At 66.8% G+C, this 223754-nt stretch carries 221 protein-coding genes, 5 tRNA genes and 1 riboswitch (1 of these 227 only partly in view); of the genes, 113 read left to right on the top strand and 113 right to left on the bottom strand.

What is annotated here, in order from left to right:
• Positions 1-288: 288 nt before the first annotated feature.
• Genes RALTA_RS05240 through RALTA_RS05230 form a run of 3 tightly spaced genes read left to right on the top strand, consistent with a single transcriptional unit; the run spans position 289 to position 3001 of the window.
• Complete coding sequence (locus RALTA_RS05240) at positions 289-1176, top strand: AAA family ATPase (RefSeq protein WP_012352393.1); 888 nt, start codon at positions 289-291, stop codon at positions 1174-1176.
• A 17-nt stretch (positions 1177-1193) separates the two neighbouring features.
• On the top strand, positions 1194-1796 hold the full coding sequence (locus RALTA_RS05235) for a GNAT family N-acetyltransferase (protein ID WP_012352392.1): 603 nt from the start codon (positions 1194-1196) through the stop codon (positions 1794-1796).
• 29 nt (positions 1797-1825) lie between these two features.
• Complete coding sequence (locus tag RALTA_RS05230; RefSeq protein WP_012352391.1) at positions 1826-3001, top strand: vWA domain-containing protein; 1176 nt, start codon at positions 1826-1828, stop codon at positions 2999-3001.
• Positions 3002-3003: 2 nt separating this feature from the next.
• On the opposite strand, the gene RALTA_RS05225 is transcribed toward RALTA_RS05230, so the two are convergent.
• On the bottom strand, positions 3004-3927 hold the full coding sequence (locus RALTA_RS05225; RefSeq protein ID WP_012352390.1) for a LysR substrate-binding domain-containing protein: 924 nt from the start codon (positions 3925-3927) through the stop codon (positions 3004-3006).
• Positions 3928-4057: 130 nt separating this feature from the next.
• Between RALTA_RS05225 and RALTA_RS05220 the strand changes: the two genes are divergently transcribed.
• The 3 genes from RALTA_RS05220 to RALTA_RS05210 all read left to right on the top strand — a co-directional run bounded on the left by RALTA_RS05220 (position 4058) and on the right by RALTA_RS05210 (position 6989).
• Positions 4058-5044, top strand: coding sequence for a tripartite tricarboxylate transporter substrate binding protein BugE (locus RALTA_RS05220; RefSeq protein ID WP_012352389.1), 987 nt, complete (start codon positions 4058-4060; stop codon positions 5042-5044).
• 14 nt (positions 5045-5058) lie between these two features.
• Complete coding sequence (locus RALTA_RS05215; protein ID WP_012352388.1) at positions 5059-5946, top strand: N-formylglutamate amidohydrolase; 888 nt, start codon at positions 5059-5061, stop codon at positions 5944-5946.
• Positions 5947-6191: 245 nt separating this feature from the next.
• Positions 6192-6989: a BspC domain-containing protein gene (locus RALTA_RS05210; RefSeq protein WP_157877121.1), complete on the top strand. Its 798-nt coding sequence runs from the start codon at positions 6192-6194 to the stop codon at positions 6987-6989.
• Positions 6990-7081: 92 nt separating this feature from the next.
• On the opposite strand, the gene RALTA_RS05205 is transcribed toward RALTA_RS05210, so the two are convergent.
• The gene (locus RALTA_RS05205) at positions 7082-8215 is read right to left on the bottom strand and encodes a M14 family metallopeptidase (protein ID WP_012352386.1); all 1134 of its coding nucleotides are present in this window, start codon (positions 8213-8215) and stop codon (positions 7082-7084) included.
• 38 nt (positions 8216-8253) lie between these two features.
• Complete coding sequence (gene yaaA, locus RALTA_RS05200) at positions 8254-9039, bottom strand: peroxide stress protein YaaA (protein ID WP_041232307.1); 786 nt, start codon at positions 9037-9039, stop codon at positions 8254-8256.
• Positions 9040-9088: 49 nt separating this feature from the next.
• Between yaaA and RALTA_RS05195 the strand changes: the two genes are divergently transcribed.
• Both RALTA_RS05195 and RALTA_RS05190 read left to right on the top strand, forming a co-directional pair.
• A complete protein-coding gene (locus tag RALTA_RS05195; RefSeq protein ID WP_012352384.1) occupies positions 9089-9631 on the top strand; it encodes a PIN domain-containing protein in 543 nt (180 codons plus the stop codon).
• 93 nt (positions 9632-9724) lie between these two features.
• A complete protein-coding gene (locus tag RALTA_RS05190; RefSeq protein ID WP_012352383.1) occupies positions 9725-10897 on the top strand; it encodes a pyridoxal phosphate-dependent aminotransferase in 1173 nt (390 codons plus the stop codon).
• Positions 10898-10975: 78 nt separating this feature from the next.
• On the opposite strand, the gene RALTA_RS05185 is transcribed toward RALTA_RS05190, so the two are convergent.
• Positions 10976-11617, bottom strand: a complete 642-nt coding sequence (locus tag RALTA_RS05185; protein WP_012352382.1) for a glutathione S-transferase — start codon at positions 11615-11617, stop codon at positions 10976-10978.
• A 187-nt stretch (positions 11618-11804) separates the two neighbouring features.
• On the opposite strand from RALTA_RS05185, the gene RALTA_RS05180 reads away from it, so the two are divergent.
• The 5 genes from RALTA_RS05180 (at position 11805) to RALTA_RS05160 (ending at position 16967) form a co-directional block, all read left to right on the top strand.
• Entirely contained in the window at positions 11805-13328 is a 1524-nt protein-coding gene (locus tag RALTA_RS05180; RefSeq protein ID WP_041232099.1) for a 3-hydroxyacyl-CoA dehydrogenase, read from the top strand.
• Positions 13329-13365: 37 nt separating this feature from the next.
• Complete coding sequence (locus tag RALTA_RS05175) at positions 13366-14145, top strand: oxepin-CoA hydrolase, alternative type (RefSeq protein ID WP_012352380.1); 780 nt, start codon at positions 13366-13368, stop codon at positions 14143-14145.
• Positions 14146-14239: 94 nt separating this feature from the next.
• Positions 14240-14968: a histidine phosphatase family protein gene (locus tag RALTA_RS05170; protein ID WP_012352379.1), complete on the top strand. Its 729-nt coding sequence runs from the start codon at positions 14240-14242 to the stop codon at positions 14966-14968.
• 54 nt (positions 14969-15022) lie between these two features.
• Positions 15023-16099 carry a phosphotransferase gene (locus tag RALTA_RS05165; RefSeq protein WP_012352378.1) on the top strand — a complete coding sequence of 359 codons (1077 nt, stop codon included), beginning with the start codon at positions 15023-15025 and terminating at the stop codon, positions 16097-16099.
• Positions 16100-16217: 118 nt separating this feature from the next.
• Positions 16218-16967, top strand: a complete 750-nt coding sequence (locus RALTA_RS05160) for a hypothetical protein (RefSeq protein WP_012352377.1) — start codon at positions 16218-16220, stop codon at positions 16965-16967.
• Between the two features lie 91 nt (positions 16968-17058).
• Here the strand turns inward: RALTA_RS05160 and ggt are convergent, their stop codons facing one another.
• Positions 17059-18939, bottom strand: a complete 1881-nt coding sequence (gene ggt / locus RALTA_RS05155) for a gamma-glutamyltransferase (protein WP_025582364.1) — start codon at positions 18937-18939, stop codon at positions 17059-17061.
• A 208-nt stretch (positions 18940-19147) separates the two neighbouring features.
• Between ggt and RALTA_RS05150 the strand changes: the two genes are divergently transcribed.
• From RALTA_RS05150 to RALTA_RS05140, 3 genes are all read left to right on the top strand, one after another.
• Entirely contained in the window at positions 19148-20860 is a 1713-nt protein-coding gene (locus tag RALTA_RS05150) for a vWA domain-containing protein (protein ID WP_012352375.1), read from the top strand.
• Positions 20861-20936: 76 nt separating this feature from the next.
• Positions 20937-21560, top strand: coding sequence for a sigma-70 family RNA polymerase sigma factor (locus RALTA_RS05145; RefSeq protein ID WP_050976439.1), 624 nt, complete (start codon positions 20937-20939; stop codon positions 21558-21560).
• The gene (locus tag RALTA_RS05140) at positions 21557-22747 is read left to right on the top strand and encodes a hypothetical protein (protein WP_012352373.1); all 1191 of its coding nucleotides are present in this window, start codon (positions 21557-21559) and stop codon (positions 22745-22747) included. Before RALTA_RS05145 ends, RALTA_RS05140 begins: the two co-directional genes overlap by 4 nt.
• 19 nt (positions 22748-22766) lie before the next feature.
• Here the strand turns inward: RALTA_RS05140 and RALTA_RS05135 are convergent, their stop codons facing one another.
• The gene (locus RALTA_RS05135) at positions 22767-23948 is read right to left on the bottom strand and encodes a CAP domain-containing protein (RefSeq protein WP_012352372.1); all 1182 of its coding nucleotides are present in this window, start codon (positions 23946-23948) and stop codon (positions 22767-22769) included.
• 290 nt (positions 23949-24238) lie between these two features.
• Positions 24239-25177 (bottom strand): LysR family transcriptional regulator, encoded by a 939-nt coding sequence (locus tag RALTA_RS05130; protein WP_012352371.1) that lies wholly within the window; start codon positions 25175-25177, stop codon positions 24239-24241.
• A 176-nt stretch (positions 25178-25353) separates the two neighbouring features.
• Here RALTA_RS05130 and RALTA_RS05125 point away from each other — a divergent pair, with 176 nt between their 5' ends.
• Both RALTA_RS05125 and RALTA_RS05120 read left to right on the top strand, forming a co-directional pair.
• Positions 25354-26616 (top strand): acyl-CoA dehydrogenase family protein, encoded by a 1263-nt coding sequence (locus tag RALTA_RS05125; protein WP_012352370.1) that lies wholly within the window; start codon positions 25354-25356, stop codon positions 26614-26616.
• A 155-nt stretch (positions 26617-26771) separates the two neighbouring features.
• Positions 26772-27464, top strand: a complete 693-nt coding sequence (locus RALTA_RS05120) for a glutathione binding-like protein (RefSeq protein ID WP_012352369.1) — start codon at positions 26772-26774, stop codon at positions 27462-27464.
• 65 nt (positions 27465-27529) lie between these two features.
• Here the strand turns inward: RALTA_RS05120 and RALTA_RS05115 are convergent, their stop codons facing one another.
• Positions 27530-28363 carry a hypothetical protein gene (locus tag RALTA_RS05115; RefSeq protein WP_041232097.1) on the bottom strand — a complete coding sequence of 278 codons (834 nt, stop codon included), beginning with the start codon at positions 28361-28363 and terminating at the stop codon, positions 27530-27532.
• Positions 28364-28659: 296 nt separating this feature from the next.
• Here RALTA_RS05115 and RALTA_RS05110 point away from each other — a divergent pair, with 296 nt between their 5' ends.
• A complete protein-coding gene (locus tag RALTA_RS05110; RefSeq protein ID WP_242405252.1) occupies positions 28660-29079 on the top strand; it encodes a helix-turn-helix domain-containing protein in 420 nt (139 codons plus the stop codon).
• Here the strand turns inward: RALTA_RS05110 and ureG are convergent.
• From ureG to urtA, 13 genes are all read right to left on the bottom strand, one after another.
• Positions 29076-29705, bottom strand: a complete 630-nt coding sequence (ureG, locus tag RALTA_RS05105; protein WP_012352366.1) for an urease accessory protein UreG — start codon at positions 29703-29705, stop codon at positions 29076-29078. The genes RALTA_RS05110 and ureG overlap by 4 nt on opposite strands.
• A gap of 13 nt (positions 29706-29718) precedes the next feature.
• Positions 29719-30411 carry an urease accessory protein UreF gene (locus tag RALTA_RS05100; RefSeq protein WP_012352365.1) on the bottom strand — a complete coding sequence of 231 codons (693 nt, stop codon included), beginning with the start codon at positions 30409-30411 and terminating at the stop codon, positions 29719-29721.
• A complete protein-coding gene (ureE, locus tag RALTA_RS05095; protein WP_041232096.1) occupies positions 30408-31022 on the bottom strand; it encodes an urease accessory protein UreE in 615 nt (204 codons plus the stop codon). Before ureE ends, RALTA_RS05100 begins: the two co-directional genes overlap by 4 nt.
• Before the next feature lie 32 nt (positions 31023-31054).
• Positions 31055-32770: an urease subunit alpha gene (gene ureC / locus RALTA_RS05090; RefSeq protein WP_041232095.1), complete on the bottom strand. Its 1716-nt coding sequence runs from the start codon at positions 32768-32770 to the stop codon at positions 31055-31057.
• Positions 32770-33075: an urease subunit beta gene (locus RALTA_RS05085; protein ID WP_012352362.1), complete on the bottom strand. Its 306-nt coding sequence runs from the start codon at positions 33073-33075 to the stop codon at positions 32770-32772. The genes ureC and RALTA_RS05085 overlap by 1 nt, the downstream gene beginning before the upstream one ends.
• A gap of 11 nt (positions 33076-33086) precedes the next feature.
• The gene (locus RALTA_RS05080) at positions 33087-33698 is read right to left on the bottom strand and encodes a HupE/UreJ family protein (RefSeq protein WP_012352361.1); all 612 of its coding nucleotides are present in this window, start codon (positions 33696-33698) and stop codon (positions 33087-33089) included.
• Between the two features lie 55 nt (positions 33699-33753).
• On the bottom strand, positions 33754-34056 hold the full coding sequence (locus tag RALTA_RS05075; RefSeq protein ID WP_012352360.1) for an urease subunit gamma: 303 nt from the start codon (positions 34054-34056) through the stop codon (positions 33754-33756).
• A gap of 39 nt (positions 34057-34095) precedes the next feature.
• Complete coding sequence (locus RALTA_RS05070; protein WP_012352359.1) at positions 34096-34965, bottom strand: urease accessory protein UreD; 870 nt, start codon at positions 34963-34965, stop codon at positions 34096-34098.
• Positions 34966-35075: 110 nt separating this feature from the next.
• Positions 35076-35768, bottom strand: coding sequence for an urea ABC transporter ATP-binding subunit UrtE (gene urtE / locus RALTA_RS05065; protein WP_012352358.1), 693 nt, complete (start codon positions 35766-35768; stop codon positions 35076-35078).
• Between the two features lie 2 nt (positions 35769-35770).
• On the bottom strand, positions 35771-36619 hold the full coding sequence (gene urtD / locus RALTA_RS05060; protein WP_012352357.1) for an urea ABC transporter ATP-binding protein UrtD: 849 nt from the start codon (positions 36617-36619) through the stop codon (positions 35771-35773).
• On the bottom strand, positions 36616-37824 hold the full coding sequence (gene urtC / locus RALTA_RS05055; RefSeq protein WP_012352356.1) for an urea ABC transporter permease subunit UrtC: 1209 nt from the start codon (positions 37822-37824) through the stop codon (positions 36616-36618). Before urtC ends, urtD begins: the two co-directional genes overlap by 4 nt.
• Positions 37824-39467, bottom strand: a complete 1644-nt coding sequence (urtB, locus tag RALTA_RS05050; RefSeq protein WP_012352355.1) for an urea ABC transporter permease subunit UrtB — start codon at positions 39465-39467, stop codon at positions 37824-37826. Before urtB ends, urtC begins: the two co-directional genes overlap by 1 nt.
• 97 nt (positions 39468-39564) lie before the next feature.
• Positions 39565-40821: an urea ABC transporter substrate-binding protein gene (urtA, locus tag RALTA_RS05045; RefSeq protein WP_041232093.1), complete on the bottom strand. Its 1257-nt coding sequence runs from the start codon at positions 40819-40821 to the stop codon at positions 39565-39567.
• A 447-nt stretch (positions 40822-41268) separates the two neighbouring features.
• Here urtA and RALTA_RS05040 point away from each other — a divergent pair, with 447 nt between their 5' ends.
• Positions 41269-43320, top strand: a complete 2052-nt coding sequence (locus RALTA_RS05040; RefSeq protein WP_012352353.1) for a gamma-glutamyltransferase family protein — start codon at positions 41269-41271, stop codon at positions 43318-43320.
• Between the two features lie 66 nt (positions 43321-43386).
• Here RALTA_RS05040 and cyoD read toward each other — a convergent pair whose 3' ends face one another.
• The 32 genes from cyoD to RALTA_RS04880 all read right to left on the bottom strand — a co-directional run bounded on the left by cyoD (position 43387) and on the right by RALTA_RS04880 (position 75270).
• Entirely contained in the window at positions 43387-43755 is a 369-nt protein-coding gene (gene cyoD, locus RALTA_RS05035) for a cytochrome o ubiquinol oxidase subunit IV (protein ID WP_012352352.1), read from the bottom strand.
• Positions 43755-44399: a cytochrome o ubiquinol oxidase subunit III gene (cyoC, locus tag RALTA_RS05030; RefSeq protein WP_012352351.1), complete on the bottom strand. Its 645-nt coding sequence runs from the start codon at positions 44397-44399 to the stop codon at positions 43755-43757. The genes cyoD and cyoC overlap by 1 nt, the downstream gene beginning before the upstream one ends.
• A 5-nt stretch (positions 44400-44404) precedes the next feature.
• Complete coding sequence (cyoB, locus tag RALTA_RS05025) at positions 44405-46378, bottom strand: cytochrome o ubiquinol oxidase subunit I (protein ID WP_012352350.1); 1974 nt, start codon at positions 46376-46378, stop codon at positions 44405-44407.
• A 14-nt stretch (positions 46379-46392) separates the two neighbouring features.
• Complete coding sequence (cyoA, locus tag RALTA_RS05020) at positions 46393-47355, bottom strand: ubiquinol oxidase subunit II (protein ID WP_025582408.1); 963 nt, start codon at positions 47353-47355, stop codon at positions 46393-46395.
• 605 nt (positions 47356-47960) lie between these two features.
• Complete coding sequence (locus RALTA_RS05015; RefSeq protein WP_012352348.1) at positions 47961-48437, bottom strand: MaoC family dehydratase; 477 nt, start codon at positions 48435-48437, stop codon at positions 47961-47963.
• Positions 48438-48469: 32 nt separating this feature from the next.
• The gene (locus tag RALTA_RS05010; protein ID WP_012352347.1) at positions 48470-48913 is read right to left on the bottom strand and encodes a MaoC family dehydratase; all 444 of its coding nucleotides are present in this window, start codon (positions 48911-48913) and stop codon (positions 48470-48472) included.
• Positions 48914-49069: 156 nt separating this feature from the next.
• Complete coding sequence (locus RALTA_RS05005) at positions 49070-50188, bottom strand: acyl-CoA dehydrogenase family protein (RefSeq protein WP_012352346.1); 1119 nt, start codon at positions 50186-50188, stop codon at positions 49070-49072.
• A gap of 13 nt (positions 50189-50201) precedes the next feature.
• Complete coding sequence (locus RALTA_RS05000) at positions 50202-51404, bottom strand: acyl-CoA dehydrogenase family protein (protein WP_012352345.1); 1203 nt, start codon at positions 51402-51404, stop codon at positions 50202-50204.
• Positions 51405-51497: 93 nt separating this feature from the next.
• On the bottom strand, positions 51498-51944 hold the full coding sequence (locus tag RALTA_RS04995) for a DUF1178 family protein (RefSeq protein WP_012352344.1): 447 nt from the start codon (positions 51942-51944) through the stop codon (positions 51498-51500).
• Positions 51945-52060: 116 nt separating this feature from the next.
• Positions 52061-52714: an NUDIX domain-containing protein gene (locus RALTA_RS04990; RefSeq protein WP_012352343.1), complete on the bottom strand. Its 654-nt coding sequence runs from the start codon at positions 52712-52714 to the stop codon at positions 52061-52063.
• Between the two features lie 44 nt (positions 52715-52758).
• Complete coding sequence (locus tag RALTA_RS04985; RefSeq protein ID WP_012352342.1) at positions 52759-53067, bottom strand: DUF2818 family protein; 309 nt, start codon at positions 53065-53067, stop codon at positions 52759-52761.
• Positions 53068-53080: 13 nt separating this feature from the next.
• Positions 53081-54556, bottom strand: coding sequence for an NADH-quinone oxidoreductase subunit NuoN (nuoN, locus tag RALTA_RS04980; RefSeq protein WP_012352341.1), 1476 nt, complete (start codon positions 54554-54556; stop codon positions 53081-53083).
• A gap of 18 nt (positions 54557-54574) precedes the next feature.
• On the bottom strand, positions 54575-56041 hold the full coding sequence (locus RALTA_RS04975; RefSeq protein ID WP_012352340.1) for an NADH-quinone oxidoreductase subunit M: 1467 nt from the start codon (positions 56039-56041) through the stop codon (positions 54575-54577).
• A gap of 27 nt (positions 56042-56068) precedes the next feature.
• Positions 56069-58156, bottom strand: a complete 2088-nt coding sequence (gene nuoL / locus RALTA_RS04970; RefSeq protein WP_012352339.1) for an NADH-quinone oxidoreductase subunit L — start codon at positions 58154-58156, stop codon at positions 56069-56071.
• Positions 58157-58214: 58 nt separating this feature from the next.
• Entirely contained in the window at positions 58215-58520 is a 306-nt protein-coding gene (gene nuoK / locus RALTA_RS04965; RefSeq protein WP_012352338.1) for an NADH-quinone oxidoreductase subunit NuoK, read from the bottom strand.
• Positions 58521-58537: 17 nt separating this feature from the next.
• Complete coding sequence (locus RALTA_RS04960; RefSeq protein WP_025582421.1) at positions 58538-59182, bottom strand: NADH-quinone oxidoreductase subunit J; 645 nt, start codon at positions 59180-59182, stop codon at positions 58538-58540.
• A gap of 199 nt (positions 59183-59381) precedes the next feature.
• Positions 59382-59873, bottom strand: a complete 492-nt coding sequence (gene nuoI / locus RALTA_RS04955; protein WP_010809124.1) for an NADH-quinone oxidoreductase subunit NuoI — start codon at positions 59871-59873, stop codon at positions 59382-59384.
• A 64-nt stretch (positions 59874-59937) separates the two neighbouring features.
• The gene (gene nuoH / locus RALTA_RS04950; protein ID WP_012352336.1) at positions 59938-61002 is read right to left on the bottom strand and encodes an NADH-quinone oxidoreductase subunit NuoH; all 1065 of its coding nucleotides are present in this window, start codon (positions 61000-61002) and stop codon (positions 59938-59940) included.
• A 21-nt stretch (positions 61003-61023) separates the two neighbouring features.
• Positions 61024-63387 (bottom strand): NADH-quinone oxidoreductase subunit NuoG, encoded by a 2364-nt coding sequence (gene nuoG / locus RALTA_RS04945; RefSeq protein ID WP_012352335.1) that lies wholly within the window; start codon positions 63385-63387, stop codon positions 61024-61026.
• A gap of 12 nt (positions 63388-63399) precedes the next feature.
• Positions 63400-64695, bottom strand: a complete 1296-nt coding sequence (nuoF, locus tag RALTA_RS04940; RefSeq protein ID WP_012352334.1) for an NADH-quinone oxidoreductase subunit NuoF — start codon at positions 64693-64695, stop codon at positions 63400-63402.
• A 1-nt stretch (position 64696) separates the two neighbouring features.
• A complete protein-coding gene (gene nuoE, locus RALTA_RS04935; RefSeq protein ID WP_025582426.1) occupies positions 64697-65194 on the bottom strand; it encodes an NADH-quinone oxidoreductase subunit NuoE in 498 nt (165 codons plus the stop codon).
• Between the two features lie 184 nt (positions 65195-65378).
• Positions 65379-66632 (bottom strand): NADH-quinone oxidoreductase subunit D, encoded by a 1254-nt coding sequence (locus RALTA_RS04930; protein ID WP_012352332.1) that lies wholly within the window; start codon positions 66630-66632, stop codon positions 65379-65381.
• 9 nt (positions 66633-66641) lie between these two features.
• The gene (locus RALTA_RS04925; RefSeq protein WP_012352331.1) at positions 66642-67241 is read right to left on the bottom strand and encodes an NADH-quinone oxidoreductase subunit C; all 600 of its coding nucleotides are present in this window, start codon (positions 67239-67241) and stop codon (positions 66642-66644) included.
• Position 67242: 1 nt separating this feature from the next.
• Positions 67243-67725 (bottom strand): NuoB/complex I 20 kDa subunit family protein, encoded by a 483-nt coding sequence (locus RALTA_RS04920; RefSeq protein WP_008643342.1) that lies wholly within the window; start codon positions 67723-67725, stop codon positions 67243-67245.
• Positions 67726-67731: 6 nt separating this feature from the next.
• Positions 67732-68091: an NADH-quinone oxidoreductase subunit A gene (locus RALTA_RS04915; protein ID WP_012352330.1), complete on the bottom strand. Its 360-nt coding sequence runs from the start codon at positions 68089-68091 to the stop codon at positions 67732-67734.
• Between the two features lie 166 nt (positions 68092-68257).
• Positions 68258-68342: transfer RNA gene (locus RALTA_RS04910), tRNA-Leu, on the bottom strand.
• A 187-nt stretch (positions 68343-68529) separates the two neighbouring features.
• Positions 68530-68904, bottom strand: a complete 375-nt coding sequence (secG, locus tag RALTA_RS04905; RefSeq protein ID WP_012352329.1) for a preprotein translocase subunit SecG — start codon at positions 68902-68904, stop codon at positions 68530-68532.
• Between the two features lie 51 nt (positions 68905-68955).
• On the bottom strand, positions 68956-69699 hold the full coding sequence (gene tpiA / locus RALTA_RS04900; RefSeq protein WP_012352328.1) for a triose-phosphate isomerase: 744 nt from the start codon (positions 69697-69699) through the stop codon (positions 68956-68958).
• Positions 69700-69813: 114 nt separating this feature from the next.
• Complete coding sequence (locus RALTA_RS04895; RefSeq protein ID WP_012352327.1) at positions 69814-70818, bottom strand: NAD(P)H-quinone oxidoreductase; 1005 nt, start codon at positions 70816-70818, stop codon at positions 69814-69816.
• A 152-nt stretch (positions 70819-70970) separates the two neighbouring features.
• Positions 70971-73142, bottom strand: a complete 2172-nt coding sequence (pnp, locus tag RALTA_RS04890) for a polyribonucleotide nucleotidyltransferase (protein WP_012352326.1) — start codon at positions 73140-73142, stop codon at positions 70971-70973.
• Between the two features lie 441 nt (positions 73143-73583).
• Positions 73584-73853 carry a 30S ribosomal protein S15 gene (gene rpsO / locus RALTA_RS04885; protein ID WP_010809136.1) on the bottom strand — a complete coding sequence of 90 codons (270 nt, stop codon included), beginning with the start codon at positions 73851-73853 and terminating at the stop codon, positions 73584-73586.
• 160 nt (positions 73854-74013) lie between these two features.
• The gene (locus RALTA_RS04880; RefSeq protein WP_012352324.1) at positions 74014-75270 is read right to left on the bottom strand and encodes a branched-chain amino acid ABC transporter substrate-binding protein; all 1257 of its coding nucleotides are present in this window, start codon (positions 75268-75270) and stop codon (positions 74014-74016) included.
• A gap of 203 nt (positions 75271-75473) precedes the next feature.
• Between RALTA_RS04880 and RALTA_RS04875 the strand changes: the two genes are divergently transcribed.
• Positions 75474-76004 carry a hypothetical protein gene (locus RALTA_RS04875; RefSeq protein WP_012352323.1) on the top strand — a complete coding sequence of 177 codons (531 nt, stop codon included), beginning with the start codon at positions 75474-75476 and terminating at the stop codon, positions 76002-76004.
• Between the two features lie 124 nt (positions 76005-76128).
• On the opposite strand, the gene RALTA_RS04870 is transcribed toward RALTA_RS04875, so the two are convergent.
• The 7 genes from RALTA_RS04870 to RALTA_RS04840 form a co-directional block, all read right to left on the bottom strand.
• Complete coding sequence (locus tag RALTA_RS04870; RefSeq protein WP_012352322.1) at positions 76129-77670, bottom strand: 2-isopropylmalate synthase; 1542 nt, start codon at positions 77668-77670, stop codon at positions 76129-76131.
• 327 nt (positions 77671-77997) lie between these two features.
• Complete coding sequence (lysM, locus tag RALTA_RS04865) at positions 77998-78501, bottom strand: peptidoglycan-binding protein LysM (protein WP_012352321.1); 504 nt, start codon at positions 78499-78501, stop codon at positions 77998-78000.
• Between the two features lie 118 nt (positions 78502-78619).
• Positions 78620-79501 carry a CDP-diacylglycerol--serine O-phosphatidyltransferase gene (gene pssA, locus RALTA_RS04860; RefSeq protein WP_012352320.1) on the bottom strand — a complete coding sequence of 294 codons (882 nt, stop codon included), beginning with the start codon at positions 79499-79501 and terminating at the stop codon, positions 78620-78622.
• A gap of 25 nt (positions 79502-79526) precedes the next feature.
• A complete protein-coding gene (locus RALTA_RS04855; RefSeq protein ID WP_012352319.1) occupies positions 79527-80177 on the bottom strand; it encodes a phosphatidylserine decarboxylase in 651 nt (216 codons plus the stop codon).
• A gap of 265 nt (positions 80178-80442) precedes the next feature.
• Positions 80443-81459, bottom strand: coding sequence for a ketol-acid reductoisomerase (gene ilvC / locus RALTA_RS04850; RefSeq protein WP_012352318.1), 1017 nt, complete (start codon positions 81457-81459; stop codon positions 80443-80445).
• A 121-nt stretch (positions 81460-81580) separates the two neighbouring features.
• Positions 81581-82072 carry an acetolactate synthase small subunit gene (ilvN, locus tag RALTA_RS04845; RefSeq protein WP_012352317.1) on the bottom strand — a complete coding sequence of 164 codons (492 nt, stop codon included), beginning with the start codon at positions 82070-82072 and terminating at the stop codon, positions 81581-81583.
• Positions 82073-83836 (bottom strand): acetolactate synthase 3 catalytic subunit, encoded by a 1764-nt coding sequence (locus tag RALTA_RS04840; protein WP_012352316.1) that lies wholly within the window; start codon positions 83834-83836, stop codon positions 82073-82075. It lies immediately after the preceding gene.
• A gap of 378 nt (positions 83837-84214) precedes the next feature.
• Here RALTA_RS04840 and RALTA_RS04835 point away from each other — a divergent pair, with 378 nt between their 5' ends.
• The 10 genes from RALTA_RS04835 to RALTA_RS04790 all read left to right on the top strand — a co-directional run bounded on the left by RALTA_RS04835 (position 84215) and on the right by RALTA_RS04790 (position 91797).
• Positions 84215-84784, top strand: coding sequence for an RNA polymerase sigma factor (locus RALTA_RS04835; protein ID WP_012352315.1), 570 nt, complete (start codon positions 84215-84217; stop codon positions 84782-84784).
• Positions 84781-85212, top strand: a complete 432-nt coding sequence (locus tag RALTA_RS04830; protein ID WP_012352314.1) for a DUF3619 family protein — start codon at positions 84781-84783, stop codon at positions 85210-85212. The genes RALTA_RS04835 and RALTA_RS04830 overlap by 4 nt, the downstream gene beginning before the upstream one ends.
• Position 85213: 1 nt before the next feature.
• Positions 85214-86023, top strand: a complete 810-nt coding sequence (locus RALTA_RS04825; RefSeq protein ID WP_012352313.1) for a DUF3106 domain-containing protein — start codon at positions 85214-85216, stop codon at positions 86021-86023.
• A 119-nt stretch (positions 86024-86142) separates the two neighbouring features.
• Positions 86143-86685, top strand: a complete 543-nt coding sequence (locus tag RALTA_RS04820; RefSeq protein WP_012352312.1) for an RDD family protein — start codon at positions 86143-86145, stop codon at positions 86683-86685.
• Positions 86682-87662, top strand: coding sequence for an esterase/lipase family protein (locus RALTA_RS04815; protein ID WP_012352311.1), 981 nt, complete (start codon positions 86682-86684; stop codon positions 87660-87662). Before RALTA_RS04820 ends, RALTA_RS04815 begins: the two co-directional genes overlap by 4 nt.
• 118 nt (positions 87663-87780) lie before the next feature.
• A complete protein-coding gene (locus RALTA_RS04810; protein WP_012352310.1) occupies positions 87781-88758 on the top strand; it encodes a UDP-2,3-diacylglucosamine diphosphatase in 978 nt (325 codons plus the stop codon).
• An 84-nt stretch (positions 88759-88842) separates the two neighbouring features.
• On the top strand, positions 88843-89982 hold the full coding sequence (locus RALTA_RS04805) for a glycosyltransferase family 4 protein (RefSeq protein WP_012352309.1): 1140 nt from the start codon (positions 88843-88845) through the stop codon (positions 89980-89982).
• Positions 89909-90394, top strand: a complete 486-nt coding sequence (locus RALTA_RS04800) for a diacylglycerol kinase (protein WP_081479467.1) — start codon at positions 89909-89911, stop codon at positions 90392-90394. Before RALTA_RS04805 ends, RALTA_RS04800 begins: the two co-directional genes overlap by 74 nt.
• A 120-nt stretch (positions 90395-90514) precedes the next feature.
• The gene (locus RALTA_RS04795; RefSeq protein ID WP_012352307.1) at positions 90515-91216 is read left to right on the top strand and encodes a TetR/AcrR family transcriptional regulator; all 702 of its coding nucleotides are present in this window, start codon (positions 90515-90517) and stop codon (positions 91214-91216) included.
• Positions 91213-91797, top strand: a complete 585-nt coding sequence (locus RALTA_RS04790; protein WP_012352306.1) for an LOG family protein — start codon at positions 91213-91215, stop codon at positions 91795-91797. Before RALTA_RS04795 ends, RALTA_RS04790 begins: the two co-directional genes overlap by 4 nt.
• A 19-nt stretch (positions 91798-91816) precedes the next feature.
• Here RALTA_RS04790 and RALTA_RS04785 read toward each other — a convergent pair whose 3' ends face one another.
• The 5 genes from RALTA_RS04785 to RALTA_RS04765 form a co-directional block, all read right to left on the bottom strand.
• Positions 91817-92413 (bottom strand): DUF924 family protein, encoded by a 597-nt coding sequence (locus RALTA_RS04785; RefSeq protein WP_012352305.1) that lies wholly within the window; start codon positions 92411-92413, stop codon positions 91817-91819.
• Positions 92414-92456: 43 nt separating this feature from the next.
• Entirely contained in the window at positions 92457-92873 is a 417-nt protein-coding gene (locus RALTA_RS04780; RefSeq protein ID WP_012352304.1) for a group II truncated hemoglobin, read from the bottom strand.
• A 35-nt stretch (positions 92874-92908) separates the two neighbouring features.
• Complete coding sequence (locus tag RALTA_RS04775) at positions 92909-95524, bottom strand: ABC transporter permease (protein ID WP_012352303.1); 2616 nt, start codon at positions 95522-95524, stop codon at positions 92909-92911.
• 82 nt (positions 95525-95606) lie between these two features.
• On the bottom strand, positions 95607-96206 hold the full coding sequence (locus RALTA_RS04770; RefSeq protein WP_012352302.1) for a DUF4126 domain-containing protein: 600 nt from the start codon (positions 96204-96206) through the stop codon (positions 95607-95609).
• A 102-nt stretch (positions 96207-96308) separates the two neighbouring features.
• The gene (locus RALTA_RS04765) at positions 96309-97406 is read right to left on the bottom strand and encodes a substrate-binding domain-containing protein (RefSeq protein WP_012352301.1); all 1098 of its coding nucleotides are present in this window, start codon (positions 97404-97406) and stop codon (positions 96309-96311) included.
• 145 nt (positions 97407-97551) lie between these two features.
• On the opposite strand from RALTA_RS04765, the gene RALTA_RS04760 reads away from it, so the two are divergent.
• Entirely contained in the window at positions 97552-98373 is an 822-nt protein-coding gene (locus tag RALTA_RS04760; RefSeq protein WP_041232092.1) for a substrate-binding domain-containing protein, read from the top strand.
• A gap of 21 nt (positions 98374-98394) precedes the next feature.
• On the opposite strand, the gene RALTA_RS04755 is transcribed toward RALTA_RS04760, so the two are convergent.
• The gene (locus tag RALTA_RS04755) at positions 98395-99342 is read right to left on the bottom strand and encodes a LysR substrate-binding domain-containing protein (protein WP_010809162.1); all 948 of its coding nucleotides are present in this window, start codon (positions 99340-99342) and stop codon (positions 98395-98397) included.
• A 219-nt stretch (positions 99343-99561) separates the two neighbouring features.
• On the opposite strand from RALTA_RS04755, the gene xdhA reads away from it, so the two are divergent.
• The 7 genes from xdhA to RALTA_RS04720 all read left to right on the top strand — a co-directional run bounded on the left by xdhA (position 99562) and on the right by RALTA_RS04720 (position 109340).
• Positions 99562-101064, top strand: coding sequence for a xanthine dehydrogenase small subunit (gene xdhA / locus RALTA_RS04750; RefSeq protein WP_012352299.1), 1503 nt, complete (start codon positions 99562-99564; stop codon positions 101062-101064).
• Between the two features lie 19 nt (positions 101065-101083).
• Positions 101084-103444 (top strand): xanthine dehydrogenase molybdopterin binding subunit, encoded by a 2361-nt coding sequence (gene xdhB, locus RALTA_RS04745; RefSeq protein ID WP_012352298.1) that lies wholly within the window; start codon positions 101084-101086, stop codon positions 103442-103444.
• Positions 103445-103596: 152 nt separating this feature from the next.
• Complete coding sequence (xdhC, locus tag RALTA_RS04740) at positions 103597-104586, top strand: xanthine dehydrogenase accessory protein XdhC (RefSeq protein ID WP_012352297.1); 990 nt, start codon at positions 103597-103599, stop codon at positions 104584-104586.
• 55 nt (positions 104587-104641) lie between these two features.
• On the top strand, positions 104642-105697 hold the full coding sequence (locus RALTA_RS04735) for an adenosine deaminase (RefSeq protein ID WP_012352296.1): 1056 nt from the start codon (positions 104642-104644) through the stop codon (positions 105695-105697).
• Positions 105698-105773: 76 nt separating this feature from the next.
• Entirely contained in the window at positions 105774-107096 is a 1323-nt protein-coding gene (gene guaD, locus RALTA_RS04730) for a guanine deaminase (protein WP_012352295.1), read from the top strand.
• Positions 107097-107286: 190 nt separating this feature from the next.
• A complete protein-coding gene (locus RALTA_RS04725) occupies positions 107287-108450 on the top strand; it encodes a fatty acid desaturase (RefSeq protein ID WP_012352294.1) in 1164 nt (387 codons plus the stop codon).
• Between the two features lie 50 nt (positions 108451-108500).
• Positions 108501-108743: riboswitch (yybP-ykoY riboswitch) on the top strand.
• A 21-nt stretch (positions 108744-108764) separates the two neighbouring features.
• Positions 108765-109340: a TMEM165/GDT1 family protein gene (locus RALTA_RS04720; RefSeq protein WP_012352293.1), complete on the top strand. Its 576-nt coding sequence runs from the start codon at positions 108765-108767 to the stop codon at positions 109338-109340.
• Positions 109341-109506: 166 nt separating this feature from the next.
• Here the strand turns inward: RALTA_RS04720 and RALTA_RS04715 are convergent, their stop codons facing one another.
• Positions 109507-110712 (bottom strand): urate hydroxylase PuuD, encoded by a 1206-nt coding sequence (locus RALTA_RS04715; RefSeq protein WP_012352292.1) that lies wholly within the window; start codon positions 110710-110712, stop codon positions 109507-109509.
• Positions 110713-110743: 31 nt separating this feature from the next.
• Positions 110744-111097 carry a hydroxyisourate hydrolase gene (gene uraH, locus RALTA_RS04710; RefSeq protein ID WP_012352291.1) on the bottom strand — a complete coding sequence of 118 codons (354 nt, stop codon included), beginning with the start codon at positions 111095-111097 and terminating at the stop codon, positions 110744-110746.
• Between the two features lie 298 nt (positions 111098-111395).
• On the opposite strand from uraH, the gene RALTA_RS04705 reads away from it, so the two are divergent.
• The 6 genes from RALTA_RS04705 (at position 111396) to RALTA_RS04680 (ending at position 117094) form a co-directional block, all read left to right on the top strand.
• The gene (locus RALTA_RS04705; protein ID WP_012352290.1) at positions 111396-112163 is read left to right on the top strand and encodes a GntR family transcriptional regulator; all 768 of its coding nucleotides are present in this window, start codon (positions 111396-111398) and stop codon (positions 112161-112163) included.
• 170 nt (positions 112164-112333) lie between these two features.
• Positions 112334-113740 (top strand): nucleobase:cation symporter-2 family protein, encoded by a 1407-nt coding sequence (locus tag RALTA_RS04700; protein ID WP_025582479.1) that lies wholly within the window; start codon positions 112334-112336, stop codon positions 113738-113740.
• Positions 113741-113895: 155 nt separating this feature from the next.
• A complete protein-coding gene (gene puuE / locus RALTA_RS04695) occupies positions 113896-114846 on the top strand; it encodes an allantoinase PuuE (RefSeq protein WP_012352288.1) in 951 nt (316 codons plus the stop codon).
• Positions 114843-115361 (top strand): 2-oxo-4-hydroxy-4-carboxy-5-ureidoimidazoline decarboxylase, encoded by a 519-nt coding sequence (gene uraD, locus RALTA_RS04690; protein WP_012352287.1) that lies wholly within the window; start codon positions 114843-114845, stop codon positions 115359-115361. Before puuE ends, uraD begins: the two co-directional genes overlap by 4 nt.
• 180 nt (positions 115362-115541) lie before the next feature.
• Complete coding sequence (locus tag RALTA_RS04685; RefSeq protein WP_012352286.1) at positions 115542-116609, top strand: porin; 1068 nt, start codon at positions 115542-115544, stop codon at positions 116607-116609.
• Between the two features lie 239 nt (positions 116610-116848).
• Positions 116849-117094, top strand: coding sequence for a hypothetical protein (locus RALTA_RS04680; RefSeq protein WP_012352285.1), 246 nt, complete (start codon positions 116849-116851; stop codon positions 117092-117094).
• 103 nt (positions 117095-117197) lie between these two features.
• Here the strand turns inward: RALTA_RS04680 and RALTA_RS04675 are convergent, their stop codons facing one another.
• Together RALTA_RS04675 and RALTA_RS04670 are read right to left on the bottom strand one after the other, a co-directional pair.
• The gene (locus RALTA_RS04675) at positions 117198-119519 is read right to left on the bottom strand and encodes an NADP-dependent malic enzyme (protein WP_012352284.1); all 2322 of its coding nucleotides are present in this window, start codon (positions 119517-119519) and stop codon (positions 117198-117200) included.
• Positions 119520-119858: 339 nt separating this feature from the next.
• Positions 119859-120497, bottom strand: coding sequence for a DUF4136 domain-containing protein (locus RALTA_RS04670; RefSeq protein WP_041232091.1), 639 nt, complete (start codon positions 120495-120497; stop codon positions 119859-119861).
• Positions 120498-120768: 271 nt separating this feature from the next.
• On the opposite strand from RALTA_RS04670, the gene pepN reads away from it, so the two are divergent.
• From pepN to RALTA_RS04655, 3 genes are all read left to right on the top strand, one after another.
• Positions 120769-123480 (top strand): aminopeptidase N, encoded by a 2712-nt coding sequence (gene pepN / locus RALTA_RS04665; RefSeq protein ID WP_041232090.1) that lies wholly within the window; start codon positions 120769-120771, stop codon positions 123478-123480.
• An 81-nt stretch (positions 123481-123561) separates the two neighbouring features.
• The gene (locus tag RALTA_RS04660) at positions 123562-124578 is read left to right on the top strand and encodes a class 1 fructose-bisphosphatase (RefSeq protein WP_012352281.1); all 1017 of its coding nucleotides are present in this window, start codon (positions 123562-123564) and stop codon (positions 124576-124578) included.
• A 122-nt stretch (positions 124579-124700) separates the two neighbouring features.
• Positions 124701-124776, top strand: a tRNA-Thr gene (locus RALTA_RS04655).
• A 133-nt stretch (positions 124777-124909) separates the two neighbouring features.
• Here RALTA_RS04655 and RALTA_RS04650 read toward each other — a convergent pair.
• From RALTA_RS04650 to RALTA_RS04610, 11 genes are all read right to left on the bottom strand, one after another.
• Entirely contained in the window at positions 124910-125707 is a 798-nt protein-coding gene (locus RALTA_RS04650) for a TorF family putative porin (RefSeq protein WP_012352280.1), read from the bottom strand.
• A 132-nt stretch (positions 125708-125839) separates the two neighbouring features.
• Complete coding sequence (gene kdpE, locus RALTA_RS04645; protein ID WP_012352279.1) at positions 125840-126535, bottom strand: two-component system response regulator KdpE; 696 nt, start codon at positions 126533-126535, stop codon at positions 125840-125842.
• A 32-nt stretch (positions 126536-126567) separates the two neighbouring features.
• Positions 126568-129414, bottom strand: a complete 2847-nt coding sequence (locus RALTA_RS04640) for a sensor histidine kinase (RefSeq protein WP_041232089.1) — start codon at positions 129412-129414, stop codon at positions 126568-126570.
• Between the two features lie 104 nt (positions 129415-129518).
• Positions 129519-130142 (bottom strand): potassium-transporting ATPase subunit KdpC, encoded by a 624-nt coding sequence (gene kdpC, locus RALTA_RS04635; RefSeq protein WP_012352277.1) that lies wholly within the window; start codon positions 130140-130142, stop codon positions 129519-129521.
• A 27-nt stretch (positions 130143-130169) separates the two neighbouring features.
• The gene (gene kdpB / locus RALTA_RS04630) at positions 130170-132245 is read right to left on the bottom strand and encodes a potassium-transporting ATPase subunit KdpB (RefSeq protein ID WP_157877148.1); all 2076 of its coding nucleotides are present in this window, start codon (positions 132243-132245) and stop codon (positions 130170-130172) included.
• 247 nt (positions 132246-132492) lie between these two features.
• Positions 132493-134310, bottom strand: a complete 1818-nt coding sequence (gene kdpA / locus RALTA_RS04625) for a potassium-transporting ATPase subunit KdpA (protein ID WP_012352275.1) — start codon at positions 134308-134310, stop codon at positions 132493-132495.
• Positions 134310-134399 (bottom strand): K(+)-transporting ATPase subunit F, encoded by a 90-nt coding sequence (gene kdpF / locus RALTA_RS04620; RefSeq protein WP_012352274.1) that lies wholly within the window; start codon positions 134397-134399, stop codon positions 134310-134312. Before kdpF ends, kdpA begins: the two co-directional genes overlap by 1 nt.
• Positions 134399-134563 carry a hypothetical protein gene (locus RALTA_RS30230; RefSeq protein ID WP_157877120.1) on the bottom strand — a complete coding sequence of 55 codons (165 nt, stop codon included), beginning with the start codon at positions 134561-134563 and terminating at the stop codon, positions 134399-134401. Before RALTA_RS30230 ends, kdpF begins: the two co-directional genes overlap by 1 nt.
• 204 nt (positions 134564-134767) lie before the next feature.
• Complete coding sequence (locus tag RALTA_RS29015) at positions 134768-135034, bottom strand: hypothetical protein (protein ID WP_012352273.1); 267 nt, start codon at positions 135032-135034, stop codon at positions 134768-134770.
• 67 nt (positions 135035-135101) lie between these two features.
• Positions 135102-136019 (bottom strand): polyphosphate kinase 2, encoded by a 918-nt coding sequence (ppk2, locus tag RALTA_RS04615; protein ID WP_012352272.1) that lies wholly within the window; start codon positions 136017-136019, stop codon positions 135102-135104.
• 114 nt (positions 136020-136133) lie between these two features.
• Complete coding sequence (locus RALTA_RS04610) at positions 136134-137522, bottom strand: FAD-binding oxidoreductase (RefSeq protein ID WP_012352271.1); 1389 nt, start codon at positions 137520-137522, stop codon at positions 136134-136136.
• Between the two features lie 224 nt (positions 137523-137746).
• Here RALTA_RS04610 and RALTA_RS04605 point away from each other — a divergent pair, with 224 nt between their 5' ends.
• Complete coding sequence (locus RALTA_RS04605) at positions 137747-138859, top strand: CapA family protein (RefSeq protein ID WP_041232088.1); 1113 nt, start codon at positions 137747-137749, stop codon at positions 138857-138859.
• 259 nt (positions 138860-139118) lie between these two features.
• On the opposite strand, the gene RALTA_RS04600 is transcribed toward RALTA_RS04605, so the two are convergent.
• Positions 139119-140732, bottom strand: coding sequence for a DUF342 domain-containing protein (locus RALTA_RS04600; RefSeq protein ID WP_012352269.1), 1614 nt, complete (start codon positions 140730-140732; stop codon positions 139119-139121).
• Between the two features lie 189 nt (positions 140733-140921).
• On the opposite strand from RALTA_RS04600, the gene RALTA_RS04595 reads away from it, so the two are divergent.
• Positions 140922-141761, top strand: coding sequence for a class I SAM-dependent methyltransferase (locus tag RALTA_RS04595; protein ID WP_012352268.1), 840 nt, complete (start codon positions 140922-140924; stop codon positions 141759-141761).
• Here the strand turns inward: RALTA_RS04595 and RALTA_RS04590 are convergent, their stop codons facing one another.
• A complete protein-coding gene (locus RALTA_RS04590) occupies positions 141762-142373 on the bottom strand; it encodes a DUF1415 domain-containing protein (protein WP_012352267.1) in 612 nt (203 codons plus the stop codon).
• 90 nt (positions 142374-142463) lie between these two features.
• On the opposite strand from RALTA_RS04590, the gene RALTA_RS04585 reads away from it, so the two are divergent.
• On the top strand, positions 142464-143759 hold the full coding sequence (locus RALTA_RS04585) for a TIGR03862 family flavoprotein (RefSeq protein ID WP_012352266.1): 1296 nt from the start codon (positions 142464-142466) through the stop codon (positions 143757-143759).
• Here RALTA_RS04585 and RALTA_RS04580 read toward each other — a convergent pair.
• Entirely contained in the window at positions 143756-145381 is a 1626-nt protein-coding gene (locus RALTA_RS04580) for an NAD(P)/FAD-dependent oxidoreductase (protein WP_012352265.1), read from the bottom strand. The genes RALTA_RS04585 and RALTA_RS04580 overlap by 4 nt on opposite strands.
• Positions 145382-145448: 67 nt before the next feature.
• On the bottom strand, positions 145449-145820 hold the full coding sequence (locus RALTA_RS04575; protein ID WP_012352264.1) for a hypothetical protein: 372 nt from the start codon (positions 145818-145820) through the stop codon (positions 145449-145451).
• 174 nt (positions 145821-145994) lie between these two features.
• On the opposite strand from RALTA_RS04575, the gene RALTA_RS04570 reads away from it, so the two are divergent.
• The gene (locus tag RALTA_RS04570) at positions 145995-147434 is read left to right on the top strand and encodes an aminotransferase-like domain-containing protein (protein ID WP_012352263.1); all 1440 of its coding nucleotides are present in this window, start codon (positions 145995-145997) and stop codon (positions 147432-147434) included.
• Positions 147435-147612: 178 nt separating this feature from the next.
• Positions 147613-149124: a sensor domain-containing diguanylate cyclase gene (locus RALTA_RS04565; RefSeq protein WP_012352262.1), complete on the top strand. Its 1512-nt coding sequence runs from the start codon at positions 147613-147615 to the stop codon at positions 149122-149124.
• A 23-nt stretch (positions 149125-149147) separates the two neighbouring features.
• Here the strand turns inward: RALTA_RS04565 and RALTA_RS04560 are convergent, their stop codons facing one another.
• The 4 genes from RALTA_RS04560 to RALTA_RS04545 form a co-directional block, all read right to left on the bottom strand.
• On the bottom strand, positions 149148-149405 hold the full coding sequence (locus tag RALTA_RS04560) for a putative hemolysin (RefSeq protein WP_041232087.1): 258 nt from the start codon (positions 149403-149405) through the stop codon (positions 149148-149150).
• A gap of 69 nt (positions 149406-149474) precedes the next feature.
• Positions 149475-150377, bottom strand: coding sequence for a lipid A hydroxylase LpxO (gene lpxO / locus RALTA_RS04555; RefSeq protein ID WP_012352260.1), 903 nt, complete (start codon positions 150375-150377; stop codon positions 149475-149477).
• Between the two features lie 163 nt (positions 150378-150540).
• Positions 150541-150852 carry a hypothetical protein gene (locus RALTA_RS04550; RefSeq protein ID WP_012352259.1) on the bottom strand — a complete coding sequence of 104 codons (312 nt, stop codon included), beginning with the start codon at positions 150850-150852 and terminating at the stop codon, positions 150541-150543.
• 160 nt (positions 150853-151012) lie between these two features.
• Positions 151013-151456 (bottom strand): carboxymuconolactone decarboxylase family protein, encoded by a 444-nt coding sequence (locus tag RALTA_RS04545; protein ID WP_012352258.1) that lies wholly within the window; start codon positions 151454-151456, stop codon positions 151013-151015.
• A 163-nt stretch (positions 151457-151619) separates the two neighbouring features.
• Here RALTA_RS04545 and pdxR point away from each other — a divergent pair, with 163 nt between their 5' ends.
• The 3 genes from pdxR to RALTA_RS04530 all read left to right on the top strand — a co-directional run bounded on the left by pdxR (position 151620) and on the right by RALTA_RS04530 (position 154004).
• Positions 151620-153068: a MocR-like pyridoxine biosynthesis transcription factor PdxR gene (pdxR, locus tag RALTA_RS04540; RefSeq protein ID WP_012352257.1), complete on the top strand. Its 1449-nt coding sequence runs from the start codon at positions 151620-151622 to the stop codon at positions 153066-153068.
• Positions 153069-153223: 155 nt separating this feature from the next.
• A complete protein-coding gene (locus tag RALTA_RS04535; RefSeq protein WP_012352256.1) occupies positions 153224-153532 on the top strand; it encodes a hypothetical protein in 309 nt (102 codons plus the stop codon).
• A gap of 190 nt (positions 153533-153722) precedes the next feature.
• Positions 153723-154004, top strand: a complete 282-nt coding sequence (locus RALTA_RS04530) for a hypothetical protein (RefSeq protein ID WP_012352255.1) — start codon at positions 153723-153725, stop codon at positions 154002-154004.
• A 117-nt stretch (positions 154005-154121) separates the two neighbouring features.
• Here the strand turns inward: RALTA_RS04530 and RALTA_RS04525 are convergent.
• From RALTA_RS04525 to RALTA_RS04515, 3 genes are all read right to left on the bottom strand, one after another.
• A tRNA-Met gene (locus RALTA_RS04525) sits at positions 154122-154197 on the bottom strand.
• Positions 154198-154338: 141 nt separating this feature from the next.
• Positions 154339-154599 (bottom strand): hypothetical protein, encoded by a 261-nt coding sequence (locus tag RALTA_RS04520; RefSeq protein WP_012352254.1) that lies wholly within the window; start codon positions 154597-154599, stop codon positions 154339-154341.
• Positions 154600-154777: 178 nt separating this feature from the next.
• Positions 154778-154854, bottom strand: a tRNA-Arg gene (locus RALTA_RS04515).
• Between the two features lie 156 nt (positions 154855-155010).
• Between RALTA_RS04515 and greB the strand changes: the two genes are divergently transcribed.
• Positions 155011-155574, top strand: a complete 564-nt coding sequence (gene greB / locus RALTA_RS04510; RefSeq protein ID WP_012352253.1) for a transcription elongation factor GreB — start codon at positions 155011-155013, stop codon at positions 155572-155574.
• Between the two features lie 86 nt (positions 155575-155660).
• On the opposite strand, the gene RALTA_RS04505 is transcribed toward greB, so the two are convergent.
• The 4 genes from RALTA_RS04505 to RALTA_RS04490 all read right to left on the bottom strand — a co-directional run bounded on the left by RALTA_RS04505 (position 155661) and on the right by RALTA_RS04490 (position 160219).
• Positions 155661-158198, bottom strand: a complete 2538-nt coding sequence (locus RALTA_RS04505; protein ID WP_012352252.1) for a RelA/SpoT family protein — start codon at positions 158196-158198, stop codon at positions 155661-155663.
• A gap of 82 nt (positions 158199-158280) precedes the next feature.
• The gene (gene rpoZ, locus RALTA_RS04500) at positions 158281-158484 is read right to left on the bottom strand and encodes a DNA-directed RNA polymerase subunit omega (RefSeq protein ID WP_006578656.1); all 204 of its coding nucleotides are present in this window, start codon (positions 158482-158484) and stop codon (positions 158281-158283) included.
• A 105-nt stretch (positions 158485-158589) separates the two neighbouring features.
• Entirely contained in the window at positions 158590-159252 is a 663-nt protein-coding gene (gmk, locus tag RALTA_RS04495; protein WP_012352251.1) for a guanylate kinase, read from the bottom strand.
• A gap of 31 nt (positions 159253-159283) precedes the next feature.
• Positions 159284-160219 (bottom strand): YicC/YloC family endoribonuclease, encoded by a 936-nt coding sequence (locus tag RALTA_RS04490; protein WP_012352250.1) that lies wholly within the window; start codon positions 160217-160219, stop codon positions 159284-159286.
• Positions 160220-160432: 213 nt separating this feature from the next.
• On the opposite strand from RALTA_RS04490, the gene RALTA_RS04485 reads away from it, so the two are divergent.
• The 5 genes from RALTA_RS04485 to hemW all read left to right on the top strand — a co-directional run bounded on the left by RALTA_RS04485 (position 160433) and on the right by hemW (position 165159).
• Positions 160433-161485 carry a serine/threonine protein kinase gene (locus RALTA_RS04485; RefSeq protein ID WP_012352249.1) on the top strand — a complete coding sequence of 351 codons (1053 nt, stop codon included), beginning with the start codon at positions 160433-160435 and terminating at the stop codon, positions 161483-161485.
• A gap of 74 nt (positions 161486-161559) precedes the next feature.
• On the top strand, positions 161560-162474 hold the full coding sequence (locus RALTA_RS04480) for a PP2C family protein-serine/threonine phosphatase (protein WP_012352248.1): 915 nt from the start codon (positions 161560-161562) through the stop codon (positions 162472-162474).
• 103 nt (positions 162475-162577) lie between these two features.
• On the top strand, positions 162578-163297 hold the full coding sequence (gene rph, locus RALTA_RS04475) for a ribonuclease PH (protein ID WP_012352247.1): 720 nt from the start codon (positions 162578-162580) through the stop codon (positions 163295-163297).
• Between the two features lie 15 nt (positions 163298-163312).
• A complete protein-coding gene (gene rdgB, locus RALTA_RS04470) occupies positions 163313-163930 on the top strand; it encodes an RdgB/HAM1 family non-canonical purine NTP pyrophosphatase (RefSeq protein WP_012352246.1) in 618 nt (205 codons plus the stop codon).
• A complete protein-coding gene (gene hemW, locus RALTA_RS04465; protein WP_012352245.1) occupies positions 163927-165159 on the top strand; it encodes a radical SAM family heme chaperone HemW in 1233 nt (410 codons plus the stop codon). Before rdgB ends, hemW begins: the two co-directional genes overlap by 4 nt.
• Before the next feature lie 78 nt (positions 165160-165237).
• Here hemW and RALTA_RS04460 read toward each other — a convergent pair whose 3' ends face one another.
• The gene (locus tag RALTA_RS04460; RefSeq protein ID WP_012352244.1) at positions 165238-165756 is read right to left on the bottom strand and encodes an outer membrane lipoprotein; all 519 of its coding nucleotides are present in this window, start codon (positions 165754-165756) and stop codon (positions 165238-165240) included.
• Positions 165757-166043: 287 nt separating this feature from the next.
• Here RALTA_RS04460 and RALTA_RS04455 point away from each other — a divergent pair.
• The 7 genes from RALTA_RS04455 (at position 166044) to RALTA_RS30225 (ending at position 172572) form a co-directional block, all read left to right on the top strand.
• Positions 166044-166133, top strand: a tRNA-Ser gene (locus RALTA_RS04455).
• Positions 166134-166282: 149 nt separating this feature from the next.
• Complete coding sequence (locus tag RALTA_RS04450; RefSeq protein WP_012352243.1) at positions 166283-167539, top strand: tyrosine-type recombinase/integrase; 1257 nt, start codon at positions 166283-166285, stop codon at positions 167537-167539.
• A gap of 2865 nt (positions 167540-170404) precedes the next feature.
• Positions 170405-170779, top strand: a complete 375-nt coding sequence (locus tag RALTA_RS04440; protein WP_012352239.1) for a helix-turn-helix domain-containing protein — start codon at positions 170405-170407, stop codon at positions 170777-170779.
• Positions 170779-171306 carry an ImmA/IrrE family metallo-endopeptidase gene (locus RALTA_RS04435; RefSeq protein WP_012352238.1) on the top strand — a complete coding sequence of 176 codons (528 nt, stop codon included), beginning with the start codon at positions 170779-170781 and terminating at the stop codon, positions 171304-171306. Before RALTA_RS04440 ends, RALTA_RS04435 begins: the two co-directional genes overlap by 1 nt.
• A gap of 375 nt (positions 171307-171681) precedes the next feature.
• Positions 171682-171915: a DUF2188 domain-containing protein gene (locus RALTA_RS29010; RefSeq protein ID WP_012352237.1), complete on the top strand. Its 234-nt coding sequence runs from the start codon at positions 171682-171684 to the stop codon at positions 171913-171915.
• An 8-nt stretch (positions 171916-171923) separates the two neighbouring features.
• A complete protein-coding gene (locus tag RALTA_RS04430) occupies positions 171924-172169 on the top strand; it encodes a hypothetical protein (RefSeq protein ID WP_157877119.1) in 246 nt (81 codons plus the stop codon).
• A gap of 64 nt (positions 172170-172233) precedes the next feature.
• Positions 172234-172572, top strand: coding sequence for an FxLYD domain-containing protein (locus RALTA_RS30225; protein ID WP_157877118.1), 339 nt, complete (start codon positions 172234-172236; stop codon positions 172570-172572).
• Between the two features lie 45 nt (positions 172573-172617).
• Here RALTA_RS30225 and RALTA_RS04425 read toward each other — a convergent pair whose 3' ends face one another.
• Positions 172618-173658, bottom strand: a complete 1041-nt coding sequence (locus tag RALTA_RS04425; RefSeq protein ID WP_012352234.1) for a phage portal protein — start codon at positions 173656-173658, stop codon at positions 172618-172620.
• Positions 173655-175436: a terminase ATPase subunit family protein gene (locus RALTA_RS04420; protein WP_012352233.1), complete on the bottom strand. Its 1782-nt coding sequence runs from the start codon at positions 175434-175436 to the stop codon at positions 173655-173657. The genes RALTA_RS04425 and RALTA_RS04420 overlap by 4 nt, the downstream gene beginning before the upstream one ends.
• A gap of 150 nt (positions 175437-175586) precedes the next feature.
• Here RALTA_RS04420 and RALTA_RS04415 point away from each other — a divergent pair, with 150 nt between their 5' ends.
• From RALTA_RS04415 to RALTA_RS04295, 24 genes are all read left to right on the top strand, one after another.
• Positions 175587-176420, top strand: a complete 834-nt coding sequence (locus tag RALTA_RS04415; RefSeq protein WP_012352232.1) for a GPO family capsid scaffolding protein — start codon at positions 175587-175589, stop codon at positions 176418-176420.
• A 45-nt stretch (positions 176421-176465) separates the two neighbouring features.
• Positions 176466-177491, top strand: coding sequence for a phage major capsid protein, P2 family (locus tag RALTA_RS04410; RefSeq protein WP_012352231.1), 1026 nt, complete (start codon positions 176466-176468; stop codon positions 177489-177491).
• On the top strand, positions 177488-178210 hold the full coding sequence (locus RALTA_RS04405) for a phage terminase small subunit (protein ID WP_012352230.1): 723 nt from the start codon (positions 177488-177490) through the stop codon (positions 178208-178210). Before RALTA_RS04410 ends, RALTA_RS04405 begins: the two co-directional genes overlap by 4 nt.
• A 114-nt stretch (positions 178211-178324) precedes the next feature.
• Entirely contained in the window at positions 178325-178792 is a 468-nt protein-coding gene (locus tag RALTA_RS04400; protein ID WP_041232084.1) for a head completion/stabilization protein, read from the top strand.
• Positions 178792-178995 (top strand): tail protein X, encoded by a 204-nt coding sequence (locus RALTA_RS04395; protein ID WP_012352228.1) that lies wholly within the window; start codon positions 178792-178794, stop codon positions 178993-178995. The genes RALTA_RS04400 and RALTA_RS04395 overlap by 1 nt, the downstream gene beginning before the upstream one ends.
• A 15-nt stretch (positions 178996-179010) precedes the next feature.
• Positions 179011-179400: a putative holin gene (locus RALTA_RS04390; RefSeq protein WP_012352227.1), complete on the top strand. Its 390-nt coding sequence runs from the start codon at positions 179011-179013 to the stop codon at positions 179398-179400.
• On the top strand, positions 179397-179735 hold the full coding sequence (locus RALTA_RS04385) for a phage holin family protein (RefSeq protein WP_012352226.1): 339 nt from the start codon (positions 179397-179399) through the stop codon (positions 179733-179735). Before RALTA_RS04390 ends, RALTA_RS04385 begins: the two co-directional genes overlap by 4 nt.
• Positions 179713-180519 carry an N-acetylmuramidase domain-containing protein gene (locus tag RALTA_RS04380; RefSeq protein WP_012352225.1) on the top strand — a complete coding sequence of 269 codons (807 nt, stop codon included), beginning with the start codon at positions 179713-179715 and terminating at the stop codon, positions 180517-180519. The genes RALTA_RS04385 and RALTA_RS04380 overlap by 23 nt, the downstream gene beginning before the upstream one ends.
• Positions 180516-181028 carry a hypothetical protein gene (locus RALTA_RS04375; protein ID WP_012352224.1) on the top strand — a complete coding sequence of 171 codons (513 nt, stop codon included), beginning with the start codon at positions 180516-180518 and terminating at the stop codon, positions 181026-181028. Before RALTA_RS04380 ends, RALTA_RS04375 begins: the two co-directional genes overlap by 4 nt.
• Positions 181025-181465, top strand: coding sequence for a phage tail protein (locus RALTA_RS04370; protein WP_012352223.1), 441 nt, complete (start codon positions 181025-181027; stop codon positions 181463-181465). The genes RALTA_RS04375 and RALTA_RS04370 overlap by 4 nt, the downstream gene beginning before the upstream one ends.
• Positions 181462-181908 carry a phage virion morphogenesis protein gene (locus RALTA_RS04365; RefSeq protein ID WP_012352222.1) on the top strand — a complete coding sequence of 149 codons (447 nt, stop codon included), beginning with the start codon at positions 181462-181464 and terminating at the stop codon, positions 181906-181908. Before RALTA_RS04370 ends, RALTA_RS04365 begins: the two co-directional genes overlap by 4 nt.
• A gap of 76 nt (positions 181909-181984) precedes the next feature.
• On the top strand, positions 181985-182611 hold the full coding sequence (locus tag RALTA_RS04360; protein WP_041232301.1) for a phage baseplate assembly protein V: 627 nt from the start codon (positions 181985-181987) through the stop codon (positions 182609-182611).
• 11 nt (positions 182612-182622) lie between these two features.
• Entirely contained in the window at positions 182623-182967 is a 345-nt protein-coding gene (locus tag RALTA_RS04355) for a GPW/gp25 family protein (protein ID WP_041232300.1), read from the top strand.
• Complete coding sequence (locus tag RALTA_RS04350) at positions 182964-183872, top strand: baseplate J/gp47 family protein (RefSeq protein ID WP_012352219.1); 909 nt, start codon at positions 182964-182966, stop codon at positions 183870-183872. Before RALTA_RS04355 ends, RALTA_RS04350 begins: the two co-directional genes overlap by 4 nt.
• On the top strand, positions 183865-184407 hold the full coding sequence (locus RALTA_RS04345; protein WP_012352218.1) for a phage tail protein I: 543 nt from the start codon (positions 183865-183867) through the stop codon (positions 184405-184407). Before RALTA_RS04350 ends, RALTA_RS04345 begins: the two co-directional genes overlap by 8 nt.
• 3 nt (positions 184408-184410) lie before the next feature.
• Positions 184411-187548, top strand: coding sequence for a bacteriophage large tail fiber protein (locus tag RALTA_RS30690; protein WP_012352217.1), 3138 nt, complete (start codon positions 184411-184413; stop codon positions 187546-187548).
• Positions 187549-187561: 13 nt separating this feature from the next.
• The gene (locus tag RALTA_RS04325; protein ID WP_012352216.1) at positions 187562-188437 is read left to right on the top strand and encodes a tail fiber assembly protein; all 876 of its coding nucleotides are present in this window, start codon (positions 187562-187564) and stop codon (positions 188435-188437) included.
• A 151-nt stretch (positions 188438-188588) separates the two neighbouring features.
• Entirely contained in the window at positions 188589-189761 is a 1173-nt protein-coding gene (locus tag RALTA_RS04320; protein ID WP_012352215.1) for a phage tail sheath protein, read from the top strand.
• 28 nt (positions 189762-189789) lie between these two features.
• On the top strand, positions 189790-190299 hold the full coding sequence (locus RALTA_RS04315) for a phage major tail tube protein (RefSeq protein ID WP_012352214.1): 510 nt from the start codon (positions 189790-189792) through the stop codon (positions 190297-190299).
• A gap of 66 nt (positions 190300-190365) precedes the next feature.
• Complete coding sequence (locus tag RALTA_RS04310) at positions 190366-190695, top strand: phage tail assembly protein (protein ID WP_041232082.1); 330 nt, start codon at positions 190366-190368, stop codon at positions 190693-190695.
• Positions 190696-190727: 32 nt separating this feature from the next.
• The gene (locus RALTA_RS31075; RefSeq protein WP_373380265.1) at positions 190728-190793 is read left to right on the top strand and encodes a GpE family phage tail protein; all 66 of its coding nucleotides are present in this window, start codon (positions 190728-190730) and stop codon (positions 190791-190793) included.
• A complete protein-coding gene (locus tag RALTA_RS04305) occupies positions 190790-193687 on the top strand; it encodes a phage tail tape measure protein (protein ID WP_012352213.1) in 2898 nt (965 codons plus the stop codon). Before RALTA_RS31075 ends, RALTA_RS04305 begins: the two co-directional genes overlap by 4 nt.
• 4 nt (positions 193688-193691) lie before the next feature.
• Positions 193692-194114 (top strand): phage tail protein, encoded by a 423-nt coding sequence (locus RALTA_RS04300; protein WP_012352212.1) that lies wholly within the window; start codon positions 193692-193694, stop codon positions 194112-194114.
• The gene (locus RALTA_RS04295; protein WP_012352211.1) at positions 194111-195235 is read left to right on the top strand and encodes a phage late control D family protein; all 1125 of its coding nucleotides are present in this window, start codon (positions 194111-194113) and stop codon (positions 195233-195235) included. The genes RALTA_RS04300 and RALTA_RS04295 overlap by 4 nt, the downstream gene beginning before the upstream one ends.
• 1833 nt (positions 195236-197068) lie before the next feature.
• Here RALTA_RS04295 and RALTA_RS04285 read toward each other — a convergent pair.
• Positions 197069-197371 carry a hypothetical protein gene (locus RALTA_RS04285; protein WP_157877117.1) on the bottom strand — a complete coding sequence of 101 codons (303 nt, stop codon included), beginning with the start codon at positions 197369-197371 and terminating at the stop codon, positions 197069-197071.
• A gap of 62 nt (positions 197372-197433) precedes the next feature.
• On the opposite strand from RALTA_RS04285, the gene RALTA_RS04280 reads away from it, so the two are divergent.
• A complete protein-coding gene (locus tag RALTA_RS04280; RefSeq protein ID WP_012352206.1) occupies positions 197434-197703 on the top strand; it encodes a hypothetical protein in 270 nt (89 codons plus the stop codon).
• A gap of 464 nt (positions 197704-198167) precedes the next feature.
• Here the strand turns inward: RALTA_RS04280 and RALTA_RS30220 are convergent, their stop codons facing one another.
• Positions 198168-198806, bottom strand: coding sequence for a hypothetical protein (locus RALTA_RS30220; protein ID WP_012352205.1), 639 nt, complete (start codon positions 198804-198806; stop codon positions 198168-198170).
• Positions 198807-198946: 140 nt separating this feature from the next.
• Positions 198947-199450: a helix-turn-helix domain-containing protein gene (locus RALTA_RS04270; protein ID WP_157877116.1), complete on the bottom strand. Its 504-nt coding sequence runs from the start codon at positions 199448-199450 to the stop codon at positions 198947-198949.
• A gap of 101 nt (positions 199451-199551) precedes the next feature.
• Here RALTA_RS04270 and RALTA_RS30960 point away from each other — a divergent pair, with 101 nt between their 5' ends.
• The 11 genes from RALTA_RS30960 to RALTA_RS04225 all read left to right on the top strand — a co-directional run bounded on the left by RALTA_RS30960 (position 199552) and on the right by RALTA_RS04225 (position 204976).
• Positions 199552-199680, top strand: coding sequence for a hypothetical protein (locus RALTA_RS30960; protein ID WP_277915533.1), 129 nt, complete (start codon positions 199552-199554; stop codon positions 199678-199680).
• A gap of 26 nt (positions 199681-199706) precedes the next feature.
• The gene (locus RALTA_RS04265; protein ID WP_041232294.1) at positions 199707-199898 is read left to right on the top strand and encodes a hypothetical protein; all 192 of its coding nucleotides are present in this window, start codon (positions 199707-199709) and stop codon (positions 199896-199898) included.
• Positions 199899-199926: 28 nt separating this feature from the next.
• Complete coding sequence (locus RALTA_RS04260) at positions 199927-200121, top strand: hypothetical protein (protein WP_012352201.1); 195 nt, start codon at positions 199927-199929, stop codon at positions 200119-200121.
• Positions 200118-200366 carry an ogr/Delta-like zinc finger family protein gene (locus tag RALTA_RS04255; protein WP_012352200.1) on the top strand — a complete coding sequence of 83 codons (249 nt, stop codon included), beginning with the start codon at positions 200118-200120 and terminating at the stop codon, positions 200364-200366. Before RALTA_RS04260 ends, RALTA_RS04255 begins: the two co-directional genes overlap by 4 nt.
• Before the next feature lie 83 nt (positions 200367-200449).
• Positions 200450-203161 (top strand): toprim domain-containing protein, encoded by a 2712-nt coding sequence (locus RALTA_RS04250; protein WP_012352199.1) that lies wholly within the window; start codon positions 200450-200452, stop codon positions 203159-203161.
• 2 nt (positions 203162-203163) lie between these two features.
• Complete coding sequence (locus tag RALTA_RS30215) at positions 203164-203322, top strand: hypothetical protein (RefSeq protein WP_157877115.1); 159 nt, start codon at positions 203164-203166, stop codon at positions 203320-203322.
• Complete coding sequence (locus RALTA_RS04245; RefSeq protein WP_012352197.1) at positions 203322-203564, top strand: hypothetical protein; 243 nt, start codon at positions 203322-203324, stop codon at positions 203562-203564. The genes RALTA_RS30215 and RALTA_RS04245 overlap by 1 nt, the downstream gene beginning before the upstream one ends.
• Positions 203557-203772 carry a hypothetical protein gene (locus RALTA_RS04240; protein WP_012352196.1) on the top strand — a complete coding sequence of 72 codons (216 nt, stop codon included), beginning with the start codon at positions 203557-203559 and terminating at the stop codon, positions 203770-203772. The genes RALTA_RS04245 and RALTA_RS04240 overlap by 8 nt, the downstream gene beginning before the upstream one ends.
• 18 nt (positions 203773-203790) lie before the next feature.
• Positions 203791-204276: a hypothetical protein gene (locus tag RALTA_RS04235; RefSeq protein ID WP_041232079.1), complete on the top strand. Its 486-nt coding sequence runs from the start codon at positions 203791-203793 to the stop codon at positions 204274-204276.
• On the top strand, positions 204273-204749 hold the full coding sequence (locus RALTA_RS04230) for a hypothetical protein (RefSeq protein ID WP_012352194.1): 477 nt from the start codon (positions 204273-204275) through the stop codon (positions 204747-204749). Before RALTA_RS04235 ends, RALTA_RS04230 begins: the two co-directional genes overlap by 4 nt.
• Positions 204746-204976 (top strand): AlpA family phage regulatory protein, encoded by a 231-nt coding sequence (locus RALTA_RS04225; RefSeq protein WP_012352193.1) that lies wholly within the window; start codon positions 204746-204748, stop codon positions 204974-204976. Before RALTA_RS04230 ends, RALTA_RS04225 begins: the two co-directional genes overlap by 4 nt.
• Positions 204977-205105: 129 nt before the next feature.
• Here the strand turns inward: RALTA_RS04225 and RALTA_RS04220 are convergent, their stop codons facing one another.
• The 5 genes from RALTA_RS04220 to RALTA_RS04200 are packed head-to-tail and all read right to left on the bottom strand — an operon-like array spanning position 205106 to position 209037.
• Positions 205106-205480 (bottom strand): hypothetical protein, encoded by a 375-nt coding sequence (locus tag RALTA_RS04220; RefSeq protein WP_012352192.1) that lies wholly within the window; start codon positions 205478-205480, stop codon positions 205106-205108.
• Between the two features lie 54 nt (positions 205481-205534).
• Positions 205535-206701: an osmoprotectant ABC transporter ATP-binding protein OsmV gene (locus tag RALTA_RS04215; RefSeq protein WP_012352191.1), complete on the bottom strand. Its 1167-nt coding sequence runs from the start codon at positions 206699-206701 to the stop codon at positions 205535-205537.
• On the bottom strand, positions 206698-207348 hold the full coding sequence (locus tag RALTA_RS04210) for an ABC transporter permease (RefSeq protein WP_012352190.1): 651 nt from the start codon (positions 207346-207348) through the stop codon (positions 206698-206700). Before RALTA_RS04210 ends, RALTA_RS04215 begins: the two co-directional genes overlap by 4 nt.
• A gap of 10 nt (positions 207349-207358) precedes the next feature.
• Complete coding sequence (locus RALTA_RS04205; protein ID WP_012352189.1) at positions 207359-208294, bottom strand: glycine betaine ABC transporter substrate-binding protein; 936 nt, start codon at positions 208292-208294, stop codon at positions 207359-207361.
• 26 nt (positions 208295-208320) lie between these two features.
• Positions 208321-209037, bottom strand: coding sequence for an ABC transporter permease (locus RALTA_RS04200; protein WP_012352188.1), 717 nt, complete (start codon positions 209035-209037; stop codon positions 208321-208323).
• A 673-nt stretch (positions 209038-209710) separates the two neighbouring features.
• Here RALTA_RS04200 and RALTA_RS04195 point away from each other — a divergent pair.
• From RALTA_RS04195 to RALTA_RS04170, 6 genes are all read left to right on the top strand, one after another.
• A complete protein-coding gene (locus tag RALTA_RS04195; protein ID WP_012352186.1) occupies positions 209711-210637 on the top strand; it encodes a pirin family protein in 927 nt (308 codons plus the stop codon).
• A gap of 287 nt (positions 210638-210924) precedes the next feature.
• Complete coding sequence (locus RALTA_RS04190) at positions 210925-212481, top strand: ABC transporter ATP-binding protein (protein ID WP_012352185.1); 1557 nt, start codon at positions 210925-210927, stop codon at positions 212479-212481.
• Positions 212474-213583, top strand: a complete 1110-nt coding sequence (locus RALTA_RS04185) for an ABC transporter permease (RefSeq protein WP_012352184.1) — start codon at positions 212474-212476, stop codon at positions 213581-213583. Before RALTA_RS04190 ends, RALTA_RS04185 begins: the two co-directional genes overlap by 8 nt.
• An 18-nt stretch (positions 213584-213601) precedes the next feature.
• Complete coding sequence (locus RALTA_RS04180; RefSeq protein WP_012352183.1) at positions 213602-214522, top strand: ABC transporter permease; 921 nt, start codon at positions 213602-213604, stop codon at positions 214520-214522.
• Positions 214523-214577: 55 nt separating this feature from the next.
• Positions 214578-215723 carry a BMP family ABC transporter substrate-binding protein gene (locus RALTA_RS04175; protein WP_012352182.1) on the top strand — a complete coding sequence of 382 codons (1146 nt, stop codon included), beginning with the start codon at positions 214578-214580 and terminating at the stop codon, positions 215721-215723.
• 100 nt (positions 215724-215823) lie between these two features.
• Positions 215824-216117: a YkvA family protein gene (locus RALTA_RS04170; protein ID WP_012352181.1), complete on the top strand. Its 294-nt coding sequence runs from the start codon at positions 215824-215826 to the stop codon at positions 216115-216117.
• 68 nt (positions 216118-216185) lie between these two features.
• Here RALTA_RS04170 and RALTA_RS04165 read toward each other — a convergent pair whose 3' ends face one another.
• The 4 genes from RALTA_RS04165 to RALTA_RS04150 form a co-directional block, all read right to left on the bottom strand.
• Positions 216186-217163, bottom strand: coding sequence for a quinone oxidoreductase family protein (locus RALTA_RS04165; RefSeq protein ID WP_012352180.1), 978 nt, complete (start codon positions 217161-217163; stop codon positions 216186-216188).
• Positions 217164-217213: 50 nt separating this feature from the next.
• Positions 217214-217615, bottom strand: a complete 402-nt coding sequence (locus tag RALTA_RS04160; RefSeq protein WP_012352179.1) for a methylglyoxal synthase — start codon at positions 217613-217615, stop codon at positions 217214-217216.
• 62 nt (positions 217616-217677) lie between these two features.
• Complete coding sequence (locus RALTA_RS04155) at positions 217678-218466, bottom strand: SDR family oxidoreductase (RefSeq protein ID WP_012352178.1); 789 nt, start codon at positions 218464-218466, stop codon at positions 217678-217680.
• A gap of 54 nt (positions 218467-218520) precedes the next feature.
• Entirely contained in the window at positions 218521-219408 is an 888-nt protein-coding gene (locus RALTA_RS04150; RefSeq protein ID WP_041232293.1) for a DMT family transporter, read from the bottom strand.
• A 215-nt stretch (positions 219409-219623) separates the two neighbouring features.
• Here RALTA_RS04150 and RALTA_RS04145 point away from each other — a divergent pair, with 215 nt between their 5' ends.
• On the top strand, positions 219624-220100 hold the full coding sequence (locus RALTA_RS04145) for a MarR family winged helix-turn-helix transcriptional regulator (RefSeq protein ID WP_012352176.1): 477 nt from the start codon (positions 219624-219626) through the stop codon (positions 220098-220100).
• 52 nt (positions 220101-220152) lie between these two features.
• Here the strand turns inward: RALTA_RS04145 and RALTA_RS04140 are convergent, their stop codons facing one another.
• Positions 220153-222432 carry a xanthine dehydrogenase family protein molybdopterin-binding subunit gene (locus RALTA_RS04140; RefSeq protein WP_012352175.1) on the bottom strand — a complete coding sequence of 760 codons (2280 nt, stop codon included), beginning with the start codon at positions 222430-222432 and terminating at the stop codon, positions 220153-220155.
• Between the two features lie 116 nt (positions 222433-222548).
• On the opposite strand from RALTA_RS04140, the gene RALTA_RS04135 reads away from it, so the two are divergent.
• On the top strand, positions 222549-223304 hold the full coding sequence (locus RALTA_RS04135; protein ID WP_012352174.1) for a TetR/AcrR family transcriptional regulator: 756 nt from the start codon (positions 222549-222551) through the stop codon (positions 223302-223304).
• Between the two features lie 27 nt (positions 223305-223331).
• On the opposite strand, the gene RALTA_RS04130 is transcribed toward RALTA_RS04135, so the two are convergent.
• On the bottom strand, positions 223332-223754 hold the 3' portion of the coding sequence (locus RALTA_RS04130; protein ID WP_012352173.1) for an N-carbamoylsarcosine amidohydrolase. It continues 213 nt past the right edge of the window; 423 of the gene's 636 nt are visible here — the last part of the coding sequence; its start codon lies beyond the right edge, outside the window — the gene reads right to left on this strand; it ends in the stop codon at positions 223332-223334.

Genomic DNA, 223754 nt, shown 5'->3' with positions numbered 1-223754 from the left:
GGCGCGTCAAACCGCCGCATTGTACCGCAGCCGGCACCTGCCAGTCCAGCCAGCGGTCGGCGCCGGCGGAACCCTGTCAGCGGGCCCCAACACGAACCGCAAAGGTCTTTTATACTGGCCCATTCCGGGAATCCGCACGACCGTTCGCGTACGCTGCGCCAGCGGCAAGCGGGCGCCCGTCACGGACCCTGTTTCCATAACGAAAGCGCGCGTCACAGCGCGAAGAGACCGCGCCCAGCACGCCAACCCGGCCCTCGTCCGCGAGCGGCCGCCACCTCAGGTTGCCTCATGTCAAACACCGCCAACGCTTCCGCCCAAGCCTCCTCCCAGCCGGTCCGCTTCGAAGGCAGCGACCAGTATGTTGCCACCGACGACCTCAAGCTGGCCGTCAATGCCGCGCGCACGCTGCAGCGCCCCCTGCTGATCAAGGGTGAGCCCGGCACCGGCAAGACCATGCTGGCCGAGGAAGTCGCCGCCGCGCTGGGCATGCCGCTGCTGCAATGGCATATCAAGTCGACCACCAAGGCACAGCAGGGCCTGTACGAATACGACGCCGTGTCGCGCCTGCGCGATTCGCAGCTGGGCGACGACCGCGTCCACGACATCCGCAACTACATCGTCAAGGGCGTGCTGTGGCAGGCCTTCGAGGCCGACCAGCAGGTGGTGCTGCTGATCGACGAGATCGACAAGGCCGACATCGAATTCCCCAACGACCTGCTGCGCGAACTCGACCGCATGGAGTTCTATGTCTACGAGACCCGCGAGCTGGTCAAGGCGAAGCACCGGCCGCTGGTGATCATCACCTCGAACAACGAGAAGGAGTTGCCCGACGCCTTCCTGCGCCGCTGCTTCTTCCACTACATCAAGTTCCCCGATGCCGAGACGATGCAGCAGATCGTCGACGTGCACTACCCCGGCATCAAGCGCGAGCTGGTTGCCGCCGCGCTGGAATCGTTCTACGAGATGCGCAACCTGCCGGGCCTGAAGAAGAAGCCGTCGACGTCCGAGCTGATCGACTGGCTCAAGCTGCTGATGGCCGAGGACATCCCGCCCGAGGCGCTGAAGAGCCCGGACAAGAAGGCCGCGATCCCGCCGCTGCATGGCGCGCTGCTGAAGAACGAGCAGGACGTGCACCTGTTCGAGCGCCTGGTGTTCATGAACCGCGCCAACCGCTGAGCGCGCGGCCAAGCCCGATGACCGACACGACACCTTTTGCCAAACCCGTGATCCTGGCGGGCCGGCATGCCACGCTGGAACCGCTGCGGCCCGAGCACGCCGACGGCCTGCGCGCCGCCTGTGCCGACGGCGAACTGTGGAAGCTCTGGTACACCAGCGTGCCGGCGCCCGAGCGCATGGAGGCCGAGATCGCGCGGCGCCTGGACCTGCAGCAGCGTGGCTCGATGCTGCCGTTCGCGGTGCGCGACGCAGCCGGCGAGCTGGCGGGCATGACCACCTACATGAACATCGACGCGGCCAACCGGCGCGTGGAGATCGGCTCGACCTGGTATGCGCGCCGGGTCCAGCGCACGCCGCTGAACACCGAGTGCAAGCTGATGCTGCTGGGCCATGCCTTCGACCATCTCGACTGCATCGCGGTGGAATTCCGCACGCACTGGATGAACCAGCAGAGCCGCGCCGCGATCGCCCGCCTGGGCGCCCGGCAGGACGGCGTGCTGCGCAACCACATGCGCATGCCGGACGGCACGCTGCGCGACACCGTGGTGTTCTCGATCATCGCCAGCGAATGGCCGGCGGTGCGGCAACACCTGCAATTCCAGCTCGAGCGGCCGCGCTGATGCGCCGCGCCGACTGAAAGCGAGGCACCATGCTGATCGATTTCTTCTTCTCGCTGCGCCACGCCAAGCTGCCGGTTTCGGTCAAGGAATACCTGACCATGCTGGAAGCGCTCAAGGCGCAGGTCATCACGCCTTCCATCGACGAGTTCTACTACCTGTCGCGGATGACGCTGGTGAAGGACGAGAAGCACTTCGACAAGTTCGACCAGGCCTTCGCCGCCTATTTCAAGGGCGTGGACAGTCTGGTCGACTGGAAGTCCGACATCCCGCTCGACTGGCTGCAGAAGACGCTGGAGCGCGAACTGTCGCCCGAGGAAAAGGCCAAGATCGAGGCCATGGGCGGCCTCGACAAGCTGATGGAGCGCCTCAAGCAGCTGCTCGAGGAGCAGAAGGAAAAGCACGAAGGCGGCAACAAGTGGATTGGCACCGGCGGCACCTCGCCGTTCGGCCACGGCGGCTACAACCCCCAGGGCATCCGCATCGGCGGCCCGTCCAAGGGCAACCGCACCGCGATCAAGGTGTGGGAGGCGCGCACCTACAAGGACTATGACGACCAGGTCGAACTGGGCACGCGCAACATCAAGGTCGCGCTGCGCCGGCTGCGCCGCTTCGCCCGCGAAGGCGCCGACACCGAGCTGGACCTCGACGACACCATCCATTCCACCGCGGCCAACGCCGGCCTGCTCGACATCAAGCTGCGGCCCGAGCGCCACAACAAGGTCAAGGTGCTGATGCTGATGGACGTAGGCGGCTCGATGGACGACCACATCAAGCGCGTCGAGGAACTGTTCTCGGCCACCAAGACCGAGTTCAAGCACCTGGAGTACTACTACTTCCACAACTGCCTGTACGACTACGTGTGGAAGAACAACCGCCGCCGCCACGCCGAAAAGCTGGCGACCTGGGACCTGCTGCACAAGTACACGCCCGACTACAAGATCATCTTCGTCGGCGACGCCACCATGAGCCCGTACGAGATCCTGCAGCCCGGCGGCTCGGTCGAGTACAACAACGCCGAGGCCGGCGCGGTGTGGCTGAACCGCATGACCGAGCAGTTCCCGCACTTCGTCTGGCTCAATCCCGAACCGGAAGGGCTGTGGCAGTACCGGCAGTCGATCACGGTGATCAACCAGCTGATGAAGGGACGGATGTTCCCGGTCACGCTGGCGGGGCTGGAGCAGGCGATGAAGGTGTTGTCGAAGTAAGCCTAGGGGCGCGAAACGGGCGCCGGCCGCGCCAGGTCCGCCCCCTCCATCACCCACGCCCTGAACGTGCGCAGCGCCGGCAGGTGCTGCTTCTGCTCCGGATAGCACAGGTAATAGCCCTTCTTCGCCAGCACCTGCGCGGGGTGCGCCACCACCAGCGCGCCGGTGGCCAGCTCTTCTTCGATCAGGCAGCGCGGAATCAGGGCGATGCCCAGACCGGACAGCGCCGCCTGCGTCAGCAGCGAAAACTGGTCGAAGCGCGCGCCGCTCCAGGCGTCGCGCGTGGGCAATCCCAGCGTGGCGAACCAGTCGGGCCAGGCCTCGGGCACGGTGGTGTGGTGCAGCAGCGGATAGCGCAGCAACGCCGCCGGCGTCGGCGCGACGCCATCGGGCTCGGACGCCAGCAGCCCTGGCCGGCATACCGGCAGGACTTCGCGGCCGGTCATGTAGTCGGCCAGGCTGCCGGGCCAGACGCCGTCGCCGAAGCGGATCGCGGCATCGAGGTCCGGTTCGGAGAAATCGTAGCCCTGCGCATGCGGCACGAACTCCAGCGTCACCTCCGGATGCCGCGCGAAGAACTGCGGCAGGCGCGGGATCAGCCACTTGGCGCCCAGCGTCGGCATGCTGGCGATATGCAGCACGCCGCCCCGTCCCTGCCCCGCCATCAACTCCACCGTCGCCGCCTCCAGCTCGTTCAGGCTGGGCGCGATGCGCTCCAGGTAGCGCTCGCCCGCGGGCGTCAGCACCAGCCGCTGGCGCACCCGCTGGAACAACTCGACCCCGAGGTAGGCCTCGAGGCTGCGTACCTGCTTGCTGACCGCGCCTTGCGTGACATGCAGCTCACGGGCGGCTACGGTAAAGCTGTTATGGCGCGCTGCCGCTTCGAAGGCGTGCAACTCGGTCAGCGACGGACATAGGCGTCGCATAAATCACCTCTACTTCACGACCAAATGGAATGAGCTAGGGATTTTATTTCGTTTGCGGGGGTTCCGCTTGCACGAGCAGAATCGTGAAAACGCCTTTGTCTCTTCCTTGATACCTTTCGCCACAAAGATCATGCAACGTCGCCACCTTCTCCGCGCCCTGGCCGCCGCCTCGGCCGTCCTCGCCACCGGCCTGTCGTTCAGCGCCGCCGCCCAGTCCGGCTACCCGACCAAGCCGATCACGCTGGTGGTCCCCTTCCCGGCCGGCGGCACCACCGACATCGTCGCGCGCATCGTCGCCGACAAGCTCGGCCAGCAACTGGGCCAGGCCGTGGTGGTCGACAACCGCGGCGGCGCCGGCGGCAGCATCGGCACCACCTTCCTGTCCAAGGCCGCGCCGGACGGCTACACGCTGGGCATCGCCACGGCGTCGACCCACGGCATCAACCCGGCGGTCTACCCGCGCCTGTCCTACGATGCCACCAAGGACTTCACCCCCATCACCAACCTGGCCTCGGTGCCGAACGTGATGAGCATCCACCCGTCGGTCAAGGCCACCGACATGAAGGCCTTCATCGCGCTGGCGCAGGCGCAGCCCGGCAAGCTGGCCTATGGCTCGGCCGGCAACGGCAGCGTCTCGCACATGATGGGAGAACTGTTCAAGATGAGCAGCAAGACCGAACTGCTGCACGTGCCGTACAAGGGCGTGGGCCCGGCGCTGAACGACGCGCTGGCCGGCCAGGTGCAGGTGCTGTTCGACAACCTGCCGTCGTCGCTGCCGTTCATCGAGGGCGGCAAGCTGCGCGCGCTCGCGGTGGCCGCGCCCAAGCGCGTGGCGGCGCTGCCCAATGTGCCGACCTTCGCCGAACTCGGCCTGGGCGAAGTCAACGATGCCGCCTGGTTCGGCCTGATCGCCCCGGCCAACCTGCCGGTCGACCTGCAGAACAAGCTGCATGCCGCCGCGGTCAAGGTGCTGGCACTGCCGGAAGTCAAGGCCAAGCTGGAGAAGCTCGGCGCCACCCCGGTGGGCGACACGCCGGCGCACTTTGCCGCGCAGATCAAGAGCGAAGTGGCCAAGAACAAGCGCGTCGCCGCCGCCGCCAGGATCTCGCTCGACTGAACGCACCGCATACCATGACCGACACCGACCGAACCATCGCGGACAGTCCGTTCTGCCTGTACCAGCCCGAGGGCGAGCCTGCGGCGCTGTTCCTGGACTCGCCGCACAGCGCGACCACGTACCCGACGGACTTCCGCCCCGATCCCGCGCTGCCGCTGCCGCTGCTGCGCCAGGCCGAGGACACCTTTGTCGACGAGCTCTACGCCGGCGCCCCGGCGCGCGGCATCCCGCTGCTGTGCGCGGGCTTTCCGCGCAGCTACCTGGATGCCAACCGCGCGCTCGAAGAAATCGACGAGGCCCTGCTCGACGCGCCGTGGCCTGGCGCCAAACAGGAAACTTCCAAGACCCGGCTGGGCAAGGGCCTGGTCTGGCGCGTGCTGGACACCGGCGAAGCCATCTACGACCGCAAGCTGAGCGTGGCCGAGGTGCAGGCCCGCATCGAGCGCTGCTACCTGCCCTATTACGCGCAGTTGCAGAAGCTGGCCGAGCGCGCCGTCGCCAGCCATGGCAGCGCCTGGCATATCAACTGCCATTCGATGCCGAGCCACGCCGCGCCGTTCGCGACCGAATTCCCCGGGCTGGAGCATCCGGATTTCGTCGTCGGCGACCGCGACGGCACCACCTGCGACAAGCGCTTTACCGACCGGGTCGAGGGGCTGCTCAAGGAGATGGGCTACGAGGTGTGGCGCAACCACCCGTACAAGGGCGTCGAGATCGTGCGCGTGGTCGGGCAGCCGCAGGCCGGCCGCCACAGCCTGCAGCTCGAGGTCAACCGCAAGCTCTACATGGACGAAGCCGGCCTGACCCATACTGCCGGCTTTGCCAGGCTGCGGCACGACCTGAACAGCCTGCTCGACGAACTGCTGCGCTTTACGCGCGCGATGCCGTCGCGCGTGGCCTGACACCGGTCAGGACCCCGGGCACGGCTGGCGGCCGGGCCCGGCACAGCGCAGGCCTGCCTGCGCCGGGATCACTTCGCGCGGGCGGCGGCGTGTTGGCCGTGCTTTAGAAGAATGGGTAACAAGATTTAGGAACTTTGGCAGATGGGTTTCCTCTATCATGGCAATCCTTTGCGAACCCATCCTGGCTGCCGGCCCATGGCGCCGGCAGGCAATCCAGGCAAGCACACGCTCACAACGCTAACACCGTGATCCGACGAATCTCCGCAATGCTCGGCAGCCGGCTGCGCATGGTGGCTGCCGCCGTAGCCGGTGCGATCGCGCTGGCAGGCTGCGCCAACCTGCCGGACGATGCCGCCGGCACCGCCGCCGCCCCGGCACCGGCCCCCGCATCCGCCGCCATCGCCGCGGCACCGGCCCGCCCCGCCGCCGCTACCGCCCCGGCAATCTCCGCCCAGCCCCCCATCAAGACCATCAACCTGCCCGACCGCGGCCGCGTCAGTCTGTCCGAGTACCGCGCGCGCATGCGCGAACAGCTGATGAAGACCGAGAACGCTACCAGCGACGTGGCCGACTGCGCCGCCCATGCCAGCTGGGTGGTGCCGCGCTCGGCCACCTACGATGCGCTGAAGATTCCCACCGGCGCGCTCGCCGCGGGACAGGCCACCACCGAGCCCTGGAGCGGGCGCTTCTCGCCGGGCAAGCAGGCCGTGCCGGTCAGTTCGGTGGTCACCTTCGCCGCCACCGCGCACAAGCGCAAGGGCAGCGACGACTGGCAGCCGGTGAAGGTGCGCTGCGGCTATGACGACGGCATGATGCTGGCCTATGAACTGCTGGACAGCAGCGGCGCCACCATCAGCGAGCCCGCCGCGGCGCCGGCGGTGCCTACCGCCACGCGCACGTCGGCCAGCAAGAGCCGCAAAGGGGCCAAGGGCAAGAGCACGGCGTCGAAGTCCGGCAAGGCGTCGGCATCGAAGTCCGTGAAGTCGAGCTCCGCCAAGTCGACGTCGGCCAAGGCGAGCAGCAAGAGCAAGAAAAAGCAGTAGACGCAGCAACGCAGCGCACGCCCATGCGGGCGCTGGTTGTCGCCCCTATCCCATAAATGGGAGAGGGGAGAAGACCGTCAGCAAGCCAACGCTCAGCCCAGAAAATCCAGGATCGCCTGCAGCATCGCCGTTCCCAGCAGCGCGCTGCGCGCCCCGTTCCAGCCCACCGCGGGATCGGGCATATCAGCGTTGTCCTTGAACGGCATCTCCAGCGTCAGCGCCAGGCAGCCGAAGGTGTGGCCGATGTATTTGGACGCCAGCTTGAGCGCATCGGCGTTGTACTTGCTGGCGGCGTAGCCATGCACGTCCTGGAAGTCAGGCGAGGCCCGCTTGAAGGCCTCGATAAAGCGCTGCTGCTCGCGCCGGCGTGCTTCGGTAAAACCCGGCAGCATCTCGCTGCCGGCGACGAAGTTGTACGGCAGGCCCTCGTCGCCGTGGATATCGAAGAACATGTCGCAGCCGGTGGCTTCGATCGCGCGGCGCACGTGATAGACCTCGGGGCTGGTATCGGCACTCGGCGCCATCCACTCGCGGTTCAGGTTGGCGCCCGCGGCGTTGGTGCGCAGGTTGCCGCGCGCCGAGCCGTCGGGGTTCATGTTCGGCACGATATGGAACACCGCGCGCTCGAGCAGCTTGCGCGCGACCGGGTCGCCGGCCCACATGCCGGTGCCGGTCAGCCGCTGCAGCACGCCTTCGACAAACCACTCGGCCATGCTCTCGCCCGGGTGCTGGCGCGCGATCATCCAGATGTTGGACTTGCCCGGACCCGGCTGGCCGACAGTGACGCGCGTCATGTCGCGTCCGTCCACGGTGCTGCCCAGGTGCGACAGCCGCGCCAGCGGCGAACGCTGGCAGCTTGCCAGCAGCGACAGGTGGCGCTCGTCCGGATACGGCTCGAAATACGCGAACCAGATGCTGTCGTGCTCGGGCGTGACCTCGACGGTCATCACCTGGCCGTCGAAACGCGTCGGCACGCGGAACCAGTTGGCGCGGTCGTACGACGCCACCGCGCGGTAGTCGCGCCAGCCGTCCGGATAGGTGCAATCGCCCGCGTTCAGGAAGTGCAGGCGGCAGGCCTGCCCGGCCGCGCCCTGCAGCCGGAAATGGAACCACTGGCGGAAGTCGGCGTGCGAATCGGCACGGATGCGCAGGCGGATATCGTCGGCGCGGTCAAGCGCCTCGACCTCGATGGCGCCGGAATCGAAATGCGAAGAGATATGCAGCATGGCTGGCGGGCTCGTGGCGATGGTTGCGGGACGCGTGGTCAGTCTTCCAGGCGGCGGCGGAATACCCAGCGGATCGCGTCCGAGGCCGCCTTGTCGAAGGCATAGCCGTCCTCGGCGAAGCGCTTGAGCTTCTCTGGGTCGGTCACGCGGTGCGTCACCGCGTAGCGCGCCATGGTGCCGCGCGCGCGCTTGGCATGGAACGAAATGATCTTGTAGCGGCCGCCCTTCCAGTCCTCGAACACCGGCGTGACGATGCGCGCCTGCAGCACCTTGGGCCGCACCACCTTGAAATATTCTTCCGAAGCCAGGTTGACCAGCACCGGCGCGCCTTCCTGCTTGAGCGCGGCCATGTCGGCGTTGAGCATCTGCGTGACGTCGTCGCCCCAGAACGCGTACAGGTCCTTGCCGGCGGCGTTGTCCAGGCGCGTGCCCATTTCGAGCCGGTAGGGCTGCATCCAGTCCAGCGGGCGCAGCACCCCGTACAGGCCGGACAGGATGCGCAGGTGCTTTTGCGCAAAGCCGAGGTCGTCGGCCGACAGCGATTTCGCGTCGAGACCGTCGTAGACATCGCCGTTGAAGGCCAGCACCGCCTGCTTGCTGTTGGCCGCGGTGAACGTCGGCGACCAGTCGGCGTAGCGCGTCACGTTGAGCACTGCCAGCTTGTCCGAGATGTCCATTAGCGCGCCCACGTCCTGCGGCGCCAGCCGGCGCAGGCGCTCGATCAGCGCGGCGGAACGGTCGATGAAGCGCGGCAGCGTGTGAGTCTTGATGCGGGCGGGAGTCTCGTAGTCCAGCGACTTGGCGGGAGACAAAACGATGAGCATGGCAAAATCGCGGCAGTAGCCAAGGACAAACAAGCCCAGATTGTAGCGAATGCGCCTCGACACCACCGCAACCATCCTGCCCGCCGGCACTGCCGGGGACGCCGGCCGCCCCGCCGGCATCACATCTGCGCCGCGCGTGGTGCTGGACTCCAATATCTGGGTGGACCTGCTGGTCTTCCAGGACCCCCACGTCGAGCCGATCCGCGCCGCGCTGGAGGCCGGCACCATCGCCCCGGTGATCCGCGCCGACTGCCGCGAGGAACTGCGTCGGGTGCTGGCCTATCCGCAATTCGCACGCTTCGACGTCGATATCGGCGCGGCGCTGGCCACCGTCGACCGTCTCGCCACCCTGCAAGCCGCGCCGCTGCAGGCCGACTGCGACGCCATCCGCCTGCCGCGCTGCAAGGACACTGACGACCAGAAGTTCGTCGAACTGGCCCATTTCGCCGGCGCCGCCTGTCTGGTGTCGAAGGACAAGGCCGTGCTCAAGCTGCGCAGCCGCCTGCGCCGCAGCAGCGGCGTGGAAGTGATGACACCGCCGGCATTCGGCGCCTGGCTGGCCGCGCTGGGCCCGGCCGGCGATCCGCTTTAAGGCCGATCCGCTTTAGAATGTGGCGGCTCGCGCCGCCGCCGTGCCGCAGGCGCCCGAGCGCCTCCCGTTTCCATCGCATCGACACCCTGCCCTATGTCCGCAGACACCACGCTTGCTCCACTGACGCCGCCGCCATCGCGCCTGCCCGGCGTCGGCACCACCATCTTCACCGTGATGTCGGCGCTCGCCGCCGAAAAGAACGCGGTCAACCTGGGCCAGGGCTTCCCCGACTTCGAATGCGACCCGGGCATCGTCGATGCCGTGGCCGCTGCCATGCGCGCCGGCCATAACCAGTACCCGCCGATGGCCGGCGTGCCGCGCCTGCGCCAGGCCATCGCCGCCAAGATCGCCAGCCTGTATGGCCACCAGTACAGCTGGGACAGCGAGATCACGGTCACCGCGGGCGCCACCCAGGGCATCCTGACCGCGATCCTGTGCGCGGTGCATCCGGGCGACGAGGTCATCGTGCTGGAGCCGTGCTACGACAGCTACCTGCCGGCGATCGAACTGGCCGGTGCTACCGCGGTGCCGGTCGCGCTGGAAGCGCCCGCGTTCCGCGTGCCGTTCGACAAGCTCGCCGCCGCCATCACGCCGCGCACGCGCATGATCCTCATCAACACGCCGCACAACCCTACCGGCACGATCTGGCGCGCGGGGGACATGGACCAGCTGGCGCAGATCCTGGCGGGCACCGACATCCTGCTGCTGTCGGACGAGGTCTACGAGCATATGGTCTACGACGGCCAGCGCCATGAATCGGTGTCGCGCCACCCCGAGCTGGCGCGCCGCAGCTTCGTCATCTCCAGCTTCGGCAAGACCTACCACGTGACCGGCTGGAAGGTCGGCTACGTGGCCGCGCCCGCCGCGCTGATGGCTGAGTTCCGCAAGGTGCACCAGTTCAACGTGTTCACGGTCAACACGCCGGTGCAGCATGGCCTGGCCGACTATATGGCCGATGCCGCGCCCTACCTGCAGCTGTCGGCGTTCTACCAGGCCAAGCGCGATTTTTTCCGCGCCGGGCTGGCGGCCTCGCGCTTCAAGCTGCTGCCTTCGGACGGCACGTATTTCCAGTGCGTTGATTATTCCGCGATCTCGGACCTGAGCGAGGCCGACTTCGCCATGTGGCTGACGCGCGAGATCGGCGTGGCCGCGATTCCGGTCTCGGCCTTCTACTCGCAGCCGCGTGAATCCGGCGTGGTGCGGTTCTGCTTCGCGAAGAAGGAAGAGACGCTGGCGCTGGCGCTGGAGCGGTTGGGAAAGCTGTAAGCAGAAGCGGAAACGCCCGCAAATTGCGGGCGTATCTCCACCACCGACGGAGGACCGCGCAACGCTGGCCCCCTGAGCTTACTTCCTCCGGCTCATCATCAGCTCCGTATTCGCCTTGCGGTCGGCGTTGACCTTCTGCACCGACTCGCGCTGCGACAGCGTCTTCAGGTAGTCCTTGACCGGCAGCTCCGCCAGCATGTCGGTGCCATAGATGATCTTGGTGCACGACGACACCAGCGGCAGGTGCACCGCCGCGGCGCAATCGGCCAGCGTGAAGCGGTCGCCGGCGATGTACGGCGAGAACTTCGCCAGGCTGGCGAAGGCGGGGATATAGCGGGTCAGCAGCTTGTGCTGGCGCTCCTTGACGCCGTCGCTGACCTTGCCGCCGAAGAAGGCCTCGGGGTACAGCTCGCGCGCGGTCAGCTCCAGGTAGAGTTCCAGGAACACGATGATCTCGCGCACCTTGGCCGCCTGGTACGGGTCCGCCGGCAGCAGCGGCGTCTGCGGGTAGGTCGCTTCCACGTATTCGGCGATGGCTTCGGACTCGCACAGCGGGCCGGATTCGGTGATGATGTAGGGCACCTTGCCTGCGGGCGTGGCCGCCGGGTCGGTCTCGCCGATCCAGGCCAGCACCTCTTCGAACGGCACGTTCTTTTCCAGCAGCGCCAGCTTCACTTTGTTGTAGTAGTTGCTGGCGGCAAATCCGCAGAGCTTCAGCATGTCGTCTGTCTCCGTTATGGGATGGGTTCCCGCATCGAATCGCGTGGAACGGGGGATTGTGGACCATCCGGCGTCTGCAGTGAACCGGCTGGCCGATCAGCGCACGCCGCCTGCCCTGCCGGTCTGTCGCGGAAGGTGCAAAAAACGTACGATCGTGCTAATTTAACCACAACTTTTGGGACGAATGATGAGCACTTTCACCATCGATACGCTGGGTATCGTCGGCACCGGCGCCATGGGTCGGGGCATCGCGCAGATCGCAGCCCAGGCCGGCCTGACCGTCAACCTGTACGACGCCAACCCGCAGGCGGTGGAAGCCGCTCGCAAGTACCTGCAGGACACGCTGGCCAAGCTCGCCGACAAGGGCAAGATCAGCGCCGCCGACGCCGAGGCCACGCTGGCCCGCGTCAGGCCGTGCGGCGCGCTGGAAGACCTGGCCGGCTGCGACATGGTGCTCGAAGCCATCGTCGAGAAGCTCGAAGTCAAGCGCGACCTGATCGCCAGGCTGGAAGCGATCCTGCGCGACGACGCCATCATCGCCTCGAACACCTCGTCGCTGTCGATCACGGCGATCGCCGTGGGTTCGAAGCACCCCGGCCGCATCGCCGGCTACCACTTCTTCAACCCGGTGCCGCTGATGAAGGTGGTCGAGGTCATCGACGGCCTGTCGGGCAACCCGGCGGTGGGCGACGCGCTGATGGCGCTGTCGCGCCGCATGGGCCATACGCCGGTGCGCTGCAAGGACATGCCGGGCTTCATCGTCAACCATGCCGGCCGCGGCATGAATATCGAAGGCCTGAAGGTCGCGCAGGAAGGCGTGGCGGAATTCGCCGACATCGACAACATCATGCGCGAGCAGGCGGGCTTCCGCATGGGCCCGTTCGAACTGATGGACCTGACCGGGCTGGACGTGTCGCACCCGGTGATGGAATCGATCTACAACCAGTTCTACCAGGAGCCGCGCTACCGCCCGTCGCCGATCACCGCGATCCGCGCGGTCGGGGGGCTGATCGGGCGCAAGGCCGGCGCCGGCTTCTACACCTACGCCGATGGCCAGAAGCAAGTGCCGGCCGCCGCCGCTGTGCCGGCCGCGCGCCCGTCGAGCGTGTGGGTCAGCCATGCCAGCGAGCGCGGCCATGCCATGGTGACCAAGCTGCTGGGCGCGCTGGGCGTGACCCCGGAAGGCGGCAACCAGCCCTCGGCCGACGCGCTGATCATCGTCACGCCGCTTGGTCTGGACGCCACCACCAGCGCCCTGCAGCAGGGCCTGGACCCGGCCCGCACCGTCGCCATCGACACGCTGCTGCCGTTCGAGGCCACCAAGCGCCGCACGCTGATGACCACGCCGGCGACCAGCGCTGCCGCGCGCGACGCCGCGCACGGCCTGTTTGCCAGCGACGGCGTGCCGGTCACGGTGATCCGCGACTCGGCCGGCTTCGTTGCCCAGCGCGTGCTCTGCTGCATCATCAACATCGCCAGCGATATCGCGCAGCAGCGCATCGCCACGCCGGGCGACATCGACCTGGCCGTGAACCTCGGCCTGGGCTACCCGAAAGGCCCGCTGGCCCTCGGCGACGCGGTCGGCCCGCAGCTGGTGCTGGAGACGCTGCGCAACATGGAAGCGCTGACCGGCGACATGCGCTACCGCCCGAGCCCGTGGCTGTGGCGCCGTGCCGGCCTGGGCCTGTCGCTGCTGGCCGAAGAGCAGTAACCGGCCAGTCGTCCGTCCCCACACCGAGCCCCCGCCCATGCCCGCACAGCTGCTTTCCCGCCGCGTCGATTCGACGCTGGTGCTGACCATCTCGAACCCCGAGGCGCGCAACGCGCTGCACCCGGACATCTACGCGGCGTCGCAGCAGGCGCTGGAACAGGCCGCGTCGGATGACTCGCTGCGCGCGGTCATCATCACCGGTGCCGACGGCATCTTCTGCGCCGGCGGCAACCTGAACCGGCTGCTGGGCAACCGCAGCCAGCCGCCGGAAGTGCAGGCCGCCAGCATCGCGCTGCTGAACGGCTGGATCGAGTCGCTGCACGCCTTTCCCAAGCCGATCATCGCGGCGGTGGAAGGCGCGGCCGCGGGCGCGGGCTTCTCGGTGGTGCTGGCGTGCGACTTCGTGGTGGCGGCCAGCGATGCCAAATTCGTGATGGCCTACGTCTCGGTGGGCCTGACCCCCGACGGCGGCGGCTCGTACGAAATCGCACGCGCGCTGCCGCGCCCGCTGGCGAGCGAGCTGATGATGGAAGGCAAGCCGGTCGACGCCGCCCGGCTGGCGCAGTTCGGGCTGGTCAACCGCGTCACCGGGCCGGGCCAGGCGCTGGACGAAGCGCTGCGCCTGGCCTCGGGCCTGGCGCGGCAGTCGCCGCACGCGGTCGGCCGCATCAAGGCGCTGATCAACCACGCCGCCACCGCGTCGCGCGCCGAGCATCTGCTGGCCGAGCGCGACAGCTTCGTCGCCGCGCTGCACCACCCCGACGGCGGCGAAGGCATCAGCGCCTTCCTGGAGAAGCGCAAGCCGCAATACCGCTGATCCGCCCGCGATCCTGACAAGGGATTCGCCCCGCGGATCGTCACGGCCAGCCCGCGGCAGACGGGCATGCCGGCACAATGCAAGGAGACCACGCATGGAATTGCCGCCGTCCTCGCGCCGCCGCATCTACCTGATGCGGCATGGCGCCGTGTCTTACTTCGACGACGCCGGCCGCCGCACCGCCCTGCCCGAACTGGTGCCGCTGAACGAGACGGGCCGCATGCAGGCCACCGCGGCCGGCCGTGCCTTCGCCGCGGAGCAGGTCCGCTTCGACCGCGTCATCGTCAGCGGCCTGCCGCGTACCGTGGAGACCGCGCAACGCGTGCTGGCGGAGCTGCCTGAGATGGACGGCATCGCCCCCGAAGTCTGGCCGGAACTGCAGGAAATCCGCGGCGGCGACCTGGCCGCGATTGCCAGCGAGAACCTGCGCGATGCCTTCGTCGGCGCCTTCGAAGGCGAGGTGCCCGAAGACAAGCGCTTTCTCAACGGCGAGACCATCGGTGCCTTCCTCGACCGCGTGCTGCCCGCGCTGGCGCGCCTGCGCGACGACCCCGACTGGGATACCGTGCTGATGGTGCTGCATGGCGGCACCAACCGCGCCATCCTGTCGCAAGCGATCACCTGCGGGCGGCGCGTGTTCTTCGGCTCGCTGCTGCAGACCGCCGGCTGCATCAATGTGCTCGACATGGGCGACGGCCCGCTCGACTGGGTGGTGCGCATGACCAACTACTCGCCCCCCACGCCCGTGCACAGCGGCTCGCGCCATACCACCATGGAAGTGCTGCTGCACCAGTATTTGCGCGGACGCCAGCCGCCCGGCTGACGCGCCCGGCCCCGATTCCTTATTGCAACCGAACAGAAAACCAACGGAGACAGCATGACGAGCAACGTATCGCACTTCGAAGGCACGCGCCCGGTGGCCGACCAGCAGCGCTTCGACACCGCCGCGCTGGAGGCCTGGATGCGCCAGCACGTGGAGGGCTTTGCCGGCCCGCTGACCGTGGAGCAGTTCAAGGGCGGGCAGTCCAATCCGACCTTCAAGCTGGTCACGCCGGGCCAGACCTACGTGATGCGCGCCAAGCCCGGCCCCAAGAGCAAGCTGCTGCCGTCTGCGCACGCGATCGAGCGCGAATACCGCGTGATGGCCGCGCTGGCCGGCACCGATGTGCCGGTGGCGCGCATGTATGCGCTGTGCGAGGACGAATCCGTGATCGGGCGCGCCTTCTACATCATGGAGTTCGTCGCCGGACGCGTGCTGTGGGACCAGTCGCTGCCAGGCATGAGCCCTGCCGAGCGCAGCGCCATCTATGACGAGATGAACCGCGTCATCGCCGCGCTGCATTCGGTCGACTACAACGCCATCGGCCTGGGCGACTACGGCAAGCCCGGCAACTACTTCCAGCGCCAGATCGAGCGCTGGACCAAGCAGTACAAGCTGTCCGAGACCGAGTCGATCCCGGCCATGGACGCGCTGATGGACTGGCTGCCGCAGCATATCCCGCAGGAAGACGCCGACCTGACCTCGATCGTGCATGGCGACTACCGGCTCGACAACCTGATGTTCCATCCGACCGAGCCGCGCGTGCTGGCGGTGCTGGACTGGGAGCTGTCGACGCTGGGCCACCCGATGGCCGACTTCAGCTACCACTGCATGAGCTGGCATATCGCCCCGGGCCAGTTCCGCGGCATCGCCGGCCTCGACTTCGCCGCGCTCGGCATCCCCGACGAAGCCAGCTACCGCCGCCTGTACGAGCAGCGCACCGGCCGCCCCATCACCGGCGACTGGAACTTCTACCTGGCCTTCAGCATGTTCCGCATCGCCGGCATCCTCCAGGGCATCATGAAGCGCGTGGTCGACGGCACCGCCTCGTCGGCGCAGGCCACCGACGCCGGCAAACGCGCGCGGCCGATGGCAGAGATGGGGTGGGAGTATGCGAAGAAGGCGAAGGGCTGAGGGCTGAGCGGCCTATCGCCGCGCCCCTGCAAGCGGAAGGCTTGCAGGGGCGTTTTCTTTTCGGCGCGGCAAAGCGCGGCATAATTGCCAGAATCCACAGAAGCAACGAAATCGCAGGATGTTCTGGCTTTACTACTTGCTCCCTGCAGCCATCGCCGCGTCTATGGTGTGGTCAGACTATGGCGCCCTCGCCGGCCTGGCCACCCTGGTCGCAGTGCCTGCCGCGCAGACGGTCTTGCTGTTCTGGCTGGCGGACCGCACCAACGGCATGCTCGCCACTGCCCCCGCCAAAGAGACGCCGCGCCAACGGCTCGAAGTGCCCCTCCAGGGCGGAGAAAAGGCACGGTTCAAGCGACTTTTCCTGACGGATGAAGCGGAAGGCCGGCGTGAAGGCACCCGCCGCCTCTATGACGACCTGATGGTGACGATCGGGCAATACCTGGACGTCGAGTCGGGTGGCGAGGGTTCCGACGCCTCGATGGTTTCCAGCACGGAACTGGCCGACCAGCACGATGCGACGACGCATCCTGGCGATTCGCTTGTGGTGTTCCGCTCGCGTGACCGCGCATGGTCGGGCTTCCGCTTCGGCGGCGATAGCTTCCGCTTCCCCTGCTGGTCGATCTCCACAATACGCTTCACGGAGATCCTCCCCGCCAAGGGCGGCGGCTACTACGCGGTAACGCTTGAGTTCAAAGTTCCTGCCAGGAACCGGCCGCCGGGAACGAGCGCCGGGGCCTGGCGGTCGAGCGGATTCAACCTGTTGTTCGACTATTCGGCGTCACGCTCTGATGCCATCACTGCGGCATTTGTCGAGATTGCCGGGGTTCTTGGCGCGAGGTATGAGTACCAGAGCTATATGAACGTTTAGCAGCCGATGCCGGGCGCCAAACGGCGACGCCTGGACCTGCGGCATCCTGGAACGCCCAGGCGTTGTGAAGTCGCGCAGGCCCCGGCTTCGCTCAATCCCCCAGCGCCACCCCCTCACGCCGCGGATCCGCCCCGCCAGCCCACACCGTCTTCCCATCCGGCCCCTGGCGGCGCACGATGGCCTGCGTGCCGCTGGTCATCTCGATCGCCGTCACCTGGTGGCCGCGCGCCTGCAGTGCCTGCACCAGCCCCGGCGACACCAGGCCTTGCTCCACTTCGGTCGGGCCGTTGCGGCTGCCGAAGTTGCCCATGCCGATCGCCGCCTGCGGGTCCAGGTTCCAGTCGAGCATGCCGACCAGGGCCTTGGATACGTACTCGATGATCTGCGAGCCGCCCGGCGAACCGACCGTTGCCACCAGCTGGCCGCTCTCGCGGTCGAACACCAGCGTCGGCGCCATCGACGAGCGCGGGCGCTTGCCCGGCTGCACGCGGTTGGCCACCGGCTTGCCGTTTTCGCTCGGCACGAAGGAGAAGTCGGTGAGCTGGTTGTTGAGCATGAAACCTCGCACCATCAGATGCGAGCCGAAGTACGACTCGATCGTGGTAGTCATCGAGATGGCGCCGCCGCGGTCGTCGACCGCGACGATCTGCGAGGTGGAAATGCGCGGCGGCGAGCGGTCCGGTGCGTAGGCCAGCGTGGCGCCGGGCGGCGTGCCCGGCTGGGCCTTGCCCATGCTCTGCTCGCCGATCAGCTCGGCGCGCGCGGCGAGGTAGGACGGGTTGACCATGCCGCTGACGTCGACCGGAACGAAATCCGCGTCGGCGACGTACAGGCCGCGGTCGGCATAAGCCAGGCGGTCGGCCTCTGCAATCGCATGGACGGCGTCGGGATGGGCTTCCAGCTGCGCCGGCGTGTTCACCGCCTGCGGCTTGAGTGCCGCGAGCGCGTATTTGGGATTTTTGGTTTCCAGCGCCTGCAGCGTGCCGAGGATCTGCGCGATGGCGATACCGCCGGACGACGGCGGCGGCATGCCGCAGATCTTCCAGCGTTTGTAATCGGTGCACACCGGCACGCGCTGCTTGGCGCGGTAGCTGTCCAGGTCCGCCATCGACAGCGAGCCGGCATTGCTGCCACTGTTGACCTTGGCCACGATATCGCGCGCGATCGGGCCGCCGTAGAGCACGCCCGCGCCGCGCCGCGCCATGTCGCGCAGCGTCTGCGCCAGCTTCGGGTTCTTCAGCACCGTGCCGGCCGGCTTGGGCTTGCCCTGGGCATCGAGGAAGTAGGCGGCCATCTCCGGCGAATTGGCCAGGAACTTGTCGGCCGCGACCTGCGTATAGAGCCGCTGCGAGATCGGAAAGCCCTTCTCCGCCAGGTCGATGGCGGGCTGGAACAGCCTGGCCCATGGCAGGCGGCCGTGCTTGCGGTGGACCATCTCCAGCGCGCGCATCACGCCCGGCGTGCCGACCGAGCGACCGCCGATCTGGGCCTCGCTGAACGACATCGGCTTGCCGTCGGGGCGCATGAACAGGTTTTCGGTGGCGCCGGCGGGAGCGGTCTCGCGGCCGTCGAAGGCCTGCACGTTCTTGCCGTCCCAGTACATGATGAAGGCGCCCCCGCCGATGCCGGTGGCCTGCGGCTCGACCAGCGTCAGCACCGCCTGCATGGCGATGGCGGCATCGATGGCGGAGCCGCCCTGGCGCAGCATGGCGCGTCCGGCCTCGGTGGCGAGCGGATTGGCCGCGGCGGCCATATGGCGCTGCGCGTAGACCGTAGCCATGCCGGGGCGGTAGCCCGACGCCACTTCCGGCGCCGGCGGCATCGCCGCGGGCGGAGCCGCTGCTGCCGGCGCAGCGGAGGCGTCCGGGGTCGCCGTGCTTCCGCCCGGGGTACCACAGGCACCGAGCAGCGCCGACAGGGCCAGCGCCAGCGCGCCGCGCCACGCCATCGAAGTGAGGTCAGGGATAGCCATGCGAGATCTCCGGCAGAAGGATCCAACGATTGTAGTGGCGATCCGGGCATACCGCGAGGATGGAAGTCTGGCGCTCGCCACAGCCGTATCGGACAACCGACGGCCGAAAAAATATTTCGCCCGCCTCAACCCCGCCGGTCCGCATGGCCCGTTACATCGACAGGCCGTCATGCCGGCGCCCTGCCCAGCGGCCTTCCAGGAGAACAACATGCAACCACGCGCACCGGTCCTTCTTGCCAGCCTCGCCGCCGCCCTGGCGCTTGTACTGGCGGCATGCGGCGGCCCTTCGCGGCCGCTGCCCGAGCCGATGTCCCAGCCGGTGTCCCCGGCGATTGCCCCGGCTCCGCCACCGGACCCCGGCCACGCGGCCCGGGCAGCCCAGTCCAGATCGGCGGCGGAAATGCACCGGATCGAACCGCACGCCGCGCTGGCGCTGCCGCACCCGTACCCGCTGCCGGCGCCGGAAGATCGCGAACGCTACGGCACCATCGACGAGAACGGCATCAGGCTGGTGGCCCAGGCGCCGGTATCCACCTTCAGCATCGATGTCGATACCGGCAGCTACAGCAATGTGCGGCGCCTGCTCAATGCCGGCCGCGTGCCGCCGGCCGATGCGGTACGCGTGGAGGAACTGCTGAACTACTTCCCCTACGACTATGCCCAGCCCACCGATGGCCGCCCGTTCGCCGTGCACACCGCGCTGGCGCCGGCGCCCTGGCATCCGTCCAATGTGCTGCTGCGCATCGGCATCAAGGGCAAGGACATGGCCAGCGGCGCGCTGCCCGCGGCCAACCTGGTGTTCCTGGTCGACGTGTCGGGCTCGATGAACACGCCGGACAAGCTGCCGCTGCTGAAATCGTCGCTGAAGCTGCTGGTGAACCAGTTGCGCGCCCAGGACCGCATCACGCTGGTCACCTACGCCAGCGGCACGCGCGTGGCGTTGCCGCCCACGCCGGGCAGCGACAAGGGCGCCATCGTCGCCGCCATCGACCAGCTGGTGGCGGGCGGCAGCACCGCCGGCGCCAGCGGCATTGCGCTGGCCTACCAGGCCGCGCAGCAAAGCTATATCGCCGGCGGCATCAACCGCGTGCTGCTGGCCACCGACGGCGATTTCAACGTGGGCGTGACCGACTTCCGCCAGCTCAAGAGCATGGTCGAGGACAAGCGCAAGTCCGGGGTCTCGCTGTCGACGCTGGGCTTCGGCACCGGCAACTACAACGAGCAGCTGATGGAGCAGCTGGCCGATGCCGGCGACGGCGCGTACTCCTACATCGACAACCTGATGGAAGGCAACAAGGTGCTGGTCAGCGAGATCAGCTCGACGCTCGCCACCATCGCGCGCGACGTGAAGATACAGGTCGAGTTCAATCCGGCCACGGTGGCCGAGTACCGGCTGATCGGCTATGAGAACCGCATGCTGGCACGCGAGGACTTCAACAACGACAAGGTCGATGCCGGCGATATCGGCGCGGGCCACACCGTGACTGCGCTGTACGAGCTGACGCTGGCGGGTCAGCGCGGGCTGGTCGACCCGCTGCGCTACCAGCGCGCGGCGCCGGCAACGGGGCGCGATGGCGAACTGGCGCATGTGCGGCTGCGCTACAAGCTGCCTTCCGCCAGTACCAGCCAGTTGCTCGATGTCACCGTGGCGCGGCAGGCGCTGCGCCCGCTGGCGCAGGGCGACGACGACTTCCGCTTTGCCGCGGCGGTGGCCGGCTTCGGCCAGGTGCTGCGCGGCGGCAAGTTCACCGGCGACTGGCGCTACGCCGACGCGCGCGCACTGGCGCAAGGCGCGCGCGGTGCCGACCGCTTCGGCTACCGCGGGGAATTCGTCAAGCTGGTGGACCTGGCGCAGAGCCTGTCCACCGCGGCGCCGGCCGCCGCTCAAGGCGGCGCACCGGCCGGGCATGCGGCACGCTGAGCCGCACCGCGGCGCGCAGCCGGCGCAGGGTGGCGCGGACTGTCGCGCCACCCTGCGCTCTCCTATACTCCGGCGCATGCAGGCTCCAGCCTACGCTCCCTCCGCAAATTGCGCTGCCCCGGCCGACGCGCTGGGCGCGCTGCCCGACCACGACCTGATGCTGCTGGTCGCGGGCGGCATTATCGAGCAGCCCGTCACCGAGCTGTTCCGCCGGCACAACGCGGGCCTCTACAACTACCTGGCCTGGCTCTGCCAGGGCAATACCGGCGAAGCCGAGGACCTCGCGCAGAAGACCTGGGTCAAGCTGATGACCCGCTGCGGCGACTACCAGCCAAGCGCGGCGTTCCGCACCTTCCTGTTCCAGATCGCGCGCAATGCCTGGCTCGACCAGGTGCGCGGCGCCGAGGCGCGCCAGCGCGACGCGCTGGACGAACACCTGCCCGAACTGCCCGCTGACGACCTGTCGCCCGAAGCGGAACTGCAGTTGCGACAGCATGCGCAGCACGTCCACCGCGCGCTGCTGCAGTTGCCGGTCGCGCAGCGCGAAGTGGTGGTGCTGCGCTTCTTCAGCAATATGAGCGTCGAAGAGATTGCCGCGATGCTGGGCGAGAAGTTCGAGACCGTGAAGAGCCGGCTGCGCTATGCGTTCGCGCGCCTGCGCGCGGACCTGGCCGGCGGCGTGCCGGAGTCGCGGCCATGAGCGCGGGCCACGCCGCATCGCACGCGGCCGAACGTTTCATCGCGGGTGAGGACCGGCTTTCGGCACTGTTGCAAGCGCTGCCGCCCTACCTGCCGCCGGCTGCGCTGGAAGCCTCCGTACTTGCCGCCGCGCGGGCCGCGCAGCAGGACGTCGGGCGCCAACAGACCGGGGCCCTGCCGTTTGCGGCGCCGCCGGCGCTGGCCGCCGCCGTGCTGGAAGAAGCCGCGCGCCTGCAGGCAGCCCAGTCGGCGCGGCGCGATGCGGTGCTGGCGCGCATCGCCGCCGGCGCGGCGGCGGAGGACGTGCTCGGCGCGCGCCTCGGTGCGGATGCGGCGGCGTGGCTGCGGGCACAGGCTGCGGATTCGACACGAAACGCCGCACCACCCTGCACGATGGATCCGTCCACGCATGCGGCGCGCGCCCGCCGGTGGTGGCGTTCGCTCGGACTGGTCGCCAGCGTCGCGGCGGTGGCCGGGCTGACCACCAGCATCGTGCTGCGGCAGATCGACGATGGCGCGCTGTCGCCGATGGGGACAGCCGAGATGGCGTCGACCGAGATGGCCGCGCCCGCGCCATCTCCGGCAGCGGCGACTGCACCATCGCCGCCCGGGCCGGAACCCGCCGCCGCGCCGCCCCCGCAACCCGCACCGCCCGCCGCCAAGGCGCCTGCGCCTTCGGCCCGCCCGGCACAGCGCGCGGCACCCGGCACGGAGCCGGCGCGAAGCGCTCGGCGCGAATCCGCGCCGGACAGCCAGGCGCCGGCACAGGCAAGCCCAGCTCCGCCGCCCGCGCCTGCGATCGCGGCCGCGCCGCCGGCACCTGCTGACGCCGCCATCGCGGAAGCGGTACCGTCCGCGCCTGCGCCTGCCGCTCCGTCGGTTTATGCGCGCAAGCCCGCCCCCGCCATGGCTGCGCGCCCACCGGCGGCCGCGTCCACCATGACGGTATCGACCCGGGACGATCCCGCCGCCATCGCGGCGCGCCTGGGCACGGCAAACCCGCTCAGGCTGTGGGCAGCCGAGCCCGAGCATGTGGAAATCCGGGAATGGGCGCAACGGCTGTGGCAGGCGATGCCGGCGGGACAGCGCCCGCCCGTGCCGGTTGCGGTACAGGCCGATCCCGCGCTGGCGCCGGGCCAGGTGCGGATCGACCTGCGTGAAGAGTTGCCGCGGGGCGCGCCGCAATGAGCGCGCCGCGGCGCGAGGGTCAGCGCGTGGTGAACGACCAGCTCAGGTCCACCGGCTGCGCGCCGAGCCGGCCCGTGACCCGCACGGTATAGCGCTGCTGGCTGGCCAGCGGCGCCACCGGCGTGCACACGGCCAGGCCGCGCGCCGCGCTGCTCAGGCCCGAGGAACGGCTGTCGACCTTGATGCAGTCGACGTTGCCGCCTTGCGCATCGGTGATGACAAAGTTGTCGGCATCGAACTGCGGCGAGGTATTGATCGCCTGCAGCGATACCGGATAGCCCATGGTGCGGTTTTCATAGCCGGGCGCCGGGTTGGGGCTTTCGGTGTTGACCCAGTTGACCGGCACGTCGTTCTGGCCGTCGAACGGATAGGCCACCATCTGGTTGTCGCTGCCGCTCTTGACCCGGTCGGCGAGGTCGACGGTCTGGTAGTAGCTGGCCGAGGTGCCGCTGCCGTTGGCGCCAACGCGCTCGGCAAAGCCGCTGCCGGCAGAGCCATAGCTGCCCAGCAGCGCGGCACGGTGGAACGGCGCGTCGACCAGGTCCGACACCAGTGCGTCCTTGGGCGACATCGACAGCTGCGCATTGGCCACCGAGGTCCAGCGGTTGGCGCCGGCCACCACTTCGGCGGTGGCATCGGTCGGATAGGCCGCCTGGATGCGCTCGTAGGCGGTGGCGCCGGTGTAGCCCGGGTTGCCGCTGCTTTCGTCGTGCGTCAGCGTGGCATTGGCCAGCATGTAATCGGTATGCGCCTGCGCGGCGGCATTGAGCGGGTCGCGCGCCGTCAGCGGCGGCAAGCCTACCTGCACGCGGCGATAGTTGGCATAGCACAGGCCCGCGGTGCGCGGCTCTTCCAGCACGCGGTAGTTGTTGACCGCGCTGCCGCGCGCCGGCAGCAGCGAGACGCCGCTGCCCCGCGCGGCGGCCGGCGCCGGACCGCTGACGGTATAGCAGGCCCCGGCCGTGGTCGTGGTGGCGGAACCGCTCGGGGAGGTTGGGGAAGTCGGGGACGTGGCTGCGCTCTGGCCACCAGCCGGCGCGCTGGGTTGCGCACCGGACGGGGCCGCTGCGCCAGGCGCGGCACCGGCAGTCGTTCCACCGTCGCCGCCATCGCCACCGCCGCAGGCAGCCAGCGCCAGCGCAACGGCGGTACATAGCGAGGTCAGCGCCAGCGCGGTGTGCCGCGCGCGGCGCGGTGGCATGGACGTGCAATCGGCAGGCAAGCGTTTCCCAATCATCGGTCTGAGTCGTCGTGGTGAAGTTCGGCGAATTGGTCTGCCCGGGGGATCCGCCATCGCGGACAGCCGGCGCGACAACCATTCACGGGCACCGTGCAGCACGGGCCCGCTGTGGCTTTGCCGGGGGCAGGAAGACCGCACGATGGTATGGGCCGGGACCGCGAGGGTCTAGCGCTTGAACAATTGCTTACGTGTGACCCGCGCGCGCCGCACCTGGCGGCGATTCCCGCTGCGGCAGTGTCCGTTGAGGCCCGTCAGCCCGCAGCGGCCACGTCGGCCATGCCGCTGCCGAGCGAGGCCATCACCGCCATCAGCTGCTCGCGCAGCCAGCGGTTGGCGCCGTCGTTTTCGCCGCCCGCGTGCCAGTACAGATGCAGCTCCAGCGACGGCACCTTGAACGGCAGCGACAGCAGGCGGTTGGCATAGGGCTCATTGGCGATGCGCGCGTAGCGCAGCGGCAGCGTGGCAAGCAGGTCCGTGCAGCTGACCACTCGGCACGCCGCGGCGTAATGCTGGCAGCGCAGCCGCACGCGCCGGGTCAGGCCCATGCGATGCAGGGCCTGGTCTTCCAGTCCGGCCCCGCGGCGGCGCGACGACACATGCACGTGCTCGGCCGCCAGGTAGCGCTCCAGCGTCAGCTCTTTCTTCACCAGCGGATGGTCGCGCCGCGCCAGCACCACCATCGGGTCGGCCATGAATGGTGCATGGTGGATGGCCGGCGAGACCGGCAGCAGGATGTCGAGCGCGGCGTCGAGCGTGCCGGCCAGCAGTTCCGATTCCATTTCACGCCGGTCGAAGCGGATCGCGGCAATCTCCACCTGCGGCGCCATCGCCGTGACGCGGCTCATCAGCGGCGGCAGCAGCGTCGACTCGAGCGCATCGCGCATGCCGATGGTGAAGCGGCGCACGGTGTTGGTGGGATCGAAGTGCGGCGTGTCCTGCAGCGTGCGCGCGAACGACTGCAGCGCGCTGCGCACCTCGGCCGCGAGCGAACGGGCCAGCGGCGTGGGCGCCATGCCCTGCCCGCGCCGCTCGAACAGCGGATCGTCGAACAGCGTGCGCAGCCGCCCCAGCGCATGGCTGACCGCGGGCTGCGTCAGGTTGAGCTGGCGCGCGGCCGCGGTGATGCTGCCTTCGCTGTAGATGGCGTCGAACACGACGAAGAGGTTGAGGTCGATGCGGGAGAGCTGCATGCTGGGATTCTGGCACGGAATGCAGGGAATTGATACTGGCAAATCCAGAAAATTCATTTTTCTAATTAATAGCTTTCAGATAGAGTGCATTCCATCGGCAAAGTTATTGCCTGAAGACGAAGCCACCCGGCGCTGTCGACACCCGGCGCCCACCGATTCCGTAGCGAGGAGACCACATGGATTTCGAGTACAGCCCGAAGGTCAAGGAGATGCAGGCCAAGCTGCTGGCCTTCTTCGACCAGCACATCTATCCGAACGAAAAGCGCTTCGCCGAGGAGATCGATGCCAACCGCCGCGCCGGCAATGCCTGGATCCCGACCAGGGTGATCGAGGAACTGAAGCCGCTGGCACGCGAAGCCGGGCTGTGGAACCTGTTCCTGCCGCGTTCGCCGCGCGCGCCGCAGGGCCTGTCGAACCTGGAATACGCCACGCTGTGCGAGATCATGGGGCGGGTACCCTGGTCGGCCGAGGTGTTCAACTGCGCAGCCCCGGACACCGGCAACATGGAGACGCTGGAGCGCTATGCGTCGGAAGAACTGAAAGACCAGTGGCTGGAGCCGCTGCTGGCCGGCGAGATCCGCTCGGCCTTCCTGATGACCGAGCCGGCGGTGGCCTCGTCGGATGCCACCAATATCGAGTGCCGCATCGAGCGCGATGGCGACCACTACGTGATCAACGGCACCAAGTGGTGGTCGTCGGGCGCCGGCGATCCGCGCTGCAAGGTCTACATCGTGATGGGCAAGACCGATCCCGAGGCCGGCCGCCATGAGCAGCAGTCGATGATCGTGGTGCCGGCCGATACCCCGGGCATCACCATCAAGCGCTTCCTGCCGGTGTTCGGCTACGACGACGCGCCGCACGGCCACATGGAGATCGAGCTGAAGAACGTGCGCGTGCCGGCCTCGAACATCCTGCTGGGGGAAGGCCGCGGCTTCGAGATCGCGCAGGGCCGCCTGGGCCCGGGCCGCATCCACCACTGCATGCGCAGCATCGGCGTGGCCGAGCGCGCGCTGGAACTGCTGTGCAAGCGCGCGCTGTCGCGGGTGGCCTTTGGCAAGCCGGTGTCGGCCCAGGGTGTGACGCAGGAGCGCATCGCCGAAGCCCGTTGCGAGATCGAGATGGCGCGCCTGCTGACGCTCAAGGCCGCGTACATGATGGACACGGTCGGCAACAAGGTGGCCAAGGCCGAGATCGCCATGATCAAGGTGGTGGCTCCCAACGTGGCGCTGAAGGTAATCGACTGGGCCATCCAGGTGCATGGCGCCGCCGGCGTTTCCAGCGATTTCCCGCTGGCCAGCTGGTGGGCGCACCAGCGCACGCTGCGCCTGGCCGACGGCCCGGACGAGGTGCACCGCAACGCCATCGCCAAGCTGGAGCTGGCCAAGCACATGAACGTCAACCCGGACACGATCAAGATGCCGGTGGCGCGCGGCTTCTGAGCGCCTGGCCGCGCCGGCGGGGCCTGGCCCTGACGGCAATGTGGAAAACGCGCAGCTTGCCTGCGCGTTTTTTTCTTCTGTGCTTAAATCGCGCGGTTCGCCACGTCAGTGGTTGATGTGGCCGTTCCCATGACAGCAGCCAGGAGATTCCTGCAATGATCGACGTCTACACCTGGGCCACGCCCAATGGCCACAAAGTCCACATCATGCTGGAGGAGTGCGGACTGGAGTACAAGGTCCACCCGATCAACATCGGCGCCGGCGACCAGTTCGGCGAGGACTTCCTGAAGATCAGCCCCAACAACAAGATTCCCGCCATCGTCGACCCGCACGGACCCGACGGCAAGCCGATCTCGCTGTTCGAATCGGGCGCCATCCTGCTCTACCTGGCGGGCAAGACCGGCAAGTTCCTGCCCGAAGACGTGCGCGGCAAGTACGAGACCCTGCAGTGGCTGATGTTCCAGATGGGCGGCGTGGGTCCGATGCTTGGACAGGCGCATCACTTCCGCATCTATGCGCCCGAGCAGATCGCGTACGCGGTCAACCGCTACACCAATGAAGCGAAGCGCCTGTACGGCGTGATCGACACGCAGTTGTCGAAGCATCCATGGCTGGCCGGCGACCAGTACACCATCGCCGACATCGCCACCTTCCCGTGGCTGCGCAGCTGGCAGAACCAGGGCGTGGAGCTGGACGACTACCCTCACCTGAAGCGCTGGTTCAACGAGATCGCCGAGCGTCCCGCGGTCAAGCGCGGCGTGGAGGTGCTGGCCAGCGCGCGCAAGGCGCTGCAGGACGACAAGGCGCGCGAAGTGCTGTTCGGCGCCACGCAGTACAAGCGTCACTGAGGGCGGTACGCCGGCCGGCCGCTGCGCGGCTTGCGCAGTGCGCTGGCCGGCAGCCACGCGGGCCGTCAGGCCGATGCCAGCGCATCGCGCGCCACGGCGCGGCCATCCGCGCGCCGGCCGCCGCGCGCGGCCACGCCGTCATGCGGGGCATCGCCCGGACCGAAGCAGCACAGCAGGCCGGCGCCCGGCGAAAGCAGGTCGAGCCGGCATGACTCCTGCGGGTCCGGCGCGTAGAGCGATCCGGGCTGCAGCAAGGCCATGTCGCCCCCGGCCAGCGCCAACGCGCCATGCCAGTGCAGGGCGACGGCACCCTGGTAACACAGCGCCCAGCGCAAGCCGCGCGCGCGCAGCCGCGGGCCCCAGTCATCCGCCGATCCATCCAGTTGGACGAACTCCGGGCGAACAGCCTGCTGCGCCGGCCGGTCCTCCGTCTCCGGCGCGTCCGCCGGCGCCTGCGCTGCCGTTGCGCCCTCGGCGCCGGCGGGGGCCATCGCGCCCAGCGCGCCATGCCACGCGCCCGCGGGCATGGCCACGGCGCGCGCGGCCTCGGCAGGGCCTTGCGGCACGGCGCGCACCATGATGGTGTCGGCCACCGCCTGCACCTGCATCGGCACCCCCGGCGCTGGCGCGAACAGTTCGCCGCCGCCCACCAGCAGGCTGCCGCGCCCCGGCGAACTCAGCCGCACGCCGCCACGCAGGCATCCCCACCATTCATGGCAATTCGCTGAAAATTCGGGCTGGCGCTCGCCGGCGCAGAGGAAGATGTAGTCGCAGGTGCAGCCGAGACCGGCAGCAGCGGCAAGCAAGCGTGACTGGAATCCGGGAATCAAATCCGACGGCGCGCGGCGGTCGGCATCGAAGGCGCGCATGCGCGCCTCGAACAGCGAGAAGATCTGCATGGCAATCCCCCTGCAGGGCGACAGGCAACACGCGCCTGTCCGCGCAGCCCGCGCACGCCTGGCGGCGTGACGCTCGGTCCTGCGCAATAACCCGTCTGGCGCGGCGCTGCGATGCAGGCCGCCCGGTTGATGCCATCGTGCCGCGCCCATGCCTGGCGCGCCCCTCAGTTTGCGGATCGGACACCGATAGTGAGGATGAGGATAAGTTGTCGTGGCCTCAAGGTCAAACCCTTAGCCTCAGACCACTCCGAACTTTTGTTGATCCCATGACTTCTCGAAATCTCAGACTTTTCGGATTGCATCTTGCCTGGCTGCGCAAGCAAAGAGGCTGGTCCCAGGAGACCCTTTCGCTCGAAAGCGGGCTGTCGCGCTCGTACCTGAGCGGCATTGAAAGCGGCAAGCGCAACCTGGCGCTGGCCAACATCTGCAGGCTGGCCGAGACCCTGGCCGTGCCCACCGCCGAGATGCTGGACTTCAGCCGCCACGACGCCAGCCAGCTGCAGGTCGAGCAATCGCGCGCGCCGTTCGGCAACCGCCAGCGCGCGGCGATCGAAGCCACGGTGCACCACATGACCGAACTCACCGAGCCGGAGCTGAACCTGGTCGCCGCGGTGGCACGGGCGCTGGCGGGCAAGGGCAGCTTCCGCCCGGCGCTCGGGCACGGCAGTGCCGGCCCCAGGCCGGCACCCGATGCCGACCCCAGCCAGGACGGCTAGAGCCCCAGCATGCCCTGCCGTTCGATGAAGCGGATCACCTCGTCCAGCCCCTGTCCGGACTTGACGCTGCCCATCACGAACGGCCGGGTGCCGCGCATCTTGCGCGCATCGCTTTCCATCACCGGCAGCGATGCGCCCACATACGGCGCCAGGTCGGTCTTGTTGATCACCAGCAGGTCGGACTTGGTGATGCCCGGCCCGCCCTTCCTCGGAATCTTCTCGCCCCCGGCGACGTCGATCACGTAGATCGTCAGATCAGAAAGTTCCGGGCTGAAGGTCGCGGCCAGGTTGTCGCCGCCGGACTCGATGAACACCACGTCGGCATCCGGGAAGCGCGCCAGCATGCGGTCCACCGCCTCCAGATTGATCGATGCGTCCTCGCGGATCGCGGTGTGCGGACAGCCGCCGGTTTCCACGCCCAGGATGCGCTCGGCCGGCAGCGCGCCGGAGATGGTGAGCAGGCGCTGGTCTTCCTTGGTGTAGATGTCGTTGGTGATCGCGACCAGGTCATAGCGGTCGCGCATTGCCTTGCACAGCATTTCCAGCAACGTGGTCTTGCCGGAGCCGACGGGGCCGCCGACGCCGACGCGCAGCGGGGGGTTTTTCTTGGTACGGGCGTGGGTCATGGTGGTAATCGGTTCAGGATCGGAACAGCCGGGAGTACTGCGTTTCGTGGCGTGCGCACAGCAGGCCCAGCATCGGGGAAAACGTCGACAGTTGCGGCGGCGTGGCCTCGGCGCGGCGACAGGCTTCGTCGACGGTGTCGAGCACGGCGCCATGCAGCCGGCGCAGCATGTGCTGCCCCGCCACCTGCCCCAGCGGCACCGCCTTGATCGCCGCGGCCACCTGGTTCTCGGCCCAGTTGAAGCAGTAGGCGGCCAGACCGTCGCGCGCGCCGATCTCCAGCGCCACGCAGGCAGCGGTGAAGGCGGTCGGCAGGCACACGGGCGACAGCGCGGCCAGGGTCTCGCGCAATGCGGGCGTACCCCATTCCATCTGCGCGATCAGCCGGGCCAGCGACCAGCCCATCTGCTCGGTCTCCAGCCGCAACTCGGAGGTCTCGCGGGTGGCGTGGAACCAGTCGTTCCAGCTCCGCACCCGCACGGCATCGCCCGCCTGCCAGTGGCGATGCAGCAGCAGCCATAACGGCGCCTCGCATTGCGCCTGGACATGCCGCAGGTTGTCGCCGATCCAGCGCTCGGCCGTGGGGGCGTCATGCACGCTGCCGCATTCGATCGCGGCCTCGAGGCCTTGCGAATAGCTGAAGCCGCCGATGGGCAAGGCGGGGGATGCGAGGTGCAGAAGGGAGATGAGTTGGTGGAGGCCGGTCATGGGCGGGTCGGGGGATCGGCGACGGTTTGCTCCCCATGGACATGCTCGCCCTCATGACCATGCGAGTGCGAGTGCGAGTGCGAGTGCGAGTGCCCATGATGCTCATGAAACACCGCCTGCGCCGCCGCATAATCCTCCGCGAACGTCGCATCGTGTCCATGCTTGTGCCCGCCGCCATAGGCGCCCGCCTCCGGCTCGAACGGCAGTTCGGCACGCTCCGCAAGCACGCCCAGCCGCCGCAGCATGTCGGCCAGCACCGCGTCGTATTCGAGCCGCAGGTAGTCGCGGCCGATCTCCACCGGCGTGTGGCGGTTGCCGAGGTGGTAGGCCGCGCGCATCAGCGCGTGCGGATCTTGCGCGCGGACTTCCAGCACGGACTCGGCGGCGGCCCGGACCTCGACGAAACTGCCGTCTTCCGCCACCAGCAGGTCGCCGCCGCGCAGCACGGTGCCGCGAGGCAGGAACAGCGCGGCGTCTGCACCGTTGTCGAGCACCGCGCGCAGGCGGCTCTTGCTGCGGTCGGCGAACGGCAGCACCAGCTTGGGTGCGCGGCGCACCAGCACGCTGGCAATGCCGTGCGGAGCGGCGAGGACTTTATCGATCTTCAGCATCGGCATTTTTCCGCGGCACGGGCCGCGGCCGTTCAGAACAGGAAGTAGCGCTGCGCCATGGGCAGCTCGGTAGCGGGCTCGCAGGTCAGCAGCTGGCCGTCGGCGACGACCTGGTACGTCTCCGGGTCGACCGTGACATGCGGTTGCCAGTCGTTGAGAACCATGTCGCGCTTGCTGACCGTGCGAGTGCCGCGCACGGCGGCAAGGGTCTTGGCCAGTCCGTAGCGTTCGCCGATGCCGGCGGCCAGCGCCGCCTGCGAAACAAAGGTCAGCGAGGAACGGTGCAGCGCGCCGCCGGCCGCGGCGAACATCGGCCGGTAGTGCACCGGCTGCGGCGTCGGGATCGAGGCATTGGGGTCACCCATCGCGGCCGCGGCGATCATGCCGCCCTTCAGGATCAGGCTGGGCTTGACGCCGAAGAACGCGGGCCGCCACAGCACCAGGTCGGCCCACTTGCCGACTTCGACGGAACCTACCTCATGCGCGATGCCATGGGTCAGCGCCGGATTGATGGTGTACTTGGCGACATAGCGCCTGACGCGGAAGTTGTCGTGCCCGCCGCGCGCATCGTGCGGGTCGCCCGGCAGCTTGCCGCGCTGCGCCGCCATCTTGTGCGCCGTCTGCCAGGTTCGGATGATCACTTCGCCGACGCGCCCCATCGCCTGCGAATCGCTCGAGATCATCGAGAACGCGCCGAGGTCGTGCAGGATGTCCTCGGCGGCGATGGTCTCGCGGCGGATGCGGCTTTCGGCGAAGGCAATGTCCTCGGCGATCGACGGGTCCAGGTGGTGGCACACCATCAGCATGTCGAGATGCTCGTCCAGCGTGTTGACGGTGTACGGGCGCGTCGGGTTGGTCGACGACGGCAGCACGTTGGCCTCGCCGCAGACCTTGATGATGTCCGGCGCATGCCCGCCGCCCGCGCCTTCGGTGTGGTAGGTATGAATGGTGCGGCCCTTGAACGCGGCGATCGTCGCCTCGACAAAACCGGCCTCGTTGAGCGTATCGGTGTGGATCGCCACCTGGGTGTCGGTCGCGTCCGCCACCGACAGGCAGGTATCGATCGCCGCCGGCGTGGTACCCCAGTCTTCATGCAGCTTCAGGCCGATGGCGCCGGCTTCCACCTGCTCCAGGATCGGCCCCTGCTGGCTGGCGTTGCCCTTGCCCAGCAGCCCGATGTTCATCGGGTAGGCGTCGGCCGCCTGCAGCATGCGCTCCATGTACCACGGCCCCGGCGTCACCGTGGTGGCGAAAGTGCCGGTGGCGGGCCCGGTACCGCCACCGATCATGGTGGTGACGCCGCTCATCAGCGCCTCGTCGATCTGCTGCGGGCAGATGAAGTGGATATGGCTGTCGATGCCGCCCGCGGTGACGATCATGCCCTCCGCCGCGATCACCTCGGTGCCGGGCCCGACCACGATGGTGACGCCCGGCTGGATGTCGGGGTTGCCGGCCTTGCCGATCGCGGCGATGCGCCCGTGCTTGAGGCCGATATCGGCCTTGACGATGCCCCAGTGGTCGACGATCAGCGCATTGGTGAGCACGGTGTCGACGCAGTCCCTGGACATGCGCTGGCTCTGCCCCATGCCGTCGCGGATGACCTTGCCGCCGCCGAACTTCACTTCCTCGCCGTAGACGGTGAAGTCCTTTTCGACTTCGATGATCAGACCGGTATCGGCCAGCCGCAGGCGGTCGCCGGTGGTGGGTCCGAACATCTCGGCATACGCCTGCCTGGAGATCGATGCCATCACAGCGCTCCCATGATCTTGCCGTTGAAGCCGTAGACGATGCGGTCGCCCGCCAGCGCCACCAGTTCCACGGTGCGGGTCTGCCCGGGCTCGAACCGCACGGCGGTGCCCGCGGCGATGTTCAGGCGGAAGCCGCGCGCGGCCTCGCGCTCGAATGCCAGTGCGGCGTTGGTTTCGTAGAAGTGGAAGTGCGAGCCGACCTGGATCGGCCGGTCGCCGGTATTGGCCACGGTCACGCTGACGGTGGCGCGGCCGGCGTTGAGTTCGATCTCGCCGTCGGCGGGCATCAGTTCACCGGGGATCATGGCGGTCCTCCTCAGGCCACCAGCAGGCCGGCGCCGTACAGCGCCACGCCGGCGCCGGCCGCGCGCGCCAGCCAGCCGGCACGGCGGCGCAGCAGCGTGCCGGCGCCGATGCCCAGCAGGTGCAACGCCATGGTCGCCGCGGCGAAGCCGCCCACGTAGGCCAGCACCGCCGGCAGCGCGCCCGCGCTGGCGGGCAGTTCGGCGCCATGCGCGTAGCCATGGAACACGGCAAAGCCGCCCACCAGCAGCGTGCCGGCCCATGCCGGCAACTTTGCGCGCAGCGCCAGCAGCACACCGATCACCAGCAGCGAAGCCGCGATCATCGGCTCCACCGCGGGCAGCGCCATGCCGGAGAGGCCGAGCGCGGCGCCCACCAGCATCAAGCCCACGAAAGCCAGCGGCAGGCGCAGCGTATCGGCGGCGGAGCGCGCCACCAGTGCGCTCCATACGCCCACCGCGGCCATCGCCAGCAGGTGGTCGGCGCCGGTGAACGGGTGCGCCAGGCCCGCCCACAGGCTGGCGCCGACGGTGGCGGCGTCGTGGCCGGGATGCGCCAGCGCGGCGCCGGCGGCAACGGTCAGGGAAGCGCCCAGGGCAAGGCGCAGGCAAGCGGTACGGGTCATCGCGGTCATCGGATTGGAATTGGAAGTGTTATCGGCTTCGGTGATCAATGCATACTCAGACAATGGGGTGGTGCACGGTCACCAGCTTGGTGCCGTCGGGGAACGTCGCTTCCACCTGGATCTCGGGGATCATCTCGGCGATGCCGTCCATCACGTCTTCTCGCGTCAGCACGGTGGTGCCTTCGTGCATCAGCTCGGCCACGGTGCGACCGTCGCGCGCGCCCTCCATGATGGCGGCGGTGATCAGCGCCACCGCTTCCGGATAGTTGAGCTTGAGCCCGCGCGCCTTGCGCCGTTCGGCCAGCAGCGCGGCGGTAAAGATCAGCAGCTTGTCCTTCTCTCTCGGCGTCAGTTCCATCTCTCTCGTTCCCTGTCTGTCTTGTTGTCCGGTCGTGGCCTAAGTTGCCCACAGCCGCAGCGGCCGCGCCGCCACGCCGTGCATCGGCTCGCGCAGCGCGCTCCAGCTGTCGACCATCACATGGCGCACGGCCTCCATCTGCCGGCCGAGCACGCGCACCAGCAGCATCGAGCGGCCATGGGCTGCCAGGCAGGTCACGCCCGCGCGCAGTTCCGGCCCATAGGGCAACTGCTCCGCCAGCGCTTCCGCCAGTTGCTGCGTGGCGCCCTCGCCCACCGCCCATAGCGTGCCCAGCACATTGAGCCCGTCCAGTCCCGCCACCGCCGTGCGCAGCGGCGATTGCGCATCGAGATGCGACTGTTCGATCCACAACGCGCGCTCGCCGGCGCCGACGCGTGTATCGAGCCACAGCGCGCCGCGTGCCCACTGCTCGCCCGATGCCTGCCGGCCCAGCACCACGGCATCCCAGCCGATCGCACTGCCGCCCGGCGCCACGTCGAGCACGGTCGAAATCCGCGCGCGCGCATCGTCAAAGACGATGTTCTCCTGCGGCAGCCAGTCCAGCCGCGCGCCGGCCCCGACCGTCAGCCGCACCTGCTGCGCCGCGTCGCGGCCGAGCGACTTGTACCACTTGGTAGCGCCCGGCGTGGCCAGCACCGCGTGGGCGCCGGCCTCGACCGTCACTTCGATATCCAGGCTGTCGCCACCCGCCACGCCAGCGGGCGGATGCAGGATCACGGCATGGCAGATGGGGCCTTCCGGGTACAGCGGCTTCTGCACCAGCAGCGGCCCCTGGTGGCGGCGCTCGACCAGCGCGGTGCGGTCGCCGCGTTGCGCAAAGCGCAGCCGCAGGCTGGCCTGCCATGCGGCAGTCACGGCGAGTGACGAAGGAAAATCGGGATGACGCATGGCGTGGCAATGCCGGCGGCGGGCGCGCGATGGCGGGGGTTGCAGGCAATCATAACGCGTCGCCCGCCTGGGCGAAAAGCGATGTGCGGTGCGCAATCCCCGTTCCACCCTTACACGGCAATCAGCTCCCGTACGCCGTCCTGCTCCATGCTGGCCCCGGCACCGCGCGCGACCACCTCGCCCCGGCTCATTACCACATAGTGGTCGGCGATATGGCGCGCGAACTCGTAATACTGCTCGACCAGCAGCACCGTCATGCCGAACTCGTCCACCAGCAGCCGCAGCGCGCGGCCGATGTCCTGGATGATCGATGGCTGGATACCCTCGGTCGGCTCGTCGAGGATCAGCAGTTGCGGTTCGCTCATCAGCGCCCGGCCGATCGCCAGTTGCTGCTGCTGTCCGCCGGACAGGTCGCCGCCGCGGCGCTGGCGCATGGTGCGCAGCACCGGGAACAGCTGATAGATACGATCCGGCACGCCCGAGGGCCGCGCGCGGCTGGCGGCGCCGATCAGCAGGTTCTCTTCGACCGTCAGACGCGGAAAGATCTCGCGGCCTTGCGGCACATAGGCCAGCCCGGCGGAGACGCGATCGTATGGCGCCTTCTTCTCCAGCGGCTTGCCGTCCCAGTGGATGCTGCCGCTGCGCGTCGGCACCACGCCCATCAGGCATTTCAGCAGCGTGCTCTTGCCGACGCCGTTGCGGCCGAGCAGCGTGGTAAGCTTGCCCGCCGGCACGTCGAAGGAAACGTTGCGCAGGATATGGCTGCCGCCGTAGAACTGGTTCAGTGCATTGACCTGCAGCATGCCTATCTCCCCAGGTAGGATTCGATCACGCGTTCGTCGCGCTTGACGCTGTCGAGCGTGCCTTCGGCCAGCACGCTGCCTTCGGCCAGCACGGTGACCTTGCCGCCAGCGCCGGCCAGCGCGGCGACGAATTCCATGTCGTGCTCCACCACCATCATCGAGCAGCTGCCGCGCAGGCCGTTGAGCAGGCTGGCCAGCTGCATGGTCTCTTCATCGGTCATGCCTGCCACGGGTTCATCGAGCAGCAACAGTTGCGGCTGCTGCATCAGCAACATGCCGATCTCCAGCCGCTGCTTCTGCCCGTGCGACAGCAGGCCGGCGGGCCGGTACGCCTCGTCCTCCAGGCCGGTCAGCGCCAGCGTCTCCTCGATGCGGCGATGGCCGTCGCCGGTGAGCCGCGCGCGCAGCGACGACCACCAGCGCTTGTCGGCCTTCATCGCCAGCTCCAGGTTCTCCCACACCGCGTGCTGCTCGAACACGGTCGGCTTCTGGAACTTGCGCCCGATGCCGACCTGCGCGATGCGCGGCTCGGTCATCCGCATCAGGTCGATGGTCTGCCCGAGGAACACGCGCCCGCTGACATTGGCATTGCGCGGCCCGGTCTTGCCGGTGATGACATCCATCATCGTGGTCTTGCCCGCGCCGTTGGGGCCGATCACGCAGCGCAGCTCGCCATGGTCGATCGACAGGTTCAGCTTGTTGAGCGCGCGGAAGCCGTCGAACTGGACGGTGAGGTCTTCCAGGTACAGGATCGGGCCGTGCGACACGTCGATGGTGTCCGGCTCCAGCACGCGGCCCAGCCCGGTGGCATCGCCGCTTTCGGCCTGGCCGTGTTCGAGTGCGGCGTTCATGCTTCACCTCCGGTGCGGCCCGCGACCGCCGGCGTGGCGGCCGCTTCGGTTGGCACGGGTGTGGCGGCGTGCGCGCGGCGCTCGCGCCAGCGCTGCCACAGGCCGGTCACGCCATCGGGCAGGTACAGCGTCACCAGCACGAACATCGCGCCCAGCAGGAACAGCCAGTATTCGGCAAAGTGCGCGGTGAAGAGCGTCTTGGCGCCATTGACCAGGAACGCGCCGATGACCGGTCCGATCAGCGTGCCGCGCCCGCCAACGGCCACCCACACCGCCATTTCGATCGAGTTGCCGGGCGACATCTCGCCCGGGTTGATGATGCCGACCTGCGGCACGTAGAGCGCGCCGGCGATGCCGCACAGCACGGCCGAGAAGGTCCACACGAACAGCTTGTAGCCGAGCGGGCTGTAGCCGGAGAACATGACGCGCATCTCGGCATCGCGCACCGCGGTCACCACGCGGCCCAGCTTGGACGTCACGATGTAGCGGCAGGCAACGAAGCCGCCCAGCAGTGCGAGGAAGGTCAGCACGAACAGCGCCGCGCGCGTCTGCGGCGCGGCGATGGCAAAGCCGGCGATGCGCTTGAAGTCGGTAAAGCCGTTGTTGCCGCCGAAGCCGGTCTCGTTGCGGAAGAACAGCAGCATGGCCGCGTACGTCATCGCCTGCGTGATGATCGACAGGTACACGCCCTTGATGCGCGAGCGGAAGGCAAAGAAGCCGAACAGCCACGCCAGCACGCCGGGCACCAGCACCACCAGCAGCAGCGCATAGCCGAGATGGTCGGTGCCGTGCCAGAACCACGGCAGCTCTTTCCAGTCGAGGAACACCATGAAGTCCGGCAGGTCGCTCTTGTACACGCCTTCGCGCCCGATCGAACGCATCAGGTACATGCCCATGGCATAGCCGCCCAGCGCGAAGAACAGGCCGTGGCCGAGGCTGAGGATACCGCAGTAGCCCCACACCAGGTCGAGCGCGATCGCCGCCAGCGCAAAGCACATGATCTTGCCGACCAGCGTCAGCGCATACGCCGACAGGTGCAGCGGATGGCCTTCCGGCACCAGCAGCGCGCAGACCGGCACGCCGATGCCGACAATCGCCGTCAGCGCCAGCAGCACGAGCCAGCCTCGCGGAGAAAACAGCGACTGGCGCTCGGGTACGGCAAGCCGGAACGGCGTGGCGGAAGAGTTGGATTGGAATCGCTGCATCATGCCTCCGCACTGCGCCCCTTGAGCGCGAACAGTCCCTGCGGCCGCTTCTGGATAAACAGCACGATCAGCACCAGGACCAGGATCTTGGCCAGCACCGCGCCATAGAAAGGTTCGATGAACTTGTTGAGGATGCCCAGCCCGAACGCGCCGACGATGGTGCCGGCCAGTTGCCCCACCCCGCCCAGCACCACCACCATGAACGAATCGATGATGTAGGCCTGGCCCAGGTCGGGGCCGACATTGCCGATCTGCGACAGCGCGCAGCCGCCGAGCCCGGCGATGCCGGCACCGAAGGCAAAGGCGTAGCTGTCGACCTGCCACGTACGCACGCCGACGCACGCCGCCATGGTCCGGTTCTGCGTCGTCGCGCGCACGAACAGCCCCAGCCGCGTGCGGTTGAGCACCGCCCACGCCACCGCCACCACCGCCAGCGCGAACAGGATGATGACCACGCGGTTGTAGGGGATCACCAGGCCCGGCATCCATTCGAAGCCGCCGCTCATCCATGCGGGATTGGCCACTTCCACGTTCTGCGCGCCGAACAGCGTGCGCACCGCCTGCATCAGCAGCAGGCTGATGCCGAAGGTGGCCAGCAGCGTTTCCAGCGGGCGGCCGTACAGGTGGCGCAGCACCAGCCGTTCCAGCACGAAGCCCACCAGGGCGGCCGCCAGGAACGAAGCCGGCAGCGCCGCGGGCAGGTACCAGTCGAATGCGCCCGGCGCATGCGCACGGAACAGCGACTGCACCACGTAGGTGGCATAGGCGCCGATCATCAGGAATTCGCCGTGGGCCATGTTGATGACGCCGATCAGCCCGTAGGTGATGGCCAGGCCGAGCGCGGCCAGCAGCAGCACGCTGCCCAGGCTGAGGCCGGCGAACAGGTTGCCGATCACTTCGGCGCGGCGCTGGCCGCCCTGCAGCGTGTCCAGCGCCTGCTGCGCCGCCAGGCGCACGCTGCTATCGGGCTCGCGGTAGCGGCCGGCGCTGTCGCGCTCCACCAGCGGCGCCAGCTTCTGGCGGTTTTGCGGGTTGCTGTCGCGGCCCAGGATGCCGATGGCTTCGAGGCGCGCTTCGCGCGCGGCGGGCTCGGGCGTGCCGGCCAGCACCAGGTTGGCCCAGATCACGTCCAGGCTGGCGCGCAGGCCGGCATCGGCCTCGGTCTTGCGCGCGGCTTCGACCGCGGGCAGCGACGCGCTTTCCGGCTGGTCGCGCAGCGTGGCCACCGCCTGCGCGCGCACGGCGATGTCTGGCGACTGCAGCAGCAGGCTGCTGGCGGCGCTGTCGACCAGCGCGCGCAGGCTGTTGTTCAGCGTCAGCGACTCGAGTTCGTCGGCCTTGACCGTGACTGGCTGGCCGGTGATCGCATCGACAATCTTGTCGCCATCCTGGCGCACCATGCCGGCCGACGGGGCGTATTGCAGGGCGTCGTCCTGCAGCGCTTTCAGGATCGGGCCGGCTGCGGCGGGAGCGGCCTTGGCCAGGGCCGACAGCGCGGCGGTCTTGGCGTCGAAGTCGTCCCCGGCCAGCGGCTTGAGGTCGGCCTGCGTCAGCGCGGCGGCCCATGGCGCTGAGGCCAGCAGCAACGCTGCCAGCAGGGCGCGCAGCCAGGGCACGACTCGAACGGATAAGGGATTGCGCATAGGAGCTTGCGATTGTCAGGAATGAAGCGCGCTGTTTGTTTGCGCCCCTCTCCCGCAAGCGGGAGAGGGGCGCCGGATGGTGGCAAGCAAACGAGGCTTACATCACCTTGTCCGGCTTCCCTTCATTGCCCGCGATAAACGGGCTCCACGGCTGCGCGCGCACCGGCTTCGGCGTCTTCCACACCACCGCGAACTGACCGTCGCCCTTGACCTCGCCGATCATCACCGGCTTGTACAGGTGGTGGTTCTCGCCCATGGTCAGGGTGAAGCCGTCCGGCGCCTTGAAGGTCTGGCCATACATGGCCGCGCGCACCTTGGCGGTGTCGGTGCTGCCGGCTTTCTTCACCGCTTGTGCCCACATGTGGATGCCCACGTAGGTGGCTTCCATCGGGTCGTTGGTCACGCGCTTGTCGCCGCCGGGCAGGGTGTTGGCCTTGACCCACGCCGCCCACTGCTTGCGGAACGCATCGTTCTCGGGGTTCTTGACCGACATGAAGTAGTTCCACGCGGCCAGGTGACCCACCAGCGGCTTGGTGTCGATGCCGCGCAGCTCTTCTTCGCCGACCGAGAACGCCACCACCGGCACGTCCTTGGCCTTGAGCCCGGCGTTGCCCAGTTCCTTGTAGAACGGCACGTTGGAATCGCCGTTGATGGTGGAGATCACCGCGGTCTTCCCGCCCTGCGAGAACTTCTTGATATTGGCGACGATGGTCTGGTAGTCGCTGTGGCCGAACGGGGTGTAGACCTCTTCGATATCCTTGTCGGCCACGCCCTTGCTCTTCAGGAAGGCGCGCAGGATCTTGTTGGTGGTGCGCGGGTAGACGTAGTCGGTGCCGAGCAGGAAGAAGCGCTTGGCGCCGCCGCCTTCCTTGCTCATCAGGTACTCGACCGCGGGGATGGCCTGCTGGTTGGGGGCCGCGCCGGTGTAGAAGACGTTCTTCGACATTTCCTCGCCTTCATACTGCACCGGGTAGAACAGCAGCGAGTTGAGCTCTTCGTAGACCGGCAGCACCGACTTGCGCGATACCGAGGTCCAGCAGCCGAAGGTCACCGCGACCTTGTCCTTGCTCACCAGCTGGCGCGCCTTCTCGGCGAACAGCGGCCAGTTCGACGCCGGGTCCACCACCACCGGCTCCAGCTTGCGCCCGAGCACGCCGCCGCTCTTGTTGATCTCGTCGATGGTCATCAGCGCCACGTCCTTCAGCGACGTCTCGGAGATCGCCATGGTGCCGGACAGCGAATGCAGGATGCCGACCTTGATCGGCTCCTTGGACTGCGCCAGCGCCAGCGGGCTGGTACCGATCATCGCCGCGGCGGCTATCGCCGACAGCTTCAGCATGTCACGTCGTTGCATTTGCAGCTCCCGTTTATGGTGTTGGTCAGGGACTACGCTCCCCGGGGTGATGCATCTGCAACTAGCGTGCCACGGCGATATGGCGCCCGCGGCGCGGCCACAGGCGGCGCGTACGGCGGAAGCTAGCCTGCCGCGCGCGTGCGCACCATCGCCGTGCCACACTGGCTCGCACTGAGTCAGTGCGTATCGGCCGACGCGGGCGATGTCGGTGCATGGCGCTTGCATCGCGCTCGCAGCTTGCGCCAGCGTGGCGCCCGCTGCCGTGCCGGCACGGCGGCGCGCACGGTTTAAGCGAACGCTTAAACCCGGATTCGAATGCATGTAAATCCGTACATTCAATGATTAAGGCCGGCGCTCCGCGGCACTACGGTGAAAGCTGGCCGTGGTCGCGCCTTGCGACCCGGCCGTGGCGCATTTCCCGGACCCCCATAAAAGGAAGGAGAAACCATGCCGTACGCTGCCGACCCCAACGCATCCACCGCCGAGCCGCAATCGCACGCCAACCCGTACCGGCGCCCGCGCCGCGGCAAGCTGGCGCTGGCGGCACTGGCGCTGACACTTGGCGCCTGCGGCGGCGGCGACGACTCCCCGCCCCCGCCTCCGCCACCGGCGGTCACGCCCACCGCCGGCTGCGAGCTGGACGGCAGCACCGGCGGCCAGGCCGTGGTGCTGCCGGGCGACCCCAACGCGCCGGAGCAGGCAACCGGCTATGCGCCCAAGGTCACGGTCTACAGCAAGACCTATATGGCGGTGACCAACAACCCGGTCTCGACCAAGGCGGCATGCGACGTGCTGAAGGCCGGCGGCACGGCGATCGACGCCGCGGTGGCGGCGCAGATGGTGCTGAACCTGGTCGAGCCGCAATCGTCCGGCATCGGCGGCGGCGCCTTCATCCTGCATTTCGACGCGGCGACGCGGCAGCTCACCGCCTACGACGGCCGCGAGACCGCCCCGGCCGCCGCCGACGAGAACTACCTGCGCTGGAAGTCCGCGGCCGACCCGACCACGCCCCTGCCCAATGCCCAGCGTAGCGGCCGCTCCATCGGCACCCCCGGCACGCTGCGCGTGCTCGAGCTGGCCCACCGCGACTACGGCAAGACCGCGTGGAAGGAACTGTTCGCGCCGGCGATCAAGCTGGCCACCGACGGCTTTGCGATCCCGCCTCGCATGGCCGCCGCGATCTCGGACAGCGCCACCGTGGCCAATATCAAGCGCGATCCGGAAATGGCCGCCTACTTCCTCAATCCCGACGGCACCCCGCGCGCGGTCAACACCGTGCTGCGCAACCCCGCGCTGGCAGCGGTCTTCAGCGCCGTCGCCGCGGACGGCGCCGACGCCTTCTACAAGAACGGCCCGATCGCGCAGGCCATCGTCGCCAAGATCCAGACCACCTACGACGGCAACACCACGCCGGGCGTGACCACGCTGGACGACCTGGCCAACTACCAGGCCAAGAAGCGCACGCCGGTGTGCACCACCTACCGGCAGTACGAGGTGTGCGGCATGCCGCCGCCGTCCTCGGGCGGGATCGCGGTGGCGCAGATCCTGGGCATCGTCGAGAACTTCGACATGGCGGCGCACAAGCCCACGCTGGTCGACCAGAACGGCGGCCGGCCCAGCGTGCTGGGCGCCCACCTGATGGGCGAGGCCGGCCACCTGGCCTATGCCGACCGCAACAAGTACGTGGCCGACACCGACTTCATTCCGTTGCCCGGCGGCAGCCCGGACACCATGCTGAACAAGGCCTACCTGAGCCAGCGCGCCAGCCTGATCAGCACCACCGGCTCGATGGTCACGCCGGTGGCGGCGGGCAACCTCGGCGACGTGCCGCTGGCGCCGTCGATGGTGGAGGAGCGCGGCACCACGCACCTGTCGCTGCATGACAAGTACGGCAACGTGGTGGCGATGACCACCACCATCGAGGCCGGCCTGGGCTCGTTCCACATGACCAACGGCTTCCTGCTCAACAACGAGCTGACCGACTTCAATGCCGATCCCGCGCCGGGCGGCGTGAAGGTGGCCAACCGGCTGCAACCGGGCAAGCGCCCGCGCAGCTCGATGGCGCCGACCCTGGTGTTCCGGCGCAACAGCGACGGCTCGCGCGGCGACTTCTACATGACCACCGGCTCGCCGGGCGGCGCCACCATCATCCAGTTCGTCGCCAAGACCCTGGTGGCTTCGCTGGACTGGGGCCTGGATGCGCAGCAGGCGGTCTCGATGATCGACTTCGGCGGCAATAACGCGAGCGCGGGCTCGCCCATGGTGGTCGGCGGCGAGCATCCCAACGTCGACACCAGCACCCCGGCCGGCGGCCTGCCAGGCGACAACGACCCGCTGGTCAAGGGCCTGCGCAACCTGGGCCACACCGTCAACACGGCGGCGCAGTCCAGCGGGCTGAGCGCGATCATCCGCACCACCATCGGCGGCTCGGCGGTGCTGGTGGGCGGCGCCGACCCGCGGCGCGAGGGCGTGGTGCTGGGGGACACGTTCAAGCCCTGACGATGCCGTTGCAGCAATGAGAAAGGGGCCCCGCGGGGCCCCTTTTCCGATGCAGGACGGCAGTCCTTACATCACCATCATGTTGGCGTTCAGGTTGTGCATGATCCACAGCGAACCCGCCACCACGATCACCAGGATCAGCGCCGTGAACAGCAGCGCGATCACGTTGCTGCGCTGTTCGGACGACGAATCCAGGTGCAGGAAGTACTTCAGGTGCACGATCATCTGGACCACGGCCATGCCCAGGATGGTCCACAGGATGGTGCCCTTGTCCATGGTGCCGTCCATCACGATCTTGAACGGGATCACGGTCAGGATCACGGCCAGGATGAAGCCGATTGCGTAGCCCTTGAAGCTGGCGTGGCCGCCAGCGTGGCTGTCGTGCGCGTGCGAGTCGTGGGCGCCGTGCGCCGCCGGTGCGTTGTGTTGTGCCATCACAGATGTCCCATCAGGTAGACCACGGTAAACACGCCGATCCAGACCACGTCCAGGAAGTGCCAGAACAGCGACAGGCACATCAGGCGCTTGCTGAGCGTCGGGGTGATGCCCTTCTTGCCCAGCTGCCACATCAGCACGATCATCCACAGCATGCCGCTGGCGACGTGCAGGCCGTGGGTGCCGACCAGCGTGAAGAACGACGACAGGAACGCGCTGCGGCCCGGGCCGGCGCCTTCGGCGATCAGGTGGTGGAACTCGTTGATTTCCATCGCCATGAACGCCAGGCCCAGCAGGAAGGTGATGCCGAGCCAGGTCTGCACGTGCTTGAGGCTGCGGTTCTGCAGCGAGATCATCGCCATGCCGTACGTGATCGAGGAGAACAGCAGGATGAAGGTCTCCACCAGCACGTAGTTGAGCTCGAACAGCTCCTTCGCCGACGGGCCGCCTGCCAGTTCGCCGCGCAGCACGGCGAAGGCCGCGAACAGTCCGGCGAAGATGATGCAGTCGCTCATCAGGTAGATCCAGAAGCCATACACCGTATTGGCACTGGTATCGTGGTGCGCATGGTCGTGGCCATGGGCGTCGGCGTGAGCCGGCGCGCCGGCCTGCGCGGGGATGCGGTCTAGGACTTGAGTCGACATGGTTCTCAGGCTTGCGAAGCAATGCGCTGCAGATGGCGCGTTTCGATCTGCTCGACCTCGGTGGCCGGCACGTAGTAGTCGATATGGTCGTCGTTGCTGCGGTGGATGAACGCCCAGATCATGCCCACCAGGCCAACGATGGCCAGCCACCAGATATGCCAGGTCAGGGCGAAGCCGAACACCAGGCTGAAGGCGCCGATGATGAAGCCCGCGCCCGTGTTCTTGGGCATGTGGATCTTCTCGTAGCCTTCGGTCGGCAGGGTCTCGCCACGGGCCTTCATGTCGGCGAACGCGTCCAGGTCACGCACCACCGGGGTGTGCGCGAAGTTGTAGAACGGCGGCGGCGACGAAGTGGCCCACTCCAGCGTGCGGCCGCCCCACGGGTCGCCGGTCACGTCGGCCAGCTTCTTGCGGTCGCGGATCGACACCACGATCTGCAGCACCTGGAAGAAGATGCCCAGCGCGACGAACACCACGCCCACCACGGCCAGGTACAGCCACGGCGTCCAGGCCGGGTTGTCGGTATGGTTCAGGCGGCGGGTCATGCCCATCAGGCCCAGCACGTACAGCGGCATGAAGGCGAAGTAGAAGCCCACCAGCCAGCACCAGAACGAAGCCTTGCCCAGTCGCTCGTTCAGCTTGAAGCCGAACGCCTTCGGCCACCAGTAGGTGATGCCGGCCAGGTAACCGAACAGCACGCCGCCGATGATCACGTTGTGGAAGTGGGCGATCAGGAACAGGCTGTTGTGCAGCACGAAGTCAGCCGCCGGCACCGCCATCAGCACACCGGTCATGCCGCCGATCACGAAGGTGATCATGAAGCCCAGCGTCCACAGCACCGGCGAGGTCATCTGCACGCGGCCGCGGTACATGGTGAACAGCCAGTTGAAGATCTTCACCCCGGTCGGGATGGAGATGATCATGGTGGTGATGCCGAAGAACGCGTTGACGTTGGCGCCCGAGCCCATCGTGAAGAAGTGGTGCAGCCATACGATGAACGACAGCACCATGATCGCGGCGGTCGCGTACACCATGCCCTTGTAGCCGAACAGCTTCTTGCCCGAGAACGTGGCAATGACTTCAGAGAAGATGCCGAACGCCGGCAGGATCAGGATGTACACCTCGGGGTGGCCCCAGATCCAGATCAGGTTCACGTACATCATGGCGTTGCCGCCACCGTCGTTCGTGAAGAAGTGCATGCCGAGGTAGCGGTCCAGGCCCAGCAGCGCCAGGGTCACGGTCAGCACCGGGAAGGCGGCGACGATCAGCACGTTGGTGCACAGCGCGGTCCAGGTGAACACCGGCATGCGCATCAGCGTCATGCCAGGCGCGCGCATGCGCAGGATCGTCACCAGGAAGTTCACGCCCGTCAGCAAGGTGCCCAGGCCTGAGATCTGCAAGCTCCAGAGGTAGTAGTCCACCCCCACGCCCGGGCTGTAGTCCAGGCCCGACAGCGGCGGGTAGGCCAGCCAGCCGGTCTTGGCGAATTCACCGACGCCCAGCGAGATGTTGACCAGCATGGCACCCGCCACGAACAGCCAGAACGACAGCGTGTTCAGGAACGGGAAGGCCACGTCGCGCGCGCCGATCTGCAGCGGCACGACCAGGTTCATCAGGCCGGTCATCAGCGGCATGGCCACGAAGAAGATCATGATCACGCCGTGGGCGGTGAAGATCTGGTCGTAGTGCTCCGGCGGCAGCACGCCGGTGGCGCCATTGGTGGCCAGCGCCAGCTGGGTGCGCATCATGACCGCGTCGGCGAAGCCGCGCAGCAGCATGATCAGCGCCACCAGGCAGTACATCACGCCGATCTTCTTGTGGTCGACAGAGGTGAACCACTCGTTCCAGAGGTAGCCCCACTTCTTGAAATAGGTGATCGCGCCCAGCAGCGCGGCACCGCCCAGGGCGACACCGGCCAGCACGACCATGATGATCGGCTCATGAAACGGAATCGCCGACAAACTCAACTTGCCAAACATCATTGCTCCCAGGATTACGCGCCCGCCGGCAGCGCGGCCGGCGTGGTCAAGGACAGCTGCTCTTCACCGAGGGTGTTGCGCGACGTGCAGATCGGGCCGCCCTTGAACCCGTCGGCGGCCAGTGCGGCACCGCCGTGGCCCATGTACTTGTGCAGGATGTTGTGGAAGAGCTGGTCTTCCACCTTGCCGTAGTACGTGACCGGCTCCTTCTCGCTGGGTTGTGCCAGCGTCTTGTAGCCTTCGACGCCCAGTTCGGTCGACGAAGCGCGAACCTTGGCCACCCACTGGTCGAACTCGTAGTTCGACATGGCGTCCGCCTTGAACTTCATGCCCGAGAAACCGCCGCCGCTGTAGTTGGCGGACACGCCGTCATACGAGCCGGCATGATTGGCGATCAGGTGCAGCTTGGTCTCCATCCCTGCCATGGCGTAAACCTGGCTGCCCAGTTGCGGGATGAAGAACGAATTCATGATCGAATCCGAGGTGATCTTGAAGTTCACCGGGGTGTCGACCGGGAACGCGATCTGGTTGACGGTGGCGATCTTCAGTTCCGGATAGATGAACAGCCACTTCCAGTTCAGCGCGACCACCTCGATGGTGACCGGCTTCTTGTTCGATTCCAGCGGCTTGTACGGGTCCAGGTCGTGCGAGGACTTCCAGGTGATGATGCCCAGCGCGATGATGATCAGGCACGGGATCAGCCACACCACCACTTCGATCGCGGTCGAGTGCGACCAGTCCGGCTCGTAGCGGGCCTTGGTATTGGATGCGCGGTACTTCCAGGCGAACACCAGCGTGAGCACGATCACCGGCACCACCACCAGCAGCATGAGCCAGGTGGCGATCAGGATGATGTTCTTGATGTCGACGCCGACCTGCCCTTTCGGGTCGAGCAGCGTCATGTTGCAGCCGGCCAGCAGGAGCAGGCCGAGGCAAGGCAGGAACCGCGTCCAACGCGGCAGTATGGGTTTCTTCATGTCACGACTGGTTTGGTTACACCGCGCTTTGGGCAAAAGCGTGGCTAAACCGCCTGATGCTCGCGCAAGAGGCGTGGGGCTATGGGAAAACCGGAAGGACGTGTCCTTAGCTGGCGTTGCGGTCGGGCGGCGGATCTAACGCCGGAGGACCATGCGGCCTTGCAACGCCATGAACACGGAAGGACAACTGACTGCGCGCGCTGCAGGCCCTGTGGGACCTTGCCGGCGCTGCGGCACCTGATGGCCGAAACCGCGAACGGTCCCGGCTGGATACTGCGGCCGGGTAGCGTTGGAATACGAGGCTTTTGCGCCTCCCGACAGACCTGCCGTCATGACAGGCGCGGTTTTCGGCCGGGGAGCGCAACACGTAAAACATCGTGGGCGCGACTGTACCGCAACGCAACATTAGGGGTAAACCCAACGCTTCGGAACACACTGTTCATTTAAACGGACAATCAGGGCTTTGGTGCAGCGCGTTGCCCTTGATCCACGTCAACATCACAAAAACGCGCATAAATATGCAGAAAGCCGCGCTTTGCGCGGCCCTCAGGGGTGCGACATGGCGCTGTGGCATATTGTCGCAGTGCCGCAAGCGGCGCTGCGGCTCAGCCGTAGCGGCGGGTAATGGACTCGGCGATGCACACCGGCCGCTCGCTGCCCTCGCGCTCCACGGTGACCTCCCAGGTGGACTGCGCGCCGACCAGTTCGGGCGACTTCGGCAGCGGGTCCAGGCGCTCGACCTTGAGCAGCTTGATGCGTGCGCGCAGCTTGCTCCCAACCGGCACCGGTGCCGTGAAGCGCACCCGGTTCAGCCCGTAGTTGACGCCGATCTTGGAGGGCATGCTCAGTGCGTTGTGCATGAACTTGGGCAGCAGCGACAGCGTCAGGAAGCCGTGCGCGATCGGGCCGCCATAGGGCGACTCCTTTTTCGCGCGCTCCACGTCGATGTGGATCCACTGGTGGTCGCCGGTAGCCTCGGCAAACTGGTTGACCTGATGCTGGGTTACCTCGATCCAGTCGCTGACCGCGACTTCCTGCCCCTGCAGCCCTTCCAGCTCTTCCAGCGTTGCGATGGTACGCATGTCGATCGTCTCCTCGTGACGGTTAAGTGTTGTTACGCCGGCCGGCGGCCGTACATGCCCATGCCCTTGACGGTACACACCAGCTCGCCGCGCTGGTTGGTGGCCTCCCACTGGGTATGGACCACGCCGCGGTCCGGCTTGGATTGCGACGGCCGGCTGTCGAGCACGTTCAGCACCACGGTGAGCGTGTCGCCGGCATAGACCGGCTTGAGCCAGCGGATCTCGTCGACGCCCGGCGAACCCATGCTGGCAGACTTGCCGGTGGTGCTCAGCACCAGCAGGCGCATCATGATCGAGCACGTCATCCAGCCGCTCGAGATCAGGCCGCCGTAGATGCTGTTGGCGGCGGCTTCCTTGTCGATATGGAACGGCTGCGGATCGTACTGGCGCGCGAAGTTCAGGATCTCTTCCTCGGTGACGAGGTAGGAGCCCAGCTCGCGGCGGCTGCCGACTTCAAAATCCTCGAAATACAGCATGGGGGTGTCTCCGTTGTGGATGCGGTTGACTTGTCCGCACGATGATCGCATGGCAGGCCGGCGCGCGCGTCCGTATTTGCCGAACCCGCCCCTAACAGCGCCCAAAGAAAAAAACCGCGCCTGGACTGCAGCGCGGTTTTGACTGGACTGGCCGGATCAGGCAGCTTCCTGGAACCCGGGCTGGGCGGCAAACCTGCCCAGGTGATGGTCCACGTCGCCGAAGGTGGTGTTGATCATCGTCAGCCGCTTGAACATGTGCGCGGCCGGAAGTTCGTTGGTCACGCCCATGCCGCCGTGGATCTGCACCGCCTCCTGGCCCACCGTGCGCGCCGCCTGCCCCACGCGCGCCTTGGCGGCCGAGACGTAGCGGCGGCGCTCTTCCGGCATCGCCTCCTCGAAGCGCGCCGCGGCCAGCAGCGTGATCGAGCGCGACTGCTCGGCGTGGATGAACATCTCGACCATGCGGTGCTGCAGCGCCTGGAAGCGTGCGATCGGCTGGCCGAACTGCTGGCGCGTCTTGGCGTATTCCAGCGTCGCCGCGTTGAGCGTATCCATCACGCCCACGGCCTCGGCGCACAGCAGCACCGCGGCGTAGTCGGCCACCTGCTCGACCAGCGCGAAGCCCTTGCCGGCCTCGCCCAGCAGCTGCGCCGGCGCGTCCTGGAAGGTGATGTCGGCCGCGCGCAGGTTGTCGATGGTGCGATAGTCCTTGATGCTGACACCGGCGCCCTTGGCATCCACCAGGAACAGCGAGATGCCGTCCTGGTCGGCATCGCCGCCGCTGCTGCGCGCCGATACGATCAGCTTGTCGGCCTGGCCGCCGTGCACCACCACGGTCTTGCGGCCGTTGAGCTTGCCGTCGCGCGCGGTGACGCGCACGTTGTTCAGCTCATAGCGCGCCTGCGGCTCGTTGAACGCCACCGCCAGCTTCAGTTCGCCGCCGGCCACCTGCTCCAGCAGCGCGTCCTGGCCGCCAGCCAGGCCCAGTGCGTAGGCGCCCACCACCGTCGCCAGGTAGGGCTCGACGATCAGGCCGCGGCCCAGTTCCTGCTGCACCACCATCATGTCCAGGGCCTTGCCGGCAAAACCGCCCTGCGCTTCCGGCACCGGCAGCGCGGTCAGGCCCAGTTCGGCCAGCGCGCCCCATGCGGCCTCGCCGTAGCCGGCGGCGCTCTCGTAGCGCTTCTTGCGCTCTTCGAAACCGTAATCCTTGTCGATGAAACGGCGGACGGCGTCGGCCAGTTGCTTCTGTTCGTCGCTGAGATTGAAGTTCATGATGCGTGTCTCCTCACAGCCCCAGAATCATCTGGCTGATGATGTTCTTCTGAATTTCGTTGGACCCGCCGTAGATGGAGGTCTTGCGATAGTTGAAGTAGTACGCGGCCAGCGGCGCGGCGTCGTCATAGCCGGTCACGGCGTGCTCGGTCTCGCACTCCAGGTAGGCGGTGTCGAACGGCTGCGCGTACGGGCCGACGGCCTCGACCATCAGCTCGGTCAGCAGTTGCTGGATCTCGGTGCCCTTGATCTTCAGCATCGATGCCTCGGGGCCGGGGCCCTTGCCCGCCGCTTCGCTCGACACCACGCGCAGCACGGTGATCTCGAGCGCCATCAGCTCGATCTCGAGCGCGGCCACCTTGGCGCCGAACACCGGATCTTCGAGCAGCGGCTTGCCGTTCTTCTGCTGCTGGCGCGCCACGCGCTTGAGGAAGCCCAGCTCGCGCTTGGAATTGCCGACGCGGGCGATGCCGGTGCGCTCGTGGCCGAGCAGGTACTTGGCGTAGGTCCAGCCCTTGTTCTCTTCGCCGACGCGGTTTTCGACCGGCACCTTGACGTTGTCGAAGAAGACTTCGTTCACCTCGTGCTCTTCGTCGAGCATGATGATCGGGCGCACGGTGATGCCCGGGGTCTTCATGTCGATCAGCAGGAACGAGATGCCTTCCTGCTTCTTGGCCTCGGGGTCGGTGCGGACCAGGCAGAAGATCATGTCGGCGTGCTGGCCGAGCGTGGTCCAGGTCTTCTGGCCGTTGACGATGTAGTGCTTGCCGTCCGGGGTCAGCTCGGCGCGGGTCTTCAGCGAGGCCAGGTCCGAACCCGAGCCCGGCTCCGAATAGCCCTGGCACCACCAGTCGGTGCAGTCCAGGATGCGCGGCAGGTAGTACGACTTCTGCTGCTCGTTGCCGTACTTCATGATCACCGGCGCGACCATCGCCACGCCGAACGGCAGCACGCCGGGCGCGCCGACGCGGGCATTCTCTTCGTCCCAGATATGGCGCTGGGTGGCGTTCCAGCCGGTGCCGCCGTACTGGACCGGCCAGTGCGGCGCCGACCAGCCTTTGCCGGCGAGCAGCTTGTGCCAGCGCACCAGGTCGTCGCGGTTCGGACGGCGGTGGTTGAGAATCTTGCTGCGGATGTCCGCCGGCAAGTTGGCTTCGAGCCAGCTACGCACTTCCTCGCGGAAGGCGTCGTCGGACGCCGAGTAGTTGAGATCCATGCCCGTCTCCAGTGGTGCCGGCATGGCGCGGGCCGCCGGCGGTTTGTTCTGCCTGCGCGTCATGCGCCGACAGCAACGGGCACAGGACGCAATTCAGTGAGCCGTCTGCTTCAGCGCATCCGGCAACACGAGCGGAAAAGTCTCGATGCCCTCCTCGGCCAGCGCCTGCACTTCCTCCGGCGAGGCCGAACCGCGGATGCCGCGTTCCGGCGCCTCGTCATAGTGCATGCGCCTTGCCTCTTCGGCAAAGCGGTCGCCAACGTCCTCGGTCTGCGCCAGCACCTGCTTCACTGCCTTCATATAGAGCGCTTGCAGTGTCACCGGTGCGGCAGCCGGCTGCGCCGGCCTGGTCTTGCCTTCGCGCGTGGTCGCGCCTGACAGGTTCAGGCGCGGCGCGCTGGGCAGCCGGGTCACGGCGTGGTCGCCACAGACCGGGCATTGGACCAGGTCACGCGAGATTTGCGACTGCGCCTCTTCCTCCGAGGCAAACCAGCCCTCGAAACGATGGTCATGCGCGCAGCGCAGGTCGAGCACCTTCATGATCTTTCCAGCCCGTCAAAAGCTATATTATCCGCGAATCCAAATTTTGTGAACGGTCGTGCTAAATTTTTTAGAACGACCGTTCGTAACGCTTGCGGCGGCGTGCGCCGTGCAGCTCACCGTTGTGCCGCCCCGTACTCGGGCATGGGCTGCTCGCCCGGTTGCCACGCACCGGAGATCACTTTTTCCAGCCAGAACGCGCCGATGATCGTCTTCACATCGGTGATGCGGCCGCTACGCACCCAGTCTATGACTTGTCCGGCCGGCGCGATGAATGTTTCCAGGAACTCGCCGTCGTCAAGCTGCGCCTCGCCATGCGTCAGCTCGCGCGCCAGCAGGATGTCGATGAATTCCGTCGAATACGAAATGACCGGATGGATGCGCGTCAGGTAATCCCAGCGCGCGGCGCGGTAGCCGGTTTCTTCCAGCAGCTCGCGTTCGCCGCAACGCTGCGCGCCCTCTTCGGGGTCCAGCTTGCCCGCGGGAAATTCCAGCATCACCTCGCCGATCGGGTAGCGGAACTGGCGCTCCAGCAGTACGGTGCCGTCGTCGAACAGCGGGATCATCATGACCGCGCCGGGATGGACCACGTACTCGCGCCCGGTCTGCTTGCCGTCGGGCAGCCTGACGATGTCCTGCTTGAGGGTAAGAAACTTGCCGCGATGGACCGTGGCCGACGCGACGCACACTTCCTTGAGTGCGTCGTCGTTCTCGGACAGGCCGGCGGAGGCGGCGGCGGGTTGGGTGCCGCGTGAGATCTTGTCGGTCATGGACGCTCCGGATCAGGCAGGGCCCGGCGCCGACAAGACCGGCTTCAGGCCGTGCGGTGTTTGACGAGGTATTGCCAGGTGAAGCCCGGAAAGGCAAACACCAGCATCATGCAGGCCGTGATGGCGTAGAACTGCCAGCCCTGCGTAAACGTGCCGCCCAGGTTGGCCTCCACCGCGAAGCCGGCGGCGCCGGCCACCCCGAACCAGACGATCAGTTCGAGCAGGCGCAGCCACAGCGGCTTGCGCGCCTGCCGCAGCGGGATCACCGCGAACAGGCGCTGGTTCACGAACGGCAGGTTCGCACAGACCAGTGCCAGCAGGATGACAAACCAGCCGCTTGCGGAGGCGCTCATGTGGCGTGGCGGATCAGGAGCCCAGGGTCGAGCGGATGGCCTGGTAGCACAGGTTCATCAGCGCGGCCGGGAACAGGCCCAGCAGGATCACCGCGGCGCCGTTCACGCTCAGCATCGAACGCAGGCCAAAGGTGGCTTCCAGTTGCTCTTCGCCGACGGGGGCATCGAAGTACATCAGCTTGACGATGCGCAGGTAGTAGAACGCGCCGATCAGCGAGAACAGCACGGCCACCACCGCCAGCCACGTCATGCCGGCCTGGACCACCGCGTCGAGCACGGCAAGCTTGGCGTAGAAGCCCACGGTCGGCGGGATGCCGGCCAGCGAGAACATCATCACCAGCATCAGGAAGGCGAACCACGGGTTGCGGCGCGACATGCCCTTCAGGTCTTCCAGCGTCTCGGCCTCGAAGCCCTTGCTGGTGCGCAGCAGGATGATGCCGAAGGTGCCCAGCGTGGTCAGCAGGTAGGTCACCGAGTAGAACATCGCCGAGCTGTAGGCATCGGCGGCGCCGTCGGCCTTGTTGGCGACCACGCCGGAAAGCAGGCCCAGCAGCACAAAGCCCATGTGCGAGATGGTGGAGTACGCCAGCATCCGCTTCAGGTTGCTCTGCACGATGGCGGTCAGGTTGCCGATCGCCAGCGAGATGATAGACAGCACCACCAGCATCATCTGCCAGTCGCTGGCCAGCGGCAGCAGGCCCTCGACCAGCACGCGGATGAACAGCGCGAACGCCGCCACCTTCGGGCCGCCGGCAATCAGCAGCGTCACCGCGGTCGGCGAGCCCTGGTAGATGTCCGGAATCCACATGTGGAACGGCGCGGCGCCCAGCTTGAACGACAGGCCGGCGACGATGAAGACCACGCCGAAGGCCAGCATGGTGGTGTTGATGCGGCCGGACTCGACCGCGCGGAACACCTCGCCCAGGTTCAGCGACCCGGTGGCGCCGTACATCATCGAAATGCCGTACAGCAGGAAGCCCGAAGCCAGCGCGCCCAGCACGAAGTACTTCATCGCCGATTCGGAAGTCACGCGCGACTCGCGGCGCAGCGCCACCAGCGCGTACGACGACAGCGACAGCAGTTCCAGGCCCAGGTACAGGGTCAGGAAGTTGTTGCCGGTGATCATCACGATCTGGCCGCCCAGCGTGAACAGCGCCAGCATGTAGAACTCGCCGGCGAACATGTCGCGCTCGGCCAGATAGCGGCGCGTATAGACCAGCGTGACGAACAGGCCGGCGGCGCAGAATGCCGACAGCACGTTGGCCATCGGGTCGATCACGACCAGGTTGGCGAACGCGTAGTGCGTCTCGCCGGTGGCGGCGTTCATGCCGAACCAGGCGGTCAGCACCAGCGTGGTCAGCAGCGACAGCGGATACGCCACGCTCTGCTTGCCCTTGCCGCGGGCCAGGTCGATCCAGTTGATCGCGGCGATGGCGATCGCCAGGAAGATGATCGGCGCCACGGGGGCGAGTGTCGAGGACGGTTGCATGTTGATATCTCTCCCCGATTACAGCTTCGACTGCGCCGCGTGCTGCAGCAGGTTGACCACGGACGGGTGCATCACGTCGGTAAAGGGCTTCGGGTGCAGGCCCATGTACAGCGTCATGATGGCCAGCAGGCCGAGCATGACGAACTCGCGCTTGTTCAGGTCGGCCAGCTCGCGCACGTGCTGGTGCACGACGTCGCCAAAGATGACGCGCTTGACCATCCACAGCGAGTAGGCGGCGCCCAGGATCAGCGCGGTGGCGGCCAGCAGGCCGATCCAGAAGTTGAACTTGACCGCGCCCAGGATCACCATGAATTCACCGACGAAACCCGAGGTGGCCGGCAGGCCGCAGTTGGCCATGGCGAAGAACACCGACAGCGCGGCGAACTTGGGCATGGTGTTGACCACGCCGCCGTAGTCGGCGATCTGGCGCGAATGCACACGGTCATACAGTACGCCGATGCAAAGGAACATCGCGCCCGAGATAAAGCCGTGCGAGATCATCTGGATGATGCCGCCTTCGACGCCGATGTCGCTGAAGATAAAGAAGCCCAGCGTGACGAAGCCCATGTGGGCGATCGACGAATACGCCACCAGCTTCTTCATGTCGGCCTGCACCAGTGCCACCAGGCCGATGTAGATCACCGCGATCAGCGAGATGGTGATGATGAACGGGGCCAGGTAGTGGCTGGCGTCAGGCGCGATCGGCAGCGAGAAGCGCAGGAAGCCGTAGGCGCCCAGCTTCAGCATGATCGCCGCCAGCACCACCGAGCCGCCGGTCGGCGCTTCGACGTGGGCGTCCGGCAGCCAGGTGTGCACCGGCCACATCGGCACCTTAACCGCGAAGGCGACGAAGAACGCCAGGAACAGCGCGATCTGCTCGTTCATCGACAGCTTGGCCTGGTGCCATTGCAGGATGTCGAAGGTACCGGTCTTGTTGTACAGGTACAGCAGCGCGACCAGCGTCAGCAGCGAGCCCAGCAGCGTGTACAGGAAGAACTTGAAGGCCGCGTAGACACGGTTCGGGCCGCCCCAGACGCCGATGATGATGTACATCGGGATCAGCGTGGCCTCGAAGAACACGTAGAACAGCATGCCGTCCAGCGCGCAGAACACGCCGACCATCAGGCCCGACAGGATCAGGAACGACGCCATGTACTCGGCCACGCGTTCGGTGATCACTTCCCAGGCCGAGATCACCACGATCACCGTGATGAAGGCGGTCAGCACCACGAACCACATCGACAGGCCGTCAACGCCCAGCAGGTAGTGGATGTTGAAGCGCTCGATCCAGCTCGCCTTCTCGACGAACTGCATCGCCGCGGTGGCGCGATCGAAGTGGAACACCAGCGGCAGCGTGACGACGAAGCTGGCGATGGAGCCGAACAGCGACATCCAGCGCACGAAGCCGGGGCTGCGGTCCGAGCCGAAGGCGAGGATCAGCAGGCCGAAAAAGACAGGCAGCCAGATTGAGAAAGACAGAACCATTTCTATGTTTTCCTTGCTTGGTGCCTATCACTTGGTGCCGATCACGCCCGTGACCGTCAGCGTCAGCAGCACCAGCATGCCGACGATCATCGCGAACGCGTAGTGGTAGATATAGCCCGACTGCAGGTAGCGGCTGGCCGAAGCAAACGATGCCACCACGCGCGCCGCGCCGTTGACGAACAGGCCGTCGATCAGGCTCTGGTCGCCGCCCTTCCACAGGCCGGTACCGAGCAGGCGTGCGCCGCGGGCGAACACGGCCTGGTTGATGGCGTCCATGTAGTACTTGTTGTCCAGCAGCTTGTACAGGCCCGAGAAGCGGTTCTTGATCGCTTCCGGAATGTCCGGGCGCTTCATGTAGAAGAACCAGGACAGCACCACACCGGCGATCGCCAGCCACAGCACAGGCGTGGTCAGCGAATGAATCGCCATCGGCACCCAGCCGTGGAAGGCTTCCTTCAGCTCGGCCATGGCGTGGTGATTCTCGCCGACGAAGATCACGTCCTTGAACGCGACGCCCATCTTGAAGAAGTTGCCGAACAGCATCGGCTCGATCGCGATGGCACCGATGATCACCGACGGGATCGCCAGCAGCACCAGCGGCAGCGTCACCACCCACGGCGACTCGTGCGGCGTCTCGCCGGCGGACAGGCCATGGTGATGGTCGTGCGAGACTTCCTCGTCCTCGTGGTCGCCCTCATGGTGCTGGTGAGCGTGGTTCTGGCCCCAGCGCGACTTGCCATGGAACACCAGGAAGTACATCCGGAACGAGTAGAACGCGGTGACGAACACGCCCGCCAGCACGGCGAAGTAGGCAAAGCCCGAACCGGCGATATGCGACTCGGCCACGGCCTCGATGATCGAGTCCTTGGAGTAGAAGCCCGCGAAGAACGGCGTGCCGATCAGCGCCAGCGAACCCACCAGCGAGGTGATCCAGGTGATCGGCATGTACTTGCGCAGGCCGCCCATGTTGCGGATGTCCTGGTCGTGGTGCATGCCGATGATGACCGAGCCCGCGCCGAGGAACAGCAGTGCCTTGAAGAACGCGTGCGTCATCAGGTGGAACACGGCCACCGAGTACGCCGAAGCGCCCAGCGCCACGGTCATGTAGCCCAGCTGCGACAGCGTCGAGTAAGCGACCACGCGCTTGATGTCGTTCTGGATGATGCCCAGGAAGCCCATGAACAGGGCCGTGATCGCGCCGATCACCAGCACGAACGACAGCGCCGTATCCGACAGTTCGAACAGCGGCGACATGCGCGCGACCATGAAGATGCCGGCCGTCACCATGGTGGCGGCGTGGATCAGCGCGGAGATCGGGGTCGGGCCTTCCATCGAGTCAGGCAGCCAGACGTGCAGCGGGAACTGCGCCGACTTGCCCATCGCGCCGATGAACAGGCAGATGCAGGCGACGGTGATCATCATCCAGTCGGTGCCCGGGAAAACCACGGTAGCCAGCTGGTCGCGCGCGGCGAATACTTCGGTGTAGTTCATGCTGCCGGCGTAGGCCAGCAGCAGGCCGATGCCCAGGATGAAGCCGAAGTCGCCGACGCGGTTGACCAGGAACGCCTTCAGGTTGGCGAAGATCGCCGTCGGGCGGGTGTACCAGAAGCCGATCAGCAAGTACGACACCAGGCCCACCGCTTCCCAGCCGAAGAACAGCTGCAGGAAGTTGTTGCTCATCACCAGCATCAGCATCGAGAAGGTGAACAGCGAGATGTAGGCAAAGAAGCGGTTGTAGCCGGGGTCCCCGTCCATGTAGCCGACGGTGTAGATATGCACCATCAGCGACACGAAGGTCACCACGACCATCATCATCGCGGTCAGCGAGTCGACCAGGAAGCCGACCTCCATCTTCAGGCTGCCGATGGCCATCCACTCGTAGACGGTGCCGTTGTAGCCCGCGCCGTTCATCACGTCGAGCAGCACCATCACCGACAGCACGCAGGCAATGGCCACGCCGAGGATCGTCGAGGTGTGGGCCACGATCCGGCCGCCGCGCGACTCCGAGGAAAACAGGCCAAAGAACTTGGTACCGAACAGGCCGGCGATCGCGGAGCCGACTAGCGGCGCCAGCGGGATCGCAAGCAGCAGGTTGGGGTTGAGCGTGGTTGCCATAGGACGCTTAGTGGTGTGCGGTCGGTGAGTCTTGGGTATCTACGTAGTGCGCCACGGCTCAGCCCTTGAGGGTGTCCAGGTCGTCCACGTTGATCGTATCCAGGTTGCGGAACAGCACAACCAGGATGGCGAGACCGATTGCCGACTCGGCGGCGGCCACCGTGAGGATGAAGAAAACGAAAACCTGTCCTGCCAGGTCGCCCAGGTAATGCGAGAAGGCGACGAAGTTGATGTTCACCGCAAGCAGCATCAGTTCGATCGCCATCAGCAGCACGATCACGTTCTTGCGGTTCAGGAAGATGCCGACGATGCTGATCGCAAACAGGATCGCACCGAGCACGAGGAAATGAGCGAGAGAGAGCACAGCGATTTCTCCGGGCTTTAGTTCTTATTGGCGGCAGCCGCGGCTTCCGTCTGCTGGGTCTGGCCTTCGGCGGCCATCGGCACCAGGCGCACGCGTTCGTCGCGGCGGGTGCGCAGCTGCGCCGACACGTCCTGGGCCTTGACGTCCTTGCGGCGGCGCAGGGTCAGCGCCACGGCGGCGATGATGGCCACCAGCAGGATGATGCCGGCCACTTCGAAGGCGTAGATGTAGTCGGTGTAGATCAGCTTGCCCAGCGCCGCGGTGTTCGAGTAGCCCGGCTCCTGCGAGCCGGCCGGTGCCACCGGCGTGGTGGTGCCGACGAAGTTGCGCACCAGCACGATCGCCATCTCGGCGATGATCAGCGCGCCCACGATCGAGGCCATCGGCACGTAGGTCCAGAAGTCGCGGCGCAGGTGCTCGATGTCGATATCGATCATCATCACCACGAACAGGAACAGCACCATCACCGCGCCGACATAGACCAGCACCAGCAGGATGGCGAGGAATTCCGCCTGCAGCAGCATCCAGATCGCCGCTGCCGTGAAGAACGACAGCACGAGGAACAGTGCGGCGTGCACCGGGTTCTTCGCGGTGATGACTTTCAGTGCGGAGAGCACCAGCACCAGCGCAAAGACGTAGAAGATGGTGGTCGTGAGTTCCATGGTCCCTATCGGATCCTCTCTGGGCCGCCCGGCACAAGCCACCCCCTCGGGTGGCCCGCTCCTGCGGCATCCTTGCATTGGCCCCTTGCATTGCAGGGACCGCATTTCAATTCGGTGGCGGCGGCTGCCAGGTCTGCTGCTTGCGGCAGCCGCCAACCGGCGGTACTTCTGTGGCCGGAAGCTCCGGCCGGCATCCGGCTTAGCGGTACTTCGCGTCGGCAGCCTTGGCCGCCGCGATCTGCGGCTCGTAGCGGTCGCCCACGGCCAGCAGCATGTCCTTGGTGAAGTACAGGTCGCCGCGCTTTTCGCCGTGGTATTCCAGGATCTGGGTTTCGACGATGGCGTCGACCGGGCAGGCCTCTTCGCAGAAGCCGCAGAAGATGCACTTGGTCAGGTCGATGTCATAGCGCGTGGTGCGGCGCGTGCCGTCGGCGCGCGCGTCGGACTCGATCGTGATGGCCAGCGCCGGGCACACCGCCTCGCACAGCTTGCAGGCGATGCAGCGCTCTTCCCCGTTGGGGTAGCGGCGCAGCGCGTGCAGCCCGCGGAAACGCGGCGAGATCGGCGTCTTCTCTTCCGGGAACTGGACCGTGATCTTGCGCGCGAAGAGATAGCGGCCGGTCAGGGCCATGCCCTTGAAGAGTTCCTTCAGGAGCAGGCTGTTGAAGAAGTCCTTGATGGCGAGCAGCATGATGCTTCCTAGTATTTCCACACGGCGCGCGCCCTGCCGGGCAGGCGCACCGTCGTTTGGCCGTTCAGTGCCAGATGTTCCACGGCGACTTGATCCAGATCGCCACGATGATCAGCCAGGCCACGGTCAGGGGAATGAACACCTTCCAGCCCAGGCGCATGATCTGGTCATAGCGGTAGCGCGGGAACGAGGCACGAATCCAGATGAACACCGACAGCAGCAGGAATACCTTGATCAGCAGCCAGAAGAAGCCGGGGATGGCGTTGGTCACCACGCTCTCGAACGGAGGCGCCCAGCCGCCCAGGAACATCAGCGCGGTCATCGTCGAGATGATGATCATGTTGATGTACTCGGCCAGGAAGAACAGCGCGAAGCCCATGCCCGAGTATTCGATCATGTGGCCGGCCACGATTTCCGATTCGCCTTCGACCACGTCGAACGGGTGGCGGTTGGTTTCGGCCACGCCCGAGATGAAGTACACCCCGAACATCGGCAGCAGCGGCAGCCAGTTCCACGACAGGATGTTGATGCCCATGTCGGCGAAGTAGCCGGTGTTCTGGCCGTTGACGATGGCCGACAGGTTCAGGCTGCCGGCAACCATCAGCACCGTCACCAGGGCAAAGCCCATGGCGATTTCATACGACACCATCTGCGCCGCGGCGCGCATCGCGCCGATGAAGGCGTACTTGGAGTTCGAGGCCCAGCCGGCCAGGATCACGCCGTACACGCCGACCGAGCTGATCGCCATCACGTACAGCAGGCCGGCGTTGACGTCGGCCATCACCACCTCGGCCTGGAACGGAATCACCGCCCAGATCGCCACGGCCGGCATCAGCACCATCAGCGGGGCGATCAGGTACATGCCCCGGCTGACCTGCGTGGGCATCATGACTTCCTTGAGCAGCAGCTTCAGCACGTCGGCGATCGGCTGCAGCAGGCCGAGCGGGCCGACGCGGTTCGGGCCGATACGGACGTGCATCCAGCCGATCAGCTTGCGCTCCCACAGGATCAGGTAAGCCACGCACAGCAGCAGCGGCACCACGATGATCACGGCGCGGATCAGGATCCACAGCGGCGTCCAGTACGCCCCCAGTACGCCCTGCCCTTGCGAGGTAATCCAGTCAATCATGTCTTGTTCTCGCTCTTGTACTTACGCCGTGGCCACGGTGCCGGTGGCCGGCGCCAGGTCAATGGCCTTCTCTACGGTGACGGTGCCGAACATCGCGCCCAGGCTCATCGCCGCCGGCGTCGCCGCCGGCACCCGCACGGTATTGGCCGGCAGCGTGGCTTCGAGCACGGCCGGCAGCACCACGCTGCCCTGCCCTTGCGTGACCCGCACCGGATCGCCGGACTGGATGCCCAGGCTGGCGAACAGGTCGGCCGGCAGCGCGATCTGCATGGCGCGGCGCGCGGCGGCGCTCAGCTGCAGCGACTCGGCGCGGCGCACGATCGGGTCGGCATGGTAGATCGGCACGTCGGCGATGCGCTCGATGCCGTTGGCGGCAGCGGCTGCCACGCGGATCGGCGCATCGGTGGCGTTGTCCAGTTGCGCCTCGACCGGGGCCGACAGCACTTCGGCGCGCACCGATTCGGCGGTTTCGTAGTCGAAGCCGGTCACGTCCAGCAGGTTGCCCAGCACGCGCAGCACCTTCCAGCCCGGGCGCGATTCGCCCAGCGCGCGCACCACGCCGTTGAAGCTCTGCGGCTTGCCTTCGCAGTTGACGAAGGTGCCCGCGGTTTCCGTGAACGGCGTCACCGGCAGGATCACGTCGGCGTACTGCATGGCCGCTTCCGAGCGGAACGGCGACAGCACCACCACGGTGCCGGCCTGGGCCAGCGCGGCCAGCGCCTGGCGCGGGTCGGCGGCGTCGAACTCGGGTTCGGTGTTCAGCAGGATGTAGGCCTTGCGCGGCGTGGCCAGCATGGCCTGCGCATTGGCGCCGCCCTGCTGCGGCAGCGCGCCGGCGATATAGCCGCCGACGGTGTTGGCCGCTTCGGTCAGGAAGCCCAGCGTGGCGCCGGTTTCGGTGGCGATCCACTGTGCCAGCGCGTGCAGCGCCGAGAACTGCGGATGGCGCACGGCCTCGTTGCCGAGGAACACGGCACGGCGCTCGCCGGACAGCAGCGCTTCGGCGGCCTTGGCGGCGGTATCGCCGCCATCGAAGCCTTCGGTGCCGGCCGGGGCGGCCACGCCCTTGGCGGCGGCCACGGCACGGGCCACGCCGGCCAGCGCGGCGGTCCAGCCCGACGGGGCCACGTCGATACGGGTGGCAGGCATCAGCAGGTCTTCACCGCCGGCACCCAGCACGGTCACGCGGGCGCCCTTCTTGGCCGCCTGGCGCAGGCGCGAGGCCAGCAGCGGATGGTCCTTGCGCAGCGACGAGCCGATCACCAGCGCGCGTTGCAGCGTGGTCACGTCGGCCACCGGCATGCCCAGCCACGGCGCGCCCTTCAGCGCGGCCGAGAAATCGGTCTGGCGCAGGCGGAAGTCGACGTTGTCGCTGCCCAGGCCACGCATCAGCTTGCCCAGCAGGAACAGCTCTTCCAGCGTGCTGTGCGGGCTGGCCAGCGCGGCGATCTGGTCAGCGCCGTGTTCGCGCTTGATGCCGGCCAGGCCATTGGCCACGTACTCCAGCGCGGTCTGCCAGTCGGTTTCCATCCATTCGCCGCCCTGCTTCAGCAGCGGGCGGGTCAGGCGGTCGGCGCTGTTCAGGCCTTCATACGAGAAGCGGTCCTTGTCGGAGATCCAGCACTCGTTGATGTCTTCGTTTTCCAGCGGCAGCACGCGCATCACGCGCTGGTTCTTGGTCTGCACCACCAGGTTGGCGCCCAGGCCGTCGTGCGGCGACACCGACTTGCGGCGCGCCAGTTCCCAGGTACGGGCCGAGTAGCGGAACGGCTTGCTGGTCAGCGCGCCGACCGGGCACAGGTCGATCATGTTGCCCGACAGTTCCGAGTCGACGGTCTTGCCGACGAAGGTGGTGATTTCCGAGTGCTCGCCGCGGTTGAGCATGCCCAGCTCCATCACGCCGGCCACTTCCTGGCCGAAGCGCACGCAGCGGGTGCAGTGGATGCAGCGGGTCATCTCCTCCATGGAGATCAGCGGGCCCACGTTCTTGTGGAACACCACGCGCTTCTCTTCCTTGTAGCGCGACTCCGAGGCACCGTAGCCCACGGCCAGGTCCTGCAGCTGGCACTCGCCGCCCTGATCGCAGATCGGGCAGTCCAGCGGGTGGTTGATCAGCAGGAATTCCATCACGGACTTCTGCGCCTTGACTGCCTTCTCCGAATTGGTGAAGACCTTCATGCCGGGGGTCACCGGCGTGGCGCAGGCAGGCAGCGCCTTCGGGGCCTTCTCGACCTCGACCAGGCACATGCGGCAGTTGGCCGCGATGGACAATTTGCGGTGGTAGCAGAAGTGCGGGATGTAGGTGCCCAGCTTGCGGGCCGCTTCCATCACCAGGCTGCCCTCAGCAACCTCAACCTTCTTGCCGTCGATCTCTAGTTCAACCATGTTCTGCCACGCTTAGATGTAGGCCGGAACCATGCACTGCTTGTGTTCGACGTGATACTCGAACTCTTTCCAGTAGTGCTTGAGCATGCCGCGGACCGGCATCGCCGCGGCATCGCCGAGCGCGCAGATGGTGCGGCCCATGATGTTTTCCGCGACGTTGTTGAGCAGGTCCAGGTCTTCCTGGCGCCCTTCTCCGTGTTCGATGCGATTGACCATGCGGTACAGCCAGCCGGTGCCTTCGCGGCACGGCGTGCACTGGCCGCACGATTCCTCAAAGTAGAAGTACGACAGGCGCAGCAGCGAGCGGACCATGCAGCGCGTCTCGTCCATCACGATCACCGCGCCCGAGCCCAGCATCGAGCCGGCCTTGGCGATCGAGTCGTAGTCCATGTCGGACGCCATCATCAGGTCGCCCGGCACCACCGGCGCCGACGAGCCGCCCGGGATCACCGCCTTGATGCGCTTGCCGCCGCGCATGCCGCCGGCCAGTTCCAGCAGCTTGGCGAACGGCGTGCCCAGCGGGATCTCGTAGTTGCCGGGGCGCTCGACGTCGCCCGAGATCGAGAAGATCTTGGTGCCGCCGTTGTTCGGCTTGCCCATCTTCAGGTAGTTCTCGGGGCCGACGGCCAGCAGGAACGGCACCGCGGCGAAGGTCTCGGTGTTGTTGATGGTGGTCGGCTTGCCGTACAGGCCGAAGCTGGCCGGGAACGGCGGCTTGAAGCGCGGCTGGCCCTTCTTGCCTTCCAGCGATTCGAGCAGCGCGGTTTCCTCGCCGCAGATATAGGCGCCGTAGCCGTGATGGGCGTGCAGCTGGAAGCTGAAGCCCGAGCCCAGGATGTTGTCGCCCAGGAAGCCGGCCGCGCGCGCCTCTTCGAGGGCTTCCTCGAAGATCTTGTATTCGTTCCAGATCTCCCCGTGGATGTAGTTGTACCCCACGGTGATGCCCATCGCGTACGCGCCGATGGCCATGCCCTCGATCAGCGCATGCGGGTTGTAGCGGATGATGTCGCGGTCCTTGAACGTGCCGGGCTCGCCCTCATCGGTGTTGCAGACCAGATATTTCTGACCCGGGAAGGTGCGCGGCATGAAGCTCCACTTCAGGCCGGTCGGGAAGCCCGCACCGCCGCGGCCGCGCAGGCCCGAGGCCTTGACGTCGGCGATCACCTGCTCGGGCGGGATCTTCTCGGTCAGGATGCGCTTCAGCTGCTGGTAGCCGCCGCGCTTGACGTAGTCTTCCAGGTGCCAGTTGTTGCCGTCCAGGCCGGCCAGGATCAGCGGCTGGATATGGCGGTCGTGCAGACAGGTCATGTTACTTGCCCCCCTTGGCAGCCTCGGCCTTGAGCTCTTCGACCAGGGCGTCGAGCTTGTCGTCGCTCATCCAGCTGCACATGCGGGTGTTGTTGACGATCATCACCGGGGCGTCGCCGCAGGCGCCCATGCACTCGCCTTCCTTCAGCGTGAAGCAGCCGTCCGCGGTGGTTTCGTTGTAGTCGATGCCGAGCTTGCGCTTCAGGTATTCGCCAGCCCGCTCGCCGCCCGACAGGGCGCACGGCAGGTTGGTGCAGACGGTGAGCTTGTACTTGCCCACCGGCTTGGTGTCGTACATGTTGTAGAAGGTCGCCACCTCTTCCACCCACACGGGCGGCATCTCGAGGTAGTTGGCAACGAACTGCATGACTTCGGGGGAAACCCAGCCCACCTCGCCCTGCGCCACGGCAAGCGCCGCCATCACGGCCGACTGCTTCTGGTCGGCCGGATACTTCGCGATCGCGCGATCGATTTCCTTGAGAGCTTCTGCTGATAGCATGGTCATTGCAGTAAAACGCCGGAGACAGCGCCACCGGGCGTCTCTCCGCAGGTTTGCAGCCGTCGCTGCCGTTCCGCCGGCGGGCCTGAGGCCGTGCCGGTCCGCCGCGGGTCTTCCGGGCCGCTCCGCCCGGCGGAGCCCCTCGGAAAGCGCCCGGATCGTCGTCCGGGCCGGCGGTCCGTGATTAGCGGTCGATCTCGCCGAAGACGATGTCTTGCGTGCCGATGATCGTTACCGCGTCAGCAATCATGTGTCCCTTGGCCATTTCGTCCAGCGCGGCCAGGTGGGCAAAGCCGGGGGCCCGGATCTTCAGGCGGTACGGCTTGTTCGCGCCGTCCGAGATCGCGTAGATGCCGAACTCGCCCTTGGGGTGTTCCACCGCTGCGTACGCCTCGCCTTCGGGCACGTGGATGCCTTCGGTGAAGAGCTTGAAGTGGTGGATCAGTTCTTCCATGTTGGACTTCATGTCCACGCGCGAGGGCGGCGCCACCTTGTGGTTCTCGGTGATCACCGGGCCCGGGTTGCGGCGCAGCCAGTCCACGCACTGCTTGATAATGCGGTTGGACTGGCGCATTTCTTCCACGCGCACCAGGTAGCGCGCGTAGCAGTCGCCGCCCACGCCCACCGGCACGTCGAAGTCCAGCTTGTCGTACACCTCGTACGGCTGCTTCTTGCGCAGGTCCCAGGCAATGCCCGAGCCGCGCAGCATCGGGCCGGTAAAGCCCATCTGCAGCGCGCGTTCCGGGCTGACCACGCCGATATCCACCAGGCGCTGCTTCCAGATCCGGTTGTCGGTCAGCAGCGTCTCGTATTCGTCGACGTACTTCGGGAAGCGGTTGGTGAAGTCCTCGATGAAATCGAGCAGCGAGCCCGAACGGGCCTCGTTCATGGCCTTGATGGCGCGCTCGTTGTGTACCTTGGACGCGCGATATTGCGGCATCGTGTCAGGCAGGTCGCGGTACACGCCGCCCGGGCGGTAGTAGGCCGCGTGCATGCGCGCGCCCGACACCGCCTCGTACATGTCGAACATGTCCTCGCGTTCGCGGAAGGCGTACAGGAACACCGCCATCGCGCCGACGTCCAGCGCGTGCGAGCCGATCCACATCAGGTGGTTCAGCAGGCGGGTGATCTCGTCAAACATCACGCGGATGTACTGCGCGCGCACCGGCACCTCGAGGCCCAGCAGCCGCTCGATCGCCATCACGTAGGCGTGCTCGTTGACCATCATCGACACATAGTCGAGGCGGTCCATGTACGGCACGCTCTGGATCCAGGTCTTCTGCTCGGCCAGCTTTTCGGTGGCACGGTGCAGCAGGCCGATATGCGGGTCGGCGCGCTGGATGACTTCGCCGTCCAGTTCCAGCACCAGGCGCAGCACGCCGTGCGCGGCCGGGTGCTGCGGGCCGAAGTTCAGGGTGTAATTCTTGATATCTGCCATGACGCGTTCTCAGTGCTCCACGCCGCCGTACTTGTCCTCGCGGATCACGCGCGGCGTGAGTTCGCGCGGCTCGATCGTGACCGGCTGGTAGATGACCCGCTTCTGGTCGGGGTCGTAGCGCATCTCGACAAAGCCGGACACCGGGAAGTCCTTGCGGAACGGATGGCCGACGAAACCGTAGTCGGTCAGGATGCGGCGCAGGTCCGGATGGCCGTCGAACACGATGCCGTAGAAATCGAAGGCTTCGCGCTCGAACCAGTTGACCGAGTTCCACACGTTGATCAGCGACGGCAGCACCGGGAAGTCATCGTCGCTGGCAAACGCGCGCAGGCGCAGGCGCCAGTTGTGCGTGACCGACAGCAGCTGCGACACGGCGGCAAAGCGCGGGCCGTCCCACGCGCCGTCGGCATATTCCAAATAATCGACGCCGCACAGGTCGATCAGCTGTTCGAAGCGCAGCGACGGATCGTCGCGCAGGATCTGCGCCACGTCGAGGTAGTCATCCGCCTTGACGATCAGCGTCAGTTCGCCGGTCGCCTCGACCAGGTTCTGCACGCGCTTGCCGAGAGCCTTCTCGAGCGCGGCCTTCAGGGTATCGAGCTTCGCCATTTCAGCCCTTGCGCGCGATGGTGTTGGTACGCTTGATCTTGTTCTGCAGCTGGATCACGCCGTAGATCAGCGCCTCGGCCGTCGGCGGGCAGCCCGGCACGTAGATATCCACCGGCACGATGCGGTCGCAGCCGCGCACCACCGAATACGAATAGTGGTAGTAGCCGCCGCCGTTGGCGCACGAGCCCATCGAGATCACCCAGCGCGGTTCCGCCATCTGGTCGTAGACCTTGCGCAGCGCGGGGGCCATCTTGTTGCACAGCGTGCCGGCCACGATCATCACGTCCGACTGGCGCGGCGACGGGCGGAAGATCACGCCGAAGCGGTCCATGTCGTAGCGCGCGGCGCCGGCATGCATCATTTCCACGGCACAGCAGGCCAGGCCGAAGGTCATCGGCCACAGCGACCCGGTGCGGGTCCAGTTGATCAGCTTGTCAGCGGTAGTCGTGACAAAGCCTTCGTTGAGAACGCCTTCGATTGCCATTTCACATCACTCCCAATCGAGCGCGCCCTTTTTCCAGATGTAGACGAAGCCCACGATGAATTCCAGCAGAAACACGCCCATGGCGATGAAACCCGGCCAGCCGATATCCTTCAGGGCAACACCCCACGGAAACAGGAAGGCGGTTTCGAGATCGAACAGGATAAACAGGATGGCGATGAGGTAGTAGCGCACGTCGAACTTCATGCGCGCGTCCTCGAACGCTTCGAAGCCGCACTCGTAAGGAGACAGCTTCGCGGGATCGGGCTTGTTCGGACCGAGGATCCGACCGATCGACATCAGTGCCACGCCAAGCACGACACCGAAGATGATGAAGATGAGAACGGGGAAGTAGGCTTCGAGATTCAAGGTACGGCCAGCCTTATCTGGAATGTTGTCAACAGCACCAGCTGAAGCGGCGTCCTGTTGCCCACCCCAGGCGCTAAGCCACGAGAATCATGGCGCGCCGCCTTGCGGACTGCCGGAGCCCCATGCGCGGGTGCATTGCCCGGCCAGGGACTCCGATCAAGTTGTTTGGTGCCGACGGCGAGACTCGAACTCGCACAGCTTTCGCCACTACCCCCTCAAGATAGCGTGTCTACCAATTTCACCACGTCGGCTGGGGGAGAAACAATATTGCCTGGCGCCGGGTTTTCAGGCCCTTCAGGTCCGTTACAAAGGCTTTCGTCTTTGCGCGGAACCCATCGCTGGGGAATCGTTTCAAGCCTTGCATTCTAACCCAAATTTCTTGCTTTGTTCAACGCACAACTGCAAAAAAACTCAGGAATCCGCCGCAAGGCAATCGGATTATTTCGGTACCGCGGGAGCTGCCGGCGCCGAGGCGTCCGCGGCGGCAGCCGGCGCTGCGGCGGGTGCCGAGGCACCGGCCGCGGCGGGCGCCGATGCCGGCGCCGCGCCCATCACGCCCAGCGAGGCCGCGGGCTTGTAGTTGCCCAGCAGCGTCAGCGCCAGCGTGCAGACGAAGAACAGCGTGGCCAGCACGGCGGTGGTGCGCGACAGGAAGTTTGCCGAGCCGGTGGCGCCGAACAGGCTGCCGGAGGCGCCGGAGCCAAAGGCCGCGCCCACATCGGCGCCCTTGCCATGCTGGATCAGCACCAGGCCGATTACGCCCAGCGCCGACAACACCTGCAGCACCACCAACAAAGTCTTGAAGATTGCCATTTGATTTAAATAAGCTTACTTGCCTGATCGGTCGATCGGAACGGCCGGCATTCAGGCGTTGCCGATCGCGAGAAAATCTTCCGACTTGAGCGAGGCGCCGCCAATCAGGCCCCCGTCGATATCGGTCATCGAAAACAGTTCGGCCGCATTGTCGGGCTTGACGCTGCCGCCGTACAGGATTGCCATGCGCCCGGCCACGCCCGCATCGCGCGCGGCAACCTGGCCGCGCAGGAAGGCATGCACCGCCTGCGCCTGCTCGCTGGTGGCAGTCTTGCCGGTACCGATGGCCCAGACCGGCTCATAAGCCAGCACCACGCGGCCGAGTTGCTCCACGGTCAGGGCTTCGAGCACCGCCTGCAGCTGCCTGCCGACCACGGCCTCGGTCTCGCCCGCCTCGCGCTGGGCCAGCGTCTCGCCCACGCAGACCACCGGGACGATGCCGAATTCCAGCGCGCGCAGCGCCTTGGCCGCGACGGCCTGGTCGGTCTCGCCATGGTAGGTGCGGCGCTCGGAGTGGCCGACCAGCACATAGGTGCAGCCGAACTCCCCCAGCATGGAGGCCGCCACTTCGCCGGTGAAGGCGCCGCGCGCTTCCGCTGACACGTCCTGTGCACCCCAGGCCACCTTCGAGCCATTCAGCAGCGCCTGGCATTGTGCAAGATAGGGGAACGGCGCGCAGACTGCCAGCGTCGCGCGGGCCACACCCGCGCCAGCCTGGATGCCTTCCAGCAGAGCCGCGTTGGCAGCTAGGCTGCCGTGCATCTTCCAATTGCCGATGACGAGCTTTTGTCTCACGAGGTGCCCCTCCCAAATCAAACCCGCTATTGTAGCGTGTGGCAGGGGCAAGGCGCTACCGCCGCCCACTGGCGGCGGGCGCAGCACATCGATGCGCCACGGCGACGCCCGGGCTTACCAGGTCAGCACGATCTTGCCGATGTGCTCGCTGGACTCCATCAGGCGGTGCGCGTCGGCGGCCTGCGCGGCCGGGAACACCTTGTGGATCACCGGCTTGATCTTGCCTGCCGCCAGCAGCGGCCACACCTGCTCATGCAGCGCCGCGGCAATCTTGCCCTTGAACGATGCCGGGCGCGGGCGCAGCGTGGAGCCGGTCACCGTGATGCGCCGGCGCAGGATGTCGCCCAGCGGAATCTCCGCCTTGGCGCCGCCCAGCAGCGCGATGATGACGATGCGGCCGTCATCGGCGATGCACTTGAGCTCGCGCGCCAGGTACGGGCCGGCGACCATGTCGAGGATCACGTCGACGCCCTTGCCGCCGGTCAACGCGGCCACTTCGGCGACGAAGTCCTGGGTCTTGTAGTTGATCGCGCGATCGGCGCCGAGGTCTTCGCAGGCCTTGCACTTTTCGTCGGTGCCGGCGGTGACGAACACCTTGAAGCCCAGCGCCTTGGCGACCTGGATCGCAGTGGTGCCAATGCCGCTGGAGCCGCCCTGGATCAGCAGGGTTTCCTCCTTGCCGCGCGGGCCCTGGCCCAGATAGCCGCGGTCGAACACATTGCTCCACACGGTGAAGAACGTCTCCGGCAGCGCCGCGGCCTCGATATCGCTAAGGCCTTGCGGCGCGGGCAGGACCTGCGCCAGCGGCGCGGTGCACAGCTGCGCATAGCCGCCGCCCTGCACCAGCGCACAGACGCGGTCACCCACCTTGAGGCCGAAGCGATTGTCGGCGTGGCCGAGGTCGCCGCCCACCACCACGCCGGCCACTTCCAGGCCGGGCAGGTCGGATGCGCCCGGCGGCACGGGGTAGTTGCCGGTACGCTGGAACACGTCGGGACGGTTGACGCCGGCGGCAGCCACGCGGATCAGGACTTCGCCCGCGCCCGGCACGGGATCGGGACGCTCGGTCAGCTGGAGGACCTCGGGGGCGCCGTATTCGCGGATCTCGATGGCTTGCATGCTTGCTGCTCCTTGTCTTCTGTCGGGTCGGTGTGAGCTTGCGCTCGATAGGGTTGCCGGCAGTGTAAACAAAAAAACGGCTGGACATGGTCCAGCCGCTTTCTGGTGGCGCCGCCATCCGGAGGCGCCGGCGGGCAGAACTGCCCGTGAGATTACTGCTGTTCCGAGCCACCGGCCGGCGCTGCCGGCGCGGCGCTCTCGCCAGCGTTGATCGGGCTGATGCTGCCGCCCTCTTCCGCCAGCGCGGCCTTCAGCGACAGGCGCAGGCGGCCCTTCTCGTCGGCCTGGATCAGCTTGACGCGAACCTGCTGGCCTTCCTTCAGCCAGTCCTTGATGTCCTTCACACGCTCGTTGACGATTTCCGAGATGTGCAGCAGGCCATCCTTGCCCGGCAGGATGTTGACGATGGCGCCGAAGTCCAGCAGCTTCAGCACGGTACCGGCGTAGATCTTGCCCACTTCGGCTTCCGCGGTGATGCCCTCGATGCGGCGCTTGGCTTCGGCCATGCCTTCGGTCGAGGTCGAGGCGATGGTGATGGTGCCGTCTTCCTGGATGTCGATGGTGGTGCCGGTTTCCTTGGTCAGCGCCTGGATGGTCGAGCCGCCCTTGCCGATCACTTCGCGGATCTTGTCCGGATGGATCTTCATGGTGATCATACGCGGGGCGTGCGCCGACAGTTCGGTGCGGGCGTGGCCCATCGCTTCCTGCATGTTCGACAGGATATGCAGGCGGCCTTCCTTGGCCTGCGCCAGCGCAACCTGCATGATCTCCTTGGTGATGCCCTGCACCTTGATGTCCATCTGCAGCGCGGTGATGCCGTTGTCGGTACCCGCCACCTTGAAGTCCATGTCGCCCAGGTGGTCTTCATCGCCCAGGATGTCGGTCAGCACGGCAAACTTGTTGCCTTCCAGGATCAGGCCCATGGCCACGCCGGCCACGTGCGCCTTGACCGGAACGCCGGCGTCCATCAGTGCCAGGCAGCCGCCGCAGACCGAAGCCATCGACGACGAACCGTTGGACTCGGTGATTTCCGAAACCAGGCGGATGGTGTAGGCGAACTCGTCTTCCTTCGGCAGCACCGGGATCAGTGCGCGCTTGGCCAGGCGGCCGTGGCCGATTTCGCGGCGCTTCGGGCTGCCCACGCGGCCGGTCTCGCCGGTGGCGAACGGGGGCATGTTGTAGTGGAGCATGAAGCGGTCGCGGTACTCGCCGGCCAGCGCGTCGATGATCTGCTCGTCGCTCTTGGTACCCAGCGTGGCCACCACCAGCGCCTGCGTCTCGCCGCGGGTGAACAGCGCCGAGCCGTGCGCGCGCGGCAGCACCGAGGAACGGATCTCGATCGGGCGCACGGTGCGGGTGTCGCGGCCGTCGATGCGCGGCTCGCCGTTCAGGATCTGGCCGCGCACGATCTTCGCTTCCAGGTCGAACATGATGTTGCCGACTTCCACCTTGTCGGCTTCGACGCCGGCTTCGGCCAGCGCGGCGGCCACGTTGGCCGACACTTCCTTCAGCTTCTGGCTGCGCGCCGACTTCTGGCGCAGCTGGTAGGCTTCCTGCAGCAGCGGCAGCGCGACTTCAGTCACCTTGGCGATCAGCGGTTCGTTCTTGGCTGCCGGGGCCCAGTCCCACTCGGGCTTGCCGCCTTCGCGCACCAGTTCATGGATGGCGTTGATGGCGGTCTGCATCTGCTCGTGGCCATAGACCACGGCGCCCAGCATCACGTCTTCGGACAGCTGGTTGGCTTCCGATTCCACCATCAGCACGGCGCGCTCGGTGCCGGCGACCACCAGGTCCAGGTCCGAGGTGGCGATCTGCGAGCGGGTCGGGTTCAGCAGGTACTGGCCATCCTTGTAGCCCACGCGCGCGGCGCCCACCGGGCCGTTGAACGGGATGCCCGACACGGCCAGCGCGGCCGAGGCGCCGATCAGCGCGGGGATGTCGGCGGGGACTTCCGGGTTCAGCGACACCACGTGCACCACCACCTGCACGTCGTTGTAGAAACCTTCCGGGAACAGCGGGCGCAGCGGGCGATCGATCAGACGCGAGGTCAGCGTCTCGTTTTCCGACGGACGGCCTTCACGCTTGAAGAAGCCGCCCGGGATCTTGCCGGCGGCATAGGTCTTCTCGATGTAGTCGACGGTCAGCGGGAAGAAGTCCTGGCCCGGCTTCGGGCTCTTGGCGGCGACCACGGTCGCCAGCACCACGGTGTCTTCCACATCGACCAGCACGGCACCGCCGGCCTGGCGGGCGATTTCGCCGGTTTCCATGCGGACCTTGTGCTGGCCCCACTGGAATTCCTTGACGACCTTGTTGAACATGGACATGTGCATTCCTTGACTTGCGTACTGGCCGCGCGATCTACGCAATGACACGCGCGCGGCCGGCGACGCCTGCGTTCTCAGCCGCAGGCAAACTGCCGGGTTGCCGGTCGCGGTCGCAGGGAAGTGCTATGCCATTCCAGCGCGGCACCAGCCTTGCCGATGCCGTGCTGGAATGACACAAAGCCCTGTTTCCTTGCCCGATCCGGGATGTTGGATAAAAAGAACAACTTACTCCGTTGCGCAGCTTGCCGCAACGGCGCCCGCGCCATGGACATGGCCGGACGGCGTGAAGCTAAAATCACTCCATTTAACAGCCTGCACCCGGGCGCAGCGGATTCGCCCCGCCAGAAATGCAAAATGCCTGCCCAGCAGTGCTGAAGCAGGCATCGAGGCCTCACGCGAAACCGTGCACACCCTGGAATCGCGCTGCCATCGGACGCAACCTTACTTGCGCAGACCCAGCTTTTCGATCAGGGCGCGGTAACGGTCGGCATCGTTGGACTTGAGGTAGTCCAGCAGGCGGCGACGGCGGCTCACCATGCGCAGCAGGCCGCGGCGGCTGTGGTGGTCCTTCATGTTGGCCTTGAAGTGCGGGGTCAGTTCGTTGATGCGGGTGGTCAGCAGGGCCACTTGCACTTCCGGGCTGCCAGTGTCGTTGGCGCCACGTGCGAACTGCTTGATGACTTCGGACTTGTTGATATCGGCGACTGCCATGATGATTTCCTTTCACTTGCGAACGCCACAGCGCGGGATGCGCCGCATGCGTCGTGCCATGTAATGACTGGCTGCTGCCGCCACCGGACCGGGGGCCAGGTAACGACAGCCGCGGATTATAGCCGAAAAGCCGGCGCAGGAGTACCCGGCGCCCCGCCGCTCACGGACGCTCCATCCGGCAGGTGGTGGGCAGCGTGGTCTGCGCTGCCTTGAGCTTGCGCACGGTGCGGAAGCCATAGCCCGAGCCCTCGTTGTCGAAGCGCACCGCGCCGCCCTGGCGCTCCATCACCGACACATACAGCGGCTGCAGCACCTGGTGGTCGTCGGCCCGCACGGTGGCCTCGTGGAAGTCATTGACGTAGCGCATGTGCTCGAGGGCGCGCGCCACCTTCACTGCATCGGTCGACCCGGCCTGCGTGATCGCGCGCGCCAGCATCTCGACCATCATCTGCATGCGCAGGTGGACGTAGTCGTCCTTCGGCTCGGGATAGCGCGCGCGGAATTCCTGGTAGAACGCGTCGGACGCCGCGCCGCCCACGTTGGGATGCCACTCGGCCACGGCCAGCACGCGCCCCACCCCGGCATCGCCCATGGCGGCGGGCGCGCCCAGGCCATTGCCGTAGAAGGTATAGAACTTGGCCCGCAGCCCGCCCTCACGCGCGGCCTTGACCATCAGCGTCAGGTCGTTGCCCCAGTTGCCGGTAATGACGGCGTCCGCGCCGCTGGCCTTGATCTTGGCGATATACGGCGCGAAATCCTTGATCTTGCCGATCGGGTGGAACTCGTCGCCGACGATCTGGATATCCGGCCGGCGTGCCGCCAGCATCTCCCGCGCCGAGCGCGACACCTGGTGGCCGAAGCTGTAGTCCTGGTCGATCAGGTACACGCGGCGCACCGCCTGGTCCTGGCGGATCACCTCGGTCAGCGCCTGCATGCGCATGTCGGCGCTGGCATCGAAGCGGAAATGCCAGAAGCTGCAGTTCTCGTTGGTCAGGCTGGGATCGACCGCCGAATAGTTCAGGAACAGCACGCGCGCGTCCGGCTGGCGGGCGTTATGGCGATTGATGGCCGATACCAGCGCTCCCGCCACCGCCGAGCTGTTGCCCTGCAAGACAAAGGGAATGCGCTTGTCGGTCAGCGCGCGCAACTGGATCAGGCTTTCATCGACATTGCCCTTGCTGTCGAAGGTGACCAGCTCCAGCGGCCGCGCACCTTCGGCCGTTTTGACGCCGCCGCGCGCATTGATGCGCTCGATCGCCAGCCGCAGGTTGCGCGCCACCGCTTCGCCGGCATTGGCGAACGGGCCGGACAGGCCGTCGATCATGCCCAGCCGGATCGGCTCCTGCGCCGAGGCACCCGCCGCCGCCGCCAGCAACAACCCGCCCAGCCATCCCCGCCACCGCGCCACAACCGTCATTCGTCTCTCCTGGAAAGCGCTGGATAGTACGGCAGCGCCCCGTTACGGGCAAATACCCGCGGGGCCCGGCCCGTCCCCGCCGGTTTTACGGAGATCCGCACCGGTTATCCGCAAATCCGCGCAAAAGCAGCGTCTGGCGCACACCCTGCCTGCCGCACTACACTGGCGGTATCCACACCCCATACATCGATCGAGGTCCAGCCATGCATTCCATCATCGCCAAGGGTGCGCGCCGCGTCGTGCTGGCGCTGGGCGTCGCGGTGCTGTCCGCCTGCTCCACGCTGATGCCGGTGCAGGAAGGCAGCCGGCTGGTGGGCCAGCCGCAAGCCGCGGTGCAGGCCATGTTCGGGCCGCCCACCGATGTGTTCCCGCTGCGCGACGGCACCACGCGCTGGATCTACTCGAAGCAGCCGATGGGCCAGTATGCCTACGGCGCCGACTTCGACCGCAACGGCAACCTGACCGTGTTCCGCAACATGCTGTCGACGCCGGAGCTGTACAAGGCGCAGGTCAACACCTGGACCAAGCGCGACGTGGCCGAGCACTTCGGCATGACCCGGCTGCCCGTCAGCTACTACCCGCGCATGCGCAACGAGGTCTGGTCCTACCGCTTCCTCCACGAAGACGTCTGGCCGTCGCTGTTCCACTTCTATTTCGACGATGCCGGCGTGCTGCGCCGGACCCAGATCACGCCCGATCCACTCTACGACCCCGACGAGCGCCGCTTTTTCTAATGCGCACGCGGTGTACCCCGCTGCGTGCCCATGAAAAAGCCCGCCATCCCCGGGTCGGGAATGGCGGGCCTGGTCCGTACGTTCAGGCCGGGTAGGCCTTCCGCCGTCTGCGCAGGAGTCGGGGTCAGATCTGCGGGTTGATCTTCTGCACGGCCTTGTCGTGCAGCTTGTTGAGCGCGGCCAGGTAGGCCTTGGCCGAGGCCGCGACGATATCCGGGTCGGTACCCACGCCGTTGACGATGCGGCCCGCCTTGGACAGGCGCACGGTCACTTCGCCCTGCGCCTCGGTGCCGCCGGTGATGGCGTTGACCGAATACAGCACCATCTCGGCGCCGCTGGCCACGCGGGATTCGATCGCATGCAGGGTGGCGTCGACCGGGCCGTTGCCCTCGCCCTCGCCGCTCTGCTCCTGGCCATCCATGCTGAACACCACGCGCGCATGCGGACGCTCGCCGGTCTCGGAGCGCTGCGACAGCGAGATAAAGCGGAAGTGTTCGTTGGCGTCATGCTGCGCCTCGTTCGAGACGATGGCCATGATGTCTTCGTCGAAGATCTCGGCCTTCTGGTCGGCCAGCTCCTTGAAGCGGGCAAAGGCGGCGTTGACTTCGCTCTCGCTGTCGAGCTCGATGCCCAGCTCCTGCAGGCGCTGCTTGAAGGCGTTGCGGCCCGACAGCTTGCCCAGCACGATCTTGTTGGCAGTCCAGCCCACGTCCTCCGCGCGCATGATCTCGTAGGTGTCGCGCGCCTTGAGCACGCCGTCCTGGTGGATGCCCGAGGCATGCGCGAAGGCGTTGGCGCCAACCACGGCCTTGTTCGGCTGCACCACGAAACCGGTGATCTGCGACACCAGCTTCGAAGCCGGCACGATCTGCGTGGTATCGACGCCGACGTCGAGGTTGAAGTAGTCGCGGCGCGTCTTCACCGCCATCACGACTTCCTCGAGGCTGGTGTTGCCGGCGCGCTCGCCCAGGCCGTTGATGGTGCATTCGATCTGGCGCGCGCCGCCGAGCTTGACCGCCGCCAGCGAATTGGCCACCGCCATGCCGAGATCGTTATGGCAGTGCACCGACCATACCGCCTTGTCCGAGTTGGGAATGCGCTCGCGCACCGAGCGGATCAGCCCGGCATAGCCTTCCGGCACGGCATAGCCGACGGTATCGGGCAGGTTGATGGTGGTGGCGCCCTCGGCGATCACGCCTTCGAGCACGCGGCACAGGAAGTCCATGTCCGAGCGGCTGCCGTCTTCCGGCGAGAACTCGATATCGTCGGTGAACTGGCGCGCAAAGCGCACCGCCAGGCGGGCCTGCTCGTACACCTGGTCCGGCGTCATGCGCAGCTTCTTCTCCATGTGCAGCGCGGACGTGGCGATGAAGGTGTGGATGCGGAACGAGTTGGCCGGCTTGAGCGCCTCGGCGGCGCGGGCGATGTCCTTGTCGTTGGCGCGGGCCAGCGAGCAGATGGTGGAATCCTTGACCACTTGCGCGATCGAGCGGATCGCCTCGAAGTCGCCGTTGGAGCTCGCCGCGAAACCGGCCTCGATCACGTCGACCTTCAGGCGTTCCAGCTGGCGCGCGATGCGGATCTTTTCCTCGCGGGTCATCGAGGCGCCGGGCGACTGCTCGCCGTCACGCAAGGTGGTGTCGAAAATGATGAGTTTGTCAGACATGGTGTGGAGCTCCTGATTGCTTATCGTGTGCTGTCCCCGGCATGCTGCGTCCGGGGCTTTACCGCCTGTTCCGCGCTCCACGGCTGTGGAATGCAAAACGCCCCGGCGTGCATGGAGCAGGCCGGGGCGTTGGAAAATTCCTTGCGGATTCCGCGCTAAGGGGTAAGTCCGTCCTTAGCGCGCGCGCGTCCCGACCTGATGGCCTAGTAGGCCACCTAGGGTGGTGCGGGCGATTAGGACTTGGCGCGAAATCATGGCAGCGACTATAGCCGACTTGGCGCGCAGGCGCAACACAGGGTTTTGCCGCACGCGCCGCCGGCGACGGCTTCAGCCCTTGGGCGGGATGCGCAGCTTCTGGCCCGGATAGATCTTGTCCGGGTGGCTCAGCATCGGCTTGTTGGCCTCGAAGATCTTGTTGTACTCGGCGCCGTTGCCGTAGGCGGCCTGCGCGATCGCCCACAGCGTGTCGCCCTTGACCACGGTATGCCATTGCGACTCGGCCGACTCGACGTTGACCGACATCTTGTCCTCGACCTTGTCCACGCCCTCGACATTGCCGGCGCACAGGATGATCTTCTCGCGCGTGGCCTGGTCGGGCGCCACGCCGAACACCGTGACGAGGCCTTGCGAGCCGTCGACCTGCACCATCAGCCCGGTGGCGTCCAGCCCCATCTTCTTGATATACGCCTCGATCGCGTCGCCCGCGGCGCGATTGGCGGCGTCGACCTTCTCCGCCGATGCATCCGCCGCGGCCGCTGCCTGCGCCGCCTTGGCCTCGCCGGTGCCGAACAGCTTTTCTCCCGCTTCCTTGATGAAGTCGAACATGCCCATGACATCCTCCTGACGGTGAGTGGAAAACACTGCAGAGTGCCACGACTGGCTGGCCGCGGCATGAAAACAATGGTGAATTCCGCAAGGCATGAAGGGCGCCTGAGCGCCCTTCCGACATTTATTCCCGCAGCTTCTTCTCGATCGCCGGCTTGCCATGCATGGCCCGCCAGGCCCATAGCACATAGCCGGAAATCGCGTAGGCCACGAACAGCCCGAACAGCGCCACCGGCGGGTCGGTCGAGACCACCACGAACAGCACCAGGACCAGCACCATCATGCCGAACGGCACGCGATAGCGCACGTCGAGCGCCTTGCCGCTGTAGAACGGCGCGTTGGAGACCATCGACAACCCCGCGTACAGCGTGATGCCGAACGCCACCCACGGCATCCACAGCTCCTTGACCGGCAGCTTGTTGTCGATCACCAGCCAGACGAAGCCGGCCACCAGTGCCGCCGCTGCCGGGCTTGGCAGGCCCTGGAAGAAGCGCTTGTCGATGACGCCGATATTGGCGTTGAAGCGCGCCAGCCGCAGTGCCGCGCAGGTGCAGTAGACGAACGCGGCGATCCAGCCCCACTTGCCCAGGTCATGCAGGATCCATTCGTACATCACCAGCGCCGGCGCGACGCCGAACGAGGTCATGTCCGAGAGCGAGTCATATTGCTCGCCGAACGCGCTTTGCGTATTGGTGATGCGCGCCACGCGCCCGTCCATGCCATCGAGCACCATGGCCGCGAAGATGGCGATGGCGGCGGCGTCGAAGCGCATGTTCATCGCCTGCACGATGGCGAAGAAGCCGGCGAACAGCGCCGCGGTGGTGAAGGCGTTGGGCAGCAGGTAGATGCCGCGCCGGCGCGGGCGCTGGTAGACGATGTCGTGGTCGTCGGTGGCTTCGTCGTCGAAGCCGTCGTCGGCGCCGCGCAGCTGGTTGTGGCGGAACGGCCGCAGGTGGGTCACGTTGCCGCTGGTGTTGCGCTTGTTACGTCGATGGAAGGCAACCATCACAGTCCTCCGGTCAGGCCGCCGCTTACTTCACGTCGAGTTCGGCGAGGATGGTCGACGAGGCCGATACCTTCTCGCCGATGGTCACGCGCGGGCGTGCGTCGAGCGGCAGGTACACGTCGACGCGCGAGCCGAAGCGGATAAAGCCGTAGCGCTGGCCGCGCGAGAGGTTCTCGCCGGCCTTGGTGTAGCAAAGGATGCGCCGTGCCACCAGGCCCGCGACCTGCACCAGCGTGACCACCTGGCCATCCGCCGCGCGGCGGATCACCACGGCGTTGCGCTCGTTCTCGGTCGAGGCTTTGTCGAGGTCGGCATTGACGAACTTGCCGGGAAAGTACTCGACCTTCTCCACCGCGCCGTCGACCGAGACCCGGTTCGAGTGCACGTTGAAGACGTTCATGAAGACGCTGATCTTCAGCGCCTCGCGGTTGGCGTACGGATCCATGGTCTTCTCGACCACGACGATGCGGCCGTCGGCCGGCGCCAGCACCGCATTGGGCGCCGACGGGATCGGACGCGGCGGATCGCGGAAGAACTGCAGCACGAACACCGTGATGATCCACAGCGGCAGCGCCCACCAGAAGCCCGCGCTGGCGTGCACCAGCAGCGAAATGACAAAGGCGCCGGCCAGGAACGGCCAGCCTTCACGGGCGATCAGCGGATGAGGATAGTTCATGCAGTACGTGTTTCGGTGGAGTCAAAATCAGGGCGAGGCAGGTGCAGCGGCGGCGGTATCCGCCGGGGCGGCGCTGGCTGGCTCATGTCGGTTCATGCCGCAGAGCAGCATCAGGCGCACGCCTTGCCCGAAAAGTTCGACAAGGATAACAAAAAGCCGTTCAGGTCCCGGCAATCCCCTTCCGATGATAGAAGGGCAAGGCACGGAACGCTGAACGGCTTCGGCCCGCCGCCGTGCGGCGCGGGCCATCAGGCAGCGCTACAGATCAGTTCTTCGACTGGTCGACCATCTTGTTCTTGGCGATCCAGGGCATCATCGCGCGCAGCTTCTCGCCCACGACTTCGATTTCGTGCTCGGCGTTCAGGCGGCGGCGCGAGATCAGGGTCGGGGCGCCGGCCTTGTTCTCGAGCAGGAAGCTCTTGGCGTATTCGCCGGTCTGGATGTCCTTCAGGCACTGCTTCATCGCCTTCTTGGTCTCCTCGGTCACCACGCGCGGGCCGGTGACGTATTCACCATATTCGGCGTTGTTGGAGATCGAGTAGTTCATGTTGGCGATGCCGCCTTCGTAGATCAGGTCGACGATCAGCTTCAGCTCGTGCAGGCACTCGAAGTAGGCCATTTCCGGCGCGTAGCCGGCTTCCACCAGGGTCTCGAAGCCAGCCTTGATCAGCTCGACGGTACCGCCGCACAGCACGGCCTGCTCGCCGAACAGGTCGGTTTCGGTTTCTTCGCGGAAGTTGGTCTCGATGATGCCGGCACGGCCGCCGCCGTTCGCGGTGGCGTACGACAGGGCGATGTCGCGGGCGGCGCCGGACTTGTTCTGGTGCACGGCGATCAGGTGCGGCACGCCGCCACCTTGCGTGTAGGTGGCGCGCACGGTGTGGCCCGGGGCCTTCGGCGCGATCATGATCACGTCCAGGTCGGCGCGCGGGATCACGGCACCGTAGTGCACGTTGAAGCCGTGGGCGAAGGCCAGCGCGGCGCCTTCCTTGATGTTGGCGTGCACTTCGTTCTTGTACACGTCGGCGATCTGCTCGTCCGGCAGCAGGATCATGACCACGTCGGCATTCTTGACGGCCTCGGCCACTTCCTTGACCTGCAGGCCGGCGTTGACGGCCTTGTTCCACGACGCGCCGCTCTTGCGCAGGCCGACCGTCACGTTGACGCCCGAATCCTTCAGGTTCAGCGCGTGGGCGTGGCCCTGCGAGCCGTAGCCGATGATGGTGACGTTCTTGCCCTTGATCAGGGAGAGGTCGGCGTCCTTGTCGTAAAACACTTTCATGATGATTCCTTCAATCTCTGTCTTTTGTATGAGAGGGGCGGCATCCTCGCGCGCATCGTGTGCGCACGGATCGCGCCGCCCCGGGGATACTGCGTGAAGCCGTTGGATAAGCCGGGGCCGGTCAGACCTTCAGGATGCGCTCGCCGCGGCCGATGCCCGAGCCGCCGGTACGGACGGTCTCCAGGATGGCGGTACGGTCGATCGCGTCCAGGAACGCATCAAGCTTGACGCCGTTGCCGGTCAGCTCGATGGTGTAGGTCTTCTCGGTAACATCGATGATGCGGCCGCGGAAGATGTCGGCGGTGCGCTTCATTTCCTCGCGCTCCTTGCCCACCGCGCGCACCTTGACGAGCATCAGCTCGCGCTCGATGTGCGCGCCTTCGGTCAGGTCGACGACCTTGACCACTTCGACCAGGCGGTTCAGGTGCTTGGTGATCTGCTCGATCACGTCGTCCGAACCGGTGGTGACGATGGTCATGCGCGACAGCGAGGAATCCTCGGTCGGCGCCACGGTCAGCGTCTCGATGTTGTAGCCGCGTGCCGAGAACAGGCCCACCACGCGCGACAGCGCGCCGGCTTCGTTTTCCAGCAGGACCGAAATGATGTGTCGCATTTACAGGTCCTCCGCGCCGAGCAGCATTTCGGAAATGCCCTTGCCTGCCTGGACCATCGGCCAGACGTTTTCGGTGGGATCGGTCTGGAAGTCCAGGAACACGGTACGGTCCTTCAGTCGGAACGCCTCGCGCAGCGCCGGCTCGACGTCAGAGCTCTTCTCGACGCGCATGCCGACGTGGCCATAGGCCTCGGCCAGCTTGACGAAATCAGGCAGCGCATCCATGTAGGAATGCGAGTAGCGGTTGTCGTACTCGATCTCCTGCCACTGGCGCACCATGCCCAGGTAGCCGTTGTTGAGCGAGCAGATCTTCACCGGGGTGTCGTACTGCAGGCAGGTCGACAGCTCCTGGATGCACATCTGGATCGAGCCCTCGCCGGTGATGGTGACGACTTCCTTCTCCGGGAACGCCTTCTTGATGCCCATCGCGTACGGCAGGCCCACGCCCATCGTGCCCAGGCCGCCGGAGTTGATCCAGCGGCGCGGCTCGTTGAACTTGTAGAACTGCGCGGCCCACATCTGATGCTGGCCGACATCGGAGCAGATGAAGGCGTCGCCGTGGGTCAGTTCCCAGATCTTTTCCACCACGTATTGCGGCTTGATGATCTCGGAGCTGCGGTCGTACTTCAGGCAGTCCACCGAGCGCCATTGCTCGATCTGCTCCCACCACCTGGCGAGCGCCTCGCGCTTGGGCTTGACGTCGCTCGCCTTGATCTGGGCGATCAGCTCCTGCAGCACGTCCTTGACGTTGCCGACGATGGGGATGTCGACCTTGACGCGCTTGGAAATCGACGACGGATCGATGTCGATATGGATGATCTTGCGCGCCTGCGAGGTGAAGTGCGAAGGGTTGCCGATCACGCGGTCGTCGAAGCGGGCACCGATGGCGATCAGCACGTCGCAGTTCTGCATGGCCATGTTGGCTTCATACGTGCCGTGCATGCCGAGCATGCCGACGAACTGCTTGTGGGTGCCGGGGAACGCGCCCAGGCCCATCAGCGTGTTGGTGACCGGGTGGCCGGTCAGCGCCGCCAGCTGGCGCAGTTCATCGCTGGCATTGGCCAGCACCACGCCGCCGCCGCTGTAGATGTACGGACGCTCGGCATTCTGCAGCAGCGCAACCGCCTTGCGGATCTGGCCCGAGTGGCCCTTGTTGACCGGGTTGTACGAGCGCATGTCGATCGACTTGGGGTACTCGTACTTGCAGGCATTGCGCGAGACATCCTTGGGGATGTCCACCACCACCGGGCCGGGACGCCCGGTCGAGGCAATGAAGAACGCCTTCTTGATGGTCGCGGCGAGATCGCGCACGTCCTTCACCAGGAAGTTGTGCTTGACGATCGGGCGGGTAATGCCGACGGTGTCGCACTCCTGGAAGGCGTCCTGGCCGATGGCGTGGGTCGGCACGTTGCCGGTGATCACCACCATCGGGATCGAGTCGAGGTACGCGGTGGCGATGCCGGTGACGGCATTGGTCACGCCGGGACCGGAGGTCACCAGGGCGACGCCCACCTTGCCGGTTGCACGCGCATAGCCATCCGCGGCATGGACCGCGGCCTGCTCGTGGCGCACCAGGATGTGCTCGAACTTCTTTTGCTTGTGGAGCTCGTCGTAGATGTACAGCACTGCGCCGCCGGGATAGCCCCAGACGTACTCGACGCCTTCTTCGGCAAGTGCGTGAACGAGAATTTCCGCCCCGATCATTTCGGGCGCGGCAGATGAATTGCTGTCGGCGTGGGAGAATTCCGCGCTGGGCATGTTCATTTCAGTCCTTTGCAATTTTCGGCAAAAAATTGTTTGGATGCTCTCTGCCGAACTTGTGGCTCGGGTTCAAGCGGTGCGCGTCTGCATGGAAGACCGCCTCATAAGCGGCCGGATGAGACAACCACTGATGTCGTGTGAACCGTCGATGATACTGCAATGCACCAGCGCGGTCTACGGTTCTTTGCGCCGGCGGCGCCGGCAAGTTCCCCGGGCCGACGAAAAAGTTTTTGCGCACCACCATGTCTGTCCCGCCATACAAAACGGTACAGCACGGCAAAATTTTGCTAGCATCGCAGCACATTGGGGCGCCGCGCGCCCCCGGCAGCACATTCACCACATCCGGGCATGGGCCCGGCGCAACAAGCCCCAACCGCCTGAATGGCCACCGACCAGGAACTGTCCGCCTTTCTTGCCAGCGTCGAGCGGCGCGCCTTCAAGCAGGCCGTGTTCGCCGTCCGCGACGACGAGGCCGCACTGGACATCGTCCAGGACGCCATGATCAAGCTGGCTGAAAAATACGGCGACAAGGGCGCCGCGGAGCTCGCGCCGCTGTTCCAGCGCATCCTGCAGAACACCATCCATGACTGGTTCCGGCGCCAGAAGGTGCGCAATACCTGGGTCTCGCTGTTTTCCAGCCTGCGCGACGACCGCGACGGCGGCGACGACAACGACCTGCTGGAAACGCTCGAGGCACAGGCTGGCTCGGAATCGGCCGAAAGCAGCGCCGACAAGGTCGAGCGCGCCCAGGTCATGCACATCATCGAGCAGGAAATCCAGCGCCTGCCCACGCGTCAACGGCAGGCGTTCCTGATGCGTTACTGGGAGGATATGGACGTCGCCGAAACCGCGGCCGTGATGGGCTGTTCCGAAGGCAGCGTCAAGACGCACTGTTCCCGTGCCACGCACACACTCGCGCAGGCCTTGAGCGCACGGGGGGTCCGACTATGAGCAGAAACGACAAAGAAATCCGCGAACGCCGGTTTGCGCATGAGGTTCGCGCGGCACTTGACGCCGGCGCCGACGCCTTGCCGGCCGACATTTCCGAACGGCTTGCCGCCGCGCGCCGGATGGCGGTCGCCCGCAAGAAGGCCGAGGCGCCCGTGATGGTGCCGCAGCTTGCCATGCCAGGTGCGCAGGCGCCGCTGTTCGACGACGACGCCTCGCCGCTGCACCGCGCCGGCGCCTGGCTGCGCCGGCTGGGCCTGGTCTGGACGCTGGTCGCGCTGGGCGCCGGCCTGGTGGGCATCTACCACTGGCAGGAGCAGAAGCGCATCGAGGAACTGGCCGATATCGACGCCGCCATGCTGCTCGACGACCTGCCGCCCACGGCCTATGCCGACGAGGGCTTCCACGTGTTCCTGAAGCGCGGGCAGTAGCATGGTGCGCCAGCCTTCCCGCCCCGACGCCCTGCGCCGCCGGCTGGCCGCCCTGCTGGCCGGCGCCGGCGCGGCCGCCTGCTGGGGCCTGCTTCCCGCCCCGGCCGAGGCACAGGGCGCTTCCGCGGCAGTCGGAGCCACCGCCCCCCACCCGGCCCAGCCGGTCGGCGCCAAGCCCGCCTGGGCCGACCTGAGCCCGGTCAACCAGCGCATCCTGGCGCCGCTGCAGCCGCTGTGGGACAGCCTGCCGGAACTGAACCGCCACAAGTGGCTGCGCATCGCCGCGCGTTATCCGAAATATTCGCCGGCGGAGCAGGCCCGGCTGCAGGCGCGCATGGCGGAGTGGGTCAGGATGACTCCGCAGCAGCGCCGGCTGGCGCGCGAAAATTACCAGATCACCCGCTCGCTGCCGACCGAAAAGAAGGCCGAGGCCTGGGACAAGTACCAGCAGCTACCCGAAGAGCAGAAGAAAAAGCTGGCCGCGGCCGACCACGTGCCGCGCCGCCCCGGCGCCGTCAGCGCGCTGCCCAGCGGCAAGCGCCTGCCCAGCGACACCAGCCGCCAGTTGCGCCATGAACGCAAAACCGGCGCGGGCCACGCTGCCCACCCGTCTGGTACGGCGGCCAGCGATGGCGCGGCGCAGCCCGCAGCCGCGGCAGCCGCCGTGGCCGCAGCGTCCGCCCCCGCCGCTGCCACTCCGGTGACGCCCGCAAGCAGCGCGCTCGCCGCGGCCGCCGCGCCAGCCTCCGCGGCAGCCCAGGCGCCCGCCGAAGCGACGGCCGCGGCGTCCGACCCCACCGTGCGCCAGTAATTCGCAGGCCATTTGGCATAATGGCCGTTTGAGGCCGGCCAGCGCATGCGGGCCAGCTTCGCCAGGCCCGCACCGGCATCCGCATGCCGCGCGCCGGCGCCCTGTTCAGACCGCTATCCATGCCAGCTGCCACCCTCGACCCCGTACCCCCTGCTGACGCCGTGTCGGCAGTGCCGGCCGCGCCGCCGCTGCGCCGCCGTATCGCCTGCATGCTGTATGAAGGCGTGCTGCTGTTCGGCGTGCTGAGCGCCTCGACCGCAGCCTACCTGGTGCTGCGGCCGCTGCTTCGGAAGCTGGGCGTGGACGGGCCGCTGGCGATCCAGCTGTGGAGCTTCCTGGTGATGGGGCTGTACTTCACCTGGTTCTGGCAGCGCAACGGCCAGACCCTGGCGATGCAGACCTGGCGCATGCGCGTCGAAAACGCCGCGGGCGTGCCGCCGCGTTGGCCGCAGGCGGCGCTGCGCTACCTGCTGGCGTGGCTGTGGCTGCCGCCGTCGGCCGCCGTCGGCCATCTGCTCGGCCTGGTCAAGGGCCCGTTCGTCGGCGTGCTGTGTGCCGGCCTGCTGGTCTGGATCCTGCTGGCCTGGCTGGATCCGCGCCGACAGTTCCTGCATGACCGCCTCGCCGGCACGCGCCTGACGGACCTGCGCGCCCGGCCATGACCCTGGGCGCCGCCGGCATCCGCCGCGTCGCCGTGACCGCGCAGGCGGCCGCGGCGCTTGGCATTGCCGCGGCGCTGGTACGCGCGGCCGCGTGGCCGTGGCCCGGCGCGCTGGCCGCTGGCGCGGGGCTGATCCTGGGCGGCATCGCCTCCGGCATTGCCATCGCCTTCGCCCTGAGCGGGCGCGGCCCGTGGGTCGGACGCGGCGATCGCCCGCCCGCGCCGCCCGCTGACCTTGCCGCCACCCGCAGGCCGCTGCGGCTGGCCGAGGCCTTGCGCTGCTACGCGGCCGAATGCCTGGCCGTGCTGCGCATGTTCGACTGGCTGCAACCCTTCCGCGCCCGCGCGCCATTTGCGCCGGCCGCCGATGCACGGCCCGGACACGATGCCCCGCCGGTGCTGCTGGTCCACGGCTACGCCTGCAGCCAGGCCATCTGGCTCGACATGCAGCCGGCGCTGGCCGCCGCCGGTTACCGCTGCCAGGGGATCGACCTGGAACCCGTGTTCGGCGACATCGACGACTACGCGCGCGCGCTGCTGGCCGCGATGCGGCGCATCCGCGCCGAAAGCGGGCGCGCGCCGCTGCTGCTCTGCCACAGCATGGGCGGCCTCGCCGCGCGCGCCGCGCTGCGGCTGGCAGGCGACGAAGACGTCTGCGCCGGCATCGTGACCCTGGGCAGCCCGCACCACGGCAGCGCGCTGGCGCGCTTTGGCGGCGGCCACAATGCGCGCCAGATGCGTTGCGGCAGCCCCTGGCTGCGCGCGCTGGCGGCCGCCGAAACACCGCGGCTGCGCGCGCGCATGATCTCGATCTTCAGCTGGCACGATTCGATCGCGGGGCCGCCCTGCACCGGGTGGCTCGATGGCGCCGGCCATATCGCACTGTCAGGCATCGGCCATGTGTCGCTGCTGCGCCATCCCGCCGCGGTGCGTGCGGTGCTCGACGCCCTGGCCGAACTGTCCTCGCGCGGCCGCTGAGGCGTTCGCGGCCCGTGCTGTGCCGCGGGCGCAACGATTCATGTGTCAGTCATGTTTTCGTCACGGTCGCGTCACGGCGCGCTGGCTGAATGCAGCCATCGCCGCAACCGGGACTGGCATGGTGCAAGCAATCCGATCTGCCCGCGGGTATCTGTCGAAGGCCGCGCAACTGGCGCCATGGCTGCGCCGCAGCGCTGACAGCGGCCCAGCCGCGCCAGTGACCGCCTTCATGGCGCCGGCGCTCGATGGCGCCGCGCTGGCGCCGCCGCGCGAAGCGCAGGAAACCTATCCCCCCGAGCCGCACCCGATCCAGCGCTACCGCGCCATCTGGCTGTCGGACATCCACCTGGGAACGCCCGGCTGCCAGGCCGATTACCTGCTGGATTTCCTCAAGCACAACGAATCCGACCAGCTCTACCTGGTCGGCGACATCATCGACGGCTGGCAGCTGCGCCGCGGCTGGTACTGGCCGCAAAGCCACAACGACGTGGTGCAGAAGCTGCTGCGCAAGGCGCGCAAGGGCACCGAGGTGATCTATGTCCCCGGCAACCACGACGAAGCCGCGCGCCAGTTCGACGGCATGGCCTTCGGCGACATCACCGTGCGCGAGGAGGCGATCCACGTCACCGCCACCGGACGCCGCCTGTGGGTGGTGCACGGCGACCTGTTCGACGGCGTGGTGCAGCACGCGCGCTGGCTGGCCTACCTGGGCGACTCGCTCTACACCATGATCCTGGCGCTCAACCGGCACTTCAACCGGCTGCGCGCGCGCCTGGGCTTTCCGTACTGGTCGCTGTCGCAGTACCTGAAGCACCAGGTCAAGAACGCGGTGAACTACATCGGCGCGTTCGAGAGCGCGATGGTGGACGAGGCACGCCGCCGCGGCTGCGACGGCGTAGTTTGCGGCCACATCCACAAGGCCGAGATCCGCGAGGTCAACGGCCAGCTCTACTGCAACGACGGCGACTGGGTCGAAAGCCTGTCGGCGCTGGTCGAAACCCTGGAAGGCGAGCTGAAGATCGTCTACTGGACCCGGCTGCTCGACGCGCCCGCGCCCGCCATGCGCCGCCGCCGCCGCGCTGCCGTGGCCGGCTGAACCGGGCCGGCCAGCTCTGTTTCGCCCGGCGCCATCTGCCTGGCGCCATCCGCATTGCCCTTCCACCGCGCCCAAGGAGGCCGCATGAAGATCCTGATCGTCACCGATGCCTGGGAACCGCAGGTCAATGGCGTGGTGCGCACGCTCAAGTCGACGCGCCGCGAACTGGAAGCGATGGGCCACACGGTCGACATGATCACGCCGCTGGAATTCCGCACGGTGCCCTGCCCGACCTATCCCGAGATCCGGCTGTCGCTGCTGCCCGGCGCGCGCGTGCGGCGGCGCATCGAGGCCTTCGGCCCGGACGCCCTGCACATCGCCACCGAAGGCCCGCTCGGGCTGGCCGCGCGCAGCCATGCGCTGCGCCACCAACTGCCCTTCACCACCGCGTACCACACGCGCTTTCCGGAATATGTGCAGGCCCGCTTCGGCATTCCGCTGGCGTGGACCTATCGTTTCCTGCGCTGGTTCCATGGCCCGGCCCAGGCCGTGATGGCGCCGACGCCGGTGGTGCTCGACGACCTGCGGCGCTACGGCATCGGCAACGCCGTGCTGTGGACACGCGGCGTGGACCTGGACGTGTTCACGCCGCAGCGCGCCAATGTGCTCAACACCGCCCACCCGATCTTCCTGTACGTCGGCCGCGTGGCGGTGGAGAAGAACGTCGAGGCGTTCCTGGCGCTGGACCTGCCCGGCTCCAAATGGGTGGTCGGCGACGGCCCGGCGCTGCCGGCGCTGCGCGCGCGCTATCCCGGCGCCAACTACCTGGGCGTGCTGAGCCAGCCCGAGCTGGCGCGGGTGTATGCTTCCGCTGATGTGTTCGTGTTCCCGAGCCGCACCGACACCTTCGGGCTGGTGCTGCTGGAAGCGCTGGCCAGCGGCTTGCCGGTGGCCGCGTATCCGGTCACGGGTCCGATCGACGTGCTGGGCGACAGCCCCGCCGGCGTGATGCACGAAGACCTGCGCGAAGCCTGCCTGGAAGCGCTGCGCATCGACCGTGCCACGGCCCGCGCCCACGCCGAGCAGTTTTCGTGGCGCGCGGCGTCCGAGCAGTTCCTGGCCCACCTGCGGCCGTTCGCGGGCGCCAGGCCGGGCCGGGGCGGCGCAGCGGCCCCATCCGCCACCCCCAAGCCTTCCGCACCGCAAACCCATGCCGAAACCGCATCCGGAACTGCCGTCCGACCCGCCAATGCAGAGGCCGCCGCCCGCCATGCAGAGCGCTGACTATTCCATCGACCAGAACCCGCACAAGGGCAACCGGGGCCTGGCGCGCGCGTGGCATGCGGCCATCAATTCGCTGTCCGGGCTGCGCTACGCGGTGCTGGAGGAAAGCGCGTTCCGCCAGGAGCTGACGCTGGTGGTAATCCTGACGCCGTGCGCCTTTCTGCTGCCGGTGACCGCGGTCGAGCGCATCCTGCTGCTGGGCACGCTGCTGGTGGTGCTGATCGTCGAGCTGCTCAACTCCAGCGTCGAAGCCGCGGTCGACCGCATCTCGCTGGAGCGGCACAGCCTGTCCAAGCGCGCCAAGGACTTCGGCAGCGCGGCGGTGATGCTGGCGCTGGTGCTGTGCGGCGGCACCTGGATGACCATTGCCGGACCGCACGTGGTGCGCTGGATACGGGCGCTGGCCGGCTGAGCGGCCCGGGCCGGCCGGCGCAGGCCGGGTGGCGCCGGCGGGATGGGGCACGGCAGGCCGATTGCTTATAATCGCTACCCTGCCCCCGACTTACCGATCGCACCGATCGCCCGGACGCCCATGGAACCGAAACCGCAAACCGGCCCCCGCCGCACCAGGGACCGCATCCTCGACGTCTCGCTGCGCCTGTTCAACGAAGTCGGCGAGCCCAACGTCACCACCACCACGATCGCGGAAGCAATGGAGATCAGCCCCGGCAATCTCTACTACCACTTCCGCAACAAGGACGACATCATCAACTCGATCTTCGTGCGCTTCGAGCAGGAGATGGAGCGCCGCCTGAAGATGCCGGACGACCACAAGGCCACGCTCGACGAAAGCTGGGGCTACCTGCAGTACATGTCCGAGTTCCTGTGGAACTACCGCTTCCTGTACCGCGACATCAACGACCTGCTGGCGCGCAACCGGATGCTGGAGACCAACTTCAAGCGCATCGTCGAGCAAAAGCAGCGTTTTGCACACGAGATCTGCCGCCAGTTCATCGAGGACGGCGAGATGGAAGCCACGCCCGAGCAGGTCGAGGCCATCTGCACCAACATGGTGGTGGTCGCCACCTACTGGCTGTCGTTCCAGTTCGTGCAGCATCCGCGCCAGTACAACGACCCCGAGCAGATCCGCGGCTACCTGCACGGTTCGAGCTACCACATCTTTTCGATCCTGGCCCCGTATCTGCGCGGCCGGGCGCGGGAGGCATTCGACCAGCTGGCGCGCGACTACGCGGCAGCCAAGGCCGCCGCCGGTGCGGCAAAGGAAGCGAAGTGAAATCCGTCTGCGTGTATTGCGGGTCCAGCCCCGGCAACCGTCCGGAATACGCCGAGGGCGCGCGACTGCTCGGCCGCGCCCTGGCCGAAGGCGGCCTGACGCTGGTGTACGGCGGTGGCAAGGTGGGCCTGATGGGCATCGTCGCCGATGCCGTGCTGGAGCATGGCGGCAGGGCCGTCGGCATCATCCCCGAAGCGCTGATGCAGAAGGAAGTCGGCCACCGCGGCCTGACCGAACTGCACGTGGTGCGCAACATGCACGAACGCAAGCAGATGATGGCCGACCGCGCCGATGCCTTTGTCGCCATGCCCGGCGGCGTGGGCACCTTCGAGGAACTGTTCGAGACCTTCACCTGGCTGCAGCTGGGCTACCACGCCAAGCCGGTGGGCCTGCTCAACCTGGCAGGCTTCTACGACGGCATGCTCGGCTTCCTGTCGCACGCGGTGCAGGAAGGCTTCCTGAAGCAGGTGCACGCCGACCTGCTGCACGTGGGCGACACGCCTGCGGGCCTGCTGACGCAACTGGCGGGCGCGCCGCGCGTGCGCGTCGACAAGTGGCAGGAGGCCCGCGACCAGACCTGAGCGCGCGCCACCTTCCGGATCAGAAGGAAGAACCCGGCTGCTGCAGGAACGCCTGTTCCTCGGCCGTACTCTGCCGGCCCAACACCGCATTGCGGTGCGGGAAGCGGCCAAAGCGCGCGATGATCGCGCGGTGCTTCTCGGCCCACTCCACCACATCGACCGCGCCGCCGCTGGCCTCGCGCAGCTGCGTCATCAGGCGCACCGCCTCGTCCTGGTCTTCCAGCGACTCCGAATGCTCGAACGGCATGTAGCAGAACATGCGGTGGTAGTCGGTCGGCAGCGCGCGGTCCATGCCAGAGGCGACGATGCGGCGGGCCAGTGCCAGCGCCTGCGCATCGGTGCCGAAGCTGCGCGGGTCGTTGCGGAACATGTTGCGCGGAAACTGGTCCAGCAGCACCACGCGCGCGCAGGCGCCCTCGGGCGTGACCGACCAGTCGTCAGGCGCCCCGTCGCAGGCGACCTGCCAGTCAGACAGGAAGTTCGCGCGAACCTGCGCATCGAACGCATCCGACTTGGTGAACCATTGCGGGCGCGCGGTATTCCAGGCGGCGGAACCGGGCTGTTCGAACCAGAAATCCAGCACACGCAGGGCGTCTTCAGGCAGTTGGGCTGTCATCGGCAGGGAAACCTCTCGAGGGAGAAACGGGAGCGTTGGCACCTCAGCGCGCCACGTTGCGCATCCAGTCGGCGGTCTGGAAGAAGGCCTGCATCAGGCGCAGCTGCAGGTCTTCGGACAGGCCGATGTCCTGCATCGCCAGCGCCATGCAGCGCATCCACTGGTCGCGCTCGCTGACGCCGATCTCGAACGGCATATGGCGCGCGCGCAGGCGCGGATGGCCGAAGCGCTCGATAAAGTGGTTGGGGCCGCCCAGCCAGCCGCACAGGAACCAGAACAGCTTGTCGCGCGAGCCGTCGAGCGACGGCGGGTGCAGCGCGCGCAGCCCCGCGAACTGCGGCTCCAGGTCCATCAGGTCGTAGAAGCGGTCGACCAGTTCGCGCACGCGCGCCTCGCCGCCCACCAGTTCAAAGGCAGTGGCCTCGGCATTGCCGGGCTTGTCGTCGGATTCAGTACTCATCACACACTCGGTCTGCGCGGCGCCGGCACGCGGGCTCAGGCATCGCGCAAGGTCGCCAGCGCCGGTTGGCGCAGCACTTCGCGCAGGCCCAGCCAGCCGCCGGCAAAAGCGCACAGCATGCCAGAAACCACGCCGACCGGCACGATCCACGCATTGAAGCGGTACGGGAAGTCGAACACGAACTGCGACAGCCCCCAGCCCACCGCGATCGCGCCGAGGCTGGCCAGCAGGCCGGCAAGGCCGCCCACCACCAGGAACTCGGCATACTGCGTCTGCCGCACCAGCGCGGCCGAAGCGCCCAGCGCCTTGAGCAGGCCGGCGTCGCGCATGCGCTCGTCGCGCGCGCCGGACAACGCTGCGTACAGCACGGTCACGCCCGCCGCCAGCGTGAAGACGAACAGGAACTCCACCGCCGCGATTACCTGGTCCAGGATGTCCTGGATCTGGCGCAGGATCATGTCGGTGTTGACCACGGTGATGTTGGGAAAGGCGGCGATCAGCCGGTTGCCCAGCGCGGCGCTGGCGGGCGGCAGGTGGAACGAGGTGATGTAGGTCTCGGGCATGCCCTGCATCGCCCGCGGCGGCAGGATCACGAAGAAGTTGACCCGCATCGAGCCCCAGTCGAGCTTGCGCAGCGAGGTCACGCGCGCCTGCACCGGCTGGCCGGCCACGTCGAAGCGCAGCGTGTCGCCGAGCCGGATGCCCAGGGTCTTGGCGATGCCCTCTTCCACCGACGCGCCGGCCTCGGCGCCGTCCGCCCCGTTCGACCAGCGTCCGGCGATCACGCGGTTGCCCTCCGGCAGCGCATCGGTATAGGACAGGTTGAACTCGCGCTCGACCAGGTTGCGCGCGCGCCCGTCCTCGAAGCTGTCGCCGCGGATGGTGCGCTCGCCGATATGGGTCAGGCGCCCGCGCACCATGGGGTAAAGCAGGTCGGTGATGCCCGCGTTGGCCAGCATCTGGCGCAGCGGCTCGCGCTGGTCCGGCTGGATATTGATGATGAAGCGGTTGGGCGCGTCGGCCGGCGTGGCGTTGCGCCAGGAATCGACCAGGTCGTTGCGGGTCATGCCGAGCAGCAGCAGCGCCATCAGCCCCACCGCCAGCGCCACGGTCTGCAGCACCGTCACCGCGCGGCGGCGCTCCAGCACCGCCAGCGCAAAGCGCCACCCCATCGCCGCGCGCCCGCGCAGGCGTCCGCGCAGCAGCCGCGACAGCAGCGTCAGCAGGCCCAGCGCCAGCACGCCGAACACCACCCCCGCGGCGATAAAGCCGCCCGCGGTGGTCAGGCCCAGCCGCAGGTCGCGCGCGGCCACCAGCAGCAGCGCGACAAAGGCCCCCAGGCCCAGCGCGTAGGCCACCCACGCCGATACCGGCGGCAGCCCGATATCGCGCCGCAACACCCGCAACGGCGCGACCCGCGTCAGCGCGAGCAGCGGCGGCAGCGCAAACCCGGCCAGCAGCACCAGCCCGGCCAGCACGCCCACCAGCGCCGGCAGCAGCGACGGCTGCGGCAGCGACACCTTGAGCAGCCCCCCCAGCGACAGCAGCAGGCCATAGTGCGCCAGGTAGCCGAGCAGCACGCCGGCGAGCGCGCCGGCCGCACCGACCAGCAGGAATTCCAGCCCGAATGCCCGCAGGATCTGCCCGCGCGACAGACCCAGGCACTTGTAGACCGCGCAGGCATCGGTGTGGCGCTGCATATAGCGGCGCGCCGACATCGCGATCGCCACCGCGGCGATCATCGACGACAGCACCGCCACCAGCGACAGGAAGCGCTCGGCGCGGTCCAGCGTGGCGCGCATCTGCGGCTGGCCCGATTCCAGCGACTCCACCCGCGTATTGCGCAGCTTGCGGCGTTCGATCTCGTCCCGCGCCCATTTCTGGAAGGCCGCGCCGGCGGCGTCGGGTCCGGCCACCAGCAGCCGGTAGGTAACGCGGCTGCCCCAGCCGATCAGACCGGTGCCGTCCAGGTCCGACAGCGGCATCAGCACGCGCGGCGCGAAGTTCATGAAGCCGGTGCCGCGATCGAGCTCCTGCGTGATGATGCGGTCGATGCGGAAGCTGCGGCTGCCCAGCCGCAGGCTGTCGCCCACCGCGACGCCCAGCGCGCCCAGCAGCGCCTCGTCGACCCATACCGTGCCCGGCGCGGGAATGCCGTCGGCGGGCGCGTCCGGCCCGCCCGGCGCGCCGGTCACCTTGAGCCGGCCGCGCAGCGGATAGCCGTCGGTCACGGCCTTGAGCGCGGCCAGCTGGCTGGGCGGCTCGGCGCCGGCCTGGCCCTTGCCCTCGGCCGTGGCCATGCTCGGGAAGGTCACGGTCTGCGCCACCGCCAGGCCGGCGGCGCGGGCACGCTGCGCGAACGCGGCGTCGAAGGGCTGGTCGGCCACCAGCAGCACATCCGAGGCAATCATTTGCCGCGCATCGCGCTCCAGGCCCAGCCGCATGCGGTCGGCCATGAAACCCACGCTGGTCAGCGCGGCCACCGCCAGCACCAGCGCAAACAGCAGCAGGTAAAGCTCGCCCGCCAGCCAGTCGCGGCGGGCCATGCGCAGCGCCTGGCGCCAGGCGGAAAATTTGCCGCCGGTGGCGGCGTGCAGTCCGGCGGGTTGTGCGGCAGTGGCCGGGACGTCGATGGCGGACTCGGAGGGCATCGGTTGCTTGGTTCTTGGTTGCTGGCGCCGGTGCGCCTCGGGTCAGTCGGGCAAAGCAAAAGGTGGCAGAACGGCGGCGCCGCTAGCGCGGCGCGTCATGCCGGGCCCCGCCGCGCAGGCTGGCATGGAGGCGGCGCACGCCGCGCCACAACTTCGGCAGCAGCCACACCGAGCCCAGCAGGAACACCGCCAGCAGCACCAGGAACAGCACCGGCACGAAGAACGCCAGCAGCAGGCTGCCGGTGGCGGTCAGGTCCTCAGTGAATGAGGCCGTCCAGTTGGAAAACGGTTCCGGCGACACGTTGATCAGCGCGCGCGTGCCGGCCTTGACCGCATGCGCAGTGCCGGCCAGCGTGCCGCCGATCAGCCCTGCCGCCACCACCCATTGCGGATCCAGCTGGCCGAATGCGGCGGCCGCCAGGATCGCCCCCGCGGGAATGCGGATGAAGGTATGGATGCCGTCCCAGACGGTGTCGAAGGCGGGCACCTTGTCGGCGACGAACTCGGCCACGGCCAGTAGCGCAGCCACGCCGATCACCCACCACGATTCCAGCGGCTGCAGCCCGGGCGGCAGTTCCAGCCAGCCCAGCCGCGCCAGCACGCCGGCGGCCAGCACGGCCAGGTACAGGCGAAATCCGCTAGCCCAGGACATGCCCGCGGCCAGCGCGGCGGTTTCCAGCATGGCGCTCCTTGCAAGGGTCCGGCGCAGGCCGGTGCAGAGACCGGCGCGCCCTCGCAGGGAGTGTAATACGGACCGGCCCGACCGGTCCGGGACCGCCGTGGCTCAGCTGCCCTCCTTGCCGTCCGGGCCGAACCACGGCAGCGCCTCCTGCGGGGTCAGGATGCCCGCCGGCTCGGCCATGGCATAGCCGGGCAGCGCCTCGATGCGCCGGGCAAAGGCCGGATCGGCCAGCAAGGCCAGCAGCGCGGCCATCCAGCCGGCGGTCTGGTCGTTCTTGCGCAGCGCCAGGTAATAGGCCTCGCGCGTCAGCGGCACAAAAGCCAGGCCGTGGGCCTCGGCGTTCATGCGCAGCCCGAAACCGGCCTGGGCGCGGCCGCTATGCACGGCTTCCGCCACTTTTTCATTGCTGAACTCGGTCTCGTCGTAGCCGTTGATCAGGTCGGGATACAGGCCCTCTGCCGCCAGCAGCTGGTCGAACAGCATGCGCGTGCCCGAACTGCGCTGCCGGTTGACGAAGCGGGCCTGGCTGCGCGCCAGGGCGCGCAGGTCGTGCACCTCACGCGCCAGCTCCGGCGCCAGGATCAGCCCCTGCTCGCGCCACGCCAGCCGCAGCAGCCGCACCGCGCCGGGCCGCAGCCACTTGCGCAAGGTCACATGCGCCACCGAGCCCGCGGTCTGCACCGGCGAGACATAGAAGCCGGCCAGCTCCGACTGCCGCTCCTGCAGGCAGATCAGCCCTTCCACGCTGCCGCAGAACACCGTGTCGAGCCGCAGCGGGCTGCCGGCCGTGCCCAGCGCGGCCGCCAGCACCTCCACCGCCGGATCATGGCTGCCGGTGAAATGCACGCACGACTGCGGCTGCTGGGCGTCGTCCAGGTCGGCGATGAACTCCGCCATGGCGCGCTGCACCGCCGGCTCGATCGATTCGCGCAGGCGCAGTTCGGCGCGCAGCAGGCGCTCGCCGAAGCGCGTCAGCGAGGCGCCGCGCCCGCGCTCCATATCCAGCATGCTGCGGCCGAGCATTTCTTCCCACGACCGCATCACGCCCCAGGCGTGGCGGTACGACAACCCGATCTCGCGCGCGGCGCGGTGCAGCGACCCGGTTTCGCGCACGGCCTTGAGCAGCTGGAACACCTTGGCGTTGGCGCGCGGATTGTCGTCCGGGGCGATCACCGGAAACAGGTCGAAGCGGAAGCTCATAGGTTCTCCGCTACATATTTACATGCCGATCTGGGCTGGATCACAATGAATACCCCTTTTCTTATGTTGTTTTGGCGCATTCTCGCTGAGACTGGAAGGCAAAATCAATTATGTCTGCAAGAACATAACATCGAGGAGATTGCCAATGCCCCGCCATACCCTGCCCTGGCGCCGACTCGTCGCGCCGCTGCTCTGCGTCGGCATTCTGTCGGCCGCGCATGCCGGCGAGATCAGGCTCGCCACCACCACCAGCACCGAGAACTCCGGCCTGCTGAAGCACCTGCTGCCGCGCTTCGAGCAGAAGTCGGGCGTCACGGTGAAAGTCATCGCCGTGGGCTCGGGCAAGGCCATGAAGATGGGCGAGATGGGCGATGTCGACGTGCTGCTGGTGCACGCGCGCAAGATGGAAGACGCGTTCGTCGCCGCCGGCTACGGCGTCAACCGGCGCGACGTGATGTACAACGACTTCATCGTGGTCGGGCCGGCCAGCGACCCGGCTGGCGTCAGGGGCGGCAAGGACGTGCTGGCCGGGTTACGCAAGCTCGCCGCCAGCGGCAGCAAGTTCATCTCGCGCGGCGACAATTCCGGCACCGACGTGATGGAGAAAGACTACTGGAAGCAGCTCGGCATCGAGCCCAAGGGCCAGCCGTGGTACGTCAACGCCGGCCTGGGCATGGGCGAGGTGCTGACCATGGCGGCGCAGATGCCGGCCTATACGCTGTCCGACCGCGCCACCTACGGCGCCTACCGCGCCAGGACCGGGCTGGCGATCGCCATCGAGGGCGATCCGAAGATGTTCAATCCGTACGGCATCATCGCGGTCAACCCGGCCAGGCATCCGGGCACCCACTACAAGGATGCGATGAAGCTGGTGGAGTGGATCACGTCGAAGGAAGGGCAGGACGCGATTGCGGGGTACAAGGTGGCTGGGGAGCAGTTGTTCTTTCCCACCGCCCATGCCAAGTAGCCCCGGCGCTTCAGCACCGCTTCAGCCCGCCTCCGCCTCCAGCCTAGGCAACTGCGGCAGGTCCGCCGCCACCTCCGCGATCATGCGCCGGATCCACATCACGTCCGGCGCGGCATGGCAGCGCTCGTGCCACAGTTGGTAGAAGCGCATGCGCGGGAACGACACCGGCGACGGCACCATCCGGATCGGCAGGTATTGCGCATAGTGCGCCGCGAACTGCCGGCCAGTGGTGAAGACCATGTCGGTCTTCATCAGCACATACGGCACCAGGCCGAAATAAGGCAGCGTCACCTGGATATTGCGCTTGTAGCCCTGCTCGGCAAGCGCCTGATCGATCATGCTGCGCTGCATCGACGCATAAGGCGCCGGGGCCAGGTGCGGCATTTCCAGGTAGTGCTTGAGCGTCAGCCCCTTGCGCGCCAGCGGGTGCTGCGCGCCCAGCATGCACACCACCTCATCGTCGAACAGCGGCGAGATATGCAGGTGTTCCGGCGGCGACAGCCAGTTGCCGACCACGATATCCAGCTGCCCTTGCTCGAGGTCGTCGAGGAAGTCCGACGACGATGTCATCGGGTGCACGAACAGCTTGGCGCCCGGCGCCAGCCGGCGCACGCGCTCGACGATATTGGGCAGGAAGAAGGCGTCAAGGTAGTCCGGCGCGCCGAGATGGAACGTGCGCGTGGTGGTCGCCGGGTCGAACTGCTGCGGCGGGCGCGCGATGCGGTCCATCGCCGCCAGGCTTTGCTCGGCGAGCGCCAGCAGTTCGCGGCCGCGCTCGGTCGGCACCATGCCGTTTTTGCCCCGCACCAAAATGGCGTCGCCGGTGATCTCGCGCAGGCGCTTCAGGGTATTGCTGATGGCGGGCTGCGACTGGCCCAGACGCACGGCGGTGCGGGTCACGCTCTGCTCGGTGAGCAGGGTGTGGAGCACCCGCAGCAAATAGGTATCGAGATGGTCGCGTCCGTGCATGGCGATGGCGGCCCTCCGGCGGGGGCCGGATGGGTGGCGTGGGGGATGGGAACGGCGCATAGTGTATGACAGGCACCCCACAATCGGTCAAATCGGCATACCGCTCAGTGCGGCCGGGCACCGACCGGCGTGCCCGCTGATGGCGCATATCACCTGGGTCGAATATTGCATGAAACGTAGCGATGCTATGTTTCCGCCATCCCCAAGAGAGAGAAGACCATGGAGACGCAAACCATCCGCTTTTTCCACCGCGGCCAGGTCAAGGAAGTATCCGACGCCCCCATTACCCGCACCGTGCTGCAGTACCTGCGTGAAGACGCCCGCTGCACCGGCACCAAGGAAGGCTGCGCCGAAGGCGACTGCGGCGCCTGTACCGTCGTCATCGGCGAGCTGCAGGACGGCGGCGACGTCGAATTCAAGGCGGTCAACGCCTGCATCCAGTTCCTGCCCACGCTCGACGGCAAGGCCCTGATCACGGTCGAGGACCTGCGCCAGGCCGACGGCACCCTGCACCCGGTGCAGGAAGCCATGGTCGAGTGCCACGGCTCGCAGTGCGGCTTCTGCACCCCCGGCTTCGTGATGTCGCTGTGGGCGCTGTACCAGCAGCACAACCCCGGCGGCGAGGCGCCTTCGCGCCAGACCATCTGCGACGCGCTGACCGGCAACCTGTGCCGCTGCACCGGCTACCGTCCGATCATCGACGCCGGCGAGCGCATGATGGCCCTGCCGGCCCCGACCGACGGCAAGCTGGACCCGAAGCAGATCGCCGACACGCTGCGCAACCTCAAGCGCGGCGAGACCTTCCGCTACCGCGCGCAGGGCCAGGACTTCTTCGCCCCGCGCACCGCGGCCGAGTTCGGCGCGATCAAGGCGGCGCAGCCGGATATCCGCATCCTGGCCGGCAGCACCGACGTGGGCCTGTGGGTGACCAAGCAGTTCCGCGAGCTGGGTAGCCTGCTCTACGTGGGCCAGGTGGAAGACCTGAACCAGATCGCGCAACGCGACGGCATGATCGAGATCGGCGCCGCCGTGACGCTGGAAAAGGCCTACGCCGCACTCAACGCCGCGCATCCGGAGCTGGAAGAACTGTGGAAGCGCTTTGCCTCGCTGCCGATCCGCAATGCCGGCACGCTGGGCGGCAATATCGCCAACGGCTCGCCGATCGGCGATTCCATGCCGGCGCTGATCGCGCTGGGCGCGGAAGTGGTGCTGCAGCATGGCGAGACGCGCCGCACGCTGCCGCTGGAAGACCTGTACCTGGCGTACCAGAAGACGGCGATGCAGCCGGGCGAGTTCGTCGCCGCGCTGCGGGTGCCGGTGGCCGGCCCGCAGCACTTCCGCACCTACAAGCTGTCCAAACGTTTTGACGAGGATATCTCGGCCGTGTGTGCCGCCTTCGGCATCACCGTGCAGGACGGCATCGTCACCGAGGCGCGTATCGCCTTTGGCGGCATGGCTGCCACGCCCAAGCGCGCAGCTGCAACGGAAGCAGCCCTGACCGGCCAGCCATGGAACGAAGCCACCGCCCGCGCCGGCATGGCCGCGCTGGCGCAGGACTACACCCCGCTGACCGACATGCGCGCGACCGCGTCGTACCGCAGCCGCGGCGCCGCCAACCTGCTGTACCGCTTCTGGCTTGAAACCGCCAGCGAAGCGCTGCCCGCGGCAGCCGTCAATGTCCGTGCGCCCGGCGCCGGCACCATCGCAATCGTCACGGCCTGAGAGAAAAAGGAAAATCGGCATGAACAAGCAAACCGAACCCTTCCTGCTCGACGCCGCCGCCGAACAGGTACCGCAGGTCGGCATCTCGCGTCCGCATGAATCCGCCCACCTGCACGTGGCCGGCACCGCCACCTATACCGACGACATCCCCGAGCTGGCCGGCACGCTGCACGCCGCACTCGGCATGAGCACCCGCGCGCACGCGCGCATCAAGTCGGTCTCGCTCGACAAGGTGCGCGCCGCGCCGGGCGTGGTCGACGTGCTGACGGTGGACGACATCCCCGGCACCAACGACTGCGGCCCGATCATCCACGACGACCCGATCCTGGCGCGCGACGTGGTGCAGTTCATCGGCCAGCCGGTCTTCATCGTGGTGGCGACCTCGCATGACGCGGCCCGTCGCGCCGCCCGCCTCGGCGTGATCGACTACGAAGACCTGCCCCCGGTGCTGTCGCCGCAGGCCGCCCACGAGGCCGGCAGCTATGTGCTGCCGCCGATGCACCTGACGCGCGGCGAACCGGCCGCGCGCATTGCGGGCGCTGCCCACCAGGACAGCGGCAAGATCCACCTGGGCGGCCAGGAGCAGTTCTACCTCGAAGGCCAGATCTCGTACGCCGCGCCGCGCGAGAATGACGGCATGCACGTGTGGTGCTCGACCCAGCATCCGACCGAGATGCAGCACGCGGTCGCGCACATGCTTGGCTGGCATGCGCACCAGGTACTGGTCGAATGCCGCCGCATGGGCGGCGGCTTCGGCGGCAAGGAATCGCAGTCGGCGCTGTTCGCCTGCTGCGCCGCGCTGGCGGCATGGAAGCTGATGTGCCCGGTCAAGCTGCGCCCGGACCGCGACGACGACATGATGATCACCGGCAAGCGCCATGACTTCGTGTTCGACTACGAAGTGGGCCACGACGACGAAGGCCATATCGAGGGCGTCAAGGTCCAGATGGTGTCGCGCGCCGGCTTCTCGGCCGACCTGTCGGGCCCGGTGATGACTCGCGCCATCTGCCACTTCGACAACGCCTACTGGCTGCCGAACGTGCAGATCGACGGCTACTGCGGCAAGACCAACACGCAGAGCAACACCGCCTTCCGCGGCTTCGGCGGCCCGCAGGGCGCGTTCGCGGTCGAGTACATCCTGGACAACGTCGCCCGCACGGTCGGCAAGGATTCGCTGGACGTGCGCCGCGCCAACTTCTACGGCAAGACCGAGAACAACGTCACGCCCTACGGCCAGACCGTGGAAGACAACGTCATCCACGAGCTGATCGACGAACTGGTGGCCAGCAGCGAATACCGCGCCCGCCGCGAGGCCACGCGCGCGTTCAACGCCGCCAGCCCGGTGCTGAAGAAGGGCATTGCCATCACCCCGGTGAAGTTCGGCATCTCGTTCAACGTGGCCCACTACAACCAGGCCGGCGCGCTGGTGCACGTCTACAACGACGGCTCGGTGCTGGTGAACCACGGCGGCACCGAGATGGGCCAGGGCCTGAACACCAAGGTGGCGATGGTGGTGGCGCACGAGCTGGGCATCCGCATGGAACGCGTGCGCGTGACCGCGACGGATACCAGCAAGGTGGCCAATACCTCGGCCACCGCGGCATCGACCGGCGCCGACCTGAACGGCAAGGCCGCGCAGGACGCGGCGCGCCAGATCCGCGAGCGCCTGACCGCGTTTGCCGCGCGCAAGGCCGGCGTCGAGCCGTCCGAGGTGCGCTTCAACGATGACCTGGTCAGCGCCGGCGAGCTGCGCCTGTCGTTCGGCGAGCTGGCGCGCGAAGCCTACGTGGCGCGCGTGCAGCTGTGGTCCGACGGCTTCTACACCACGCCCAAGCTGCACTGGGACCAGAAGGCGCTGCAGGGCCGCCCGTTCTACTACTTCGCCTACGGCGCCGCATGCTCCGAGGTGCTGGTGGACACGCTCACCGGCGAATGGAAGCTGCTGCGCGCCGACGCGCTGCACGACGCCGGCCGCTCGCTGAACCCGGCGATCGATATCGGCCAGGTCGAGGGCGCCTTTATCCAGGGCATGGGCTGGCTGACCACCGAGGAACTGTGGTGGAACAAGGACGGCAAGCTGATGACGCACGCGCCGTCCACGTACAAGATCCCGACGGTCAACGACTGCCCGGAGGCGTTTAACGTGCGCCTGTTCCAGAACCGGAACGTCGAGGACAGCATCCACCGCTCCAAGGCGGTGGGCGAGCCGCCGCTGCTGCTGCCGTTCTCGGTGTTCTTCGCGATCCGCGACGCCGTGGCCGCGCTGGGCGACTACCGCATCAACCCGCCGCTGAAGGCTCCGGCCACCAGCGAGGCGATCCTGGATGCCGTGGACGCCGTGCGTGCGGCCTCGGCGCAAGGGGCTGCGCAGGCAGCCTGAACGGTGGCAAGGCAGCGCGCGCCTGCGGACGCTCCGGACTTTCCCCCCTCGACTGCCTTGACAGGCGAGGGGCCGGCGCAAGAAGCAGGTGCGCGCCACCACCCGACGCACAGCAACGCCCGTCATCACCGCATTTCCCAGAGGCCCCGACCATGCAGGACGCACCGCTCAAACCCTTCCGCTTCGCCGACGCCGCCCGCATGGTGCGTGCCGGCGTGCCGGTGGCGATGGTCACCATCGTCGAGGTCAAGGGCTCGGCGCCGCGCGAGGCCGGCATCCGCATGCTGGTCAGCGCCGACGACCTGGTCGGCACCATCGGCGGCGGCCATCTGGAATGGCGCGGCATGGACATCGCCCGCGAGATGCTGGCGCGTGGCGAGCCGCGCCGGATCGAGCGCATTCCGCTGGGCCCGGCGCTGGGGCAATGCTGCGGCGGCGTGGTGCAGCTTGCGTTCGAAGTGCTGGGCCAGGCCGACCTGGCCTGGCTCGATGCGGTCGAGCGCAATTTCGCCGCACAGCGCGCGCTGCAGCGGCAGGTGCCGGCCAGCGGCGCGGTGACCTTTTGCGACAGCCGCGCGGTGCTCGCCGGCGTGACGCTGGAAGCAGACGGCAGCTGGACCGACACACTGGTGCCCGACACCATGCATGTGGTGCTGTTCGGTGCCGGCCATGTCGGCCATGCGCTGGTCAAGGTGCTGGCCACGCTGCCGTGCCGTGTGCACTGGGTGGACGAGCGCGACACGCTGTTCCCCGGCGGCCTGCCCGACAACATCGAGGCCGAGGCCAGCGACACGCCCGAGGCCGTGGTCGCGCAGGCGCCGGGGGGCAGCTACTTCCTGGTGATGACGCACAGCCATGCGCTCGACCAGACCCTGTGCGAAGAAATCCTCAAGCGCACCGATTTTGCCTACTTCGGCCTGATCGGCTCCAAGACCAAGCGCGCGCGCTTCGAACACCGCATGGCCGAGCACGGCATCGACCCGGCCAGGTTCGCGGAAATGACATGCCCCATGGGGGTTCCCGGGATCACCGACAAGGCACCGGCTATGATTGCGGTTGCCATCGTCGCCCAGCTGCTCCAGGTCCGCGAACAGCGCCTTGCCGCGCTGCGTGCGGGCCGCACGGAGGCGGTGCATCCCTGAACCCGTGCCGCCGGTCCTGCCGGCTGGCACTGAATTGCCCAGAAACGAGGCCCCCATGACCATCGATGCCGCGCTCGCGGAACAGATCCGCCGCACCCCCAAGGCCGAACTGCATGTGCATATCGAAGGCACGCTTGAGCCGGAACTGATCTTCCGGCTGGCGCAGCGCAACCAGGTGGCGCTGCCCTACCCCAGCGTCGACGCGCTGCGCGCCGCCTACGCCTTTACCGACCTGCAGTCGTTCCTGGACATCTACTACGCCGGCGCCAGCGTGCTGCTGACCGAGGAAGATTTCTTCGACATGACCATGGACTACGTCAAGCGCGCCGTCGCCGACAACGTCCGCCACGCCGAGATCTTCTTCGATCCGCAGACCCATACCGCGCGCGGGGTGCCGATCGGCGTGGTGATCGACGGCATTGCCGATGCCCTGGCCCAGGCCCGCACCGAGTACGACTTCTCGAGCAGCCTGATCCTGTGCTTCCTGCGCCATCTGTCCGAGGAAGACGCGTTCGCCACGCTGGAAGCGGCGCTGCCGTACCGCGACCGCTTTGTCGGCGTCGGGCTCGATTCGTCGGAAAAAGGCAACCCGCCCGAGAAATTCGCGCGCGTGTTCGCGCGGGCGCGCGAGCTGGGCCTGCATCTGGTGGCGCACGCGGGCGAGGAAGGTCCGGCGCAGTACGTCGCCGATGCGCTCGACATCCTCAAGGCGGAGCGCATCGACCACGGCGTGCGCGCCATCGACGATGCCGCGCTGGTCGAGCGCCTGGCGCGCGAGCGCGTGGCGCTGACGGTGTGCCCGCTGTCGAACGTCAAGCTCAAGGTCTACCCCGACCTGCGCGACCACCCGCTCAAGCGCATGCTGGATGCGGGCGTGGCGATCACGCTGCATTCGGACGACCCGGCCTACTTCGGCGGCTATATGAATGCGAACTGGGAAGCCACCTTCGACGCGCTGCCGCTGGACGCGGCCGACGCGCACAAGCTGGCCCGCAACAGTTTTGAAGCGGCCTTCCTGCCTGCCATGCAGAAGGCCGAGTTCCTGGCGGAAGTCGACCACTTCTGGTCCGCTCCGCCCAAGTCCCCGCCCGCAACGGCCCCCGCGGCCTGAGCCCGGCGCATGCCAATAGACCGGCCTGCCGCTTGCACCATGCGGTGCCGCGCGGGCCGGCCACGAGAGACAAGCCATGACGAGCCACCCCACCACTGACTCCCGTACCCGCGCCATCCGCGGCCGCGTGCTGCATTTCCTGCGCGACCCGCAATTCCATGAGGACGCGTATCAGTATTGGGACGACGGGGTGCTGATCGTCACCGACGGGCGCATCGCCGCCGCCGGCGACTACAGCCAGCTGGCCGCGCGCATCCCGGCCGGCGCGGAGGTCATCGACCATCGCGGCAAGCTGATCGTGCCCGGCTTTATCGACACCCACGTGCACTTCCCGCAGACCGACATGATCGCGTCGCCGTCGCCGGGGCTGCTGCACTGGCTCGACACCTACACCTTCCCCGAAGAGCGTCGCTTCGCCGACCCCGACTACGCGCGCGGCGTGGCCGGCTTCTTCACCGAGGAACTGCTGCGCAACGGCACCACCAGCGCGGTGGTCTGGAGCACGGTGCACAAGGCCTCGGCCGACGCCCTCTTTGCCGAAAGCGAGGCGCGCAACCTGCGCATGATCACCGGCAAGGTGATGATGGACCGCAACTGCCCCGAATTCCTGCGCGACACCGCCGAAAGCGGCGCCCGGGATTCGGCCGACCTGCTGTCGCGCTGGCATAACAAGGGCCGCCTGTCGTACGCCATCACGCCGCGCTTCGCGCCGACCTCGACCGAGGCGCAGCTGGCCGCCTGCGGCGAACTGGCGCGCGCCTACCCGGACGCCTTTATCCAGACCCACGTGGCCGAGAACCGCGACGAGGTCAAATGGGTGGCCGAGCTGTTCCCGGACGCGCGCAGCTACCTGGATGTCTACGACCGCTATGGCCTGCTCCGTCCCGGCGCGATGTACGGCCACGCCATCTACCTGGACCAGGACGACCGCCGCCGCCTGGCCGACAGCGGCGCCGCGGTGGCGCACTGCCCCACCTCGAACCTGTTCCTCGGCAGCGGCTTCTATGACTTCCACCAGTCCGATGCCAACCGCCTGAACGTGACGCTGGCCACCGACGTGGGCGGCGGCACCTCGTTCTCGATGTTCCGCACCATGAACGCCGCGCACAAGGTGGCGCGCATGGGCGGCTACTACCTGACCGCGCTGCGCATGTTCTACCTGGCCACCCGCGCCGCCGCCGAGGCGCTGGGCTGGACCGGCCGCGTCGGCAGCTTCAGCGAGGGCTGCGAGGCCGATTTCATCGTGCTGGACCCCAAGGCCACGCCGCTGATCGCACGGCGCAGCAACCGCTCGGAAACGCTGGAAGAGGAACTGTTCGCCTTCGCCATGCTGGGCGACGACCGCGTGATCGACCGCGTCTACGTGATGGGCGAGGCCGCGAACATCCCGGCTGCCTGATCCGCCACACCGCGGCATCCCGTGGCCCGCCGCGCCCGCGGCGGGCCCGCCCTTTACCGCTTCCGCCGTCCCACTGGCTTGACGACCGTCAAGACTGTCCTCGACAAAGCCTTCTAACCTTGCGGTTCCGCCGCGGCCGTCCTGTCTTGCCGCGCACCCATACCCATCGACCGCAATCAGAAGGTTCTGCATGACCGCTTACCACACCGCAGATTCCCCCGCCGAGCCTGCCGCCGCGCATGCCCGCGCGCGCCCCCAGGCACCGCATCAGGCCCCGCTGCCGGAACCGATCGCACCGGACGCGCCGCTGCCGTCGCGCAAGATCATCCGCGGCTGGCTGATCCCGCTGGGCCAGCGCAGCACGCCGCGCGCACTGATGCTGTTCGCCTTCGATTACCTGCTGTTCGGCGCCGTGCTGGCCGGCGTGGTGCTGGCGCCGCACTGGGCCGCCAAGCTGGCGCTGGGCGTGCTGGCGGGTCTGGTGATCGCGCGCCTGTTTATCATCGGCCACGATGCCTGCCACCAGAGCCTGACTCCGCGCCGCGGGCTCAACAAGTGGCTGGGCCGGCTGACCTTCCTGCCGTCGCTGACGCCGTACAGCCTGTGGGAAGTCGGCCATAACGTGGTCCACCACGGCTACACCAACCTGAAGGGCTTCGACTTCGTCTGGGCGCCGTATTCGCTCGAGGAATTCAACGCGCTGCCGCGCTGGCGCCGGGTGATGGAGCGCATCTACCGCACCGGCTTCGGTCCGGGCCTGTATTACCTGGTCGAGATCTGGTGGTGCAAGCTGTTCTTCCCCAGCAAGCGCCAGATGGCCACGCGCCGCCCGGTCTTCACCGGCGACTGCGTGCTGGTGGCGGTGTTCGGGCTGGCCTGGATCGGCGCGCTGGCCGGGCTGGCGCTGGCCACGCAGCAGTCGGTGTGGATGCTGGTCGGCGCCGGCTTCGTGCTGCCCTTCCTGGTGTGGAACGTCACCGTGGGCTTCGTACTGTATGTGCACCATACCCACACCAGTGTCGCCTGGTACGACACCAAGGCGATGTGGGCCAGGGCCCAGCCGTTCGTCTCGACCACGGTGCACCTGCGCTTCCGCCATGGCATCGGCACGGCGCTGCACCACATCATGGAACACACCGCGCACCACGTCGACATGAGCGTGCCGCTGTACCGCCTCAAGCGCGCGCAGGCGCTGCTGGAGCACGCGCTGCCGGGCCGTATCATCATCGAGAACTTCTCCTGGCGCTGGTATTTCGACACGGCGCGCCGCTGCAAGCTCTATGACTTCAAGGCGCTGTGCTGGACCGATTTCCGCGGCCGCCAGACCAGCGAGAACGCGCCGGTGCCGGCCTGACCGGCTGGCAGGCCGCTGGCGGTGGTGGACGATCCACCGCCGCGGCGGTTATAATCGCCGCTTCCATTGGGGAGTAGCCGCCCTGCTCCCACCGCGCCGCGCAATGCGGACTACGGGGGACAGGGGCGTACGTCAACAGACTTGACCGCTTGCGGTTATGGCGTGCGCAGCTTCGGATCCGCCTGGCCACACCGGCCCAGGCAGCGTCCATGCCTGGCGAGACCGATGACCATCCCTTTCTGGCCGGGCCGGGAAAGGGTTGCGTCATTGGCATCTCGCGATGCATTGCGGCCCGGTTACCCCACAAGACCAATATGGAAGCCTTCCTCGTCTCCACAGGCATCGTCGCCCTCGCAGAAATGGGCGACAAGACGCAATTGCTGTCGCTGGTGCTGGCCGCGCGCTACCGCAAGCCGGCGCCCATCATCCTCGGCATTCTGATCGCCACCCTGTTCAACCACGGCTTTGCGGGCGCGCTCGGCGGCTGGATTACGCACGTGGTTGGCGAAAGCCTGCTGCGCTGGATCCTCGGACTCGGCTTTATCGCCATGGCCGCATGGATGCTGATCCCGGACAAGTTCGACGACGCCGAGCAGGCCAAACCGGTCAAGGGCTTCATCGGCATCCTCGGCACCACGCTCGTTGCCTTTTTCTTTGCCGAAATGGGCGACAAGACCCAGATTGCCACGGTGGCGCTGGCGGCGCGCTTCAGCGATGCGGTGCTGGCGGTGGTCATGGGTACCACCTTCGGCATGATGATCGCCAATGCACCGGCCGTATTGCTGGGCGACCGGTTCGCCAACAAGATGCCGATCGGCCTGGTGCACAAGATTGCGGCGGGGATCTTCCTGGTGCTGGGTGTGCTGGCGCTGCTGAACATCGGCGGATAAGGCGCCAGGCAAAAAAAACGGGGCACAAGGCCCCGTTCAAACCCTCGCCGGTCCGGTACTGACGGCTGCCAACTGCTCAGCCCTCCGGACCGTCGATCACCGATGCTCGGATGTCGCGGGCCGGCTCGGGAAGAGCCGGCCCTGATGCTTTCAGCTCAGGCCACCCTCAGTTGGTGGTCTTGGCACCGCCTTCGAACCACTGCCCCAGCAGCGCGCGTTCGTCGTCGGTAATCTGCGTCACGTTGCCCAGCGGCATCGCCTTCTGCTGCACCGCCTGCTGGTAGATCAGCTGGGCGTGGGCCTTGATGTCCTCGGGCGTCTCGAGCTTGATGCCCTTGGCCGCGGTCGGCATCATCTTTGGCTGCTCGGCGTGGCACTGCACGCAGCGCGCGTTCATCACTTCCTGCACCTTGGCGAAGCTGACCGTCGCGGCGGCCTCGCCATCGGCCTTGGCCACGGCCGGACGCGGCTGCGGCGCGATCATCACGGCGACAACGCCCAGCGCGGCGACGCCGGCGGCAGGCCACAGCACGTTGATCTTGCCCTTGTGCTTCAGGATGAAGAACTGGCGGATCAGCACGCCCGACAGCATGATCAGGATCAGCACCACCCAGTTGTACTTGTGGGCGTAGGTCATGCTGTAGTGGTTCGACAGCATCGCGAACAGCACCGGCAGCGTGAAGTAGGTGTTGTGCACGCTGCGCTGCTTGCCGCGCTTGCCGTGGATCGGGTCCACCGGCTGGCCGGCCTTCAGTGCCGCCACCACCTTGCGCTGGCCCGGAATGATCCACGCCAGCACGTTCGCGCTCATGATCGTCGCGATCATCGCGCCGGTCAGCAGGAACGCCGCGCGGCCCGAGAAGATGTGGCAGGCGACGTAGGCGGCGGCCGCGATGTAGATCGCCACCAGGATGCCGACCAGGCGGTCATTCTTGTTGAACAGGCGGCAGATGCTGTCATAGACGATCCAGCCGATCAGCAGGTACGACACCGCGAATCCGACCGCCGCGCCAGGCGACATGTCGAACACATTCTTGTCGATCAGGAACGTGCTGGCGTTGAACAGGTACAGCACCACCAGCAGCGCGAAGCCGCTCATCCAGGTGGAATACGACTCCCAGTAGAACCAGTGCAGGTTCTCCGGCAGCTGCCTGGGCGCGGTCAGGTACTTCTGCGGGTTGTAGAAGCCGCCGCCGTGCACCGCCCACAGTTCGCCGTCGACACCCTTCTCCTTCAGGTCCGGCGCGGTGGGCTTGGTCAGGCTGTTGTCCAGCCACACGAAATAGAACGAAGAGCCGATCCATGCGATGGCGGTGATCACATGCACCCACCGCAGCAGCATATTGGCCCAGTCGAGGATATAGCCTTCCATGTCTTGTCTCCTGTTTCCCTATGCCACCGCGTCAGCTGCCGCGGTAGGTCGAGTACGACCAGGGCGAAACCAGGAGCGGCACGTGGTAGTGCGCGTTGACGTCGGCAATGCCGAAGCGCAGCGGCACCACGTCCAGGAAGGCCGGCTCGGGCAGCTTCACGCCCTGGGCGCGGAAGTAGTCGCCGGCGGCGAATTCCAGTTCGTACACGCCCGCGGCGAGGTCGGCGCCTTCCAGCAGGGGCTGGTCGCAGCGGCCGTCGTGGTTGGTGACCACGGTCTTCAGGGTTTCGCGACGATTGTCGACAATTTTATGGAGAGTAATCGACATGCCCTGCCCGGGCGTGCCCGCAGCGGTGTCGAGAACATGGGTGGTCAAGCGTCCCATCGTATTTGTCCTTTTGCGATTGGGTTGTGAGGGGCGCCGCTGCCTTCACTAGCACCATGTGTGGGATGGTGCCCGCTCGGTACGTCTGGTAACGCATCCCGGCGCTGGGTTGGTGCGTGGCGACAATGCGCCTGCACTTCCCCGTTGGCAATTCAGGGATTTCCCTGAGTTGTCGAAAACCTGAGTTGGTTTTGTTGACAATATTGAGGCCGTAACCAAATAATTGTCAACAATTTTTGGATCACCGTACCCTGATAAGCAGGATTTACGGTGCCCTGCCTGACCTGCCGGTGCCACGATGTCCAAGAGCCTGAAGCTGATTGCCGCCAACGCCGAATCCAAGGCCGACGCTGACCTGACCGAGATCCCGGGCAAGCCCGCCAAGCCCGCGCGCAAGGGCTCGGTCGAGGAGCGCATGTACCACGAGATCTACGACGCGATCATGGAGCACCGGCTGCCGCCGCGCACCAAGCTCACCGAGCATTCGCTTTGCGAGATCTATGCCACCGCGCGCCACACCGTGCGCAAGGTGCTGTCGCACCTGGCTGCCGACGGCATGGTCGACCTCGAGCCCAACCGCGGCGCCTTTATCGCCAGCCCATCCACCGACGAAGCGCACGACATGTTCGAGCTGCGCCAGATGCTGGAGCGCGCGGTGCTGGAAAAGCTGGCCGCCATGCCTGACGTCAAGGCCGTGATCGCGCCGCTGCGCCAGATGGTGGCCGACGAGCGGCAGGCCTTCCTGACGCACGACCGTCCCAAGTGGATCCGCCTGTCGGCCGAATTCCACACCGCGCTGGCGGAACTGTCGGGCAATGCGCTGCTGGTCAACATGATGCGCCGACTGGTGTCGCGCACCACGCTGATGATTGCCAGCGTGGAAGCGCCGGGCAACAACGCCTGCTCGTTCGACGAGCACGAAGACATCCTCGACGCCCTGGAACAGGGCAATGCCGCACTGGCCCAGTCGCGCATGGCGCACCACCTTGGCGCCTGCGCCGACCGCGTGCAGCCGGACGAACCGGGCAGCTTCGATCTTCGCAGCGTGCTGGGCCGCTCCACCTAGCACGGTGTTCCCGTCACGCCCCCGCAAGAAGAAGGCAGCAGGCCCGTCGTCAGTACCGCGCCCAGGCAGTGCAAACGAGAGCGCGGCGACGGCGGGCCCATAACAACACCGACCAAACTGCCGGCACGGACGTGGCGTTCCCATCAAACCAAAGGAGAGGAGACGCACCAATGAATTCCGCAAGCACCACGGTCCCGACGGACCTCACCAACGAGCGTTTGCCTTCCGGGCGCCTGCTCGCGCTCGGGTTGCAGCACGTTCTGGTGATGTACGCCGGCACGGTTGCCGTGCCACTGATCGTGGGTGGCGCGCTCAAGCTGCCCAAGGACCAGCTGGCGTTCCTGATCAACGCCGACCTGTTCGCCGCCGGCCTCGCCACCCTGATCCAGGCGATCGGCTTCTGGAAGTTCGGCATCCGCCTGCCGGTGATGATGGGCGTGACCTTCGCCTCGGTGGCGCCGATGATCGCCATCGGCACCGACCCCAACGTCGGCCTGCTTGGCATCTACGGCGCGGTGATCGCGTCAGGGATCTTCGGCATCCTGATCTCGCCGATGATGGGGCGCATGCTGGGACTGTTCCCGCCGGTGGTGACCGGCACCGTGATCACGCTGATCGGCGTGTCGCTGATGCGCGTGGCCATCAACTGGTCGGCCGGTGGCCAGCCCACCACGCGCGCCGTCATCGACGGCGTCGTCAAGGAAGTGCCTAACCTGGCCTATGGCGACCTGGCCAACCTCGGCATCGCCGGCCTGACGCTGGTCATCATCCTGCTGCTGACCAAATATGGCCGCGGCCTGGTCGCCAACTGCGCGGTGCTGCTCGGCATCATCATCGGCACGCTGGTGGCGATGGGCCTGGGCAAGGTGTCGTTCGACGGCCTCGATGAGGCCAGCTTCGTCGCCGTCATCACGCCGCTGCATTTCGGCATGCCGACCTTCCAGCTGACCGCGATCCTGTCGATGTGCATCGTCATGCTGATCACGCTGGTGGAGTCGACCGGCATGTTCCTGGCGCTGTCGGACATCACCGGCAAGAAGCTGAGCAACGAGGACCTGACCCGCGGCCTGCGTGCCGACGGCCTGGGCACCGTGATCGGCGGCATCTTCAACACCTTCCCTTACACCTCGTTCTCGCAGAACGTGGGCCTGGTCACGGTGACCGGCGTGCGTTCGCGCTATGTGGCGGCGGCCGGCGGCATCATCCTGATCGCCTTCGGCCTGTTTCCCAAGATGGCGCACGTGGTGGCCTCGGTGCCGCAGTTCGTGCTGGGCGGCGCCGGCATCGTGATGTTCGGCATGGTGGCCGCGACCGGCATCCGCATCCTGGGCTCGTGCGATTTCAACCGCAACCGCCACAACCTGTTCATCGTTGCCATCTCGATCGGCTTCGGCATGATCCCGACGCTGGCGCCGACGTTCTTCCAGTACCTGCCCAAGTGGACCGACCCGTTCACGCACAGCGGCATCGTGCTCGGCACCATCGTCGCGGTGACGCTGAACCTGTTCTACAACGGCATCCAGTCGCGCGAAGAGGCCATGCGCAACGCCGCGGCCAACTCGCACGGCACCGAGTAATCGAAGTACCGGCAACGCAGGGCCGGCCCGGAAGGATCCGGCCCTGGATGCAGACCGGTGCCGCCGCCGGCACGACTGGCATGTTCATTGCATGACGGTCGGCGCCTGCGGCGGGACGGCGGTGCCGGGTGGTTTCCTGAAGCAAGCAACGACACATGACAAACGATAACTATCCACGCGATCTCATCGGTTACGGCGCCCGCCCGCCGCACGCCCGCTGGCCCGGCGGCGCGCGCGTCGCGCTGCAGTTCGTGCTCAACTACGAAGAAGGCGGCGAAAACTGCGTGCTGCACGGCGATGCCGCCTCCGAGCAGTTCCTCTCCGAGATCGTCGGCGCCGCGGCCTACCCCGACCGCCACATGAGCATGGAGGGCATCTACGAGTACGGCTCGCGCGCCGGCGTCTGGCGCATCCTGCGCGAGTTCGAGAAGCGCGGCCTGCCGCTGACCATCTTCGGCGTGTCGATGGCGCTGCAGCGCCATCCGGAACTGACGCGCGCCTTCGTCGAGCTGGGCCACGAGATCGCCTGCCACGGCTGGCGCTGGATTCACTACCAGAACATCGACGAAGCCACCGAGCGCGAGCACATGCGCATCGGCATGCAGATCATCAAGGACCTGACCGGCGAGCTGCCGCTGGGCTGGTACACCGGCCGCGACAGCCCCAACACGCGCCGCCTGGTGGTCGAGCATGGCGGCTTCCTGTACGACTCCGACTACTACGGCGACGACCTGCCCTTCTGGACCGAAGTGGAAGTCACCGGTGGCGAGAAAAAGCCGCACCTGGTGGTGCCGTACACGCTGGACTCGAACGACATGCGCTTCGCCACGCCGCAGGGCTTCAACACCGGCGAGCAGTTCTTCCAGTACCTGAAGGATGCGTTCGACGTGCTGTATGAAGAAGGCGACCCGAGCGGCCAGGACAGCCCCAAGATGCTGTCGATCGGCATGCACTGCCGCCTGCTCGGGCGCCCGGGCCGCTTCCGCGCGCTGCAGCGCTTCCTCGACTACGTGCAGGGACACGACAAGGTGTGGATCTGCCGCCGTGTCGATATCGCCCGGCACTGGGCCGCCACCCATCCCTACACTCCCCGGAATCAAGCATGAGCCAGACCTACACCATCGCCCAACTCAACACCATGCCGGTCGCCGAATTCGTGCAGGTGCTGGGCGGCATCTACGAACATTCGCCGTGGTTTGCCGAGGCCGCCGCCGCGCAACGGCCCTTTGCCGATGGCGCCGCGCTGGCGCAGGCACTGCGCCAGGCCGTCGACCAGGCCGGCGAGGCGGCGCAGCTCAAGCTGGTGCGCGCCCACCCGGAGCTGGCCGGCAAGGCCGCCGTGCGCGGCGAGCTGACTGCCGAGTCGACGCGCGAGCAAAGCGGTGCCGGCCTGAACCAGTGCACGCCCGAGGAATTCGACCGCCTGCAGTCGCTCAACGCGGCGTACAACCAGAAGTTCGGCTTCCCGTTCATCCTGGCGGTGCGCGGCTACGACCGTCACGGCATCATCGCCGAGTTCGCGCGCCGCATTGAAAACACGCCGCAGCAAGAGTTGCAAACTTGCATCAACCAGATCCATCGCATTGCACAGTTCCGTCTTGACGACTTAGTATCCGCCTGAGAAAAAAAGCGTCACCTGTATAACAAAAAACGCTGTACCCCGATGCCGCCGGCCCCCCATGCAACACCACACCGAGCCCAGGCCAGGCGGCACGAACAAGAGCACAAAGACATTACAAGAACCCGTCAGGGACCCAGTACACAACGTTCCAAGCAGGATCAAAACCACGGAGGTCTAACAATGCAGAAGCAGTACAAGCCGGCGCTCAAGCTGGCGGCAGTAGCGGCTACCCTTTTTTCCGGCGCGGCCATGGCCCAGTCCAGCGTCACGCTGTACGGCCAGGCTGACATGTTCGTCGGCGGCGTGAAGAGCCCGGGCTCGGGCGAGCGCGCATGGGTGGCCAATTCGGGGGGCATGCAGACGTCTTACTGGGGCATCAAGGGTACCGAAGACCTGGGTGGCGGCACCAAGGCCATCTTCGACCTGAACGGCTTTTTCCGTACCGACAGCGGCAACAGCGGCCGCTTCAACGGCGACTCGATGTTCAGCCGCAATGCCTATGTCGGCCTGCAGAACGACAAGGCCGGCACCATCAAGCTGGGCCGCAACACCACGCCGTACTTCATTTCGACCATCCTGTTCAACCCGCTGGTCGACTCGTACGTGTTCTCGCCGACGATCTTCCACACCTACTTCGGCGCGGTCAGCGGCGCCGTCGCCGATCCCGGCATCATCGGCGACTCGGGCTGGAACAACTCCCTGGTGTACAGCACGCCGAACTTCGGCGGCCTGACCGCCAACTTCATCTACGGCTTCGGCGAGCAGCCGGGCGCCGCGGGCAAGCAGAAGTTCGGCGGCAACGTCCTGTACTTCAACGGCCCGTTCGCCGCGACCGTGGCTTACCAGCAGGTCCGCTTCAACAACGTGCCGACCGACATGTCCGACATCGGCCTGTCGCGCCAGGACGCCGCGCAGATCGGCCTGTCCTATGACTTCAAGGTGGTCAAGCTGTTCGCGCAGGGCCAGTACATCAAGACCCGCGCCACCACCGCCCCGTCCGGCGACATCAAGCATATCGACGGCCAGTTCGGCGCGTCGGTGCCCATCGGCGCCGGCAACCTGCTGGCTTCGTATGCCTACGGCAAGGTCGACAACTCGCTGGGCGACTTCAAGCGCAATACCTTTGCCGTCGCCTACGACTACAACCTGTCCAAGCGCACTGACGTGTACGCCGCCTACTACTACGACAAGATCACCGGCATCGAGCACGGCGATACCTTCGGCGTGGGCGTGCGCCACAAGTTCTGATGCGCTGAGCGCGTCACCGGCAGCACCGGAGCCCGCCTTTCGGCGGGCTTTTTTTACGGCACGCGGGGCGACGCGCGCGCCACCCACCCCGGCTGCGCCATGCTGCACCGCGGCACGCCGTTGTCGCCGTTTGCCAGATGGGAAACTGCCGCTCCATAGGCGGATTCAATTGGAATGGCCCCGGCGCGCTTCCTAGATTGGTGTTCCAGGCCTCAAAAACCATGACAGCGAGGTGACACATGCGGCGATACGCGAAGACCCGTTCGGAACTGATGGCCATCCTGAACCAGTGCCTCGACAACAACCCCGAGTGCGGCGAATGCGAGCTGCACGCGGTGCGAATGCACCAGCCTGACCATACCGGTTGCAACTGGAGCGCCGAAGTCGATTTCCCGCAGGAGTCCGTCGACAACCTGGGCCATCAGCTCGCAGCGGCAAAATCGATCATCGTCGTCATGCGCGAGCAGTACAACGTGCTGCAATAGCCACCATGTCAACCGCCCCCTCTTCGCGCGGATGCGGCGGGGCAACAAACAAAAAGCCGGGTCGTCGACCCGGCTTTTTGCATGGCGGACGCTGCGCGGCGGATCAGCGCAGCGCGTTGCACTCGGCCACGGCGACGGCCGTCATGTTGACGATCCGGCGCGTGGTGGCCTGGGGGTTCAGGATGTGCACCGGCTTGGCGGCGCCCAGCAGGATCGGACCCACCGTCACGCCCTGACCGCCCGTGATCTTGAGCAGGTTGAAGGCAATGTTGGCGGCGTCCAGCGTCGGCATCACCAGCAGGTTGGCGCTGCCGGCCAGCTTGGTCGACGGCAGGAAGTGGCGGCGCACGTCCTCGACCAGGGCGGCGTCGCCCTGCATCTCGCCTTCCACCTCCAGATGCGGCGCCTCGCGCGCGAGGATCTGCGCGGCTTCGCGCATCTTGCGCGCCGACGGGCGCGTCGACGAGCCGAACATCGAGTGCGACATCAGCGCCACCTTCGGCTGCAGGCCGAAGCGCGCGATCTCTTCCGCGGCCAGCTGCGTGATGGCCGCCAGCTGTTCCGCGCTGGGGTCGTCGTTGACGAAGGTGTCGGTGATGAACAGCGTGTACTTCTCGAGCATCAGCGCGTTCATCGCCGCGAACACATGCGCGCCCGGCGCCAGGCCGATCACGTCGCGCACGTGCTCGAGGTGGGCCTCGAAGCGGCCCACCGTGCCGCACAGCAGCGCGTCGGCGTCGCCCATGTGCATCAGCATGGTGCCGATCAGCGTGTTGGAGCGGCGCAGCGCCACCTTGGCCATGTCCGGGGTCACGCCGTCGCGGCCGCGCAGCGCGTGGTAAGCCTCGTGGTAGGCGCGGTAGCGCGGATCATCCTCGGGGTTGATCAGCTCGAAGTCCACGCCCGGCTTCAGGCGCAGGCCGGCCTTGTCGATGCGCATCTGGATCACGTGCGGACGGCCGATCAGGATCGGACGCGCCAGGCCTTCGTCGACCACCGACTGCACCGCGCGCAGCACGCGCTCTTCCTCGCCCTCGGCATAGGCCACGCGCTTGGGCGCGGCCTTGGCGGCCGAGAACACCGGCTTCATGATCAGGCCGGTGTGGTAGACGTAGGTTGACAGCTGCTGGCGGTACGCTTCCAGGTCCTTGATCGGGCGCGTGGCCACGCCGGACTCTTCGGCGGCCTTGGCCACAGCAGGGGCGATCTTCTCGATCAGGCGCTGGTCGAACGGCGTCGGGATGATGTAGTCGGGGCCGAACTTCAGCTCGCGGCCGCCGTAGGCCGCCGCCACGGCGTCGTTCAGCTCGGCCTCGGCCAGCTCGGCGATGGCCTTCACGCAGGCCAGCTTCATCGCTTCCGTGATCTTGGTGGCGCCGCAATCGAGCGCGCCGCGGAAGATGTACGGGAAGCACAGCACGTTGTTGACCTGGTTCGGGTAGTCCGAACGGCCGGTGGCGATGATGCAGTCCGGACGCGCGGCCTTGGCCACTTCCGGGCGGATCTCGGGCTCGGGGTTGGCCAGCGCCAGGATGATGGGCTGGTCGGCCATGGTCTTGACCATCTCGGCGGTCAGCACGCCGGCGGTGGAGCAACCCAGGAAGACGTCCGCGCCCTTGACGATGTCAGCCAGCGTGCGCGCCGAGGTGTCCTGCGCGTAGCGGGCCTTGTTGGCTTCCATGTTGGCGTCGCGGCCAACGTAGATCACGCCCTTCGAGTCCACCACCGAGATGTTCTCGCGCGTCACGCCCAAGCTCACCATCGTGTCGAGGCACGCAATCGCCGCCGCGCCGGCGCCCGATACGGCGACCTTCACCTTGGCAATGTCCTTGCCGACGATCTTCAGCCCGTTCAGCAGCGCTGCCGTCGAAATGATGGCGGTGCCGTGCTGGTCGTCATGGAAGACGGGGATGTTCATGCGCTCGCGCAGCTTCTGCTCGATGTAGAAGCACTCGGGCGCCTTGATGTCTTCCAGGTTCACGCCGCCCAGCGTCGGTTCCAGCGCGGCGACGATCTCGACGATCTTGTCCGGATCGCGCGCGTCGAGCTCGATGTCGAACACGTCGATGCCAGCGAACTTCTTGAACAGGCAGCCCTTGCCCTCCATCACCGGCTTGCCCGCCAGCGGGCCGATATCGCCCAGGCCCAGCACGGCGGTGCCGTTGGTGACCACGGCCACCAGGTTGGCGCGCGAGGTGTACTCGGCGGCGGTGGCGGGATCCTTGGCGATCTCCTCGCAGGCATAGGCTACGCCCGGCGAGTAAGCCAGCGACAGGTCGCGCTGGTTGGAAAGCGCCTTGGTCGCGGTGACCTGGATCTTGCCCTTGGTGGGGCTGCGGTGGTATTCCAGCGCGGCGAGGCGCAGCTGCGCTTCAGGACTGTTCGGGGCATGTTGCGGTGCATCACCGCTGTTCTTGCTGCTCATTGGCTCGTCCGGAAAATGGCCCGGACCGGAAGCGCCCCTCTCCCGCCATGGTTCGGCCCGGCCCGCGCGACTAGCCGGCAGCGAAGGACAACGTCTGGCAGCGAAACTGACGACTCCGGCAGACAGGCCGGAAAAATCGAGCAGGTATTCTAGCCCACGCGCCCGCGCAAAGTACCACCGCGGCCACCCGGAAGGCCGCATTTTGCGCGGATTCTTCCCGTTAAACAGCTTTTACCATTGGGTATGCAATGCCGGTGCAGAAGCATGCTCCTGCATGCATCCGCACGCATGGCGCTGCGGGTCCCCGGACCGGCCCGGCTCGGCCGATCGCCGCCCGGCCTATTTGGCGTTTTTTTCCACTTCCAGCGTCACGCGGCGCGGACGGCCGCTGGCGGAGGGAAAATCAGTGAAAGCGCTGCGGATCAGGTACGGCATCATCGCCGGCAGGCTGGCGTTCTCGGCCTGGTTCTGCGCGGTGACTTGCCAGACGCGCTTGCCGCTGGCCACGTCCTTGAAATACACCCGCAGGCTGGAGAACGTCACCGGCACGTCGCGCACCACCGTCTGCGGCGGCCAGTAGCCCGGACCCCACGGGCCCCACGGCCCCCACGGGCGGTAGTAGCCCGGGCCCCAGTAAGGTCCCCAGTAAGGCCCCCAGGGGCCGTACCACGGGTCCGGGTAGACCGTTTCGGCCACCCGCACCAGGCCAGGCGCCGAGTCATAGTCCATGCTGACGAGATAGCGCGCCTGCCGCGCTGGCACCTGCTCGAAGCCGACGCCCGCCAGCGCCGCCGCCAGCCACTGTTCATAGGTCTGCCGGTCGAGCTGGGCCGCCTGCTCGGCGCTGCGCTCGAAACTGTAGGTGCGCGGCGCGTCGTTCTGCCAGCCGGGCTGGCGGAACGCCGTGACATCGGTGGTCACGGTGCTGGCGCACCCGGTCAGCAGCAGTGCCCCCAGCAGCGCCAGCGCGCCCCACATCGTGCGCAACCCCGGCCACCGGCCCGCTGCCCCGTCATTGCCGACACCGCCTGCGCGCTGCCACATAGTGCTACCTCGCTCTTCTGTCAGTGAAACCCTGCGTGTCTCTGAGACCACGCCGATGACGCGGAATTCCCCGGTGCCGCTTGGTGCGGCGCCCGTCAGACCGCGCCCCGACCCTTGGCTACAATGAGGACTTCAGCGCCATGCCTTGCTTGCACGCGCCTGGCCGCTCCCTCTCCCAACGGTCTTCCGAAGACAGGATTCCTCCATGCTGCGCACCGACACGCCCGTTACCGTCTATCGCAAGGACTATACCCCGCCCCCGTTCGCCATCGACCACGCCGCGCTGGTGCTCGAGCTCGATCCCCAGCGCACCGTGGTCACCAGCACGCTGCGCTTTGCGCGCGTAGCCGGCGCCCCCGACGCGCCGCTGGTGCTGGCCGGCGAAGACCTCGAACTGATCGGCGTCAGCCTGGACGGCAAGCCCGTGGCCAACGCCACCCAGGACGGCGGCACGCTGACGCTGCCCGGCCTGCCGGCGCAGGGCACGCTGGAAATCACCACCGCGTGCCAGCCCGCGGCCAATACCTCGCTGTCGGGCCTTTATGTGTCCAACGGCAATTTCTTCACCCAGTGCGAGGCCGAGGGCTTCCGCCGCATCACCTACTTCCTGGACCGCCCCGACGTGATGGCGACCTACCGCGTCACGCTGCGCGCGGACCGCGCCGCCTATCCGGTGCTGCTGTCCAACGGCAACCTGGCCAGCCAGCGCGAACTGCCCGATGGCCGTCACGAAGCCGTGTGGGAAGACCCGTTCCCCAAGCCGTCCTACCTGTTCGCGCTGGTCGCGGGCAAGCTCGAATGCATCGAGGAGCGGATCCAGTCGGCTTCGGGCAAGGACAAGCTGCTGCAGGTGTGGGTCGAGCCGCGCGACCTCGACAAGACCCGCCACGCGATGGATTCGCTGATCCATTCGATCCGCTGGGACGAGCAGCGCTTCGGCCTGGAGCTCGACCTCGACCGCTTCATGATCGTCGCCGTGGGCGACTTCAACATGGGCGCAATGGAGAACAAGGGCCTGAACATCTTCAACACCAAGTATGTGCTGGCCAATGCGGAAACCGCGACCGACACGGATTTCGCCAATATCGAGGCGGTGGTCGGCCATGAGTACTTCCACAACTGGACCGGCAACCGCGTGACCTGCCGCGACTGGTTCCAGCTGTCGCTGAAGGAAGGCCTGACGGTGTTCCGCGACCAGGAGTTCTCGGCCGACATGATGGGCTCCGAGTCGGGCCGCGCGGTCAAGCGCATCGAGGACGTGCGCGTGCTGCGCCAGGTGCAGTTCCCCGAGGACGCCGGCCCGATGGCGCATCCGGTGCGCCCCGACAGCTACGAAGAGATCAACAACTTCTACACCGTCACGGTGTACGAGAAAGGCGCCGAGGTCGTGCGCATGTACCAGACCCTGCTGGGCCGCGACGGCTTCCGCAAGGGCATGGACCTGTACTTCCAGCGCCATGACGGGCAGGCCGTGACCTGCGACGATTTCCGCGCCGCCATGGCCGATGCCAACGGCCGCGACCTGACCCAGTTCGGGCTCTGGTACAGCCAGGCCGGCACGCCGGTGGTGACCACGCGCACCGCGTGGAACGCCGACGATGGCAGCCTGACGCTGACGCTGTCGCAGCGCTGCCCCAAGGTCGGCATCGAGACCCGCGCCGGCACGCCCGAAAAGCAGCCGTTCCATATCCCGTTCGCGATCGGCCTGCTGGGCGCCGACGGCAAGGACCTGCCGCTGCAGCTCGAGGGCGAAAGCGCGCCCGCCGGCACCACGCGCGTGCTCGACTTCACGCAGGCCGAGCAGAGCTTCCGCTTTATCAACCTGCCGCGCGGTGCCGAGGCCCCGCTGCCGTCGCTGCTGCGCAATTTCTCCGCGCCGGTAATCGTCGATGCCGAGTACACCGACGCGCAGCTGACCTTCCAGCTGTCGCACGACAGCGACGCCTTCAACCGCTGGGAAGCCGGCCAGCGCCTGGCCACGCGCGCGCTGCTGCAGTTGGTGGCCGATGTGCAGGCCGGGCGCGAGCTCACGCTCGACCCGGCGCTGGTGCGCGCCATGCGCGCGGTGCTGACCGACGACACGCTCAACCCCGCCTTCCGCGAGCAAGCCCTGGTGCTGCCCGCCGAAGCCTACCTGGCCGAGCGCATGGGCGTGGCCGACCCCGCCGCCATCCACCGCGCTCGCCAGTTCATGCGCGAAGGACTGGCGCGCGCGCTGCAGGCGGACTGGCTCGCCGCCTACGAAGCCAATGCCACGCCAGGTCCGTATTCGCCCGATGCCGCCTCGGCGGCGAAGCGCGCGCTGCGCAACCTCGCGCTCGGCTACCTCGCCGACAGCGGCGACCCCGCGATGCAGGCGCTGGCCGACCAGCAATACCAGAATGCCGACAACATGACCGACCGCTTCGCCGCGCTGTCGGCGCTGGTCAACAGCTTCGCCCCCGGCCGCGAGCATGCGCTGGCGGACTTCTACCAACGCTTCGAAGGCGACGCGCTGGTGATCGACAAGTGGTTCTCGCTGCAAGGCATGCAGCGCGGCAGCGTCGGCCCGCAGCCGGGCGGCCCGCACGCCGGCAAGCGCACCATCGACACCGTGCGCGCGCTGATGGAGCATCCCGCCTTCAACCTGCGCAACCCCAACCGCGCGCGCTCCCTGATCTTCAGCTTCTGCTCCGGCAACCCGGCGCAGTTCCATGCCGAGGATGGTTCGGGCTACCGCTTCTGGGCCGACCAGGTGCTGGCGCTGGACGCCATCAACCCGCAAGTGGCGGCGCGCCTGGCGCGGGTGATGGACCGCTGGCAGAAGTACGAACTGGCGCTGCGCGACCGCATGCGCGCCGAGCTGGAACGCGTCGCCGCCTGCAGCACGCTGTCGCGCGACGTACGCGAGATCGTCGGCAAGGCGCTGGCCGGCTGAGCGCGACCGGCCGACGCCCCCGAAGCCCGGCCCCGGCGCGGCCGGGCATGTAGAATTGCGGCCATCCAAGGAGAACCAACCATGACTCGCATCAGCCTGACCCGCTACCTGGTCGAGGAGCAGCGCAAGCACAACACGATCCAGCCCGAACTGCGGCTGCTGATCGAAGTGGTCGCGCGTGCCTGCAAGGCCATTTCCAACGCCGTCAGCAAGGGCGCCCTCGCCGGCGTGCTGGGCTCGGCCGGCACCGGCAATGTCCAGGGCGAAACCCAGCAGAAGCTGGACGTGATCGCCAACGAAGTGCTGCTCGACGCCAACGAATGGGGCGGCCACCTGGCCGCGATGGCATCGGAAGAAATGGAATCGTTCTACGAGATTCCCAACCGCTACCCGAAGGGCGAATACCTGCTGATGTTCGACCCGCTCGACGGCTCGTCGAACATCGACGTCAACGTCTCGATCGGCACCATCTTCTCGGTGCTGCACATGCCCAAGCCCGGCCAGACCGTGACCGAGGCCGACTTCCTGCAGCCCGGCACGCACCAGGTCGCCGCCGGCTACGCCGTGTACGGCCCGCAGACCACGCTGGTGCTGACGGTCGGCAACGGCGTGCACATGTTCACGCTGGACCGCGAAGCCGGCAGCTTCGTGCTGACCCAGTCCAACGTCACGATCCCGGAAGACACCAAGGAATTCGCCATCAACATGTCGAACATGCGCCACTGGGCCCCGCCGGTGCGCAAGTACATCGACGAGTGCCTGGCCGGCGACGAAGGCCCGCGCGGCAAGAACTTCAACATGCGCTGGGTGGCTTCGATGGTTGCCGACGTGCACCGCATCCTGACCCGCGGCGGCATCTTCATGTACCCGTGGGACAAGCGCGAGCCGGAAAAGCCCGGCAAGCTGCGCCTGATGTACGAAGCCAACCCAATGGCGATGCTGGTCGAGCAGGCCGGCGGCGCCGCCACCAACGGCGAGCAGCGCATCCTCGACGTGCAGCCGGAAAAGCTGCACCAGCGCGTCTCTGTGATCCTGGGCTCGAAGAACGAGGTCGAGCGCGTCACCCGCTACCACCAGGAAGCGCAGGCCAAGGCCTGATTTCCGGGCAAGGCCGGCCTGGCACGGGGCGCGCTGCGCCCCGTTCGGCGACACAAAAGGGCTTCACAAGGCCGGAAAACGCTGCTACTATTGCGGGCTGTTCCAGTTCACCGGAACATGTTGCCGAAGTAGCTCAGTCGGTAGAGCAGCTCATTCGTAATGAGAAGGTCGGGGGTTCGATTCCTCTCTTCGGCACCAATTGAATCAAGCACTTAGCCCAGCCAGCCCGGTTGGGCTTTGTTGTTTCCGGGGGTCGTGCAGGCACCATGCAGCCGGCCGGACGGAATTCCCGCGGTGATTGCCCCATCCTGGTCGGCGCCGGCAAGCGTGCTCAGAACGTCTTCGTCAACGAAGCCCAGGCGGTGCCGCGCCCCATGTAGCGGCCCTTGGCATTGGTGTACACCGCCTTGTCGGCATTGGCGTCGATGTAGGCCACGGCCAGCGCCAGTCTCTTGCCGAGGTCTTTCGTGAGGCCGATCTTCCAGTCCACATACGAGGCATCGGCGACCTGCACCTTCTGGTAGCCCACATGGGCGTTCAGCGTGAGGCCCCAGACATTGAGCGGCACGTTGGCGGTCAGGTCGGCGTACCAGCTGTGCTTGCTGTCAGGGAAACCAAAAAGATTGGTCGGAGCATACGAGTACTTGAACGTCACCGGACCGTAGCCCAGCGCCGCGTACAGCTCAGTGGTGTAGGGGCGCGTGTAGTTGGCCGGATAGTCTCCCGGGTAGTAGTACTGCAGCACGCCGACATCGTAGATCCAGTCGCCACCCAGCGTGTGCCTGTAGCCGCCGTAAAAATCCATCTCGATCGGGGCTGACACCCCGGGGTTGCTGTCGCCCAGCCAGCTAATGCTGGAATTCCAGTTGCCAAGGTAGAAACCGCTCGAATGGCTGTAGTCGAATCCGCCCTGGATCGCCGGCCGGCGATTGGTCTGCATCAGGCCGCGGTAGCGATAATCGGTCGCCACGGATACGTTGGCCGTGAACGTATGCGGAGACGCCTCGGCGTCCGGCCGGGATGGCGCGTCGGGTTGGGATTGCGCCATGGCGGGCATGGCAGCGAAGATAAGAACGAACGATGCGGAGCAAGCAAGCAGCGCAACCGCGGAATGGCGCAGGTCAGTCATTGTTGTCGTGACGAGAGTTGAGGAAATCTCCGTTAGCGGGAGCCTCGCCACGATATGGCCTGACATGTAAAAACGGTATCAAAAGGCGCAATGCCTGCGTACAAATCCGATCAATGCGCCGGGCATGCAGCGCTATCCGGCGAAGCGGTAGCCCAGCCCGATTTCCGTCAGCAAGTGCGCGGGCCGCGCCGGGTCAGCTTCGAGCTTGTGCCGCAGATGTCCCATATAGACCCGCAGGTACTGGCTGCTTTCGGCGTGGGAAGGCCCCCATACTTCGCGCAGCAATTCCCGGTGCGTCATCACCTTGCCGCGGTGGGCGATCAGCACTGCAAGAAGACGATACTCGATCGGCGTCAGATGTACCGCATGACCCGACCGGGTAACGACGCGACTCGCCAGGTCGACGTGCACGTCGCCAAACATGATCTGACTGGCCCCCCGGGCATGGGTCCTGGCATGCCTGCGCAGCAGCACGCGCAGTCGTGCAACCAGTTCGCCAACGCCAAATGGTTTGGTCAGGTAGTCATCGGCACCGGCGTCCAACGCGCCGATCTTGTCGGTCTCGCCACTGCGTGCCGAGAGGACGAGGATCGGTGCGTCCGCCCACGTACGCATCTCGCTGATCAATTGCACCCCGTCGCCGTCCGGCAACCCCAGGTCGAGAATGACGAGATCGGGTCGCCGCGTGCCGGCCTCGATCAGTCCGCGCTTGAGCGATTCCGCCTCATGCACCGTGCAGCCCTCCGACTCCAGGGTCGAGCGAACAAAGCGCCGGATATGCGGCTCATCCTCGACCAACAAGACTGTCGGGGCAAAATCAAATGGCATGAACGCCTTCTCCTTGCTTGGCTGTCGCTATCCTAGGCATCCGTCGGCTCGAGCTCCACCGCGGGTGGATTTCCACGCGGCAGCGCGACGACGAAGCGCGCGCCCGCCTGGCCGTCCGGACGGTCTGGGCGCTGCGCCGCCTCCACCCAGATGCGTCCGCCATGCGCTTGTACGATTGCCTCGCAGACGGCCAGGCCCAGGCCAACGCCAGCCGTCGCCGACTCCCGCTCACCGCGCGTGAATTTCTCGAAGATCTGTCGCTCCTTGCCTTTGGGCACGCCGGGACCATCATCCTCTACCACAATCCGGATCTCATCCTCCACCGGCGCGGACGAGATGCGGATCTCGGTGCCGGCGGGCGTATATTTGGAGGCATTCTCCAGCAAGTTGCACAGCACGCGCTCGACCAATACCGCGTCGCATTCGATCAGGGGAACTTGCGACAAGTCGGCGACAATCACGCGATGATGCTCGAGCGCCTCGCGCATGGCAGCCAGGCTGGAGCCGACGAGTTCCTCCACCGACTGCCACTCCTTGTTCGTCAGCACCTCCCGGCTCTGCAGCTTCGCCATGTCCAGCAGGTTCACCACCATCGTGCGCATCCGCCTGGCCTGTTCCAGCATGGCGGCCACCGTCTCGGCCAGTGGCGGCGTCAGTGCGGGGCCACTGCGCTGCATGGTTTCCGCCATGCCGATCAGGCTTGTCAGCGGCGTTCGCAGGTCGTGGGAGACGGCGGCCAGCAATGAACTGCGCAGACGCTCTGACTCCATCGACAACAGGGCCTGCTGCGCCACTTCAACGTAGTGCAATCGTTCGATGGCGATCGCGATCAGCGTGCAGAATACATCGACCTGACGCCGAAGCGCAGGGTGCGCCAGCGCGTGTGACACCGCCGGCTCGATTGCCAGCACGCCACGGGTCTGCATCGGCGCCTTCAACGGCAGATACAACACGGTGCTGCCTGGCAAGGTATGCGTGCCGGTGCCGGCCGGCAGACCGTGATGGAACACCCACTCCGCCAGCACACGGTCGATCGAGTCGGTTCGCGCCGCCGTGTCGTGCTGGGCGACATCGGTCACCGGTGGCAGCAAGCGGCCTTCCGGCGAAACCAGGAAGAAGGCCGAATTGGCATCGAAGGCGGCGCGCAGGAAACGGCTGCCGATGGCAACGATCTGATCGGGCATCAGCGCGGCAGACAGCTCCCGGGCGAGTTCGTACAGGATGCGTGCATCGTTCTCGCGCTGTACGGCCACCTGCGCCTGTTCGCGCAAACCCGCTGTCAGTTGCCCGATGACCAGGCCCACCGACAGGAGCACGAGAAACGTCAGCAGATACTGCACGTCGCTGACGGCGAACGACAGTCGAGGCGGCACGAAAAAGAAGTCGAAGGCGGCCACAGACAATACCGAAGCCAGCGCCGCCGGTCCTCGCCCATGACGCAGCGCCACGCCGACCACCGCCGCCAGAAACAGCATGGCGATATTGACGATGTCAAACCACGGCAACGCCAGCGCCGACAGTACCGTGGCACCGGCACACCATGCCATGGCCCACAGATAATCCTTGCGCCGGGCGCCCTCGCCCGGCGTTGGAGCCTCTGGTGCTTCGGAGCCATGGCGCGGGCGCAGATCGACCCGCGTGGTGTCCGCGGCGACGCGGATGATATCGACGTCCGGACATCCGATCGCCAGCGCATCGGCAAAGCTGCGACGACCGAACAGCCACGCCGGCGCGTTCATAAACGGGGTCAAGGCCAGTCCCAGGAGGGAGCGTGCCCGCTCGGCGAGCGAATCGCCGCCGCGGCGCCAGTCCGCCGGTGCGCGGCCGATGATGACCTTGGTCAGGTTGTGGCGGCGAACATATCCGACGATGGCCTGAACCATGTCGTTGCCGGCCAGCGTCTCGGTACGCGCGCCAAGTTCCTCCGCGAGACGCATCGCCGTCTCCAGCCGGGCTCTTGCGAAATCGGATGGGGGTGTCAGCCGGGGGGTGGCTATGGTCACCACGTGCCAGGGGCAATCGAGCTGCCCGGCAAGCCGGCGCGCACTCTTCACCACCTGCTCGGCATCGTCGCCGCTGCCGATGCAGGCCAGCACGGCCTCGCGGGTCCGCCACACGGCCTGCACGGATTCCGATTGGCGCCATGCCTGGACATCGGAGTCTACCCGGTCGGCTGTCCGGCGCAGCGCCAGTTCGCGCAGAGCGATCAGATTGCCCTTCCGGAAGAAATTGCGCGCCGCATGACGCGCCTGCTCGGGCAGATAGACCTTGCCTTCCTTCAGCCGGCGCAGCAACTCGTCTGCGGGCAGGTCAACCAGCACCACTTCGTCGGCACTGTCGAAGACAACATCCGGCACGGTTTCCCAGACGCGGATGCCGGTAATGCCGCCAACCGCCTCATTCAGGCTGTCCAGATGCTGCACATTGACCGTGGTCCACACGTCAATACCGGCAGCCTGCAGTTCCTGGATATCCTGCCACCGCTTGGGATGGCGGCTGCCCGGTGCGTTGGAATGGGCCAGTTCGTCGACCAGGATCAGCGCCGGTTTGCGGGCGAGCGCAGCGTCCAGGTCGAACTCCTGGAGAACCCGCTCGCGATACGGCACAGCCTTCATCGGCAGCCGCTCGACCCCGGCGATCAGCGCTTCGGTCTCCGCGCGGCCGTGGGTCTCGACGATGCCGATGACGACATCCGTGCCTTGCCCTGCCGCCGCGCGCGCCGCGGCAAGCATGGCAAAGGTCTTGCCGACGCCGGCGGAAGCGCCAAAGTAGACCCTGAGCTTGCCGCGCAAGGCACGGGCGCCCTCCTGCTGCACCCACTGCAGAAGGGCGTCGGGATCGGGGCGGGCGCGGGCCTCGCGCAATTCGGCATCAGACATCGGACGGCTCAACTTCTATCCTTGCATTGGCAAACCCCATTTTCCTTCATCCGCGTGCCATCGCGACGCCGGCCCGCCGTCAGCGTCGATCCCTGCGGCAAGGGCTACTTGCCGGCGATCGCATCCAGGGCCAGGTTCAGCTTCAGCACATTGACGCCCGGATCGCCCAGCACCGCCAGCAGTGGCGTTTCCGTATTCGCCGCAACCAGTTGCCTGACCTGGCCGACCGGCAGCCGCCTGAGGCGGGCGACGCGCGCCACCTGGTATTCTGCGGCCGCTGGACTGATGTGGGGGTCGAGCCCACTGCCGGAAGCGGTCACCAGATCCACGGGCACGGACGCGCGGTTGTCCGGATCCGCCGCACGCAACGCGTCGACGCGCGCGCGTGCGGCGTCGGTCAGCGCCGGATTGCCGGGCCCCAGGTTGGACCCGACCGACGCCGCGGCGTTGTATGGCATCGGCGCCGTGGCCGACAGCCGGCCCCAGAAGTACTTCGGGTCGGAGAACGGCTGGCCGATCAGTGCCGAGCCGAGCGCCCTGCCATCTTTCTCGATCAGCGATCCGCCGGCCTGGTGCGGGAACACGGCCCGGGAGATCGCCGTGATCACGCCGGGATACAGCAGGCCGGTTACCAGCGACAGGCCGGCGAACACCACCAGCATGGGCCGCAACAGGCCAGCTTGCATGGCTGCCGGGGACGGCTGCCGGGACTGCATTTGCGTAGTCATGAATGCTCCGAATCGTAGCGATGATAATCAGACCCAGCCCGACAGGGCCAGGATCATGTCGATCAGCTTGATGCCCGCGAACGGCACCAGGATGCCGCCCAGCCCATAGATCAGCAGGTTGCGGCGCAGCAGCACCGCGGCGCCGAGCGGCCGGTAGGCCACGCCCCTGAGCGCCAGCGGGATCAGCACGACGATGATCAGCGCGTTGAAGATCACCGCGGACATGATGGCCGATGCTGGCGTGGCCAGCCCCATCACATTGAGCAGGTTCAGCTGCGGATACGTGCTGGCAAAGGCCGCGGGAATGATCGCGAAGTACTTGGCGATATCGTTGGCCACGCTGAAGGTCGTCAGCGAGCCGCGCGTCATCAGCATCTGCTTGCCGATCTCGACGATCTCGATCAGCTTGGTCGGGTTGCTGTCCAGGTCGACCATGTTGCCGGCTTCCTTGGCCGCCTGCGTGCCGCTGTTCATCGCCACGGCCACATCGGCCTGGGCGAGCGCGGGGGCGTCGTTGGTGCCGTCGCCGGTCATCGCGACGAGCCGCCCTTCGGCCTGGTACTGGCGGATCAGCTTGAGCTTGGCCTCCGGCGTGGCTTCGGCGAGGAAGTCGTCGACGCCGGCTTCCGCGGCGATCGAAGCCGCGGTCAGCCGGTTGTCGCCGGTGATCATCACGGTCTTGATGCCCATCCTGCGCAGCTCGCCGAAGCGCTCGCGGATGCCGGTCTTGACGATGTCCTTCAGTTCGATCACGCCCAGCGCGCGCACCGCATCGCCGTTGGCGTCGGCCACCACCAGCGGCGTGCTGCCGGCACGGGCAACCTCATCCACGGCCTGCAGCACCGCATCGGGGAACTTGCCGGCGCGTTCCGTGACGTAGCGACGCACGGCATCGGCGGCGCCCTTGCGCACATGGCGCTCGCCGGCGCCGTCGCGCAGGTCCACGCCGCTCATGCGCGTCTGCGCGCTGAACGGCACGAATTCCGGCTTCAGGCTTGCCATCGACGGCGGGGTCAGGCCCGGCAGCTGGCGGGCCAGCGTGACGATGCTGCGCCCTTCCGGCGTTTCGTCGGCCAGCGACGACAGCCATGCGGCTTCCGCGAGCTGCAGCGGCGAAATGCCCGGCGCCGGGATGAAGCGCGAGGCCTGGCGGTTGCCGTGCGTGATGGTGCCGGTCTTGTCGAGCAGCAGTACATCCACGTCGCCGGCGGCTTCCACGGCGCGGCCCGAGGTGGCGATCACGTTCGCTTCCATCATCCGGCTCATGCCGGCCACGCCGATCGCGGAAAGCAGCCCGCCGATCGTGGTCGGGATCAGGCAGACCAGCAGCGCCACCAGCACGGTGATCGTCACCGGCACGCCCGCCCCGGTCACCAGCACGCTGTAGAGCGAGAACGGCTGCAGCGTGGCCGTGGCCAGCAGCAGAACGATGGTCAGCCCGACCAGCAGGATGGTCAGGGCCAGCTCGTTCGGTGTCTTCTGCCGCTTGGCGCCTTCGACCATCGTGATCATGCGGTCGATAAAGCTTTCGCCCGGGTTGGTCGTGATGCGCACCACGATCCAGTCGGACAGCACGCGCGTACCGCCGGTCACGGACGAGAAGTCGCCGCCGGACTCGCGGATCACCGGCGCCGATTCGCCGGTGATGGCGCTTTCGTCGACCGAAGCCACGCCGTCGATCACTTCGCCGTCGCCGGGGATCATCTCGCCAGCCTCGACCAGCACCACATCGCCGCGGCGCAGCGCCGTCGCCGGACGCGCCTCGGTTGCGCCGGCGCGGGTCCCTTCCGTCAGCACACGGGCGGTCACCGTGGTCTTCAGCCCGCGCAGCGATTCCGCCTGCTGCTTGCTGCGGCCCTCGGCAAGGGCCTCGGCAAAGTTCGCGAACAGCACCGTGAACCACAGCCACGCCGACACCGCCAGGATGAAGGCTGCGGATTCGCCGCCTGCTGCCGGCGCGGCCAGTGCCTTCAGGAACAGCAGGCTCGTCAGGATGCTGCCCGCGTAGACCACGAACATCACAGGGTTGCGCAGCTGGTCGCGAGGCGACAGCTTGCGGAAGGCCGCGGCCAGCGCGGGCTTCACCAGCTCCGGCGCGAACATGCTGCGCGCGGGCGGGCGATGGTGGTGGGAACCGTGTTGCCGGTCCGGCACCGGTGCGCGCTGCACCTGAGGCGCGCCGGAGGACGACGCGCCGGTCCCGTTGGCACCGCCGTTGGCCACTGGGGCCGTTGATTCATGTCGCATGGTTGCTCCGCAATTCGCTAGAGACAGACGGCACCCGCCCTGGCGAGGCAGCGCAGGGGCCGAAGGTATAGCAATGCTCGATATGTCTTCGTGAGAGGTCGATTTACCTTGCCGCCGCCGGCATCGCGCCCTGCAGGTGCTCGGCAACCGGCCCCAGCGCCAGCGCCGGGACATAGGTCAGCGCGCCGACCAGCAGCACCGTGCCAACCAGCAGCACGACGAACAGCGGGCCGTGCGTGGGCATGGTGCCGCCGCTGGGCGGGATACGCTTCTTGGCCGCCAGCGAACCCGCCAGCGCCAGGACGGGGATGATGATCCAGAACCTGCCGAACCACATCGCCGCGGCCAGCAGCGTGTTGTAGAACGGCGTGTTGGCGGACAGGCCCGCAAAGGCGCTGCCGTTGTTGTTGGCCGCCGACGAGAGCGCGTACAGGATCTCGGAAAAGCCATGCGTGCCGGGATTGAACACCCCCGCGCGCCCCGCCCCGGTCATCACCGCCACCGAGGTGCCGAGCAGCACCAGCAGCGGCGTGACCAGGATCGCCACGGCCACCATCTTCATCTCATAGGTTTCGATCTTCTTGCCGAGATACTCCGGCGTGCGGCCGATCATCAGTCCGGCGATGAACACCGCCAGCACGGCGTAGACCAGCATGCCGTACAGGCCGGAGCCCACGCCGCCAAACACGACTTCGCCCAGCTGCATCAGCAGCATCGGCACCAGCCCGCCGATGGCGGTGAACGAGTCATGCATGGCATTGACCGCGCCGCACGAAGCCGCGGTCGTGATGGTGGCGAACAGGGCCGATGCAGCGATGCCGAAGCGCGTTTCTTTGCCTTCCATATTGCCGCCGGCCTGCAGCAGCGAACTGGCATGATCGAGCGGCAGGCCCGACAGCGCGGGGTTCGCCGTCTGCTCGGAGACCGCCGCAACGCACGCCATCGCCACGAAGATGAGCGCCATGGCGCCGAGCACGGCTACGCCCTGGCGCCTGTCGCCGACCATCTCGCCGAAGGTGAAGCACAGCGCCGCCGGGATCAGGAAGATCGCCAGCATCTCGATGAGGTTGGCCAGGGCATTCGGGTTCTCGAACGGATGCGCCGAGTTGGCGTTGAAGAAGCCGCCGCCGTTGGTGCCCAGCATCTTGATGGCTTCCTGCGAGGCCACCGGCCCCATCGCCAGCGTCTGCCTGTCGGTCTTCAGGTCTTCCGTCACCGGCTTGCCCTGCGCATCGAGCACCGGCTGCCCCGCCGCGTCGACCTTCGGCTGGCTGTATTCGACCGGCGCGACCAGGCTCACTTCCTTGTAGGCATCGAAGTTCTGGATCACGCCCTGGCTGACCAGCGCCAGCGCGATCACGGTCGCGATCGGCGCCAGCACGTACAGCGTGACCCGCGTCATGTCGACCCAGAAGTTGCCGATGGTGGCGGCGGTCTGGCGCGCGAAGCCCCGAATCAGCGCGATCACGACGGCGATGCCGGTTGCCGCGGACAGGAAGTTCTGCACGGTGAGCGCGAGCATCTGCGTCAGATAGGCCATGGTCGACTCGCCGGCATAGCCTTGCCAGTTCGTATTGCTGACAAAGCTGATGGCCGTGTTGAAGGCCGAGTCCGGCGTGACCGCGCCGAAGCCCTGGGGGTTCAGCGGCAGCAGGCCTTGCAAGCGCTGCAGCGCATAGACCGCCACCACGCCGAGCAGGTTGAACGCCACCACCGCTATGGTGTACTGCTTCCACCCCATCTCGGCGCCGGCACGCACGGCACCCAGCCGATAGATCAGCCGCTCCAGCGGACGGCCCCAGGCGGTCAGCGCATAGTTGCCGTCCTCGACAGCGCGCCGTATATAGCGGCCCAGAAAAGGCGCGCACGCCAGCAGGATGGCGAGATAGAGGACCAGCAGGCCCACGAATTGGGAGGACATCAGAATTTCTCCGGCCGGAACAACGCAATGAGGAGGTAAACAAAAATGGCAACGGCCAGCGCGCCGCTCAGCAGGTCCGTCCAGCTCATCACAACCCCCTGTCCGATGCGCTGTGCTTCGCCGGCATCCGTTGATGCGGTCCGGCGCGCTCGCTCACTGCCGGGGATTTCGGCACGAGCACAGCGCACAGCCCCAGCAAGGCCGCGCTGAGCACGGCGAAGCCGATCAATACAAGCAAGAAGATCCCATCCATGACCAGGCACCCTTGAGTGGTTTCGGCTTGGAGCTTATCGATGGGGGTGTAAAAACTGGATAGAAAGGTGGCTGGAGCGCATAAAGAACGCATAAAGATTCCCGTTCCCTCGCTGGGCGAGGGCTGGATGCGGTACTTTTATGCGTTCCCGGTCGAGGCGGCAGCGAGCAAGACTACTGCCATGGGCTGAGGCGCCCGGCAGCGTCACGCTCTCCGGGCATTTTGTTGCGCGCGTTGCTGCGATGACGGCGGCGCAGAGGGTGGCGGCGCAGATGGCGGCAGTGGCGCCGGCTGGCGCCCCAGCCGTTGCGCCCACCAGTAACGGAAGGGGTGTTCCAGATCGGGATAGAGCACCGGCTGGCTGAAGCAGCCGGCACGCTTCATCAGGAGATAGGCGGCAAGCATGGCCGCCCAGAAAGCTAGCAGTTCCACGATCACGGCCACTGCGGATGTCGGGGTGGCCGTTTTCATTATAGGTAGCCGCCCCGGGGGTGGGGCCGATGACGCACCCGTGGATACCCTAGGCGTCCGGCACCGCTCAGTAGACCTCCGGCACGATCATCTCCTTCGGCACCGGCTGGCGCACGTAATCCTCGTGGCGCTCGCGGCCGGGCAGCACCACCGCGGGCGTCTCCACTTCGGCATACGGCACCAGGCTCAGCAAGTGATGGATGCAGTTCAGCCGCGCGCGTTTCTTGTCGTCGGCCTGCACCACCCACCACGGCGCCTCGGCGATATGGGTGCGCTCGAGCATGATTTCCTTGGCTCGCGTGTAGTCTTCCCAGCGGCGCTGCGATTCCAGGTCCATCGGGCTGAGCTTCCACTGTTTGAGCGGATCATGGATGCGGCTGAGGAAACGCAGGCGCTGCTCGTCGTGCGTGATCGAGAACCAGTACTTGATCACCTGGATGCCGGAGCGCACCAGCATCTTTTCGAATTCGGGCACCGAGCGGAAGAACTCTTCGTACTGGTCATCGGTACAGAAGCCCATCACGCGCTCGACACCGGCGCGGTTGTACCAGCTGCGGTCGAACAGCACGATCTCGCCGGCGGCGGGCAGGTGCGCGACGTAGCGCTGGAAATACCACTGGGTGCGTTCGCGGTCGTTGGGCGCGGGCAGTGCGGCGACGCGGCAGACGCGCGGGTTCAGCCGCTGGGTGATGCGCTTGATCACGCCGCCCTTGCCGGCGGCGTCGCGCCCCTCGAACAGGATCACGACCTTGTGCCCGGTGGCGGCGACCCAGCTCTGCAGCCGCACCAGTTCGCCCTGCAGGCGGAACAGCTCGCGGAAATATTTCCGGCGGCTGTCCTGCCCGGCCTGGTCGTCCAGGTGCACGGGGTCGCCGAAGGCCTCGCTGGCCTCGCGGTCGTCCAGTTCCAGTTCGATCTCTTCGTCGTAGTAGTCGGCCACCTCGTTATGGATGCGCCGCACCAGCTCTGCTTCACCCGGTCTCATCTGCTCTCCCTGTGGATACAACGCGGTCGCGGCGATGCTGGCATGCCTGTATTGCAGCCGCGTGAAGGCGCGGCAGGCTGCCCCGCCCTCGCCCGCCGTACTTGACGCCGCCCTTCAGCCCGCCGGATTGATGTTGTGGTTATGGCGGAACAGGTTGTCCGGATCGTAGCGACGTTTCACTGCCACCAGCCGGTCGTAGTTCGGCCCATAGGCGGCGCCGATGCGGTCGCCCTCCTCCTGCGTGAGGAAGTTGACATAGACGCTGCCGAGCGCGTACGGCGCCGCGGCGCGGAACACCTCGCGCGCCCAGCCGATGCAGCGGTCGTCGTCCGCGGGGCTGTCCCAGCGCCCGTGCAGGTTCATGATGAACTTGGCATCGCGGCTGGCGTAGGCAGTGGCATCCTTCGCGACGCGGTTGGTCTGCCCGCCCATGGCGCCGATAAAGACCTCGCATTGCGGCGACGGCAACTTGCCGATCTGCTCGATCAGCATCGCAATCAGTCCGTCGTCCAGCCCCGCGAAGTTGTGCGACTTCCAGTAGTTGCGCGCACCGGGTGTCAGCAACGGATCGAAGGCCTGCTGCCACGCTGTGAGCGGCATCGGCCCGAGATGCTCGCCGTAGGGCGTGCCGAGCCGGCGCAGGGGCTCGACCAGTTCCGGTCCCCGCTCCGGCGGACCGATGTAGCAGATCGCCAGCGCCGCGATCGGCTTGCCGTGCGCCTCGGGCGGCAGGAATGGCAGCGGCGGCGCTTGCCGCAGCACCACCCACACGGTCAGCTCGTCCGGCATCGATTCATACAGTTCGCGATAGGCGGGCAGCACGCTGGCGGCCTGCTCCAGCGGATAGACGATCAGTCCGCCATAGACCTGCGGCCCCACCGGATGCAGGCGGAACTCGAACATCGTCACCACGCCGAAGTTGCCGCCGCCGCCGCGCAGCGCCCAGAACAGGTCGGCGTTCTCGTCGCTGCTGGCGCGCACCAGCTTGCCGTCGGCGGTGACGACCTGCGCCGACACCAGGTTGTCGACCGTGGTGCCGAACTTGCGGCTGAGCCAGCCGAAACCGCCGCCGAGGGTGAGCCCGGCCACGCCCGTGGTGGAATTGATGCCGAGCGGCGTGGCCAGGCCCTGCGCCTGCGCTTCATGGTCGAAGTCGCGCAGCGTCGCGCCCGGCTCGACCCACGCGCGCTGCGCATGCGGATCGACACGCACCGAGCGCATCGCCGACAGGTCCAGCACCATGCCGCCCTCGCAGATCGCCAGGCCGCCGATGTTGTGGCCGCCGCCACGTACCGCCAGCAGCACGCCGTGCTCGCGCGCAAAGTTGACCGCCGCCGCGACGTCGGCAGCGCCCGCGGCCTGCACGATCCACTGCGGGTGGCGGTCGATCATCGCGTTCCAGATCCGGCGCGCGTCGTCATAGCCCTCGTCGCCCGGCTGCAGCAAGCGTCCGCGCAGCTGCGCCTTGAGTGCCTCAATATGTTCCTGCGATGGCTGGGCCATGATCTGCCTCCCGATGCTGTTGGAAACATCGGACGACACGCGGCGTCAGGAGCAAAAAAATGGCCACGAGGACCGATGACTTCACCATTTAAGGCAGGTACCGCGCGAATGTAAATGCGCGCTGCGTCCGGCGCATTCCGCGGGTGGGGCCAAATCCTGCCGTGGCCGCGGGGCCTATCATGGAGGCATGGCGGCACGGCGCCCGCGCGCCGTGCGCCTGCACGATGGACCCTGCCAGCCAACCTCCCCTGTTCCTGTGCGGCGACGTGATGACGGGCCGCGGCATCGACCAGATCCTGGCGCATCCCAGCCAGCCGCTGCTGCATGAATCGTACGTGCATTGCGCGCTCGACTACGTGCGCCTGGCGGAACGCAAGGCCGGCCCGATCGCGCGCCCCGTGGGGCCGGACTATCCGTGGGGCGATGCGCTGGCGGAACTGGCAAGCCGCGCCGCGCGGCCGCGCATCGCCAACCTGGAAACCGCCATCACCACCAGCGACGATGCCTGGCCTGGCAAGTCCGTGCACTACCGCATGCATCCGCGCAACGTGGATTGCCTGCAGGCCGCCGGCATCGACTGCGCGGTCCTCGCCAACAACCATGTGCTGGACTGGGGCCGCGCGGGCCTGGCCGATACGCTCGACGCGCTCGACGGCGCGCACATCGCACACGCCGGCGCCGGTCCCGACGAGGCCAGCGCCGCCCGCGCCGCGGTACTGGCGCGGCCTGGCGGTGGCCGCGTGGTGGTCATGGCCTTCGCCATGCCCAGCGCCGGCACACCGGCAGCGTGGCGCGCCACCGCGGGGCACTCGGGGGTGAACCTGCTGGACGACTGGTCCGCGGCGTCGCAAGCGCGCATTGCCGCGCAGGCCCGCCAGTTGCGACGCCCCGGCGATGTCATGGTGCTGTCGGTCCACTGGGGCCCAAATTGGGGCTACCACATCGATCCGGCACAACGCGCCTTCGCCCGCGCGCTGGTGGAGCACGCCGGCATCGACATCGTGCACGGGCACTCCTCGCACCATCCGCTCGGCATCGAGCTGCATGCCGGCAAGCCGATCCTCTACGGCTGCGGCGATTTCATCAACGATTACGAGGGCATTGGCGGATACGATACCTATCGCCCGGACCTGGCGCTGATGGCATTCGTCAGCTTCGATGGCGGCGGCTGCGCGGACCTGCGGCTGGTGCCCTTGCGGCGCAGCCATTTCCGGCTGGCGTATGCGCGCGAAGTCGACATGGCATGGCTGCAGGCCATGTTCGAAGCACAGGGCCGCGCACTTGGCACGCGCGTGGCGCGCAGCGGAATGCACGAGTTGCGGCTGTGGGCGGAGTAAGCGCAAGCCGTCCTGCCACGATTCCGGTACTTGCGTAATGGCCGACCTGAAAACAGAAAGGCCAGCGCGATGGCTGGCCTTCCCGTTCATTCAAGTGCCACGTGTGTCGGTTCGGTGTAACGCTTCCACAGAGTGCTGATCCGCTTCTGCATTCATTGCCCGACACTAGCTCGATCGCCCATCCTGCGGCACCCCAGGACATATCTGCAGGATAGTACAAATCCCCGCGGATCAAAGCGGCATCGGGCAAGCGTGCGATTCAGCCGACGGTGATGCGGTCGTCGACCAGCCGGATCTGGCCGCCGGGCTTGTCTTCCATCACTTTGAGCACGCGGCTGCCCACCTGCAGCGTGACCCCGCCATGGATGCGCCGCGCGGCATCGATGACGGCATCGGCGGCCGGCTGCATCTGCTGCCCCAGTTCGGTCAGGCGCGCGTCCAGCTCGAACAGGTCGCGCGACAGCTTGAACAGCGTCGCGCGGGCCTTTTCGCGCAAGTCGCCAACGGCGCGCTCCGGGTGCTTGGCAAAGAAGTCCACCAGCTGCCTGACCTTGTCCTGCTCGCCCTGCATGCGCCGGCGCTCGGCCTCGAGCGCGGCGCGCTGCGCGTCGGCATAGGGATTGAGGCCGACCTGGATGCTGGTGGCGGTGCCGGCCGGCGCCCCCAGCACCGCGGCGCGCACCGCCAGCAAGGCGCGGCTGCGGCCGCCGCTGATGCTGCCCTGGGTGCCGTTGCCGCCCACCAGGATGCGCTGCCCGGCGGCGACATCGCTCTGGCGGATGCCGCTGTCGACGGTGACTTCGGTGCCGGCCTCGACCACCGCATTCTCGATGAAACGCGCCTTCACCGCGCCCTGGCAGCGCACGCTGGCGCGGCTGATGCCGCCTTCGGCATGGGCGCTTTCCGACTTGCCAATGATGCCGCCCTTGACGATCACGTTGCCGCCGGCCTCGACGCTGGCGGCTTCGATGGTGCCTTCGACCACCACGTCGCCGCTCACGTTGACCGACATGCCGGTGCGGATGTCGCCCGACACGCGCAGCGTGCCGTCGAAGGCCACGTTGCCGGAGTGCAGGTCCACCGATTCGACCTGCACCACGGGACTGACCGAGATGCCGTGGACGCCGACCACCGGCGACCCGGCAATCAACGCGCGCAGCAGTCCGGGGTCATCCGCATCCACCGCCGCGCCGGTCAGGCCCTCGGCAAACGGCGGATCGTCGACCGCATCGGCGGCAATCGGCTGGCCGAACACGTCGACGCCGGCATGGCCGGGCACCGCCGCGACGCGCCGCATCAGCGGCGTGCCGGGACTGACCAGCAGCAGGTTGCCCAGCTCGCGCAGGTCGACCTTGCCGGCATCGTCATCGCTGTGCGCCGGCTTGCGCGGCTCCAGCAGGTTGATGAAGCGCGCCGGCTCGCCCTGCCGCGGCGCCATGCCGGCGGCAATGGTGCGCAGCTCGCAGCCGCCTTCGGCCAGCGCCGCGTCCAGCGCGAGGGCTTGAATCGGTGCCACCACGCCGCGCTCCGCGACGGCGCGGCGGATCTCGTCCGCGCTGACCGGCCGGCCGCCTTCCGGCGGCATCAGCGTCAGCCGCACCGCCAGGCCATCGCCGGTGATGTCGAGCTCGAACGCGCCGTCGATCAGCGCGCCGATGGTGGCATCGATCTCGTGCTCGGCGCGCTGGCATTGCGCGAGGAACTGCGCCACCGCGCGCGCATCCAGCCGCGCGCCGGACCAGCCCAGGCCGGCCAGGCATTGCTGCAGGCTGGCCGGGTCCGGCGGCAGCCGGCCCGGCTGCGGCGTGTAGCGTGCATGCACCTGTTCGCCCGGCTCGGCGAGCTCCAGGCGCAGTCCCGATTCATGCATCATGCGTCCCCTGAATCGTCTGGCGGGCGACGGCGGGTGCCGGCGCTCTGCTTGTTATCGATGCATCACCAACGGCAGGCGCGCCGGGAACTTTAGCGCACAAGGGCAGCGCCGAGGGCCGCCCGAAGACTTTTCGGTAAACTGTCGCCATTCCGGGGCGCGCCGCGCCCCGCAGCCTGTGCAGTCCCCTTCATGTCAAATACCCACGAAATCCGCCCCGGCCAGTCCGTCGAGCTGCTCAAGGAACTCCACATCCTGACGCGCGACGGCAAGATGAACCAGGACAGCCGGCGCAAGCTCAAGCAGGTCTACCACCTGTTCCAGTTCATCGAACCGCTGCTGCAGGAGGTCAAGGCCGCGCGCGGCCGCGTTACGCTGGTGGACCACGGCGCCGGCAAGTCTTACCTGGGCTTCATCCTGTACGACCTGTTCTTCAAGGCCCTGCAGGACGACTCGCACATCTACGGCATCGAAACCCGCGAAGAACTGGTGAAGACCTCGCAGGCGCTGGCGGCGCGGCTCGGTTTTCCCGGGATGTCGTTCCTGAACCTGTCGGTGGCGGACTCGATCACCTCGCCGCAGCTGCCGCCTACCGTCGACGTGGTCACCGCGCTGCATGCGTGCAATACCGCCACCGACGACGCCATCCGCTTCGCGCTGGCCAAGCGCGCGCAGCACATCGTGCTGGTGCCGTGCTGCCAGGCCGAAGTGGCCAGCGTGCTGCGCAAGCACAAGGGCAAGCTGCTGGCGGGCAATCCGCTGACCGAGATCTGGCGCCACCCGCTGCATACGCGCGAATTCGGCAGCCAGGTGACCAACGTGCTGCGCTGCCTGCAGCTGGAGGCACACGGCTACCAGGTCAGCGTGACCGAGCTGGTGGGCTGGGAACACTCGATGAAGAACGAACTGATCATCGCGCAGTACAAGGACCTGCCGCGCCGCCGCCCGGCCGAGCGGCTGGAAGAGGTGCTGGGGCGGCTGGGACTGGAAGAGCTGCGCGAGCGCTTCTTCACCGAGCCGGTGGCGGCGTAACTACGCCGTCCCGTCCGCGGATCCGGAATCCGGCTTGGGCTCGTCCTCGCCCGCCATCCAGCGTTGCCAGCCGTCGTGGCCAAGGCGGCGCATGACCGCCTGGTTGCGCTCGTAGATGTCCGCCGCATCGGGAAACGCCGCCGCCGCGCGCGCGATCGAATCCTCGCGCAGCAGGTGCAGGATGGGGTACGGCGCGCGGTTGGTGTAGTTCTCGATATCGTCCGGCTCGGTGCCGGCAAACTGGTAGCGCGGATGGAAGCTGGCGATCTGCAGCGTGCCTTCCAGCCCCAGGCTGGCGAGCAGGCGCTCGGCGAAGTACAGCAGGTCGTTGAAGTCGAGGAAATCGGCCACCGCGTGCGGCAGGATCAGCAGGGTGGTATCGACCTGCGCCGGATCGGCATCGGCCAGCAGGCGCAGTTCGCGCTCCAGGTCATCCATCACGTCGGGCGCCCCGGTGACGGGGCTGACCACGTAGCGCACCTGCTCCTTCACGTACACGCTCTTGGCGAACGGGCACAGGTTGAGCCCGATTACCGCGCGCTCGAGCCAGTGGCGGGTGGCGGCAATGACGGCATCGTCGGACGGGCTGGCGGAGTGCGTGGCGGAAGACATGATGGCAAGCGTGCGGCAAAGCGTCATTCTAGCGCTGCCGCAGGCTCTATAATCCGCGGCGGAAACACCCTGCCCTGCCGAGCCCCGCCGATGCCCTCTACCGCCACGCCTGCCCGTGACCATGCCACCCATGCCACTCCCGACGTTGCCGTCGTCGGCGGCGGCCCGGCCGGGCTGATGGCGGCCGAAGTGCTGGCGGCGCAGGGCGCCAGCGTGGCGGTCTATGACGCCATGCCGTCGGTCGGGCGCAAGTTCCTGATGGCCGGCAAGGGCGGCATGAACCTGACCCATGCCGAGCCGGAGCCGGCCTTCCTGGGCCGCTACGGCGCGCGCGCGACGCAGCTGGCGCCGATGCTGGCGGGCTTCGGCGCGCAGGCGCTGCGTGACTGGGTCCACGGGCTCGGCATCGAGACCTTCGTCGGCAGTTCGGGCCGCGTCTTTCCCACCGACATGAAGGCGGCGCCGATGCTGCGCGCGTGGCTGCACCGTCTGCGCGAGTCCGGCGTGCAGTTCCATATGCGGCATCGCTGGCTGGGCTGGGACGATGGAGACGGCGACAGCGACGGCGCCCGGCATGCGTTGCGCTTTGCCACGCCGCACGGCGACACGGTCGTGCACGCGCGCGCCGTGGTGCTGGCGCTGGGGGGTGCCAGCTGGGCCCGGCTGGGTTCCGATGGCGCATGGGTGCCGCGCCTGGCCGAGCGCGGCATCGAGATCGCGCCGCTGCGCCCGGCAAACTGCGGGTTCGACGTGGCATGGAGCGCGGACTTTGCCGCGCGCTTTGCCGGCGCGCCGGTCAAGCCGGTGGCGATCGCGCTGAACGACCGTGACGGACACGCGCACTACCGCCAGGGCGAATTCGTCATCAGCCGCGACGGCATCGAAGGCAGCCTGGTCTACGCGCTGTCGGCACCGATCCGCGACCGCATCGAGGCCGATGGCGAGGCCATCATCCACCTCGACCTGCTGCCGTCGCACAGCGCCGGACAGGTCAGCGCGCAGGTCGAGCATCCGCGCGGCTCGCGTTCGCTGTCGAGCCACCTGCAGAGCCGGCTCGGCATCACCGGCGTCAAGGCCGGCCTGCTGCGCGAATGCCTGTCCCGCGACGCCATGCTCGATCCCGGCACGCTGGCCGTATCGCTGAAGGCACTGCCCTTGCGCGTGCTGCGCCCGCGCCCGATCGACGAGGTCATCAGCAGCGCCGGCGGCGTGCGCTTCGAAGCGATGGATGACAGCCTGATGCTGCGCGCCCTGCCCGGCGTATTCTGCGCGGGCGAGATGCTGGACTGGGAAGCACCCACCGGCGGCTACCTGCTGACGGCCTGCTTCGCCAGCGGCCGCACCGCGGCGCAGGGGGCCGCGGCTTATCTGCAGCAACAGGCTTAGGCAGCCCTGCCGCCGACGATGCTGAGCGCCACCGCCTCGGCCACTTCGATGCCATCGATCGCCGCGGAGTAAATGCCGCCGGCATAGCCCGCGCCCTCGCCCGCCGGATACAGGCCCTTGACGTTGATGCTCTGGTAGTCATCGTTGTTGCGGCGGATGCGCAGCGGCGACGAGGTGCGAGTCTCGACCCCGGTCAGCACCGCGTCATGCAGCGCGAAGCCCGGCAGCTTCTTGTCGATTTCGGGAATGCCCTCGCGGATTGCCTCGATCACGTAGTCGGGCAACGACGTGCTCAGGTCGGTCGGGGTCACCCCCGGCTTATACGAAGGCTCGACCGAGCCCAGCGACGTCGAGGCGCGGCCGGCGATAAAGTCGCCCACCAGCTGGCCTGGTGCGTTGTAGTTGCGCCCGCCCAGCTCGAACGCGCGCTCTTCCCACTTGCGCTGGAACTCGATGCCGGCCAGCGGGCCGCCCGGGTAATCTTCCGGCGTGATGCCGACCACGATGCCGGCGTTGGCATTGCGCTCGGCGCGCTTGTACTGGCTCATGCCATTCGTCACCACGCGCCCCGGCTCCGACGCCGCCGCCACCACCGTGCCGCCCGGGCACATGCAGAAGCTGTACACCGAACGGCCATTGCTGCAGTGGTGCACCACCTTGTAGTCGGCCGCGCCCAGCAGCTTGTTGCCGGCGAACTTGCCGAAGCGGCTGCGGTTGATCAGCCCCTGCGGATGCTCGATGCGGAAGCCCAGCGAGAACGGCTTGGCCTCCATGAACACGCCGCGGTCATGCAGCATCTGGAAGGTGTCGCGCGCGCTGTGGCCGACCGCCATGATGACGTGGTCGGCCTCGAGATACTCGCCGTTGGAAAGCTTCAGGCCGCGCACCCGGCCGCCATCGATATCGATATCGTCGACGCGGGTCTCGAAGCGGATTTCGCCGCCCAGTTCGATGATCTCGGCGCGCATCTTCTCGACCATGCTCACCAGCCGGAAGGTGCCGATATGCGGGCGCGCCTTGAACAGGATGTCTTCCGGCGCGCCGGCGCGCACGAACTCTTCGAGCACCTTGCGGCCATAGTGCTTGGGGTCCTTGATCTGGCTGTACAGCTTGCCGTCCGAGAACGTGCCGGCGCCGCCTTCGCCGAACTGCACGTTCGACTCGGGATTGAGCACGCTCTTGCGCCACAGGCCGAAGGTGTCCTTGGTGCGCTCGCGCACTTCCTTGCCGCGCTCCAGGATGATGGGGCGGAAGCCGGACTGCGCCAGGATCAGGCCGGCCAGCAGGCCGCACGGGCCCATGCCGATCACCACCGGGCGCGGATGCGTGCCGCCCTGCGGCGCGCGCGCGACGAAGTGGTACGCCATGTCGGGCGTCACGCTCCAGTTCGGCTTGCCGGCCATGCGGCGGATGGCCGCGGCCTCGTCGCGCACCTCGATATCGATGATGTAGGTCAGCTTGATATCCGAGCGCTTGCGCGCATCGTGGGCACGGCGGAATACGGTATAGCCGATCAGGCCGTCTCCCTTGACGCCGATCTGTGCGGCACAGGCGCGCACGGCGGCGTCGAGGTCGCTTTCGGTATGGTCGAGCGGGAGTTTGACTTCACTTAGACGTAGCATGGGGAACCCGGGAACTGCGGCCGGGGGGTTGGGCACACCAATGTGCCAGGCCGGCCGGAGCGCAATTTTATCGCCTTTGGCGCGCCGGGTCGGGAATCCGCAGCGAGACCGGCCCGCCGGCCGAGAGCGGCCGGCGCCACGGAGGCGCCAGGCGCGCGCGCAGCCGCGCCAGCCACCCCGGGGCAGCCGTGACCGACAATGCCGCGCCGCGGCTCGCCGACACCGTCAGCCAGCCGCGCGCAGGCACGACCCAGGTGTCGCCCGCGCGCAGGCGCCGCTGCGGCATGTGGCAGTGGCCGGCGAGCCATTGCATCGGCCCGGCCAGCACCATCTCGCCCGTTTGGGCATGCAGCACGGTCCCGGCCGACACGTGCAGCCGCAAGGCCTGGCCGGCCGACAACGGCATCATGGTCGGGGTGGTGTCGAGATCGCTTGGCATGGCAGACTCCGGTAGCAGGCACAGGACTCCAGCCTATCGACCGGCTGCCGCGCGCGGCAGGCACACGGCCGCACCCCGGCGACCGGAACAGCAACCACGATTTCCGCCTGTTACGATACAGGGCCCCCGCCTCTGTATCTGTACCGATGCGGCCGGCCGCGCCACGATGCCGCCATGGATACCACCACCCCCCTCTATCGCCAGCTTGCCGGCCATTACCGCCGCGCCATCGACGCCGGCACGCTCGCCGCCGGCGACCGCATGCCGTCGGTGCGCGCGCTGATGGCGCTGCACGGCGTGAGCCTGTCGACGGCGCTGCAGGCCTGCCGGCATCTCGAAAGCGACGGCCTGCTCGAAGCGCGGCCGCGCTCCGGCTACTTCGTTGCCGCGCCGCGGCGCGCGGCGCTGGCAGCGCTGTCGGAACCCGCCGCCGCGCTGCCCGATCCGGCCCAGTATGTCGGCATCCACCAGCGCATTTCCGGCCTGCTCGCGCGCGGCCAGCACGAGCACGTGCACACCAACCTGGGCGGCGCCTATTGCGCGCCAGCGCTGTACCCGACCGAGGCCCTGCGCGGTGCCGCGGCACGCGCGCTGCGCCGGCATCCGCAGCTGTTCGGCGAGGGCGTCGAGCCCGACGGCTACCTGCCGCTGCGCGCCGCGATCGCACGGCAGGCGCTGCGCAACCGCGTGCAGCTGGCCCCGGAAGAGATCGTCATCACCAACGGCTGCACCGAGGCGCTGAACCTGGCATTGCGCGCGGTGGCGGGCACGGGCGATGTGATCGCGGTGGAGTCTCCCACCTACTACGGCCTGCTGCAGATCCTGGAAAGCCTGGGCATGCGCGCGCTGGAGATCCCGTGCAGCCCGCAGACCGGCATCTCGCTCGAGGCGCTGGAGCTGGCGGCACAGCACTACGACAACATCCGCGCGGTGGCGGTGGTGCCGAATCTGCAGAACCCGCTCGGCTGCATCATGCCCGACGCGCACAAGGCGCGGCTGGTGCAATGGTGCGAGGCACGCGGCATCGCGCTGATCGAGGACGACTGCTTCTCGGCCACCGCCGACAGCGACGCGCCGCCAGCCGCGGCCAAGGCCTGGGATGGCAGCGGCAACGTGATCCATTGCGCGTCGCTGCACAAGGTGCTGGCGCCCGGCATGCGGCTGGGCTGGATCGCCGCCGGCAAGTGGCAGGCGCGCGTCGAGATGCTGAAGTTCGGGCTGTCGCGGCCCAACGAGATGCTGTCGCAGATGGCCGCCGCCGATTTCCTGGCGTCGGGCGCGCATGACCGGCACCTGCGCCGGCTGCGCACGCGGCTGCGCGCGCAGCGCGAATGGTTCGCGCAGGCCATCGCCGCCGGCTTTCCCGCCGGCACGCGGCTGGGCGCGCCGCGCGGCGGCATGCACCTGTGGGTCGAGCTGCCGGCGCAGGTCTCGTCCGAGGCGGTGTTCGACCAGGCGCTGCAGGCCGGCATCCGCGTGATGCCGGGCGTGATGTTTTCCAACGCCGGGCGCTTCGACCACTGCCTGCGCATCAACTGCGGCACCCCGCGTTCCGCGCAGATCGAGCGCGCGCTCGGCACGCTCGCCGCGATCGTGCAGCGGCTCGCGGCCTGACCGCCGCGGTGGCCGGTCCCCGGCCCTCGCGCCGATTTGCAACAACCCTCCCTTTTTGCCGGCGGCTCGCCTATCCTAGTGCGCTGGCGTGCAGGCGGCTGCCCGGCTGGTCCCCGGCGGCCCCGATCGCATCGGTTGCACATGGCCGCCGCGCGCCTTCACAACAAGAACAAGGAGAATGGCCTTGACCAGTACATCCGTGGCACCGTCCGCGGCCCAGGGTATCGGCGACCCTGCCCGCCACCTGCCGGACGATTACCAGACCCTGTTCCAGCTGGCGCCGGTCTCGCTGTGGCTGGAGGACTTCAGCGCCGTGCGCGAGTGCTTCGCGCAGTGGCGGCAGCAGGGCATCACCGACCTGCGCGCGCACCTGCGCGCCGATCCGCGGCGGGTGGCGCAATGTTCCGCGCTGATCCGCGTGATCGCGGTGAACCGGCGCACGCTGGAACTGTTCCGCGCCGCCGACCTCGACGACCTGGTGGCCAACCTCGACACGGTCTTTCGCGACGACATGTTCGAGCAGCATGTCGAAGAACTCGGCCAGCTGTGGGATGGCGCCAACGGCTTTTCCAGCCAGACCGTCAATTACGCGCTGGACGGCGCGCGGCTCGACATCCAGCTGGAGGCCACGGTGATGCCGGGGCATGAACAGACCTGGGAGCGCGTGCTGCTGTCGATCAAGGACATCACCCCGCGCCTGCGCACCGAACGCGAGCTGCGCCGCAGCGAGCAGTATGCGCTGGGCCTGTTCGAGCATTCGCCGGTGTCGCTGTGGGTGGAGGACTTCAGCGCGGTCAAGGTGCTGATCGACGAAGTGCGGGCCGCCGGCATCACCGACTTCCGCACCTTCCTCAACGTCCATCCTGACTTCGTCTCGCGCTGCATGCAGGAAATCCGCGTGCTCGACGTCAACCAGCAGACCCTGCAGATGTTCGGCGCGGACAGCAAGGCCGCGCTGCTGTCGCGGCTCGGCGACGTGTTCCGCGACGACATGCGCATCCATTTTGCCGAGCAGCTGATCGACCTGTGGCATGGCCGGCTGTGGCAGCAGCGCGAGGTCATCAACTACGCGCTCGATGGCCGCGCCGTCGACGTGTTCATGCAATGGTCGGTGTTCCCCGGGCGCGAAGCGGACTGGGACCAGGTGCTGGTGTCGCTGACCGATATCACCGCGCGCAAGAAGGCCGAGGCCTATGTCGAGTTCCTCGGCAAGCATGACGTGCTGACCAAGCTCTACAACCGGGCCTACTATGAGGACGAACTGGCGCGGCTGGGCCGCAAGGGCCCGTGGCCGGTCAGCGTGGTGGCGGTGGACCTGAACGGGCTCAAGGTCGTCAACGACCAGTTCGGCCACGCCGACGGCGACAGCCTGCTGCGCCGCACCGGCGAGGTGCTGAAGAAAGCCGTGGGCGAGCAGGCCTGCGTCGCGCGCACCGGCGGCGACGAGTTCATGGTGCTGCTGCCCGGGCGCGACGAGCGCGGCGCCGCCACCGTGGTCGAGCAGATCGGCAAGGTGGTGGAGCTGAACAACCAGTTCTACCCCGGCACGCGGCTCAGCTTCTCCATCGGCCACGCCACCTGCCAGGCAGGCGAGCGCCTGGGCGACATCGTCAAGCTGGCCGACAGCCGCATGTACCAGGCCAAGCGCGACCACTACGCCGCGCTCGCCAGCGAACGCCGCCGCGACTGAGGCGGACGCCCCCGTGCGAGGCTTCAGCCCGGCGTGCACTCCCCGCGCATCAGCGCCCACTCCTCGCACTGCTTGCCAGACGGGAATGTGCAGATGCCGGTCTGGCCTGCCGGCGTCGACACGATCTGCAGCTTGCCGCCGCGCTGCGCGCAGTTGACCGATGCCGGATTGGCCATGCCGATGGCAGCACCAGTGCTGGCGGGGCGCTCGGCGGGCGCGGTGGTGCAGGCGGCCGCGGCAAGGCTGGCTGCCAGCCCGAGGGCTACGGGAACAAAGCGCATTGGCATCTCCGGCAGAAGCGAACAGGTCCGCTAAACGAAAGAGCCGGCTGGCGCCGGCTCTCTTGCTGCTTACAGGTAGACGATCAAACCCACGCCCAGCACGATCAGGCCGAACTTGGTCACGTAATAGAGCTGGCGGTTCCAGGCCTTGAAGCGGCGGCGATACTGGCCGCCCAGCCAGACAAAGCGGAACAGCCGGTTGATCATGCCGGTCTGGTCGTGTTCGTCGTTCGGCGAGCTGGCGGCGGTCATGACCTTGCGGCCCATCCAGTGGTTGAATTTCGCGGCCCAGCCATAGCGCATCGGGCGCTCGATATCGCAGAACAGGATCAGCCGGTTGGCATCGCTGCGGTTCTCGGCCCAGTGCAGGTAGGTTTCGTCGAACACCACGCCCTCGCCGTCGCGCCAGCTGTGGCGCTCGCCGTCGACCTCGATAAAGCAGCGGTCGTCGTTGGGCGTGGCCAGCCCCAGGTGATAGCGCAACGAGCCGGCAAACGGATCGCGGTGCGGATTGAGCTTGCCGCCCGGCGGCAGCTCGGCGAACATCGCCGCCTTGACGGTAGGCAGCTCGCGCAGCAGCGCCACGGTCTTGGGGCACAGCTGCTCGGCCGATGGATGCTGGGCCTCGTACCACTTCAGGTAGAAGCGCTTCCAGCCGTACTTGAAGAAGGAATTGAAGCCGGCGTCGTCGTTCTTGTCGGCGGCCTTGATCTTGCGCATCGCCGCCAGGGCCAGGCCTTCATCGCGGATCTCCGGCCAGGCGGCGCGCAGCTTTTCCAGGTCGGGGAAATTGTCGACCGGGATGTACGGGGTGCGCGGCACGCCCGAGAACGCGTACATAAAGCAGTTGATCGGCGCCACCAGGGCCGAATGGTCCAGCAGCTGGCGCCACAGGCGCAGGCGCACCTTGCCGCGGAAGTGCACATACAGGATGGCACCGAGGTAGCCCGCGACGATTATCCACTTGATCACCGAAATCCTCCTGGTCAGCCGCCTCCGGCGCATGGCGGGCCGCGGCCCGGCTGAGCGAAAACTCGTATTTTAACGAAACGGCGGGGGCGCCGCAGCTTGCGCCGGCTGCGGCACATGGCTGGCCGGCGGGAGCGCCGGGGCAGGTAATGCGCTGCCGGCGGGCTCAGGCGCCGCCGCGGGACTGTCGCGCGATGCGGTCGATCAACGCGCGGGCATCGTCGGGCAGGCCCTGCAGCGTCAGCAGGCGCGCGTTCAGGACCAGGTTTTCCAGCACCAGCTTGGCGGTCGAGGCCCACATCGTGGCCAGCAGCGCCTCCACCGGCAGGCCGGAAGCCTCCAGCTCGCTGGAGCGTTCGGCGATCAGCCGGCAGGCCAGCCGGCGCAGCGCGGCGTCGTCGAACGGCAAGTCGGCGTAGTCGATCGGATCTTCCTTTTCGACTTCCGTCATCAGTTGCAGCAGGGTGTCTTCGGTCATGGGCAGACTCCTGGCGGGGGACGTCACACTACACGCGGACAGCGCTTGGCATAGCCTATCATCACGCCGGCCATGCGGTCGCTGCCAGATGTGCAGTCGCTGCAACCGAAGCTAATGCAGCGCGCGCCGGCTTGTCAATCGACAAGCCGGCGCACGGGTTTCAAAGCGCCGGCGGCTGGCGGCGGAAGCCGACACCGAAGCGGTTCCACGCGTTGATGGCCGAGATCAGCAGCGTCAGGTCGGCCATCTCTTTTTCCGAGAACTGCTCGCGCAGCGCCTGGTAGTCCGCATCCGGCGCCTGGCTTTGCGGCAGCAGCGTGAGCGCCTCGGTCCACGCCAGCGCGGCGCGCTCGCGCGGCGTGAACCAGCTCACTTCCCGCCACGCCGGCAGCAGGCTCAGGCGGCGTTCGCTTTCGCCATGCTTGCGCGCGTCGGTCACGTGCATGTCCAGGCAGAAGGCACAGCCGTTGATCTGCGAGGCGCGGATCTTGACCAGTTCCTTCAGCGTGGTTTCCAGCGAGCAGCGCGCCAGGTAGACCTCGACGCCGACCATTGCCTTGTAGGCGTCGGGGGCCACGTCTTGCCAGTTCATCCGTTCTTCCATGATCGATCTCCTTAAGCAGGTTGAGCAGGTTGGATTCAGGTTCGATTGCAGCGGGCGCTGGGGCGGCGCCCGACGGAATGAAAGATAGACCTCCGCATTGGCCCCGTACACTGCCAATTTTTGGCAGAATCAGTAGACCAATCGAGATCGACGCCAACCCGCCATGGAACTGCACCTGGCTCTGGACCACGCCGGCGACCTGACCGCGCAGATCGTCCACCACATCCGCGACGCGATCCAGGCCGGCCGGCTCGAAGCCGGCGCGCGCATGCCGCCGTCGCGCCTGCTCGGCACGCAGCTGCGCGTGGCGCGCAAGACCGTCACCACCGCCTACGAGCGGCTGGTGGCCGAAGGCTGGCTGCACGCGCGCGTCGGCGACGGCACCTATGTCGCGCAAGGCCTGGCGCGGCCGGGGGTGCGCATCGCCGCGGCGCCGGTGCTGCCGCCCGCGGTGCAGCGCTGGCTGGCCGTGCCCACGCCGTTCCTGGCCCCGGCCGGCGGGGCGCGCTATGCGTTCCAGCCGGGGCAGGCCGATACCACCCGTTTTCCGCATGAAGCCTGGTCGCGCTGCGTGCGTGCCGCGCTGGCGGCAGAACGTACGCGGGCGCCCGGCCCGGCCGACGCCGCCGGCGAGATGCCGCTGCGCCAGGCGATCGCGCGCCATATCGCCTTTACCCGCGGCGTGCAGAGCGCGCCGACCGACATCCTCGTCACCAGCGGCGCGCAGCAGGGCATCGACCTGCTGGCACGGCTGCTGCTGGGGCCGGGCGCGGTGGTGGCGATGGAAGACCCCGGCTATCCGATGGCGCGTGCCTTGTTCCAGGGCCTTGGCGCACGGGTCGTGCCGGTACCCGTCGACGCGGAAGGACTGGTGGTGGCGGCGCTGCCCAACGACGCCACGCTGGTCTACGTCACGCCCTCGCACCAGTCGCCGCTGGGTGTGCCGATGAGCCTGGCGCGGCGCCAGGCCCTGCTCGACTGGGCCGCGCGCCGCCATGCGGTGATTCTTGAAGACGACTACGACAGCGAATTCCGCTACGGCGGCCAGGCGCTGGATGCGCTGCAGACGCTGGACCGGCATGGCCGCGTGGTCTACGTGGGCACGTTCTCCAAGACCCTGGCGGCCAACCTGCGCGGCGGCTACGTGGTGGTGCCGCCGTGGTTGATGCCGGCGGCGCGCAAGGTCAAGCACCTGATGGACTGGTACACGCCGACGCTGCTGCAGCAGGCGCTGGCGCGCTTCCTCTCGGAAGGCCACCTGCTGCGCCATATCCGGCGTTCGCATGCGCGCCATGCCCAGCGCCGCGCGCGCTTGCTGGCGCGGCTGCAGGGCGACCTGTCGCCGTGGCTGGAGCCGCTGCCGGCGGTGGCCGGCTTCCACCTGGCGGCACGCTTGCGCGTGCCAGTGGACACCGAGGCACTGGTATCGATGGCGCGGCTGGCGGACCTGGAGCTGGCCACGCTGGACCCCTGCTATGCCACTCCGCCTGCCACCTGTGCCGGGCTGCTGCTGGGCTTCGGCGCGATCGACCTGCTGGATATCGACCCTGCCCTGGACCGGCTGGCGATGGTACTCTGTGCCTTGGCTCCTGTCCCGCCGCGCACTGCGTGATGCGCCCGGCACCGGGGGACGCCAGCGACGCACGGCATGCAGGTGACACACCTTCGACATGACGCCTCAGTCATGATTTGCCGGGCAAATTTGCTGTGAACAAATCGGATGTACGAAAGTCTCATTCGCACTTCCAACCAACCCGAGTCGCGTTCATGACCAAGCGTTTGTTGTCCGCCATGCGTCAGTACGCATGGTTTGCAGGGGTGAAGCACCATGTCGTGCAGGGCGTCGAAGCCCTGGCGGAGCTGCTCAAGTCCCCGTCCGCCGCGGCGCGCGCCGTCGCGGCCATCGTTGCCGAAACCGAACAGGGGGTACAGGTCTGGGTCTCGTACTTCGGCAAGCCGCTGGACCCGCATACCAACTATGTGCTGTGGCCGAACCGGGCGCTGCGTCCGGCGCGACGGCGCATCCAGCCCTCTCCCATCGAGCTGCTGCAGAACCAGCGGCGGCGCGACCAATAGTCGTCCCCCACATCCTGCCCGATGCAGCGCCGCGCCCCCTGGGGGTGCCGGCAGCGTCCCGGCGTTCGCACAGCGCCGCACCTCAGCGTCCAGCTCGCCGCCGCCATGCGGATGCGACAGCGTTGGATCGCGGGCAGGCGGCGCCTTCACTACAATGGCTAATGCATGCCGTCATCGACGAGGAGAAGACATGTCCGAACCGCTACACGACGAAGCGCTGGTCAATCTCTACCTGGAACGCATCTCGGCCCTTTCGGTCAGCGCCTTCGATGGCGCCGACGTCAGCAGCGAGCTCGATGCGGTGATGCGCGAAGCCGTGACCAGATGCCAGGCCGCGGGCGGGCCGCAGGCACAGGGAACGCTGGCGGTGCTCGCCACGCGCTTGCGCGATCGCGCCGCCGCGGCCGAACGCGAAGACCAGCCGCTGGTGCGCGACACCTTCAGGCTTGCGGCGGAACGCTTGCCGGCCTGACGTGATGCGCCAATCCATGCGTGGGTGGGCCCGCACTGGCTTCGAGGTTTAAAGCTAAGGGAGTCTGGCCGGTCGGCCTTTGGCAAGACGCCGTGAATGCCACGACGGCTAAGGTGTTGGTTGCGGGGGCAGGACTTGAACCTGCGACCTTCGGGTTATGAGCCCGACGAGCTGCCAACTGCTCCACCCCGCGTCTGAAGGAGATGGATTATGGGTGATTCAGCGACCCATGGCAAGCACTATTTGCGCCCTGGCATCGGATTGCGCTTTGCTGCCGGCAAGCCTATACATCACGGCGTGATATAAACCGCTGCGCGCGGCAAACCTGCCGCACTTACTCGGCAGGTCCCAGCAGGCGATCGACCAGTGCATAGCCCGCGCCAAACGCAGCCACTTCGGCCGCATGGCGCGTGGCAAACTGCTGGGGCCCGCTCGCGAGCAGTTCGGTATCGCCCGCGTCCGCCGGATCGGCACCTTCCTGCGACACGCGCACCTCATAACCCCAGCGGCCGATGCTGTCCGGCCCCTGCGGCGACACCAGGACGTAGACGTCCATGCCGCGATACGCCTCGACGCGCCAGTCTGCGTTGTCCATGCGCCCGACTCCCGATTCAGTGATCTGTCTTCGAGACTAGGAGGCGCCACGCGTGACCGCAAGGCATAACACGCCGACACGGATGCCGACCCGGATCGCAACGAGAACGCGAGACTGGAAACGGAGCGACAATAAAAAAGGGCTTCCGTTTCCGGAAGCCCTTTTCTTTCTGCATAGGTGGCGCGGCTGGCAGGATTCGAACCCACGACCCCTTGGTTCGTAGCCAAGTACTCTATCCAACTGAGCTACAGCCGCACGCGAGAAAAAGATTATAACTCAGTTTTCGTTTTTGTGAAGCCCCCTTCCAACTTTTTTGCGATCTTTATTGGGAGGGGCTATGCCGCCCCGCTCGCGGGACGGTCCGCCAGGCGGCTTTTCCTATAATGACAGACTGAAGAAGTGATCCGGACCATGAACAAGGCATTTGTCAAAGAGTCCTCTGGCGACGAGGACGACGATCTCCCCGAAGGCGCAGCGCCGCTGCCTCCCGGCACCAAGAACTACATCACCGCTGAAGGCTATGCGCGCCTGCGCAACGAGCTGATGCAGCTGATCGATGTCGAGCGGCCCGACGTGGTACAGATCGTGTCGTGGGCAGCGTCGAACGGCGACCGCTCCGAGAACGGCGACTATCTCTATGGCAAGAAGCGCCTGCGCGAGATCGACCGCCGCATCCGCTTCCTGACGCGCCGCCTGGACAAGGCCGAAGTGGTCGACCCGTCCCTGCAGGGCGACAACGACCAGATCTTCTTTGGCGCCACCGTCACCTACGCGCATGCATCGGGCGAAGAGACCACCATCACCATCGTCGGCATGGACGAGGTCGATCTCGACCACAACCACGTCAGCTGGATCTCGCCGATCGCCAAGGCGCTGCTCAAGGCGCGCGAAGGCGATACCGTGGCGTTGCGCACGCCGGCCGGCGTCGAGCAGATCGATATCCTGGAAGTGCGCTACCCCGCGAAGAAGCAATAAGGGGCACGCGTTCTGGCGCGGGCCTTGGCGGGGCATTCGCCCGGCAATGCCGCACCACGCCGCGGGGCCGCCGCTGAAGCGACCGCCTAGCTGTCGTTGCGGTCGCGGAAGATGCGGATCACGTCGGGGTTGCGGCGCAGCCCGCGCATCACGTTGGCCAGGTGCAGGCGGTTCTGCACCTGGATGATGAACTGCATGTAGGTGGCTTCCTGGTGGCCGGCGTCCTGCTGCTCCATCGCCACGTGGGCGACGTTGGCATCGGCGGCGGTCAGGTCCGCCGCCACGCGCGCGACGATGCCCTTGACGTTGCGCACCATCACCTTGATCGACACATCGAAGGCGCGCGTGGTCTTCTTGGCCCACATCACGTCGATCCAGTGCTCCGGATCCTTGCTGTGCAGGCGCTTGGCCACCTTGCAATCCTGCACGTGGATCTGCAGCCCCTCGCCCTTGCCGAGGTAGCCGACGATGGAATCGCCCGGGATCGGGCGGCAGCAGGCCGAGAAGATCATCGACATGCCCTCGTCGCCGGTGATCGGCACCGCGGGCGCTTCCTCGCCGGCGAAGGTCTGCACCGCCGCGAGCAGCGCGCTGTCGACATCGCCGGACAGCTCCTGCAGCAGGATCTCCATGCGCTTGGCCACCACCGCCGGCACGCGCCGGCCCAGCGCCAGGTCGGCGAAGATGTCCTCGCGCTGCTTGTTGCCGGTCCACTGGATCATGCGGTCCCACACCGACTGCGGCACCGCCTTGAGCTCGATGCCGAGCTGGCGCGCCGACTGCTCCAGCAGGCGCTCGCCCAGCTGGATGGCTTCGTCCAGCTTGGTGGTCTTCAGGTAGTGGCGGATCGCCGCGCGCGCCTTGCCGGTGCGCACGAACGACAGCCAGGCGGGGTTCGGCTTGGAGTAAGGCGCCGTCACCACCTCGACGATATCGCCGCTCTTGAGCTCGGTGCGCAGCGGCAACATCTCGTTGTTGATCTTGACCGCGACGCACTGGTTGCCCAGGTCGCTGTGCACCGCGTAGGCAAAGTCCAGCGCGGTGGCGCCGCGCGGCAGCGCGCGGATATGGCCCTTGGGCGTGAACACGTAGACCGCGTCGGGGAACAGGTCGATCTTGACGTGCTCGAGAAATTCCTGCGAATCGCCGGTCTGGCTTTGGATATCGAGCAGCGACTGCAGCCACTGGTGCGCCTGCTGCTGGATATCGTTGGCGTGGTCGGCCTGGTGCTTGTACATCCAGTGCGCGGCCACACCGGCCTCGGCGATCTGATGCATGTCGCGCGTGCGGATCTGGAACTCCACCGGCGTGCCGAACGGCCCGACCAGCGTGGTATGCAGCGACTGGTAGCCGTTGATCTTGGGGATCGCGATGTAGTCCTTGAACTTGCCGGGCATCGGCTTGTACAGGCCGTGCAGCGCGCCCATCGCCATGTAGCAGTGCATCTGCGTTTCCACCACCACGCGGAAACCGTACACGTCCAGCACCTGCGAGAACGACAGCTGCTTGTCGTGCATCTTGCGGTAGATGCTGTACAGCGTCTTCTCGCGGCCCGACAGTTCGGCGACGATGCCGGCATCGGCCAGCGCCTTCTGCGCGGCCTCGAGGATGCGCTTGACCACCTCGCGCCGGTTGCCGCGCGCGGCCTTGACGGCTTTTTCGAGCGTGGCGTAGCGGAACGGCGAGCCGACCTTGAACGACAGTTCCTGCAGCTCGCGGTAAATCGTATTGAGACCGAGACGGTGCGCGATCGGCGCATAGATCTCCATGGTCTCGAGCGCGATGCGGCGGCGCTTCTCCGGCGGCACGAAGTCGAGCGTGCGCATGTTGTGCGTACGGTCGGCCAGCTTCACCAGGATCACGCGCACGTCGCGCGCCATCGCCAGCAGCATCTTGCGGAAGCTCTCCGCCTGCGCCTGCTCGCGGCTCTGGAACTCGAGCTTGTCCAGCTTGGTCAGTCCATCGACCAGTTCGGCGACCTTGGGGCCGAATTTTTCGGCCAGCTCGCTCTTGGTAATGCCCTGGTCCTCCATCACGTCGTGCAGCAGCGCCGCCATGATGGACTGCACGTCCAGCTTCCAGTCCGCGCACAGCTCGGCCACCGCCACCGGGTGGGTGATGTAGGGTTCGCCGCTCTGGCGGTACTGGCCCAGGTGGGCCTCGTCGGAAAACTGGAAGGCCTCGCGCACGCGCGCCAGGTCAGGCGCCTTCAGGTACGCGAGCTTCTCCATCAGCCGGGTGATGGAGATGACCTGCTGGCGCGGCGGCACCGCCGGCTGCGAGGTCGGGCCGAAGAAGTGCCGGTATGACTGCGCCAGCACTGCATCGATAAACAGGCTGTCGGCTGCCGGCGGCGCCACTTGCTGCGCCGCGGCCAGTTCGTCCTGCACGGTGGCGCCCCGCGTCTTGCCGGGCGCCAGCGCGGGCGCGACGGCGCGCTCGCCGACGACATCGTCGCCGAGCGGATCGGGAAGATTGGGAGCGCCGGTGCGCGCGTTCACGGAAGACTGGCCCGGAATGGTGCGCTTACGCGCCGCGGGCAGGGCCGCATCGCCAGGCGCCGGCACGACGGCGGTCGGCGACGGCTGGGATGGAGGCTTGGAGGGCGGATGCGGCGATGGCATGGCGGCGGCCCGTGAAATCCGGCTGGGGAGCCTGGAACAGTGCTGGCACGATGCGAAGATGAGCCATGGGCCGCCTGGTCGATCAGGTCGGGACCTTTTTCAGCATCTCGATGCCGACCTGGCCCGACGCGATTTCGCGCAGTGCCACCACGGTCGGCTTGTCCTTCGCTTCGACCTTGGGCGTGTGGCCCTGCACCAGCTGGCGCGCACGGTACGTGGCCGCCAGCGCGAGCTCGAAACGATTCGGAATGTGTTTCAGACAATCTTCGACGGTAATACGCGCCATATCAAATCCACCTTGGGACAAAACCTTGTGTTGGGTAGCTATTTTACAGCACGCGGCGGGAAACGCCGTCGGCGCCCCGCGCGGCTGTCATCGGCAGGCGCCGTTTCAGTGGATGCCAAGCTCGATGAACAGCTCCGCGTGCCGCGCCTTCTGCGAGGAAAACCGCAGCCGCGTAGCGTTGACGACGTTGCGCAACTGCTCCAGCGCATCGTCGAACACCTCGTTGATGATCACGTAGTCCGACTCCGACGCGTGCGCCATTTCACTGCCCGCTGCCAGCAGCCGGCGCACGATCACGTTAGGCTCGTCCTGGCCCCGCTTCTTCAGGCGCTCTTCCAGCGCGGTCAGCGACGGCGGCAGGATGAAGATCTCCACCGCGTTGGAAAAGCGCTGGTGCACCTGCTGCGCGCCCTGCCAGTCGATTTCCAGCAGCACGTCGTTGCCCTGCGCCATCTGCTGCTCGATCCACACGCGCGAGGTCGCGTAGTAGTTGCCGTGCACCTCGGCCCATTCCAGGAAGTCGCCGCGGTCGCGCGCCGCGCGGAAGGCGTCTACCGTGACGAAGTGGTACTCGCGGCCGTCCTCTTCGCCCGGGCGCGGCGCGCGCGTGGTGTGCGAGATCGACAGGCGGATGGCCGGGTCCTGCGCCAGCAGCGCGTTGACCAGCGTCGACTTGCCCGCGCCCGAGGGTGCCACCACCATGAAGAGGTTGCCGGGGTAGACGGTGTCGATGGCCGTGTGAGGCGCAGTTTGAGACGTTGGGCTCATGATGATTCTCTGGTGATTCCTGGGACTGTCGTTATTCGAGGTTCTGGACCTGCTCGCGCATCTGCTCGATCAGCAGCTTGAGCTCCATCGAGGCATCGGCCAGTTCCTTGGCGGCTGCCTTGGAGCCCAGCGTGTTGGCCTCGCGGTTGAGCTCCTGCATCATGAAGTCCAGGCGCTTGCCCACCTGGCCGCCCTTCTTCAGGATATGGCGCGTTTCATTCAGGTGCGCCTGCAGTCGCGACAATTCTTCGGCGATATCGATGCGGATGCCGTAGACCGTGGCTTCCTGCCGGATGCGCTCGGCGATCTCGTCGCGGCTCATCGACGGCATGCCGTTGGGCGCGGCCAGGTTGAACGCTTCCTGCAGCCGCTCCGTCAGCTTTTCCTGGTGATGCGCGATCAGTTGCGGGATGGTCGGGGTCAGGCGCTCGACGATCGCCAGCATGGCATCGATGCGCTCCGTCAGCGTGGCCTTGAGCGCATCGCCCTCGCGGCGGCGCGCTTCCAGCAACTGGTCCAGCGCCTCGCGCGCGGCGCCGAGCACGGCGTCGCGTAGCGCCTCCTGCGACAGCTCCGGCTCGACCAGCACGCCCGGCCAGCGCAGGATCTCGCCCATGCGCAGGGTGCCGGCGTTGCTGAAGGTGCCGGCCACGGTGGCCTCCAGCGCGCGGATCTGCGCCAGCAGTCCGTCGTTCAGCGCCAGCGTGGCGCCGCCCGCATCGGTGCGCTGCAGGTTGATGCGGCATTCCAGCTTGCCGCGCGACAGCGCGGCCATCAGCATCTCGCGCAATGCCGGCTCGAACGCGCGGCACTCCTCCGGCGCCCGGAACAACAGGTCGAGGAAACGCGAATTGACAGTGCGGAATTCCACCGAGACGGACGCGGTGCGCCCGCTGGGCTCGCCCTGCGCGTTGGTCAATGGCGCCTGGCGCGTCGCCAGGCCATAGCCTGTCATGCTGTGGATCATTGGTTGTTCTCGTGATTGGCGCCGCTACCCGCAAGCGGGGCCGCGGCTGGCCAGCGGACGCCCGCCCGGCCCGCGCGCGGCCAGGCCTTTGGGGGGCGCCCTCAAAACGTTGAAAGGGGGGCAATAACGCCCGTATTTGTGTTCTTTACAAGTGACCGATTAGCCCGGACAATCCGGAGGCAAATCCGCAGGGACAACTCCGGTCCTATTCCCATGACAGAGCCAAAGGGCACGCCACAACCGAAGAGTGCACCGCTGCCCGTCGGCACGCTGCTGTCCAACTATCGTATTGTAAAGAAGTTGGCCAGCGGGGGGTTCAGTTTCGTCTACCTGGCCACCGACGAAACCGGCGCGCCGGTCGCCATCAAGGAGTACCTGCCGTCGTCGCTGGCGCGGCGCAACCCGGGCGAACTGATCCCCGTGGTGCCCGAGGAAAACGCCGCCGCGTTCCGCCTGGGCCTGAAGTACTTCTTCGAAGAGGGCCGCTCGCTGGCCCGCATTTCCCATCCCAGCGTGGTGCGCGTGGTGAACTTCTTCCGCGAGAACGCCACCGTCTACATGGTGATGAACTACGAGCTGGGCAAGACGCTGCAGGAGCATGTGCTGGCGGCCCGGCAGCAGGGCCGCGCCAAGGTGCTGCGCGAGCATTTCATCCGCAAGGTCTTCCACGACCTGATGAGCGGCCTGCGCGAAGTGCATATCCACAAGCTGCTGCACCTGGATATCAAGCCCGGCAACATCTATCTACGCGAGGACGAGTCCCCCATCCTGCTGGATTTCGGCGCCGCGCGGCAGACCCTGACCATGGAGGCGGCACGCTTCCAGCCGATGTACACGCCCGGCTTCGCCGCGCCGGAACTGTACGGCAAGCATTCCGACCTGGGCCCGTGGACCGATATCTACAGCCTGGGCGCGACGCTCTATGCCTGCATGGCCGGGCTGCCGCCGCAGGAAGCCAACCAGCGCGAGAAGGACGACCGCATGGGCGAGGCGCTGATCCGGCTGCGCAGCAGCTACACCAACGGCCTGGTCGACCTGGTCGAGTGGTGCCTGCGGCTGGAGCCCTCCGGCCGCCCGCAGAGCGTGTTCCGGCTGCAGAAGGAACTGCGCGAGCAGACCAACGCGCTGGGCGAGCAGGCACTGTGCCCGCCCACCCAGGCGCCGGCTGCCGCCCCGGCCGCGCCGGAAAAGACGCCCGCGACATCGCGCTTCCTGACGCTGCTGCGCCGGCGTGACCAGCCGGCACCCGGCGCAAGCGTCGACTGAATCACAAAACCCGGCCCCTGCTTCTTCCCGCGGGCGGCCGGGCCATCGAACCACAAGACACCCAACCAGCCAACATGCGATTCTCTGTCTACCAGGAAAGCAGGAAAGGCGGCCGCCGCATCAACCAGGACCGCATGGGCTATTGCTTCACGCGCGATGCACTGCTGATGGTGCTGGCCGACGGCCTGGGCGGCCATGCCCACGGCGAAGTCGCCGCGCAACAGGCGCTGCAGACGCTGGCGCGCCAGTTCCAGTTGCAGGCACGGCCCGCGGTGCGCAACCCGGCCGAATTCCTGCAGGACACCATCATGCTGGCGCACCGCGAAATCCACCGCCATGCCGAAGCCAACCAGATGGCCGACGTGCCCCGCACCACGGTGGTCTGCTGCCTGGTGCAGCACGGCCAGATCCACTGGGCCCATGCCGGCGATTCGCGCTATTACCTGCTGCGCAAGGGCCGGCTGCTGACGCGCACGCGCGACCACTCCAAGATCGAAAACCTGCTGCAGCAGGAACGCGTGCTGCCGATGGACGTGGCCAATCATCCGGAGCGCAACAAGCTCTACAACTGCCTGGGCTCGCCCAACCTGCCGCTGATCGACCTGGGCGGGCCGGTGCGGCTGGAACCGGGCGACGTCGCCCTGCTCTGCTCCGACGGCCTGTGGGGACCGCTGGACGAGCCAGCGATGGTCGACAAGCTGTCGCGGCTGTCGGTGGTGCAGGCGGTGCCGGCGCTGATCGACCAGGCGCTGCAGCAGGCCGGCGAGGGTGCCGACAACACCACCGGCATCGCCATGATGTGGGAGCTGGACACCAGCACCGCCGGCCAGGATGCGGTGATGACCGACACCCTGCCGCTCAATGCCTTCACCACCTCGATCCTGGAGCGCAACGGCACCGACAGCGACCTGCTGTCCGAGGAAGAGATCGAGCGCTCCATCGCCGAGATCCGCGCCGCCATCGACAAGACCAGCAACCTGATGCGGTGATGGCCCCGCGGGGTCCGGCCCGCGGCGGCGCGCCAGCGCGCACGGGCCGGCAGCGGTAGAATCGCGGTCTCTCTCCCTCTACCCCTTGCGGACAAACCATCTCATGCGACCCAGCGGCCGCGCAGCCGATGCGCTGCGTTCCATCAGCCTTACCCGCCACTACACCCGCCACGCCGAAGGCTCCGTGCTGTGCGCCTTTGGCGATACCAAGGTGCTGTGCACCGCCAGCGTGCTGGCCAAGGTGCCGCCGCACAAGAAGGGCAGCGGCGAAGGCTGGGTCACGGCCGAATACGGCATGCTGCCGCGCGCCACGCATACGCGTTCCGACCGCGAGGCCGCGCGCGGCAAGCAGACCGGCCGCACCCAGGAAATCCAGCGCCTGATCGGCCGCGCCATGCGCTCGGTGTTCGACCTGGCGGCGCTGGGCGAATACACGCTCCACCTCGACTGCGACGTGCTGCAGGCCGACGGCGGCACCCGCACCGCGGCCATCACCGGCGCCTTTGTCGCCGCCCACGACGCGGTCGCGACCATGCTGCGCGACGGCCTGATCGCCGCCAGCCCGATCCGCGACCATGTCGCGGCGGTCTCCGTCGGCATGGTCGACGGCGTGCCGGTGCTGGACCTGGACTACGCCGAGGACAGCAACTGCGACACCGACATGAACGTGGTCATGACCGGCAGCGGCGGCTTTGTCGAAGTGCAGGGCACCGCCGAAGGCGCGCCCTTCAGCCGCGCCGACCTCGACGCCATGACGCGTCTGGCCGAAGCCGGCATCGCCCGCCTGGTGCAGTACCAGCGCGAAGCGCTGGGCCTGGCCTGAGCCGCGGAGCCCGCCATGCGACGCCTGGTACTGGCCTCCAACAACCCCGGCAAGCTGCGCGAATTCGGCGCGCTGCTGGCCCCGCTCGGCTTTGACGTGGTGACGCAGGGCGAGCTCGGCATCCCCGAGGCCGAAGAGCCCTTCGCCACCTTTGTCGAGAACGCGCTGGCCAAGGCCCGCCATGCCAGCCGCCTCGCTGGCCTGCCCGCGCTGGCCGACGACTCCGGCATCTGCGTGCAGGCGCTCGACGGCGCGCCCGGCGTCTATTCCGCGCGCTATGCGCAGATGGCGGGACAGGCCAGGTCCGACACCGCCAACAACGCCTACCTGGTGTCGCAGCTGGCCGGCAAGCTGAACCGCCACGCGTACTACTACTGCGTGCTGGTGTTCGTGCGCCACGCCGAAGACCCGTGCCCGATCATCGCCGAGGGCGTGTGGCATGGCGAGGTCGTCGACGCGCCGCGCGGCGCGGGCGGCTTCGGCTATGACCCGCACTTCCTGCTGCCGGCGCTGGGCAAGACCGCCGCCGAGCTGCCGCCCGAAGAGAAGAACCGCGTCAGCCACCGGGCCCAGGCGCTGCGCGCCCTGGTGGCCCGGCTGCAGGCCGAGGCCGCGGAGCGTCCCCTGCGATGATCCCGATCGTACCGGCCTCCGCGTCCGTGCCCGTGGACAGCAAGCAGCTCTGGCTCAAGCCGGGGCAGATCAGCCTGCCCGGTTCGCCGCCGCTGTCGCTGTACGTGCATGTGCCGTGGTGCGTGCGCAAATGCCCTTACTGCGATTTCAACTCGCACGCCGCGCCCGGCGCCGACAACCACGAGATCCCCGAAGACCTCTACCTGGACGCGCTGCGCGCCGACCTGGAGCAATCGCTACCGCTGGTATGGGGCCGCCCCGTGCATACCGTCTTTATCGGCGGCGGCACGCCCAGCCTGCTGTCGGCGGCTGGCATGGACCGGCTGCTGTCGGATATCCGCGCCCTGCTGCCGCTCGACGCCGATGCCGAGATCACGATGGAGGCCAATCCCGGCACCTTTGAAGCCGAGAAATTCGCCAGCTACCGCGCCAGCGGCATCAACCGGCTATCCATCGGCATCCAGAGCTTCAACGACCGGCACCTGCAGGCCCTGGGACGCATCCACGGCGGCACCGAAGCGCGCCGCGCCATCGACATCGCCCAGGCCAGCTTCGACAACATCAACCTGGACCTGATGTACGCCCTGCCCGGCCAGACGCTGCAGGAATGCCAGGCCGACGTGGAAACCGCGCTGGGCTACGGCACCACCCATCTGTCGCTGTACCACCTGACGCTGGAGCCGAACACGCTGTTCGCGAAGTTCCCGCCGGCGCTGCCGGACGACGACACGGCGTACGAGATGCAGGACTGGATCGAAGCGCGCACCGCAGCGGCGGGCTACCGGCACTATGAGACCTCGGCGTATGCCAGGCCCCATCGCGAGGCGCGCCACAACCTGAACTACTGGCGCTTCGGCGACTACCTCGGCATCGGCGCCGGCGCGCACGGCAAGCTGTCGTTTCCGCAGCGCGTGCTGCGCCAGATGCGGCACAAGCATCCGGCCACCTACATGGCGCAGGCCATGGCGGGCAACGCGGTACAGGAAGCGCGCGACGTCGGCGCCGACGAGCTGCCGTTCGAGTTCATGCTCAACGCGCTGCGCCTGACCGACGGGGTGCCGGCCTCGAGCTTCCAGGACTATACCGGGCTGCCGCTCCACACCATCAGCAAGCAGCTGGCCGAGGCCGAGAAAAAAGGCTTGCTGGAAGCGGACCTGACCACCATCCGCCCCACCGAACTGGGCCGGCGCTTCCTCAACGACCTGCAGGAGATGTTCCTGAAGGACTGAGCGGCCGCGGCGCCGGCAACGAAAAAAAAGGCCACGCAAGCGCGTGGCCTTTTGCATCTGGCAAACGTTCCGGGCCGCTTAGTACGGCGTAGCCATGTCGTTGGCCACGCGCGCGCGCATGCCGACCTGCAGGCTGCCGACGTTGGACTGCGTTACCGTGGCGAGGCGGCCGTCATCGAGCCGCACGTTCACGCGATAGACCGTCTGCGTATTGCTGCCCGCGCGCTTCTCGATCTGGTTGCCGGCCACGGCACCGACCACGGCACCGCCGATGGTCGCCGCGGTCTGGCCGCGCCCGCCGCCGATCTGGTGGCCCAGCAGGCCGCCCGCGGCGCCGCCGATCACGGTGCCCAGCAGGCCCGAGCTGCCCTGCGTGGTGGTGACCGGTTCGATCGACTCGACACGGCCATAGTAGACGGCGCCCGACGGTGCCTGCGAAGTGTGCGGGGTCTGGTAACCCGGCGGCGGCGCGTTGTAGCCGGTGTTGTAGCCCTGGTCGTAGCCGCTGTTGTACGGCGCCGCACAACCGGCCAGTGCAGCCGCCGCGGCCACCGGAACGATCAGCCATGTCTTGCTAGGGGTTCGTATTTTGCGCATTTTGAGTTCTCCTCTGTTGCCAGGCGAATGCCGGGGATGCGGCACACACCGCAGTGCCCGGTACGACCATATGAGCGATGGCGCGATATGAAGGTTCCGCCGTGTCAGACAGCGCCCGACAGCGATGCGCAAGATGTGGCCGGAAATTTGCGGGCTGCGCCCATGCCGCGAGGCAAGTCCCCATCAGGACGCGCGGGCCTTGTATAATGCGCGGCCAGACCGTTGCGTCTGCATGCGGCACTGCGCCGGAGGCCCCGCCCTTCGCGCTACAATGCCCGCACTTTTACGGAAGCGTGGCCGAGTGGTTTAAGGCAGCAGTCTTGAAAACTGCCGATGGGGTGACCCATCCGTGAGTTCGAATCTCACCGCTTCCGCCATTTCTCATTCCACCGCGTTCCGATACCCTCCAGCGAATCACCCGGAAACCCAATAGGGGCGCGATTTTGGGGGTATTTTTCTTCTTGCCGCCTCCACACCGCTCCGACACAATCCGACCATTGAATAGGGGTGAAAACGGGGGTAGGAAGTGGCAACACGGCAACTGCATCGGCTCACGGCGCTGAAGATCGGCAAGCTGGATGTACCGGGGCATTACCCGGACGGCGGCAACCTCTATTTCCAGATCTCTGAGTCTGGCTCGCGCTCCTGGATCTTTAAGTTCACGCTGCGCGGCCGGTCGCGCGAAATGGGACTGGGCCCCCTGGCTTCCGTCTCGCTGGCTGCAGCGCGCGCAGAAGCCGCAAAATGCCGAGACCTTCTTCGAGATGGAGTCGATCCCATTGAGGCGCGGAAGTGCAAGCAGCGGCAACGCATGCTCGAATTGTCCGGACCGCGCCTATTCAAGGCTGCAGCGGCCGACTACATCGCCAAGCATCGTGCCGGGTGGAAGAACGAGAAGCACGCCCAGCAATGGACAAACACGATCGCCACCTACGCAGCCCCAATCCTTGGTGATCAAGACGTGCGCGACATCGACACGGCTATGATCGTGCAGGTGCTGCAGCCGATCTGGATCAAGAAGCGCGAAACAGCGTTCCGACTGCGTGGGCGCCTCGAATGCATACTCGATGCCGAAAAGGCGCTTGGACACCGCGAGGGCGAGAATCCGGCACGCTGGCGGGGCCACCTCGACAAGCTGCTCCCCAAACAGAATCGGCGCAAAAAGATCAAGCATCACCCAGCGCTACCGTGGCAGGAAATCCCCAGCTTTATGAAGGAACTACGCGAGCAGCGCGGGACTGCCGCTCGCATGCTCGAGCACCTGATCCTGACGGTTGTGCGCACGCAGGAGGTCCAATTTGCGAGACCCGAGGAATTCGACATGCGTTATCGCGTCTGGACTGTACCGGGCGAACGCATGAAGATGGAATTGCCCCTACGTGTGCCAATGACCGATCGCCTCGTCGAGCTGGTTGAGGCAGCATTGCCTGGCGCGCGAGACGGCTGGCTCTATCCGGGCCGGAAGAAGGGGAAGCCGCTCTCTAACATGGCCATGCTTAAGCTGCTTGAGCGAATGGGCTACGGACATGTCACCGTGCACGGCTTCCGCTCGACCTTCCGGGATTGGGTGGCCGACTGCACAGAATATGCGGACTCGCTTGCAGAAATGGCGCTGGCCCACGCAATCCAGAACGAAAGCGAAGCGGCCTACCGTCGGGGCGACATGCTTGAGCGCCGGCGCAAAATGATGAGGGACTGGGCGCACTACTGCTCCGGCCAAGCAGCAGCTGTTATCCCGCTGGGCACCATGCCGCCTCTGTGGGCAACTGATGGGAGTTGCTGAGCAGCGCCCCAGTGAAATATCTTGACGACGGCACAGGATACAGATGTGGTTGGGCCTTTCCCGATTCTCAAAACTGATCAACCGATAGGGCTACCGGCACCGTCGAGCGAGCACAACCTTCGGAGTTTTGGTGACAAATTAAGACGCTTTATAAATCAACGCCTTGCGCAAGTCGCAAACTGCAAAACCAAGGTCGAACAAAGTCACCAAAGGCCGATCCAGCCCACCATAGGTGCAATTTAGGTGCAGTCGAATAACCGCCTCACAGACGACCACTTCGGCCGGTAAGGCGGTCATCGTTCGCTTTGCCAACAGCGCGCCCGCCCCAAAAAAAACCCTCGGGGGACCGAGGGTTCAACGGGATGTGAGCATCATGAGTTGCGCACGCCAAGAGTATATATATGCTCTTAACTTTATACCACAATTGGGTGAGAACCTTTGGATGAAAGGAGCCCCGTAACGGCCGCATTGCGGGGGACAGAGAGTTTGCTACTCGCCTGCATCCCTGAAGCGTCGGGTGAGTTCGTGCAATCGCTTGTCATCCTCAGGCTTCCTTCGTCCTGCGGTCAGCTTTGACCAGCCGAGATACAGCCCATATGCAACCCACTCGTCCCGACGTCCCATCCCGATGTCCTTGTCCGATTTCTCGAGGAGGAAACGGATAGAGTCCTCCGTCACAGCCGTAACCTCTTCATAGGACCAGGTGGGCGTTTCGGACAAAGTGTTTGATTCCGACATTAAAGACTCCTTCAGGAAAACGGCGGATGCCCCTACGCGGGGAGGATCTAAGCCGCCAAATGAAAAGGCCCTGGCTGCATAGGCCAGGGCCCAGTACGGCTACCGCAGTCACTGCCCCTCGAATCTGATGCAAATAGTAGGAAGCACGCTCCCAGAATGCCGCCCCGCCTTTGTAGGGTAGAGGAAGGGCGGTCTGTTGATGTAGATCTCCGCCAACAGCAGGAGTGCAAGTCCTTTTCAACGTCGTATCATGTTCCGATGTCCTGCGAACCACGCCGCTGGAACAGCGCTCCCTGAACAGTCTAGACGTTCGCGTATGAGCCTTGATCGCCAGCGGGCAGACGTAGACGATCTTGCCTGGCATGGCTGTCTCCTGTCTGTTGATGCGGCTAGTCTCCGCCCGCCGAGCGGCTGTCGCTATCCGGCGCAGTCCGACAAAGGAAAAACCTAGGGCCGGGCGGCGAGCGCGTCAAGTTGGCGTAGCGATCGCTGCCCTGCTAAGCCACTCAATCTCCCTCGAATACTTCGCTTCTCTTGGCTGGGGGAAAAGCACCGTCCCACGGATCGTCGCTATACAAGATGGCGTAATCAGTGGGGAACAGTTCCTTGAATGGTTCCGGGTATTGAAAGGCGGGCACGGGGTACAGCTCGCCGTTTCCGTTCACCCGAAAAACCTCAATGAGCCGAGGGGGCCCGGCAAGCTCCTGGCCAAAGACGTAGTAGTACGTGTTCGCGTTCCAGTTCAGTGATCGAGCCTTGTACGGCCCTATGATGCCAGGCGGCACACTGAGACTGAGGCATGCGTTACGCGCTTCACGAAGGTATTGCGACTTCGTAAGCCGTTCTGTCCGGAGCGGATGAGGAGCGGGAACCCGGCGTGGTGAATTCATAACATCGCTACTTCCAAAGGGCGCTGAGGGAATTATGACCTGAATGGGTGGTGTCGGCGCCGTGGCACGTGGAAGATGATGTCACAGCACGCCTTCGCGCCGAGCACCACCCGGCACCGTTCTGTTCATCATGCCGTCGTATACCAGAAAGCATGCCGCAAACTGGGCTACACGGTGCGCTGCAGCCACGCAATCTCCCACAACAGCGCCCGAACCTCGGGGGTCCGGTTGCGCTGGTACATGGCGCGCATCTATGTCGGGGTCAACCGCGGCGGAAGTGGTGCCCAGCCATGCGCCGCGGCCGCGAGTCTGCCTGGTCGCTTTCGGCCAAGTCTTGCGCCCAAGAATGCTGCTGTGAGCTTCGGGATCTCTTTCGTCCGTCATGGAGCGATACTGTATAAAAACACAGTATATCTAGAGGGCGGGGCTAAAATTCGTGAGGGGTCGGGAAAAAGGTAACCTCGGTAACCTCAGCGCGAAAACAGCCCGCAAAGCCTTGTGGGATAAGGCGTTCCGGGGTTCAGCCAAAAGGTAACATTGGGGTAACTTTAGGGTAACCAGATTACCCTTTCCAAAGGTAACCTCGATGGAGACCGATTTCCAATGAAATCAATGACTTATCGGGAGGTTACCTTTATGGTTACCTCAGATTACCTTTCCGAGGTAACCATCTTCCCCCTTAAAAATCAAAGATTTAGCTTCGGTTTTCGGGATTGGTTACCGAGGTTACCTTTTTCCCTACCCCCGCCTGGTTCTGAACTTGCCGATCGCGCGCCGGGCCCGGTGAAAGGCTAGGCGGACGGAGGCGTCAGGAAAGTCCCCGATGGCGGCTCACTGGAATGGCCAAATGCATAAATCCGCATAAGTCGGTGCAGGGGCCCTTCCGCCAAGGATGCCAGCACAGGCGCGGGGCTAGGCTTTATGCACCCGCATAAAAACCACCCGATGAAGCGGGCGGGTGAGGCGGGGTCTCCACCGCGCGCCGTGGGCTAAGGCACGGCCGGGGTGGCATCCCGCGCGCCTCGGGTTGGCATGCCAGGCTGGCTCTGAGCCACCAAGGCATTGCGCGATGCGTTCTATGTACGTTGCGGCGTGTGTCTGTGCCTAGTCGGGGGCGGGCGAGGTAGCGCCTTCACGCCGCTGGCAATTTCCCCTCGGCTCTCTTATGCTTAACCAACAGAGGTTGACTAAATCAACCTGCAGTGGTTAAATAGCATCCAGAAACAAGGGGATTCCCATGCTGACTAGCTTCGGCCGCTTCCTTCGGGAATTGCGGCACCAACACACAGAACTCATGAAGGACATGGCCGACAAGCTGGGCGTGTCCGCTGCGTTCCTGTCGGCAGTTGAAACCGGCAAGAAAAGCATCCCACCGACCTGGACAAAATCTCTCACCGACGCCTATAAGCTGCCGCCGGCAGCTGTGAGCCAAATGCAGTCCGCGATTGATGCCTCTGCACGTAGTGTCACGATCGACCTGGCAAATCAGAGCGAGGAACGACGGAGCGCGGCAGTTGCTCTGGCGCGGCAGTTCGGAGACCTCTCAGATGATCAACTTGCTAGCCTTAAGCAGGCGATGCTGTTGCTCAAGCGGCGAGGAGACGGCAAATAATGCACAGTTTCAAAGCAACGCCGCTAAGCAGGGGTGATATCCGGGAGGCTGCCTATGAGCTTAGGAAGGAGCTGGGCTTAGCTCACAGGCTTTGGTTCCCGGTCCTCGAGTTCGTGGAGCATGCATTGCCACAACTGGACAAGAACTACACCTTCGAGGTGGTCGAGTTCGAGGAGCTGGGATCTTCCCACGGCCTGACCACTAGAGATGGAGACGATGTAGCGATCAAGATCCGGGAGGATATCTACTACCGGGCCTATGAGGATGAGGGCCGAGATCGCGGAACCGTTGCGCATGAAGCAGGCCACTACCTCATGCATGCGCGGTCCCCGGCGCTACATCGCCATTTCGGTGGGGAGTTGAAGTCCTACGAGGATCCCGAGTGGCAGGCCAAGTGCTTTCAGGGTGAATTGCTTGTGCCGAAGCACCTCGTGAACGGCATGAGCGCAATTGATGTAGCGCGCCAGTGTGGCGTTTCTTTGGACGCTGCCGTGTATCAGCTTGGACTGTACGCGAAGGGGAAATAAAAAAGCGCTCTTGTGAGTTGCAGCTCGCAAGGCGCTTCTGGGAAAAGAAAGTCGAACAAGAGCCTCCGACCTTCTCTTAGAGCATATGATTGTGTGCGACCGGTATTCTATGCAGGGATATCGGATCAATCAAGGCCTAAGTTCCACCTCGAGGCGAGATCACTACGGAGGGTTACGTCATGTTCATTCTGAACCAGCGTCCCAAAGTCGTACGTGTGTGCGCATACACGAGGGTTCGGTTCGGCCGTCCTGAGTTTGTGTGTTCCCACCTGCGCAGCGCTCCGCACTAAGCGATAAGCAAATCAATTGCAGCTATGCCGCTCCCGGTAGGCGTTGCCGACCGGGGCGGGAACACTCGAACTTAGGAGTCTCAAAATGCCAAAGAAGGATATCCACGTTGTCCCCCATAAGGACGGCTGGGCCACGCGCCGTGAAGGCGCAACACGCGTTGGCGTAGTCGCGCCGACCAAAGCAGATGCGCTTAGCATCGGGCGCGATCAGGCGCGGCGCGACAAGGTTGAGCTTGTCGTGCATGGTCGGAATGGGCGCATTCAAGATAGCGATAGCTATGGCAATGACCCTTTCCCTCCGCGGGATAAGAAGCGGTGAGGTGCGACATGAAATTCAGACCGTTTTTCAGCTTCGTCGCTTTCGCCGCAGTCTTTGCAGTGCTGATATTCGACAATCGGCAGGTCATCGCAATTGCGGCGGGAATCGCTACAGCAGCCGCATTTGGCGCATGCGTAATGGCCATTCAGACACAGGTGGCGGCTGGAGTGAAGCACATAGACTGGGGTGACATCGTGCCTCCGTTCCTCCTCATGTGGATTGGCTTACATCACCTGGCTAAGGTGCTTGGCTGAACCCGCTCGCCCCGGCCTCCATCCATCAAGGCCGGGGCCATCTCAACGCTTTGTGGATCAACATATGCCCTATCTCGCCCGGTATGCCTTTGCAGCAATGGCTGCAGTGATTTGCGTACCCGCAGCACAGGCTCAAGTTACGAGCCTTCCGATCTCGAGCCTCGAACTCATCAGAGCGCCTTCTGGGCTCGCCATGGTGAAGGGCATCATGACCAACAACTCAAGGCGCACGACCGGCCTGATTTCGGTCACGTTTGCTCTTTATGACGCCGCTGGTACACAACTTGGAATTGCCATGGCCAACACCACTGCGTTGGAACCAGGACAGTCATGGCAAATACAGGCGCTGTCGCCGTACAGCGAAGTGGCGACGGCCAAAGTCGTAGATGTAAAGGCCTTCTGATTTGCCCCTTCCATTGATCGTCGGACGATAAGTAGCGCCCTTCGATCAACGGCCAGAGGCCAATTCATAAGGCTCGAAGCGCACGATCTCCTGCCCTAGCCAGTCATTCACTTCCACCAGTCGGTCCTGCAGCGGCTTGACCTCGTTGCGGGCAAAGACCATGGCGGCCTTCTCAGCGTCACCGAAGCCGCCGGTGTTGTTAGGAATAATCCCCATCAACTGGGGCGGCACGCGGTGCGCGGCCAGTTGGTCGTCGCGCGTCACGTTTTTGATGTTCCAGAACTCGTCCTTGGCAGCCACCTCGGAGACCGGCAGCAGTTGAATGCCGTCCTTCTTTCCTCCTGGCGCGTACATGAACAGATTACGGAAATTGCCCGGCCCTTTGGACTCCTTGAGCGCCTTGCGCAGGACATCCACGTCTTCCTGCTTCTGCGCGGCATCGGTCATGTACAGGATGAAGCCGGCGTGGCTGCCGTTCTTGTAGTAGCGCCGGCGGAACAGCGTGGCCGATTCATTGAGCCAGGTAGCGTTGAGCGCCGAAAGGTATTCGGGCAGCCCGTACACCTCCTGGTTAATGTCCGGCTCCAGCAGGTGAAAGATGCTGCCCCGCTTGAAGGTGTGCGTGTCCTGCCAGTTCTGCACGAAGTGGTAGGTCTCCAGATCCACGCCCCGGCGAACATACTTGGCCATCGCCGGTTCCAGCGCGATGGGCTTGCCCAGCACGTTGTCCCGCCGCTCCAGATACCCGTTGCCGAACACCAGAAAATCCTGCACCCACCGCGCGAAGGCCGAACGCGACAGCAGCTTGTGGGGAATGAACGTGGAGACCAGGATGTTGCGCTTCACATAGATCGGCGAGCTGTTATGGACGGCCGCGCGGAAGCTGCGCGCCAAGCCATCCCACGGCAGCGGCGGCTCATACCAGTCGCCGACGCGCAAGCACTCCACGTAGTCGAGCAGCTCTCGGCGGTCCAGGACCGCCACCGGATCGCCGAAGCTGAAGGCCTCCACAGAGGCATCGCGCGCCGGTTCGGCCGGCACAGGTGCGGCGCCGTTGGCCGCGCCGCGGTATTTCTTGCGGGTCATGAGAACTCCAGAATGCTGGTGTTGGTGGTGGTCACGCCCTCAATCGGCTCATGGGCCAGCGCGTGCATGCACGCCCATGCCAGATCGGCGTGGCTCGTTTCTTCGGAGCGGCCAGCCTGGTAGGTGACACGGCCGCCGGCGGCCGTGGTGGTCTTGCGGATCGACATGAACGACGCGGCGAAGTCAGTCCAACCGGCATCGAACTCCAGGCGTCCCTTGCTGATGACGTCGGTAGCTTTGAGCACCAGCCCGGTCTTCACGTCGACCGAATAAGTGAAGCCCTGCGCCTCGGGGCGTGTCTTCAGCACGACCTTATAGACGGCATCGCCGACGCCGGTGCGGTCGATGCCAATGTAGGTCACGTTGTAGCGCTCGCACACCTTGAGGACGGCCGCGGCTTGCTCCTCGTAGTCGATGCCGCGGAACTGGTGTTTCTCGAGAACGCGGAACTTGCCGCCCGGCACCAGCGGCGGCGCAACCACCACCAGCGCGGCGCTGTCACCGCCGCCACCGTTGGGGTCGTAGCCCACCCACACTTCACGGTTGCCCAGCGGGCGCGGCGACCAGTGGCGGAAGTCCTCCCAGACTTCCCAGCTGTCTACCATGCAGCGCATCAGCATCGACAATGGGAAGACGGATGCCGTGTCGTCAATGAAGCCGCACATCAGCAGGTTCTCGAAGTCGGCGTCGCTGTACTCGCGGCGCAGCTGCTCCAGGTCGAACAGGTTGCAGCCGCCGCGCACCGCATCCTCGACGGTCACCACCTGGCGCCACTGCCCGTCCGCGCAGCGCCGGCCTGCCTGCAGATGCGCGTGGCTGACGTCCACCTGCACATGCTGGTCTTTCCTGCGGCCGCGGTTGAACAAGGCGCCCGACCAGAAGGGATACGCCTCATGCGCCAGGCTCGATGGCGTCGAGAAATATGTCTGCCGCCACTTCGCGTGGATCGCCATGCCGGAGGCCACCTTGCGCAGCTCCTGGAAGCGCTGGATCCAGAAGTATTCGTCAAGGTACAGATTGCCGTGATAGCTCTGGGCCGTGCGCGCGTTGGTGCCGAGGAAATACAGCGTCGCGCCGTTGGGCAGCACCAGCGGATCCCCCTTCAACTCCACGCCTGCGGCGTCCTTGGCAAACTGGATGATGTAGTGCTTGAAGACGTGGGCCTGCGCCTTGCTGGCCGACAGGAAAATCTGGTTGCGGCCCCTGGTCAGCGCATCGATAAAGGCTTCGCGGGCGAAGTACCACGTAGCACCGATCTGCCGGCTCTTCAGGATGTTGCGGATGCGCTCGACCAGGCCGGCCTCGTACCAGACGCGCTGATAGTCGAACATCGAATCCATGAAGGCGTCGACCAGCTGGCCCTGCTCCTCGTCGCTGATCGCATTGCGCTCCGGCTTCTTGCGCGGGCCCTTGTTTCGGTTGGCCACCTTCGGGTTGAGATCGGCCTCGTTTCCGCTGTCCTCATACCTCCGCACGCGAGCCAGGCGCTCGATCTGCCGCCCGAGCAGGTCGATCTCTTTGTAATCCTTCCCTTCCTTCTTCTCCTTGGCCACCAGCAGCGCCATGCGCGCCTCGATGCTGGTCCCGATGCGCTCCACGGCATCCGCCTTGTCCCACGCGTCGCGGCGCTTCCAGCTGTGTACGGTCACCGGCTTCACGCGAAGCATTTCCGCAATGCGCGCGACACGATAGCCCTGCCAGTAGAGCGCGCGCGCGATGCGCCGCGGCTCCATTTCTGGATCGAACGAATGGATGGAAAGAGGCGGAAGCGTAGTCATGCCGCAACGCTACCGGTCGCGCGCGCGCGTGCCACGTGAGCGGTGTTGTAGCGCTCTGTCGCACAACGCGATTGCGTTGCCCGTGCGTGGCAGCCCGCCCAACATGGCAGAACGACGTAACCACACCTAACCACGACCGAAGAGGAACCCATGGCCGGCAAGAACCCGAAGTTTTTCCGCATTGCCACCGAAGGCGCGACAAGCGACGGCCGCGTGATCGACCGCGAGATGCTGGTGCAGATGGCGGCGAGCTATGACCCGGACACCTACGGGGCGCGCATCAACCTGGAGCACATCCGCGGCATCGTGCCCGATGGCCCGTTCAAGGCGTACGGTGACGTGCTGGCGCTCAAGACCGAGGAGGAAGGCGGCAAGATGCGCCTCTACGCGCAGCTGGACCCCACAGCCGAGCTGATCGCCTTCAACAAGGCGCGGCAGAAGGTGTTCTGCTCCATGGAAGTGAACCCGGATTTCGCGGACACCGGCGAAGCCTATCTGGTTGGCCTGGCCGTCACCGACAACCCGGCCAGCCTGGGCTGCGAAATGCTGCAGTTCAGCGCCAAGGCGAAGACCAACCCGCTGGCCGAGCGCAAGCAGGATCCGAACAATCTGTTCTCCGAGGCCGTGCCGGTCGAGCTCGACTTCCCCAGCGATACGCCCGCCACCGCGCCCGCGGCCGGCTTTGCTGCCAGCATCAAGAAGCTCTTCGCCCGCCAAGACAAGTCGGACGCCGGGAACGACGCGCGTCACGCCGACATGCAGGAAGCCGTGCAAACCATTGCCAAGGAAGTGCAGAGCCTGGGCGAAACCTTCAGCAAGGCGATCAATGGCGTCACCGAGCGCCTGGACGCCCTGCAGGCCGATCAAGCCAAGGACAAGGAAGCGTTCAGCACGCTCAAGGGCGCGCTGGAGAAGAAGGAAGACTTCAGCCGCCGCCCGCCTGCCACCGGCGGCGACGGCAGCGTCATCGAAACCGACTGCTGAGCCGGCCCCCGGACAGCGACACAACAACCCACCGGAGCCAACTCAATGCGCAACGACACCCGCCGCAAGTACGCGGCATACGAAGCCAAAATCGCCGAGATCAACGGCGTCGAGCGCGTGGACCGCAAGTTCAGCGTGCAGCCCAGCGTCCAGCAGAAGCTGGAAACCAAGGTGCAGGAATCCAGCGAGTTCCTGAGCAAGATCAACGTTTACGGCGTGACCGAGCAGGAAGGCGAGAAGATCGGCCTCGGCGTGTCGGGTCCGGTGGCCAGCACCACCGACACCGCGGCGCAGGACCGGCAGACCCGCGACATTGCGACGCTGGACGACCGCAACTACCGCTGCGAGCAGACCAACTCGGACACCCACATCACCTACCGCATGCTGGATGCCTGGGCCAAGTTCCCCGACTTCCAGACCCGTATCCGCGACGCCATCCTGCGTCGCCAGGCGCTGGATCGCATCATGATCGGCTTCAACGGCGTGAGCCGCGCCGCCACCTCCGACCGTGTCACCAACCCGATGCTGCAGGACGTCAACAAGGGCTGGCTGCAGCACCTGCGCGAGGAAGCACCGGAGCGCGTGATGAAGGATGGCAAGGCGGTGGGCAAGATCATCGTCGGCGGTCCCGACACCGATGCCGCGCGCGACTATGCCAGCCTCGACGCCCTGGTGTTCGACATGTGCAGTCACCTGGTGGCGCCGTGGTATGCCGAAGATCCCGATCTGGTGGTGGTGTGCGGCCGCCAGTTGCTGGCCGACAAGTATTTCCCGCTGCTGAACAAAGACCGCGACCCGACGCAGAAGCTGGCGACTGACATCATCATGAGCCAGAAGCGTATCGGCAACCTGCCGGCTGTGCGGGTGCCCTACTTCCCGCCGGCTGCCCTGCTGGTCACGCGCCTGGACAACCTGTCGATCTACTACCAGGAAGGCTCGCGCCGGCGCACGATCGTCGACAACGCCAAGCGCGACCGCATCGAGAACTACGAGTCCAGCAACGACGCGTACGTGATCGAGGATCTCGCCTGCGCCGCCATGGCCGAGAACATCGAGGTGGCCGCCGAATGACGAGCCCCGCCCGCAATCATTTCCTGCGCGTGAGCGCGCAGCGGGCGGCAGCCGCCGCCGAGGCCGACAACCCGCTGCACCATGCCTCGGGCCATGAGCTGATGCTGGCGCAGTTGGCGGAGCACAAGCGCCAGCTCAAGCAGATCCAGTCGATCGAGCGCAAGGCCGATGCCAAGCGCGCCATGCTGCCCGCCTATGCGGCCTGGGTGCAGGGTGTGCTGGACGCCGACACCGGCGTGCAGGACGAGGTCTTCATGCACGTGATGGTCTGGCACATCGACGTGGGCGACTTCGCCGGCGCCCTGCCGCTGGCCAGCTACGCCATCCGCCACGGCCTGGTGATGCCTGACCAGTACCAGCGCACCACGGCGTGTCTGATCGCCGAGGAGTATTCGGCCATGACGATCAAGGCCGTGGAAGCCAGACAGCCGGTCGACGTCGACGCCCTAGGCGAGGTCGGCATGCTGGTCCACGACCAGGACATGCCCGACGAAGTGCGCGCCAAGCTGCACAAGGCGGTCGGCTACGCCCATGCCGCACTGGTCGACACCACGCCGGCCGAGCGCCAGCAGGAGCGCCGCGAGTTCGCGCTGCGCAACCTGCGCCGTGCACTGGAGCTGCACGACAAGGTCGGCGTCAAGAAGGATATCGAGCGCCTCGAGCGCGAGATCAAGAACGCAGCAGCAGCCGGCGCCAAGGAGGGCGACGGCCGCAGCTGACACCGAGCGTGACCCCGCGCATCAGGCGGCACGGGGCATCCCATGGACGCGCCGGCTACATGCCGGCCAACCCTGACGATTGCCCCGTCCACCGCCTCCACGACCAGCGACCCCATGTCATCTTTCATCGCCACCGCTGTGGCAACCCCCGGCCAAAACCTGATTGCCAACGATGGCTTCTTCCCGGCCATCGACGTCGACCAGGCATCAGCCGCCATGCGTCAGGACGGCACCGTAACACCGGACCGACTGCGCGCGGCACTGATCGAGGCGGCGTTGTCGGTCAACGCGGAATTGGATAGCTGGAAGGCAGCCCAGCAGGCCGCGGGCCATGCCACGCTGGACGCCGTACCGGCAGCGCGAATCGACGGCAAGTCCGCCAATCTGCACCGCTACCTGCGCGCGCTGTATTGCCAGGCGCGCGCGGGCCTGATCGAGCGATACCGCGACTACGACGCCACGGCGGCCGGAAACAAGACCGCCGAGGCGCTGCTGCAAGCGGTGGAAGACCTGCGGCGCGACGCGCGGTGGGCCATCAGCGACCTGCTGGGCATCACGCGCACCACCGTGGAGCTGATCTGATGCGCGTGCGAACCCTCCAGGGTGACACCGTCGACGCAGTCTGCCAACGCGTCTACGGCCGCACCGCCGGCGTTACCGAGGCCGTGCTTGAGGCCAATCCCGGCCTGGCCGATCTCGGTCCGGTCCTACCCCACGGCACGGTCATCGACCTGCCCGACACCTCTCCACAGCCTGCCGTCCAACGCGTGCAGCTGTGGGACTGACCCAAGGATTCGACCATGGCTGAACCCATTTCCACCGGCACCACCACCGCCATTGCCGTCACCGGCGTTGGGGCCATCACGCTGCTGCCCGGCGTGGACGCGGCGACGGTGCTCGGCGCCTTTGCCGGCGCCGCGGTGTTCGCGCTCAATTCCGACGACATGTCGACAGCCAAGAAGCTCGCTTTTCTGGTGCTGTCCATCGTGGCGGGCTGCCTCGCCGCACCGCTGGCCGCGGCGCTGATCGCCAAGGCGCTGCCTACCGACGCAGAGGTGAGCCACGGCGTCGGCGCGCTGGTGGCCTCAGCGGTGATCGTCAAGCTCCTGTTGATGCTGATACGCGTGGCCAGCAATGGAGACCGCCTCGTCGGCTACTTCCGCGGTAACGGACAAGGAGGCAACAAGTGACCATCCATTTCTTCATCCAGGCGACGCTGTGCGCACTGATCGCCATCCGCCTCCTGCTCTTCCGGCGCGCCGGCGCCGCGCACCGGCCTTGGGCCGCGCGTCTGGCCTATGTGCTGATCGTGCTAGCGGGCGCCGTCACCATCGGCGTGCTGTTTGGTCGCTACGACTGGGCCATGCTCTCCCAGAGCGGCATCACAGCCGTGCTGTGCCTCGCCGTGTATGCCGTGCGGGGCAATGTGGTGGAGCTGTTCCGCATGGCGGATGCCGATGGCGGCTGCTCTTGGCTCGTTCGCTTCCTCCGGAGATCCTGCGATGACCATCCTGCGACTCGGTGACGTTGGCGCGGATGTACGCGAGTTGCAGCGCCTGCTGCGCGAGCGTGGCGCCCAGCTGGAGATGACGGGCGACTTTGACGCCGCGACACTCGCAGCCGTGCGGGCCGCGCAGGCACGATACGGTCTGGTAGTCGATGGTATCGCCGGGCCGAAAACGTTACTGGCCCTGCAGCGCGACACGCGGCAACCGGCGCATCTGAGCGCCGCCGATTTGCAGCGTGCCGCCGACGTGCTGGAGGTGCCCCTGGCGGCAGTGCGGGCGGTGAATGAGGTGGAGAGTCGCGGTTCCGGCTTCCTGGCGGATGGCCGCCCGGTGATCCTGTTCGAGCGGCACATCATGTTCCGGCAACTAAAGGTGGCTGGCCGTGACGCCGACGCGCTGGCACGCCAGTACCCGAACCTGGTCAACGCCGCACGGGGCGGCTATGCAGGCGGTGCCGCGGAACACATGCGGCTCGCCCGAGCCGCTGACATCGATGAAGCCTGCGCGCTGGCTGCGGCAAGCTGGGGACTGTTCCAGGTGATGGGCTATCACTGGGAGCGCCTGGGCTACCCCAGCGTGCAGGCGTTTTCAGCTTGCATGCGCGACAGCGAAGCCGCCCAGCTCGACGCGTTCGTCCGGTTCATCCTCGCGGATCCGGTACTGCACAAGGCGCTCAAGGCTCGCCGCTGGCCAACGTTCGCCAGCCTTTACAACGGCCCGGCATACCGCGAGAACCTCTATGACGTGAAGCTGGCACGCGCCTTCGCGCGCTATGACGCCGAAGAAAAGGAGCCGGCATGAATCGCAGCCTGGCCCGCTTCCTCGCCGTCGGCGTGCTGCTGCTGGGTGTCGCCGGCACCGGCGCCTGGATGACGGATCGCTACCAGGCCGCGCAGAAGCGCGCCAGCGACGCCGAAGCGATGACGGCCAGTCTCCGGTCACAGCTCGACAGCACCGAGGCCGGCGTCATCAAGGTGACCGAGTATGTCGACCGGGTGCATACGGTCTATGTCAAGGGCGACACCATCATCAAGGAGATCCCGCGCTATGTCCCTGCTCAAGCTGACGCCGCTTGCACTATTCCCATTGGCTTTGTGCGCGTGCATGACGCCGCCGCTGCCGGCACCGTGCTCGGTCCGGGTGCCGGAGATACTGATGCGGCCAGCTCGGGAATTGCACTCTCTGCCGTCGCCGGCGCCATTGCCGGCAACTACACCGTCTGCCACGGCAACGCCGAGCAGTTGAACGCCCTACAGCAGCTGCTCCGTGACCAAGGGGCAACCGTCATTGGGGAGGCTCCCGCGCCATGATGAAGCCCAACAGCCTGCGCGAAGCGCTGACGGCGGCCGTGCCCGATCTGGCACGCCACCCGGAGAAGCTCCATGTGTTCGTGGACGAAGGCCGCCTGGTGGCTACCGGCGCAAGGTCGCTGTCCTTCGAGTACCGGTACACGCTCACGCTGATCGTGACCGACTTCGCAGCCGGTTCCGACGAGATCATGGTGCCGGTGCTGGCTTGGCTGCGCGTCAATCAGCCCGAGCTGTTCTTCAGCCCGGCACAGCGCGAGGACGGTGTGAAGTTCGAGGCCGATATCCTGAACCACACCACCGTGGATCTGGCCCTGAAGCTGCCGCTGACCGAGCGCGTCACGGTGCGTGTCAACGGGACCGGATACCAGGTAGAGCACCATCCCGAACCGGTCAACGAAGACGACGATCCGGCCACGTGGTGGCCGGCAGCGCCATGAGCGACTTGCGCACCCTGGAGGCATGGGCCGGCGCCCTGCTCTCTAACCTGGAGGCGCTAGCGCGGCGCGCGCTGGCACGGGCCGTGGCCACAGAGATGCGCCGCCGGCAGGGCGCGCGCATCGCCGAGCAGCGCAATCCCGACGGGTCGGCCTATGAGCCGCGCAAGCCGCAGCTGCGGCTAAGGCCGGGGCGCGTGCGCCGCGCGATGTTCGCGCGCCTGCGCACTACCCGCTTTCTCAAGATGGAGACGAGTCCGGACGCCGCCGTGGTGACCTTTGTCGGCCGCGCGCAGCGCATCGCCGCAGTCCACCAGTTCGGGCTGCGTGATCGGGTCAACCGGGCCGGCCTCGAGGTCACGTACCCGCAGCGCGAGCTGCTCGGCTTTGACGACGCCGACGTGGACCGCATCACCGATCTCGTGCTCGCACATCTCACCGCCTGAGCCTGGCTGTTGTACGGCCGGATCTCACAACACCCGCCGCGTGACCGGTTCGCGCGCGCACGGCACGCTGGCGGGTATGGACTCCACCACCGAACTCGCCCGCCTGATCGAGAATCTGATCCGCCTCGGCACTGTTGCCGAGGTTGATACCGGCACCCCGCCGCGCGTGCGCATTGCCACGGGCGGCATCACCACCGATTGGCTGCCTTGGCTCGAGCGGCGCGCTGGCGCCACCCGCACCTGGAACCCACCGACCGTAGGCGAACAGGTGGTGATGCTGTGTCCAAGCGGCGAGCCGCGCAACGGCGTCATCCTGGCGGGTCTGCCGTCCGACGCGCGAGATGTGCCCAGCCACAGCGCCGACGAAACTGTCGCCCTCTACCCGGACGGCGCCATCACGCGCTACAACCACGCCTCCGGCGCTCTGGAGGTGTCCGGTGTCAAGACCGTGCTGCTCCGGGCCGGGCAGCAGGTGGTGGTGGAGTGCCCGCAGACCACCTTCAAGGGAAAAGTCACCGTCGAAGGTCTGTTCAGCTACCAGGGCGGTATGTCTGGTGAGGGTGGCAGTGGTGGCGCCGGCACGCAAATCCGCGGCAATATCACGCACACCGGCGGCAGCCTGTCGTCCAACGGCGTGGTCCTGGACAGTCACGACCACGGCGGCGTCCTGCGGGGCGGCGACTGGACGGAGGGCATCCAGTGAGCTACCGCGGCATGAATGCCGGCACCGGTCGGACGCTGACCGACTGCGAGCACATCGCGCAATCGGTGCGCGACATCCTCACAACGCCGATCGGCACGCGTGTCATGCGGCGCGACTACGGCTCCCTGCTGCCGCAGTTGGTCGACCAGCCACTGCATCGCGCCACGCTTCTGCGCGCCATGTCGGCGTCGGTCATGGCTTTGGTCCGGTGGGAACCCCGACTGCGTGTCACCCGGGTGGCATTCGACGCCGGGGCGAATGGCGCCCTATCCATCGACATCGAGGCCGAGCGAGTGGACGGACCGCGCGCTGAGGCAACCCGCCTGCACATCCCCCTGCGCGGAGGCACCCCATGACCACCACGCCCATCGACCTGTCCCGCCTGCCTGCGCCGAACGTGGTCGAGGTGATCGACTACGAATCCCTGCTGGCCGAACGCAAGGCGCATTTCGTTTCGCTGCATCCCGTGGCCGAACGTGCGGCGGTCGAGGAAACGCTCAAGCTCGAATCCGAACCGATCGTCAAGGCGCTGCAGGAATCCGCCTATCGCGAGATGGTGCTGCGCCAACGCGTGAACGACGCGGCGCGCGCCGTCATGCTGGCCTACGCCGAGGACGCCGACCTGGACCACCTTGGCGCGCTGTTCGGCGTCAGGCGCTTGACCCTGACGCCTGCGGACCCCGAGAACGGCATCGCTGCGGTGATGGAGAGCAACTCGGACTTCCGCAAGCGCATCCAGCTGGCGCCGCAAGGCTTTTCGGTAGCCGGCCCGGCCGGCGCCTACCGCTCGCATGCGCTCGGCGCCGACGGCCGCGTTCTTGACGCATTGGCCACCAGCCCGGCGCCCTGCGAGGTCGTGGTGACGATCCTTTCGCGTGAAGGCAACGGCCAGGCGCCACAGGACTTGATTGACGCCGTGGCCGGCGTGCTTGGCGCGGATGATGTCAGGCCGCTCACCGATCTGGTCACAGTTCGGTCGGCTCAGATCGTGCCCTACCAGGTACGCGCGAAGATCTACACCTTCCCCGGTCCGGATTCGGGTGTAGTACTGGCCGAGGCCAATGTGCGCCTGGCAGCCTATACCGCGGAGACGCACCGCATCGGCCGAGAAGTCACGCTGTCGGGCCTGTACGCAGCCCTGCATGTGGACGGTGTCGAGCGCGTGGAGCTGCTGGAACCGCTGGCCAATGTCAACGCGTCGCAGACCCAGGCAACCTACTGCAGCGGCACCGATATCCAGCATGGTGGCATCTATGGCTAACCTGCTGCCGCCCAACACAACGCCGCTCGAGCGCTACCTGGCCGCGGCCAACACCCGGCTGGGCGCCGTCCCGTCTCCCCTGCGCACCCTGATGCGACCGGACGAAATCCCGGCATCCGTGCTGCCCTGGCTCGCCTGGCACATGGGCGTGGACGCCTGGAAAGCCTACTGGCCCGACCAAGTCAAGCGCGCCCGCGTCAAGGCCGCAATCCCGATCGCACGCAAGAACGGCACTGCCGCGGCCGTCCGGGAGGTCGTTGCTGCCTTCGGCGCCAACATCGCTCTGCGCGAGTGGTGGCAGGAGACCCCGAAAGGCACGCCCGGCACGTTCGCGCTGGTTCTGACTATCAGCGGCCGAGACGGCCAGGCCGCGACCGCGGCATTCGTCGCTGACGTGATCGCGGAAATCGACCGCACCAAGCCTGTACGCGCGCACTACACCGTCACCCAGGGCCTGCAGGCGCAGGGTGGCCTCGCATTCGGCGGTGGAGCGCGCGCCGCTATCTACACCCGCCTCTCTCTTTCGGACGCCTGAGACATGCCAGGACTACTTTTCAAGCTCACCAGCGCTGGCCGCGCCGCCCTGGTCAACCCGGAGAACACCGGCACCGTATCGCGCCAGGTGGTGTCGGTCGGCATCGCAACCGCACCTTTTGCGCACAATGATGGCCTGACCGCGTTGCCCAACGAGCGCGCGCCGCGCTTGACCACCGTGGCGGGCGATACCGTCGCGGACGACACGATTCACGTGACCATGACGGACAACTCGGCCGACCAGTACACCATGTACGGGTTCGGCCTGTACCTGGACAACGGGGTGCTGCTCGGCACCTACGGCCAGGACACGCCCATCGTGGAGAAGTCGCCGGCAGCGATGATGCTGCTGGCGACCGATATCCTGCTGACCACGGTCGACACCGCGGCGCTGACGTTCGGCAACACATCGTTCCTCAATCCGCCCGCCACCACCACGGTAAAGGGTGTGGTCGAGCTGGCCGACAACACCGAAACGCAAATCGGCACGGACGCAACGCGGTCCGTCACGCCGGCAGGCCTCTCGTCGCGCACCGCAACCGATACGCGCACCGGCCTGGTCGAGCTGGCCACCAACAGCGAAACCCAAACCGGCACGGACGCAACGCGGTCCGTCACGCCGGCCGGCCTCTCGTCGCGCACCGCGACAGAAACGCGCACCGGGCTCTTGGAAATTGCCACGCAGACGGAGGTTGACCAGGGAACCGATGATGCGCGCGCCGTGACCGCGAAGAAGCTGCTCGCGCGACTAAAGCTGCTGGGGTTCGGCGGGGTCGGCACCGAAGGCGCCATCACCGATATGGACGACGCCACCGTGCCGGGAGGTTTGCTCTATGTTCCCGGCGCAGCAATCAATGTCCCGCTGAACCTCGGGCCAGGTGTGGCGCTGCATCGCCCGTACGGAACCGCTGGATTTCAGCTCTTCTCTCCGTATAGCTCCGACCGCATCGTATTTCGCCGTCGCACCAGCAATGCGTGGCAGGCCTGGAAGGAACTCGCCCTTCTCGATAGCCCGACCTTTGTCGGTACCCCGCTGGTCCCGACTGCAGCCAAGGGCACAACCACCAAGCAAGCCGCGAGCACTGAATTCGTGATGGCGGCTATCGCCGACCTGGTCGCCTCGTCTCCGGGCACCCTCGACACGCTCAAGGAGCTGGCCGAGGCCCTGGGGAACGACCCGAATTTTGCGACCACCGTCACGACACAGCTGGGCAATAAGTTCGACAAGGCCGGCGGCGTGATCGGCCTGCAAACGTCCGGCTGGCCCGCCATCAACGCGCCGACCGCTCGAATCATCGACGGGGGGAATACGCAAGCTGCGAACGGGCCGAGTGGCGGCCTGGCTATCGAGTCATACGGGCCTGGCGTGCAGCTCATTGACCGGTCCGCAGGCGCTCGCAATGCTCAATTGATGGCGGACGGCAGCATTCTGTCAGTGTCCTTCGACACCACTGCCGCGCCTGGCAGCTACGCGTACCAGTTCCTGTTCAGCGCCGATGGATACATGGCAGTCGGCGGGCCGCTTTCGTCCGCTGCAGCCATTCGTATGGGGCTGCCGATACCTGGCGGAGCCGTTTCGCAGCATGGCATCTACAACAACGTGGAGTTCAACGAAACGGCCACGAGCACCGGAGCCACCTATTCGTCGATCCCGAGGGTCAAGGACGCCGCCTTCACGATGGCAAGCCTTGTCGGCTTCTTCGCACCCACGCCAGTGGTTGGCGCCAGTGCGACCGTGACAGAGTACGCCGGTCTTATGGCAAATGACGTGACGCTGCCGAACATTCTGCGCAAGATCGGCGCGCGGCTTCGCATGGGCGCAGGTCCTGACAAGTGGAACCTGTATGGGGACGGTACCGCATCGAACCACCTCGCAGGCAAGCTGCTGCTCGGCACTACTGCCGACAACGGCAATCTGCTGCAAGTCGCTGGGTCGGCCAGCATCGCTACCCGCCTATACCGCGGCCTGGACGCTGACCTTGCGGTCGGGGCAACCTCCATTGCAGGAATCCAGAATGCTGCCACCGGCAACGACAGCTACATCAACACGGCCCGGTTTTCGAATGACACCCAACCGGCCGGCATCAACATTGGTAAGTCGCGCGGTGTCACCGTAACGACCCAAGGCGCCGTTCTTTCCGGCGACCCGCTGGGCCATGTCAATTTCTGCGGCTCCGATGGCGTCGGCATGAACGTCGCTGCGCAAGTCGAGGTTGTCGCGAGCGAGAACTACACCACGACGGCCCGCGGCGCGCATATGGATTTCCGCACCACCGCGCCGGGGACCACTGCGCGGGCCGTGAAGATGCGCCTTGCAGACAACGGCGAGCTGCGAATCGGCAATACCGCGACCGATGGAAGCGGTGCGAAACTGCAGGTAACCGGCTACGCGACGGCTGACACCCCGCCGGCCGGCGACAGCTCGCGCAAGCTGGCGACGACCGCGTGGGTCATGTCGACTCTGCTAACCGCCTCTGTTGGGCAAATCATCATCGAGCCGCGCACCACCGCGCGCGCAGGCTGCTTGAAGCTGAACGGCGCGCTACTTAAGCGTGCGGACTACCCCGAGCTGTGGGCCTACGCTCAGGCAAGCGGCGCGATCGTGACGGATGCCGCATGGCTCGCCGGCTCCTGGGGATGCTTCTCCCACGGCGATGGCAACACGACGTTCCGCATCCCTGAGTATCGCGGCGAATACCTGCGGTTTTGGGACGACGCACGCGGCGCGGACGCTGGCCGGGGCATCGGTGTGTTCCAGGACAGCCAGAACAAGACGCACTCGCACGCCGCCTCCGCTACACCAGTCGGCGACCACAACCACGGCGCCTGGACCGATGCGCAAGGCTGGCACGGTCATGGCGTCAACGATCCCGGCCATGCCCATAGCTTCCAGACCTGGACCGGCGGTGGGGCCACCGGCGCTGGACGCGTCTCTGGTTCTTACGTAACGAACGCCGACGCGTGGGCCGGTACATCCGCCTCATATACCGGCATCTCGATCGCCGGCGATGGCTCGCACGCACACAACGTAGGGGTCGGCTACGCCGGCAATCACAGCCACGCAATCACGGTCAATGCAGACGGCGGCGCGGAAGTTCGGGTTCGCAATATCTCCGCGCTCGCCATGATCCGTGCCTTCTAAGGAGTTTCCCCAAATGATGATTCACCACTACGACAGCCATACCGGCCAGTACATCAGTAGCGCGCTGGCTGACCCGGATCCGCGCAACCCGAGCGCCTGGCTGCAGCCGGCCTTTACCACGCTCGTACCGCTGCCGGAGCGCAATCGCTACGAATGGCCATTCTTCCGCGATGACGCATGGGTCATGCTGCCGGATTACCGGGGCGTCATTCTGTACCGCACGGAAAGCGGCGAGCCTGCCGAGCTTGGCGTCCCAGGCGTTACACCCCAGGAGGCGGGCCTTACTCCGGATCCGCGGCCGTCCGAGCTGCACCGCTGGACCGCCGAAGGCTGGACGCTCGACGCCGCCTTGGTCGCCGAGCGCACCCGTGCTGCTGCGATGGCCGAATTTGACCGCCTCATGGCGATCGCCAGGGAAGCGAACGCCGGCAAGGCAGACGCCTATGCGGCCGGCTTGCTGGACGCCGTAGGGGCCGCCCTGTTCAAAGCCTGGTCTGCGTACCAGCTCGACCTGGTGCGCGTTGTCAATTCGACTGACTTCCCCGTTGTGGCCGACTGGCCCGAGGCGCCGAACGTCGAAGCCATCACCGCAGCCATTGAGGCAGAGGAAGCGGCAAAGGCCGCAGCCCGCGCCGAGTATGACGCCCTTGTGGCCCTGGCAAACGAAGCGACGGCAGGCAAAGCGGAGGCCTACGCAGCAGGACAACTCGACGCCGTGCAGAAGGCGATCTACGAGGCCTGGCTGTCTTTCCTGCTGCAGCTGCAGCACGTCGCGTTGGCGCCGACATTCCCCCTCTGTGTCACGTTGCCCACGCAACCAGATGAGGCAGCCATCGAGGCGGGGGTTCATGCCAAGGACGGTGCGGCCAGTGCCGCCGAGGGCTCGTAACCACTGACCGCCGGGGCGCCAAGGCGTAGCGCCCTCAACTATTCGTTGTGCGGCTTCTGCCTACAACAGGAACCGCACGACAACCTCGCGCGTGCGCAGCATCCTGCCGGGACGATGCTTTCCATCGTCTGCCAATCTCCCGGAGGACTGCATGGCAACCGACTACCACCACGGCGTACGCGTCATCGAGGTCAATGATGGCACCCGCCCAATCCGCACTATCGCCACGGCCATTCCGGGCCTGGTGACCGTCGCCGAGGACGCCGATGCCACGGCGTTCCCCCTCGACACCCCCGTATTGCTGACCAACCCGCAGGCAGCCATCGGCAAGGCCGGCTCCAAAGGCACGCTGCGCGCGAGCCTCGAGGCCATCACCGACCAGGCCAACCCGATGACGGTGGTCGTTCGTGTCGCCGAGGGCGCGACCGAAGCGGAAACCACCAGCAACCTGATCGGTACCACCAACGCCGCCGGCCGCTATACCGGCATGAAGGCCCTGCTGGCCGCGAAGACGCGTTTTGGCGTGACGCCGCGCATTCTGGCCGTGCCTGGGCTCGACAAGCTGGAGGTCGCCACGGCGCTCGCTTCGATCTGCCAGAAGCTCCGAGCCTTCGGCTATGTCAGCGCGCATGGCTGCGCCACCAAGGAAGAGGCGGTGGCCTACCGCGAAAACTTCGGCCAGCGCGAGCTGATGCTGCTGTGGCCTGACTTCGTGGGCTGGGACACGGCCAACAACGCCGAGCGCAACCTGTGGGCAACTGCCCGGGCGCTGGGCTTGCGCGCGAAGCTGGACGAGACGGTCGGGTGGCACAAGACGATCTCCAACGTCCCGGTCAACGGTGTCACCGGCGTCTCCAAGGACATCTACTGGGATCTGCAGGATCCGGCGACCGATGCCGGCTACCTCAACAGCAACGAGGTCACCACGCTGATCAATTTCGAGGGCTTCCGGTTCTGGGGCTCGCGCACCTGCAGTTCCGAGCCGCTGTTCGCTTTCGAGAGCGCCACCCGCACCGCGCAGATCCTGGCAGACACCATGGCCGAGGCGCATGCCTGGGCCATCGACCTGCCGCTCACGGCTTCGCTGGCCCGCGACATCGTCGAGGGCCTCAATGCCAAGTTCCGCGAGTGGACGCGTCTTGGCTACCTGATGGGCGGCACCGCCTGGCTGGATGGCGGCATCAACACCAAGGACACGCTCAAGGACGGCAAGCTGTGGATCGACTACGACTACACGCCGGTCCCGCCGCTGGAAAACCTGCAGCTGCGCCAGCGCATCACCGACCGCTACCTGATGGACTTCGCCGCGTCGGTGAACGGCTGATAGCGGGCATTCAAGAGAGGAAAACACCATGGCAATGCCACGCAAGCTCAAGAACTTCAACGTCTTCGCCGACGGCGTGAGCCACGTCGGCGAATGCGAGGAGATCACCCTGCCGAAGCTGACGCGAAAGCTCGAGGAATACCGCGCGGGGGGCATGAACGGCCCCATCGACCTGGACTTCGGTAACGAGAAACTGGAGCTGGAAACCACCTACGGCAGCATCATGCGCGAGATCCTCAAGCAGTACGGGGTGACGCGAGCCTCTGCCGCGATGGTGCGATTCGCCGGCGCCTACCAGCGCGACGACACGGGCGACATGGACGCGGTCGAAGTCGTCGTGCGCGGCCGGCACACCGAACTTGACTTCGGCACAGGCAAGGTCGGTGACAGCAGCCAGTTCAAGGTCAAGTCTTCGCTCGCCTACTACAAGCTGACGATCAACGGGGAAGTGTGGGTCGAGATCGACCACGAGAACTTCATCGAGGTCGTGTTCGGCGTGGATCGTCTGGCCGAGCAGCGCCGCGCGATGGGCCTGTAACCCCAGACCGCTGACAGTCCGCTGGCCCGCCTTGGGCCAGCTCCCCCACCTTTTCCGAGAGCCATCATGAACGAAGTGAAGTCCGAAACCATCACCCTGGATACCCCGATCACCCGCGGCAAGGAAGTCATCACCGCCATTACCGTGCGCAAGCCTGCCGCCGGCGAGCTGCGCGGCTGCAGCCTGGTCGACCTCATGCGCATGGAAGTCACCGCGCTGCATACGGTGCTGCCCCGCATTACCACGCCGACCCTGACCGCCCATGACGTGAGCCAGCTGGATCCGGCGGACATGACGCAGCTGGCCACGGCGGTGAGCGGTTTTTTGCTGCCGAAGGCGGCGAAGGCCGAGGCCTACCCGCCCGAGTCGAAGACGCCATCGCCGACGTTGCAGTGATTTTTCATTGGCCGCCTGACCGTCTGTTTGAGATGGGGGTGGCCGAACTGATGGAGTGGCGCGAGCGCGCCAGGCAACGAAGCGGATCCGACGAATGAGCGTGCCACGTAACCTGAGACTGGAGGTCGTCCTGCAGGCGGTGGACCGCCTCACCCGACCTTTCCGCAATGCCATGGGCAGCAGCACCGAGCTGGCCCGCACGGTACGCGCTGCGCGCGACCAGCTGAAGGAGCTGAACCGGACTCAGGCCAACATTGACAGCTTCCGCAAGCTGTCCAAGGACGCTGCGATCGCGGGCAACCAGCTGCGTGCCGCGCAGGCCCGCGTCAAAGCGCTGGCACAGGAAATGGACGGCGCGGAGCGACCCTCGGCCGCCATGACGCGCAACTTCAACGCGGCAGTCCGCGAGGCCCAGATGCTGAAGCAGCGTGGCGCCGACCTGCAGCAGAGCCTGGAAGGGGTGCGCGGCCGGCTGCAGGCCGCCGGCATCAGCACCACCTCGCTGCGGCAGGCCCAGGGCGACCTGCGCAGCCAGATCGCCCTGGCCACCGAGGCGCTGACGCAGCAGGAAGCGCGGCTGAAGGCAGCCGGGGAGCACCAGCGCCGCCTAGCCGCCGCCCAGGCTGGATATACGAAGGGAATGGCTACCCGCAATGCCATGCTGGGTGCCGGCGTTTCAGCGTCCGCGGCAGGCGGCGTGGCCCTGACACCAATTGCCAAGGCGGTGAAGGACTATGTGTCCTTCGAGGACGCCATGCTCGGCATTGCCCGGCAGGTCCAGGGCGCGCGAGACGAAGGTGGCAAGCTGACGGCCGTCTATTACGACATGGCCAGGCAGATCAAGCGGCTCGGCGAGGAGCTGCCGATTCCTACCACGGCCATCGCCGAGATGGTGACCGCCGGCGCGCGCATGGAAGTGCCTCGCGAGGAGCTGGTCGCCTACACCCGCACCGTCGCCATGATGGCCACCGCCTTCGACGCGGTGCCGGACGAGATTGCCGAAAGCATGGGAAAGGTGGCGAAGAACTTCCGCATCCCGATCAACCAGATCCAGGCGCTCGCCGATTCGATCAACTACCTGGACGACAACGCCATCAGCAAGGGCGGGGACATCATCGACGTGCTGAACCGGATCTCCGGTGTGGTCTCGACGGTTCGGATGTCCTCGTCGGACGCCGCCGCGCTGGCCTCGACGCTGCTCACGCTGGGCGAACGCCCGGAGACCGCCGCCACCGCCGTCAACGCCATCGTCCAGAAGTTCGCCGCGGCCGAGAAGGGCACCAAGAAGTTCCAGGCGGCGATGAAGGAAATCGGGCTGTCCAGCGCCGCCATCCAGCAGGGCATGGCCACCGATGCCACCGGCACCCTCTTCGAGGTGATCCAGGCGGTGCAGAAGCTGCCCAAGGACAAGCGCATCGGCGTGATGGTTGAGCTGGTCGGCATGGAGCATTCCGATACGCTGGCCAAGCTGGTCGACAAGCCGGACGAGTTTCGCCGCCAGCTGGAGCTGGCCAACGGCCGCGGCGCCGAAGGGTCGATGTCGCGCGAGTTCGCCGCGCGCCAGGAGACCATCTCAGCCCGCTGGCAGCGGCTGCAGAACCAGTTGTTCAACGGCAGCAGCGCTGCCGGAGAGGTGATGCGCTCGACCATTGTCGGGCTGATGGATACCGTGGGAGAGCTGGTCAGCCGCTTCAACGCGTTCGCCCAGGCAAATCCGGCGCTGGTCGGGTGGCTGATGAAGGGCGCCGCGGCGGCAGGCGTGCTGCTGTCCGCCATGGGTGCACTGACGCTTGCGATGGCTGCAGCACTGGGGCCGCTTGTGATGACGCGCTATGGGTTGCAGATGCTGGGTATTCGGCTCTCCACGCTGGTGCCATCGCTTTCGCGCGCCTCGGCCGCCTCCACCCTGCTGGCCCGTGGCGCACAAGTGCTTGGCATTGCGGGCAGCCGACTGGCGCCGGTGTTCAGCATCGCCACCAGTGCAGCCGGTCGCTTCGGCGCCCTTCTGACCGGCGCAACGAGCCGAGCCGGGGCGCTCTTCAATGTCCTGCGTGGCCTGGTGTTGCTGCCGTTCGCATGGCCCATCCTCGCGGCTGTGGCGGCATTGGCCGCCGGCGCAGCGCTGGTCTACAGGTATTGGGCACCCATTCGCGCCTTCTTCACCGGCCTGGGCAGCGGCATCGCCAGCGCCTTGGGCCCGACGGCCGCCGGCTTCGCTGACGCGTTCATGCGCTCGGTGGCGGCGGCGTGGCGTCTGGTGACCGCGATTGGAAGCGTGGTCATGGCCATTCCGGGCGTCAGCGCTGCGTTCGGCTTGGTGCGGCAGGTCGTAGGGCCGCTGCTCTCCAACCTGTGGGGCTGGCTGACGCGCCTCATCGCGCCGGTGCAAGACATTGGCGGCGCCGCACAGTCCATGGGACAAAGGATCGGCCAGGCCATCGGCACGGTGCTCGGCATGCCGCTGCGTCTGGCGACGGCCTTCTATGACGCCGGCGCGCAAGTCATGGCTGGCTTTGCCAATGGCATCACCAGCGGGCTCGCCCGGGTGCGCGACGCCGTATCCGGTGCAGCCGGCGCGGCGGTGACCTGGTTCAAGGAGAAGCTGGGTATCCACTCCCCCAGCCGCGTCTTCGCTGAGCTGGGCGGCTTCACCATGGCAGGGCTCGAGCGCGGGATCAACCAAGGCCAGGGCGGGCCCATGGGCGCCATGGCACGGATCACGCAGGCACTGGCCAGCGTCGGCGCTGGCGTGGCTGTGGGCACCACACCCGCGGTGGCCGCCGTGAAGTTCGATACGCGGCCGCCCGTGTCGGCAACTGCAAGCGCCGCGGCGCCTGCCCCAGTGCAGCAGGCCGCGCCCATCACCATCAACGTCTACGCGGCGCCAGGCATGGACGAACGGGAGATTGCGCGCCTGGTGGATGAGAAGCTGCGGCAAGCCGAGACCCAGCGCGCCGCCCGGGACCGCTCCCGACTTACCGACAGGGATTGACACCATGATGATGGCCCTCGGGCAATTCGTGTTCAGCCTGGACACGGCGCCCTACCAGGACTTCCAGCAGCAGATCGGCTGGCGGCATCCGGCAAACAGCCGCACCGGCCGCCGGCCGGCCCGCCAGTTCCTCGGTCCGGACGACGAGACGATCACCCTAGCCGGCGTGCTGGCGCCGGAGGTGACCGGCGGCGACGACTCGATCGAGGACCTGCGCAAGCTCGGCGACAGCGGCGAGGCCCACGTGCTCATCGAGGGCACCGGGCGGTACTACGGCCTTTTCGTGGTGGAGACCATGCAGGTCACCCGTACCTACTTCTTCCAGGACGGCAAGGCCCGACGCATCGAGTTTACTCTTAAGCTGGCCCGGGTGGACGACGAGGCCGAAGCGCTGATCGGCAGCGGCCTGGCGGACGACGCGAAATGACTTTCTCAGCCGTCCGAGCCGAGCCGCGCACCGCCAGCGGTCGGGAGCCGCGTCCTGTCTACCAGCTGATCCACAACGGGACGAACATCACCTCCCGTTTCCAGGGGCGCCTGATGTCCCTCACCCTGACGGACAACCGCGGCTTCGAGGCTGACCAGCTCGACATCGAGCTGGACGACCACGACGGCATGCTGGACCTGCCAGAGAAGGGTGTGAGGCTGTCGCTGGCGCTCGGCTGGAGCGACGCGGGCGTAGTGGAAAAGGGCATCTTCAAGGTGGACGAGATCGAGCACAGCGGCCCGCCCGACCGGCTCACCATTCGCGCACGCAGCGCCGACCTGGGCAGCGACCTGACGACGCGCAAGGAGCGCAGCTTCCGCAACAAGACCATCAGTGCCGTGGTGCGCGCCATCGCCAGCCGCAACCAGCTCGCGGCAGTGGTTGCGCAGCAGCTGGCCGACCAGGTCATCGAACACCTGGATCAGACTGGCGAGTCGGATGCCAACCTGCTGTCCCGGCTGGCGAAGGACTACGACGCGATCGCGACGGTGAAGCAGGGAAAGCTGCTCTTCATGAAGGCCGGCGAGGCATTGAGCGCGTCGGGTATTGCCCTGCCGCTGGTGACCATCACGCGATCGTCGGGGGACACCCATTCGTTTGGTATTGCCGACCGCGAGAACTACAACGGCGTCAAGGCGTTCTACCAGGACACGCGCGGCGCGAAGAAGGGCGAGGTGGTCATCGACGCGTCGAATGCCGCAGCGGTCAATGAAAAGCCGGCCAAAGGGAAAAGGAACCAGTCAGTTGCCACGGCGCCCAACCCTGACAACGTGAAGGTGCTGCGGCATACCTACGCGTCGAAAACCAATGCAGAACGGGCGGCGCGCGCGGAATGGCAGCGGATTCAGCGGGGCATGGCGACCTTCACGATCACACTCGCACGCGGGCGGCCGGATCTGTTTCCCGAGCTGCCCGCTGCCGTGCGCGGTTGGAAGCCGCAGATTGATAACACCAGATGGGTCATCACCAAGGTCACGCATCAGCTCACAGACCGGGGATACACGTCTGCGTTGGAATTGGAAATCAAGCCGTCGTCGCTCGCCGAGGCAGATCAGGGATAGAGGGAACGCCGCCTCGTTGTCGAGGTGAGCCGAATAACACCAGGCTGAGGTGCTTCACGGGCGTGCGAGGCATCATTGCAACGCCTTATCTGGAAGCGACGACGTAGGACCGTTGTTGGCCATGAAGCGTCGTTGCCCCCGCGATCCCTCGGTCGTTCGAACGTCGGCTCCCACCAAGCTAACAGACTCTCGATGAGCCAGCGATGAATATCCCATCATTGGCCGTTGCAGCCGGTCGAGGCCGCCGGCACGCGCCCGAATTGCTGATCGGTCGGCAAGCGATCCAGGCTCAGCAAGTGCCAGCAGCACTTGACGGCCACGTGCGCCTGCGCAGTGCCTCGACGACAATTCGCTTTTTCCATGGGGAGCCGTAAGGGAGCGCTATTCCGCGGCCGCAGTGGGACAACTGGCCGATTTGCCGGGAGCCGGAGGTTGCTCGCCGCGTCATACCGCTATATCCCGCGAACCAGATGAAAGCCGAGCCTGCACCAATGTCGCCAAGCAATCGCTAGGGTGAGGCCACCAGCGCCGTCACCCTCAAGAGAGCATTATCACGTCGGTGGACAACTGGGTAGAGCGTCATGCAACGAACTCAGGATGCCTGACGGCCGATCGCGATCACGCTCGGCCGTCCGTCTTCGTCCTCGATGCGCGGAAAGACGCCCGATGCAATGCTCTGCCTAACCGCAACCTTCAACTCAGCAACATCCCAACTCCCCTGTTCGATAGCGCCCAGAGCATCGCCGGCGACTGCGAATCGCCCACCACAGGCAGCGCAGCGGTAGATGCGGCTACCACGCAGGCGATCTTGTCGGTCGAGCCAGCGTCGCGCCAGCACATCGCATAGTAAGCAAGGTACGGCTTCGGTTGTACTCACAGTCTGCCCCCCCGGTCGATTACCCGACCCGCCAGAGCGCGGGCCTTGGAGTTGCCACCTATTGCCAGCAGCAATTCAGAATGCGCCACTGCAAGAGCGTGCATTGTGGAATGCATGCCTCATTACCCCACCCTGGACGGCCAGTACACACAGTGGGAACGCTGCCAACATGCGCACGACCCCGGAGGCTATCCACCCCAAAATGATTCTGCCCTCGCCTGCCATGGGCTCCAGAGTTCAGGGGTCAGCATCAGGTACAGCAGGGTAAAAATGGCCAATCCTGTGTGATGGTCATGTCCCGCGGTCGCAGCAGCATTGGCCTAAGTTTCATTTAAGAAACGTGCTCTGACGAGGTAGAACTGTTTGGGAGACAACAAAACCAATTCACGCGACGACCTCGGCACACCGCCCCCGCTTTTGGGGCAATCCATTTTGCCCTATGGGAACAAGGCCTCCTCTCCAATTCCGCCATACGGCTGATACCGTGGACCGTTGCAATTACGTAACCTTCGCCCCCGCCGATGGGGGACTAGGGGTTATGACAAGATACCCGGGTTTAGATTCTATCGGGACTGCCGCGGGGGAAACGTCATCATAGTCCGCACGAAACGCAGCCGACTGTTGCTCCGGGCACGATGATTCGCTATGCGCGCGGCGAATTAAAATTCCCGACAATGGCCGCAGCTAGCCTGGCCTTGAGCTGCTTCAGGTAAACGGCCATCTGGGCTTGGCTCGGTGCCGTGCCCAGAAACACTTCGAGGTCGGCCTGCAACTCGGGAGACTGATCGCAAAGGGCTTGCGCCCGGCGTATCTGAAAATCGTCAGCGGGACGGGTGGGCTCGGAGGTTACTATCATGGCTGTGCCATGGCTGCAGTCGGATATGTCGCCGAAGATTGTGAAAGGAGACAGCACATTTTGTAAATGTGTCGTCACGAGGGAACATCCAGCCGGTGATTTAACGAAACAGGAACGCGATTTCATCGACACTAACCCGCGCGATGGAGACACCCTTCTGCTTCTGGATTATGAGATGTTGCAACAGTCGGCGCCGTTGCTCCAAGAAAGTGGCAGCATTAAACGGCAAGGCAGCTTGTGTATAGTACTCAACCAGTAGCTTATAGGAGCGATGCCGCAATTCCAGCGTTTCACCCGTGGACTGGAGGCGCTGAATCTCCTCTGCATGCTTCTCTTCTGCTTGACGTCGTTCCTTAAGTGAAAGCGCGTGCAGATCACGAAAGAAGTCGCGCTCCGTCTGCACCTTGTGCAATTCCTCCCGCAACGCACTTATTTTCTCGTGCAACCTCCAAGCGAGGGCCAAGGATGCCAAAATACACGAAACGCGCCGCGCTCGCCCATATCCGCGCCCGAGCACTCGACTGCCTCGACCCCACTCGGGAGCGGGCGGTGCTGAGCGGCAGCGCAGTGGCTGGCCACTTGCATGAGATCGCCGAGATCAATCACAAGTACGTGCGTGACTATGGCGCCAACAGTCTGGGTGCCGTCGTCGCCGATCTGCAGGTCTGTCCGTTGATGCGCTTGCTCCGTATTCTGGCCAGGGTTGAATCGATGGAAATGAGCGACGCCAGGTAGATTCGGGGAGTGGACAGGCCCGCCGGGTACTTTTCTCCACAGCTCGGGCGAAATTCCCCTAGTCGTAGGACCGTTTGCGAGGCGGATGATGGGGGCGCCACCACAGCAAAAAAAAGCCACCATTACGCTGGTGGCTTGTCGGGAATGCGTCAGGGGTCAATTAACTCTGGCGCAGGGCAAATTTTAACGGAATGAAATCGGCGTTGTCACCGCTGACAGTTGATTCCCCCACTTTTGGGGGGTCTGCTTGCCGGGGCGAATACTATAGCTGCGCAAAGGCCATCAACTGCCGGAGCGACAGTGGAGGCGGATGACCGTTGGACTCGGATAGCAGTCATCGGGTTGTGGAAGACTTGAACGGCGCAGAAGGGTCGAGAGGCGTCTCCGGCGCCAGGCCGCCGACAACAGGAGATGCCGGCGGCCGAGACCGGTTATCAAGAGCCACTGAGCAACCCAGCGGCAGGTCATCCCCGCGGTATTCCCGCACCGCCGAGATTGCGCGCAGGGGCCCAGTATGGGTCTCCGGCGCTTTCTGTCATGCACTCATACACATCCGACGTGGCCATGGTTGCGAGGGAGCCCACCGAGAATTCCTTGCCGCTCCACCGGCAAACGGCTGGAGGATTCGGTTGCAGCAGCCAGGCTGCCAGCAGCACGCTCGCGAAGAGGGTCAGGATGATGGCGAATTGGGCAAATAGCAGCATGTGACACGCCGTGCCACTGCTTTGCCGGCAATCTGGCAATTGCCGTTGACCGGACCGCGATGCAGGCCTGATGTTCGGGCCGTTGAGATGGTCTAGCCATTCATCGAGATCGCGCACGATGCTGCGATAGTGGGCGCGTGAGATGTCGCTGGGAATTTGGCCGCCATAGTCCTCCAGCAAAACACGATAAATCGCCGCGGTTTCAACGCCTTCTGCAGCGGCAATGCGCTCGACGCGTCGTCCGATATTGAAACGTTGGCGTAGCAGCAACGGTCGGTCGTCTGGCGCCTCCGCGCTCAGTGTCACATGGTTGGTTTGATTAAACGTTGGTGCGGCAAACGTTGCACTGCCGCCGATGACCTGGCCTACGTTCCCGAGAAATTTGAAGCGCGATTCCATGCTCTTTTGAGACGGTCGCGCAGGTGCCAGTGAGGCGTGTCGCCACGCCACCGCCCTGGTGGTTGAAGCGAGAACCGCTATTTGACGGCATGTTGCACGCAGCATGTGTGCCACCAAAGTAGGGGGTGCGGCAGCACTTGCTACTTTGTGCGCTTCTTCTTTCCGCCGACATTGATAGTCACCGGCTCGTTCTGCTGGTAGTCGCCCTCGATGTTCTTCACTTCGCCAACTTGGCCATGGAACACCATGCCAGTGCGGCCCGGCGTAGCAACTGGCGGTTGCATGCCGCTGATCAGCGCTAGTACGCCAGTTCGGCCTCGGGCGTCGAGCATTCGATACCCAGCAATTACAGCCTCTTCCTCTGCTGCCAGGCTGGACATGTTGCGGCGGCCGGTCACAACGTAAAGAACGTCCACGCCAACTGACGCTGCGATGTGCAGGAATTCCGCATTAGGCATAGCCGAGCCCTTCTCCCAAGCCAACTGGGAACCCTTCGAAGCGCCGCCCAGAGCGGCAAAGGCAGGTTGAGAGTAGCCAAGACGCTCACGTTCCTCTTTTAGTCGAGCGCCGATGCCGACTCTAATTTCTGTACCATCGCCGTTGACCATATCAGTTTTCTGTACCATAATCGGCGTGTAGTGCATCACTATCCCGCACAAGTATATCCGCCATGCACCGCGCCAAAGTCCCTGTCTCCCGTGCCCCGCGGGGCGTTGATTCAAAGAATCGGGTCACTGTCAGCCTGATGCCCGACGAATTGGAACGCCTCGCGAAGCGGGCAAAGCTGGAAAACCGCTCCGCATCGAGCCTGGCCCGTCTCTTCATCGTGGCAGGCATGGACGCCGAAGACGGCCGCGCTCCCAGCGCGTCGTGACCATTCCCCTTTCTGTCGAGGACAGCATGTATCCCGATCCGAAACGAGTGCGCGACAACCGCATCACCCTCCGCCTCGATGATTACGAGTTCGCCTTGGTCACCGCGCTGGCCAACTATGTCGGCGAGCAACCCGCGACGCTGGTCCGTGAAACGTTGCTTAACCAAGCGCGGCTTCTACTGCCCGTCGAGGCCAATGTAGAGCCCCGCCGCGCCTGACCCAAGACGACGAAGAGCCGCTCAAAAGATGCCGGAAATCGACCTGCACTTCACCGACCAGGAACTGGCCGCGTTGGAGCGCCTGCGTCAGCAGCAAGGGCTGGCGTCCCTGCAGCAAGCTGCCGAATGGCTTGCGAAGACATCCATCCGGCACGCCGCCGAGCGTATGACGGGCAAACGACGTGCTTTCAAATTGGTAGTACCTCCGGGGAAAACGCTGTGAAACTGACCTGCCCACATTGCGAATCGCGCATGAAGATCCGCACCAGCCGCGTGATATCGCTGCTCTCGAAAGAGAGTTACTGGCAATGCCCCAACATCGAGTGCGCCTACACCTGCAAGGCCATCACCTCGGTGATCTCTACCATCGCGCCCAGCATGCGCCCCAACCCCAAGGCGTACCTGCCCGTCGGCAAGGTACGTCCGGGGCTGATGGACGAGCGGCAGATGGACCTGCTGCCGACCTGACCCCGGCCTAGCCCCTCTCCCTGCTGATTTCTGGCTTCATGCCCCTGTCCGGGGCGTGAGGGACTCTTTTTGCCTGAAGATTCATGAACCCATCCCTGCACAGCGAAGTCACCGGTCGCCTGCTGCGCGACTATGCCTTCAAGTCGAAGCGCGGCGGCGAGAAGCTGGAGGACGGCAAATGCCCGGCCTGCGGCAAGAAGACGCTGTGGGCGTTCGGCAATGCACCGTGGGTCGTGCGCTGCAACCGCCTGAACCATTGCGGCGCCGAGCTGCACATCAAGGATCTCTACCCGGACCTGTTCGAGAGCTGGAGCGACCGCTTTCAGTCCACGCCCGAGAACCCCAAGGCCGCCGCCGACGCCTATATGCGCGACAGCCGCGGCTTCGACCTCGCCAAGGTACGCGACTGGTACGCCCAAGAGAGCTACTACAGCCACGAGCTGCGGATCGGCAGCGCCACCGTGCGCTTCTCGCTGGGCGCCGGCGTCTACTGGGAACGCATCATCGACCAGGCGCACCGCTTCGGCTCGCGCAAGGCCACGTTCCAGGGCAGCTACAGCGGCATGTGGTGGCAGCCGCCGGTGCTGCAGACATCCAGCGCCGACGAGCTGTGGATCGTGGAAGGCGTGTTCGACGCGATCGCCCTCTGGCACCACGACGTGCCGGCAGTGGCGGCCCTGTCCTGTGTCAACTACCCGGGCACGGCGCTGGCCGCGTTGGCCGAGCAATGCGCCGCAGCTGGCCGGGCCCGTCCGAAGCTGGTCTGGGCTCTCGATGCCGACCCCGCTGGCACCCGCTACGGCAAGCAGTGGCTCAAGCGCAGCCGCGAGGCCGGCTGGGAAGCCTCGATCGCCCTGCCCAAGCAGATCGGCGCCAAGAAGCGCGATTGGAACGACCTGCACCAGCTCGGCAAGCTGTCCGCACAGGATCTGGATGAGTACCGCTACCTGGGCGCGCTGGTGGCCGCGCCGAGCGCGGCGGAGAAGGCACGGCTCATCTATGGCCGCACCGGCATGAGCCAGTTTCCCTTCGACTTCGACAGCAAGCTGTACTGGTTCAAGGTGGATCTGGAAGCGCTCAACCGCGAGATGGATGCCGTGCGCAGCGCACACAGCGACATGGACGAGCCGGAGATCCGCGACGAGGCCATGCTCAAGGCCGGCGTGGTGACCAACATCGCCACCTGTCTGCCCACCGTTCTGTACTACCAGGCCAACGCCGCCACCGACGAGGCCTGGTACTACTTCCGCGTCGCCTTCCCCCACGAATCGGAGCCGGTCAAGAACACCTTCACCAGCTCGCAGATCGCCTCGGCGCCCGAGTTCAAGAAGCGGCTGCTCGCCGTGGCGCCGGGCGCCTTCTACACCGGCACCGGCGGGCAGCTGGACGCCTACCTCAAGGAGCAGATGCACCGCATCAAGAGCGTGCAGACGATCGACTTCGTGGGGTACAGCAAAGAGCACGGCTGCTATGTGTACGCGGATGTCGCAGTCAAGGACGGCAAGCTGTACACACTCAACGACGAGGATTTTTTCGACGTGGGGCGCTTGTCGATCAAGACTATCGGCGGCTCCGCCGGGCTCTCGCTGAACACGGACCTGAAGGGATTCCGTCATGACTGGCTGGAGCTGATCTGGCGTGCCTTCGGCGCCAAGGCGATCGTGGCGCTGGCCTTCTGGCTGGGCAGCCTGTTCGCCGAGCAGATCCGCGAGGGCGAAGGGGTCAAGCAAAAGAGCTTCCCGTTCCTCGAGGTGGTGGGCGAGCCCGGCGCCGGCAAATCCACGCTGATCGAGTTCCTGTGGAAGCTGTGCGGCCGCCGCGACTACGAGGGCTTCGACCCGTCCAAGTCCTCGCTGGCGGCGCGCGCGCGCAACTTTGCTCAGGTGTCCAACCTGCCGGTGGTGCTGATCGAAGGAGACCGTGGCGAGGATGGCGCCAAGGTCAAGGGATTCGACTGGAACGAGCTGAAAACCGCCTACAACGGCCGCAGCACGCGGGCCCGTGGCGTCAAGAACGCCGGCAACGAGACCTACGAGCCGCCCTTCCGCGGCGCGGTAGTCATCAGCCAGAACGCCGAGGTCAACGCCAGCGAGGCCGTGCTGCAGCGGATCGTTCACCTGTACTTCGACCGGGCCGGCCAGAACCCGGACACCTTTGCCGCGGCGCGGGCGCTGGAGCAGATGCCGGTGGAAGACGTCTCCGGCTTCCTGCTCACCGCGATCCTCAAGGAGCGCGAGATCCTCGCCTCCTTCGTCGAGCGCATGCCGGTCTACCAGGACCACCTGGTCAAGAACCCCGACGTCAAGCACCAGCGCCTGGTCAAAAACCACGCTCAGGTGATGGCGCTGGTCGACTGCCTCGGACACGTGGTGCCACTGCCCAAGGAATACCGCGATGCGGCGATCAAGCAACTGGCGACCATGGCGGTGGAGCGTCAGCAGGCTATCGGCGCCGACCACCCGCTGGTGCAGGAATTCTGGGAACTGTACGACCACATCGAATCGGCGGAGGAAGACCACGCCGTTCTCAATCACGCCCGGGGGGATGGCGGAACCATCGCCATCAGCCTGCGGCACTTCGAACAGGTGGCGAACGACCGTCGCCTCAACATGCCTCCGCTCACTGATCTGAAGCGGGTGCTGCGCACTTCGCGGCACCGGAAGTTCATGGAGCTGAGGGTCGTCAACAGCGCGATTAACGCGCGTCACAACGCCGAGTATCCCGCCGCGCCAAAGCGGCCGACCACGGTCAAGTGCTGGGTCTTCGAGGATCGCTCGGGCAATAAAGGAGCTTGAGCATGAATGCCTTTCTCGTCTATGTCGTCTCGCACAGCGGCGTGCGCATGCAGTTCGCCGCGATCGCGCGCAGCCGCCTCGATGCGCAGCTCGACGCGCTGGACCGCCTGACCGAGCCGCCCCGCTTCTGCTGCGCGCGCGCCATCGGGAGGATCGCCTGATGCTGGCGCTTCTCAATCTCTGGATGATCGCTACAGCCATCGGGTCGATCTACCTGCTCAACGCGGGCGCCAAGCGCGCCCGCTGGGGCTCCCTGGTGGGGCTGCTGGGCCAGCCGGCCTGGTTGTACCTGACGGCCGCGACAGGCGAGCCCGGCATGTTCTGGGTGAGCCTGTTATTCACCGTGTGCTACGGCCGCGGCGTGTGGGATGGCTTCGTTCGCCGCGGAGCCCGCCATGGTTAAGCCCGCCATCAACGATGCCGACCTGCGCCGGGCCCATCGCGCCATGCGGATCGCTACCCCGTTCGACGCCATGTCCGACCTGCTGCGCACCACCCTGGCCGCGGCGGCTCGAGCCATGGCCAGCTGCGAACGGCAGCGCGCGACACGCCGCCCCGTCGGGAGCATTCCTGATCTGAAGCGCCGCGCCGCCGGCGACTTCGACGACTGATCCAGCACTGGAGAAACCATGCCAGCCAGCAAACACCGCAAGTCCCGCCGGCCGCGCCCCGCGCGCCCCTGTGGCCTACCTGTGATGTTCCGCTTCAGCCGCAACGCCGAGGTGGACTTGCAACTCATTCCTCATGTGGAACTGAGCAAGATCCTGGATGGGACCGCCACCGAAGCCGCGTGGCACACCCTCGCCTTTCGCATCAATGTCGGGCAGGCGGTGGCAACCCTCTACTACGCCGACAGCCAGGCCCTGCGCGACGCCATGGACGCTGCCGTGATCGCGGTGGCCGCCGTGGGCAAACGGTTTGCGAACCGTGGTGCGCTGGGCGTCACCGGCGACGAGTTCCGCGCGATCGGGCAGGGCCTGAACCTGACCGACGACATGCAGCGCGCTTGCACCCGCCGCCAGCTGCTGGCGGCGACGTTGCAGGCAGAGCGCCGCGCAACCGCCCAAGGCCCGGTAGCGGCCGGCCAGATCGTTCAACTCGCAGAAGCAGCATGACCGACATCACGACCTCCCACAAACCTGTGCCCTATGTCCAGCGTGTGGCTCAAATTATCTGCACCGGCCTGTACCCCGAGGCCGACGCGGCTGGAAAGACGCTGGCGGATTTCCCGAAATCGACCCGCGAAAACCTGCTGACCATCGCCGAGGCGATCCTGCTGGAAACCGCCACGGAAGCGCAGTCCGCGCAGCGCTACGCCTGGTGGGTGACGGCCCGCGACGAACTCGACGGCCTAGCGCCAGCGCAGCTAATTATTGGCGGGGCCCTCGACACGACTGAGCCGCTGGCGACCGATGCCCACCAGCGCAAGCACTTCCTGAAGCCATGGCGGGAGAGACTTGCCATGCTGCTGCAATTGCTGGTGCTGCCGCAGCATGAGGCGGGCGCCTTCGGGCCGTCGCGTTCGTGGAGCGGCGCCGGGCCGGAAGCGGCCCCGGGCTTCACCCAAGACATCGGAGAGGCGAAATGAAAGCAATTCGCATCAAAGACGTGATTCAAAAGGTCAGCCTGAGCCAGTCCACGATCTACGCGATGATCGCCAAGGGACACTTCCCAAAGCCTTTTGAGTTGACTGCGGGACGTGTCGCATGGCTTGAAGAGGATATCGACACGTGGCTGGCAGAAAAGGCTGGCCGCGCGGCGGCAGCAGCTGGTTCGCAGCGGATTTCCGGCATGGCCCAGGCACAACTGGGGTGAAAACTGGGGTTGGGGTAGGCTGACGATGCGAGACCCAAACCAGATAAGGGCTGGCGGGAAGTGTTGGACCCCCACCGCTTCCGCCAGATCAGGAAACGGCCCGCACCAGCGACTGGTGCGGGCCGTTTTTTATCCGGCGTCGTCGTGCAGGCCTGGCTTCAGCAGCCGGTAGGCCTCGGCCTCGGAAATCCGCAGCCGGTATTTCGTCGCCAGCACGCGCGCCAGCCCGCGGGCCGCGCCCGGAGGGCTGTGCCGCAACTGCTCGCGGTAGGCCTCGACCTCATAGCGCAGGCGCCAGCGCCGGCTGGCCAGGTAGAGCACGCCCATCAGGCCCCAGCTGCGCCAGAACTGGCGCACGTGGACCTTCTCATGCTCGATCAGCGCCTGGCTGGCGCCGGGGCGCAGCAGGATCAGCGGGCCGGGCGTGAAGCCGTCAAACCCGCGCGGGATCAGCCAGCGGGTTTCGATGACCAGGCACAGGGGCGAGCGGCAGCAGCGGAGCATGCCTCTAGCATAGCGCGCCGGCCGCGTCGTGGCGTGCGGCGTCCGGTTGCCCGGTCAGGCGGCCGCGCGCAGCGGCGCGGCGGGTGCCGCCGGCATGCCGGCCTGGCCGCGCGAGCGGCCCGAGCTCAGGTAGCCGGCGATCGATTCCTGCGTGACCTCGCCCAGGTAGGCGCCGTCGGCGCCCATCACCGGCAGCCAGCTGGTGTTGTGCTGGTACATGCGCGACAGCACGATGCGCAGGTGCTCGTCGAACGCCGCGGTGGCGGCGAACGGGCGCATCACGTTGCCGCACTGGCCCTGGCCCGAGCGCGCGTCGCGGCGCGTGACGTAGCCCAGCGCCACCTGCGCGTCGTCCACCACCGGCAGGTGGCGCACGTCGGCGTCGTCCATCACGGCCAGCGCCTCGGCCAGCGGCATGCCCGGGTGGCAGCTCGGCGGCATGGTGGCGGCATCGCCGGCGCGCACCAGCAGCAGGCGCTTGAGCGTGTTGTCGTGGCCGACGAAGGCCTGCACGAACTCGTCGGCCGGGTGCGCCAGCAGCGCGTCGGGGTGGTCGAACTGCACCAGCTTGCCGCGGCGGAACACGGCCACCTTGTCGGCCAGCTTGATGGCCTCGTCGATATCGTGCGAGACCATGATCACGGTCTTGCCGAGCTGGCGCTGCATCTGCAGGAATTCGTTCTGGATGCTCTCGCGGTTGATCGGGTCGACCGCGCCAAAGGGCTCGTCCATCAGCAGCAGCGGCGCGTCGGCGGCCAGCGCGCGGATCACGCCGATGCGCTGCTGCTGGCCGCCGGACAGCTCGCGCGGATAGCGCGACAGCAGCCGGTTGGGATCGAGCTGCACCATCGCCATCAGCTCGCGCGCGCGTTCGCGGCACTGCTTTTTGTCCCAGCCCAGCAGGCGGGGCACTACCATGATGTTCTCTTCGATGGTCATGTTGGGAAAGAGGCCGATCTGCTGGATCACGTAGCCGATCTTGCGGCGCAGCGTCACACCGTCGAGTCCGCGCGTATCCTCGCCTTCGATGCGCACCGTGCCCGAGGTCGGCTCGATCAGCCGGTTGATCATCTTCAGCGTGGTGGTCTTGCCGCAGCCCGACGGGCCCAGGAAGACGCAGATCTCGCCGCGCGGCACCGTCAGCGACACGGCATCGACGGCGCGCATCTCGGTGCCGTCTTTCTGCGGGAAGGACTTGGTGAGTTGGTCGAGTTCGATCATAGCCGGATTCCTTTCGGCGTCAGCGCTCGCTGCAACCACTGCAGGAAGGCGTCCGCCACGATGGCGAGCAGGCTGACCAAGACCGCGCCGACGGCCAGCTTGCTCATGTTGCTCTGGCTGATCGCCTGCAGGATCAGCACCCCCAGGCCACCCGCGCCGATGATGGCGGCAATGGTGGCAACCCCGATATTCATCACCACGGCGGTGCGCACGCCGCCGAGGATCACCGGCACCGCCAGCGGCAGGTCCACCAGCCGCATCCGTTGCCAGGTGGTCATGCCGATGCCGCGGCCCGCTTCCTGGATGCCGGGGTCGACATTGGCCAGCGCGGTGTAGGTGTTGCGCATGATCGGCAGCAGCGAGTACAGGAACACCGCCGTCACCGCCGGCACGTAGCCGAGCGCATGGCCGAAGCGCGCGAAGATCGGGATCATCAGCCCGAACAGCGCGATCGACGGCAGCGTCAGCACGATCGTCGCCAGCGCCAGCAGCGGCGTGGCCAGCGCGCGGAAGCGCGTGATCAGGATGCCCAGCGGCACCCCGATCAGGATCGCCAGCCCCACCGCCGAACCCACCAGCGCGAGATGCTCGCCGGTCAGCTTCAGCAGCGTGGGCCAGCTGTGCTGCAGGTATGCAAACAAGTCCATGCGGCCCTCCTCAGATCAGTCCGTGGCCGCGCAGGAAATCCTCGGCCACCTTGTCCACCGGCTGCTGGCCGATGTCCACCTTGTAGTTCATCTCGGTCATGCTCTGGTTGTCGAGCTTCGCCGCGAGCGCATTGAGCAGGCCCGCCAGTTCCGGATGCTGGTCGAGCACGGGCTTGCGCACCACCGGCGCCGCGTTGTACGGCGGGAAGAAATGCTGGTCGTCCTCCAGCAGCACCAGGTCGAAGCCCTTGACGCGGCCGTCGGTTGCGTACACCAGCCCCAGTTCCACCTGGTTGTTCTTCAGCGCGGTGTAGACCAGGCCCGGATCGAGCTGGATCACGTCGCGGCGCGAGAACGGCAGCTGGTACTGCGCCTTGAGCGGCTCCAGCCCGTCCGGACGCGCAGCGAATTCCATGTCGACGGCGAACGGATGGCTGGCGTCGGGGCCGGCCTTGCGCATCTGCTCGGCAAAGGCCGACAGCGTGGTCGCGCCGCTGGCGGCCGCGCGTTCCTTCGGCATCGCCAGCGCATAGGTGTTGTTGATGCCCGAGGCGTCGAGCCAGACCAGCCCGCGCGCGCCGTCCATCTGCTTGACGCGCGCGTAGCTGTCCCGGGCGTCGAGTTTCTCTTCGACCTTGTTGAACACGATCAGCGCGGTGCCGGTGTAGTCCCACACCACGTCCAGCTGGTCGTTCTCCATGGCCTGGCGCATCAGCGTGCTGCCCAGGCCGGCGGTCAGCTCGGCGTCGAAGCCCTTGGCGCGCAGGTACCTGGTGGTCATCGACGACAGCAGCAGTTGTTCGGTGAAGTTCTTGCCGCCCACGCGGATGGGCGCGCCCGCGGCCCGCGCCTCGGGCGCGGTGGCCAGCGCCAGGCCGGCGGCGAAGGCAGTGACCGCCGCCACCAACAGCACCGCGCGGCGGGCGCGGCGGTGCAGGTATTGCATCTGCTTTTCCATTTCGGTCTCCCAGTTCAGCGCGCCAGGCCGCGGCGGCGCAGGTACAGCTGGCCAGCGGCGGCAAACAGCGCGTCGAGCGACAGCGCCAGCAGCGCCGTGGCGGCGGCGCCGAGCAGCAGCAGCGGCTGGTTGTTCAGGTAGATGCCCGGGAAGATCAGCTCGCCCAGGCTGTTGGCGCCGATCAGAAACGACAGCGGCACCGTGCCGACATTGATCACCAGCGCGATGCGGATGCCTGCCAGCATCACCGGCAGCGCATTCGGCAGTTCCACGCGCACCAGGCGCTGGCCGGGCGTCATGCCGATGCCGCGCGCGGCTTCCAGCAACGTCGGCGAGACATTGCGCAGGCCCTCGTAGGTGTTGCGCACGATCGGCAGCAGCGAGGCCAGCCACAGCGCCAGGATGGCGGGCCGTTCGCCGATGCCGAGCACGGCCAGCGCCAGGGCCAGCACCGCCAGCGACGGCACGGTATTGCCGACATTGAAGACCTGCATCAGCCGGTCGGCCCAGCGCCGCATGCATGGGCGGCTCAGCGCGATGCCCGCCGGGATGCCGGTGGCCAGCGCCAGCGCCATCGACAGCACCACCAGCCGCAGGTGGTCGACGACGTCGTAGAGCAGGCGCTCCTGGTACTGGCGAATCACGTCGACGCCGACCCACGCCACCAGTGCGGCCAGCGTGGCAAGCGTCAGTCCTGCCCAGGCCAGCGCCCGTGCCGGTTGCTTTGACATACTCTCCCCTTCTCCGGGCCAAAAAAGCGCGCAGGGCGCCACTTTCCGGCGACGGAAAACAATATGGGCTGGCGCGTGCGGAGATGGGGCGCCACCAGGCCCGGTTCAGATTGCATTGCCGCCATGACCGGCACGATTGCCGGCGGACGGTCTGTGGATTCGTCCGCCGTGGGCGGGGAATCTCGATTGACGGGATGCCGTGTTGGCGGCGGTCCCTGAAGCGGCGCAACCGGCGGTGCAAGCACATCGCGAACGGTTGGCCAGTGGCAGCGCAAGTATTGAAGTTTTCCGACGCGCCGCCGGTCCATCGGCCGTTGACTGGCAAGGGCTGGCGGGGATTTCCCCACCTTGCTTCTCGCATCAACGGATGACAAAGAGAGCGCTATTATAGCGATCTTCATCGATCTTGTCATCTTTGGCCTTTCCCGTGGCGATCAGGCACCGATCTCCGGCCTTCCTGCCGCTGCTGGGCGAGGTCACGGACGCGGCACACGCCGCGCCCCCATCGTTCCGAAATCACTCCAGCAGGCTGCAGAACTTGACGCACCAGCAGAACAATCTGTTGCCCGCGCGCCCTCTACTCTTTCGCCGCCAAACCACTAAATTGACGGGGTAGCTGACACGACGGACCGGCCGGCCAGCACCGCGCCAGACCGCCTCACAGGAGCAAGACATGGACACCCGTACCCTCGCCACCATCCCCGCCGCTGCCGCGGAAACCGTGCAGCGCTCGCGCACCGTCGACCGCGTGGTGCGCGGCATTGCCACTTCGGACGGCGCCGGCGTCAAGCTGACGCGCGTGCTGACGCAAAACCTGCAACGCCGGCTGGACCCGTTCCTGATGCTCGATGCCTTCGGCACCGACAGCAAGGACGACTACATCGGCGGCTTCCCCGACCATCCGCACCGCGGCTTCGAGACCATCACCTACATGCTGGCCGGGCGCATGCGCCATCGCGACAGCGCCGGCAACGAGGGCCTGCTGCAGAACGGCGGCGCGCAGTGGATGGTGGCGGGCGCCGGCGTGGTCCACTCGGAAATGCCCGAGCAGGAAGACGGCCGCATGGAAGGCTTCCAGCTGTGGCTGAACCTGCCGGCCGCCGACAAGATGACGGCGCCGTGGTACCGCGACCTGCCCGCCGCCGAGATCCCGACGGTGGCGCTGGAGCATGGCGCCACGGTGCGCGTGCTGGCCGGCGCGAGCCATGGCGTGGCCGGGGCGATCACGCGCCCGGTGACCGAGCCGGTCTACCTGGACGTCGAGCTGCCGGCCGGCCAGGACTTCGCGCAGGCGCTGCCGGCCGGGCACAACGCCTTTATCTACGTGTACCGGGGCGAAGTCTCGGTCGGCGCGGGCGACGACCGCGCCGTGGTCGAGGCGCAGCGCATGGGCGTGCTGGACAACGGCGGCCAGGCTGACGGCGTCATCGTCCGGGCCGAAGCGGACGCGCGCTTCCTGCTGATCGCCGGCCGGCCGCTGAACGAACCGATCGCGCAGTACGGTCCGTTCGTGATGAACACGCAGGAACAGATCTACCAGACCCTGGCGGATTTCCGCGACGGGCGGTTTGCGACGAGCGTGGCTGGTAGCCAGGGGTAAAGCCCCCCGGCATAAAACCATCACCGCCGCCTCCGGCAAGGAGGCGGCGGTTTTTTTTCGTGCCGCGCCCGGCATGCGACTTGCAACCACCCGCCAACCGTTGCACGGACTGGACACCGGCCCGATTCGGGCCTTTCGGACCCCGCGCACTTATATAATTCGTCACCAATATCCGGCATCACGAACCCATGATGAATGCTGCAATGCGTCGCGGCGATGCTGCGCCACGCACTGCCGCGCTTTGACGCATCCCCGTTGCTGCCACCACAACAACCCGAGCCGCCTCAGTGACACCACAACTCCCTCCCCGGCTGGCGCTGGCCCATATCAGCAAGCGTTACCCGGGCGTCGTCGCCAACGACGACGTCAGCCTCAGCGTCGCACCCGGCGAGATCCATGCCGTGCTGGGTGAAAACGGCGCCGGCAAGTCCACCCTGATGAAGATCATTTTCGGCGCGGTCCGTCCGGATGCCGGCGAGATGCACTTCAACGGGGCGCCGGTCAGCATCGGCAGCCCGCACGACGCCCGCAACCTGGGCATCGCCATGGTGTTCCAGCATTTCTCGCTGTTCGACACGCTGACCGTGGCGGAGAACATCGCGCTGGGCCTGCCGGCCGCGCAGCAAGGCAACATGAAGCAGCTGGCCGAGCGCATCCGCGCCACCGCCGAGCGCTACGGCCTGCCGCTGGAGCCCAACCGCCATGTGCATACACTGTCGGTGGGCGAGCGCCAGCGCGTCGAGATCGTGCGCGCGCTGCTGGCCAATCCGCAGCTGCTGATCCTGGACGAGCCCACCTCGGTGCTGACGCCCCAGGCGGTGGAAACGCTGTTCGTCACGCTGCGCCAGCTGGCCGCCGAAGGCACCAGCATCCTCTACATCAGCCACAAGCTCGACGAGATCCGCGCGCTTTGCCATCACGCCACCGTGATGCGCATGGGCAAGGTCACCGGCGTGTGCGATCCGCGCCAGGAAACCGCGGCGTCGCTGTCGCGGCTGATGATCGGCGGCGAGCCGCCGCGCGAGGCGCGCGTGGCCGCGCAGCGCGGGCCGCTGCGCCTGAGTGTGCAGGGCCTGTCGCTGCCGCCCGCGCATGCGTTCGCGACCGAGCTGAGCCAGGTTGCGCTCGATGTCCACGCGGGCGAGATCGTCGGCATCGCCGGGGTCTCGGGCAACGGCCAGCAAGAGCTGCTGGCCGCGCTGTCCGGCGAAGACACGCGCGCCGATGCCTCCGCGGTGCAGCTCGATGGCAAGCCCGCCGGCCGCCTCGATGCGCGCCAGCGCCGCCGCGCGGGCCTGGCCTTTGTGCCGGAAGAGCGCCTGGGGCGCGGCGCTGTGCCGGGCATGAGCCTGGCCACCAATATCCTGCTGTCGCACCAGACCCCGCCCTATGTCCGGCAAGGCATGATCTCGCCTGGCGCCGCCAGCGGGCTGGCGTCCGCGGTGATCAACCGCTTCCGCGTCAAGGCCAGCGGTCCGCATGCGCTGGCGCGCAGCCTGTCGGGCGGCAACCTGCAGAAGTTCATTGTCGGCCGCGAGATCGAAAGCGGCCCGAAGGTGCTGATCGTGGCGCAACCGACGTGGGGCGTCGATGTCGGCGCCGCGGCGCAGATCCACAACGAGATCCTGGCGCTGAAGGCCACCGGCTGCGCCATCCTGGTGGTGTCGGAAGAGCTCGACGAGCTGTTCGCGATCTGCGACCGACTGCACGTGATCGCCAAGGGCCGGCTGTCGCCGTCGGTGGCAACCGAGGCAGCCACGCGCGAGCAGGTCGGGCTCTGGATGAGCGGGCTCTGGCAAGGCGGCCCGGCCCATGCCGGCGCGGAGGTGGCAAGCCATGGCTGATATGCGCACGCTCCTGCCCCGCTCCCCGCTAACGCTTGCGCCGCGCGGCCTGCCCTCGCGCGCAATGGCCTATGCCTCGCCGGTGCTGGCGCTGGCGCTGACGCTGCTGTTCGGGGCGCTGCTGTTCCTGGCGCTCGGCAAGGATCCGGTGGCGGCGCTCAAGGTGTTCCTGGCCGATCCGTTGCGCGACAAGCGCGCCATCGGCGAGGTGCTGCTCAAGACCGTGCCGCTGGTGCTGTGCGCACTGGGCCTGTCGGTGTGCTACCGCGCCAATGTGTGGAATATCGGTGCCGACGGGCAGCTGATTGCCGGCGGCATCTGCGCCGGCGCGGCGGTGCTGGTTTTCGATGTGCCGGGGCAGACCATGAACGGCACCGTGGTGCTGGTGCTGGCGTCGCTCGCCGGCATCGCCGGCGGCATGGCGTGGGCCTCGCTCACCGCGCTGCTCAAGGACCGCTTCAACGCCAACGAGATCCTGGTATCGCTGATGCTGACCTATATCGCGCAGCAGCTGCTGCTGTGGGTGGTCAACGGGCCGCTGAAGGACCCCAACGGCATGAACTTCCCGCAGTCGAAGGTGTTCTCGTCCGAGTACCTGCTGCCGAACCTGATGTCGGGCTCGCGGCTGCATGCCGGCTTTGTCGTGATGCTGGTGCTGGTGGCGGTGATGACCGTGTTCGTGTTCCGCAGCTTCGCCGGCTACCGGCTGCAGGTCGGCGGCACCGCACCGGCCGCGGCGCGCTATGCCGGCTTCTCGGCGCGCAGCGCGCTGTGGAGCGCGCTGCTGATCTCGGGCGCCACCGCCGGCCTGGCGGGCGCGTTCGAAGTGGTCGGGCCGATCGGGCAGCTGCTGCCGTCGATCTCGCCGGGCTACGGCTTCACCGCCATCATCGTCGCCTTTATCGGCCGGCTGCACCCGGTCGGCACCGTCTTCGGCGGCATCATGATGTCGCTGTTCTATATCGGCGGCGAGATGGCGCAGTCGCGCCTGGGCCTGCCGTCGGCCATCGGCTGGGTATTCCAGGGCATGCTGCTGTTCTTCCTGCTGGCATGCGACACGCTGATCGACAATCGCCTGCGCTGGCGCGCCACCACGGCCTGAGCGGAGCACACCAAGACCATGGAACAACTCGCTCCCCTCATCGCCACCGCCATCAACGCCGGCACGCCGCTGCTGCTGGCGGCGCTGGGCCTGCTGATCAACGAACGCTCGGGCGTGCTCAACCTGGGCGCCGAAGGCATGATGCTGGTTGCCGCGGTGGCCGGCTTCATGGTCGGCTACCAGACCCAGTCGCCGATGCTCGGCTTTGCCGCCGGCGCGCTGGCCGGCATGCTGATGGCCACGCTGTTCTCGTGGCTGGCGCTGGTGCTGGCCACCAACCAGGTCGCCACCGGGCTGGCGCTGTCGATCTTCGGCACCGGGCTGTCGGCCTTCATGGGCCAGCGCTTCGTCGGCTACGCCATGCCGGCGCAGGCCAAGGCCGTGCCGGGCCTGGCCGACCTGCCCTTCGTCGGTCCCGCCTTCTTCCAGCATCACTGGATGGTGTATTTCAGCCTGCTGCTGTGCTTCGCCATCATGTGGTTCCTGTTCCGCACGCGCGCCGGGCTGACGCTGCGCGCGATCGGCGAATCGCCCGAGTCCGCGCATGCGCTGGGCTATCCGGTGCGCACCATCCGCTTCGGCGCGCTGCTGTTCGGCGGCGCCTGCTGCGGGCTGGCCGGCGCCTACCTGTCGCTGGTCTACACCCCGATGTGGGTCGAGAACCTGGTGGCGGGCCGCGGCTGGATCGCGCTGGCGCTGACCACCTTTGCCACCTGGCGCCCGGGCCGGGTGCTGGTGGGCGCGTGGCTGTTCGGCGCCGTGACCATCCTGCAGTTCTACCTGCAGGGGATCGGCGTAGCAGCGCCCCCGCAGTTCCTGTCGATGCTGCCCTACGCCGCCACCATCGTCGTGCTGGCGCTGATTTCGCGCAATCCGGCATGGATACGCCTGAACATGCCGGCGTCGCTGGGCAAGCCGTTCCGGCCCGGCAGCGCCTGATCGTTTTTCTGACGGAAATCCCCGAGCTACCCAACAATTCACACAAGGAGAAATCATGATCGTCACGCGCAGGAAGACCCTGGCGGCGCTGGCCGCCACCGCCGTGCTGGCCCTTGCCGGCTGCGGCAAGAAAGAGGCCGAAAAGCCCGCCGAGCCCGCCGGCGCCGCTTCCGCGCCCGCTGCCGGGCAGGCAGCCGAGCCGCTCAAGGTTGCGTTCGTCTATATCGGCCCGGTCGGCGACGCCGGCTGGACCTTCGCGCATGACAACGGCCGCAAGGCCGTGGAAGAAAAGTTCGGCAGCAAGGTCAAGACTACCTTCGTCGAGAACGTGCCCGAATCCGCCGCCGACGCCGAGCGCGTGTTCCGCGACCTGGCCAGCCAGGGCAACAAGCTGATCTTCGGCACCACCTTCGGCTACATGGAGTCGATGCTCAAGGTGGCGAAGGAATTCCCGGACGTGAAGTTCGAGCACGCCACCGGCTTCAAGACCGCCGACAACCTGGCCCAGTACGACGTGCGCACCTATGAGGGCGCCTACCTCGCGGGCGTGGTCGCCGGCAAGATGAGCAAGACCGGCAAGATGGGCGTGGTGGCCTCGGTGCCCATCCCCGAAGTGATCCGCAATATCGACTCGTTCACGCTGGGCGCGCGCAGCGTCAACCCGAACGCCACGGTCAAGGTGGTGTGGGTCAACAAGTGGTTCGATCCGGGCAAGGAACGCGAAGCCGCGACCACGCTGATCGGCCAGGGCGTCGACATGCTGATGCAGAACACCGACTCGGCCGCCGTGGTGCAGACCGCGCAGGAAAAAGGCGTGCATGCCTTCGGCTGGGACAGCGACATGACCAAGTTCGGCGACAAGGCCCACCTGGCCGCGTCGGTGATCTCGTGGGGCGTCTACTACAACAAGGTGGTGGAAGACGTGCTGAACAACCAGTGGAAGAACAGCACCACGTGGTGGGGCCTGAAGGAAGGCATGATCGACCTGAAGAGCTACAACGCCGACGTGCCGGCCGACGTCAAGGCGCTGGTCGACGAGCGCAAGAAGGGCATCATCGACGGCACCGCGCCGATCTGGAAGGGCCCGATCAAGGACAACACCGGCAAGGAACAGCTGGCCAAGGACCAGGTCGCGGACGACAAATTCCTGCACGGCGTGAAGTTCTATGTCGAGGGCGTGGAAGGGAAGATCCCGGGCTGAGCATCTGCGCGCACCTCCGGAACTTGAAGCCCGCGAGACCGGCCCAACCTCTCTGCGTATGCGCCAGTGTCAGGCGCGCGCCATGTGAAGGAGGCCTCTCATGTTGAAGCGTTTTTCGGCCCTGTGGACGCTGGTTCGCCGCGACGGCCGCCTGTTCTGGTATGCGCTGCGCCATCCGGACGCGCCGGCATGGCTGAAGCCGGCTGCGCTCGGGCTGTTGCTGTACGCGATTTCGCCGATCGACCTCGTGCCTGACGTCGTCGCTGGCCTCGGCATCATCGACGACGTGGTGCTGATCCCGCTGGCCGTCCACCTGATCCTGAAGCGCCTGCCGCCGCATATCCTGCGCCAGGCGCAGGCGCGCGCTACCGCGACCACGGTCCGGCCGCACTGACGCACCAACAAAAAATCCCCGGGACACCGAGTGTCCCGGGGATTTTTCATGCCCGCGCAGGACCGCTTTCAGTGCGGCAGCAGGATGGTCGAGCCGGTGGTCTTGCGCGATTCCAGGTCGCGGTGCGCCTGCGCCACTTCGGACAGCGCGTAGCGCTGGCGGATGTCGACCTTCACCTTGCCGGTTGTGACCGCGTCGAACAGGTCGGCCACCATCGGTTCGAGCAGCTCGCGGTGCACTACGTAGGTCATCAGCGTCGGCCGCGTCAGCCGCAGCGAGCCCTTGTTGCCCAGCACCGACAGGTCGAACGGCGGCACCGGTCCCGAGGCGTTGCCGAAGCTGACCATGGTGCCGCGCGGCGCCAGGCAGTCGAGCGAGCCCTGGAAGGTGTCCTTGCCGATCGAGTCATAGACCGCCGGCACGCCCTTGCCGTTGGTGATCTCCCTGACCCGCTCGACGAACGACTCGCGCGTATAGACGATGGTGTGGGCGCAGCCGTTGGCGCGCGCCAGTTCGGCCTTCTCGTCGCTGCCGACGGTGCCGATCACGGTCACGCCCAGTGCCTTCAGCCACTGGCACGCGATCAGCCCGACGCCGCCCGCGGCCGCGTGCAGCAGCACGGTGTCGCCCGGCTGCACCTTGTAGCTGTCGCGGATCAGGTACTGCGCCGTCAGGCCTTGCAGCATCATCGCCGCGGCGGTTTCGAAAGGGATCGCATCGGGCAACCGTACCACGATGTCGGCCGGCATCACCCGCACCTGCGCATAGGCACCGGTGGGACGGCCGGCATAGGCGACGCGGTCGCCCACGGCAACGTGGCGCACGCCCTCGCCCACCGCCTCGACCACGCCGGCGCCTTCCATGCCCAGCCCGCCCGGCAGCGGCTGCTTGTACAGCCCGGTGCGGAAATACACATCGATGTAGTTCAGGCCCACGGCCTCATGGCGCACGCGCACTTCGCCGGGGCCGGGGTCGCCCACCTGTACATCGACCCACTGCATGACTTCGGGACCGCCGGTCTGCTCGATCCGGATGGCTTTGCTCATCTGCGTCGCTCCTTGTTTTGGTGAGGCATCGATCGGGAATGCGGAATACTTCAGCCGGCCTGCGCCGCGCCGTTCTCGCGCGCAAGCCCGGCCAGCAGCAACTCGGCGCTGGCCACGTTGGTCGCGCACGGCACGTTGTGCACGTCGCAGGCGCGCACCAGCGCGTTGATATCGGGTTCGTGCGGCTGCGGCGTCATCGGGTCGCGCAGGAACACCACCGCGCTGACGCGGCCCTCGGCCAGCTGCGCGCCGATCTGCAGGTCGCCGCCCCACGGGCCCGACAGCATGCGCGTGACGTCCAGCCCGACTTCGTCGATCAGGCGCCCGCCGGTGGTGCCGGTGGCAAGCAGTTCGCACTGCGACAGAAAGGCGCGATGGCGCGCGGCGAAGGCGACAATGTCGTCCTTCTTGTGGTCATGGGCGATCAGCGCGATACGAGGCTTCGGAGGCATGGGGGGCCGGGTCATCAGGGCTTCCTTGTGGCGGAGTACGGGGAACGTCGGGACACTGCCGGTCAGAACGTGCCAGGGAAGGCGCCGCCGTCGAGCAGGATGTTCTGGCCGGTGATGTAGCCGGCATGGCGGCTGCACAGGAAGGCGCAGGTGGCGCCGAACTCGGCGGGCTCGCCGAAGCGGCGCGACGGGTTAGCCGCGGCGCGGCGCTGCGCCACTTCCTCGACGCTCAGGCCGGCCTTCTTCGCGCCGCCTTCCATGGTCTTGAACAGGCGGTCGGTATTGAACGGGCCGGGCAGCAGGTTGTTGATGGTGACGCCGTGCTGCGCCACTTCGCGCGCGACGCCGGCAACGAAGCCGGTCAGGCCCGAGCGCGCGCCGTTGGACAGGCCCAGCACATCGATCGGCGCCTTGACCGCGCCGCTGGTGATGTTGATGATGCGGCCCCACTTGCGCGCGATCATGCCGTCGACGGTGGCCTTGATCAGCTCGATCGGGGTCAGCATGTTGGCGTCGAGCGCGGCCAGCCAGTCGCTGCGCTCCCAGTCGCGGAAATTGCCCGGCGGCGGGCCGCCGGCGTTGTTGACCAGGATGTCGAGGTCGCCGAGTTTGGCGGCCGCGTCCAGCGCCGCCTTGCGCCCTTCCGGCGTGGTGATGTCGGTCGCCACCGCGATTACGCGGCGGCCATGGCGCGCGCGCAGGTCGGCCGCGGCCTTTTCCAGCGCCTCGGCGCCTCGCGCCACGATCACCACGTCGACGCCCTCGGCCGCCAGCGCATCCGCGCAGGCAAAGCCCAGGCCCTTGCTGGCGCCGCATACCAGCGCATGCTTGCCGCGCAGTCCCAGATCCATGTGATTCTCCCTAGTCTGTTGTGTTTGACGGACCCGCGCGGGCGGGCCCACGAGTCAGGCTTTCTTTGTCGACAGCAAGTACATGCCGCCCATCACCAGCGCGCTGCCGGCCAGCTGCACGCCGCTGACGGGCTCGCCGAGCAGCCAGAAGGCCAGGAACAGCGTCGATACCGGCCCGATCATGCCGGCCTGCGATGCCAGCGGCGCGCCGATGCGCGACACCGCCACCATCGTCAGCGACACCGGCAGCACGGTGCAGAACACCGCGTTGACGAGCGACAGCCACATCACCGGCGCCGGCTGCGCCAGCTCCGCCACGGGCCGGCCCAGCACCAGGTACTGGATCACGCAGCAGGCGGTCGACACGCACATGGCATACGCCACCAGCCGCAGCGAGCCGATGCGCCGCACCAGCTCGCCGCTCAGGATCAGGTAGATACCATAGGTGATGGCGCTGCCCAGCACCAGCGCGCCGCCCAGCCACACCTGGCTGCCGCTGACATCGAGGTCATGCGCGAACACCAGCACGATGCCGGCATAGGCCAGCAGCAGCGACAGCCACTGGCGCGTGCCGATGGGGCGACGGAACACCAGCGCGGTGGCCAGCAGCACGAACGATGGCGTCAGGAACAGGATCAGCCGCTCCAGCCCCGCGGTGATGTACTGCAGGCCGATGAAGTCGAGGAAGCTCGACAGGTAGTAGCCGATAAAGCCGAGAAACACCACACGGCCCCGGTCGGCCCACGACAGCGGCGCCAGCCGGCGCGACTGCCACCAGCCGATGGCCATGAACAGCGGCACCGCGAACAGCATGCGCAGCGTGATCACCATCACCGCATCGACGTTGTAGCGGTACATCAGCTTGGCGACGATGGCCTTGGCCGAGAACAGCACCGCGCCCATGGCGGCGATGACAAGACCCGAGCGCTGCGGCGAGGGCAGCGCGGCGGGCACGGCGAGGGACTTCTGGGAGGCGGGCACGAGGAATACGGGGAAAGCGAGGGACAGCGGGCCGGCACGGCGGCCCCGCAAAACGACCCGACGATTGTATTCGAAAAGGCGCGAGGGCATCGGACGCCGCCCCGGCCGCGCGGGCCACCTGTTGCCCGGCCTTCCTCGGTATACTCTGGGTCACCTCCAGCCACCGCACCTGCTTCGTGCCCCAGCCCGCCGACACGCCTTCCGGCAAGCCCGCCGCCGACTACGACTTCACCGAGCAGGTGGGCCACCTGCTGCGGCGCGCCTACCAGCGCCATGTGGCGATTTTCCAGCAGACCATCCCCGATTCGCAGCTGACCGCGGCGCAGTTCGTGGTGCTGTGCGCGGTGCGCGACCGCCAGCCGTGTTCGATGAACGAAGTGGTGCGCGCCACCGCGATCGACCAGGCCACGGTGCGCGGCATCATCGACCGGCTCAAGTCGCGCAAGCTGATCGCGGTCTCGCACGATCCCAACGACCGGCGCAAGGTGGTGGTGACCGTCACCCCGGCTGGGCTGGCCCTGATCGACGAGACCGTGCCGTTCGCGAAGGCGATCTCGGAGCAGACCTTCGGCAGCCTGAATCCGGCCGAGCGCGTGGCCGTGACTTACCTGCTGCGCAAGATGAGCGAGATCGACGAGGGGAATGGGGCGTAGCGTCCCGGATGTCGAGGGTTTTCTCCCCGCAAGCGGGAGAAGGCATCCACCATCAGCCTTTTTCTGACGCCATCGCCGCCAGCACCGTCTCGGGCACGAATGGCGGCCGGCGCAGGCGCACTCCCAGCGCATCGAACAGCGCATTGGCAATCGCCGGCGCGCCCGGCAGCGAGGCCGATTCGCCGGCGCCCAGCGGCGGCTCGGACTGGCGCGGCATCAGCACCACGTCGATCGGCGGGATCTCCGGGAAGGTCAGCAGCGGATAGCTGCCCCATTCGCGGCTGGCCACGCCGTCGGCATCGAAACGGACCTGTTCCTTCAGCACGCGGCTGAGGGCCTGCACCACATTGCCATGGACCTGGTGGCGCACGCCGTCGGGATTGACGACCATGCCGGTGTCCTGCCCCACCACCACCTTGTCGATGGTGATGCGGCCGGTGGCCGCGTCCACGGTCAGGTCTACCACCCACGCCGCCCACGCCGCGCCGAATCCGGGAAAACGGCTGTGGATATAGCGCGCGTAGGCCACGCCCCGGCCGCGCAACCGTCCGTCGGCATCCGGCACGCCGCGCGATCCGGCAGCGCCGCGCTGCCAGCCGGCCGCATCGGCGACGGCCCGCAGCAAATCCGCGGCGCGCTCGTCAGGCAGGTGCCGCAGGCGGAAATCGACAGGATCGGCGCCCGCCGCCAGCGCCAGTTCGTCGATCACGCACTCGTGCGCGAACGCATTGGGCAGCGCCGACACGCCGCGCAGCCATGACGCGCGCACGATCGCCGGCGTGTCGTCGCAGCCGATGCGGCGCGCGGCATAGGCATAGGGCGGCACGGCGGTGCGATCGCCCATTTCCAGCGTGCGCGGCGCGTTGGACACGGCACCGGTCAGCACCAGCGCCAGCGTGGGCGCGTCGTTGGACGGATAGCGGCTGGTGAAGTCGTAGCCGAGCAGCGCGCCGTCGGCACCGAGCGTGGCGCTGACGTCCATCAGCTGGGCCGCGCCCTTGGGCTCCCACAGGTGTTCCTGCTCGCGCGACAGCTGCACGCGCACCGGCCGCCCCACGGCACGCGACAGCAGCGCCGCGTCGGCGCACACGTCGTCGGCGCAATTGCGCCCGTAGCAGCCGGCGGCCTCCATGCGCACGATCTCGATGCGGTCTTCGCCCAGCCCGCACAGCCGTGACAGGTCGATGCGCAGCATGTGCGGGTTCTGCGTGCCGGACCACACCGTCAGGCCCTCTTCGTGCCAGTCGGCGACGGCGCAGGACGGGCCGATGGAGCCGTGCATCTGGTACGGCCAGACGTAGCGCCGCTGCAATACCGTGCCGGCGCCGGCGGCAGGCAGCTTGCCCTCGGTCAGCAGCTCGCGCCGCGTGGCCGGGTTGGCGCGCAGCGCCGGCTCCGGATCGTCCAGCGCGGGCAGCGGCGGCACAGGTTTCCAGCGCACGCGCAGCCGGCGCGCGGCCTGCACCGCATATTCCTCGCGCTCGGCCACCACGCCGACAAAGTCGCCCTGCACCACCACCTCGACCAGGCCGGGCACGTCGCGCACCGACTCGCGGTCGATGGACAGCAGGCTGGTGCCGACGCAGGCGCCGCTGTCGCGCCCCGCATACGGCGGGCGAACCACGCGGCCGTGCAGCATGCCGGGCACGCGCACGTCGTGGACAAAGGTCAGTGCGCCGCGCGCCTTGTCGGGAATATCGACGCGCGGCGCCGCGCGGCCGACGATGCGGTAGGACTCGACGGGCTTGGTCAGCACGTCGTCGGCGAGCGGCAGCTCCACGTGCTCGCCGGCCACCAGCGCCGCGTAACCGATGCTGGTCTGCGTGCCGCGCACGCGGAATTCGCCGTTCTCCGCTTCCAGCGCGGCGGCGTCGACGCCGAGCCGCAGCGCGGCCCGCGCTTGCAGCCACGCGCGCGCCTGCGCCGCGGCGCGGCGCAGCGGCAAGGCCGAAATCTGGATCGAGGCGCTGGCGATGGTCGGGCCCTGGTTGGGCGTGGCTTCGGTATGGCCCAGCACCATGCGCACTTGCCCGAGCGGCACATCGAGCTCCTCGGCGACGATCTGCGCCAGCGCCGTGCGGATGCCGGTGCCCAGGTCGACGTGCCCGTTGAAGGCCAGCACCTCGCCGCTGTCGCGCACGGCGATGAACAGGTCCGGCAGCGCCGGCACATAGTCCGACGCCGCGCCGGGCTGGCCCGGCGCCGGACGCGCCGCCGCCTGCGGGGCGCGCGTCACCAGCAGCACGCCGGTGGCCTGCAGCAGCGCCAGGCGCAGCGCGCGCGGCGTGGCGGCGTCGGCCTGTGCCGGGGGTTGCAGCTGGGTTGCCGTCATCGTTCCATTCTCTCCGTCACCGGCGGCCGCGCGTTTTCATCGCGCATGTCACCGCGCATCTCACCGCGCAGGTCCCCGTTATACTGCGCCAAAAGCACACAGCAGAACCACCCACCATGACCACCAAGACTGCGGCCGCGCCCGCCACCCGTCGGGCGGCAGCCGGCACCCGGGCCCGGCAGGCGCAGGACAGCCGCGAGCGCATCCTGAAGGCGGCTATCAAGGTCTTCGCCCAGCGCGGCTACGACGGCGGCCGCATCGAACGCATCTCGTCGCTGGCCAAGACCTACGACCGGATGATCTACTACTACTTCGGCAGCAAGGAGAAGCTGTTCGTCGAAGTGCTGGAGACCATCTACCTGCAGCTCAACCAGGCCGAGCAGCAGCTCGAGCATGAGCTCGACGCCGCCGACCCGGTGCGCGCGCTGTCGCAGCTGATCGACTTCGTCTGGCAGTACTACCTGGACCATCCCGAGTTCGTCGCCATCCTGACCAGCGAGAACATGAGCCAGGGCAAGCACGCGAAGAAGTCGGTGCGGCTGCGCGAAATCTCCAGCTACGCGCTGTCGGTGCTCGACGGCATCCTCGCGCGCGGCAAGGCCGCCGGGCTGTTCCGCGCGGACGCCGGCGCGCGCGACGTGTATATGGTGATCGCTTCGCTCGGCTACTTCTATAACTCCAACCATCATACGCTCAGCGCCTTCCTGGGCGAGCCCATGATGAGCCCGCCGGCGCTGGCGCACTGGCGCGATGTGATCCAGCAGACCGTGCTGCGCGCGGTGGCCGTGCCCGGCGCCATGCCGGAGACGCAGGTGCCACCCGCCGCCACGCCGCGCAAGGCGGCACGCGGCAGGCGCGCGGCGGCGGGCTGAGGCCGGCACGGGCGCCATCGCCCAGGCTCAGGCGGCGGCGCGCACGCCCGCCACCTGCGCCAGCGCCTCATCCCGCGTCAGCACCGTGGCGTACTTCTGCGCCATGTCGAACAGGTTGGCGTCATGCGGCCCCAGCGCGCGGTCGCCCACGCAATCCGACACCACCAGCGGGCGGAAGCCCAGCGACATGGCATCGACCACGCTGGCGCGCACGCAGCCGCTGGTGACACAGCCCGCCACCAGCAGCGTCTGCACGCCGCGCTGCGTCAGCCATGCCGCCAGCGAGGTGCCGAAAAACGCCGACGGCACCGTCTTGCGCACCACCAGCTCGCCCGGCGCGGGCGCCAGCTCGGGCACGATCTGGCTGTTGTGGCCGTGTTCCTTCAGCGTCAGCATGCCGGGCACCTTCAGCGTGAAGATATTGTGGTCGCTGTCGTCGTCGGCGAACAC

It is taken from the genome of Cupriavidus taiwanensis LMG 19424 (assembly GCF_000069785.1).
Lineage (GTDB): Bacteria > Pseudomonadota > Gammaproteobacteria > Burkholderiales > Burkholderiaceae > Cupriavidus > Cupriavidus taiwanensis.
This window is presented reverse-complemented; position numbering and strand designations above follow the sequence as displayed.

Excerpts from the sequence above, each read along its gene's own strand:
- RALTA_RS05240 (WP_012352393.1), top strand. The coding sequence starts at position 289 with ATGTCAAACACCGCCAACGCTTCCGCCCAAGCCTCCTCCCAGCCGGTC.
- RALTA_RS05235 (WP_012352392.1), top strand. The coding sequence starts at position 1,194 with ATGACCGACACGACACCTTTTGCCAAACCCGTGATCCTGGCGGGCCGG.
- RALTA_RS05230 (WP_012352391.1), top strand. The coding sequence starts at position 1,826 with ATGCTGATCGATTTCTTCTTCTCGCTGCGCCACGCCAAGCTGCCGGTT.
- RALTA_RS05225 (WP_012352390.1), bottom strand. The coding sequence starts at position 3,927 with ATGCGACGCCTATGTCCGTCGCTGACCGAGTTGCACGCCTTCGAAGCG.
- RALTA_RS05220 (WP_012352389.1), top strand. The coding sequence starts at position 4,058 with ATGCAACGTCGCCACCTTCTCCGCGCCCTGGCCGCCGCCTCGGCCGTC.
- RALTA_RS05215 (WP_012352388.1), top strand. The coding sequence starts at position 5,059 with ATGACCGACACCGACCGAACCATCGCGGACAGTCCGTTCTGCCTGTAC.
- RALTA_RS05205 (WP_012352386.1), bottom strand. The coding sequence starts at position 8,215 with ATGCTGCATATCTCTTCGCATTTCGATTCCGGCGCCATCGAGGTCGAG.
- yaaA (WP_041232307.1), bottom strand. The coding sequence starts at position 9,039 with ATGCTCATCGTTTTGTCTCCCGCCAAGTCGCTGGACTACGAGACTCCC.
- RALTA_RS05195 (WP_012352384.1), top strand. The coding sequence starts at position 9,089 with ATGCGCCTCGACACCACCGCAACCATCCTGCCCGCCGGCACTGCCGGG.
- RALTA_RS05190 (WP_012352383.1), top strand. The coding sequence starts at position 9,725 with ATGTCCGCAGACACCACGCTTGCTCCACTGACGCCGCCGCCATCGCGC.
- RALTA_RS05185 (WP_012352382.1), bottom strand. The coding sequence starts at position 11,617 with ATGCTGAAGCTCTGCGGATTTGCCGCCAGCAACTACTACAACAAAGTG.
- RALTA_RS05180 (WP_041232099.1), top strand. The coding sequence starts at position 11,805 with ATGAGCACTTTCACCATCGATACGCTGGGTATCGTCGGCACCGGCGCC.
- RALTA_RS05175 (WP_012352380.1), top strand. The coding sequence starts at position 13,366 with ATGCCCGCACAGCTGCTTTCCCGCCGCGTCGATTCGACGCTGGTGCTG.
- RALTA_RS05170 (WP_012352379.1), top strand. The coding sequence starts at position 14,240 with ATGGAATTGCCGCCGTCCTCGCGCCGCCGCATCTACCTGATGCGGCAT.
- RALTA_RS05165 (WP_012352378.1), top strand. The coding sequence starts at position 15,023 with ATGACGAGCAACGTATCGCACTTCGAAGGCACGCGCCCGGTGGCCGAC.
- RALTA_RS05160 (WP_012352377.1), top strand. The coding sequence starts at position 16,218 with ATGTTCTGGCTTTACTACTTGCTCCCTGCAGCCATCGCCGCGTCTATG.
- ggt (WP_025582364.1), bottom strand. The coding sequence starts at position 18,939 with ATGGCTATCCCTGACCTCACTTCGATGGCGTGGCGCGGCGCGCTGGCG.
- RALTA_RS05150 (WP_012352375.1), top strand. The coding sequence starts at position 19,148 with ATGCAACCACGCGCACCGGTCCTTCTTGCCAGCCTCGCCGCCGCCCTG.
- RALTA_RS05145 (WP_050976439.1), top strand. The coding sequence starts at position 20,937 with ATGCAGGCTCCAGCCTACGCTCCCTCCGCAAATTGCGCTGCCCCGGCC.
- RALTA_RS05140 (WP_012352373.1), top strand. The coding sequence starts at position 21,557 with ATGAGCGCGGGCCACGCCGCATCGCACGCGGCCGAACGTTTCATCGCG.
- RALTA_RS05135 (WP_012352372.1), bottom strand. The coding sequence starts at position 23,948 with ATGCCACCGCGCCGCGCGCGGCACACCGCGCTGGCGCTGACCTCGCTA.
- RALTA_RS05130 (WP_012352371.1), bottom strand. The coding sequence starts at position 25,177 with ATGCAGCTCTCCCGCATCGACCTCAACCTCTTCGTCGTGTTCGACGCC.
- RALTA_RS05125 (WP_012352370.1), top strand. The coding sequence starts at position 25,354 with ATGGATTTCGAGTACAGCCCGAAGGTCAAGGAGATGCAGGCCAAGCTG.
- RALTA_RS05120 (WP_012352369.1), top strand. The coding sequence starts at position 26,772 with ATGATCGACGTCTACACCTGGGCCACGCCCAATGGCCACAAAGTCCAC.
- RALTA_RS05115 (WP_041232097.1), bottom strand. The coding sequence starts at position 28,363 with ATGCAGATCTTCTCGCTGTTCGAGGCGCGCATGCGCGCCTTCGATGCC.
- ureG (WP_012352366.1), bottom strand. The coding sequence starts at position 29,705 with ATGACCCACGCCCGTACCAAGAAAAACCCCCCGCTGCGCGTCGGCGTC.
- RALTA_RS05100 (WP_012352365.1), bottom strand. The coding sequence starts at position 30,411 with ATGACCGGCCTCCACCAACTCATCTCCCTTCTGCACCTCGCATCCCCC.
- ureE (WP_041232096.1), bottom strand. The coding sequence starts at position 31,022 with ATGCTGAAGATCGATAAAGTCCTCGCCGCTCCGCACGGCATTGCCAGC.
- ureC (WP_041232095.1), bottom strand. The coding sequence starts at position 32,770 with ATGGCATCGATCTCCAGGCAGGCGTATGCCGAGATGTTCGGACCCACC.
- RALTA_RS05085 (WP_012352362.1), bottom strand. The coding sequence starts at position 33,075 with ATGATCCCCGGTGAACTGATGCCCGCCGACGGCGAGATCGAACTCAAC.
- RALTA_RS05080 (WP_012352361.1), bottom strand. The coding sequence starts at position 33,698 with ATGACCCGTACCGCTTGCCTGCGCCTTGCCCTGGGCGCTTCCCTGACC.
- RALTA_RS05075 (WP_012352360.1), bottom strand. The coding sequence starts at position 34,056 with ATGGAACTGACGCCGAGAGAGAAGGACAAGCTGCTGATCTTTACCGCC.
- RALTA_RS05070 (WP_012352359.1), bottom strand. The coding sequence starts at position 34,965 with ATGCGTCATCCCGATTTTCCTTCGTCACTCGCCGTGACTGCCGCATGG.
- urtE (WP_012352358.1), bottom strand. The coding sequence starts at position 35,768 with ATGCTGCAGGTCAATGCACTGAACCAGTTCTACGGCGGCAGCCATATC.
- urtD (WP_012352357.1), bottom strand. The coding sequence starts at position 36,619 with ATGAACGCCGCACTCGAACACGGCCAGGCCGAAAGCGGCGATGCCACC.
- urtC (WP_012352356.1), bottom strand. The coding sequence starts at position 37,824 with ATGCAGCGATTCCAATCCAACTCTTCCGCCACGCCGTTCCGGCTTGCC.
- urtB (WP_012352355.1), bottom strand. The coding sequence starts at position 39,467 with ATGCGCAATCCCTTATCCGTTCGAGTCGTGCCCTGGCTGCGCGCCCTG.
- urtA (WP_041232093.1), bottom strand. The coding sequence starts at position 40,821 with ATGCAACGACGTGACATGCTGAAGCTGTCGGCGATAGCCGCCGCGGCG.
- RALTA_RS05040 (WP_012352353.1), top strand. The coding sequence starts at position 41,269 with ATGCCGTACGCTGCCGACCCCAACGCATCCACCGCCGAGCCGCAATCG.
- cyoD (WP_012352352.1), bottom strand. The coding sequence starts at position 43,755 with ATGGCACAACACAACGCACCGGCGGCGCACGGCGCCCACGACTCGCAC.
- cyoC (WP_012352351.1), bottom strand. The coding sequence starts at position 44,399 with ATGTCGACTCAAGTCCTAGACCGCATCCCCGCGCAGGCCGGCGCGCCG.
- cyoB (WP_012352350.1), bottom strand. The coding sequence starts at position 46,378 with ATGTTTGGCAAGTTGAGTTTGTCGGCGATTCCGTTTCATGAGCCGATC.
- cyoA (WP_025582408.1), bottom strand. The coding sequence starts at position 47,355 with ATGAAGAAACCCATACTGCCGCGTTGGACGCGGTTCCTGCCTTGCCTC.
- RALTA_RS05015 (WP_012352348.1), bottom strand. The coding sequence starts at position 48,437 with ATGCGTACCATCGCAACGCTGGAAGAGCTGGAAGGGCTGCAGGGGCAG.
- RALTA_RS05010 (WP_012352347.1), bottom strand. The coding sequence starts at position 48,913 with ATGCTGTATTTCGAGGATTTTGAAGTCGGCAGCCGCCGCGAGCTGGGC.
- RALTA_RS05005 (WP_012352346.1), bottom strand. The coding sequence starts at position 50,188 with ATGAACTTCAATCTCAGCGACGAACAGAAGCAACTGGCCGACGCCGTC.
- RALTA_RS05000 (WP_012352345.1), bottom strand. The coding sequence starts at position 51,404 with ATGGATCTCAACTACTCGGCGTCCGACGACGCCTTCCGCGAGGAAGTG.
- RALTA_RS04995 (WP_012352344.1), bottom strand. The coding sequence starts at position 51,944 with ATGAAGGTGCTCGACCTGCGCTGCGCGCATGACCATCGTTTCGAGGGC.
- RALTA_RS04990 (WP_012352343.1), bottom strand. The coding sequence starts at position 52,714 with ATGACCGACAAGATCTCACGCGGCACCCAACCCGCCGCCGCCTCCGCC.
- RALTA_RS04985 (WP_012352342.1), bottom strand. The coding sequence starts at position 53,067 with ATGAGCGCCTCCGCAAGCGGCTGGTTTGTCATCCTGCTGGCACTGGTC.
- nuoN (WP_012352341.1), bottom strand. The coding sequence starts at position 54,556 with ATGCAACCGTCCTCGACACTCGCCCCCGTGGCGCCGATCATCTTCCTG.
- RALTA_RS04975 (WP_012352340.1), bottom strand. The coding sequence starts at position 56,041 with ATGGTTCTGTCTTTCTCAATCTGGCTGCCTGTCTTTTTCGGCCTGCTG.
- nuoL (WP_012352339.1), bottom strand. The coding sequence starts at position 58,156 with ATGGCAACCACGCTCAACCCCAACCTGCTGCTTGCGATCCCGCTGGCG.
- RALTA_RS04960 (WP_025582421.1), bottom strand. The coding sequence starts at position 59,182 with ATGGAACTCACGACCACCATCTTCTACGTCTTTGCGCTGGTGCTGGTG.
- nuoI (WP_010809124.1), bottom strand. The coding sequence starts at position 59,873 with ATGCTGCTCGCCATCAAGGACTTCTTCAACAGCCTGCTCCTGAAGGAA.
- nuoH (WP_012352336.1), bottom strand. The coding sequence starts at position 61,002 with ATGATTGACTGGATTACCTCGCAAGGGCAGGGCGTACTGGGGGCGTAC.
- nuoG (WP_012352335.1), bottom strand. The coding sequence starts at position 63,387 with ATGGTTGAACTAGAGATCGACGGCAAGAAGGTTGAGGTTGCTGAGGGC.
- nuoF (WP_012352334.1), bottom strand. The coding sequence starts at position 64,695 with ATGACCTGTCTGCACGACCGCCATATCCAGCCGCTGATCCTGGCCGGC.
- nuoE (WP_025582426.1), bottom strand. The coding sequence starts at position 65,194 with ATGCTATCAGCAGAAGCTCTCAAGGAAATCGATCGCGCGATCGCGAAG.
- RALTA_RS04930 (WP_012352332.1), bottom strand. The coding sequence starts at position 66,632 with ATGGCAGATATCAAGAATTACACCCTGAACTTCGGCCCGCAGCACCCG.
- RALTA_RS04925 (WP_012352331.1), bottom strand. The coding sequence starts at position 67,241 with ATGGCGAAGCTCGATACCCTGAAGGCCGCGCTCGAGAAGGCTCTCGGC.
- RALTA_RS04920 (WP_008643342.1), bottom strand. The coding sequence starts at position 67,725 with ATGGCAATCGAAGGCGTTCTCAACGAAGGCTTTGTCACGACTACCGCT.
- secG (WP_012352329.1), bottom strand. The coding sequence starts at position 68,904 with ATGGCAATCTTCAAGACTTTGTTGGTGGTGCTGCAGGTGTTGTCGGCG.
- RALTA_RS04895 (WP_012352327.1), bottom strand. The coding sequence starts at position 70,818 with ATGCAAGCCATCGAGATCCGCGAATACGGCGCCCCCGAGGTCCTCCAG.
- pnp (WP_012352326.1), bottom strand. The coding sequence starts at position 73,142 with ATGTCCATGTTCAACAAGGTCGTCAAGGAATTCCAGTGGGGCCAGCAC.
- rpsO (WP_010809136.1), bottom strand. The coding sequence starts at position 73,853 with ATGGCAGTCGCCGATATCAACAAGTCCGAAGTCATCAAGCAGTTCGCA.
- RALTA_RS04880 (WP_012352324.1), bottom strand. The coding sequence starts at position 75,270 with ATGACGGTTGTGGCGCGGTGGCGGGGATGGCTGGGCGGGTTGTTGCTG.
- RALTA_RS04875 (WP_012352323.1), top strand. The coding sequence starts at position 75,474 with ATGCATTCCATCATCGCCAAGGGTGCGCGCCGCGTCGTGCTGGCGCTG.
- RALTA_RS04870 (WP_012352322.1), bottom strand. The coding sequence starts at position 77,670 with ATGTCTGACAAACTCATCATTTTCGACACCACCTTGCGTGACGGCGAG.
- lysM (WP_012352321.1), bottom strand. The coding sequence starts at position 78,501 with ATGGGCATGTTCGACTTCATCAAGGAAGCGGGAGAAAAGCTGTTCGGC.
- pssA (WP_012352320.1), bottom strand. The coding sequence starts at position 79,501 with ATGGTTGCCTTCCATCGACGTAACAAGCGCAACACCAGCGGCAACGTG.
- RALTA_RS04855 (WP_012352319.1), bottom strand. The coding sequence starts at position 80,177 with ATGAACTATCCTCATCCGCTGATCGCCCGTGAAGGCTGGCCGTTCCTG.
- ilvC (WP_012352318.1), bottom strand. The coding sequence starts at position 81,459 with ATGAAAGTGTTTTACGACAAGGACGCCGACCTCTCCCTGATCAAGGGC.
- ilvN (WP_012352317.1), bottom strand. The coding sequence starts at position 82,072 with ATGCGACACATCATTTCGGTCCTGCTGGAAAACGAAGCCGGCGCGCTG.
- RALTA_RS04840 (WP_012352316.1), bottom strand. The coding sequence starts at position 83,836 with ATGAACATGCCCAGCGCGGAATTCTCCCACGCCGACAGCAATTCATCT.
- RALTA_RS04835 (WP_012352315.1), top strand. The coding sequence starts at position 84,215 with ATGGCCACCGACCAGGAACTGTCCGCCTTTCTTGCCAGCGTCGAGCGG.
- RALTA_RS04830 (WP_012352314.1), top strand. The coding sequence starts at position 84,781 with ATGAGCAGAAACGACAAAGAAATCCGCGAACGCCGGTTTGCGCATGAG.
- RALTA_RS04825 (WP_012352313.1), top strand. The coding sequence starts at position 85,214 with ATGGTGCGCCAGCCTTCCCGCCCCGACGCCCTGCGCCGCCGGCTGGCC.
- RALTA_RS04820 (WP_012352312.1), top strand. The coding sequence starts at position 86,143 with ATGCCAGCTGCCACCCTCGACCCCGTACCCCCTGCTGACGCCGTGTCG.
- RALTA_RS04815 (WP_012352311.1), top strand. The coding sequence starts at position 86,682 with ATGACCCTGGGCGCCGCCGGCATCCGCCGCGTCGCCGTGACCGCGCAG.
- RALTA_RS04810 (WP_012352310.1), top strand. The coding sequence starts at position 87,781 with ATGGTGCAAGCAATCCGATCTGCCCGCGGGTATCTGTCGAAGGCCGCG.
- RALTA_RS04805 (WP_012352309.1), top strand. The coding sequence starts at position 88,843 with ATGAAGATCCTGATCGTCACCGATGCCTGGGAACCGCAGGTCAATGGC.
- RALTA_RS04800 (WP_081479467.1), top strand. The coding sequence starts at position 89,909 with ATGCCGAAACCGCATCCGGAACTGCCGTCCGACCCGCCAATGCAGAGG.
- RALTA_RS04795 (WP_012352307.1), top strand. The coding sequence starts at position 90,515 with ATGGAACCGAAACCGCAAACCGGCCCCCGCCGCACCAGGGACCGCATC.
- RALTA_RS04785 (WP_012352305.1), bottom strand. The coding sequence starts at position 92,413 with ATGACAGCCCAACTGCCTGAAGACGCCCTGCGTGTGCTGGATTTCTGG.
- RALTA_RS04780 (WP_012352304.1), bottom strand. The coding sequence starts at position 92,873 with ATGAGTACTGAATCCGACGACAAGCCCGGCAATGCCGAGGCCACTGCC.
- RALTA_RS04775 (WP_012352303.1), bottom strand. The coding sequence starts at position 95,524 with ATGCCCTCCGAGTCCGCCATCGACGTCCCGGCCACTGCCGCACAACCC.
- RALTA_RS04770 (WP_012352302.1), bottom strand. The coding sequence starts at position 96,206 with ATGCTGGAAACCGCCGCGCTGGCCGCGGGCATGTCCTGGGCTAGCGGA.
- RALTA_RS04765 (WP_012352301.1), bottom strand. The coding sequence starts at position 97,406 with ATGAGCTTCCGCTTCGACCTGTTTCCGGTGATCGCCCCGGACGACAAT.
- RALTA_RS04760 (WP_041232092.1), top strand. The coding sequence starts at position 97,552 with ATGCCCCGCCATACCCTGCCCTGGCGCCGACTCGTCGCGCCGCTGCTC.
- RALTA_RS04755 (WP_010809162.1), bottom strand. The coding sequence starts at position 99,342 with ATGCACGGACGCGACCATCTCGATACCTATTTGCTGCGGGTGCTCCAC.
- xdhA (WP_012352299.1), top strand. The coding sequence starts at position 99,562 with ATGGAGACGCAAACCATCCGCTTTTTCCACCGCGGCCAGGTCAAGGAA.
- xdhB (WP_012352298.1), top strand. The coding sequence starts at position 101,084 with ATGAACAAGCAAACCGAACCCTTCCTGCTCGACGCCGCCGCCGAACAG.
- xdhC (WP_012352297.1), top strand. The coding sequence starts at position 103,597 with ATGCAGGACGCACCGCTCAAACCCTTCCGCTTCGCCGACGCCGCCCGC.
- RALTA_RS04735 (WP_012352296.1), top strand. The coding sequence starts at position 104,642 with ATGACCATCGATGCCGCGCTCGCGGAACAGATCCGCCGCACCCCCAAG.
- guaD (WP_012352295.1), top strand. The coding sequence starts at position 105,774 with ATGACGAGCCACCCCACCACTGACTCCCGTACCCGCGCCATCCGCGGC.
- RALTA_RS04725 (WP_012352294.1), top strand. The coding sequence starts at position 107,287 with ATGACCGCTTACCACACCGCAGATTCCCCCGCCGAGCCTGCCGCCGCG.
- RALTA_RS04720 (WP_012352293.1), top strand. The coding sequence starts at position 108,765 with ATGGAAGCCTTCCTCGTCTCCACAGGCATCGTCGCCCTCGCAGAAATG.
- RALTA_RS04715 (WP_012352292.1), bottom strand. The coding sequence starts at position 110,712 with ATGGAAGGCTATATCCTCGACTGGGCCAATATGCTGCTGCGGTGGGTG.
- uraH (WP_012352291.1), bottom strand. The coding sequence starts at position 111,097 with ATGGGACGCTTGACCACCCATGTTCTCGACACCGCTGCGGGCACGCCC.
- RALTA_RS04705 (WP_012352290.1), top strand. The coding sequence starts at position 111,396 with ATGTCCAAGAGCCTGAAGCTGATTGCCGCCAACGCCGAATCCAAGGCC.
- RALTA_RS04700 (WP_025582479.1), top strand. The coding sequence starts at position 112,334 with ATGAATTCCGCAAGCACCACGGTCCCGACGGACCTCACCAACGAGCGT.
- puuE (WP_012352288.1), top strand. The coding sequence starts at position 113,896 with ATGACAAACGATAACTATCCACGCGATCTCATCGGTTACGGCGCCCGC.
- uraD (WP_012352287.1), top strand. The coding sequence starts at position 114,843 with ATGAGCCAGACCTACACCATCGCCCAACTCAACACCATGCCGGTCGCC.
- RALTA_RS04685 (WP_012352286.1), top strand. The coding sequence starts at position 115,542 with ATGCAGAAGCAGTACAAGCCGGCGCTCAAGCTGGCGGCAGTAGCGGCT.
- RALTA_RS04680 (WP_012352285.1), top strand. The coding sequence starts at position 116,849 with ATGCGGCGATACGCGAAGACCCGTTCGGAACTGATGGCCATCCTGAAC.
- RALTA_RS04675 (WP_012352284.1), bottom strand. The coding sequence starts at position 119,519 with ATGAGCAGCAAGAACAGCGGTGATGCACCGCAACATGCCCCGAACAGT.
- RALTA_RS04670 (WP_041232091.1), bottom strand. The coding sequence starts at position 120,497 with ATGTGGGGCGCGCTGGCGCTGCTGGGGGCACTGCTGCTGACCGGGTGC.
- pepN (WP_041232090.1), top strand. The coding sequence starts at position 120,769 with ATGCTGCGCACCGACACGCCCGTTACCGTCTATCGCAAGGACTATACC.
- RALTA_RS04660 (WP_012352281.1), top strand. The coding sequence starts at position 123,562 with ATGACTCGCATCAGCCTGACCCGCTACCTGGTCGAGGAGCAGCGCAAG.
- RALTA_RS04650 (WP_012352280.1), bottom strand. The coding sequence starts at position 125,707 with ATGACTGACCTGCGCCATTCCGCGGTTGCGCTGCTTGCTTGCTCCGCA.
- kdpE (WP_012352279.1), bottom strand. The coding sequence starts at position 126,535 with ATGCCATTTGATTTTGCCCCGACAGTCTTGTTGGTCGAGGATGAGCCG.
- RALTA_RS04640 (WP_041232089.1), bottom strand. The coding sequence starts at position 129,414 with ATGTCTGATGCCGAATTGCGCGAGGCCCGCGCCCGCCCCGATCCCGAC.
- kdpC (WP_012352277.1), bottom strand. The coding sequence starts at position 130,142 with ATGACTACGCAAATGCAGTCCCGGCAGCCGTCCCCGGCAGCCATGCAA.
- kdpB (WP_157877148.1), bottom strand. The coding sequence starts at position 132,245 with ATGTTCGCGCCGGAGCTGGTGAAGCCCGCGCTGGCCGCGGCCTTCCGC.
- kdpA (WP_012352275.1), bottom strand. The coding sequence starts at position 134,310 with ATGTCCTCCCAATTCGTGGGCCTGCTGGTCCTCTATCTCGCCATCCTG.
- kdpF (WP_012352274.1), bottom strand. The coding sequence starts at position 134,399 with ATGAGCTGGACGGACCTGCTGAGCGGCGCGCTGGCCGTTGCCATTTTT.
- RALTA_RS30230 (WP_157877120.1), bottom strand. The coding sequence starts at position 134,563 with ATGGATGGGATCTTCTTGCTTGTATTGATCGGCTTCGCCGTGCTCAGC.
- RALTA_RS29015 (WP_012352273.1), bottom strand. The coding sequence starts at position 135,034 with ATGAAAACGGCCACCCCGACATCCGCAGTGGCCGTGATCGTGGAACTG.
- ppk2 (WP_012352272.1), bottom strand. The coding sequence starts at position 136,019 with ATGAGACCGGGTGAAGCAGAGCTGGTGCGGCGCATCCATAACGAGGTG.
- RALTA_RS04610 (WP_012352271.1), bottom strand. The coding sequence starts at position 137,522 with ATGGCCCAGCCATCGCAGGAACATATTGAGGCACTCAAGGCGCAGCTG.
- RALTA_RS04605 (WP_041232088.1), top strand. The coding sequence starts at position 137,747 with ATGGACCCTGCCAGCCAACCTCCCCTGTTCCTGTGCGGCGACGTGATG.
- RALTA_RS04600 (WP_012352269.1), bottom strand. The coding sequence starts at position 140,732 with ATGATGCATGAATCGGGACTGCGCCTGGAGCTCGCCGAGCCGGGCGAA.
- RALTA_RS04595 (WP_012352268.1), top strand. The coding sequence starts at position 140,922 with ATGTCAAATACCCACGAAATCCGCCCCGGCCAGTCCGTCGAGCTGCTC.
- RALTA_RS04590 (WP_012352267.1), bottom strand. The coding sequence starts at position 142,373 with ATGTCTTCCGCCACGCACTCCGCCAGCCCGTCCGACGATGCCGTCATT.
- RALTA_RS04585 (WP_012352266.1), top strand. The coding sequence starts at position 142,464 with ATGCCCTCTACCGCCACGCCTGCCCGTGACCATGCCACCCATGCCACT.
- RALTA_RS04580 (WP_012352265.1), bottom strand. The coding sequence starts at position 145,381 with ATGCTACGTCTAAGTGAAGTCAAACTCCCGCTCGACCATACCGAAAGC.
- RALTA_RS04575 (WP_012352264.1), bottom strand. The coding sequence starts at position 145,820 with ATGCCAAGCGATCTCGACACCACCCCGACCATGATGCCGTTGTCGGCC.
- RALTA_RS04570 (WP_012352263.1), top strand. The coding sequence starts at position 145,995 with ATGGATACCACCACCCCCCTCTATCGCCAGCTTGCCGGCCATTACCGC.
- RALTA_RS04565 (WP_012352262.1), top strand. The coding sequence starts at position 147,613 with ATGGCCTTGACCAGTACATCCGTGGCACCGTCCGCGGCCCAGGGTATC.
- RALTA_RS04560 (WP_041232087.1), bottom strand. The coding sequence starts at position 149,405 with ATGCGCTTTGTTCCCGTAGCCCTCGGGCTGGCAGCCAGCCTTGCCGCG.
- RALTA_RS04550 (WP_012352259.1), bottom strand. The coding sequence starts at position 150,852 with ATGACCGAAGACACCCTGCTGCAACTGATGACGGAAGTCGAAAAGGAA.
- RALTA_RS04545 (WP_012352258.1), bottom strand. The coding sequence starts at position 151,456 with ATGGAAGAACGGATGAACTGGCAAGACGTGGCCCCCGACGCCTACAAG.
- pdxR (WP_012352257.1), top strand. The coding sequence starts at position 151,620 with ATGGAACTGCACCTGGCTCTGGACCACGCCGGCGACCTGACCGCGCAG.
- RALTA_RS04535 (WP_012352256.1), top strand. The coding sequence starts at position 153,224 with ATGACCAAGCGTTTGTTGTCCGCCATGCGTCAGTACGCATGGTTTGCA.
- RALTA_RS04530 (WP_012352255.1), top strand. The coding sequence starts at position 153,723 with ATGTCCGAACCGCTACACGACGAAGCGCTGGTCAATCTCTACCTGGAA.
- RALTA_RS04520 (WP_012352254.1), bottom strand. The coding sequence starts at position 154,599 with ATGGACAACGCAGACTGGCGCGTCGAGGCGTATCGCGGCATGGACGTC.
- greB (WP_012352253.1), top strand. The coding sequence starts at position 155,011 with ATGAACAAGGCATTTGTCAAAGAGTCCTCTGGCGACGAGGACGACGAT.
- RALTA_RS04505 (WP_012352252.1), bottom strand. The coding sequence starts at position 158,198 with ATGCCATCGCCGCATCCGCCCTCCAAGCCTCCATCCCAGCCGTCGCCG.
- rpoZ (WP_006578656.1), bottom strand. The coding sequence starts at position 158,484 with ATGGCGCGTATTACCGTCGAAGATTGTCTGAAACACATTCCGAATCGT.
- gmk (WP_012352251.1), bottom strand. The coding sequence starts at position 159,252 with ATGAGCCCAACGTCTCAAACTGCGCCTCACACGGCCATCGACACCGTC.
- RALTA_RS04490 (WP_012352250.1), bottom strand. The coding sequence starts at position 160,219 with ATGATCCACAGCATGACAGGCTATGGCCTGGCGACGCGCCAGGCGCCA.
- RALTA_RS04485 (WP_012352249.1), top strand. The coding sequence starts at position 160,433 with ATGACAGAGCCAAAGGGCACGCCACAACCGAAGAGTGCACCGCTGCCC.
- RALTA_RS04480 (WP_012352248.1), top strand. The coding sequence starts at position 161,560 with ATGCGATTCTCTGTCTACCAGGAAAGCAGGAAAGGCGGCCGCCGCATC.
- rph (WP_012352247.1), top strand. The coding sequence starts at position 162,578 with ATGCGACCCAGCGGCCGCGCAGCCGATGCGCTGCGTTCCATCAGCCTT.
- rdgB (WP_012352246.1), top strand. The coding sequence starts at position 163,313 with ATGCGACGCCTGGTACTGGCCTCCAACAACCCCGGCAAGCTGCGCGAA.
- hemW (WP_012352245.1), top strand. The coding sequence starts at position 163,927 with ATGATCCCGATCGTACCGGCCTCCGCGTCCGTGCCCGTGGACAGCAAG.
- RALTA_RS04460 (WP_012352244.1), bottom strand. The coding sequence starts at position 165,756 with ATGCGCAAAATACGAACCCCTAGCAAGACATGGCTGATCGTTCCGGTG.
- RALTA_RS04440 (WP_012352239.1), top strand. The coding sequence starts at position 170,405 with ATGCTGACTAGCTTCGGCCGCTTCCTTCGGGAATTGCGGCACCAACAC.
- RALTA_RS04435 (WP_012352238.1), top strand. The coding sequence starts at position 170,779 with ATGCACAGTTTCAAAGCAACGCCGCTAAGCAGGGGTGATATCCGGGAG.
- RALTA_RS29010 (WP_012352237.1), top strand. The coding sequence starts at position 171,682 with ATGCCAAAGAAGGATATCCACGTTGTCCCCCATAAGGACGGCTGGGCC.
- RALTA_RS04430 (WP_157877119.1), top strand. The coding sequence starts at position 171,924 with ATGAAATTCAGACCGTTTTTCAGCTTCGTCGCTTTCGCCGCAGTCTTT.
- RALTA_RS30225 (WP_157877118.1), top strand. The coding sequence starts at position 172,234 with ATGCCCTATCTCGCCCGGTATGCCTTTGCAGCAATGGCTGCAGTGATT.
- RALTA_RS04425 (WP_012352234.1), bottom strand. The coding sequence starts at position 173,658 with ATGACCCGCAAGAAATACCGCGGCGCGGCCAACGGCGCCGCACCTGTG.
- RALTA_RS04420 (WP_012352233.1), bottom strand. The coding sequence starts at position 175,436 with ATGACTACGCTTCCGCCTCTTTCCATCCATTCGTTCGATCCAGAAATG.
- RALTA_RS04415 (WP_012352232.1), top strand. The coding sequence starts at position 175,587 with ATGGCCGGCAAGAACCCGAAGTTTTTCCGCATTGCCACCGAAGGCGCG.
- RALTA_RS04410 (WP_012352231.1), top strand. The coding sequence starts at position 176,466 with ATGCGCAACGACACCCGCCGCAAGTACGCGGCATACGAAGCCAAAATC.
- RALTA_RS04405 (WP_012352230.1), top strand. The coding sequence starts at position 177,488 with ATGACGAGCCCCGCCCGCAATCATTTCCTGCGCGTGAGCGCGCAGCGG.
- RALTA_RS04400 (WP_041232084.1), top strand. The coding sequence starts at position 178,325 with ATGTCATCTTTCATCGCCACCGCTGTGGCAACCCCCGGCCAAAACCTG.
- RALTA_RS04395 (WP_012352228.1), top strand. The coding sequence starts at position 178,792 with ATGCGCGTGCGAACCCTCCAGGGTGACACCGTCGACGCAGTCTGCCAA.
- RALTA_RS04390 (WP_012352227.1), top strand. The coding sequence starts at position 179,011 with ATGGCTGAACCCATTTCCACCGGCACCACCACCGCCATTGCCGTCACC.
- RALTA_RS04380 (WP_012352225.1), top strand. The coding sequence starts at position 179,713 with ATGACCATCCTGCGACTCGGTGACGTTGGCGCGGATGTACGCGAGTTG.
- RALTA_RS04375 (WP_012352224.1), top strand. The coding sequence starts at position 180,516 with ATGAATCGCAGCCTGGCCCGCTTCCTCGCCGTCGGCGTGCTGCTGCTG.
- RALTA_RS04370 (WP_012352223.1), top strand. The coding sequence starts at position 181,025 with ATGATGAAGCCCAACAGCCTGCGCGAAGCGCTGACGGCGGCCGTGCCC.
- RALTA_RS04365 (WP_012352222.1), top strand. The coding sequence starts at position 181,462 with ATGAGCGACTTGCGCACCCTGGAGGCATGGGCCGGCGCCCTGCTCTCT.
- RALTA_RS04360 (WP_041232301.1), top strand. The coding sequence starts at position 181,985 with ATGGACTCCACCACCGAACTCGCCCGCCTGATCGAGAATCTGATCCGC.
- RALTA_RS04355 (WP_041232300.1), top strand. The coding sequence starts at position 182,623 with ATGAATGCCGGCACCGGTCGGACGCTGACCGACTGCGAGCACATCGCG.
- RALTA_RS04350 (WP_012352219.1), top strand. The coding sequence starts at position 182,964 with ATGACCACCACGCCCATCGACCTGTCCCGCCTGCCTGCGCCGAACGTG.
- RALTA_RS04345 (WP_012352218.1), top strand. The coding sequence starts at position 183,865 with ATGGCTAACCTGCTGCCGCCCAACACAACGCCGCTCGAGCGCTACCTG.
- RALTA_RS30690 (WP_012352217.1), top strand. The coding sequence starts at position 184,411 with ATGCCAGGACTACTTTTCAAGCTCACCAGCGCTGGCCGCGCCGCCCTG.
- RALTA_RS04325 (WP_012352216.1), top strand. The coding sequence starts at position 187,562 with ATGATGATTCACCACTACGACAGCCATACCGGCCAGTACATCAGTAGC.
- RALTA_RS04320 (WP_012352215.1), top strand. The coding sequence starts at position 188,589 with ATGGCAACCGACTACCACCACGGCGTACGCGTCATCGAGGTCAATGAT.
- RALTA_RS04315 (WP_012352214.1), top strand. The coding sequence starts at position 189,790 with ATGGCAATGCCACGCAAGCTCAAGAACTTCAACGTCTTCGCCGACGGC.
- RALTA_RS04310 (WP_041232082.1), top strand. The coding sequence starts at position 190,366 with ATGAACGAAGTGAAGTCCGAAACCATCACCCTGGATACCCCGATCACC.
- RALTA_RS04305 (WP_012352213.1), top strand. The coding sequence starts at position 190,790 with ATGAGCGTGCCACGTAACCTGAGACTGGAGGTCGTCCTGCAGGCGGTG.
- RALTA_RS04300 (WP_012352212.1), top strand. The coding sequence starts at position 193,692 with ATGATGATGGCCCTCGGGCAATTCGTGTTCAGCCTGGACACGGCGCCC.
- RALTA_RS04295 (WP_012352211.1), top strand. The coding sequence starts at position 194,111 with ATGACTTTCTCAGCCGTCCGAGCCGAGCCGCGCACCGCCAGCGGTCGG.
- RALTA_RS04280 (WP_012352206.1), top strand. The coding sequence starts at position 197,434 with ATGCCAAAATACACGAAACGCGCCGCGCTCGCCCATATCCGCGCCCGA.
- RALTA_RS30220 (WP_012352205.1), bottom strand. The coding sequence starts at position 198,806 with ATGGAATCGCGCTTCAAATTTCTCGGGAACGTAGGCCAGGTCATCGGC.
- RALTA_RS04270 (WP_157877116.1), bottom strand. The coding sequence starts at position 199,450 with ATGCACTACACGCCGATTATGGTACAGAAAACTGATATGGTCAACGGC.
- RALTA_RS30960 (WP_277915533.1), top strand. The coding sequence starts at position 199,552 with ATGCCCGACGAATTGGAACGCCTCGCGAAGCGGGCAAAGCTGGAAAAC.
- RALTA_RS04265 (WP_041232294.1), top strand. The coding sequence starts at position 199,707 with ATGTATCCCGATCCGAAACGAGTGCGCGACAACCGCATCACCCTCCGC.
- RALTA_RS04260 (WP_012352201.1), top strand. The coding sequence starts at position 199,927 with ATGCCGGAAATCGACCTGCACTTCACCGACCAGGAACTGGCCGCGTTG.
- RALTA_RS04250 (WP_012352199.1), top strand. The coding sequence starts at position 200,450 with ATGAACCCATCCCTGCACAGCGAAGTCACCGGTCGCCTGCTGCGCGAC.
- RALTA_RS30215 (WP_157877115.1), top strand. The coding sequence starts at position 203,164 with ATGAATGCCTTTCTCGTCTATGTCGTCTCGCACAGCGGCGTGCGCATG.
- RALTA_RS04245 (WP_012352197.1), top strand. The coding sequence starts at position 203,322 with ATGCTGGCGCTTCTCAATCTCTGGATGATCGCTACAGCCATCGGGTCG.
- RALTA_RS04240 (WP_012352196.1), top strand. The coding sequence starts at position 203,557 with ATGGTTAAGCCCGCCATCAACGATGCCGACCTGCGCCGGGCCCATCGC.
- RALTA_RS04235 (WP_041232079.1), top strand. The coding sequence starts at position 203,791 with ATGCCAGCCAGCAAACACCGCAAGTCCCGCCGGCCGCGCCCCGCGCGC.
- RALTA_RS04230 (WP_012352194.1), top strand. The coding sequence starts at position 204,273 with ATGACCGACATCACGACCTCCCACAAACCTGTGCCCTATGTCCAGCGT.
- RALTA_RS04225 (WP_012352193.1), top strand. The coding sequence starts at position 204,746 with ATGAAAGCAATTCGCATCAAAGACGTGATTCAAAAGGTCAGCCTGAGC.
- RALTA_RS04220 (WP_012352192.1), bottom strand. The coding sequence starts at position 205,480 with ATGCTCCGCTGCTGCCGCTCGCCCCTGTGCCTGGTCATCGAAACCCGC.
- RALTA_RS04215 (WP_012352191.1), bottom strand. The coding sequence starts at position 206,701 with ATGATCGAACTCGACCAACTCACCAAGTCCTTCCCGCAGAAAGACGGC.
- RALTA_RS04210 (WP_012352190.1), bottom strand. The coding sequence starts at position 207,348 with ATGGACTTGTTTGCATACCTGCAGCACAGCTGGCCCACGCTGCTGAAG.
- RALTA_RS04205 (WP_012352189.1), bottom strand. The coding sequence starts at position 208,294 with ATGCAATACCTGCACCGCCGCGCCCGCCGCGCGGTGCTGTTGGTGGCG.
- RALTA_RS04200 (WP_012352188.1), bottom strand. The coding sequence starts at position 209,037 with ATGTCAAAGCAACCGGCACGGGCGCTGGCCTGGGCAGGACTGACGCTT.
- RALTA_RS04195 (WP_012352186.1), top strand. The coding sequence starts at position 209,711 with ATGGACACCCGTACCCTCGCCACCATCCCCGCCGCTGCCGCGGAAACC.
- RALTA_RS04185 (WP_012352184.1), top strand. The coding sequence starts at position 212,474 with ATGGCTGATATGCGCACGCTCCTGCCCCGCTCCCCGCTAACGCTTGCG.
- RALTA_RS04180 (WP_012352183.1), top strand. The coding sequence starts at position 213,602 with ATGGAACAACTCGCTCCCCTCATCGCCACCGCCATCAACGCCGGCACG.
- RALTA_RS04175 (WP_012352182.1), top strand. The coding sequence starts at position 214,578 with ATGATCGTCACGCGCAGGAAGACCCTGGCGGCGCTGGCCGCCACCGCC.
- RALTA_RS04170 (WP_012352181.1), top strand. The coding sequence starts at position 215,824 with ATGTTGAAGCGTTTTTCGGCCCTGTGGACGCTGGTTCGCCGCGACGGC.
- RALTA_RS04165 (WP_012352180.1), bottom strand. The coding sequence starts at position 217,163 with ATGAGCAAAGCCATCCGGATCGAGCAGACCGGCGGTCCCGAAGTCATG.
- RALTA_RS04160 (WP_012352179.1), bottom strand. The coding sequence starts at position 217,615 with ATGCCTCCGAAGCCTCGTATCGCGCTGATCGCCCATGACCACAAGAAG.
- RALTA_RS04155 (WP_012352178.1), bottom strand. The coding sequence starts at position 218,466 with ATGGATCTGGGACTGCGCGGCAAGCATGCGCTGGTATGCGGCGCCAGC.
- RALTA_RS04140 (WP_012352175.1), bottom strand. The coding sequence starts at position 222,432 with ATGACGGCAACCCAGCTGCAACCCCCGGCACAGGCCGACGCCGCCACG.
- RALTA_RS04135 (WP_012352174.1), top strand. The coding sequence starts at position 222,549 with ATGACCACCAAGACTGCGGCCGCGCCCGCCACCCGTCGGGCGGCAGCC.